This is a genomic window from Chryseobacterium mucoviscidosis (genome assembly GCF_002177115.1).
Lineage (GTDB): Bacteria > Bacteroidota > Bacteroidia > Flavobacteriales > Weeksellaceae > Chryseobacterium > Chryseobacterium mucoviscidosis.
The window spans coordinates 346,030-576,715 of sequence record NZ_MVAG01000128.1 but is presented as its reverse complement, the minus strand read 5'-3'; the positions used below and the strand labels follow the sequence as shown (position 1 = coordinate 576,715).

Genomic DNA, 230,686 nt, shown 5'->3' with positions numbered 1-230,686 from the left:
GTTTGGGTTTGATATTGCTCAAAGTCGGGAAACTTTGCGCAGCGCGGTTTGGAAGTACAGCACGGATTTCAAATCCGCGCTATCGAAATTTCAAATCCGCGCTATCGAAAGGTTTTCAATAAGCTGTAACAGAGAAGACTTTATTTGGCAGTCAGACTTTTATATAATACAGGGGTTTTCCCAGCTTATCTTCAAGATGCCTTATATAATCATCCTCTGTTAATCCAATGTTGTATTTTTCCCAAGGGGCAGTTAAAGTCTCAGTTTTTTTAAGATATGTGTTTATCAATTCCAATATTGACTTCCTGTTCAATGGTTCTCCCTGATAGTTTGTAAGTCTTTCAGACTCTTCATGATTATTGATCGTATTGTATAACATCAATAACTGATGTTTAAAGTTATTTTCTCCAAACAGAATAATCGAATTTTCCAGTGTGGTATTTAATAAATCGGGAAAACAGAAAACAGGGGTATAGACTGTATAGGGTTCTCCCCATTCGAATTTCTTTTCTTCAATTTTGCATTGGGGTACTGTGCTTTCGTCTATATAATTCATATTATTTCTGCTCTCAAAAAGTATTTGTATTTAAGAAAAGATTTCAAGCGGCTTCAGGGTGATTTTATCGATTTCAACGGATTCTATCTTTTCCAGGTGGATTAAAAATTCGATCCAGCTAAGGATATGCTCTTCTTTAAGGGAATAAACATTTAATTTCCAGATTCCCGCTGGTATTTCTATCAATGGCAATTCATATTTAAAGTATTCTTCTTTGGTTACATCTCTGCTTCCGTTTAAAATGTTTTTAAGGAATAATGAACTATCGATATGGGCTTCTAAATCACCTTTATGATGATGGCACATCTGGGTAAAATCCGCATGAGAAACAGCGCGGATTTGATCTCCGGGTTCTGCTTTTAAGTAGTTGTAAGAATTGTGAAATTCCCATCTATTGCGGTCTATTTCTTCTTTATTAAAAACAAAATCGACTCGTTCCACTGCTTCATCGGTAGTAATGATATGGATGATTCCTTGTTTTAATAATTCTGATAATCCATCGGGATAATCGTAATTGAATTCTTTATCCGAGTAATAGTTTTTACATTTGGTGGTATTGGCAAAAATAAGTACGCCTTCAGTATTTAATCCTTCGAGAACCATGGTCTGTTTGTTTAAAAATTATAGAGAGAACTTCAAATGGGCAGAGTTTCTGAATTTTATTATGCAGAATTTCTACGGGGAAAGTTTTATCTCCTGAGCAAATTAAGTATAATTATGATATTTCGCAAACCTGTTTTTTACAGAGAAGGGGGGTTCGCAATAAGCCCGGCGTTCCGTAGGAACGCTATCTCTAGAACATTGCGCATTAAAGATACCAATCCTACGGATTGATTGCCGGATTTATTTTTATTTCTACACAGATTCTGCTCCTAAAGGAGCAGCCTTTTTATTATTTTAAACCATTTAATCATTAAAAAGGTTTATCTGTCTCTAAATTCCTGTGGAACACCGGATAATTCTGCCAAGTCTATTTCTAAGCGGGTATTTCCCTCATCTGCTTCAGCTCCTGCGGTGAATGCTCCATATACCTTATTTAAAACCAACCTTGCAATTCCATCAGTAACCGCAATGATTGGGTTGTCATTGTTAAAAGTAGGGTGTAAATGGAATTTAACAAACCCGGTAAGAGGATTTGCCGGATTTGTACTGCATACTTCAAGGGTTACCTTATATAATGCAGGATTTTCTGAAGGTTCTATTTTTGCCGTAATTTTTCTTTCATTACATTCAGATTTTCCGCCCCATTTTGATTTTTGAGGGTCATCCGGATCATTCGTAGCAATATTGTTTACTTCTGCTTTTACTTCATCAAATTTTTCTGATATTGTTTTTCCGCCGCCTAAATCGGTCATTTTTTGCTGTGTATCATTAATGACTTCAGCCATTGCATTGACTTTTTTATCTAAATCATCTTCTACTTTTTTTACCATACCAATAAAATGAAGTCTTGTCCATAGATAAACGGATAAAAAGCCAATAATAAGAAAATACAATATTACAGCGATGGCTATTTTTTCACCAGACTCTTTGTTCTGAAATATTATCGAAAAATATTTTCCCACCCGCGCTAAAAATTCAGGAATATTATTCAATTGAGTTAATCCTACTCCAACAATAATCTTTGTAAGCCAGTCACTGATCTGAACAAGATTATCATTTTGTGTAACTGAAGGTTTTCTGTCATGATTATTTGTATCTGAGTTTAAAATTTTTGGTACTCCAAATAAAAATCCTGAAAGTCCACCAATTCCAAAACTGGCTCCTCCAATAAAGATGCATGCTCCTGTAAGTTCCAGATAAGCCATTATTCCTCCTTTCATATTCAAGGTGTTTAAGCCGATAAGAAAGCAGATTACTATTCCGACAATAATGGAAAAGAGTAAGAAATCCCAAATGCTTTTAAGATCTCTATTTTTTTGTTTTAATGTTAATTCTGACATGGTATAGATTTTCTTATACGAAATTCTTACATATTCCAGAATTAATCCATTACTATTTTGTGTTATTTTTTGTTGGAATCTACGGATTACTTTTTCATTAGGCTTCATTTAAAATTCAATCTCTAAAATAAATTGAAATTCAGCGAATTGAAATCCTTAATATTTGTTTGGTATGCTTATTTTTCGTATATTTGTTAACTTATTAAAAGAAATCTCTGTCTTTACTTTCTGTGATCGTTTAGAATATTTTATTTACTTCCGTTTCAATTTATGCCTTTTCATAGGCATTCACATTAATAAAAGCACTCAGAAACCCTTTAATAACAGGTTCGGAATTTGGTGGACAGAATCACTGAGAAGGGGAGGACCCCCTGATTTTTCCGAAGTTTCAAATAACTGTAAAATAAAAATTCAATAAAATATATGGCAGATTCTTTCTCTAAAAAAGAAAATTTCAAGAAGAAACAGCAAAAACTAAAAGAAAAAGCAATGCGCCGTGAAGAGCGTAAGGAAAATAATGATAAAGGGAAAAGCCTGAACGAAATGTTCATGTATGTAGATGCGAACGGACAACTTACTTCTACACCACCGGATCAGGCTGAAAGAGAGGAAATTGATATCAACAATATCCAGTTGGGAGCAGCTCCTATTGAGGCTGAAGAAACTGTAAAAACAGGAATTGTAACTTTTTTAAGCGAAAAAGGATACGGTTTCATCACGGAAGATAAGACTAAAGAAAATATTTTCTTCCACAACAACAACTGCATCGACCAAATTAAAAAAGGAAATAAAGTTTCTTTCGAAAAGGAAAAATCCCCGAAAGGTTTTTCTGCAATGGAGATCAGATTGGTAAAATAAATGTCAGACAATACATAAAATAAAGCTTCAGAAATGAAGCTTTATTTGTTTTTATAGAGTTCCTCGCGGATCTGAACTAAGATTTTTGTGGTTTTTTCCAGATCCGGAACATCGGGTAGAGTAGAAGCAGCATGATATTTTTCAATGGAAGCAATAAGGTCTTCTGCTTTTTTTAATACTTCTTCATACGACCGGTTTCCGGCTTTGATGTCGAGTAATTCTTCGCGGTTTTCCACGCGGATATTCAGAGAATTGTTTTTAAAAATCTGTTCGCACGACTGTAATAAACGAATCGTGTGCATCATGTTTTTGCTGTCGTAATTCTGTCCGTGGTTTTGGTTGACGTTATAGCGGTCTTCATTGCGTTCGGAAACCCATTTCCAGTATTCGCGGTAATCTTTGCAGTAGGTGGAATAGGCATCAAGGTTGCAGAAAAGGTAGGCAAGGGGATGTTGTCCTTTGGGAACGGAGGAAACAGAGACCTGATTGGCTTCCAGATTCTGAATGATTCCTTTGTATCTGAAATCGCCGGACTGATCGTAAAACAGGGCAAACATTCCTTTGGTATTGTCGATGCTTACCAAACCGCATTTTTCCTGCTGTAAACCATTCTGATTTTCGGCGGAAGAGAATTCCCGTAACCACTTTTTCAACGGAACGGAGCCCTGATCTTGCAAAATATAACAGAAATCGAGGATGGATTTTTTCTCTTTATCCATCGGATTGAGAATCTTTTTGTTGAGTCCTTTTGCTTTTTTAATCTGGGAAACGGCATATCCTGCAAAGGTGTCTTTGCAGAGTCTGGAAAGGAAATCTTCGGGTTTCAGGAGATCCATTAAGGGATGTTTCTGTAAGATGCAGTCTTCCGGACTGGCGATAATTTCGAGGATGTTGGGATTGTTTTTCTGTAACAGTTCGATGAGTCTTCCGATTTCATAGTAGGTGATGTCGTTGGTTTCGTTAGAAATCTGGGGAATATAATTTAACCCGAAAAATTCTTCTTTCGGTAAATAATACACGCCACGAATGTCTGTATCTGAATTTTCTGTTGCCAATCCGAAAGAGCGGCTTCCGGAGATGGCTTCGAAAAGGATGAGGTTTTTGTTTTTAAGGTCCTGGATGGTCATTTAATTATCCTTTAAAAAGTTTAAATATTTCATAATTTATTTTTTTTACTTTGTTTATGAAATATGTTTTACGTTTGCCTTTTGAGAAAATTACTTTTGAATAAAAACGTCCATCAATAATCATGTATTCGTCATCTTTTATAGGAATTGAAGTGAAAACACATTCAAGTTTATCATTTAATTCATTGAAACATTTATTAATAAATGATAAATCTATTTTTTCAGAAATAAATTTTTTTTCTAATAAAGAGAATGTGTTTTGTGCTTTATCCAAAAGAGATTGCAATGCGTTTGAATTTTCTGATTCGTGAAATTCGTTAAAATATTTATCAGTAATGTATTTAATAAATTCCGGATGATAGAAAGTTTTATACTCTTTAAAGTTCCTAATAGCTAAATAAATTGGATCTTGGGAATCGTCTTTTAAATTGGCACACCGAACTTTAATAGATTCAGGAATTTCAATTCCATATTTAATCTTTAAATGTTCAACATGTTTTAGAAACTCATTTTCTTCTTTGTAGGTGACTTTCACTTCACCTCTTGCGATGTTTTCAGTAACACTGACGTAATGCGGATTTTGTCCTTTCTGCCATATTCCATCTCTAAAGATTATGGTGAAATATTTATACTCAGCTCTATTTTTAGCATTGAAGCTGATATCCAATGTGTCTTTTTCCTTTGGAAGATATTCGAAATCAAAAATATTACCTTCATTAAGTTTTGATATTATGTTTTGTGCGGAGATTGTATTACTAAAATCTTCTACGGGTTTTACAAAGCTTGCGAAAAAGAATGGATTTTTTTCCTTGTAGCCAACGTATCTATTCAAAGACCAAATGTATATATTTTTTATTTCAAAAATATCTCCTTCAGTACAAGTGCAGAATTGTAATTCAGTATTCGGAGTACACATAATTTAATCTAAAAAATAAGGTGAAAAATCAATTCCCTGAAAACAGCCTACCATAGGTAAAACGTTATCGCCGTTCATCGTAACTTCATATTCATTGCAAGAAAGCTGTGAAACTTTCTGATACCAGCTTTTCTGGTGTTCTTTCTTAATGTTGTCTAATTTAATTAAACAATGCAGTCCGCCATTGGTTTTGATAAAGGTAAGACAGTCGGGGTTTAAACAGTCTGCAATGTCTTCTCTGAATTTATCAATGGCTTGTTGATGGTTTTCTATACGGAAATCAATATCGAGATCAAAGAATATTTTTCGTGAAGTGGTGGTCTGAATAAGATTTAAAGCTAACGTATGGGGATTGATGGCGTTATCTTTCCGGATGAGTTTTTCCGAAATTTCTTTCATTAAAAACAATGAAGCATTGTGAAGGTCGCGCGGGTTGGGAGTGATGTAAATCGCGAGGTTATCCTGCGAAACTTCGGTATTTCCGGATTCGTACAAGCCTGCCGGAATTTCGAGCTGCCTGATTTTGTGAAGCAGTCTTTCTTTGGTTGAGGTAAATCTTTTTAACTGTGCTTTATCTGCTTTCAGTCCTGTTTCGGGGTTGTATTTTTTTCTTGCGAGAAGGGCAACGTAATATTGTTCATTGGGCAATAGTTCAGGAAGCCAGTCTATGAATTGCTGTAATTTTTCTTCGTTGTGTATGATTTTGTAGTTCATTTGCTTTAAAATTCTTTAAAAATCTCCCTCAAAAATACTCTATAATCTTCTCTTATCATCAATTCCCTTTCCACAAACAATTCATTTCTTACACAATCCACCGTTTCCTGTGTTACAGGATTGTAGCCTTGTTGGATCACTTCTCTGTTAAAAATTCCGACGCCGCGTTTTTGCCAGGACGGAAGATCGTTGTAATTGATTCCGTACTGAAAAAGCAGTTCATTTTTATCGGATTGTGACATTCTTTCAATTCTTTCGGTGGTTTGTTTTGCGTTGAATCCGTTGTTTCTCAACGTCCAGTAACAATAGGCTGAAAGGGAATTTCTGTGGGAATCTTCCTGTCTCCAGCAAAAATAATCCGCGATCATTTCACGGTTCGGAATGGAAATCGTTCTGCAGTCGAAAACACAGATTTCCTGAAACTGCAGGCTTAAAAAAGCACTTGCTTCTCCCGCGAGAACAGAATTGATCTTCCTTACTTTTCGGCTGAAAGTCTGGTCGTCTTTATGGATCAGCAATGAAATTTCATCACTCTGCGTGTAACCGTACAACACTCTAAACCCGATGGTAAAAAGATGCTTCGTCGTATCGATCATTGCCTGACCGAATTTCAGGTCGAAAGGTTTTTCCAGCGACAGTTTTTCTTTGGTAAGTCTGGTAAATCCTCTTCCGTCGAGTCTCACGATCATAAAGTTTTCCGGAAGGATATACTGTTCCGAAAGGCTTTCATTTTTCCGCATGACCGCTTCAATTTCTTCAAATTTCATAATTGCTGATTTCAAATTTGTTCTCCATTATTTTCACATGGAATATTTTATCAAAACCTTCTTCAATGGAAGGTTTTTGGAGGTCTTTGTATTTTGCTTTTATTCCGATCTCGCTGATGGAGTCTTTTCTGTTTTTATTCCGCTCCAGACAATCCTGAATGATGCTTTCAAAATAATATGCGATGATTTCGTATTTGTTCTGTCGGGCAAGCTCAATGTATTTTCTTCTGCTTTCTCTGGTCACATTTGTATTGTCAATGACTATTTTGGACTGTGTTTCAAAACAGTACTGAAGCAGTTTTCCTTCTTTGTTTCTGGTATTCAGCAAATCCATGCTGATCCTGATGTGCGAATTGAAAAAAAGCTCCTTGTAGAAGGAACTTTTTCCGCTTGCGGGAATCCCGATGAATATGATGATCTGCATTTTTAATTCTTTATACAGCTTTTTACAACAACCTCCAAAGCTTTTTCCGCATCACACGCGTACAAACCGGAACACCAAGCCGGATTCGCTTCAATCAAAGCCCAGCCTTTTCCTTTGATGATCCCGAAATCCAGAACAATGGCTTTGGGAAGTGTCTCACCATACTGCTGAATGAAATTTTTGAAAAAATCAAAAAGTTCTTTCTGTTCGTTTTCAGAAAGCGGATCGGTATCAAAAACGTCATTTCTCCAATAAGAAGAATGCGTTATTATTTGATTATTTAAGACAAAACATCTTACTTCCAGTTCCCATTCTACCACTTCGGAAGTGAAAACCCTGCTTTCCAGATCCAATGTATCAAAACCTTTGATGTTGGTGACTTTATCAAAAACTCCGGCTTTAAAACTTTTAAAATCGGAACATTTGATGAAAATATTTTCTTCATGCACGAAATCTTTCAGCCTTCCGTAAGAGATTTTTCTTTTGGTAAATTCCTTCGAAACTTTTGAAAGCCAGTCGTCATCGGGTTTCGTTAACGTAAGACTGCATTGTTCCGCCACAATTTCAGCATAAATATCTTCGCCATACACCGCAATCACGTCTGCACGAAATTCTTCTGGAACATTCCATTTTGCATTAAACCGGCTCAACTCGTAGGGTGAATTGAGGGATGCTTTTTTCAGATTGTTGCTGTCTTCCGTGTACATAGGAGAGAGCGCGATGAGGTTTTTCATTGGATTATTTTTATTTCTAATGTATTAATATTTCTCTAAAAACCTTCTCCATTTCGTTTTTATCCGAATTTCCTCCTTTCAGACTTTTAGCTCTTTCTTCATTATCCAATATGGTCTTCTCTAAAAATCCGAAGAGTTTCCAGTCATTCAGATGATGGTAAGATTCTCCTTTGGTAGCTTTTAAAGCGATTAAATTTTCTATTTTCGTTCTTGTAAAATCATCTACTAAGACCAGTAAGTCACTAAACAAAACAGGCGGAACCGTCCCTTTTTCCAATATCCATTTTCCGGTTAAAGTGGTTCGTAAACAGTAAAAGTAAGATTTCAGTTTTACCTCATCAAGTCTGCATGCTTCGAGATATTTTTTGCTCATGCTTGAATAGTGATAAAATACGGCTATCGGAGAAAAGCATTTGTCCGCCAAAGGTTTAAACAGATCGTAAAATTTTTCATTTTTCACATAAACGATAGGAGAGTAGAACCAGCTCAGCAAAGCCGCATTTGACTTCAACAATAAATGGAACGTTTTTCTCAGATCCCATCCGGAACCGTCCAGATCGTCTTCGGTCATAAATTCTATGGTTTCGTCTTTATCCCACGGTGAAAGATACCAGTCCTTTTCATGTCGGTATATGAAGCGTATATCGTAATCGCTGTCCGGAGAAGCAAATCCCCACGCGCGGCTTCCGGATTCTACGGCAAGCAGTATTTCTACACCGCGCTTTGCTTCGACTTCTTTTAATTTATCTATTATTTTGGGTGTCATGATTTTTAAATTTTATACAAAATAAAAAATATCCTGCGCAATCTTTTTACGCAGGATCGTTTTATGTGAAAAATGATATTAAAGGACTAAAATTTAGCTAAAAAAATGTCATCCTGAGAAATTTTAAAAACTCAAAATGACAATTAAAATGGATTTATTATCATTTAAAAATCTTCGTAAAACTGTCTTTCTCCAGATTCTCCAAAGAAAAATCAAAGTCGATATTTTCTTTATCATAAACGATTTCAGCTCCTAATTCCTGAATCAAAAGATTGAAGGATATCGGTTCGTACCATTGCTGATACAAAGCGTTCGTCGCCATTACGGAAATTTCTGTATTTCCTGAAACATGAGTATGTCCTGCTCCGAAATTCAGCAATACGAAACACTGTCTTCCGTCTTTTGGCAGCAATATTCCCAAAATGGTCTGCTTTTGTACGGATTGACATTTTGCTTCTGCAAAAAGATGGTTCGGATTCATCATATAATCGTAAGAAACGGCATCGCCTTTTCCGATAACTATTTTATATCCGCAGTCGCTGTTTCCGTTGAAAACGTTGTTCATTACCAGAGTCGGAGCCATTAAACCTCTGTTTGCGTAAAGATATTCTACAGCACCGTTTGGAGCAGAAGTGATATCTCCCGAATACATCAACTGACCAGAATTTTGGTTGTAAGCTGCATTCCATCCGATTTTTCCGGCAATATTTAATCCTGAAAGGTCCAAATCATAAGCTCCCCATGCATTTTCCCAGTAAATTCCTACTGCTAATCTTTCTCCGAAGAATCTTGTTCCCGTCGGAATATTCCCTACAAACATCTTTTCAGAAGTCGGTAAGGCAAATTCTACATCTTCAGGGAAATAGAATTTCTTACCTTCAAAACGATATTTTGATTTTAAATAGCTTAAGATAAAATCGTAGTTCAGTTCATTTACGGAAGTTCCGATTGATTTTTTCGTCCACGATTTTCCGTTTCGGATTCTGTATACAAAAGTATCCTGACCGTACATTCTTGAATAACAAGCCGATAAAGCTTTAAACAAAGCAAACGGAGTGGCATTTTCCAGCCAGTGCAGATCGCTGTTTTCCAGTAACATATTGGTTGCGTTATTCAATGGATTCGAAATTAATGGTTTGTGATAAATTTTCGACAGCTTCGAAATTTTATTAATCACCTTTGGCGCCCTGTTTTTATAGGCTAAAAATAAAGGCTTGAAACGGTTAAAAATTTCCGCCATTTTTTCCAGTCCGAAACTTTCAAAAAGATAAGTCGGATTGAATTTGCTTTGCTTAATATCATTAATCAAATCATTGTTTTTAATTAATAATGTTTCTTTTGTGGTTTTGTAGATCACGTAACGCAAAAATTCAACATTATTTTCAGGATAAACGTCGTAACGGTCGGCAATTTTTATGATGGCTTCTTTGTTTCTGATATTTTCTTTTCCTGTAAAATCATATTCCAGTTCGTCGTGCAGAATAGATAGTAAATCATCAATTGTTTCTTCTTTCAGAGCAATTCCTGATCTTAGAATAGCAAGACATTTTTCCTGCATTTCTTCTTCGGAACAGGCTTTAATAACTTTAAAATTAAGCTTCAGATCCGGGATATTCAACACTTCATCCGGAATGTATACTTCACCCTGAAATCTGCTTCCATAGGTGGAAAAATAATGAAATAACTGCTCCATCAACAGTTCGAGTCTTCTACTTTCTTTAATCTTCTGCCAAGATTTATGAAAGGTTTTGTTGAGATCGTTTCCGTTCAGCTTTTCTTTAGCGTAGTAAGAAATAATTTCTTTTTTTGCCCAGATTGCATGAGGTTCGATGATGAAACCATCCTGAGAAATAAAGACTTCAGCATCCGATTCTTTTGCCAGTACAGCGTTGAATAATTTTAATGTTTTCATTGTTTTGAGTTTAAAAAAATAAGTGAGGAGTAAGATTCATTAAAAGTGAAGTGTTATAGGAACTCCTTTTACCTATAATTTTTAATAGGCGGGGAGTAATTTTCCAAATAATTTATAGGAACTCCCTTTGCCTTAAAGTTTTTTAAAAAGGCGGACACTTCGGCAAACTCAGTGCGACATTTTTAGCTAAAATATTCAGCATTAAATTTTATCGGAGATAAAATCCTTGCGCCTTAACAAGTATAGCTTTTAAATAAATTGCGCCTTTGTGTATATCTAACAATTTTTTTTCATTTTTTTTGAGGAACAGGCAGGACTCGAACCTGCGACCCACAACTGGAATACATAGGAACTTTATTTGCCAAAAGCGAAAAGTAATCTGTTGCTCTACCATCTGAGCTACTGTTCCTACCTTATGATTAAAGGTTTTCATTAAACCCTACAGGCTTTTACACCTGCAAGGTTCGGTTATTAGTTTTCTTTTTGTTAACGAATTGTTCTTAATCTGTTTTTACGGATAATTTTGAATTCTTAACTTCCAATAATCTGACTTCGGAAAGTGAAGCGTTAAGAAAATTTAAAATTAATCCGTTAAAAAATTCCCATTGTCTGAAGCGCGCTTGCACTTTTGAACCGAAGAACTTATCTTGAATTCGCGCAAGTTTTGGGAATTTTAGGATTAAGTTTTAATTTTTAGCGGAAGTTTCCAGGTCTTGAACTTTTTGTTTCTTTTGTTTCAAGACAAAAGAAATTCTATGCTTTTCTAAACTTCTTCTTTTTCTTCCAAGGCGCATTCTTCTGAACATCACCTGCCATGATACATCCGTAAGGCATCACTTCATCCAGAACTTCACACAATCCGTATTCTTCAATCTGCGCTCTTACATTTTTTGCACTTTTATAAGCAGTTGGAAGTTCAGAAATATCAATTTCATTCGTGAAGAAACGGATATCTAATCCTTTGGTTTCTTCTTCAAAAACTTCTTCGATGGTTTTATGCGCCAACGATTTTTTATGTTGACTTCTGCTGAAATTTCTTCCTGCTCCGTGAGGCGCAAAACCCAGATTTCTTTCGTTGGTAATTCCTTTTACAATCAAAACCGGTTCTGCCATATTCAAAGGAATTAATCTCGGACCTGTAATATCCGGCATAAATTTATCATCCAAAGGCGTTGCACCTTTTGCGTGGTAGAATAAATCTCCATCTTTGAAAACAAAATTATGCTCGTTCCAGTATCGGTCTTCTTTCTCGATTCCCAATTTATTCAAAGCGGCATCATGAATGGAAATATGATTTTCTTTCGTCCATTTTCTGATTAACTGTAAGGCTTCCCAATATTGTTTTCCTTCTTCCGTTTCATAAGGGATCCATGCGTTTTCTCTTAAGGTTTCAGGAGAAATTTCCATTCTGAACTGGTTCGCAACCTTCATTCCTTTATCATATAAAGCTGCGCCCGGAGCTCTTGAACCGTGGTGTGTTACCAACATCGTGTTTCCTGTATTTTTGGAAATTCCGACAAACAGGAAATGGTTTCCGTCGCCCTGAGTTCCCATATGAGAACGTGCAATGCTTATTAATTTTTCGTCATTCAGAAAATCATTCTTTCTGAAAGCATCCATCAATTCCTGAGACATCGGCATCTGTTCTCCTCTCGGTCTTCCACCGTATCCGAAATGCGTGATGGAATGGGCTGCATCCAAAACTTCTTTAGGATCTGCTTTTCCGAAATCCGTCAACATCACAGAACAGCAGATATCTGCACTATGGAATCCTGGATGAATCGCATTTTTCGCCACAACCACACCGCCAACAGGAATATGCCCTGCAGGACCTGTAGGACAGGCATCCGGCATAATGGCTCCGTTTTCCAGAGTCGGCGTTTTCATCAGGACTTTCATGGTGTTGATTACTTTTTCTACGTTATCATTTTCACTTTCGTGTTCTGCTCTGATGTTGATCACAAAATCTTTTGCCGTTTCATGAAGCGGAATCAGTTCGGGCTGTTTAAACTGTTCCAGATATTCTTTTATCTGAGTTTCGTCTAAATTATTTTCGTTGATGAATTCAATCGCTTCTTTAAACCATTTCGCTGGTCTGTATCCTAATTCGATTAAATGATTTCCGTTAAATTCCATGTGTTCTCTCATTTTGATGATGCAAAGTAAGAACTAAAGTATGCAATCTTTTTGCGCAGATAAAATTATTTTAATTATTTTTGAGGAATTAACCACAAAAGGCACAAAAGTTTGTTTACACACTAGTCTTATTAGTTTTAAGTTAAATGATTGAGAATATTTTAGAGCACATCAGATTTAAAAATCAAAGATTTTTGTGAAGAACAAATAAAGCTCTAAAGTGGATACTGAATCATTTCAAAAAATAGTGTCCTTAAAGAACGAGAAATGGTGTTTTAAAACTTTTCTACACAGATATTGCTCCGATCGAGCGGATTTCTGTTTTAAAATTGAATTATTTATAAATAAAAATTAAGATATGTTATTTGAACAATTAGAAAAATCGGCAGAGGAAATTCAGTTTAAGGATGTAATTGCTTTTATTGATGAACATTACGATTTTACCCCGACAAAATTTACGAACGGAAATACAGTAAATGAAGCCAATCAGAATAATGGTTCCTGTAAGATTTTTAGTTTTGCGAAATTAAATGATTTATCTAAAGAAGAAACGCTGAATCTTTTCGGAGAATTTTACAGGGAAGATGTTCTTAAAAATCCTGAAGGAACGGATCATCAGAATATCAGAAACTTTATGGAATCCGGCTGGGAAGGAATTTCTTTTGAAGGAAAAGCTTTAAGTAGAAAGTAAACTGTCATTGCGAACAGACCGGAGATCTGCGAACGCAGTTCAGAAATGACGAAGCAATCTCAAACAATTTGGAAGAGATTGATTGAGTGCTTCCTTGGTAAGAACGGGGTCATGAAAAATGGCAACTTTTAACCACCCCGTCAAAAAATCGAAGATTTTTCGCCACCCCTCCAGAGGAGGGGAATTTCACTGCCTTATATTAAATTCAACCTCAACCTCAATCTAAATCTAAATCTAAATCTAAATCTAAATCTCAGTCTTAACCTTAACCTTAACCTTAACTTAAACCTTAACCTCATCATATGTCATCCAACAAAAACGCGCTCATCCGGTACAAAACACTGGATAAATGTCTGAAAAATAAATACCGGAAATATACTCTCGAAGATCTTATTGACGAATGTTCGGAAGCTTTGTTCGAATTTGAAGGAAAAGAATCTTTTGTAAGCAAAAGAACGGTACAGCTCGATCTGCAGAATATGCGGAGCGAAAAATTCGGGTATGAAGCACCGATTGAGGTGTACGAAAGAAAATATTACCGCTACAGCGATCCCGATTACAGCATTCACAATATTTCGGTTAATGAAAGTGATCTGAAAGCCATGAATAATGCGGTGCAGATTTTAAAACAGTTCAAAGACTTTTCGATGTTTAAGGAAATGAACGGGGTGATCCAGAAGCTGGAAGATTCCATCCATTCCACGAACCAGAAATCAATTATTCATTTAGATAAAAATGAGCAATTGAAAGGATTGGAATATATTGATGTTCTGTATGATGCGATTTTACACAAAAAAGTTCTAAATATCACGTATAAAAGTTTTAAGGCAAGAGAATCAGATTCTTATATTGTTCATCCGCAGTTGCTGAAGGAATTTAACAACCGCTGGTTTTTGATCTGTTCCAATAAGCAGTATGTCTACAATCTTGCTCTGGACAGAATGGAAGATATTCAGATTGAGGAAAAAATCGATTATATTGATATGAATCTCGACGGCGACGAATATTTTAAGGATATTGTAGGAGTAAGCGTTTCGCCAACGATGGCTCCGCGAAATGTGATTTTCTTTGTAGATTCTCATAATGCACCTTATGTAAAAACCAAACCTTTTCATGCCAGTCAGGAAATTGTAAGCGAAAGTAATGAGGGTACGATTTTTAAAATCTGTGTACAGTTGAATTTTGAACTGGAAAGACTTCTTTTGGGGTTCGGAGAATGTTTGGTTGTACATAAACCAAGAAAACTCAGACTGAGACTGGAAGAAAAATTCAAAGCGGCAGCTAAAAATTATGAAAACCTTGTGATTCCGGATGAAGATTGATGACAATTCTTGGCTTAGAAATTGTATTGCATGAATCATAAAAAAATAAACAGTATGAAATCAAGAATATTAAAAGCAGTTGTAGCAGTAGTTGCGCCTTTGGTTATCGAATTTATCGTGAAGAAGATTTCTGAGAAAATTGATCAGAAAAGTCAGAAAAAAGAAGATCCTAAGCAACTTCCTGCATCCACGAATTAACATGACAAGTAGTTAGATTTAAATTATAGAAAAGAGGCTGTTCATTTTTGCAACAGCCTCTTTTTATTTTTAAAGCTTTCTAAATGATTTTAAAATTTGATGCAAACTGAATGTTCAACGGAGTCAAAAGTTGCAAAATATGATCAAAATGTAATGATTAGTTATTCTAAATTTGTGTTAACTTTTGCATTTGTATTCATTGATTCTATATAAAAGTTAAAACAAAGTTTTTATGACTGTCCGTGATTTTCATCATTAAACCTTTGAGTTCTTTGCTGAGTGAAACGCCTTTGCGAACTTAAAAACAGTTAGTATATAAAGAATCTTAGCGATCCTTTGCGTTAAAAAGTAGTATAAATTAATAACGGATGATCAAAAGCTTTTATATAAAATCATAAACCCCGTTTTTCCAGCCCAGAACTTTAGAAGAGTCTGCTTTCAGCCAGTTTTTTAGGATGGTAGCATAAATTTTCCGGAAATCTTCGGTGTAGATTAAATCGCCTTCATTTAAATTCTGTAAATCGGGAAGTGCATTCAGAATTCCTTTTTTCTTTAAACCTCCACTGATGAAAAACATCTGGTTTGCCGTTCCGTGATCGGTTCCATTACTCGCATTTTGAGCAACACGGCGGCCAAATTCTGAAAAAGTCATTAGTAAAATATCATTGAAAAGTCCATTGCTTTTCATATCCGCCACAAACGCTTTTACCGCATCATTGATGTCTGTAAAGAGTTTTTGCTGTCTTTCATTCTGGTTCACGTGCGTATCGAAGCTTCCGATGGAAAGATAATACACTTTTGTATTGATGTCAGATTTAATTAAAGAAGAAACGGTTTTAAAGTCTTTTCCGAGCTGAGAATTCGGGTAAGTCTGTTCTGTTTTTTTCGCTTTGCTTTTTTCGAAAATGTAGTCTGCGTTGTTGATGGTGGAACCTAAAGTCTGATATAAATAGGAAACCGTTTCGTCGTCATGATGATGATCGTAAAGTGATTTGAAATATTTTTCCTGACTGGTCTGATATAATCTTTTCGGATCTTTAAAGGCAAATGCTTTGTTGTTTTCGCCTTTTAAAGCTAAACTCAGCATATCGTCCACTTCCAGAGCCTGAGTAGGATGATCGCATTTGTAACATTCTTCATCGAGAAATCTTCCTAGCCAGCCGGTTTCAAGATATTCGTCGCTTCTGCTTGCAGAATGCCAAATGTCCATGCTTCGGAAGTGCGATTTATCAGGATTCGGATAACCGACATTATTCATTACAGAAAGTTCTCCCTGATCGTACAGTTCTTTGAAATAGGAGAGGGCAGGATTAATTCCGGCTTCGTCCGTAAGCTGCATTGAATTCTGAATGGCAATTTTATTTCTTTCCCTGAAATAAATATCATTTTTTATTGGAATAATCGTATTCAGACCATCGTTTCCTCCTGTGAATTGCAATACCACCAATATTTTCTGATTGGGTTCCAGCGCATCATCGAATGTCATGGCTTTCAGAAAATTCGGCATCAGAAAAGATGCGGTTGCCAATGAACTTATTTTTAGGAATTCTCTTCTTTTGATTAACATAAGCTTAGGTTTTAGGGTAAAGATGACAGGTTGCTGGTTTTAAAGCTGTATTTTAACGGTAAGCTAAAATCTGCTACTGCGACCTGAAAACTACATTAACTGATATTCCGGTGTCGACATGAGATTGATGACATTCATTTTCACGCTGTTGTCTGAGAAATTTTTCACCGAATTCATATCCAGAGATTTTGAACTCTGAATTAAATAATCTTCCACATTCTTTCCGTTAAAAATCTTTTCTACACGAGACCAATCGATCGTAATATTCGGGTTTTTAAAACTTTTCGTTAATGAATTCGTGTTGTTTTTTAAACCCATATCCAAATCATCATCTTCTTTCGGACGGTAATCTAACGGTCGCAAACCAGACCATATCTGCGGAATCTGAAGTCTTAACATTAAGGTCGAGCTGTCGATCCACGATTTTCCGTTTGGCCAGCCTGAAACATTCGGCGGGTACAAAAGCATCTGTCCCAGTAATTTCTGATAAACGATGAGGTTTTCAGGATTCTGAATATTCATGGGAAGCGACCGCATGATTCCAGCCATAAGTTCAATCGGAGATTTTATCCGGTTGCCGATATTTTTTTTATCATAAAACCATGAACTCGAAAAAATATCCATCATGAGTTTTTTAATGTCGTAACCGGACTGGTAAAAACTTTCGCTCAAAGATTTTACAATGTTTTCATCAACATTTTCATTCACGAAGAATTTATAGATTTTTGTGGTGATGAATTTTGCCGTTGCTTTCTCTTCAAGAATGATATTTAAAACATCTGTGCCTGTAAAATTGCCTGTTTTTCCGAGGAAAGTTTTTGCGCCTTCATCATGAAGATTTTTTCTTTCTTTAAAATTTCCTTCTTTATCCGATCCCCATCCTGTAAAAGCTCTCGCACCTTCCCGTATGTCTTTCTCCGTATAATTTCCTCGTCCCATCGTGAAAAGTTCCATCACTTCACGGGCAAAATTTTCGTTGGGATGATCTTTTTTATTCTGCTGATTGTTAAGAAAATTCAGCATTGCCGGAGCCTGACTGACTTCAAATAAGAGATCTTTAAAGTTTCCGAGTGCATTCTTTCGGATCACATTTAAAATCTGTCGGTTAAATTTCGGGTTCACCACTCTGGAAGCAAAATGACCATGCCAGAAAAAAGCCATTTTCTCCCTCATCTGCTCTTTGCTGTTCACCATTTTATCAAGAAAATTCAGATTGAGCTCTTCGTTCTGCTGTCGGCTGATTCTCTGCATTTCCTTTTTCTTTTCTGCCGGAGTCTGATCATTCATCATATAGTCTCCGGTTTCTGCAATATCGGGCGTATCATAATTTACGTAAAGAAATGTTTCTTCTTTAAACAAATCATTCATCAGGCTTTTAATGTCTTTTTTATGAAGATCTTCCAGCTGATTGATTCCCGGTCCGAATCCTGCGCGCCAGAGAAGGTGTTTATTGTTGAGTAACGATGGAGAAATCATATCAATTATTTACTTTTTGATGGATGTGATGAAGTAAGGTTAAAATTAATAACGGTTAAGTATTGTTAATATTGAATAGTTTTTTTAAATATATTTTGGTTAAATGTTTAACTCTGCCCTAATTTTCAGAATATTCATTTAAACGTTTATTTAATTTTTTAATCAAAATAATATATTGAATTTCAATTTTTTACGGCTTTAAGCATTGTTAAAGTCGCAGGAAAGGCTTTGCTTGGCACGATTTTTACATATTTCAGCGTAGTAAAATTTAAAAAATCAGAGTTATGAAAATGTTTAAACAAGCAATTTTATTTGCCGGAATTTTGACTGCAGGAGCATTGAGCGCACAAAGTGCACAGATGAATAATATGATAAAGGTAGGAGCAAATGTTGGTTTAGCAGTTCCTTCTGACAATACTTCTATGGCAGTAGGTGTGGATGTAGCCTATCAGAACCTTGTAACTCCGGGATTCGGATTGGGGATCGCAACAGGATATACACACTATTTCGGAAAAGATAACAACGGATATACTAATAATGATGTAGGGGTAGTTCCTGTAGCTGCATTGTTGAGAGTTTACCCGAAACAGACAGGATTTTATTTTGGTACAGACTTAGGGTACGGATTTTTGGTAGGGGATGATAAAGTGGCTTCTAATGCTGCTTTAGACAGACCGAACGGTGGTTTTTATCTAAAACCGGAGATCGGATATCACAATCAGGACTGGAATTTCTTTGTACAGTACCAGAAAGTTTTTGTAGGAAGCAAAGGCGATTTGCCTAATCAGGACTACAATGTGGGTAACATTGGAGTAGGATTTTCTTACAACATTCCACTAGGGAAGTAGTTAGATTTAAATATAAGCAATTATTAACCAAACCTTTTCGAATTTTTGAGAAGGTTTTTTATTTCTAACGAAAATTTACAAAAGATATTATTATATTTGATAAAATTTGAGGTTATGATTTTGAATCCAAAATTTCCACTTTATTTACCGGGAGTAAAAAACGACAGCAATGATAACGTTTCTATCATTGGCGCAAACCTTCGTGAAGATATTACAACTTTAGGATATTTCGTCTCCGGTAACGGAGGTCTTGAGATTAAAATCCAGAATAAATACTTTACCAAAGAATATGGTTCTTTCACAGAAATTTTAAAGAAATTTATTCAGGACAATCAGCTTGAAAACGTAAAAAGGCTTGGAATAGCGGTTCCGGGACCGGTTCTGAACGGAAAAAGCAGTCCGGCAAGATTAGGTTGGAATCTTGATGTAGAAGAATACAAAAGAGATTTAGGTTTTGAAAAAGTAGATATGCTGAATGACCTTGAAGCTTCCGCTTACGGAATGGGACTTTTGGAAGATGCGGATCTTGATCCGATCTACACAAGCGGACATCTGGAAAACGGAAATGTAGCAATTTTAGCTCCGGGAAATGGTCTGGGTGAAGCCGGATATTTCTTCGACGGAAAATATTTAAGACCATTTGCAACAGAAGGAGGACATTCGGAATTCTCTCCAAGAACGAATGTTGAGGTAGAATTTTATCAGTTTCTGAATAATCTTTACGGAATTGTAAGTTGGGAAAATGTGTTATCTAAAGGAGGTCTGTTTAATATTTACAGATTTCTCAGAGATGTAAAAAGACATCCTGAACCAGAATGGCTTGCCGATCGTTTCGCAAATGGCAACTTTGTGGAAGAACTTTACAAAGCTGCAGTGGAAGAAGATGTGCTTATCTGTAAGATTGCCTTAGACACGTTCCTTGAATTTTTAGCAAGAGAGGCAAACAATTTAACATTGAAATTAAAAGCAACCGGTGGTTTATTCATTTCCGGAGATATTCCGCAAACAATTGCAGACTATATTAACAAGGATAAATTTTACGAGAAGTTCAAGATTAGCGATAAGATGGAGGAAATGCTGAGAAACATTCCGATTTATCTGAACAGAAATCCAAATACGGCACTGAATGGTGCAGCGCTTTACACCGCTTACTATCAAGAATAAAACAAGGCTCCGAAGAAATTCGGAGTTTTTTTATGGATGATATTACTCATGAAAAAAAATGTATTTATTGATGTACATCAATGAAATCTCTCAAAGCAGTTAGTTACATTTGCACCAGTAAATAACAAACAAGAAAATAACTTTTATTCAAATGAAAAAAATATTTTTATTAGCAGTTTTAGCAAGCGGATTAGCATTCGGACAGGCAAAAAAAGTAGTAAGCTCTGATGTACAGTGGTGGGGTTATAAAATCGCAAAATCTGAGGCAAGCTCTCACAACGGAACGGTAAAAGTAAAATCCGGAGAAATGGTATTGAAAGGAAACCAGTTAGTTGGCGGTTCTTTCGTATTGGATATGACTTCTATCAACGCAACAGATCTTTCCGGAGAATATCAGCAGAAACTGAACGGTCACCTTAAAAACGGAGATTTCTTCGAAGTTGAAAAATATCCTACGGCAACTTTCAAAATCACCGGAGTAAAGAAAAACAACGATAAAGTGTATACTTCTTTAGTTACAGGAAACTTAACGGTAAAAGGAAAAACCAACGCTATTTCTTTCCCTGCAAAAATTACATACGCAAACGGAACAGTAAGCTTAATGTCTAACAAATTCTCTATCGACAGACAGAAATTTGATGTGGCTTACAAATCTACAATGCAGGATGTTCTTGTGAAAGATGATATGGATTTGCTTGTAAAGGTAACAGCTAAATAATTTAATCAAAAAAAGATTGTTAAAAGTGTAGAAGTTCTACACTTTTTTTTATTTTTGTTGAATTGTAAATAAAAAAGAATGAAAAGATTACTATTGTTTGCTATGATGTGCGTAAGTATGTCATTTGTTTTCGCTCAGAAGAAAGGAGATAAAGTGGTAAAAGTAACATCGTCGGACATCAGATGGTGGGGATATAAAGTTGTAAAAACAGTTCCTACTACCCATTCCGGAACCATAAAGCTGAAAAGTGGAAAATTTACTTTTGATAAAACAGTTTTGGTGGACGGAGAATTCGTTATCGATATGAAGTCCTTAATGGCGGGTGATGTTTCAAGCCAGGATGAAGATATGGTAAAATTAACGAACGATCTTAAAAGTTCAAATTTCTTCGACGTTAAGAAATTTCCGTTGGCGAAATTCCATTTAACGAAAATTATTCCTCTGGCAAACAGCGAGTACAATTCTACCGTTTACGGAGATGTAACGATTAAAGGAGTAAGAAAAACCATCACTTTCCCTGCAAACGTTTATATTACTCAGTTTACCGTAGTAATCGAGTCTGCTAAATTCTCACTGAACAGAAGAGACTTCAAAGTATTCTACCAGTCTTCTCTGAAGGATTATTTCATCAAAAACGAAATGGATATCCAGTTCAGAATTTCCACAGCAGTTTTGGATAACGAAAACAGAACGCCTGTTAAAAAGAAATAAGGACACCTTTTAATAAATCAAAATGAGCGATTTCTTTGGAAACCGCTCATTTTTTTTGACTGATTTTTTTATTTTAGTGGTATGAAAATTTATGTAGTAAGCGGACTTGGTGCAGATTTTAAGGTTTTGGAGAAAATAGAATTTCCAAAGCATCACGAAGTGGTTTTTATCGACTGGCTGATTCCTCATCAAAATGAAGAATTCTCAGATTATGTAAAAAGAATGGCGGAAAAGATTGATGATTCGGAGCCTTTTTATCTGGTGGGATATTCTTTCGGGGGAATTATGGTGCAGGAAATCAACAGGCTGAAACCTGCCAAAAAAGTGGTGATCCTCGGAAGTATTAAATCCGATAAAGAAAAATCCCGCCTCATCAAAGCCGGACAGATCACGAAAATTCCAAAAGTTCTGCCTGTTACTTTCTTCAACGAAAGAACCACCAATATGTATTCTGTCGTAAGAAAATTCTTTGATCCCCGAAATCCTAAAGTTTTGCAATACTTCAGGGTAAGAGATCCGTATTATTTAAAATGGTCGATTGAAAAGATTTCAGACTGGAAGTTCGAAGAAAATCCCGATGTGGTGCAGATCTTGGCAGACCGCGATATTGTTTTCCCGATCAAAAACTCCAAACCCGATTATGTAATCAAAGGAGGGAGCCATTTATTCCCAATTACAAAATTTAAAGAAGTTGCATCTATTTTAAAGGGGGTGTTAGAATAGAATTTAGTTTTAAAATTAAATTTCAATTAATTTTACAGGGGTTTGTTTTAAATTTTTATTGTTTTTAAAAATTTATCCTTACATTTGAAGGGGTAAAACACAAATTTTTATGACAGTAGGTTTAAAATGGATCGTTTCTTTTGCGATAATTGCTTTGATTGCCGTTGGCGGACTATTCTGGAGTCCCATTACAGATTTTCCGAATACCGGAGCATTTTTAAGCGAGGATAAAATTGTAGGAGCAGATGTCGCGTGGATTCTTGCTGCGGCAGGTCTTGTTTTATTAATGACTCCCGGCTTGTCTTTCTTTTACGGAGGAATGGTAGGAAAGAAAAACGTGATCTCTACTATGCTTCAAAGTTTTATTGCTTTGGGAGTAATTTCTATTTTGTGGGTAGTGGTTGGTTTTTCCCTCTCATTCGGAGATTCTATTGGTTTTACCATCAATGGAGAACATTACGGAATCATCGGCAACCCTTTGAGCTATCCTTTTTTCAGTGGAGTAGGAGTATTGCCGCATAAAGCGATGGCTTCTACGATTCCTTTTATTCTTTTTGCGTTGTTTCAGATGAAATTTGCAGTCATTACTCCTGCATTAATTACGGGTTCTTTTGCGGAACGGGTACGTTTCATCTCTTACCTTTTATTCATGGTACTTTTCAGTCTGTTTATTTATACCCCGCTTTGTCACATGGTTTGGCATCCGGACGGATTACTGAATAAATATTTTGGCGTAAAAGATTTCGCAGGAGGCACTGTTGTACACATGAGTGCCGGTTTTGCAGCTTTAGCAGGGGCAATGGTGGTTGGAAACAGAAAAAAACCTCATCACGATCCTTCCAATATTTCTTATGTCATGTTGGGAACAGGAATGCTCTGGTTCGGGTGGTTTGGTTTTAATGCAGGTTCGGCTTTAGCGGCAAATGCAACGGCAGCAACAGCTTTCGGAACCACTACAATAGCTTCAGCTTCTGCGATGATGACGTGGATCTTTTTCGATAGAATTAATAAAAGAAAAGTTTCAGCTTTAGGTGCCTGTATCGGAGCCGTTGTCGGTTTAGTCGCAATTACTCCCGCCTGTGGTTTTGTTTCCGTTGCAGAAAGTCTTTTTATAGGATTTATTTCCGCTATTGTTTCTAATATAATGGTGAATTGGAAAGCTTTAAAGAAAATTGATGATACATTAGACGTTTTTGCATGTCATGGAGTAGGAGGAATCATGGGTATGATCTTAACCGCAATTTTTGCACACGGCGAAAAAGCAAGTCTTCTTCACGGTGGTTTTGAAGTTTTTGCCCATCATATGGCTGCGTTACTGTTGGTCTCGGTTTTTACGTTTTTCGGATCATTGCTTTTGTATAAAATTACTGACAGCATTATTACTTTAAGAGTTTCAGAAGAATCCGAAGATATGGGACTGGATATTTCGCAGCATGAAGAAAGTCTCTGCTGAGAAAGAGAATATTGAATAATAAATTGTTAATTTATTTAAACTTAAAAACAATTCACAATTGAATGCGAAGCAAATTCACCATTCGTCATTCACACAAAAAAGGTTATCTACAAGTGTTCATATAGTTTTAATTAGAAAGCCGGAGCTGAATTTTCAACTCCGGCTTTTGCATCTCGATTTATCGTGTATCTTTGCGTTTAGGAAAAATGAGCAATTTTCTATATGGAATCAATATCGGTTTTTGAGATTATAAAAGTAGGAATAGGTCCGTCCAGTTCGCATACAATGGGACCTTGGAATGCGGCATCTGCATTCATCAGGATTATTAAAAGAGAAAGAGCAATTGAAGAGGTAAAAGAAGTTTTCCTTGAGTTTTTCGGGTCACTGGCAAAAACGGGGATCGGTCACGGAACCGATATTGCCGGAATGCTCGGTCTGAATGGAGAAGATTTTAAAACAATCGATACCACAAAAATTGATGAAAAAATAGAAAAAATAAAATCTACCCAAATTCTCAATCTGGGAGGTGAAAAAGAAATTCCTTTTATTTACGGACATCATCTGGTGCTTAATATGAAAAAATCTCTTGAGTATCATCCCAACGGAATGATTTTCAAAGCTGTTTTTGAAGACGGAACCGAACTTGTGCAGGATTTTTATTCTGTAGGCGGCGGTTTTATCATGAGTCAGGAAAAAAAATCGATTCAGAAACATTGTGTCCGAACCTTATATCCTTGTCATAAATCTTCAGACATTGTAAAATATTGTGAAAAATTAGGATTGAATCGTATTTCAGATTTAATCTTGATCAACGAAGAAAGCTGGAGAACACAGGACGAAACAAGAGCGGAAGCACTTTACATTTGGCAGCAGATCAAAGAATGCATTTACAAAGGCGTCAATAAAGAAGGAACTCTTCCAGGTGGATTGAACGTTACGCGTCGTGCAGCCGGAATCAACAGGAAATTACTGGGCGATAGAATCTATAAAAATAAAGACGAATGGTTTCAGCAGGTTGTAGAAGCCGAAGAAAATTTCACCAATATCAATAAATGGATTTCCTGTTTTGCATTGGCGGTGAATGAAGAAAATGCAAGTTTCGGAAGAATTATTACTGCTCCTACGAACGGTGCAAGTGGTGTAATTCCGGCGGTTCTGATGTATGCACAGGCTTTTACGGAATTTACCAGCGAAGATGATATTGTGAGATTCCTTTTAGTAGCAGGAGAAATCGGTACCTTATTTAAGAAAAATGCAACCATTTCTGCGGCAATGGGCGGTTGTCAGGCTGAAGTAGGCGTTTCTTCGGCGATGGCTGCAGCCGGTCTTACCGAAATTTTAGGCGGAACTGTCGGTCAGGTTTTAATGGCAGCCGAAATTGCCATGGAGCATCATTTAGGCTTAACCTGTGATCCGATAAAAGGACTTGTACAGATTCCTTGTATCGAAAGAAATACAATGGGAGCGATAAAAGCCATCACGGCAGCAAATATTGCGCTGGAAAGTGATCCAGCGAAAGCAAAAGTAACGTTAGATGAAGTAATCCAGACGATGTGGGAAACCGCTTTATCCATGAATGACCGTTTTAAGGAAACTTCCGAAGGCGGTTTGGCAATTGCGGTGAATGTTCCGGAATGTTAATTTTTAATTTCGGTTGATTTACAAAATAGTAAAATGTTCATAATTTATTCTATGGAAAATCTATTAAGTTCTGTGGAATAAATTATGAGATTTATATTGTTTTTTAGTCTTCCGTCACCACTGCATCACGCTCCCCATCTTCTTCTTTTCCTTCCTCAATCATTTCCTCGGCTTCAGCTTTTTCCTCTTCGGTAGCATAATCAATTCGTTCCTCCTGTTCTTCCTCCTGTTCATAATCAATGAAAAATTCACAGAACACCGGAAGATGATCGGAACCAAAATTATCAAGCGTTTTCAGGTCTTCAATAAAAATTTCTTCACTGTGAAACATCAGATCAATCGGGAATCTCAGCAAACGGTATTTTGCATGAAAGGTGGAAACAAAAGAACGCCCGATTCTCGGATCGATAAGATGACTTGTTTTCCTGAAAAGAATGGATGATTTCGACCACGCTACATTGTTGAAATCTCCTACAACAATCACCGGTTTTTTTATTTCGGTAATTCTTTTGGCGGCACTCAGAAGATCTCCGTCTCGCTCTTTTGAGGTTTCTTCTTCCGTTGGGCTTGGCGGAGGTGGATGAACTCCGAAGAATACGAAAGAAAATCCATCCTCGGTTTTCAAATGCGCTTCAATACTTGGAATATCATCTGCCACGAAATAATGCGTTTGGGAACTTTCGATTTTTAATTTGGAATAAAAATGCATTCCATATGTATTTTCCAGAGTTACTTTATGCTGAAAAGGATACTCTTTTTCAAGTTTTCGCAGTGCTTTTTCCCAGTCTCCGTTGCTTTCCATCGTGAGGAACATTTGCGGCTTACATTTTTCGATAAGCTGAATAAAACGGTCATATTCTGTATTAAACTGGTAAACATTGGCAGAAATAAAATGTACTTTATCTGAAGATTTGTACTTCTGAGAAAACTTCTTAACCGGATAAAGCGGAGTATATTTTATGAGAATGATACTGTGATGAATGAACATTAAGATTAAAAGTCCCTGAAAATACCAAAAGTATGTTGAATCTTTTACAAAAAAACCTAAAATAAAGGTGAAAACAGTAAAAAATGTGATCTGTATTTTACCAAATTCAGGCACACGGAAAACCCAGTGCGAATGCTGAATTTTAGGCAGTATGGTTAAAATTAATAATAAAACGGTCAGACTCAGGTAAAATGTCCACATATATTTTTCAAATAAACAGATAAATTTAGTGTAATTTTATAAGTTTTCAAACGGATTGCTGTTTAAACTTTGTTAATTCATTTGAAATTAAATTTAAAATTTCGTTATTTTAAACCTTCAGATAAAAAAATCTAACCTATGAACAAAATGTGGGCTGTTTCCCTGTTACTGGGAACTCTTTGCTTTGGACAGCAAAATCAGAATGCAGAAATTGAAAAACCCATCCGCAATTTATTTGCCGGAATGAAAAATTCCGATCCGGAAATGATGAAATCTGCTTTTGCAGATACCGCGATTCTTCAGACCATTACAAAAGACGGCGTAAAAACCGAAGATATTGAAGCTTTTGTAAACTCTGTTTCCCAAATGGCAAAAGGCGATCTCGAAGAAAAAATTACTATTGAAGCCATCCATACAGACGGAAATCTTGCCAGTGTTTTTACTCCGTATTCATTTTACTACAAAAGAAAATTCTCTCATTGCGGAGCCAACAGTTTTCAGCTCATTAAAAAAGGGACGGAATGGAAGATTCAGTATGTAATTGATACCAGAAGAAACGATAATTGTAAAGAAATTAAGTAATGAAAATTCATCATATTGCCATCATTTGTTCAGACTACGAAGTTTCTAAAAAATTTTACACAGAGATTTTAGATTTAAATATCATTCGTGAAGTTTACCGTGAAGAAAGACAGTCTTATAAGCTCGATCTTGCCATCGGAGATCATTATGTCATTGAGCTGTTTTCTTTTCCAAATCCTCCGCAACGACCTTCCAGACCGGAATCATGTGGTTTAAGACATTTGGCTTTTTCGGTTGAAAATGTAAAGGAAAAGAGAGAAGAATTAAGTCAGAAAGGTTTGGAGTGCGAAGAAATAAGGATAGACGAATACACCGGAAAAGAATTTTTCTTCACACAGGATCCGGATCAGCTTCCGTTGGAATTTTACGAAATGTAAATTTTAAAACTTAATTAATCATGAAAAAAATTGTCATACTTCTTGCCGCATTTGCTTTAACCAATATCAATGCTCAGAAAGTCAATGAACCGAAAGATCATCCTAAAGAATGGTCACAATCTTACGAACCGTTCCGTATTGCCGGAAATCTGTATTACGTAGGAACGTACGATCTTGCTTCGTATCTTATCGTTACCAATAAAGGAAATATCTTAATCAATACAGGATTAGCAGATTCGCTTCCGATCATTAAAAATAATATTAAAAAGCTTGGTTTTAAATACCTGGATACCAAAATATTGTTGCTTACACAGGCGCATTACGATCATTTGGGCGCAATGGCAGATATAAAAAAAGAAACCGGAGCCAAATTATATGTGGATGAAGCCGATGCCGATGTCCTGAAAAGCGGTGGGAAATCAGATTATGAACTGGGAAAATACGGTGTTACTTTTAAACCTGTAAAACCTGATTATATTTTAAAAGATAAAAATGTAGTAACGCTTGGAGATGCTAAATTAACAATGTTTCATCATCCCGGTCATACGAAAGGATCATGCAGTTTTCTGTTTGAAACCAAAGATAGTAAAAGAAGCTATAAAGTTTTAATTGCGAATATGCCGACTATTATCATTGACAAAAAGTTTTCTGAAGTTACCGCGTATCCTTCTATCGAAAAAGATTATGAATATACTTTAAATGCCATGAAAAATCTGGATTTCGATATTTGGGTTGCTTCCCATGCAAGTCAGTTTGATTTACACAAAAAGCATAAGCCAAAAAATAAGTACAATCCGGCAGTTTTTATGAACAAAAAAGAATATTTAGACGAACTCGATTCTTTAGAAAAAGACTTTCTGAAGAAGAAATCTGAGTAAGTTTAATGCGCATACCCCGTAAAGAAACTGATTGCCATAATTGCAAGAACAATGGAAGAAATGACTACGTAGATGTAGTCTTTTTCTTTTAAATACCCGATTAATGCGAAAATAATTCTCATTAAAGGAGTAAAAACCAAAAGAAGAATTCCCAACTGGATAATCGCCATTCCTTCTCCTTTGCAAAGCGAATTCCAGAAGTGTCCCCACACTTTTTCCGAAGATTCTCCCATATCCAGAGAAGTATATTTTTTAGGCATTTTAAATCCTTCCGTGAAAAGTTTGATAAAGCCGATTAATGATGTTGCAACAGAAAGGATAACTCCCAGTCTCAGCAAATTTCCTACCGAACGGTTCAGATCTACATCCGTGAAATTCTTTCTCATTATCTGAAGCTTTTATTGATACCGTTGTACATCATGTAAACCGAAAGAATTGTGATGACAATGGCAAAGAATGTCTTTAATTTTTTGGTTTTGGAAACCATCAGCGTTTTAGATCCGATAAAACTTCCTACCACAACCCCAATAAGAACCGGAGCTGCAATAACCGGAATAATTTCACCCCTCTGAAAATAAATCAGCGCACTCGCAACCGCTGTTACTCCGATCATAAAATTACTCGTCGTCGTAGAAACTTTAAAAGGCAGTTTCATCATATTATCCATTGCCAGAACTTTCAGCGCACCGGAACCGATTCCCAGCAATCCGGACATGGCTCCTGCAAACATCATCATCAGAAATCCGGGAACTGTATTTCTTGCAGAGTAGCTTTTCACCACCCCTTTATCAGGAAAAGTTCCGAACAATTTTAATTTTTCTTCCAGACTTCCTTTAATAATAGGTTCCTGATGATCCGGTTTTCCTTTTAAATTTAAAATAACCGTTAAAAGAAGAATACTCGCGAAAATAATTCCGATCGTATTCGGATTAAGCATTCCGGAAACCAAAGCTCCCACGATGGCGCCCGAAGTAGTGGCTATTTCTAAAAACATCCCGACTCTCATATTGGTAAAGCCTTCTTTTACAAAAGCTACCGCCGCACCGGAAGAAGTTCCGATAACAGAGATAAGAGAAGCACCGATGGCGTAATGCATAGGAACGCCGAAACCCAGCGTTAATAAAGGAATAATGATAACTCCTCCTCCCAATCCGGTCAAAGAACCCAGAAGTCCTGCCGAAATTGCTCCAAGAAAGAGAATGATGATTTCTGACATGTTACAAATATAAAACTATTGCGTTAGTCTGCCAAACGTTTAAAAAAGATAAATTTGACGTATTTTTGCACAAACAGAATTTTATATGAAATTATTTTATATCATCCTCGGAGCCACCCCGAAAGGACGAAATATAGAGCAGCATGATGTTTTCTTCGGAATTGCGGAAAGCCTGAAAGATCTGGTTCCGGATATGAAAGAGTTCTGGAAAGATGCTAAAATACACATCGACTGTTATCAGGAAGTGCGTTTTATTGATGGTTTTGAAGTGAAAATTACAGAAAGAGGAGAGAAAACATCGGAAGAACAGCTTTATTTTATTAACCTTGGAGGATATAAAAGAGGTTTTTTTGAAGAATTTCATGAACAGCATTTAATGGTGGGAAATTCGATGGCGGAAGTTACAAAAAGAGCAAAAGCTACAGAATTTTATAAAACGATGGGATTCAAAGGAGCGGAAAGTCATATCGATGATAAACACGGTGTAGACATTGATGATATTTTTAAGGTAAATGATATTCTTCCTGAAAAAATGAAAGAAAAATATTCGATTTCATTAATAAAATCCAATGCTGAAAATCAGGAAAACGTAGTGGAACTGGGATATCTGAAAATTGATAAAATTCAATAAAACATAATGCTCATAGCTGAGTGAAACGCCTTTGCGAGCGAAAAATAATGAGTGAATTTTTCAAAAAGTCTTAGCGAGCTTAGCGTTAAATTTTAAACTATATTAAATCTAACAGAAAATAAAAGTAAAAATGAAAATTGGAATTTTAGGAGGAGGACAGCTCGGAAGAATGCTGATTCAGGAAGCATTGAAATACGACGATGAATTTTATACGCTGGATCCTGCTTCAGATGCACCCTGTCATAATATTTCCTACTTTACACAGGGAAATTTCAACGATTATGAAACCGTTCTAAATTTCGGTAAAGATAAAGATGTCGTAACCATCGAAATCGAGCACGTAAATGCGGATGCTCTTGCCGAACTTGAAAATCAGGGGATAAAAGTCGTTCCGAATTCTAAAATCATTAAAACGATTCAGCAGAAAATTCTTCAGAAACAGTTTTACGCGGAGCACGATATTCCAAGTCCGGAATTTGAAATCATGGACGGAAGTTCCGACGAAATCAAAATGCCTCTGCCGTTTGTACAGAAAATGAACACAGGAGGTTATGATGGAAAAGGTGTTCAGGTAATCCGCTCCAATGAAGACATGAAAAATCTCTGGATACAGGATTCTGTGATCGAAAAGTTAGTGGATATTGATAAAGAACTTTCCGTAATTGTTGCCAGAAATGAAAACGGAGAAACAAAAACTTTCCCTGTAACAGAAATGGTTGCCGATCCGAAGCTTAATCTTCTGGATTTCAACATCTGTCCTGTTTTTTTAACCGAAGAAATTGAGGAGCAGATCAATTCGATCACAGAAAAATTCCTTAATGCGATCCATTCTCCGGGACTTTTCGCCATCGAACTGTTTTTAGATAAAGAAGGAAAAGTCTGGGTGAACGAAACGGCTCCGAGACTTCATAATTCAGGACATCAGAGTCAGGAAGGAAATGCGAATTCACAGTTTGAGCAGATGTACCGCGTGGTAAAAAATTTACCTTTGGCAGATACAGATGCCATTATCTACAGCGGAATGCTGAATTTAGTGGGCGCAGAAGGCTTTTCCGGAAAAGTAGTTTATGAAGGAATGGAAGATGTTTTAAGACTTCCTGAAACTTACGTTCACTTGTACGGAAAAACAGAAACCAAACCGGGAAGAAAAATGGGGCACATCAATGTTCTGGCAGAATCCAGAGAGGAACTGATGGAAAAACTGGTAATGGTAAAAGAAATGGTAAGAGTTATTTCCGAATAATTTTACGATTAACATCATTGAAAAAGACTGCTTTAAGAGGCAGTCTTTTTAATTTTATTTTTTAACTCTGTAAGCTTCATTTCTTTTTTATTTTTTGAAATATCTCCATAAACTGTTTTTGAATCTTTATTAAATGTAAGCCAATAACATCCGCAAGCTGAAATATAATAATCTTTTGGTCTTTCTTTGATGTGAAAATAGTTATTCTTACTTCCGTCACTCGCAGCATTAAGACTCATGATGTAGTATTGACTTAGTTGAAATGAAGAAAGATAAGGTCTACAGAGATTTCCATTATCTCCCCAAATGATAAATGTCTTTCTGGATTCTTTTCCTTTTACAACTTCAATAACTTCAACTTCCATAGACATTGGAACTTGCTCATCATTAATATCTTTGAAGGTAATAAACTTTTTTACTTTAACTACTGTGATTAATTTTGAATTTAAAGACATTTTAAGAAAACCTCCTTCATAATTACAATCACAGGCATAATTGTATTCATATGTTCCAAAGAATAGGATAAAACAGATTATATAGGTAAATTTCATTTATTTGAACTTTTTCTAAAATTAATGTCTTTATTTTCTTTTGATATCATTTAAATAATGATCAACATAATTTTCATAATTACTTCTTAAATTTTCACTTTCGTTTTGAAAATAACTTTGCGCGTTCTCTGCTGTTTTGATATATTTTTTAAGTTTAAGATTAAAATTCCAAAATTTATACGTTAAGAATAAAGAAAATACTAATATCGAAAAAATATTAAAAATAACGACTTCCAAATTACTATCAAAATAATTACTTACGGTGAATAATTTGAAGAGATTGTATAGTGATAGAACTATAACAGCCATATTAAGAAAAGCGATCAAATAATTCAAAATTTCATTTTTTTGAATTTTTACAAAATCATTTTTTAACTCTTTGAATTTTTGTTCATGCGTATTTACTCTCTTAATTTTAAACAATTTATATTGCCTTAAATCTTCGTTGATTCTTTCTGTTTCATTCATGATTTGGTAATTAGTTTTTAACAAGTGAAATATAAATATTATTTGAATATAATATACACTTTTTACTTAAAAATCTTCTTAATCACATTTCCGATTTCCATAAAATCATCATGATTTCCTACGGAACGTTTTTCCACATCATTTTCATCAAATTCGGAGAACGGAAAAATCAAAAGATAATTATTATTGCGAAGATTTCGGTTCAAAAGTTCCGGAATCAGCCTCATCTGCGGAATGTAGGATTTCATGCCTCTTTTTGCCATAAAAACAATTAAAGCTTCATCTTCTTTAAGTTCCGCTGCGGTTTTTTCGCCGTCTTTCCATGAATTCATAATGATAAATTCCGCTTCGATATTGGCTTTTTTAATAATTTTCTGAAGAATGTCTAAAATAGTTTCCGAAGCATAAAAAACAATCGTCGCTCCGGAATTTCTGGCTATATTCCAAACCCTCAAAAGCGCATGAAAGAAACCTGCTTCTTTATGGGCATTTTCGGGAATCATCACCGCATATTTTTTGATGGTCGACAAAGGCTGTGCAGCGTGATACACCAAAACATTAACGTGGTCGTTCTGAAGATAGCCGTTGTAAAGATTATACACAAAAGAAGGGGAAAAACCTTTTTCATCTTCCAGTCCGATGATGATATCGGTGATATTCTGTTCTTTAATAACGTTATTCACTCCGTTGATGACATCGTTATCGTATCTTTTCAGTGGCTGAAGCTTTACATCCGCAGCAGCAGCCGTATCTGTAGCGCTGTGCAGCAGTTTTTCGGCATTTTTTACAGAAGATTCATTTTTATCTTCGTTAATGACGTTCAGTGCGAATATATTTTCTGTGTTGGAATGTGCTTTAATTAAAATTCCCAGATTCACCATTCTTTCAACGGTAGCTTCATAATTTAAAGCTAAAAGAATATTTTCCTCTTCATGCGTATTTCCGGAAACCGTATCTTCATTGTCCTGTTCCGCTATTTTCTGTGCACTTGCCATCGAAACAAATGATGATATCGTACATGAAATCAGAATCAGCAGAATACTTCCGTTCAGAACGTGTTCATTTAATAATCTGATCGGTTCTCCCGTTTCCGTTTCCGAAAGGATAATATTGTAACCTACCATTACTGAAGCCAGCGTTGCCGCTGCCGAAGCAGAACTCAGTCCGAAAATCAGCTTTCCTTCTTCTTTGGTAAGCCTGAATGTTTTCTGTGTAGCTACCGCCGAAAGATATTTTCCGCCAATCGAAGCTACAAGCATAATTCCGGCGACTTCCATTGTTTCCCAGCTTTTGAAAAAAACTTTGAAATCAATCAGCATTCCTACACTGATCAGGAAGAAAGGAATGAAAATTGCGTTTCCGACAAATTCTACACGGTTCATCAGTGATGAAGTGTGAGGAATCAGCCTGTTTAAAGCCAATCCTGCAAAGAACGCTCCGATAATGGCTTCAACTCCTGCCAATTCTGCCAGTAAAGCGGCGAGATAGATCATCACCAAAACAAAAATATACTGCGAAATTTTATCATCTACTTTTTTGAAAAACCAACGTCCGATCATGGGGAAAATCAGCAAAACAATCAGTCCGAACACAACGAATGAGACTGAAAGTTTCACCCAGAATTCTGTGCCGACATCACCCTGCGACATTCCCACAATTACGGCAAGAACCAAAAGCGCAAGAATATCTGTAATCATCGTTCCGCCCACCGTAATATTTACTGCCGGGTTTTTGGCAATTCCCAACTTGCTTATCAAAGGATAGGCAATTAATGTGTGTGACGAGAATAAACTGGCAAAAAGAACAGAGGTAAGGACAGAAAAATGCAGAATATAATAGGCTCCGAAATATCCTAAAACAAAAGGCACGGTAAAGGTATAAATTCCGAAGGTGAGACTTTTCCATTTATTTTTTTTGAAATCACCCATGTCTATTTCCAGTCCGGCAAGAAACATGATGTAAAGCAGTCCAGTAGTTCCTGTCACCACAATACTGCTGTCTCTTGCAAGAACATTGAAGCCATTCGGACCGATTACTGCTCCTGCGATAATCAATCCCAACAGATGAGGAACTTTTATTTTATTTAAAAGCAATGGTGCGGCAAGAATAATAATTAAAACCAGAAGAAATTTAAGTACCGGGTCTTCGATGGGAAGACTCAGGTTGTGTATGCTCAGTAAAGTCATTATGTGTTTATTTGGTGGAACGGATAAGTTCTACAGAGAATTTTGCCATACAGTTGTTGTCTACTGCAATGGTTCTTGTACCTCTAATTTTATTGGCTGAAAAATCATTGAGAAGCACATTCATTTCGACCTGTTTTTTCGAAGTAGAATCTGTTTTAAAAGTAAGCTTTGCCTCGTTGTTTTCAAATTTTCCGGAGTAAAGTCTTACCAGATTATTGTTATTGATGATCTTAGTAACCAACTGGATAGAATCGCTGTCGAATTCCCACGTATCGGTACGCTGATCTCCGACTACATAATCGCTGCAGTTGGATTCTGTACAGACCACTTTTCCCGTCCAGGATCCGGCAATTTCAGCAGGCCAGACCACAATTTTCACAGAATCTTTTTTAGCAAAAATACTGTCTCTCATTTTTAAAAGAGACTGATATTCAGATTCTTTCTGGGCGAATGATTTTTCTTTTTCCAGTAATTGCTGCTCTCTTAAAGTAAGGTCATTTTCCTTTTTTCTATTGTCGCAGCTTGTTAAAAGCAGAAGAATAGCAGAAACTGCAAATAAGGCGTTTTTTATCATATTGAATAACTTGGTGAAAACAATATAGGAAAAAAAACGGAAAGATTAAAGTCTGTATTTTTGTCTGAACAGTAATAATTCAGACTAATTTTTATCCGATTCGTTGTTTTTTGAACATTTCTCTGTTGTAATTAATAACAAAAACACCCAAAATGATCAATATTGCTGCAATGATAAATTTAGCTGAAATTTCTTCATTAAGGATCAGCCAGCTCAAGAAAATCGAAATAATGGTATTGATGTAAGCCAGAATGGAAACCTGAACCGGAGAAACTTTGGTTAAAGCATAATGATAGGCGAAAAAAGCTGCAACAGAGCCAAAAAGCGAAAGGTAAAGCATTGCGGAAATACTTTTTACAGACCAATTTTCGAAGTTATAATTTTCGCTGAAAAGTAAAGCAAAGATAATCTGAATGATCCCTGCAAAAGCAAACTGATAAAAAAGATTCAGCGAAATATTTTTACTCTGAATATTCATTTTTTTAGTGAAAATTGTTCCTGAAGCCCATCCTGCAATGGCAAAGAGTAAAAGGAGAATCCCAAATCTGTAATCCGGATTGGCTAAATCGTTAATACCGTCCCAGAAGATGAATAAAATCCCTCCAAAACACATGAAAAGCCCCAACATTGCACGAACGGTGAATTTCTGCAACCCGATTGCCACACTTCCTAAAAATACGACAATGGGTGAAGTGGCACTGATTAATGAAGTTAAACTGCTGGTTAAGGTTTCTTCCGCTACCGTTGTCAGTCCGTTTGCCATAATCAGCATCAATGAAGAAAAAATAAGCTGATATCCCAGATTTTTCCAGCCGATCCACTGGAACTGTTTTCTGTACAGTAAGATGAAAAGCATGATAACTGCTGCCAGAAACTGGCGGATTCCCGCAACAAACCAAGCCGGAATGGTTTCAACAGCAACGCGGATTGATAAAAATGTAGTTCCCCAGACAACAGCAACGGTGAGAATGGCAAGAGTAAGCTTAAAATCTTTCAAAATGGTGGTCTTAGCGGCAAATATATTCAATTAAAAGTTCATTCAAAAGCTTTCCTGAGCTTCATCAATATTATCCAACAACTTTTAAGCCTTTTTGCGTGAGGTTTTTTAATTTTTTATCTTTGAACATCTAATAAATTGAAAAATGGTAGGAATAATAATGGGAAGTCAGAGCGACTTACCGATCATGGAACAGGCAGCGAATTTTTTAAAATCTTTAGACATACCTTATGAACTGACGGTAGTTTCTGCCCACAGAACACCGGAAAGAATGTTTGATTACGCGAAAACCGCTAAAGAAAGGGGAGTGAAAGTAATTGTTGCCGGAGCGGGAGGAGCAGCCCATCTTCCGGGAATGGTAGCAAGCTGCACAACTTTACCGGTGATCGGAGTTCCGATTTTATCGAGTAATTCTATTGACGGCTGGGATTCTGTATTATCGATCCTGCAAATGCCGGGTGGAATTCCTGTAGCTACAGTGGCTTTGAACGGTGCTTTGAATGCGGGGATTTTAGCTGCAAAAATTATCGGAAGCTCTGATGAAACCGTTGCTGAAAATCTTCAGATATATCAGGAATCTTTAAAAGAAAAAGTTCTGGGAACAGTGGATGCTATCAAAGCACAGCACCCAAATCATTTTGATAAATAATTAACTGTAAATGATCGATTAATTATTTTGAGCAAATTTAAAATAAGGATCATTTACAGCTTGGAATACAGCCTCACGTTTGGTGAGGTTTTTATTTTTTAATGAATTTAAATGACTGGCTTTTTCCTTTGGAATTGATCTGTAATACATAATTTCCGGCAGTTAAAAAGTCAATATTAATTTCGCCGTTGGTTAAAATTCCTCTTGCAGCGATTCTTCCGCTTTGGTCGAAGATGGTATAATTTTTAGCATCAGATGTTTTAACGAAAATAAAGTTTGTTGCCGGATTTGGATAGATCTCTTCTTTATCTCTTTGGTTTTTGATGTCTAAAGTGCCCAGAAAGTTGCACTCAGATGCAGAATCTCCTGTTATCGTCCAGCCTTTTCCGATAAGAATATTTCTTTCACCAGCCACTGCGCCGGAGTAGGTAAGCGGACTTAAGCTTTGTAAAAATACATTGTTTGCGGTGTTCGGATTATGAGCCCAGCCGTAAAGAATATTGCTGTAGTTTTCACAATTGATGCCTGAATTATAAAACATATTATTTCCTGATGTAAGAACCGGGATGTTCCATGAATGTAAACTTTGGTTAAAACTTGTGGCTTCAGTAAACATGGTATTCATATCCGTAACTTTACTGGTATTCCATACATTAATGGTCTGGTTGAAGGCAGAACAGCCGTGGAACATATGTCCCATATTTGTAACATTCGATGTATTCCACTGATCGAGAGGCTGATTGAACGCAGGATTGAAATGAAACATGAAGGTCATATTGGTAACCTTTGATGTATTCCAGTTGTTCATTGGCTGATTATAGGCTTGTGTTTCGGCAAACATATATGCCATATTTGTCACCTTCGAAACATTCCAGTTGTTTAAATTCTGGTTGAAGGCTTTTCTTCTGGTAAACATATAACTGAGATCTTCGGCTGAAGATAAATTCCATGATCCTATCGGTGCATTGAAAGATTCAATCAACGGAAAGCCTATTGGTGGCGTAGAAATATATCCGAACATGTATTTAAAGTTCTGGATGCTAGAGGTATCCCAATTTGCCATCGAAGGAGCGCCTTTAAAATTATAAGCATTGTTGAACATCATAGAAACGTCTGTTACATTTGAAAGATCCGGAGAGTCTGTTGCGGTAAGTTCCATATTCATGCACTGCGCAAAAGCGTTATTCATAGAAGTCCACTGGATGTTTCCCCATTGTTCAATCTCTACAATTTTATTGGTACTTCCCGAAGTTGAAATTACTGGAATATCAGCAATAAGGCTTGAAGAGATTACATTTTTTCCGAATTTTATCTGTCTGAAAGTTCCGTTTCCATTGGATACTTTTACTCTGTATTTAGCTTCTGCTGCATTAGGATTGAGAGGAGTTCCGAAATCTATAAGAATACGTTCGGTTGAAGTTACGTCATTCATCGTTCCTGTGTGCGATGGAAAACCAACTTCTTCCCAAACAATTTTATAATTTTCCCCGATTCCCGGAAACCAGATCTGTCCGTCTCCCGCTGTTGAAGGCATTACAGGATTCAGCAGATTATGGGATGAGGTATTGGGTTTCCAGATCGTAATGAATTCATTCTGCGCATGAACTGTCTGAAGTAAAAGCATGAAAAGATTGGCGGTTATTAGTTTTTTAATCATGTTAATATTTTGTGAATTAATTTTTGTAAAAGTAATGAAATAATTAAAATTTTCATTAAAAATCATATTTTAATAAAAAATATTAACAAAATATTTTTTTTCGAAAGATGTAGTATAAAAAAAACTCTCCGAATTTGGAGAGTGTAATCATTTATTCCTGAAGCATATTGTCGCGCGTATTTTTCTGTACCGCAATGGCTCCGAAAAGTGCCAGTAAAAAGGCAAATCCGTAGAAGCCTTTTTCACTCGGAAGAATGGTGGCATTCCATAAGCCGATTGCCAGTAACACAATGGAGGAAAGGGTAGCAAACCAACAGATTCCATAGTAGATATCAGTTACTTTGATGTTTTCCAGCCTGTCACGCACTGCTTTCTGCAAAGAAACCACGGCAAACAGTCCGTACAGAAGAATCGTGAAATAATATCCTTTCTCATTAAGCTGCATTTCCGCTCTCGCTAAACCTACGATAAAACCAATCATTCCGGCTCCTAAAGCAACCCAGGATGCCGCGACAAATGCAGTTGATACATTTTGCTTTTTCATGTTTAATGTTTTTGTTAAAGGTTTCAAAGATATTAATTTAAATTAAATGTGAACGACAACTTAAATGATTAAATTTTATTGTCTGTAATTTAAATTTATTGGATGAAAAGTAATTATTCATTGGTTTTTGGTCTTTCCGGCGGCGAAGCCGCCGCCGGAAAGACCAAAAAAAACTCTCCCAAAAAGGAGAGTTTCAATATATAAAAGCAGATATGCTTATTAGTATCTGTAATACTCAGGCTTAAATGGACCTTTCACATCCACCCCGATATATTCCGCCTGCTCAGGAGAAAGAGTTTCCAGTTCAACGCTTAATTTCTTAAGGTGAAGAGCTGCTACTTTTTCATCCAGATGTTTAGGTAACATATATACTTCGTTTCCGTAAGCTTCAGAGTTGTTCCAAAGTTCGATCTGAGCCAAAGTCTGGTTAGAGAAAGAGTTAGACATTACAAAACTTGGGTGTCCAGTTGCACATCCTAAGTTTACCAGTCTACCTTCCGCAAGAATAATTACTTCTTTACCTTCTACAGTGTAGATATCAACCTGAGGTTTTACTTCAGATTTTGTGTGACCGTAGTTGTCGTTTAACCAAGCCATATCGATTTCGTTATCGAAATGTCCGATGTTACAAACGATCGCTTTATCTTTCATTTTAAGGAAATGTTCACCTCTTACGATGTTGAAGTTACCTGTTGTTGTGATGATGATATCTGCGTTATCCACTACAGTATCTAATCTTTTTACTTCGTAACCGTCCATTGCAGCCTGAAGCGCACAAATTGGATCAATTTCAGTAACCGTAACAATAGAACCCGCTCCTCTAAAAGAAGCAGCAGTACCTTTACCTACATCTCCGTATCCGCAAACTACCACTCTTTTTCCTGCCAACATAATGTCTGTGGCTCTTCTTACAGCGTCTACTGCAGATTCTTTACATCCGTACTTGTTGTCGAATTTAGATTTCGTTACAGAATCGTTTACGTTGATGGCAGGCATTACCAAAGTTCCGTTCTTCATTCTTTCGTACAATCTGTGAACACCTGTTGTTGTTTCTTCAGAAAGACCTTTAATTCCTGCAGTAAGTTCAGGGAACTTATCAAAAACCATATTGGTTAAATCACCCCCGTCATCAAGAATCATGTTCAGTGGTTTTCTGTCTTCACCAAAGAAAATAGTCTGCTCTATACACCAGTCAAATTCCTCAGCGTTCATACCTTTCCAAGCGTAAACCGGAATTCCTGCAGCAGCAATAGCAGCAGCAGCGTGATCCTGAGTAGAGAAAATATTACAAGAAGACCATGTAACTTCAGCACCTAAAGCTACCAATGTCTCGATAAGTACAGCAGTCTGGATCGTCATGTGAAGACATCCTGCGATTCTTGCACCTTTTAACGGTTGAGATGGTCCGTATTCTTCACGAATTGCCATCAAACCAGGCATTTCCGCTTCAGCAAGGGTAATTTCTTTTCTTCCCCATTCTGCAAGGGAGATGTCCTTAACTTTATAAGGCATGTATTGTGTTGTAGTACTCATATGAATGAATAAGTTTTAATTCAATTGATAATGTGCAAAATTACAATTAATAATTTAGATAAAAAAACGCTGTTCCCTCAAGAAATATATGATATTAAGCATATTATAACGATTTTTATTGCATTTTAGATAACAACATTTAAGATAATAGATAATATAAATCTGAATTTAATAATTTTGAATACTTCTGAATTCAAAATACGATTCATAAGAAATTGTTATTTTAGCAAAATAATTCAATACATGCCACTTTACCGCGATTTTTCTGATGATAATGCTACAATTCTCGTATGGAAATATGATGAAGATGAAACACTGGACATCCATGAACTTCTGGAACCCGAAAATGCCGATAAAGTAAAAGATTATCATCCCAAAAAATTACTGGAAGTTTTAATGGTGCGTAAATTATTAAAAAGCCTAAAACCTGATTCCAAGATTTTATATAAAGAAAGAGAACCATTTTTATCTCCGAAAGATGCGGAAATATCCATTACGCATTCATTTCCTTTTGCAGCCATCGCTATTTCAAAGAATAAAATAGGAATAGATATCGAGAAATTTAATCCTAAAATTTTAAGGGTCATTGATAAATTCACCTACGAAAATGAACGCGGATTTATTCCATCAGACAATGAAGTGACTTTTTACACGATTATTTGGAGCGTTAAAGAAAGTATGTATAAAATTCATCATTCCAAACACTGGTCGCTGAAAAAGCATTATGAAGTGAAGCCTTTTGAACTGAAATACCTTCATCACATCAAATGCAGGGTTCATGATGATAAAATCTCAGATGAATTTAAAGCAAGGGTAGAATTTTTCGACGATTACTGCTTTACGATTGTTGAAGAATAGGATTGCCCTTTTCAACAGAATCTGTTTCATTTCTGTATTTTTCAATTACTTTTCTCTGTTCTTTGGCAACGTCAAAGATCAGTTCCAGAACATCGTGAATATTTTTAAGCTCCGTTAAATGAGAAATTTTATTCGGATCCCGTACATCATACGCTTCGTTTTCTATAAGCTCGGTTTTTCTTTTTAAAATTAAATCTTCCAGAGACGAATCTTCAGGTTCAATGCGGCTTTCCTTTTTTAGTTCTTCTGTTATGGTATCTCCATGCAAAAGAATAGAAACTTTCTGCATTTCGGCTTCTATTTTTCTGCTCCAGCTTTCTGCATCAATTTCAGGATACTTTTCATCATCCTTTACATATTGTGAAAGGGAAGCGGTGTAGGCTGTAATAAGATGCGATGTTGCCACAAACTGATGTACCACTTCCAGTTTTTTCTGCTGATTTTTAGGATCGGAAATCATTCTCTGAAAATTGTCGGAAAGATTTGCCAACGAAATAATAGCGTTTTTACGCTTTACTTTATAATCTTCAAGATCATATTTTTCTTCCAGAAACTTGGAAATTACACTTTGGAAATAACTGAGATTGGCTTCCGCAGATTTCTTCATCAAATCCAGATTTTGGGTATGCTCCCAAACCGGAAGAACGATGTAGGCAACCAGAGAAGTAATTATGGCTGCAATAATGGTATCTACAATTCTGTCTTTAAAAATGATGTTGACTTTTCCGGGACTTAAAAAATTAAAGCTCAGAAAAATATAAATCGTCATAAACAGAACTGCCCAGAAATATTTTCCCTTCAGAAAGCTGAAACACATAATCATGCTTAATAAAAGAATGGTAAATAAAACTTCGTTAATGTGGATGAAATGCAGAATTCCATAGGCAATTACAGCTCCGGCAACAGTTCCGTACAAACGGAGCAGATTTCTCTGTTTGGTAATGGAGTAGGCGGGTTTTAAGATCGCAACAATGGTAATTAAAATCCAATAGGTGTGTCCGATTCCTAAAAACTGGAATAATGAGAAAAGATATCCCAATAATAACGCAATCGTAATTCTCAAAGCATGTCTGAAATGAGATGACGAAAGTGAAATATTGTTTCTTAAAACTCTGAAATTCAGTTTTTCCTCATTGGGCATGAATTTTTTAAGATCCAGACCAGTGGAAAGACTTTTTGCAAGCTTTACATTCTGGGAGAAAACTTTATAAATCTCATCAATTTCTTTGGTGATTTCGTTAATGCGCATCAGAATCTGGCGCAGCACCATGAAGTTTTCGAAATTTTCGGGAGATATTTTTTTGTTTCTGAGATCGAAATAATTATGATTTAGATTGCTCAGTTCTGTATCTAAATTAAATAACGGTTTTGCTTTTGTCCCGATTTGCAGGGCGATTCCGATGTTGGTAATTTCTTCGGCAAGCAGATTAAGATAATCATGAATATCCACAAGAATAGTGGTGTCGTCAAAAATCTGCTGCAATTTCTGATAATCACTTTCTGAAGTCATCAGTTTTTCATGAAGATCCATAGAATTCAGAAACATCAGCATCAGCAAACGGCTTGTTGTAGTAGATTCGTTTACAATAGTTCTCGTCTTGAAAACCGTTTCTCTGGTTTCTTCCTGAAGGTTCTTGATCCCGATCTGTTTGGCGATAACCTGAGTAGTCAGTTTGTCGAAATCCGGATTTTTCTGGTAATAATTGGCTTTGATTTTTAAAAATTCGGCTAACTGAAGATAATTTTCTCCAATCATCTGGCTTGCCAGTTTGTAAGGCTGAATGGTCGTTACGACAAGAAATATCAATAAAAACCAAGTACATCCGGAAGCAAAAATCAGTAAACTTTTGAAAATATTGGTTCCGGTTAAATGTCCGTCGATGAAAATCGCAAGAACAACCAATGATAAAGAACCAACGGCAGCTAATCTCTGTCCGTAAACTCCGATCAGGGAAAAGAACATTCCGAAGACAATAATTTCTGCAAAAACCAGAATTTTAAAGTTCATCACAAGACTTGCAACCGTTGCAACGAATACAAAGCAGAATATGGCAAAAGTTAATGCATTTCTTCTTCTGATGAAAGGTCCCGGCTGATCTGTTAAGGCAACAAAGCTGGTTCCGAGGGGAAACAGGAAATATTCTTTCAAAATCCCGAAGTGGGCGAGAACAAGACAGGGCAGAACGGTAGCCAGTGTAATTCTGATCGCAGAATATACATATTGACTGGTTACGAATTTTTTGAGTTCTGCAGAGTAGTTCATGCTACAAAAATAAGAGTTAAATGTGAATTGTGCGTTTTACTTTATGCGGTAATTATTAAATTTTTGAAAAATCTCAAGATGTAAATCGTTTATTTACTTTGTAAGTTAAATATGAATTTTTCTTCTATGAGCTTTTTAATTCCCCTCCTTTAGAGGGGTGGCAAAAATTCGTAAGAATTTTTGACGGGGTGGTCTTTATATATCCAATATGTATTATAGTATGGGCTTGTCATTATTCCGAAATATTGAAATCACATACAAAAACCTAGCCGTGATAGCAGCGGTTACCCCACAGCAGAAATGGGAAAGGGGAGGGATTGAGATCGGCGGGCGCAGGAGCGAGGAGTATGAGCGGATAGCACGAAAAAGCTCACCTGAAAAAGAAGTAGAGTTCTAAAAACAAAAAAGTCCCATAAATTATGAGACTTTTGTATGGTATGTTTAAGATTTTAATTATCTACGTTTGAGGTTTCATCACCAATGTTCCATGTAAGTCCGAAACGAAGGGTGTTATCCAAAGCGGTATTAATTTTAGACATATTAATCAGGTAAGAAACGTCCAGACCGAAAGAACGGTATTTTAATCCGATACCCGCAGTTGCAAACTGTCTTGCTCCCTGTTCTTCACTTTCATGGAAATATCCTGTTCTTACAGAGAATGCATTGTCATAAGAATATTCTAATGCACCACTATACATGATGGAATTTTTGTTTTTGAAAGATTTTCCAATTCCCGCCATTACACCTACATTTGGAACCTGATAGATCGGCTGTCTCGTGTTCGGATCTATTCCTGCATATTCCGAACCCGGAACTAAGATTTTTGATCCTTCCACGCTGATTCCCACTCTGTTCATATCATCAAGATACATATCGTAGCCAAGTCCCAGTCTTGCCATAGTAGGAAGGTAAGATCTTGAATCTTCGTTTCCTGTATAATCCAGCTTCGGACCTAAGTTCTGAACAGCAAAACCTGCATTGATTTTTCCATCCATTCCTCCTAAACTCGAGAATCTTGGAGATGTATAGTATCCTGAAACATCTACCGCAAAAGAGTTTGCCGGTTTAAGCGTTGTATCTGTGTTGAATCCTCCGGCTAAGTCTGAACGGATATATCTCCCGGTAACCGCCATTGAATATGAATCGGATAGTTTAAGACCATAAGCTACGTCGATGGAAAATTCGTTTGGTTTTGAGGTTCCCATTGAAGTTACTTCGTTTCCTACTAACTGAGTAAGGTCTACTTCTCCCATATTGAAGTAATAAATACTTGCAGAGATGGTAGATCTTTCTTCCTGCCCTAAGAATTTGTGGAAGGCTCCGTATAATAAAAACACATCATTGGTAAGTTTTCCCATGTAAGGCGTGTAGTTTAACCCTACGGAAGAACTCGATCTGCTGAAAGGATATTTCGCTGCATTCCAGAATTGTGAAAAAGCATCCGGCGAGGTTACCACACCCTGATCTCCCATACCTCCGGCTCTTGCATCTGGTGCGATTCTTAAGAAAGGAGCTCCGGTTAATACAGGTCTTACCAGGCTTAAATCTTGAGAATAGCCTAAAAAACCAGCACTTAACCCAATTCCTAAAAGCAGTTTAGTAGTTAAATTCATATGTTGTCTTTTATATATTATCAGTTTTTTGTTAATATTATTACTGTTATCGTTTTAAATTTATTTCAAAAGTACCATTTTTTCTACAGCCGTAGCACTTCCTTTGCATTTTTCTTGATTTTGACTTTTTGCAAATATCTTAAAAATATACGTACCTTTTGCTACTGTTGCCCCAAAATCGTCTCTTCCGTCCCATTCTATTGCCTGACGTGGCGTTCTAAAGCCCTGTAGGAAAGGTTCTGCAACCACAGGCTGTGATAAAGTTCTTACCAATTTTCCTGTAATTGTATAAATCTGAACGTTTACATCCAGAATATCGTCGCAATTATGCTCAAACTGAACATACGTTTTGTTCGTAAACGGATTCGGCCAGTTCAGAGGTCGGTTAATTACCAAATGCTGATCCGCTTCATCCTTAACTTCAAAATTTAACGTAGCAGTTGTAGAATTATTGTTTATGTCCCAAACTTTAAATGTTAACTGGTGTTGTCCCACCGCAAGATTTCTGAAAGGATACGTTACATTTCCTTTCTGATAGTCTGCTAAACTAGGGCTTAAACATCCGTTTCCTTCACCTGAAGCATAAAAATCATTCAGTACAATTGTATTGATAATTTGTCCGTCCAAATATACTGTAATATCGTGACCAATACCAGAACCTGTGGAATTAATTCCTGTATCATCCGTAACGCAAGCCAGTAACATCGGATTCTGGTCTGTGATACCGCCGTCTGCGAAGTTGGTATTGTTCATATACAGTTTTACTTTTGGCGGTTCGTTATCATTAATTCCGTTCGGATTGATATCTCCCACCTGAACCGGCTGGTTGTTGAATACATCAGAAGATTTATTATCCGCATATCCTAAAATTCTGCCTGTTCCCACTGCGTAATTGATGTCTTTCGGAACATAAAATTCTACAGTGAAAACTCCGTTTACAGCGGTTCCGGAAGCTTTTACAATTGCACTTCCTTCCTCGGTGTACTGAAGAACCGGAGTTAATCCTCCGTCGTTATTCAATGTAGTTTTATTTAATCTTTTATCAAAAATATTAATGACTACTCTTCCGTTAAACGTTGTGTTTACCGTTCCGTTCGGATTATTGATGTGTCCTTTTACTTTTACAAAATCCAATCCTCTGATTAATCCCGGAACCGGAGTCTCAATATTATCAATAACCAATAATCTTTTAGGTCTACTCAGTTTCATTGCAGGATCTCCTAATAGATTAACCTTTAAATGTTCTGAAGAAGCTCCTCTCTGTTTTTTTGCATTCAGATGGGCATATCCTAAAGTATCGAAATCATCGTTGGTAAGTTTAAAGATATTTTGCGTAAAAAGGTTGGTAAAGTCTACTCCATAACCTACGTCGATTGCACGGCTAGAAGTAATCATCGTTGCAGGACCTCCCTGCTTAAGCTTCATAAACTGTTCTCCTGCAGAAGAAACGTCAGGATCATCCCAAAGCGTGAACTCACAGGTAATTGTTGATACAAACGGAAATCTGCTGTACACATTAGAGAAATTATTTGCATTCTGAATTTCAGATAATGTTAAAACTCTTTCCTGCGCCCATCCGTTGATTCCTCCGTGTCCGAAATAGAAAAGATAAAGGCTGTTTCCGATATCATTGGAGATCGCCTGGTTTACCTGAGGATATCTTTGTCCTCCCGCTGTACTTTGCGCCTGAAAAGCATCAAGGTAAAGTTTTCTTACGTTATACTCTTTTAAAGTCGTATTGTTTTGTTCAAAAACCGTTGCCAGAGAATTGTTCATTACAGTATGGAAAGGGGGCCCCCCGTCGTTATCATCATCCACAACAAAATCCAGTTTCATTTTCCATTCTCCGAAAGGCGTAGACTGACCGGATAAACTGTTATAATAAGCTAAAGTCTTATCAATCATATTGGAAGCTTCCGTTGCATTGGCAGCCGGAATTCTGCCCACAGGAAGATCTGGAAGATTAAAATCGATGTAGCTTACAGTCTGTGGTTTCGTCATCACGATATAATCATCGGTAACGAATGATCTTATCACATCCTGAGAAATTTCACTATGATAGCTGGATACGATATTGTTATTACCCGGGATTCTGTTCTTATAATCAAATGAAGTATCTCCTAAAATAAATACATATTTTAGGGTTCCGAGTGGAGTATTAAGTTTCGTTACAAAATCTCTTATCGCCGTAAGATCTTTGCTGCCGCTTCCGAATTCATTATAGATTTTTTCCGTATCTACCACCTGTACATTATAATTGTTTTTGGTCTGGTGATAGTTGGCAATTCTTTGTGCTTGTCCCAGCATTTCAGGAGTGGTGATAATTAAATAATCTACATTTTGTAATGCTGAGATATTCTGGTTATTAATTCTTCCTACAAATGAAGGACTGAATGCCGCATCCGCTCTGAAAGCCACAAATTCATTATTGAAATTCAGATTAGATGCTGTATAAGCAAAATTAAATGATGCACTTCCTGCTGCTTTATTTACCCTTCTGTTGGCGTTGGTAATATCCGTAACGTCCCAGATCTGCTCTGCCGCAGAAGCGTTGGAAAGACTGAAACCATAAGTGGTATTGCTTCCGGTAACCAGAGAGAAATCACGGAAACTCATCTGAGTACCGTTGAAGCTTAAATTATCTTTATACTGTACCTCAAAATAATCCGGGTAGAAAGTTCCGTTAGGATTCAGGGTAATATCAGGTTTCATATTGATGGTAATCTGATTTCCGCTTAATCCGGATATGACTCCCGAATAATTCATAGGATAAAATTCATACGTTGAACTCAGATCCGGAGTAGGAACCGTAAAAGGAATCGGATTTTGATTATTGATGTTATAAAGCAATTTGTTCTTTTGAGATTTATAGCCAATAACCTGTGCTTTATAGCGGATATCATCACCAGACTGAATAGGGGAGGCTGTCGTAAAAGTAACCGTTTTGTCTGTTACAAAAGGAGTATCTTCCACCCATGTTCTTCCTACTCTCATCAGGTTTTTCTGGTCTACATTAATCACCTGATAATTATCAAATCGTGTGATAAGAGGAGTTGCAGGTAAATTAACATCTACCGGCTGAACCCTCTTTCCCGGACCTTTATCAAAATTGATGAAGTAATAAGAATAATCTTCATAAATATTCTTCAGGTTTTCACTCGGATATGTTCTGGATTCAATTCTTTTAATACCGTTTCCGTTCGAATTATTGTATAAATTGTAGCCATTCGGCCCCTGTGCGTAGAATAAAGCATAATCATTATCATTCCATACACCGTCGTCTTCTCCCACTACCTGAATTGCGTTTTCCTGAAGAGCACTGTATCTTGCGTCCTGATTGTTTTCAGGAAGCATAATTCCGCCGTTTCCGTAAATTCTGAAATTTTTAGGATTTACAGAAGAAGGATTGATGCCGTTATCCTGCAAAAACTGTCGGGTTATTTTAAATATTCCGGATTTATCAACTCTTATTTTATAAAAAGTTCCTGATGATAAAGGATTATTTGTAGTTCCTAATTTTAAGGTATTTCCAAAACTGTTGGAAACATTCGTCTCCGAAAGTTCAAATGAAGACAATCTTTGGATTTGCCCTTTTACATTTTTAAAAAGAGACACATTGGCGCTTGCATATCTTGCTCCGTCCGCATTATAATAAACTACATCTTTTATCTCCTGATCCGTAATAAGATCCTTGCTTAATGAAAACAACTCCCTTGCAGAAACATTTTCCCAGACAGGATTAGAAACTTTTAACTGGTTTTCGCCAACTTGTTGTTTAGTTGTGATAAAAATGTTATTTTGGCTGAATAAAAATCCCTGATTTTTAAAATTTGGGAGATTGAGTTTTGTCTCACCAAAGTCTCGAATTTTAGCACCATCCCATTCGATAGTGATCCTTTGAGCCCAAAGTGTTGATACAAAGCTTAATAAGAATAATAGAGAAATTTTTTGTTTCATGTTTACTATTGAAATTTCTGAATTACAAAATAAATGAAAATTTTATAATTAAATTGTGATACAATAAAATTAATTTGTTAACGTTTTTCAAAAAAATCAACTCTTTACTTGATTTATTGAATAATTTATTTTTTCTTTGTACTTTGAAAATATTTATATCGACTATGAAAAAACTAAAGTTGTTTTCATTAATAGCATTAAGTTCTACACTTGCATTAACCAGTTGCGGAGGATCTAATAATGGCGGCGGTACTAAAAAATTTGTCAGCAAAACAGGTTGGAAACCAAACGAGAAACAAGGTTGGTTTTTTGCAGGAAAGCAACAAAAACAAAAAGGTTGGCCGGGAATGGTATATGTAGAAGGTGGAACTTTTACAATGGGATTAGTGAAAGATGATGTTATGCACGATTGGAATAACTCGCCTCGCAGAATGCAGGTAAGTTCATTCTTCATCGGGGAAACTGAAATTACTAACTACGAATACCGCGAATACCTTACATGGTTGAAGTACGTATTCCCACCAAGCGATCCAAGCTTTAAGGAAATCTACAACGGTGCGTTGCCGGATACCTTATTGTGGGACAACAAATTATCTAGAAATGACTACAACGAGACGTATTTCCGTGCTCCTGAATTCGATTACTATCCTGTAGTAGGAGTGTCTTGGACTCAGGCAAACAGATACTGCGAATGGTTGTCAGACAGAGCGAACGAGAAAGCTTTAATGCAAGCCGGTATCATTGCGAAAGATTTGTATATCAACGAATCTAATAACCAGGGTGGAACTGCATTCAACATGGATAAATTCAAATCGAATGATCCTGAAATGCAAGGTTACATCAATGAAAAAAGAATGCAGCAGAAAACAGGTTTGAAAACTACAAACCAGAGATTGTTAGCTGCAAACAGAGCTCCGAACGCTGCAATGGTAACGAAGTTCAGACTTCCTACAGAAGTTGAATGGGAATACGCAGCTTTAGGTATGGCTAAAAACAGAGAGTACAATCAGTATATGGGTAAAAAGCCTGAAATTGAAAAACTGAGAGGTACTAAAGGAAGAGAAAAAGGAATGTTCCTTGAAAACTTCAAAATGGGAACAGGAGATTACTCTGGTATCGCAGGTTGGAAAAATGACGGTTCTGCAAGAACTTCAGATGTAAGACAATTCCCTTCTAACGATTTAGGAATCTACGGAATGTACGGAAACGTTGCAGAATGGACTGCGGATGTTTACAGACCTATCATCGATGAAGATTTCAGTGACTTCAACTATTACAGAGGAAACATGCCGCAGGCTATCGTAAGAAACGGTGACGGAACTTACAAAATGGTAGACGAAAGCAGCATTAAATACGATACTTTAGCTGACGGAAGATTGGTATACAGAAACCTACCGGGTCAGTATGAAAGACAAACAATTGCTGATTACAGAAACTACAGAGATGGTGACAGAATGTCTTCTTTAGACTACAGAACTGCATCAGATTCTGCTACCTCATACGACATGTACAATTCTCCGAAATCGAGATTTATTGTAGATGCTCAGGGTAGAGTAGTACTGCAAAAAGACAGAAAAGAAAGAACTTCTGCTATTACTAACGACGTAAGAGTGGTAAAAGGAGGTTCTTGGCAGGATACAGCATACTGGTTGGATCCGGGACAAAGAAGATACAAGTCTCAGGATAAAGCTTACGGATGGATTGGATTCCGTGTAGCTCAGGATGCGAGAGCCAACGAAAAAGGTAGAACAAGAAGATAATATTTATCAAAATAATTTTCAAAAAACCCTCCGGAATTCTGGAGGGTTTTTTTATTTTTGAATTATGAATACAGAACAGTTTTATCCGCTATTTTTACAAGCAGAAAAAGTTACCATCGACAGCCGAAAAGTAGGAAAAAATGATATTTTCTTTGCTTTTTCAGGAGAAAATTTCAATGCAGCAACGTTGGCTGAACAGGCAGTTGAAAATGGCGCTTTAGCTGTGATTGTTGAACAGCAGGAATTTGAAAACAAAGAAAAAAATATTTTCTTCGTTCCTTCTACACTGAAGTTTTTGCAGCAGCTTGCCATTCATCACAGAAAACAATTGCAGATTCCTATCATCGGTTTAACAGGAAGTAACGGAAAAACGACAACAAAAGAAATCATTCATGCAGTTCTTTCCGAAAAATTTAATGTACAGTATACCTCTGGAAATCTTAATAATCACATCGGAGTTCCTTTAACACTTCTTTCCATTAAACCGGAACATGGAATGGCAGTCATTGAAATGGGAGCCAATCATCAAAAGGAAATTGCTCTTTTAAGTTCCATTTCTCAGCCGGATTTCGGATATATTACCAATTTCGGGAAGGCACATCTGGAAGGTTTCGGAGGATACGAAGGAGTAATTAAAGGAAAATCTGAGCTGTACGACTATCTTAAAGATCATAGAAAAACGATTATTGTTAACGAAAATGATCCTGTTCAGGTGGAAAAAACTGAAAATTATGTACCAAAAATTACTTTCGGAAAAGAAGATTCAGATTATCAGTTTGCATTATTTTCAGAAGAAAACTTTGTAGGTCTCAAATATAAAGATCAGAAAGCAGTTTCAAAGCTTACTGGAGAATATAATTTCACTAACCTTTGCGCAGCGGCGAGTTTAGGTCTTTACTTCGGAATCGATTTTGAGAACATTAAAAATGCCATCCAAAATTACACACCCACCAATATGCGTTCCCAGATTGTGAAAAAAGAAGGGAAAACATTAGTTTTGGATACCTATAATGCTAATCCGAGTTCTATGACTGCTTCTTTGCACAATTTCATTACCTTTGAAGGTTCAAAAACCATCGTAATCGGCGATATGCTAGAATTGGGAGAAGAAAGCGAAAAAGAGCATCAGAATATTTTAAAACTGGCTCAGGAATTAGGCTTTGATCAGATCATTACCGTTGGAAAGAATTTTAAAAAGGTCAATTCTACAGAAACAGCATTTGAAAACACAGCCGAACTAACAGAATATTTAAAACTTAATAAAATTCTTTCAGAAAACATATTATTAAAAGGTTCCAGAGGAATTGCTTTAGAAAAATCGATTGACTTTATTTAGCCTTCGTATTCCAGAATTCTTTTACAATCAGCTTGATATTTTTAAATGTGCTTGGGAAAACCTCATCTTCGATCTGGGTGGTGTTTTTCCAGGCAACCTCCGTAATCCCTTCTTCAATCTGAGGTTTTGAAGTATCTTCTCCATCGAAATTCATTTCAAACCAGTGCGTACACTTTAAGACTTTATCGCCGTTTCTTTCAATGTAAATATGATAAGTTGTATTGATAAACCTTACCAGTTCTACATTAGAAAGTCCGGTTTCCTCTTCAATTTCGCGTACAGCAGACTCTTCACGCGATTCTCCTTTTTCCATTTTGCCTTTCGGAAGATCCCATTTTCCCAGTCTTTTGATGAAAAGAATTTCACCTTCAGGATTATTTACAATTCCTCCCGCTGCTTCGATAATTCTGAACAGCTTTTGAAATTCTGTCCATATTTCATCGATATTCTCGCCGAAAACATTCAATTCTTTCACCGATGTATTTTCCAGAAGATCCAAAGCGATTTCCAGGCTTGTGACGTTTTCGTATCCAAGCGTTTTTTCTAAGTTTTCAGATTGCTTAGACAACAGTAATTTTTTTTCGTTCACAAAAACTTTATACATATATTTGTAAGAATTAAGAATTTAAATACAAAAATAAAAAATGAATTTAGAAGGACGAAAGATTATTGTTAATAAATCATCTAAAGACTTGGTAGAAATCCTGAAATCGCCAGAAAATTACAAAGATTTCATGCCGGACGGTCTTCAGAAATTTGAAACGAGAGAAGATGGATTTAAATTCGGATTGCAGGGAATGCCGGAAATTGCTCTGAAAATTGATGAAGTAACAGATGAGAAAGCAGTGTTGAAGTCTGCAAGTTCAAGCTTAGATTTTTCTTTAACAGCGGCTTTGAGTCCTCTTAACGAAAACCAGACCGAAGTTCAGATGCTGTTTGAAGGAAAATTCAACCCGTTTATCAAAATGATGGTGGAAAAACCTCTTCAGAACTTCATTAATACACTTACCGATAAAATCGAAGTTTATAAATAAACGAAAACCTTCAGCAATGAAGGTTTTTTTATGCTTTAAACAATAATTCCCGAACTGTGGTCATGGGAACTTCCCGTCGCAGAAGAAAGAACATTGATTTCATTGTTGTACCTTAAAACTCCCATCAATGCAAAGATTAAAGCCTCTTTATAATCGATAATCTCTTTTTCAGGAATAACGATTTCAGTGTTGGCTTTGGCTTTTATCTTTTCAGTTAAATATTGATTATACGTTCCGCCACCTGTGAAAAGTACACTTTTTAGCATATAAATATTGAAAATTTTTGAAATCTGTTCCGCAGTATGCTCTGTAAAGGTTGCCATTATATCTGCCGTTTCAATATCTCCAAAAAGAGGAAAAATATTCTCGTTACACCATTCAATTCCTAATGATTTTGGATGAGACTGGCTGTAAAAATCCAGCGAATTTAATTTAGACAGTAAATTCTTATTAATTTTTCCTGTTCTCGCTAAATCACCGTTTTCGTCGAAATTTTTATTGAATTTCTGAGCCAATTTATTCAGGATAATATTGACCGGAGCAATATCAAAAGCTATTCTTTTCTCCTTAATTTTCATTGAAATATTAGAAAATCCGCCAAGATTAAGACAGGCATCGTATTCCGAAAACAATAATTCATCACCAATCGGAACAAGCGGCGCGCCATTTCCGCCCATCAAAACATCCTGACTCCTGAAATCGTAAACCACAGGTAAATTTGTTTCGAGCTTAATTGCTCTTCCGTCGCCGATCTGTAAAGTAAATTTTTTCTGAGGCTGATGAAAAACCGTATGACCGTGAGAAGCAATTAAATCTATGTTCTCGATCTGATGCTTTTCAATAAAATTTCTGACAGCTTTTCCCAAATAAAAGCCATATTCTGAGTTCAGCTCTAAGAGTTCTTCCGCAGAAAGGTGAATAGAGTTTCTAAGCTTATCTTCCCAGTTTTTAGAGTAGGGAAGGGTTTCTGCTTTCAGTATTTTGAATGTCCATTCATCCTGTTTTTCAAATCTTGCAAAACAAATGTCCAGTCCGTCTAAACTTGTTCCGGACATTAATCCGATTGCATGAAAAACCATCTGATTATTTCTTGTTTTGAGAAATTTCAGGCGCCGCAAAATCTCCTGAATTCTGGAAGAAAACATATTCGGAAAAATCATCTTTTGCACGCATTCCGTGTGCGCCGATCAGCGTACTTCCGTCTTTTCTCGTTACATACACTGTATCTTTGGTGTAGATATTCTTCTTTACCTGATCCCAGTAAATGCTCTGCATAGCAAATTTATCACCTTCATTGGTGGTAATTCTTACGTTTCCTTTCGCTTCGTAAAATTTTTTGTAATCGTAGAATTTAGCGTATTTTGCTTTAATTGTTCCGGGAATTTTTGGCTTTTTCTTGTCGAAAAACTGAATATCAATTCCCTTTCTTGCAACCGTATAAGGACTGTCGATCAGCTCATATTTTTCAATGATCGGAGCTTTTGCCCTCATCGTCACAAAACCGGAATCTCTCTGGATGATATTTGCATTATTAATAATCTGTGAAGGGAAATTTTTGCTTTGTTTGCCTTTATTTTTAGTAAGATCTTCTTCACAGGAAGTTATCACAAAAAATATAGCACAACTAAAAAGGTATGCTATATTTTTTTTATATGATATGTTTCTAAATAACTTCATTTTAGTTGTATAGAGTCTTTCTGAACCACTTATCCGCAAAATTGAAACCAACTCTCAGGTTTATAAAATTCTGATTGATCAGATTATTTTTAGTAGTTCCTCTTTTTCCTACTTCAAGACCAAGTTCCAGACCGCTCATTCTCGTTATGCTGCTGTTTTTAAACGGAAGAAGAACTCCCCCGGAAATACCGAACTTATTAATGTTCTGCCCTGCAATCTGAAGATTCCCTTTCTCATAAAACGCTCCGTATCTGTAAACGATTCTCGAAAAATAACTTCTGAAATTATTATAATTCGGTAAATACCAACCTCCGGCAGAAATTCTGTAGGAATCCTGAAGATCCAGCGTACTTCCGAAATAATTAATATTTTCCCCCTTTTTATAATCTCCCTGAAGAGAAACGAACCATCTGTTTTCTTCTCCATAACCTACCCCTAAAGAAGCCTGTAATGGCAAAAGATTTTTAGATTTTGTACTTTTCTGGTCGATAATGCTTTCATTACTTTTTACAGTAGCACCTGCATCAGAATAGAAATACGTACTGTTTACATAATCGGTCGTCATGTTACTCGTATTTCCGAAAGTAGTAGTAGCTCCGATCGTAAGTTTTTTGTCTGTACTTGTATTCAGGTTCTGGTAGCTTGCTCCTAAAGTAAAGTTGAAATTGTGGATGCTGTTTCTCGTTTCGTATCCGTTAATTAATTCTGCATTGGAATAAGCAAGTTCATTAAGGTCATAAAGATTCCCGAAATAATAATTTGCTCTTGCTCCAACAGCAAGTTTATCGTTCACTTTATATCCTAAAGCCATTTGTACCGTATTCAAAGTTCCGCTTCCTTTAAATCTGTTGGCTCTGATATTACCCGCAGAAAGCGTATCTCTGTGAATAATATCGTAGCTTTTTGAGCTGTACGGCTGATAAGAAATTCCCATCTTCAATTTTGGAGACAGAGGGAAAGCAATAGAAATATTGGATAAGTACGTAGAGTGCTTCGTAGACTTCGTATTGTTATAGTTTGTTTTAAAGTAATTGTTTTCGTTGGTAGCTTCCAGCTTAATACTTGTAAGCTCGAAATTAGCATTGTTTGCAGGGTTTGCAAAATTGAAATTACTTGTAAAATCACTTATAAAAGCGGTAGATATACCTCCCATTGAGGTAGTTTCGATCGTATTATCATATTTTACATCTCCGATTCCGTAAGTTGCATAAGGTGAATTACTCAGGTTCTGCGCGTTAAGGAAATATCCAACTGATATCAATGATAGTACAAAGATTTTTTTCATTCTTTATTTTTAAAACAATGCGCAAATATCTTAAATATTAATGAATTGTAAAAATTATAAGAGGTTAAAGTTTGTTAAGGGGGATGAATAGCTATAATTATGATGAATTCTTAATTGTAAATTCGCTTTGGTTGTGAATTTTTATACATTATCAATACACTGCATGATAAAATTCACAATTCATTTGCAACGCAAAATTCACCTGCAAAGTAAAAATTCACATTCTGCGAATTACAAATTTCATATCTTTGAATCATGAATTGGGAGAACATTGCCGGACAGGAAAGTCTGAAAAAACTTCTTAGAGACAGTATCGCCGAAAACAGGGTAAGCCATGCCCAGCTTTTCGTCGGCAAAGAAGGATACGGAACATTGCCGATTGCTTTGGCGTATGCTAAAGAAATTCTGAGCAGTGAAAATCCTCACGCCGGTGCGAAAGTAGAGCATCTCAATCATTTGGATCTGCATTTCAGCTTTCCCGTTTTTACAGATAATAAAAACTCATTAAGCAAAAATAAATTTGATGAATTCAGGGAAATGATTCTTAAATCTCCGTATGCGGGATATGATGAATGGACGGCTGTTTTAGAATCCGAAAACAAGCAGCTTTTTATTTCGGCAGATGAAATTGATGAACAGAACCAGAAATTTTCTTTAAAAAGTTACGAAGGCGGAACTAAAATTCTCATTGTCTGGAGAGCAGATAAAATGAATGTCGCAGCATCCAACAAATTCCTGAAATTTTTAGAGGAACCTCCAGCGAAAACAATTATTTTGCTTACCGCAGAATCTACCAACGATATTTTACCAACCATTCTTTCCCGAACGCAGATTGTAGAGGTACCTAGAATAAACGGTGAAGATCTGGAAATTTATCTGAAAAAAAATTATAATCTTTCAGAAGACAAGACAGGGGAGATCATCCATCAGGCTCAGGGAGACCTTAATGAAGCCTTAAAGCTTTTACAATCCGGAAACAAAACTGATGAGTTCGAAAAGCTTTTTGTTCAGTGGGTTCGTGATGCATTTATGGTAAAAAAGAAACCTGAATTTCTGCGAAGCATTATTCTTTGGGCAAGAGAAATTGCAGGCTGGAACCGTGAAAAGCAGAAAAATTTTTTAAACTACTGTTCCGAGATTTTCAGACTCGCTTTGCTGCAGAACTATCAGTCGGAGAATTTAGTCTATAAAAAGATTGATGCGAATGGTTTCAACTGGATGGGATTCTCAAAATTCATCAGCGGAGCCAATATTGAAAGCATTCTGGAAGAAATCAATACTGCCGATCTGCACTTAACCCGAAACGGAAATCCCAAAATTGTCTGGACGGATCTCGGGATAAAATTATCCAGATACATCCATAAAAGCTAAATAAAAACTCCGAATATCCTTCGGAGTTTTTTTATTCTTAAGCTGTTTTCTTTGCTTTAGAAGCTTTTTTATCGGTCGTTTTAGAACTGTTTTCTGCTGTTTTGTGTTTAGCATCACAGTTTTTATGATCTCCACAGGCTTTTTTATCTTTTGTGGAACATTCTTTCTTGTCTTTTCCTGCGCAGCATGCGCCTTTCGGAGTTTCCTGTGCAAAGTTGAAAGTGAATAAAGTAAGGGCTAAAACTGAAATTATTTTTTTCATGATCTAAATTTTTAATAGACTCCAAATATACTCAAATTTCCATTTGAAGGACTTTAAGATTAAAAAAAATTAAATTTCATTAAAAAATCAATCAATCGTTTGATTTATGAAAAATTGGTTGTAAATTTGCACCTCGAAAAACAGATACAGAGTAAAAGATGATTTCAAAAGAAGAAAATATATTATTTGCCGCAGAGAAACTTTTCGCAGAGAAAGGTTTTGAAGGAACTTCTACAAGAGAAATTGCCAAAGCTGCAAATGTTAATATTTCTATGATCTCTTATTATTTCGGTTCTAAAGAAAAATTGTACGAGAAGCTGGTAGAATACAGAATGAGCGAGGGACAGTTTTTTTCCAAAGATATTATCGAAAGAACCGATATCAACGAATGGGAAAAAGTTGAAAAAATCGTAGATCAGTTTGCAGGAAAGGTAAGACACAACAAATGTTTCTACAGAATTATGCAGAGAGAGCAGCTTCATGCAGAAAACCCGCAGATCGTAGAATTTCTTAAAGAAACCAAAATGGGATTCATTTCCATGTATTCAAAAATTCTGGAAAGCGGTCTTCAGAAAGGAATTTTTACAAAAAATCCTCCCATCTACCTTCTTCATTCCACCGTAAGCGGAACTTTATTTTACGCTTCTAATGCCAAAGAAATGTATAAGGAATTCCTGAACGACACCAATGAAGAAGAAGTTTTTGATGAAAAATATTACACAGAACTTAATAAACATATTAAATATCTACTAAAAGACCTTCTAGGTTATGAAGAAAATAAATAATTCAGTCCTTGCGCTCGCTCTATTCGTAGGGATTGCAAACGCAAATGCTCAGGAGAAAAAGACCCTCACTCTTGATGATGCTGTGCAGTTGGGAATCCAGAACAGCAAAAATCTTAAAATTGATGCTGCAAAAATAGAAGAAGCTACAGCCAATCTTTTGGAAGCCAAAAACAGACAGCTTCCGGAGCTGAAAATTTCAGGAAGCTATATGTATCTTCCTTTAAAACCGAATATTGATATTAAACTTCCCGGAGTTTCAGGAGCAGGGGGTCCGGAAGTTCATCAGGTTGCCTACGGATCAGCGAATGTCAGCGTTCCGATTTACAGCGGAGGAAGAATAAAATACGGAATAGAATCTGCAAAATATTTAGTGGAAGCATCTAAATTAACCACTGAAAACGATAAAGTAGCCATTGCTTACAATGTTGCGCAGGCTTACAATAATTTGTTTAAAGCCAACCAGTCCATCAAAGTTTTAGAAGAAAACCTTACCGCTTCTCAAAAAAGAGACGAAACGTTCCTTAAACTTGAAAACAACGGAGTAATTGCGAGAAATGACCGTTTAAAAGCAAGTTTGCAGACTTCAAACATCGAACTTCAGTTACTGGAAGCAAAAAACAACTACAATATTGCCAATATCAATATGGATTTATTGCTTGGACTTCCGGAAACCACAGAAATCGAAGTAGACCAGAATTATATAGATGAAGGAAATGAAGTAAAACCGCTTGATTTCTATTTAAATGAAGCCAGAGAAAACCGTAAAGATCTTCAGGCTTTGGACAAACAAAGACAGGCTGCAGCTTTGGGAACAAAATCTGCGAAAGCAGAAAATCTTCCTTCCATTGCTTTTACAGGAGGTTATGTGGCGGCAGATATTCCGAAGTTTTTAACGATTTACAATGCCGTAAATGTTGGCGTAGGAATTTCTTACAATTTATCAAATCTCTGGAAAGAAAACTCTTCGCTTAAGCAGTCAAAAGCCAGAGAAATGCAGTTGGCTGCAACCAATGAATTGTTAAACGACAACATCAAGCTTGATGTAAACAGAGAATACCAGAACACAGATTATTCTAAAAAAAGAATTGCTGTTTTCGAAAAATCTGCAGAACAGGCTAACGAAAATTACAGAATTACAAAAAATAAATATGATAACGGTCTGGCTACAATGACGGAGCTTCTGGATGCAGATGCTGCACAGATTTCAGCGAATGTAGGGGTAATCAATGCCAAAGCAGATGCCGTTTTAGCCTACAGAAAACTATTGCAGACTACCGGAACTTTAACAAATAAATAAAATTAAGAACTATACCCACAATGGAAAATAATACTACACAAACGACTGAACCAAAAAAGAAAAAAAGTTTAGTTTTCCCTATCATATTAGCCGTAGTTTTAATCGGAGGAGGAATCTACGGTTACAGAACCTATTCTTACGGGCAGGTTCATGAAGAAACAGACGATGCACAGATTGCATCCAATATGGCTCCCGTAATTTCTAAAATTTCAGGATATGTAACGGAAGTAAAAGTAAAGGATAACCAGTTTGTAAAAAAAGGAGATACTTTGGTTATACTGGACAGCAGAGATCAGAAAATGGCTTTACAGCAGGCAGAAGCAGCTTTGGCAACAGCAAAAAGCAGCATCTCTAATGCGCAGGCTTCCACAACGGCAACTTCAAAAAATATAAATTCTTCTGAAGCAGCAGTTACAACAGCCAATGCACAGATTGAAGCCGCAAAAGTAAACGTTTGGAAAACTTCTCAGGATTTAAAAAGATATGCGAATCTTGTGAAAGACCACTCTATTACAGAACAGCAGTATGAGCAGGCTCTGGCAGCAAAACAGTCTGCAGATAAGCAGCTTCAGGTTTTAATCGATCAGAGAAACCAGATTGCACAGCAAACCAATATTGCTTCTTCTCAAACCGCGGCAAGCTCTCAGCAGATCGGAGTGGCAAATTCCGTTGCAAAGCAGAGAGAAGTGGATGTGGAAAATGCAAGACTGAATTTATCTTACACGGTAATTGTAGCACCGGAAGACGGATATGTAGGAAAAGTGCCGATTCAGGCAGGACAGTATTTACAGGCAGGTTCACAATTGTTTTCTTTGGTTAAAAATGACCAGAAATGGGTAATTGCCAACTTCAAAGAAACCCAGATTGATAAAATGGTGGAAGGACAAAAAGTAAAAATTGAGATTGATGCTTTCCCGGACAGAGAATTTGACGGTGTGGTAAGTTCTTTCTCTCCTGCAACCGGAGCTACATTCTCTATACTTCCCCCGGATAATGCGAGTGGTAACTTCGTAAAAGTAGTACAGAGACTTCCTGTAAAAATCGATTTTGTAAATCTTGATAAAAATATATCCAAAAGATTAAGAACAGGAATGAATGTAAAAGCAGAAGTTTCTTTAAAATAAAAATATAAAATAAGTGAATTGTCAGCAATGCAGAAGCAGATCGGTTATGAGATGTAATGAAGTAGTAGAATTGACAATGAAAGATTGATAACTGCAATTCACTTTTTTTCAAAAATATATATGATTATCTGTAATTTGTCATAATTGAAAAATCTTTGAGTTCTTTGCTGAGTGAATAGTTTATGCTGAGCTTGTCGAAGTAGCTTTGCGAACTTAAAAACAGTTAGTATGTAAAAGAATCTTAGTGATCTTTGCGTTAAAAAGCAGTATAATTAATAACGGATTATCAAAAAAATATATAAGTGAATTGTCAATTTTTGAAGGAGAAGTCATTTTTTAATGAAAAGAATTTGAAGATTGGCGATGAGGTCGATGCCGGATCAATGAAGCTGAGATCAGCGAAAGATGTGGAAATGATGAAGTTGATCCATGAAGAAGGTTCCGGTGTAATGCAGAAAGATCATGAAGAGGAAACAGGAAATGAAGACGATAAATGAAGCGGTTGCCGGATATGAAGAAGAAAACTGATGTTAAAATGATGAAGCTGAACGATGCAGCAGAATTCCGGTTTAATGAAGAAAGATTATGCAGAGGAAAATGCAGAGGTAAAAATAAGACCATGCAGAGGATGATTATTGACAATTCACTTTTTTAAAATTGAGAAATTTAGAGATTTGGAAATACTTTGATGAAATTTTAATCAGCTAAATTTTTCTGAAACCTCATCTCATGGATGAGAGAACAAAGTTGGTTCGTAAAAACTTGTTCATATTTCCGAATCTCAAATCTCTTGATTTTTAATACAACACTAAAAAAACTATGCAAGATTCATTAGTAGAATACGGAGCCCGAAGAGTAATCATTACGATTACGGCTATTCTTTGTGCTTTGCTTGAAATAGTGGATTCCACGATTGTAAACGTTGCCCTGAATGAGATGAAGGGAAATCTTGGAGCCACACTATCCGAAGTAGGATGGGTAATCACCGCATACGCGATCGGAAACGTAATTATTGTTCCGATGACGAGCTGGCTTTCCCAGCAGTTCGGGAGAAGAAACTATTTCGCGGCTTCCATCATTATATTTACCGTTTTTTCTTTTCTGTGCGGAAATGCAACCAACATCTGGGAACTTGTATTTTTCCGTCTCATGCAGGGAATCGGTGGGGGAGCGCTTCTGGTAACTTCGCAAACCATCATCACGGAATCTTATCCGGTGGAAAAAAGAAGTATGGCACAGGCAATTTACGGACTTGGTGTAATTATCGGTCCTACATTGGGTCCGCCGTTGGGAGGATATATTGTGGATAATTTTAGCTGGCCATATATTTTCTATATTAATATTCCGATCGGGATTGCGGCAACCTTAATGACGCTTCAGTTTGTAAGAAGTCCGAAATATGCCGAAAAACGAAAGATTTCCGACGTAGACTGGATTGGAATTGCATTATTGGCAATTACCGTAGGTTCCTTACAGTTTATTCTGGAAAGAGGTCATGAAGAAGACTGGTTTGCCAGCGGAATGATCGTTTTCTTTACAGCCGCTGCGGTTTTAGGATTTATCCTTTTCCTATGGAGAGAACTTACCTTTAAATATCCGATCGTAGAACTCCGTGTTCTGAAAAACGGAAACTTAAGAATCGGAACCGTGATGTCCTTCGTTTTAGGATTTGGTTTGTACGGATCTACATTTATCGTTCCTTTATATACCCAAAGTATTCTGGGATGGACGGCGCTTCAGTCGGGTGCTTTAATGATTCCGGCAGCTTTAACGACGGCTTTCATGATGCCGATTATCGGAAGACTGCTTTCAAAAGGAGCTAAACAGCAGATTTTGGTTTCACTGGGATTATTTATCTTCTTTATCTACAGTTTCTGGGGATATAAAATATTAACTCCGGACACGGGAAAAGATGCCTTCTTCTGGATGCTGATTGTAAGAGGAGCCGGATTGGGTTTACTGTTTATCCCGATCACCTCGCTTTCATTAAGTACATTGAAAGGGCAGGAAATCGGGCAGGGAGCAGCATTTACAGGGATGATGAGACAGCTTGGCGGTTCTTTCGGAATTGCTGCGATCACCACATTCATTGCCAATGCGAGTCAGAAATACAGGGTGAATCTTATTTCGCACCTTGACCAGACCGATTTTGCGGTACAGCAAAGGTTACAGGCTCTGAAAGGCAGTTTTATCGCAAAAGGAATGACTCCTGATGCCGCAATGAACGCCGCCTACAAAATGCTTGATCTTTCGGTAACGAAGCAGGCAACCGTCCTTTCTTACATGGATGTTTTTCTTTATCTTGGGGTAATCTTCCTTGTCTGTATTCCGTTCATCTTATTTATTAAAGAACGAAAAAGCAAAGAGAAGATTGATCTGAGTGGGGTGCATTAATTAAAATGCCAAAAAAATCTCTAAATCAATATAATGAATATGACCGTTTCACAAATGAGACGGTTTTTTTAATTAAAGTGAGTTTGATTTAAGCCATAATTATAATTTTTGATCAATAATCTCCGAAAAGATATTAATTGATGTTTTTATCAAAGAACGAATATGCTGCCAAAGCAGATAGAGAATATTTTTTCATGATATTTTTTCATCTTTTAGATCGGACTCGCTTTAATTTCTCGGAAAGCGAATTGACAATAAAATTAATTGACTTGCATAACAAAATTCACTATTCAAATCATTAGGGATTACTGATAATCAACGTTGACGGAATATCCGATAACCATATGCTTTTCGTATCGATGAGGTTTTTCCAGCTTTTGCTGCTGATGAGCATTAAATCCTGCGAATTCAGAAATTCTTTCTCAATTTTTTTCTCATTGTATAAAGTGATGTGATTGGGCGCAACCTGTTCGATGCTTCGGATGAGTTCTTTCACTTCAATATTATTCCGGATCTGTCCTGCAACATCTAAGATAATAATCTGAGAATTGTTGTTATTGATGAGTCTTTTGGCATATTCAAGCAGATAAAAATCACTTAAATTAAAGATCGGAACAAAAACTTTGTCTGCGGAAGTAAATTCTTTTTCCACCAGAATACCAACAGGAATCTGGGTTTTATCCAGAATCTGTAATGTAAAATCGTCAAAAGGAGAGTTGTTGAAAATATTTCCTTTCCCTTTTACCGTATTTAAAAGTTTTTCCGGATTAATGATCTTCGTCGTAAAACCTAAAAGTCTCCCCAACAGACTTCCCTCATACATCGATTTTCCGAGCATAATCAGAAGAAGATCGTAATTTCCTTTGTTGGTAATGTGTGTAAGATCGTTTTCAATATCATTGGAGGCTTTAAAAAGCGTTGTGACTTCAAGATTCAGATCGTTGGACGTTTCTATTACATTTTTAAACTGCTCATTTTCGTATTCATTAATATCGTAAGCGTGCATTTCGTTCACGGGAGCAATATTCATGGCGGTTATGCTTTTATTGCCGTTCATTTTATGGGTGAAATCATGAGCCAGTTTCAGCAGAGTGCTTCCGGATTCAGGATGGTCAAAAGATAATAATACCCTGTATTTCGCATCATTTACCGGAGATTCCTCATCATCTTTTTTAGATTTAAATATAAAATTGATGAAATCCAGCGCAGGTCCCGTCATGAAAGTTGTAAACAGCGCCATAATTACCATCATGGCAAATATCTGAGGACTTAAAACGCCCAGATCATAACCGATATTCAGGACAATAAGTTCCATTAAACCTCTGGTGTTCATCAAGGCTCCGATCGTTAAACTTTCTTTCCAGTTGATGCCTAAAAATTTTGCGGTTAAGGCACTTCCTGCAAATTTTCCGATCACTGCGGTCAAAATGATAAATCCTGCTGTAATCCAGAGATGACTGTCATTCAGTAATCCAATCTGGGTACGAAGTCCTGTAAATACAAAGAAAAGAGGCAGAAGAAGAACCAACGCCACATCTTCCACTTTATCAATAAACAGTGTTCTGAATTTTGCATTTTCAGGCATAATCGCTCCCGCCATAAAAGCTCCGAAAAGCGCATGAATCCCAATAACTTCCGTAGCATAAGCCGAAAGAATCAAGGTCAAAAAGAAAATCGCAACCATGGGTTTGTTGATGGTACTTTTTCCTGCCTGTAAATCTCCGATTCTTTTCAGGAACGGTCTTACAATTTTAATCATGAAAAATACATAGGCAATTGCCATCAAAATTACATAGAGTGAACTTTCGAACGATCCTGCTTTTACGATAGCAATTACGGCTGCTAAAATACACCATGCCGTAATGTCATCGGCTGCTGCACAAGTGATGACTACCGTTCCCAGTTTGGTTTTCTGAAGATTTCTTTCCTGAACGATTCTTGCCAAAACAGGAAACGCAGTGATACTCATGGCAATAGCGATGAAAAGCGCGAATGAGGTAAACTGAATTCCTTCCGGCGCAAATTCTTTATAAATGAAATAAGACAGACCAATTCCCAATGCAAAAGGGATAATGATACTTGCATGACTGATGACGACTGCATCATGTGCTTTTTTTCTTAAAACGCTTAAATCCAGTTCCATTCCTACAATGTACATGAAGAGGATAAGCCCGATCTGGCTTAAAAACTGCAGATTTCCTAAAGATTCTTTCGGGAAAAGAAACGCTGAAAATTCCGGGAAGTACATTCCTACAAGGGACGGTCCCAGAACAATTCCCGCGATCATTTCACCGATCACGGAAGGCTGCTTGATCTTCATACAAATCCAGCCGAAAAGTCTTGCAACAAGAATAATGGTAACGATTTGTGCCAGTAATAAAGCTAAAGGATGGTGAAGATTGGTCTTGAATGATTCTAAAAAATTGTCCCAGCTGGAACTGTTGTTTGTTTTTGTAATGATCTTTTCTCCGATTTCCAAAGTCTGCCCTTCAATGATGAAAAAATACATCAGTGATGAAAAAACAATAATGGTGGAAATATAAAAGATGATATTTCTGTATTTTCCCCAATTCATGATTCCAAATTTTAGACAAAATTGCTAAGAAAATCGGAAAAAAAAGATGATTTTTAATCAAATGTAATGAAAAGAAAGAATTTTGCAGTGAAATCTAATGTCCCAATAAATCGGAAAGAGATTTCCTGTATGTTTCTCCGATCTGAAGCTTTAAAAAGCGGTTATTTCCCAGAGAAACAGTGGTAATAATTTCGTTGGTGGAGAATACTTTTACAGCAGATAAAGCGATGATTTCTTTTTTGTTGACCTGCGCAAAATCTTTTGCAGGAAGCATTTCCAGAAGGTTTTTGAAATTCAGGTTTTTTAGAACAATATTGGTTCCGTCTTTAAGAAGGATTTCCTTATCCCGACTGTCTATTTCCGAAGTTTTGATGTAGGCGATCTGGTCTGTAAATATTACGGTTTTGCCGATGTTGGTATTCCACTCTATAAAATCTTTTTTATGGGTTTTCCGGAGCAATTCTTGCGTTTTTTCGAACGCCTGGGTTAACCTTTCTTTTTTGATGGGTTTTCTTACATAATCCACAACATTCAGGTCGAAAGCTTCGGCTGCATATTCTTTGTAAGCGGTGGTAAAAATGATTTTTTTTGAGACTGAAATGGCTTCTGCAACCTGCAATCCGTTTATTCCGGGCATTTCGATGTCTAAAATGCAGACGTTGCAGTCGATGTTTTCAATTTCGTTCAGAAAAATTTTAGGATCATTAAATGCTTTTACAACTTCTACATTTTCAATCTGTTCGCATAGAAGTTTTAAATAGCTGATTGCCAGTAATTCATCATCAAGAATAACGCATTTTATCATAGAAATCTCCTAAATTGATTGTTAATTCTGCCGTGAAGATACCGTTTTTTGAACTTTTCTGAAGCGTGTAAAAATTATTGTAGATCATTTTCAGCCTTTGATCCAGAGACTGGCTTCCGAAGCCGCTTTTTTCTTTTTCGAGAACATTTTTCAGAGAAGCTTTATTGCTTACTTTCATCGTGAAAATTCTTTTTTCAAGTTCAAGCTGAATGGAAATAAAAGAGTCTGAAGCAAGGAAATCGGTGTGTTTAAAGGCATTTTCAATCAAATCTACCGAAAGAAGAGGGGCGAAAACTTTCTCTTCGTAAATTTCATCCGATTTATTGATTTTCGATTTAATTCTGAAATCAAAAAGAGGATTTACTTTAATTTTGTTGATCTCGATTAAGCTTAAAGCAAAATTTAATTCTTCTTTCGGGCTTACGAATTTATTGTTACTTTCGTATAAAATATAGTCTAAAACATTCGCAAGTTTATCGAGCGACATATACGTCTGATAGGCGTGAGACTGCACCGAATTCAGGATATTTTTAAATAAATGCGGATTTAGCTTTGTTCCGATGTGTTCAAGCTGTACTTCATTCAGTCTTTTCTGAATCATTTTATTGGCAGTCGAAAGCTTGGCATTTTTTACTTTAAATTTCTGATTTTGGCTGAATAAATAAATGCTTACCGTTAAAAAAAAGAAAACCGCAAATACTCCGATGAATATCCAATAATCATGAATCATGTAGTAATTGCCTTCCATGGATTGAAAATTTATTTACTTCTTTTTATTTTCTATTTTAAACCAAACACTCGGTATTTGCGACATGTCATGCTGAGCTTGTCGAAGCATCTTTATTTTTTATTTAAACGCAAAGTTTTAATAAAGATAATTCTAACTTCAAAGGGAGCAAAGGCATAAATGCTTCGCAAAGCGGACTGATAATTTATTTCAATTTCTTCAAAGAATTTACCGTTACATTTTCCTCGCATTTTTCGAAAGTAATTTCGTAAGTGGGTTTTTCTTCGGGATAGGTGAGGAGATAATCAGGACAAGGCTTTTTTTGCGCGTGGCTTCTGTCGAAATCAATCTTTCCTTTGGTGATGATACTGTCTTTCAGAAATTTTTCATCAACTTTTAATGTTGCCATTTCTGTTTTTGCTGTTTCAGAATATTTAAAATCTTTAGACAAGGTTTCTGCAATCACGCGGCTGTTGGGAAGATAACCGCTGCAGCTTGCGCCTTTTTTGTTTAAGATAAAAAATACAATAATACATCCCGGTACAAGACCGATTGCATAGAATTTCAGTTTTTTCATTAGAAAATTAAAAGATTGATATCGTGATAAGTAAGTCCGAAACGGTCGCAGATGATTTTCTTCGTGTGTCTGCCTTTGTACATATAAAGACTCTGTTTCATTTCGTTTTTGCGAACCAGCATATTTTCGAAACCGCCTTCTTCATCGTAATTTAAAATATAGGAAAGGAAGAAATTGGAGATCGCTTTTGTTGTGGTTCTCGGCATTCTTGAGGTAAGGTTTGGAAGTCCGCAGTGGATTACGCCGTGCTTAATAATGTATGGATCTTCCATGGTGGTAAGTTCGGAAGTCTCGATTACTTTTCCGTTGTCGATGGTAATATCGATAATAACGCTTCCTTTTTTCATTTTCATTACCATATCTTCGGTAACGATGGGTGTCATATTCAGTCTTGGAAGGGCTCCGATCACAACATCGGCTCTTCTTAACGCTTTTTTCAGCTCTTTCGGATCGATAATGGAAGTCGGAACTCTACTGTCAACCAAAGTATGAAGTCGTCTTAATTTTGAAAGGGAATTATCGAAAACTCTTACACTTGCGCCTAAACCGATGGCTGCTTTTGTTGCAAATTCTCCAACGATTCCTGCTCCCAAAATAACCACTTCAGCGGGTCTTACTCCTGTAATTCCGCCCAACATTAAGCCGTTGGATAAAGCTAAAAGCTCGGAAGCATAAAGAATGGAAACCGTTCCTGCAATTTCGCCGACCAGTCTTACTAAAGCTAACTGTTTGTATTCGTCTACAATGAATTCGAATGCAATGGCATTTACTTTTTTCTCTGCCAGTTTTAAGAAATAGTCTTTATCTCTCAAATTGATCTGAAGTGCCGATACAAGATAGGTATTCGGTCGCATATAATCGATTTCTTCGTCGGTAGGCGGATTGACTTTTAAAATTAAATCCTGCCCGAAAGCTTCTTTCGGATCGTTTGTAATTCTCGCTCCCGATTCAGAATATTGCAGATCTGTAAAGAACGAACCTTGTCCGGCTCCGGATTCTATGATTATTTCATGACCACTTTCTACCAAAACCTGCACCGCATCGGGCGTTATGCAAGCTCTTCTTTCATTCAGGGAAGTTTCCTTAGGAATTCCTATGCTGAATTGTTTTCCTTTTTTAATGACCTCCAGTTTTTCTTCTTTCGGCATCAGTTCCTCTTCGGTAAAAGGAGTAAAAATGTTTGTAGTACTCATCCTTTTAAATAATTAGGTTCTTACAGATCGTTATTTTACATTCAAATTCAGGAGCAAAGATACATAATATTTACTCGAATGAAATTTCTCTGTGTTCTCCGGTATTAATGATGCTCATTTCGTGGTATTTGAGACCGTAAAGATCTTCTTCGTACACTTCCGGCCATTCAATAATGCAAAGAAAAGCGTTATCAAGATATTCTTCAATGCCAATATCGTAGACTTCTTCAATGTTTTTTAAGCGGTATAAATCGAAATGATAAACTTTTCCTTTCGGAGTGTTGTATTCGTTAACGATGGAATAGGTAGGAGAGTTTACTTCATCTGTACTTCCCAGATTTTTAAGTAGAAACTGGGTAAAAGTTGTTTTTCCGGCGCCCAGATTTCCTTTTAAAAGTAAAATGTTATGCTCTAATTTTGAAATGACGGTTTCGGCAATATTCTGCCAGTCTTCCATATGTTGAATAGTAAATTGCATATTTTTAAACAAAGATAATTAATTACGGTAAAAAATTTAACTCTTTATTTTAGAATTATTGAGATAAACATGATAAAAATGTTCTGTCCTTTCCTTTGCTTTTTGAGGATTTCTAGACCGGTTGTATTTTAGAGGAGCTTCGTATAATGCTAAAATTTCAGCCATTTCCATGGGTTTCAGATCTTCGGCATCCTTTTTAAAAAGAGAATGGGAAACCTCAGATAATCCTTTTCTGTTTTCTAAGAAATCAAAACTGCCGAAATTAAATTGAAGACATTCTTTCTGGCTGAATCTGTTTTCAATAAATCTTGCTACAATAAACTGATTCATGAAATAATTTATTCTTTTTGTATGCTTAATTTCTAAAGTTGGTAAAATCTTGTAAGACATTTGATTACATGGGCATTCTTTTCGAGGAACTTCTGGATTAGTTAATATATCAAACATGTAACTCCATGAATTTGCGGATAACGAATTCGGATAAACGGTATTATAAAAATTTGAAAAGTTATTAGGAATTTTTTCGCTGCTTCTGATGTTGAATGTGATTGTTCTTTTGTCGTTGGTCTTTAAGATGAACATTCCTCCAAACTCTAGATACAAAAGGAATACAATGAAAATAGTAACAGTTATAATAAAAAATCGTCTGAAATATTTCATAAATAAAGAAGATAGTTATAGTTTGATTCAAAAATAAATAAATTAAATTGTTTTAAATCAATAAATTACTTCGTTTATTAAAAATCTTCCTTTGTGTTGTATTTTAGCAAGAGTAGAATTTTGTATATTTTTGCAGCATGATTTCCAAACAGACCATAGATAAAATATTTTCCACGATTCGTGTAGAAGAAATCGTTGGAGAATATGTGCAGCTCAAAAGAGCAGGGTCTAATTTCAAAGGATTAAGTCCTTTTCATGACGAAAAAACACCGAGTTTCGTTGTTTCGGCAAGCAAACAGATCTGGAAAGATTTCTCCACCGGAAAAGGAGGGACAGCGATCTCTTTCTTAATGGAAATCGAAAATTTCACATATCCTGAAGCACTTCGTCACGCGGCAAAAAAATACGGAATTGAAATTGAGGAAGATCAGAAGGATTTTTCCGAAGAAGCAAAAAATGCACAGTCGGAAAGAGATCTGCTGTATAAAATCCATGAAGTAGCGAACGATTTTTTTCAGAATTTCCTTTGGGAAGTGGAAGAGGGAAAATCAATCGGTCTTTCTTATTTTAAAGAGCGTGAACTTCGTGATGATATCATTAAAAAATTCCAGCTCGGCTATTCGCCTGAAAAAAAGAACGCCTTTACAGAGTATGCTTTGGAAAAAGGCTATTCAAAAGAAATTCTGGAGAAATCGGGTCTTTCAATTTTCCCTGAAAATTCTCCTGCCGGAATCGACCGCTTTCGTGAAAGAGTAATCTTTCCGATCCATAGTTTTTCGGGAAGGGTTTTGGGTTTTGGAGCCAGAATTCTTAAAAATAACGTAAAGACAGCCAAATATCTCAACTCACCGGAAACGGAAATTTATCATAAATCCAATGTTCTTTATGGTTTAAACCAAAGCAAGCAGGCAATTTCGCGTAAGAATGTCTGTCTTTTGGTGGAAGGTTATATGGACGTTATTTCGCTTCACATGTCGGGAATCGAAAATGTGGTAGCAAGTTCCGGAACTTCTTTAACGACGGAGCAGATTAAGCTTATCAAAAGATTAACGGAGAATGTAACCATTCTTTTTGACGGGGATAATGCAGGAATCAAAGCCAGTTTCAGAAGTATTGATATGCTTTTGACGGAAGGAATGAATATTCGGGTAATGCTGTTTCCGGACGGACACGATCCCGATTCTTTCGCCAGAAAACATCCGCAGGAATATGTGGAAAAATTCATCGAAAATGAAGCGATGGATTTTATTGATTTTAAAGCTGAAATTCTTTTCAAGGAAATTGGAGATGATCCGATTAAGAAAGCTGAAGCCATCAGAGACATTGTGAAGTCGGTTTCCTTTGTTCAGAATGCTTTGAAAAGGGAAGTGTATCTGAAGCAGGTTTCTACAAAATTCGGACTTTCTGAGCAGAGTCTGTTTAATGAGCTGGATGTTCAGAAGCAGATCACCCAAAATCAGACGCATAAAGCGCAGATTAAAACGGAAGCGCAACAACCTGCAAAGCTTGAAGTAGTAAATGATCCGAGAGATTATATTGATCCGGTACTTTTTAATGTGACGAAACTTGAAAATGACCTTATCAATCATATGCTCAATTACGGAGATGTTGTTCTTCACAGAACCGCGCCGGATCAGCAGCAATATGATATTACGGTGATTGAAGAAATTCTTCACCATTTTGAAGAAGACGACTACGAATTTCAAGTGGAACTGAACAAACGAATCGTAGACTATATAAAAGAAGGAATTGAGAAAGAGGAACTCCGAAAAGGAAATTTCTTTTTCGGATTAATGGATGAAGAATTGAGCAAGGCAGCCGTTAATTCCATGAACATTTATAGCGAGCTGAACGACTGGACCACAAGAAATATTTTTTCGCCCAATTACGGGGATAAAATTCCGGAGCAGGTGGCAGGAGATATTCTGATTCACAAATTCAGATTTGTTAATTTCCTGATATCAAGAGCAAAAGGAGAATTGGCAGAATATGCAGAATCCGATGAATCTAAATATTTTGAACAGCTTAAGAAAATTCAGATGCTCACGATGGTTTCAAAAGAATTGGCTAAAATTTTAAATTATTCTGCAATTACTGGTATTTATACTGACAGATAAGAGGAAATAATCTGTTAATTATTGAAACTTTATGACAAAAAGTCTTATAAAATTTTAGGAATAAAAATTGTAAATTCAACCTCGTAAAATGTAATACACAAAACAAGCATATGGACATTAAAAAAGAATTCAGAGATTTCTCTGTAAAACATTTAGGAAATAACGGTTTGGCAACCGATCAGTATATGGGAATGTATGGTCCTACAGGTCTTACGCCGTACATTATGGAGGAAAGAAGATTAAACGTTGCACAAATGGACGTTTTCTCCCGTTTGATGATGGACAGAATTATTTTCTTAGGAACAGGAATTGATGATCAGGTGGCGAATATCGTAACCGCTCAGCTTCTTTTCTTAGAGAGTGCAGATCCTTCAAAAGATATTCAGATTTATATCAATTCTCCGGGTGGAAGTGTTTACGCCGGTTTAGGAATTTACGACACGATGCAGATCATTAAGCCTGATGTAGCAACAATCTGTACCGGTATTGCGGCTTCAATGGGTGCTGTTCTTTTGGTTGCCGGAGAAAGCGGAAAACGTTCTGCTTTGAAGCACTCAAGAGTAATGATTCACCAACCTTCGGGAGGTGCGCAAGGGGTGGCTTCTGATATGGAGATCAATTTAAGAGAGATGTTAAAGCTTAAAAAAGAGCTTTACGAGATCATTTCCGAGCACTCAGGACAGACTTATGACTGGGTAGAAAAAGCTTCCGACAGAGATTACTGGATGACTTCCGAAGAAGCAAAAGGATACGGAATGGTAGACGAAGTTTTACAGAGATCTAAAGACAAAAAATAATTTTTGTAAAAATATTAAGAAAACGCATCAATTTATGTTGGTGCGTTTTTTTTATGGAGACCTGAAACTTTTATGAATTTTTTAGGAGCTTTTTCCGGCTTTCCGCACTCGCTGTTTCTAATATTTGAGGGTTGCGGCGGCTCAGCCGCCGCAACCCTCAAATATTAAAACGAGCTCAGACAATTGCTGCAATCCGGGATAGGAAAGTCGATGTATTTTCAATTTTCACATCAATATCGATAAAAGTAATTTTCAGTCCCAAAATAAATACTTTAACAAATTTTATAAAATTTGAGAGTAAAAACGGTATCATTTTTTCAAGATAACCGGTACAACACTTAAATCATAAAAATTATGACAAAGAAAATTGCAATTTTAGCAACACACGGATTTGAAGAAAGCGAATTGAAATCTCCAAAAGAACATTTAGAACAGCAAGGCTGGACGGCTCATATCATCAGTCCGGAATCCGGAACCATCAAAGCATGGGCAGAAAAAGACTGGGGACAGGAATATAACGTTGATAAAACTTTAGATGAAGCCAATGCTTCAGACTACGATGCATTGCTTTTACCGGGAGGCGTTATCAATCCGGATCAGTTAAGAACCAATGAAACCGCTCTGTCTTTTGTAAGAGATTTTTTCCAACAGCACAAACCTGTTGCAGCTATTTGTCACGGACCACAGATTCTTATTAACGCCGAAGTGGTGGAAGGAAGAAAAATGACATCGGTAGATTCAATCAGCAAAGATCTTAAAAATGCGGGAGCGAACTGGGAAGACAGTGAAGTTGTAGTAGATCATGGTTTGGTAACAAGCCGAACTCCGAAAGATCTTCCAGTCTTTAATGCAAAGATGGTCGAGGAGATCAAAGAAGGAAAGCATGAAGAGCAGACCATCTAAAATACAAAAGCATAAACTTTAATTTTACAAACTCTGATTATAAAAAATCCGGCGGCATCGAAGATGCCGCCGGATTTTATTTTTCATTTTCTGTAGATCTTCTCTTTTTAAAGAACATCCTGTAAATCAAAAATGTCTGTACTAAAATATTTCCAAAAAATATCAGAAACATCTTATGTATTGGTATTGACGCATAAAAAGGCAACAGCTTATCAAATAATACTGCGGGTGAATTCACCAAAACTTTAATTATCGACAATGGATACTGCAAAAATTCAGGTTTTATACCGATGAAAAACTGGTCGTAGATAAATACATAAAGAATATCAAACAACAATATTCCCAGAAACAGCAGTATAAATTTTTTCACAGCTTTACTCGCTATTAGTTGAAAGCCTCAATAATTTTAGAAAAATCTTCCAGTTTTAAAGCAGCTCCACCAATCAGACCACCATCGATATCAGGTTGAGAGAATATTTCCTTTGCATTATCCGGTTTTACAGAACCTCCGTAAAGAATAGAAACTTCATCAGCAACTTCCTGTCCGTATTTTGCAGCGATAATGCTTCTGATGTGTGCATGGATTTCCTGTGCCTGTTCAGGAGTTGCCGTTTCTCCGGTTCCGATTGCCCAAACTGGTTCGTAAGCGATCACTACTTTTTTAATTTCCTCCGCTGAAAGTGTGAAAAGGGCTACTTCAGTCTGATTTTTCACCACTTCAAAATGCTGTCCTGCTTTTCTCTGCTCCAAAGTTTCCCCGTTACAGTAAACAGGAATCAGACCTTTATCCAAAGCTAATTTTACCTTTCTGTTGCAGTGAGAATCTGTTTCTCCGTGATATTGTCTTCTTTCAGAATGTCCGATTAAAGAACCTGTTGCATCAATGGATTCAAGCATATCCACAGAAATTTCTCCTGTGTACGCTCCGCTTTCATGTTCGCTGATATCCTGTGCGAAAACACCGATTTCATCCTTTTCAAAAACATCTTTTGCCATCATCAGATACAGAGACGGAGGAGCGATCCATACTTCGCAGTTCGTAGTATTATTGTTTTTATAGCTTAGTAACTGAACCATTAATTGTTGGGCATCAATTACATTTTTGTTCATTTTCCAGTTTCCTGCAACTATTTTTCTTCTCATAGTTTCTTTTATTTTAAAGTTAAAAACTAAAAGTCAGAAACGGATTTCTAACTTTTAATGACTCAATTATCGATTAATATTCCAAAGATTTTTCAAAAGCGTATAAAAAGTATGCTCTTCATCCGTCACTTTATTATCCGCCTTAATCAGCGTTTTCGCAAACTGAATGAAATTTGTTCTTTCCTCTTCCGTAGAATCGTCGTAAAAGCAACGCGCGTGAAATTCAAAATGATCTTTCCATTCTTCCGGCTGAAGCAGGGCAATGGTTTCAAGCTCATTATCAAGATTCATTTTAAAAGGAAATTCATCGGCTAAATACTGCTGAACAAGCATTCCTTCTTCCGGAGCAAATTCTCCGTCTACAGAAGAAAGAATCATCAATAAATGATAACCGGCAATGGGTTTGTTAGACTTTTGCATTGATATAGTTTAAATTTTAGTGTTTTTTTATTTCAGATAATCTTTTGCAGGCTGTTTGTCAACAATTTTTCCGTTTTCAAGAACCAGTACAAAAGGATTGCTTCTTGCGATCGTTTTAATTGCAGTTGCATCCATCATCAAATTTTTAATGGTTTTAAAGGTATTCGGAAGCGTTGAAACCCCGTAAACAGCAGGTGTACCCTCAGTTTTTACTTTAGCTTCAAGCTGTTTAATAACTTCCGGAGAAACATTTTGCGGATAGTACGTGAAAATTAAAATAGCTTTCGGAGCATTGATAACTTCCTGAGTCATATCCATTCCCGTAGTATCTTCAAGCTTGAATTTTGCAATTTCAGATTTGTAGCCTTCTTTTACCAGAACAGATTCATTTTTTCCTTCCTCTATTTTCCAGGGCGATCCTTCTGCCCAATATTCTGTTTTTTTGATATAATCATCCTGATTTACTTTCAGAACTTCTCCGGTTTCAGCATTTTTCAGGGAATAAAACGTTTTATACTGGGACGGATTTTTAGCAATTTTAGCTTTTTCAGCTCTCAGATCGGTTCCGATTTTATAATCGCGGAAATCGATAACAGGCTCATGAATAATTCCATAAGCACCCACCACAATCATCGCAACAGAAAAAACGCCCAGAAGAATATATTTGAATTTGTTTCCTGTTTCTTTCTTTGCGCTGAAGCTGTATGCATCTTTTTTCTTAAATTCTTTTCTGTAAAGAATGAAAACAGCGATTAACCCGATTAAAAGCACAATGTCTTTAATAAAACTCTGCCACGGCGTAAATTTAATGGCATCTCCAAAACATCCGCAATCTGTTACCACATTGTAATAGGCAGAATAAAAGGTAAGGAAACCAAAGAAAATACAAAGTGCAATTAATGCAGAAAGCGTGAATTTAAGTTTCAGTTTAATTAAAAGCATAAAGCCCAGAAGAAGTTCCAGAACCACTACAAATATGGAAAGCGGTAACGCAAACTTTTCAAAAAACGGCATATTAAAAACATTCGGGGCAAAGTATTCTTCCATTTTGAAAGAAAAACCAACCAGATCAACCGCTTTTACAAACCCTGAAAGGATGAAAATAATCGCAAGTAGGAATCGTAATAAACCTTTTATCATAATTAATTTGTTTTTTTATTCTACATGGGTTGCTTTTTCAGAAAATTTGATCAGGCAGAACACCGCATAATTCAGCATATCAAAATAATTGGCATCCAAACCTTCGGAAACCAGAGTAACGCCTTGGTTATCTTCAATTTGCTTGGTTCTCAAAACTTTCTGGTAAATAAGATCCGTAATCGAAGAAATTCTCATATCTCTCCAAGCTTCTCCGTAATCATGGTTTTTTCTTTCCATTAATTGCTGTGCTTCGGTCGCATAATGATTGTAAAGCTCTAAAATCTCTTCTTTGTTTTCGTTAAAATCGTTGGAAAAACCTTTTTCAAGCTGAATCAGTCCGATGATGGAGTAGTTCACAATGGCGATGAATTCATCCTCTTCACTTTCGTCCACCATTTTTTTGTCAGTCATTTGTAATGTGCGGATTCTGTTGACTTTAATATAAATCTGATCCGTGATTGAGCTTGGTCTTAAGACCCTCCAAGCTGCACCGTAATCCTGTAATTTTTTGCTGAATAATTCGCGGCACTGACTGATAACTTTCCCGAACTGTACTGATGTTTCTGACATAAATTCTCTTAATCTTTCAAATATACGAATTTTTGTGTGTTGGAGGGGTTCGGAATAGGAGAGTTTGGGCGTTTTTGGGTGAGAGCGTTTATGAGTTTGAGTGAGAGCGTTTATGTGTGGCGCAGTTAATGGGCATTTAAATGATATTTTCAGATTTATGCGTTTCTTTTTTATGCTATTTTTGTAGAATAAACTCAATTCGTAATTCCAAAATGTTTACTCATAAACCATCCGGCTTCCCAGCTCTGTCATTCTCCAACACTCAAACCTTTGAACACTTTCACTCCATCAACTGCAATGGAAGATTAATAGATTTATCAGCCCCGAAAATCATGGGAATTCTCAATCTCACTCCGGATTCTTTTTCAGACGGCGGAAAATTTAACAATGAAAAATCTGCGCTGGAACAGACTGAAAAAATGCTGAAAGATGGTGCTGAAATCATCGACATCGGACCGCAATCCACAAGACCGAATGCAGAATTTCTGACTTCTGAAGAGGAAATCCGAAGAATCGGAAATATCATTTCTCTAATTAAAAAAGAATTTCCGGAAGCTTTGATCTCTTTGGATACATTTTATTCCGGAACCGTAAAATTTGGTTTTAATGAGGGCATTGATCTGATCAATGATATTTCCGGCGGTCAGTATGATGATAAAATGTTTGAAACTGTTGCAGAAACAAAGCTGCCGTACATTTTGATGCACGTAAATCCTACCTATGAGACGATGCACGATAAGATACAATTTGAAGATATTATTCTTTCAGAAAATCGTTATTTTTCAGAAAAAACGGCAGAATTGCTCAAGTTAGGAGTGAAAGATCTGATCCTTGATCCCGGTTTCGGATTTGGTAAAACAGTGGAAGATCAAATGAAAATGATTGACGAAGTACAGTATTTAGGATTCGGAAAATTCCCTTTACTGATAGGTATTTCAAGAAAATCTTTCATTTATAAACCTTTAGGAAAATCTCCATTGGAAATTAATGAAGAAACTCAAAAACTCCATCTGAAAGTTTTGCAGCAGGGCGCAAAAATTTTGAGAGTTCATGATGTTTTGGAAGACAAGAAAACTCTGGATATATTTTTGAGGAGCTAAAATGATCCGAATCGTCGGATTTTCATGATTAAAAAACAAAAAAGCTGTCTCAAAAGTCAATTTTTTGGGCTTTTGAGACAGCTTTTTTATGTCACTAAATTTATCTTTCCAGCGTAAAATTAGAAATCACTTTCGGACGTTCGGTTTCATTGGCTGCTTTCCATGAAGTTCGGTACATCCATTCCGTCATTTTATACAGCTTTTTGTAATTAATGTTTTCCGATTCATCTTGCGGAGTGTGATATTGATCGTGCAGAACACTCGTGAAAAATATTGCAGGAATTCCTGCCTTTGCATAGGGTAAATGATCGCTTCTGAAATAAAAATATTCTGCATGCTTCGGAGAATCCCAATCTTTCAGATACCTGAATTTCGTACTCTCATTATTGGCATCTTCAGCCATTTTTACCAATTCTTCAGAATTTTTATGAGGCGCGTTTCCGCCGAGAAGCGCAGCTTCATTATTATCATTTCTCCCGATCATATCACCATTGAGAACGGCAACAATATTTTCTTTTGGCACAACAGGATGCGCTGCATGCCATCTCGACCCCAATAAACCTCGTTCTTCTGCACCATGAAAAACAAAAAGAATACTGCGTTTTGAAGGCTGTTTTTTATAGGCTCTTGCCATTGCCAACATCGCAACACAGGTACTTGCATTATCATCTGCGCCGTTGTAAATCGTATCGTTTTTTACAGGATGTCTTATTCCGTCGTGATCCTGATGTCCGCTGATTAAAACAAATTCGTTTTTAAGTTTAGGATCTGTACCGTCTATTTTTCCGATGATGTTTACGGAAGGATATTTATACGTTTCTGTGATGAGGTGCAGCGAAATTTTAGGATTGTTTTTTACCCAGTCAGAATTTTCTCTTTTAATCCATAAAACCGGAATATTATTCGTTACACTTTCTCTTAAACCTTCAACTCCGTAAGAACCTCTCGTCATTTGCGGTAAAACTTCAACCCAGCTTTTATCCGATGTTTCGTCTGTAATGAAGATGATTCCTTTTGCTCCCAGTTCAGATGCTTTGTTATAGTATTTTGTTCTTACAAAACCGGGATATCTTCTTACGAAAAGCGTCATTTCCTTTTCAATATTCCTGTCAGATGCATTTACAGCGAGAATTTTTCCTTTAATATTTAATTTTGATAAATCTTCGGGTTCGGCATTTCCGGCATAAACAATTTCAGAATCAATGTCTGCATTTACGGGTTCCGCAACAAGAAAATCTTTCCATAATTTTAAAGAATTGTCACCAATTTTCAGACTGCTCTGCGGAATTACCTGATGTCTGTACATATCGAAAAACTGAAAGAAAGTTCCGTTGTCTCCGGCTGGTTTCATTCCTGCTTCCTTAGCTCTGTCAGCTAACCACATTGATACTTTAAGCTCATCTAAAGTTCCTGCTTCCCGACCCAGAAACTGATCGGCTGCAAGATCATACATATCCTTGCGAAGATCGACTTCTTTAATAGCAGAAACCAGAGGTTTTTGATAGGATTGAGCGGTAAAAGTGCCAAAAATAAACACACTGAGTGCAGATAATAGGTAATTTTTCATCTTGAATTGTTTAAATGATTTGATTGTATTTTAAATTGTAACACACAATAAACAAAATGAAGCCTAAATCATTTTAAGTTGAATGTTAAACTACAAAATCAGAAGAAATACGTTTCTAAAAGTTTAATTCAGATTCGCAAGCTTATCTGCAAACTGTTTGGAAAATTCTTTACGGTCTTCTTCCATTTTTTCCGGTGTAGAAGGAAGAATATAATTGAAGAGGATTTTATCTTCGTTATCCAGAAAGATGATTTCCTTTTCGTTGCCATCGATCATTTGGGCAAAAATTTCCCACATTGAAGTGTCTTTTAATTTTAGCAATTCAAAAAACTGCTCTGCTTTTATTTCGATTTTCTGCATTTATCTTTTATTTTTAGCTGTTTCATTTTTTAAAAATCCAGAATCTTTAATTTAAACTGAATCGCAAAATTTTGTTTAAAATTGGGAGTGGTATAATATCCGACTCTGTAAAATAATCCCAGATTAAAGTAGGTAGAAAGAAAATTATTCCATTCCAGACCGACTTCCTGATAAAGATGATCCAAAGGACGGAATCTGAACTGGTGGTAATCGGGATGTTTCATATTTCCCGTTGTTCCTCTTAACACAAAGTCGAAGCTTGAAATATTCTGCCCAAAACTTTTAAAATACCAAGGAATTTTATGGGTGAAATAATACGCAATAAACCGGTCATTGTAATATTTTCCGCCTTCCAGAGTTGCAAATCCGAGGAAAGAAGTTAGGTTAAAATTAAAATCTTTTCTTGAAGAAGCAAGCCCGTTCATGGTGAAATTTTTCCAGATCGGCGCATCTCCGAAAACCATTCCGCCGTAGAGTCTGAAGCCGGTGGTTCCAAACATGGTTTTAAAGTTATGAATTAAAAGCGCATCAAATCGGGTATAATTGAAATCTCCGCCAAAAATTTTGTAGCTCTGTTCGTAATTAAAGTACAATTCGGGATATTTCTGATCGATCAGTGATTTTCCCTGTGGCGTCATAATATTCGTGGAATTTGGGGAATATTTTAACGTAAACAGGGTATTAAAATTATCAAAAGAAGAACCTCTTCCTCGGAAAGAATAATCAAACATCGCTTCTTCCAGATTTCTTCGGGCAGCAAAAACCAGTGTTAATCCATTGGTAACATCGTTCAGGTAAGACACAGAAGCTCCTTTGTAACGGTAATAACGGTCGTTGTTCAGGTTATTTCCATAGTTTGCCGTTCTCATTTTAAAGCTCCAGAGCCTTCTGTAGAATTCGCCGGAAGCTGTTACATCATCATAATAATCCAGCCGGAAATACGAATCTTTTTCCAACGTTGTTTTGATATCAAGACCAATCCTGTATTTCCATTTATCATCCTTAAAACCGTAAGCAAAAAGGTAATCCGGGGAAAAATACGGATTGAAATTTTCATTAAGTTTTGCTTTTAATCCAACTCTGAAGCCTTCATAAAGGTTGTAATTGACGATTTCGTCCACTGCAAAATCCACAACACCTACTTTAATCTGTCCGTTAAGAAGCAGACCGCTCAAAACTCTTGCTTTACGGTCGATATTGTAGATTTTTCCGAGACTGTCGATCGTTTTATAGGTGTTTTTTTCTCTTTCGGTAAGAGGATCGGTTCGGTATTGATCTAAGGTTTTTCCGTCGATATTTTTTACTGAAAAAGTGTAACCTTTAAAGTCATTTTGATTATTTTCCGCAGGGGAATGATAATCGAAATACCGCGATGTGAGAAAAGCGTAGGTTCCGAAAGTTTTTTTGCTTTTCTTATCGGTTTTTTCTTCAGCATTTTCATTTTCCATCTGCATATCGCTCATTTTCAGCTTTACGGTTTCATATGCCAGAAACCATTTGTTGTTGAAGAAAATCCACGAACTGGTAATAATTCCGTCGTTTTTATTCTTACTGAAATTTTCAATTTTTTTTACGCCGTAGGTTTCGGTATCTACATAAATAGCGCCGTTGTATTTTCGTTTTTTATCGGGCTTTTTGTAATTCACTTCCCGGAAACGGATGACGAAATTTTTTCTTCCGTCCATTTCAATGGTATCGGTAAGAAAGAAACGGTACAGTCCTCGGTTTTCTTTTTTAATCTGATCCGGGATTTTGTCTCTGTTGCTCTGCTGAAGCGCGATCATTTCATAAATAGGCTGTTTGAGACCGGAAATTCTGTTATCCAGAATATTGATCTTCTCACCGTATTTTTTAGAATACAGAAATTCCTGCGCTCTTTCCCAGAGAAACAGTTTGCTTTTCGAGAATATTTTTCGCGCGGTAATGTTGTTTAAAGAATCTTTTTCCCGCTTTTTTTTGAACATTCCGGTTTCTTCGAAGAATTTGTTGTACTGAGAAATACTGTCTTCGTCGATATCGAGAGAAATTTTTTCGTAAGATTTATAATAATAGGAATCCAGCGTTTTGGGAGAGTTCTCATGGAAATACTGATTCACTTTATTAAGGATTTCCAGTGCTCTCGGATCACTTTTGTCTTCGATGATAACGGTTTCAATAGAAGTAACTTTCGATTGTGAAAAACCAAAAATACAGATTGAAAAACATAGAAACAGTAAAATCCTTTTCATAGAAAACCTTGCCAAAATTACTAATATTTATTGTCCCGCAAAAGTTTTGTTAATTGATATTAATGGGATCATTCATTGGAAATATCTTTTAAAAAATAAGGCTCAAACTCCCTATCTTCAATCAAAGGACGGGATTCTTTTTGTATTAGAAGAAATTAATATTGCAGAGAAACACTCAGTAAGCCTATGTTTCATGGTTATTTTTTCAGAAAGATAATAAAAAAACAGAAACCCGAAAGCTTCTGTTTCTATTTTGCAGATAATTATTTTGAAATACGGCTTAGTTTAACAGGTTAAATCTGAACTTAACAGCAAAATTATCTTTAAATTCTGAGGTTTGATAATATCCTAAACGGTAAGAAAATCCTACCCCAAAGTTTCTTCCCAGAAAACGGTTCCAGATAACTCCGGCTTCCTGATAATAATGATCCAGCACCTGAAACTGAAACTGATGATCCTGTCTGTTTTTCATGTTTCCGATCGCCGCCTGATATTCAAGTTCGATACTGGAATATCTTGATCCGAAAGTTTTAAACCTGAAAGGAAGAGACTGGGATACTTTGAAGGCAACAAATTTATCGGTAAAGAACGTTCCGGAAGGCATGGTTGCAAAACCTAAATTGGAAGGTGTCGTAATGCTCGAAGTCCATTTGTCTTTGTTTGCATCGGTTTGTCCGGCGATTTCAAAGTTTTTCCAGATCGGTGCATTTCCTGAAGAAATTCCTCCGAAAAGTTTGATGTTCGTATATCCTAATTTTGATCTGAACTGATGAATAATTAACGCATCCACTCTGTGATAATCCAGATCTCCGCCTAACGTTTCAAATCCTTTTTCGTAATTCATGAAGATTTGCGGATATCCTTTTTCATAAGTGAATTTTCCGCTCGGCGTCATGATATTTTTGTCATTCGGTGAGAATTTTAAGGATAACGTTGCACTTGTATTGTCGAAACTGCTGCTCAGATTTTTGTACTGATAATCAAAAAGAGCCTGTTGCTTTTCTTTATTCACGGCAACTTTCACACTTAAAGAATTCGAAATATCATAAAGGAAAGAAGCTCCCCATTTCTGGTTTTTGTAAAAAGTTGAGTTGTGAAGATCCAGATTGATGTCTGAAAATTTCATCATCATGTCCCACATATTGTTGCTGAATCTTCCGGCTGCGAACACATCATCCACATAATCGATCCTGAAAATGGAAGTTCTTTTATCTGATAATTTCACATCAAGACCCAAACCGTATTTCCATGTATGATCTTTAAATCCGTACCCGAAATAACCGTCCGGAGAAAATGTTTTGTTGAATTTTTCATTCAGCTTGATTCCTGCTCCCAGACGAAGACCTTGGTATTTATCATAGCTGAAGAACTTTGTAAGATCAAAATCGATGAATTTGTATCGCAGATTTCCTCTTAAAAGCTGCGTTAAAGTATTCAGCTTTTTCTCAAAATCATGCTTTTCCACAAAACTGTCGATCTTGGTGTAGGTTGCACTTTCTCTCGCGGTAAGACTGTCGGTTCTGTATTGGGAAAGGAGACTTCCGTCCGAGTTTTTCATTTCAAGAGAGTAGCCTTTGAATTCGGATGCTTTTTGTTCTTTATTGATCTCAAAATCGAAGAAACGGTTTTTCACATACAGATAATTTCCGAAATTCTTTTTGTTGTATTTTGTTTTTTCTCCGGGTTTCAGACTGTCTTTTTTAGAAGTCTCAAAACTCTGGCTTCCCATTTTTACTTTAATGTTTTCATAGTCTAAGAACCACTTTCCGTCGATAGGTTTCCAAACCGAAACAATATCTCCTTCATTCTGTTTCTTGCTTTGGCTTTCAAATTTTTTCAAAGCATAGGTTTCTGAGTCGATATAGATTTTCCCGTTGAATTTTCTCGGATTCTGCTTCTTTTTATCGGTGATTTCCTTGAATTTAATCACAAAAGTTTTTCTTCCGTCGAGCTGTAAAGTATCGGAAAGATAAAAATTGAATAACTTTCTGTTTTCGGGTCTAAGCTGTCTCGGTGTTCTGTCAAGATTAGAAATATTAATGGCTAAAGCCTCATAAATCGGATTTTTGAACCCCGACATTCTGTTATCAATGATATTGGTTTTCTCACCGAAACTTTTAGAATATTTGTATTCTGCGGCTTTCTCCCAAAGAAACAACTGGCTTTCGGTGGTCGCCTGAATAAGATCTTCTCCGATCAAAGAATCTTTTTTCTCTTTATCCGTTTGCTTAAGGTCTTTTTTATCAACCTTGGAAAGTGAGTCTTTTCTTACTGCCAAAAAGTTTTTGTACGTATCCACAGAATCTTTATCTACATCAATAGAAAACTTGGAATACGATTTAAAATTGTAGGAATCCAGCGATTTGGGTGAATTCTCTTTGGCTCTTTTGTTTACCTCATCTAAAATTATCAACGCTCGCGGATCACTCTTATCCTGAATGACAATTTTGTCTATATTTCCCATCTTTTCAGACAAAGGCTGCATAGAAACTTCCATAGACGGTTTTACATCCGTTACGACATCCTGAAAATTGCTGGCAAGAATTTCGATCTTTTTACATTTTGTTTTAAAAGATACACTGCCGTTGAAGTCGGTTTTCCCGAGAAGTGCGTCATCACAGTAGACCGCTGCGTTATGTACAGGTTTTTTATCCGCTTTACTGATCACTTTCAGCTGATTTTGTGCGAAAAACACTACCGAAACAAACAAAAACAGGGATGATAGATATTTTGTCATTAGTCTTTTTTATAGTTAAGACAAAACTAAAAATAAGAAGGTTACAAAACGATACGAAAAAATATAATCTTTTGTTAAAAATAAAATCAGCTGTACGCAAAGATGGTACAACTGATTTCTTATAATAACTTTATTGACGTTTTAAGTTGATCTAAATATTCAAAGCCTTCTGATATGCATTTTCAAGACCTTCAAGATTTTTTCCTCCTGCCGTTGCAAAGCCCGGATTTCCTCCGCCGCCGCCTTGGATTTCTTTCGCTAAATCTTTTACGATTGCTCCTGCCTGATAATTTGCAGCCAGATCATCTGAAACACCCACGGTAATCATTGGTTTTCCGTCTGCATCAGAAAGGATGATCGTTACTGAAGTCGGGATTTCTCTCTTTAACTGGAATACGATGTCTTTTACAGAACCTGCATCAAGAGATGTTTTCTTTACCAAAAGCTGCTTATCTCCTTTTTGTTCGTAAGCATTTTTCCAGTCGCCGATTTCTCCTTTTGCTTTTTCTTTTTTGAAAGCTTCCACTTCCGACTTTAAAGAAGCATTTTCTTCCATCAGTTTTTCAATCGAACGGATGATGTCTTTGGATTTTAACAACTGAGAAAGTTCAGCTACCTGTTTTTCAAGATTTTTGAAATATTTTTCAGATTCGTCTCCGGAGATCGCTTCAATTCTTCTGATTCCTGCTGCTGCGGAACTTTCGGAAAGAATTTTAAAATGACCGATTTCGCTGGTGTTTTTTACATGAGTTCCACCACAAAGTTCTTTCGAGCTTCCAAACTGGATCATTCTTACATTGTCTCCGTATTTTTCTCCAAACAAAGCCATTGCACCTTTGTCTAAAGCCTCCTGAATCGGGATGCTTCTGAATTCCTGTAATGCAATACTTTCTTTGATTTTTGCATTCACTTTATTTTCTACCAAAGCCAGTTCTTCTTCCGTCATTTTGTTGAAGTGGGAGAAGTCGAAACGCAGATAATCGGGACCTACGTAAGAACCTTTCTGTTCCACGTGCGTTCCCAGAACTTCTCTTAACGCTTCATGCAGTAAGTGCGTTACCGAGTGGTTTGCCTGAGAATTTTTTCTTTCTGCTGTATTTACTTTAGCATAGAAAACTGCTCCTGCATCTTTAGGAAGACCGTTAATTAACGAAATAATCAGTCCGTTTTCTTTTTTGGTTTCCAGAACCTCAAAACTTTCCGTGGCATTTTCAAGAAGACCTTTATCTCCAACCTGTCCACCACCATCCGGATAGAAAGGCGTTTCACTTAGAACCACCTGATAAAATTCTCCGTCTTTATTTTCTATTTTTCGGTATCTTGTAATGTAAGTTTCAGATTCTAATTGGTCGTAGCCTACAAAATTTTCTGCTTTTTCCTCAAGAATTACCCAGTCGTGGACTTTCTGTTCAGCACCCCCTCTTGAACGATCCTGTTGCTCTTTTTTTCTCGCTTCAAAACCTGCTTCATCAATCGTTAAGCCTTTTTCTTCAGCAATAATTCTCGTTAAATCATCCGGAAAACCGTAAGTGTCATACAATTCGAAAACTTCATTGCTTGGAAGTATCTTCAAATTGCTTTCAATGGTCTGCTGAATTAATTTTTCAACTCTTATCAGTCCGTTTTCAATGGTTCTTAAGAAAGATTCCTCCTCGCTTTTGATCACTTCTGTAACCAAAGCTCCCTGTTTTTCAAGTTCAGGGAAGAATTTACCCATTTGTTCCTGAAGAACGGCAACCAATTTATAAAGGAAAGGTTCTTTCATGTCTAAGAATCTGTAAGAATAGGAAACTCCTCTTCTTAAAATTCTTCGGATAACGTAACCTGCACCTCCGCTTGAAGGCAATTGTCCGTCCGCAATGGCAAAAGAAACAGCTCTGATATGGTCTACCACAACACGGATCGCAATATCCTTTTCGTCTTTTAAAATTCCGGTATATTTTTTTCCTGAAAGTTCTTCCACTTTAGCAATTAAAGGGGTAAAAACATCGGTGTCATAATTGGAGGATTTTCCCTGAAGCGCCATACAAAGACGTTCGAAGCCCATTCCGGTATCAACATGTTGTGCAGGAAGTTTTTCCAAAGAACCATCAGCTTTTCTGTTGAATTCCATAAAAACGAGATTCCAGACTTCCACCACTTGAGGATGGTCATTGTTTACAAGATCAAGTCCCGAAACTTTAGCTTTTTCTTCTTCGCTTCTTAAATCAACGTGGATTTCAGAACACGGTCCGCAAGGTCCGCTTGCGCCCATTTCCCAGAAATTATCCTTCTTGTTTCCGTTGATGATTCTATCTTCAGAAATATGGGATTTCCAGAAATCGTAAGCATCCTGATCTCTTTCCAGATTTTCGGAAGCATCTCCTTCAAAAATGGTTACGTAAAGATTTTCTTTAGGAATTCCGTACACTTCTGTCAGCAATTCCCAGGCAAAAGCAATAGCATCTTTTTTAAAATAATCACCAAAAGACCAGTTCCCCAACATTTCAAACATGGTGTGGTGATAGGTATCTCTACCTACATCATCCAGATCATTGTGCTTTCCGGAAACTCTTAAACATTTCTGGGTATCGGCAATTCTTGGGGCTTTAGGCTCTTTATAACCTAAAAAATAATCTTTAAACTGCGTCATTCCCGAGTTGGAAAACATAAGGGTAGGATCGTCTTTCAGCACAATAGGAGCCGAAGGAACGATAAGGTGTTCTTTACTTTTAAAATAATCTAAAAATTTTTGACGAATCTCTTGTGATGTCATAATACTATATATTGCTTTGCTTTTTACAATTTTGATAAGATGCAAATTTAATGTTTTTGAGTGATTTAGTTTTAAATATTTGATACTTTTGCTAAGATTTGTATAATAATCTGAAACATTTTCAGGAGCTTTTTCCCGCTTTCCATTGCAATTCCTCATTGCGCGGCTCCGCTTTGCTCCGCCGCTTCACTGCGGGATTTTCATTGCATTCGGGGCTAAATCGCGATTATAATTTTCACTATTTATCATATAAACCATCATTTGTCATGATGAAAGCATGTAAATTGCACAACACGAGATATAATTTTATCAGAATCGGGTTATTGGTGTCAGGATTTGTGGCATTTGTGTTTGGTATTATTGCTTAGATGCTTTCAGCATGACAAATACAACGTTCAGATAAGTTTGATGAAAACTTTGCAGTTTACCATTTAACTTTCTATATTCGTTTTAATATTAGAAAAACCTAAAGATTTAAAATCTAAGGGAATAAGATAATATTTGATATGACAAAAAATGAAACCATTAAAAGCTGGATCGATCAGTATTCCGGGCAGTTGCTGAGAAGAGCAGTTTATCTGCTGTCGGATAGAGTGGAGGCGGAAGACATTGTTCAGGAGGTTTTTATCTCTGCTTTTTCGTCATACGAATCTTTTGAAGGGAAAAGTCAGCCTTTAACGTGGTTAATAACGATTCTAAACAGAAAGGTTGCCGATTTTTACCGCAAAAAATACAAATCGGAACCACAGATAAGACTGGATCATTTTTTTGATGAAACAGGATCGTGGAAAAATGACGATGTGCTGAATGACTGGAATGCTGAAAATAAAGGAACAGAACTTTTAGATGATACAGAATTTAATACATTGGAGGATTGCCTGGAAGAATTGCCCGTTCGGTGGAAACTTCCGATGAAAATGTATTATCTTCAAGAAAAAAAAGCACCCGAAGTAAGTCAGGAACTGAATATTTCTACGACTAATCTTTGGAAGATTCTGCAGAGAGGCAGAATGCAGCTCAGAGAATGTCTGGAATTTAACTGGTTTGCTCAATTATAAATGCTTTTAAAATGTTAAAAAAACTAATCCATATCCTATTTTTACCATGCAGTGAAGCAACCATGCTCATGGAAAAAAGAAACGCAGGCAACATTTCTTCAAAAGAGAATCGAAAACTTTCCATGCATCTGAAAATCTGCAAATGGTGCAGAGCTTATAAAGAAAAGCTGGAAATTTTAGATGAAATTTTAAAAAGAAAACTTTTTAATGAAGAAAAAAGTAAAATTCATGATTCTGAAATTCAGGATTTTAAAGAAAATATGATTAAAAAATTAGATCTTTAATAAAATTTTTGTCAGGATTTTGAAAACGTTCCGACTATACTTTTGAAAATAATAAAGTATTAATTCAAAATCTTAAAAAATGAACGGAACTGCACTTAAAATCGATAACAGAAACCTTGCCGGAAAAGCAGGGTATTACATCTCACTTTTCGGAGCTGCCATTATTCTGCTCTGGATCGGAATTTTCAAATTCACACCCACAGAAGCGAACGCGATAAAACCTTTGGTAGAAAACCATTTCCTTACTTTTTTCGTATATGATATTGTAAGCATTCAGGCAGTGTCTAATGCTATCGGAGTGATAGAAATTATCATTGCATTACTTTTAATTTTTAGTGTGAAATTTGCATCACTCAGAAAGTACGCCGCCATCGGAATGATCGTTACCTTCCTTACTACTTTAAGTTATTTATTTACAACTCCGGGAGTTTGGAAAATAGTGGACGGAGTTCCGGTAACAGACTTTTTCATCATAAAAGACCTGATGCTTTTAGGCTTTGGATTAATGATTTTAAATATAAAGAAATGAATAACAAGATAAAAATGAAAAATATACTAATTTTACTCAGTGTGGTACTGGGAATAGCAGTTTTTGCGACAAGCTGTGGAGATGCCAAGCAAAAATCCACAGAAAATAAAAAAGAAAATGAGACCATTATGGACAACAAAAATGTAAAAGAAGTTTATTTTGCGGGAGGATGTTTCTGGGGAACCGAGCACTTTTTTCAGCAGGTTCGCGGAGTCGTAGGAACAGAGGTAGGATATGCCAACGGAAATAAAAAGAATCCTACATATGAGGAAGTGGTAAGCCACACCACAGGTTTTGCGGAAACCGTAAAAGTAAAATATGATCCTGAAGTAGTAGATTTAAAACTATTAATTGATCTGTATTTTAAAACCATAGATCCTACAAGCATTGACAAACAGGGAAATGACAGAGGAAACCAATACAGAACAGGAATTTATTCCACAGACAAAGAAACAGAAGCGATCGTAAAAGCTGAAGTGGCAAAACTGGCTAAAAATTACAGCAAACCAGTCGTAGTGGAAACCATTCCTTTGAAGAATTTCTATAAAGCGGAAGATTATCATCAGGATTATCTGGATAAAAATCCGGGAGGATACTGCCATATCGAACCGGGATTGTTTGAAATGGCAAGAAACGCCAATCCGCCAAAAAAAGAAACAAAGGGAACTAACGAAACCAAATATCAGAAGCAGGATAAAAAAGCTTTAAAGGAAAAACTGACTGCCGAACAGTATAACGTTACTCAGGAAAACGGTACGGAAAGAGCTTTCCAGAACGAATACTGGGATGAAACGAGAGAGGGAATTTACGTAGATATTACCACAGGAGAACCTTTGTTTATCTCAACAGATAAATTCGAATCCGGTTGTGGTTGGCCAAGTTTTTCTAAGCCGATTACCAAAAAATTAATCGAAGAGAAGTTAGACCGTTCTCACGGAATGACGAGAGTGGAGGTGAGAAGTAAAACCGGAGATGCGCATTTGGGACACGTTTTCAATGACGGTCCCGCAGACAAAGGCGGGCTTCGTTACTGCATCAATTCTGCTTCCCTGAAGTTTATTCCGAAAGCGGAAATGCAGGAAAAAGGTTACGGAGAATATATTTCTTTACTCGATAAAGATAAAAAGTAAGTGTTAAGTGAAGAGGTGATTGAAGGGGCTGCCGAAAGGCAGCCTTTTTATGTTTACCCTTTAAATTTAATACTCTGTCATTCAGAAAGGAGCAGAACGAAGTGGAGCGCATTGAAGAATCTATCGGAGTTTTAGCAGAAATCGTTCTTTAATGCTTAACATGGAAATATTCAGAAACAATAGAAAAGCAAATAAAATATAGTAAGCTCCTTTTGGAAGTTCAGATACATTTTCAAAAACTGTTTGGAAATGTTGATTAAAGGCTAAAAACTTATCCATAAAAGTAGGTTCTTCAACTTCGTAAATCAAGTCATTGCACAAAAGATATTCGGATTCTTTTTCTTTAGTTGGTTCAACATAATAATGAACTGCAAAAATATTTCCGGTTTTCTCTGTATCTATAGCATACATATCATTTTTCGAAATGTGCATATCATTTAAAATGGAAATGAGATCTGCATAAGTATTTTTGTCAGAAAGAATAAATTCAATTCCGGAATTTTTCTCATTTCTTTTCTGCATTGCTTTGATTTCGGAAACAAAAAAATCCGAATTATTTTTGGCTTCATTTGGTGGAACGGCAATTTTCTTGTAATTCCAGTTTCTTAGTGGTTCAAAGGTAGCATTCTGATTATAATTGTCTTTTCTAAGTTTCGCAGGGAGTCCAATGTCAACTACATTGTAAACTGTTTTATCTATATATGGATGAATGTAATACCAAAACAAAACAGGAATCAGCAAAGCACTGATCAGTCCCGGAAAATAATAGATCTTTTTCATGGTTATAATTTAATTTCATCTGAATGAAAATTTTAAGCCAAAAAACAAAAAAAGTGATCCGTAAAAACGAACCACTTAAAAAAATAATCTGAATATATTGTGTTGAATGTTTCAAATAAATTACCAGTCCTTCTTTCTGAGAATCCAGTACGACCCGAAAATAAAAATCGCACACCAAACCAGACACGCAACTAAGCTTTCGGTAGGATAGTGGAATTCATATTTTCCGCCAAAGATTTGCGCCGCTTTTAAACGCATCATCGGATTGGGAATAAGGCTCGACATACTTTCCAGAGGAAAAAGATGACTGATGAAGAAATCGTCTTTCATAATCTTTAATCGTTCCGCTTCCTGTGTTCCTCTTACTTTTGAAAAAACTTCTATGGTCGACAAAATGCTTTCTGCAATCCACAAAACAAAGAATGCAAGAAAAACAAAGACCGATTTTCTCAGCAAAACCGAAAGAAACATCAGAAAACAGAAGAAGGTAAACAGCTTCACAAAATAATTGCCAATAAAGAAAACCTCTTCAAAAACTTTTCCTGAATCTGTCGTATCGGAATACTGATATCCCAAAAACAAAGTAAGCGCAAATACAATAACCGTGGAAATAATCGTGAAAATGCTTATCGTTAACAATTTAGAGCTGATGAATTCCTTTCTGCTTAAACCATCAATCGTATTCTGCTTAAACATCCGGTTGCTGAATTCCTGCGAAATCGAAAAAACAATGATTAATCCTAAGAAAATCTTCAGCAAAGCCACAATCCATGTTGTGAAATTCCAGATTCCCGGAAAATTGTAAATTCCCTGCTCTTTCAAATTAATCTTCCCTCCGAAAGCATCAAAATCTACCAGTCCGACGAAAAGCAAAGTAATAAGAATCGCAAAATATAAGATCGTAAAAACCTTGAATGGTCTGTAGTTCAGGTTTTTGTAATATTCTAGTTTTAGTAATTTCAGCATGATTATTTTGTGTTTTTTACAAGTTCAAGGAATTGAGATTCAAGAGACAGCTTTTTCTTCGTTAAATGAGATAAGAAAATCCCTTTTTCAGCCAGTTTCTGGTTCAGCGCCGAAGCCGAAATAGAAGCATCATCACGGATCTGTGCTTTCAGAATATCGCCTTCCGGATTTACCGCAGTAAACCACTGCAGCTCATTCAGTGCATTTAAAAGCAATGTATTGTTGTCTGCTTTCAATTCAAAATAACCATTATTGGCGGTCATTTCGTCCACCCTTCCGCAATAGATAGAATTTCCCTCCTTCAAAACAATTACATGACTGCATATCTTTTCAATCTCATCCAGAAGGTGACTCGCAATAATAATCGTAATGCCCTGTTTTGCAATATTATTGATGATATCTCTGATCTGGATAATTCCCTCAGGATCAAGACCGTTTGTCGGCTCATCCAGAATAAGAACCTCCGGATTGTTCAGCATCGCCGAAGCAATCGCAAGACGCTGTTTCATTCCCAGAGAATACGTTCGGAAAGGATCTTTTTTTCTTTCCAGAAGATTAACCGTTTTCAGCACTTCATCAATTCTGGAATACGGCGTTCCTTTAATTTCGGCAACAATTTTAAGATTCGTCTCCGCATTCAGATAAGGATAAAAATTAGGCTGTTCTATAATCGCCCCGATTTTTTTCAGCGTATCCGGATCAGTTCCTTTTTTTCCAAACCAGTACCATTCTCCGCTTGTCGGGTTAATCGTAGAAAGCAGCATCCCAAAAGTGGTGGATTTTCCGCTTCCGTTCGGTCCTAAAAGTCCGTAAACATTCCCCTTTTCCACATCAAAGGAGATATTGTTTACCACGATTCTCTTGAATTTTTTAGTCAGATTCTTTACTGATAAAATTTTTTCCATGTAATTTGTTTTACATAGTAGTAGTGTATATAATTCACGTTTTGTTACAAATTATATCATCAATCCGTAAAATTTAATTTCTAAAAACATTAAATTTGATAGAATTAATAGGGAATTATGAAGTTAATTGAACTGGCAAAAGAACTTAACGTTTCAGCAGAAGCAATCAAACAGTTTATTCAGGATTTTGATCTTGAGCTCGTAGAATGCATAAGCACAAATTTTGAAGTAAAAGAAGATTTTGAAAAGTTTGCGCGCGAAAACATCGAATTTTTAAAACTTTACGAAAAAGATTTAGACAAAACAAAAACACTGGAACAGATTGCGGAAACCATCAATCAGCCCAAAGAAAAAATAGAAAAAGCCATTAAAGAAGCCGATCCGAATATTTTTGACAACGGTTTCTTCAAATCTTCCATTTCAAGCTACGGAATCGATAACAAACTGGGCGGAAATTATCAGTTTGTGTACGATTATTTCGGGCATAAAACCAGTCTTCAAAAAAGAGATTTCATCGGCTACAGAGATCTGTTCTTCTACATTTCAGCCGCTTTGGAACCGTTTTTAAATCCGCAGCAGATTAAAGACTGGGGAATCAACAAACCCGCCGGAATTATTCTGTATGGTCCTCCCGGAAGCGGCAAGATTTTCTGGGCAAATAAAATTGCCGAAATTATAGGCTATCAATTTAAAGAAGTTAAAAAACATTACCTCGGAACCTCTTTTGTAGACGGAATTCAGACCAATTTCAATGATTTTCTGGTAACCATTATGAAGAAAGACAAAATTCTGCTGTTTCTGGAAGACTTTGATGAAATTATGATGGCAAGGAAAGCAGACAATAATGTCACTTCCTGTAATCTGGAAACACAGGAACTTATTCTGCACTATATTTCGAAATTTGAGCAGGGGAATCTTTTAATGGTAGGATCTGCAAATTCCGTTTCTGAAATTAATGAAGAAATTCTGGCTCCCGGAAGATTCGATGTCATGATTCCGGTTTTTCCGCCCAATCTTGCGGAAAGATCTGAAATCATTTTATATGCGATGACAAAAAATCTGGAGAAGGATTCTTTGCTGTTTAAGATTTTAAAAAACAACAAAGCTGATAAAATTCCTTTCTGGAATGAGGTTTCTTCACAAATGAAAGTATTCAGCAATACGATGCTGATTGATTTTACCCAAAGTCTGAAAAAAAGAATTAAAAACGAATATCAGAAAACGCGGAACGAAAATTTAAAGATCGATCAGAAACTTTTAAAAGGCGCTTTAAGAGATGCGGCAGCGAAACTGACTGAAGAATATCTGGATCAGATTGCGAGATTTTTAGCAGATGCGATCATTAATAATTTCGATCAGTTCCAGCAGAGAATTCAGAATCTTAAAAAAGAACTGGATACTTACAAAGCAGTTGAAGAACCAAGAAGAATCATCGGATTTCATCATAACGGCGAAGAAGAGGGAAGTCAGGGATAGAAAGGTGAATTCTCTTTGTTTGTGAATTTTGCGTTGCAGGCTATTGGTTGATTTTAAATGATTTACAAACTATTAATTTAAACACATAAGTCACATGAGTTTTTAATTAAATATTGAATAGAAAGATCACATAAGGAAAATCAAAGATTTTCGGAAACTAAAGTGTTCTTACCTATAATTTCCGGTTGATTTTAAATCTTATGTGACTTATGTGTTTAAATAAATTACCATAAGTTGAGTTTAATAACAATTGAATATGAGTTTGAACTAAAGTCTCATTCTATTGAGGGTTTTATATTGTTTTACATCAAACTTAAGTCAATTATAGAGTTTAAAAAAATTCACAAGCAAAGCAAATTAACCATTAACCATTCACTACAAATTACTTATGAACAGCATCTGGGAACTTGAAACTTTTTACAGAAAACGCGAGGTTATAATTATCGGAGCCGGTTTTACGGGACTTTGGACGGCAATCTCCATTAAAGAAAAATATCCCGAAAAATCTGTTTTGATCATTGAGCGAAATTCTGTTCCGATGGGTGCTTCCACGAGAAATGCCGGTTTTGCCTGCTTCGGAAGTTTAACGGAAGTAATTGCCGATTCTGAAAAAATGGGCTGGGAAAAAACATTAGACCTTGTAAAGATGAGGTTTGACGGTTTGCAGAAAATTCAGCATTATTTTAAAAATTTCGAGATAGATTTTGATCTGAATGGCGGTTTCGAGATTCTTAATGATGATGAACCTTTACAAAAGCTGGATGAAGTAAATCAGAAGCTGAAATCCATTACCAATGTTGAAAAGACTTATTTTTTAAGCCAGTACAAAATTCAGGAATTCGGTTTAGGAAAATCTCAATATCTGATTGAAAATCCGTGTGAAGGAAGTCTGCATTCCGGGAAACTGCTTAAGAAGTTACTGGAGAAATGTCATGAATTAAAGGTTGAATTTCTCTTCGGAACCGAAGTTGAAAATATCACGGAACATTCAGATGAAATTGAAGTTCATCTTTCAAAAAATCTTTCTGTGAAGGCAGATCAGTTAATTCACTGTACGAATGCTTTTGCTTCAAGATTTTTAGACAAGGAAGAAATTATTCCGGCTCGAGGACAGATTATTCTAACGGAACCGATTGGACATCTGAAATTAAAAGGGACATTCCATTATGATGAAGGTTTTTATTATTTCAGAAATCTCGGAAACCGGATTTTACTCGGAGGCGGAAGAAATCAGGATTTTAAAACAGAAGAAACCACATCTTTTGAAACCACAGAATTTTTGCAGAATCATCTTGAAAATTTTTTGAAAGAAGTCATTTTACCCAATCAGCATGTTGAAATCGCTCATCGCTGGTCAGGAATTATGGCAATGGGAACCGAAAAAACACCGATTGTAAAACAACTTTCAGAAAGACAGTTTTGCGCAGTCCGCCTTTCGGGAATGGGCGTTGCAATGGCTCCGAAAATCGGGGAGATTGTGGCGGAAATGATTTAATTTTAGTCATATTAGTTTTTATTACGTAAAAATAAAAATCAATTAAGAAGAAAATCGGAGCTTTTTAAGCTATTGTGAGCTTTTCATTGCATTCATGCACTAAATTAAAATTATTTTAAGCTTTTGCGACTTTTGTGGTTAATAAAATTTTAAAGCAAACTTATTTTTTACCCCACCGTTTTCGTATCCTCTTCCTTCAGGATCTTTTTCTCCTTCATAGAAACCATCATTCTTTCGCATTTGTATTTTTGCCAGTCGAAATTACTCAGGAAATCCAGAGCCGCAGAAAATCCGCGGTTGAAGAGCTCTTCCTTTTCTTCTCTCTGCATAAAGAAATTCAGCCAGTTGCTGGTTCCGCAGTTCACGGTCTGAATGCTGAAAAGATGGTAGAACGTATGTTTGGTGAGAAACGTTTTGTCGTTAAAACCTTTTAAAGTATCAATAATATTGCCTGCAAAAGAAAGGGGAGATTTTAAAATTTCTGCGCTGGTCTTTCCTTTTTCAGACTGAATATCAGAATCGCTCGTTAACTGTACGCCGAATAAAGGCATTCTCGGATAAAAGATATCAGTGGAATGGAAAAGGTCGATCGGGAAATTGGAAATACTTCCGCCATCAATAAAAACTCCGGCAGGATTGATGTCTTCCTGTTTCGTATTCATCCAGAATCTCCATGCATATTTTACAGAATCATCATTTTTATCGATTTGCTTCTGAAAAGGCTCAAAAAAGAAGGGAACCGACATCGAAGCTCTTACAAATTCAGCCGGACTGATCTTTTTAAGCTCTTCTTCCGACCAGTACAGATTTGCCATTGTGGGAAGTTCTACTTTTATTTTGGCATTAATATCCGTTGTAATCACGATGTATTCAGATTTTAAGGAATAGAAAGGATCTTTTTTATAATATTCGTTGTTAACGACACCGTCATAGAATATTTTAAACCGGATTTCATCAATATGTTTCTTATTGTTCTGATGAATTTCCTTAATGCTTTCTAAAGCAATATTGTAGTATTGTGTTTCGTTGCCATGACGGTAATTCAGGTTGAGGTCTCTGCCTTTTTTTACAAACTTATCATTCAGCGCAGCCACTGTTTTAATGTCGAAGGCATCCAGAACGTCTTTCATCTGATTCAGAAAAGTATTTCCGGGATTTAATCCTGAATTGGCTTTTTTCAGATCATTATATAACTTTCTCAGATACAGATAAACAATGATGATGGGAATGATGGGAACCAGAAAAAGCAGTTTGGCTCTCAGTGTTGTTTCCGAAGAAATGGCAAAAGGCGCAATCACGAGAATCAGCATAATAATTCCTGCGATAATGGAATTGATCTTCAGGAAGTTTTTGTTATTCAGCATCGAATGGATGGTTGTTTTTACATACGGTTTTCCATCCATGAAGTCCGAGAAATTCCAGTTGAAGAGGATATCTTTAATCACTTCACTTTTGGCTTCTTCTTTGGTTTTACACGCGGCGATCAGCATCGTATTAATCGCTCCCGCACTCGTTCCCGCCACTTTCAGAAAACGGATCCCGAAAATTTCCAGTCCGTACAGATAACCCACCAGTGCGCTTCCCCAGACTCCGCCTCCTTCCTGCACAAATTCCACATACTGATTGCCTTCTGCATCCAGAAGATCAGAAAATTCTTTCGCCGAAATACGGTCGTGTAGCGCAGAAAGTTTTTCTTTGGATTCTTTCGAGAGAACATCTTCCTCAAGAATTTTTTGCAGCATTTCAGGTTTCATGGCTTTTGTTTTTGGTTGTTTTTATTTTTAAAATCGGGTTGATAAGACCACCCCGTTTCAATTTTCCCTGAAAATTGATCCACCCCTCCAGAGGAGGGGAATTCTCAACGTTTCATTAGTTCATTGATTCTGAATTAAAATTACAACTATTTAAAAGATTCAGCCACAGTATTTTCACGATAATTAAAGCGGGAAAATTACCATTGTTTTCTTCGCGCGTAGATAAAGGTACAGATCACAACCAGAGCCATTAAGCCTAAGGTATAAAAATATCCGTGTTGGGTATGTAATTCCGGCATATTATCGAAATTCATTCCGTAGACTCCTGCAATAAAGGTGATAGGTAAAAAATACACCGAGTAAATTGCCAGAACTTTCATTACCTGATTGGCTTTCTGGTCAGAAAGAGCAAGAAACATCCCGATAAGGTTGGTGATCTGTGCGTTAAGATGATCGAAATCCGCAACCACGTCCTTGTGTTTGTCTTTTAAATCATACGCTTCAGAATCCTGAAGTCCGAGTAATTTAAATTTATCGATGGCATCTGTGGAAATCGTAAGCACTCTTGAATTCAGCCCCGATTTTCTTTTCAGCTTATATAACCTTTTAATCTGGTTCGTATGGTTGGTATTTTTAAGGAAAATTTCGTTTTCGATATTGTCCATCGTTTCCAGAAGACTTACCGATTCATCATCAAAACTTTTCATGATGAGCAGTGCGATTTTCAACGCGATGTTTTTGGAGGTGGTTTCAGTTTTCATGGCAGAAAGCTGTTTTTTGGTTTCTGCGATGCTCTTCGTTTTCATCCTGTGGATCGTGATGATCGTTCTTCCCAGAATGAAAATCCCGATTTTGGTACTGATGTCGCTGATCGTGTTGAGGTTTTTGCGTTCCAGCTCGGTACTTTCCCGCAGGAGAAAGAATTTTACCTCTCCGTCCTCTTCATATTTCGGTAAGTGATTGGGATCTAAGGTATCTTCCAGAAGAAGATTATTGATTTCGTACCGTTCGTGTAAAAATTTCAGGTCTTCCGCTGTGGGAGCCTCTACATCCACCCATTCGCACTGGGAATCTCTGTAAATCGTGTCAATTGGCATACCGTAAAAATAGTAATATTTTGAAATACTATGTCTTAAATAAGTTTATCTTTGTCAAAATTAAAAAACTATATGATTAAAAGTACAATAAAAGGAATCGGATTTTATGTTCCAGATAACGTTGTTACCAATGATGATCTAGCAAAATTAATGACCACCAATGACGAATGGATCACGGAAAGGACGGGGATAAAAGAAAGAAGACACCGTAAAAACAGAAACGATTCTCAGGAAACGACGGCTTATTTAGGTTTTAAAGCTTCCGAAAAAGCGATTGCGAATGCGGGTTTAACGGCTAAAGATATAGATTATATTGTTTTTGCAACCCTTTCTCCGGATTACTATTTCCCGGGATGCGGCGTTCTGCTACAGGATATGCTTGGCTGCGATACCATTGGTGCTTTGGACGTGAGAAACCAGTGTTCCGGTTTTGTATATGCGACGAGTGTGGCAAATGCCTTCATTAAATCCGGAACGTATAAAAATATTCTGGTGGTCGGTGCGGAAGTGCATTCTTTCGGGCTCGATTTTTCGGATGAAGGGAGAGGTGTTTCCGTTATTTTCGGCGATGGAGCAGGAGCGATTGTATTGTCGGCAACAGAAGATGAAAACGCAGGAGATATTTTAGCATTCAATATGCATTCCGAAGGGAAATTTGCAGATGAATTGTGCACACAGTTTCCGGGTTCTAAGTACGGATGGAGCGACAGGATGAGAAAAGAACCTGAAAATGTAACGAACAAAGAAGTTTATCCGATCATGAACGGAAATTTCGTGTTTAAGAACGCAGTAACGAGATTCCCTGAAACCATGCAGGAAGCTTTGGATAAAGCAGGAAAAACAATTGACGATGTAGATATGTTTATTCCGCATCAGGCGAATTTAAGAATTGCCCAGTTTGTTCAGCAGAAGTTTGGACTTCCGGATGAAAAGGTCTTCAACAACATCCAGAAATACGGAAATACAACGGCAGCTTCTATTCCGATTGCTTTAAGTGAAGCGATTGAGCAGGGGAAAATTAAAAGAGGAGATTTGGTACTTCTTTCTGCCTTTGGAAGTGGCTTCACCTGGGGAAGCGTTTTGTTCGAATATTAATGGCACAGAACCATTTTACGATAAAAATCCGCAGAACAGTCTGCGGATTTTGTTATATGTGGATTTTGTTTAAACTTTTATAAATAAATATTCTTTTCGGTTTTGCGTTTTCTCAATCCGAGACGGAGCCAAACTGTTTGGGTTTACACTTTCTCGGAGCGAGACGGAGTGTTTCTCTTTCAGGCTGAACTTTCTCGGAACGAGAAAGTAAGAACTTGTTTGGGTTTTAATATTCTCGGACAGAGAATGTTTCTCCCTATTTTTCTTTCAGCATTTTTTCGATCAGTTTATTCTGCATTTCCATAAGTTGGCTGATCTGCTGCTGATTTTGCATCACGCTTTTGAATAAATCTACATCAACATTATTAATGTTTGTATCTCCTACATTTCCCACAGAAGAATTATTGCTTGTTTCTACATTATTATTGATGATGGTATCTCCTTCCAAAAAATACTGAGGTTCTACTTTAAAGAACTCAGCCACTTTCTGCATAAAAATAAAGTCTAATTTTTCAATGCTTCCATTTTCAATTTTGCTGAGATAGCTTTGGGAAACTTCAAGCTGAAAAGCCAGATCTTCCTGAGACATTTCTTTCTGTTCTCTCAGTTTTTTTATTTTAAAGCCAACACTGTTATTCATAATTATGGAAATTGAACTGTAAATATACTGTTTTTGGGAGAAAAAAATTATTCCAAACGGAATTGTATTTTATTCTGTTTGGAATAGATAGTTAGGGAATAGGAATTTATTTTTGAAAAAAGTTTCGCGAATTACTTTTGATGTAAAAAAATGTTTAATTTTAAATTTCAAATCAAATGAAAAAAATTATTTTATTGGCAGCCTTTGGAGTTGCCGGCTTGGTAAATGCAAAAAACGCAGAAGAAACAAAACCTGCTAAAGAAACAGAAAAAGAGAAAAAAGAAGTTATTCAGGAAAAAAACACGAATGAATCTTCTAAAGCAGAATCTAAAACATTACAATATAATTGTATAGAATACTCAATGTATATTCCCTGTTTAGATATGTTTCTTGATGATCAGGTTTGCTACGGTTCAGGAACGTGTGTTTCAACATGGGATGATGCATGGAATTGTATGACCACAAATGGGACATTGGCAACAAAGTTCTTTTGTGGGTAAACAATAATTTGTAAAATAAAAAGTCTCAGTCAATTTTTATACTGAGACTTTATTAAATTTTTAAAACATGATGAGATTATTATTTTTAGTTCTGATATTTTTAGGGAATATTTTATATTCTCAGGAATTGGAAAATTCAAATATTAAATGTACCTATTTGACTAAATTTTTAATAGACACAACAGATGCAAACAGTCAAAAAGAAGAAATGACGAGTCTGTGGATAGGTAAGAAATCTTCTATTTTCAAAAGCGATCAAAAGGCAATCTATGATTCTTTAACGAAGGAATCAACGAAGAATAGTATCAACAATCCTATAAACGGAAGAATTATTATTGATTTTTCTAAAATTCCAAAAGCTTATTTTAATCCGGAAGTATTTAAATCTGAAAACAAATTAGAGATTTACGATAAGATTTTTAATGCAACGTATGCTTTTGAAGCAGATCAAAAAATTGATTGGAAATTAGAAGATGATACTAAAATAGTAAGTAGTTATAAATGCAGAAAAGCAGTAGGAAAATATAGAAATAAAAATATTACCGCGTGGTATACGGAAGAAGTTCCTGTTTCTGAAGGACCTTATACTTTTAAAGGATTACCCGGATTGGTAATTGAAGCTTATGACGATAAAGACTATTTTCATTTTACTTTAATTAAACTTAAAAATATCAGTGAGTTAATAGCTCCTATCAGAAACATCATCGAAACAGATTATCAGAAGTTTTCTAAAAAAAGAGCAGATTTTCAAAATGATCCTGCAGGAGCTTTTTTTATGGCTACAGGAAAAACGTTAACCAAAGAACAAAAAGAGTGGGTGGAAAAAAGACACAGAAAAGATAATAATCATCTGGATTGAATTGTGATTTAAATTCATAAAAAAAGGTTGTCCGTTTTAAGAGACAACCTTTTTGTTTTTTACTGTATATTCAGGCTTTTCAGCAATTTCTCGGTATCGGAAGCATCCTGTCCTGTCTTTTTTGCCAGTTCGATGGATTTTTCAGCCCAGAGTTTGGCGTTTTTCTTGTCGCCGGTTTTGTTGTAAAGATTGGCTAAAGTATCGGTATTCGCGAAGTTTTCGTCTTTCTTTACAGATTCCTGCGCCCAGACTAATGCCTTTTCCAAAGATGCTTTGTTGCTTACATTTTCAAAGAAATTCCATGCAAGAGAATTCAGTTCTTCGGAGCTTAATGCAGAAGTGTCTTGGTTCAGTTCAAGCGTCAGTTTTTCGTATTTGGCAAAGTCTTTATCTCTTAAAGCTCTTGAAGCCTGTGCTTTTTTCAGGATTTTTTCAGCCTCATCTTTAGATAAAAATTTCTGAGCTTCCGTCAGGAAATAATTGTCGTCCCACGTTTTTGACTGTGGGTTGTAAGACTTTTTAAAGATACTGCTGATCTTGATATTTTTGTCAATCGCTTCATACTTTTGAGGAGTAATAATCTTTGAGATTTCATCCTTTTTTGCCTGAAAAATTTTGTACATCGGGCTGTCCGGATTCTGTGCAACGGAAAGTAACATCTGAACATCTTCTCTGTCCAGTTCTTTTTTTGAACTGAAATAGCGCTCCATTACTCTTCCTGCAAACTCAGCATCGTTATACATCGTAAGAGAAGCAAGGTTTTTCAGAAACTCAGGATCTTTTTCGCCGTCTTCGAATTTTTGCTTCAGTGCGGTTAACCTTTTGCTTGGATCTCCTGCATCTTTTGCAAACTGGATGAAATCGTTTTCCTCCACATATCCTAAAGTTCTGTGTACCAATTCTCCGTTTCCGTCTACGAAAAGGTAAGTAGGGAAGGCTTTTACGTTGTATTTTTTGGCAATTTCAATTCCTTCGCCTTTCTCCATATCAATTTTTGCATTGATGAAGTGGGAGTTGTAATAATCTCCTACGGTTTTCTGCGGGAAAATATTTTTCGCCATCAGTTTACAAGGTCCGCACCAAGTGGTATAAGCGTCGATAAATACAAGTTTATTTTCTTTTTTTGCTTTAGCAAGAACGGCTGTAAAGTTGGATTCTTCAAATTTTATTCCCTGCGCAAGAGCAAACGCTCCGATGAATAAGGCAGAAAATATCGATAGTTTTTTCATAAATACTTTTTATTGGTTGCAAATGTAATAATTATGTTAATAAATAAGTCTTTTCAGGAGAGAAATAGTTACAACGATGTTTTGATTATTTTTTTGATTTCAGGTTAAAAAAGAAACGGATGTTTTATTAAAAACAGTAAAAATTTTCATTTTACCTATCGAATTAATTGGTAGTATTAAATTTTATTAAAAAATAAATTATTCTTAGTTTTGTGAAAAACAAAAAGACACCCATGAAAATGATGAATTATTATAACAAGGATAATAATTTGTTGAAGTATGTCTAATAGTTTCTGCCGGTTTGTATTACTACTGGTCAATGCATTTCCCGTTTCCGTACATGAGCATCATGAAACGATACATGTTGCACAGAACGTAATCATTATTGTGTTGTGTTCTGCATTAATAGGGTTATTTCTTCATTTCAGATCCAAACAGAAAAAGCAGCTTGCAAGAATGAGGAACATCCTGAGAAACCATCGGCAGGGATTTGTTCAGGATAAAGGTTTCTATTCTGAGGATCCAAAACCGGATTTTGCTCATATTTCCATTGAAGAAATTCAGAATAATGACGATGAAAAAGGAAGGAAAAAAGCAGAATCTCCTATGACTTCCGAAACCGAAGCCAAACTTCTTGAACTCCTGAATGATTTTGAAAAAGGAACGTCCTTCACGAATAAAAATATGTCTCTGTCCTTTCTTGCAGGAGAGTTAAACACCAATACGAAATATCTTTCGCACCTCATCAACCGCCACAAAAATTCGGATTTTAAAACCTATATCAATCGTCTGAGGATAAATTACATCGTCGATAAGCTTGTTAATGACGAAAAATACCGCCAATACAAGATCAGCATCCTCGCTGAAGAGTGCGGATTTTCTTCTCACAGCAAGTTTGCCTCCGTTTTTAAACAGATTACAGATTATTCTCCATCAGTTTATATAAAGTTGCTTTATTCTGAAAATCAGTCGGATATGATTCCTTTTTTTCACGAAAATGATCAACAGTCTTAGTCTTTTTCTTTTCATTTTCCTGAAAACGGATAACCTTTCTTTTCGCAGAAACTATTTAGTGCATTATATTTGCGCCAGTTTTACGGGATAACCACTACTACTGCAGTTATTACCAATCTTTCCGGAAAAATAAAACCCGTACTGCTCACCTAAACACTAAAAACTAATAATGCCACTAGCCAATGTTGTAAAATATGTAACCGATATTTTGCACCAAACCATGAAACATTAACTAGTAACGAATTAAACGGATGAGAACAATTTTTACAGTCGTTATGGCTACTGTAGGATCTAATTTTGCGTTTTCGCAGATCGGGATCAATACAGCAAATCCTATAACGAGTTTGGACGTAGTCGCAAAGAACAGCGATGGCTCCACAGCGGAAGGCATTTTGCCCCCGAGATTAACGGGAGATCAGCTAAGAGCAGGAGATTCCAGATATACAAGCACACACGCCGGAACTATTGTATATGTAACATCACCGGTAACTTCAATCACTTCAAAAACCAACAGAGTAGATGCTCAGGGATTGTATTATTTTGACGGTACGATCTGGCAGAAATTAATGCTTGGTGATGAAAAATCATTAAACAGCAAAAACATCGGGGATATTAAAACTTCTGTAAAAAAGACCGACCACGGAGGATGGTATCTTTTGGACGGAAGAAATATTACAGCCCTTTCGCCGGTAAGTCAGGCAGCAGCAGCAAGTCTGGGATTTACGGACAATCTGCCAGATTCCAGAGACCGGGTTTTAAAATCCAGAGCCAATGGAGAAGTTTTAGGCGCAATAGGAGGCGAAAACCATTTCGGAATTCTGCAGTCTAACCTACCGAATATTACCCTTTCAGGACCGGTAAACGGGGTGGCGCAAAGTGCAGGATCTCATACCCATTCTTCTACAGAAGGCGGTTTTTTGTTGGGTGGAACTACCGTTAACAACAGTTCAGGAGGTTATCAGCCGGATGGAGGATCAACCGCATGGGGCGGCATCGGAATGCTGAACAATACAGCACCTGCAGGAGCGCATATGCATACTGTTGCAGGAACAGCAACTGTTTCTACAGGAGGATTAGGGAAATCTATAGATAACAGATCTGCGTATCTTGTAGTGAATACGTTTATCTATCTGGGAGAATAGTCTTCCTAACAATACAATCGGGGTGATTGCCCGGTTTTTTTCAGTCAAGTTTTTTTAAGTACAAAACCGCAGATTTTCCGCGGTTTTGTTTTTTTATTTCATTTTTGTAGAATCCGAGGCAGTTTTTGTACTGTCCGAAGCAGTAGAAGTACTTTCTGAATGGGCAACGGCAGAATCTCCCATTCTGTTTCTTAAAGAATCTTTATTGTGTTCTTCTTTAAATTCTTCTCTGTTTTCTTTCTTATCGGCGCAGCTTCCTAAAAACAGCAGTCCTAAAACGGCACAAATCCATAATTTTTTCATAGTAAATTTTTTAATGTTTAGTGTATATCAAATATAATGATTTAAAAAGTAAAAAGTAAAAAGTAAAAAGTAAAAAGTAAAAAGTAAAAAGTAAAAAGTTCTTTTTAAACTTCTGAGCATTAAAAATCCCCAGAAAATTTTCTGAGGATTTTGAAATTTTTAAGTTAAAATTCTGTGTTATTTTACAGTAGTGCTTGCAGAATCCATTTTCATCTTCATACTGTCCGGATTGGCTTTTGCCGTAGTCATGGTGTCTGTTGTGGCTGGAGCAACGGCTGTTGTATTATCCACCATTGTAGAATCCGAATTGGTGGTCGACATGGACGATTCTTTTGTACCGCAACTTACCGCGAATATTCCGACTGTTGCCATTAACAATAACTTTTTCATAATATTTTATTTTGGTGTGATTGTAACACGATTAATTCAATTATTATTCCGAAAGTATTGGTAAGCCTATTAAATTATCAATAAAATAAATTAAAAAGTGTTAATAAATCTCTTATCAATCAGTAATTTAAAGAAAGAAAAAGCCCCGAAACCGAAATTCCGGGGCTGTATTGATATAAGAATAACAATTATGTATTGTTCCTGAATGATTATCCTAAATACGGATATTTGTAATCTTTAGGAGATACAAAAGTTTCTTTGATAGATCTTACAGAAGTCCATCTTAGTAAGTTCATTTTAGAACCTGCTTTGTCATTTGTTCCTGAAGCTCTACCACCACCAAAAGGCTGCTGACCAACAACTGCTCCTGTAGGTTTGTCATTGATGTAGAAGTTTCCGGATGCATTTTCCAACGCTTTGAATGCTTCATTTACCGCATAACGATCCTGTGCAAAAACAGATCCCGTTAAAGAATAAGGAGAAGAAGAATCTACCAACTGTAAAGTCTCTTTCCATTTTACATCTTCATAAACGTAGATAGACAAAATTGGTCCGAAGATTTCCTCAACCATACTTTCGTACTGAGGATTTGTAGTTTCAATAACAGTAGGGTGTACAAACCATCCTTTAGAATCGTCTGTTTTACCGCCGATTACAACGTTTGCTTCAGTTGAAGAATTCGCTCTGTCAATATATCCTTTACATTTTTCGAAAGAATTTTTGTCAATTACCGCATTTACAAAGTTAGACGGATCTTCAGGAGAACCGATTTTGATGGAAGCGATTTGAGTTTCCATTACTTTTTTCACATCTGCCCAAAGAGACTGAGGAATATACGCTCTGGAAGCCGCAGAACATTTCTGTCCCTGATATTCGAAAGCACCTCTTACCAAAGCAGTCGCCACCGCTTCTACGTTTGCAGAAGGATGCGCAATTACGAAATCTTTCCCTCCGGTTTCTCCAACGATTCTTGGATAGGTTCTATAATTATGAATATTGTCTCCGATCATTTTCCACATTCCCTGGAACACTTTCGTAGAACCTGTAAAGTGAAGTCCTGCAAAATCTCTGTGCGCCAAAACTTTCTCAGCCGTTTCTTTTCCATCCGTGAAGATCATGTTGATAACTCCTTTTGGAAGACCTGCTTCCGTAAGAACATCCATGATAACTTTTGCGGAATAAACCTGCTTATCAGAAGGCTTCCAGACCACTACGTTTCCAAGCATTGCCATACAGGTCGGTAAATTTCCTGAAATCGCAGTAAAGTTGAAAGGAGTTACTGCAAAACAGAATCCTTCCAATGGTCTGTATTCCACTCTGTTCCAGATTCCTGCGTCAGAAACCGGCTGTTCGGAATACATTTCCGTCATAAATTCTACGTTGAATCTTAAGAAATCGATGAATTCACAAGCGGAATCAATTTCAGCCTGATGAACATTTTTAGACTGTCCGATCATCGTTGCTGCATTAATAACGTCTCTGTAAGGTCCTGCCAAAAGATCAGCCGCTTTTAAGAAAATGGCAGCACGGTGTTCCCATCCAAGCTCGTTCCATTCTTTTTTCGCAGCCAGCGCAGCGTTTATCGCATCATCTACATGCTGCATGGTTCCTCTGTGATAAAATCCGAAATCGTGCGCATGATCCTGAGGCGACTGAAGCTGAACTTTATCTCCTGTTTTTACTTCTTCACCATTGATGATCATTGGGATTTCGATCTTTTCTGCCCACATTTTTTTGTACTGGGCGATCAGACTTTTTACTTCCGGAGTTCCCGGTGCATACGAATTTACGGGCTCGTTTACTGCAAATGGTACTTGCGAAATTGCTTTAGACATATTAGTTGTATATTTTTATTTGCTAATGATACAAATTTACAACAATTATTTGGGTCGAGAGAATGTGTGAATGATCAATTTTGCTTCGCAGGTGAATTGTGAATTTTTTGAATATAGCTGAAAATTGACAGGCATGACGAATTGACAATTCACAATTCACCATTGATTTTCACGGTTAACAGTCAATTTTGCTTGGCAAGTGAATTGTGAGTTTTTGAATATAATTGAAAATCGACAGGCATGACGAATTGACAATTCTCCATTGATCCCCTACATTTTCTCAGTTTCTAAAATTTTTAAAACTAATTTTTCTTCCTGTGTGAGATCTGCTTTACCATCGTTTTCCTCTATCTGTTCAAGCTCATCAAGATATTTTTTGATGGTGTTGTTCTCATAAAGATTAATGACCAAAGGATGAACATAATATTTTCTGCATACCGTACTTGTATTTCCAAGATGGGAAGCAACTATTTCAAGGGCTTCTTTCACTTTTTTCTTGTATTCTGTATGGGTTTCTGCATAGCCGATTTCCTTAAAAGCAATCAAAGCATTTACGGTTCCCGACCACGTTCTGAAATCTTTCGCCGTAAAATCTTCACCGCTGATTTCTTTAATATAATCATTCACCATTCCGGAGTCTACAGTGTGGCGGTTTCCTTCATCATCAATGTACTGGAAAAGTTCTCTTCCGGGAATATCTTTGCACTTCTGCACCAATCTGGAAAGCCTTTTACTTTTCAGATCAATATCATGCATTACGCCTTTTTTTCCTTTAAAATGAAAAGTTATTTTTTGTCCTTTTACCTGAACGTGCTTCTCCTTTAAAGTTGTTAAACCGAAAGAACCATACAGTTTTTCATAGGCATTATTGCCAATTCTTATGTTGGTTCTCTGCATTAAACTTACGATCAGTGCAAGAATCTTTCTTTTTTCGAAATTTCTTAAGGCTAAATCTTTCTCAACCTGCAGGCGAATATCCGGTAAAGCATACCCGAACTGAATCATTCTGTAAAACTTTGTGTGATTTCTCAGGGCACTCCAAAGTGGATGGTAACGATATTGTTTTCGTTTTTTAACATCGAAACCGGTTGCCTGAAGATGTCCGTTGTCCAGCGCACAGATCCAGACATTTTCCCAAGCAGGAGGAATAACCAGCTTGTTAATTCTTGTGATTTCTTCTTTGTCTCTTATTTTTTCGCCGTCTTTGTAGTAAGAATATTTTTTTCCGGTTTTCTTCCGTGTAATTCCGGCTGTTTCTGCATCGGTGGTATATATAAGATGTACCGCCTTTGCAGATGCTACCGGATCTTTCATAATTTTTACGATCTTCGAAGGCTTCAGATGTGAGATGAGTTCTAAGTCTGAATTTTCCATAAGATGATTTGGTTAAGAGTTCCTACCCCTTGAAAACAGCCATAAAATAATAGCTATTACGGCGACTACTACGATAATTCCCCACCACATTCCTGCTTTAAAGATCGTTTCTACTGCTTCGCAGCTTGTTAATGTCAGCAGACAAAATATCATCATACTGTATAAGCTCCATTTTTTCATAATAATTTATTCTTTGGTGTTTATTATTTTATACTCTGTGATGGTCTGCGCGCCATCTTTTTATTGATTTCTTGATTTCGTCGCCCGAAATATTTTCATGTAATGCTTTATGCAAAAGCTCTTTAAATTCATCATCATAAGCGAATCGTAACGCTGCAATCTGGTCAAAATTCAGCTTACCTTCAACCTCATCAGATCTCTGCTGGAAAAGTTCGTAATATCTTTGTTTAAATTCTAACCGAACCAATCGGTTCTGAAGAACCAGCGCGTAATGCTGTCTCAGCATAATCGCAAGATAGAAAAGAAGAAAAATAACAGCAGAAAATAAAATCCAGATCAGTTGGTTGCTTTCATCATTAAAGGTTTTGTAAATGCCAAATATTTCCAATCCCAAAAGCAATGGAAGATAAATGAAATGATGCGGCGGATAAAATTTTCTGTGATTTTTGTAATTCTGACTTTCCATATGGTGTAAGTAAGCAATAACCTTTCCAAAATGTTAAATTTTGATAATAATTGATTTTTGTGGTATAAAAATATTGCCGTTTTTAACAGATAATTAAAAAAATTCTGATCTTTCCTCGTTATAAAACGGATTATTTTTCAGGAGCTTTTCCGGCTTTCCGCACTCGCTGTTTCTTGATTTTGGATTTGCGGCGGCGGAGCCGCCGCAAATCCAAAACCAATAAACGAGCTCAGACAAATGCTGCAATCCGGGCTAGGATTTCTGTCGTTCCACAAATATTTGCCATTTCAGGAAATCAAGAATAACACGGAACAGAAAAAGCTCAATCATGCAGAAACGGTTTAAAAACAACAATAATTTCATCTTCAAAACTCAAAAAATTCGTAACTTCACCTCTTTAAAAAATTAAGATAAAATGACTTCAAAGGAAAAAGTAGCTGCGCTTCGTGAAGAAATGCAGAAAAATAATGTTGATGCATTTATAGTATATTCCGCAGATCCTCACATGAGCGAATATCTGCCAGAAGAATGGCAGGAGAGAGCATGGCTATCAGGATTTCTGGGTTCTGCAGGTTTTGTGGTAGTTACCAAAGACAAGGCAGGACTCTGGACAGACGGAAGATATTTTACACAGGCTCCAATCGAGCTGGCTGGTTCAGGAATCGATCTTTTCAAAGACGGAATGGAAGGAACACCTCATTATATCGACTGGATCATTTCCGAAATTCCTGCGAACGGAAAAGTAGCGGTAAATGCTCTGGCAACTTCTCACGCCAACTGGGAACTCCTAACACAGAAGTTAAACGCAAAAAATATTACTATTGAAGACCTTCCTTTACTGAAAGAAATCTGGAAAGACAGAGGAACACCTTCGAAAAATCCAATATATGTACATCCTGTAGAAAGAGCAGGAAAGTCCGTAGTAGACAAAATCGCGGCAATACGCCAGAAAATGGAAGACATTGAGGCAACGGTACATATCATTTCAAGCTTGGATGATGTAGCATGGACGCTGAATTTAAGAGGAAGCGATGTAGAAAGCAATCCTGTGTTTTTAGGCTATATCGTCATCACTAAAAACGATGCAAAATTATTCACAGATCTGGATAAACTTGAAGTAGAAGCCAGAAGACAACTGGACGAAGCATGGGTAAAAATGATGCCTTATGAAGAATTCTACAACTGTCTGAAAGAATTTAAAAACGAAAAAGTTCTCGTTTCACCAAACAGCAACCAGTCGATTTTTGAAGCTTTGAAATCTGAAAATGAATTCATCAAAGCTCCGGTTCCGGGAAATCTGATGAAAGCCCAGAAAAACGAAACAGAGCTGGAAGGATTCAGAAAAGTAATGGTAAGAGATGGCGTTGCAATGGTGAAATTCCTTTACTGGCTGACTCACAACGCGGGAAAAGAAGCCATGAACGAATATTCTATCGGTGAAAAACTGAGAGGTTTTCGTGCAGAAGGCGAAAATTTCGTAGGCGAAAGCTTTGGAAGCATCGTTGGTTATAAAGACAACGGAGCCATCATGCATTATTCTGCAAAAAGCGAAGGAAGCAAAGAAGTTACCAATGATGCAAGTATTCTGGTAGATTCCGGAGGTCAGTATCTGGAAGGAACAACAGATATCACAAGAACTTTGGCTTTAGGAGCAGTTTCTGAAGAATTCAAAAGAAATTCAACATTGGTTTTACAGGGATTAATCCGTTTATCGATGGTGAAATTCCCGAAGGGAACAAGAGGGGTTCAGCTTGATGCGATTGCAAGACTTCCGCTTTGGATGGAAGGTAAAGATTACAACCACGGAACCGGACATGGTGTAGGAAGTTTCATGAACGTTCACGAAGGTCCGCAAAACATCAGAAAAGATATGAATCCGCAGGAATTATTGGTAGGAATGGTCTGCTCAAACGAACCGGGGTATTATCTTGAAGGAGAATACGGCATCCGTCATGAAAATCTGATCGCCGTAAAAGAATCTGCAACCACCATTCACGGTACTTTCTACGAATTCGAGACTTTAACATTCTGCCCGTTCTTTAAAGATACCATTGTGAAAGAAATTCTTTCTGAGGAAGAAATCAACTGGCTGAATGTTTATCACAAAACATGTGAGGAGAAAATAGCGCCATTCTTGGAAGGTGAAGTCAAAAACTGGTTCCTTGAACTGGTAAGTCCTTTGTAAAGAAAATAAACAGATTAAAAAACCGTCCTGTAAGTATTTGCAGGACGGTTTTTTTGCATTACCGTATTTTTACGGATATGATTTTAGGGTTTATCCTGAAAAATTGCTCCATTGGTCAATCTATCTTTGTATCAACAAAAAGACATCATTCATATCTTCATATAGTAAATTCAAAGCAGTAATCATCTCAGTCCTTGAGATGATTTTTTATTTGTATGTTTTGCCTGATAGAAATTCCCCTCCTTTGGAGGGGTGGCGAAAATTTCGAAGAAATTTTTGACGGGGTGGTTATAAAGTGGAAAAGATAAACTTTGCTTTAAAGATGAATTTAGAAGACCAATAATTAATTTCCGACATTCTTAGCCCGGATAGAAACGGTTACCCCGCAACAAAGACTGGAAGCAATGGCAAAAGCTGTGGCTTGTTTGGCGTGAGGAGTATGAGTGGATAGCCGGAAACAGCTCCAAAATAAAATGTTTGAAAGTATTGAGATTGATTTTTATGTTACTGAAAATATTTTGAACTCGTTAAATTATTGCAATAGATAAAGGATATTTTTGTTTGCGGTTAAAAACCGTAAATTTGCAGCATGAATAACGATACCATTTGTGCGTTGGCAACTGCCAATGGAGTAGGTGCTTTAGGAATTATAAGAGTTTCGGGAGTTGAAGCTTTAGCTGTTGTGCAAAAGTCTTTTCCGGGGAAAAATTTGGCAAAACAGAAGTCTCACACCATTCATTACGGATATTTTATGGATGGGGAAGAAGCGATTGATGAAGTGATGCTTTCTATTTTTCTGGCTCCGAAAAGTTTTACCACGGAAAATTCTGTGGAAATAGCCTTTCACGGCTCTCCGCACATTGGAAAACGTATTCTTGAAACTTTGATTAAAAACGGAGCACGAATGGCAAAAGCCGGAGAATTTACGCTTCGTGCATTTATTAATGGAAGAATTGATCTTTCTCAGGCTGAAGCGATTGCTGATGTTATTGCATCTGAAAATGAAGCTTCGAGAAAAGTGGCAATTAATCAGTTGAAAGGAGGAATTACCAACGAAATTTCTTTCCTGAGAACCGATTTGCTGAATTTTGTTTCATTGATTGAATTAGAGCTTGATTTTGCAGAAGAAGATGTAGAATTTGCGGACAGATCGGCTTTGGTTGAGCTTTTAAATAAAATTGAAGTAAAATTAAATTCCCTGATTGAAAGTTTCCAATACGGAAATGCCATCAAAAACGGAACTGCGGTTGCCATCATCGGCAAACCGAATGCCGGAAAATCGACTTTGCTCAATGCTTTGTTAAAGGAAGAAAGAGCGATTGTAAGCAATATCGCGGGAACAACGAGGGATACGATAGAGGAGGTTCTTCATATAAAAGGTCATGCTTTCCGCCTGATTGATACGGCAGGATTGCGTGAAACGATGGATGAAATTGAGGCAATTGGTGTAAAAAAAGCCAAAGAAAAAGTAGAAAATGCAAATATACTGGTTTATTTAGCCGATGCTGCAACAGAAGATTTTTCCGAAGATATTGAAATGATCCAGTCTCTGCAAAGAGATGATCTGAAACTGATTATCTGTGCAACAAAGATTGATGAGGTTTCTCCTGTAACATATGAAAAAGTTGAAGATATTTTCAGAAATGCAATATCTCAGGAATTTGATTTTATTAAAATTTCTGCTGTTGAAAATCAGAATATTCAGGATATTAAAAATGAATTGTCTTCTTACGTAGAACAGTTAAAAGCTTCTGAAAACAATGTTGTGATTACCAATCAGCGCCATTTTGAAGCACTACAGAAATCTTTTGAAGCCGTACAAAAAGTAAAAGAAGCAATTACTTTCCAAATTTCTACCGAGCTTTTAGCCTACGAACTGAGAAACGCACTGGAACATCTCGGTGAAATTTCGGGCGAGGTGACTAATGATGAGGTTTTGGGGAATATTTTTTCGAAGTTTTGTATCGGGAAATAAAATGTTTTTTTTTGCTTTCTAATGTTTTATTTTGGTTGATTTTCATATGTTTATGTGATTTTTGATTTCCTTTTTTAGAGTTTATTTTTATATTTGTGTATCTTTTGTACACCTCGATTTTACAAGAGTATTAAATAGGTGTACAATTGTACATCTTAAAAGCGTACTATGAAAATTACTTTAAAGCAAAAAAAATTAACTAACGGAAAAATTAGTCTTTTTATTGAATATTATAAAGGATCTTCCACAAATAATCAAGGTAAAAGAATTCATATTAGAGATTTTGAATACTTAAAATTGTATCTTCATTCAGAACCTAATTCTGCGAAAGAAAAGAAAGAAAATAAAGAAACAATGGCTTTAGCCGAAAGTATATATTCAATTCGTAAAGCAGAATATTTTCAGGGGCGTTACGATCTAAAAGATAAAGTTAAAAGTAAGAGGCTTTTTTTAGTTTATTTTGAAGAATTGACAAAAGAAAAACAAAAACATGACTCTTCCAACAATTACGGCAATTGGTTTTCGACGCTTCAACATCTTAAAAAGATTGTTCCTCCAAATTTTACCTTTGATGAAATAGACGAAAATTTTATAAAAAAAGTTAAAAATTATTTTGAGAACGATGCTTTAACAAAAAGCGAAATACCATTATCCCAAAATTCAAAATATTCCTATTTTAATAAATTTAAAGCAGCTATCCGGCAAGCATTTGAAGATGGATATTTACCTATAAATTATGCTACAAAAGTAAAATCTTTTGAACAAGCTGAAAGCCAGAGAGAATATTTAACGTTTGATGAATTACAATCTTTAGGTACAGCGGAATGTAAATACCCTGTTCTGAAAAAAGCTTTTCTTTTTTCATGTTTGTCAGGATTGCGTTGGTCTGATATCAATACTTTGATCTGGAAAGAAGTTCGGGATGAGGGTGATATTTCAAAAGTTAATTTTCGTCAAGAAAAAACAGATGGCGTAGAGTATCTCTATATCTCAAAACAAGCTAGGGAATTATTGGGCGAAAGACAAGATCCCCAAGAAAGAGTCTTCAAAGGTTTGAAATATGGGATGACTTACAATACAGAAATTATTCGTTGGTGTAATCGAGCTGGTGTAGCAAAACATATTACTTTTCACTCAGCAAGACATACTAATGCAGTTTTGCTTTTAGAAAATGGTGCAGATATTTACACTGTTTCAAAAAGATTAGGGCATAGAGAGTTGAGAACCACTCAGATTTATGCAAAAATTGTTGATTCTAAAGCTAAAGAAGCAGCGGAAATTATACCACAATTGAATATTGATTTATAAAAATTGTAGTTTTTAGCCTTATTTGATAGTAAATAGCCTGTAAGTTATTGATAATATTGTTTATATGATTTCTGATATCGAATTTTGTTTTGTTAAAGAAATTAAAAGAAACAAATGGAAAATAACGAAATTATTATTTACAAACTTAATCGAATTGAAAAGCATATTTTTGGACTTAAAACAATTCTTAATGTAGAAGAACTTTCTGATTATACAGGATTCAAGAAATCGTATATATATAAATTAGTTCATACTAATTCAATCCCATTTTCAAAACCTTTCGGGAAAGTTCTTTTTTTTAACAGAATAAAAATTGATGAATGGTTGCTAAAAAACAGTCATAAATCAAATGATGAAATCCAACAAGAAGCAATAGAGTTTTCTTTGCGTAAAAAATAAAACCTAACTACTGCAATAGTTAGGTTTAAATGTTTGTTTTACTGGAAATAAAGAGCAAATATAAAAATTATTTTAACTCTTTCCGCAATCTAGAATGTTTTATGAAAGATAATAAAATTCTGTATCAAACTGATACAGAAACTAAAACTATATTTGACAGGACACTTAATTATTTAAATTCCAAATATTCAATCAGATTCAATACAATTTCTCTTGAGTTTGAAATTAAGTTATTGTTTGATAAAAAATGGACAACACTCAATTTAAACTCATTATTTATAGAACTCGTTAGATCTGGAATTGATATTCCGATTAATAAATTGGAAATTCTTATCAGAAGTCATTTGATCCAACAGTACAATCCGATTCGGGAATATTTTGAAAATTTGGAAGATTGGGATCAACAGGATCATATTGGTAAATTATGCAGCTATATAAGGACAACTGACAATATGTCTTTTCAAAAATATTTTGAAAAATGGCTTACCAGAACTGTAATTTGCGCATTAAAACCCGGCTATATCAACAAACAGTGTTTGGTTTTGTTTAATATAAAACAAAACACAGGGAAAACCAGTTTTCTGCGATTTCTTATTCCTTTACAACTTGAAAAATATTACACAGAAGATATAGGCGTTGATAAAGACGGTTTGATTGCCTTGTGTAAGAATCTTTTAATTAATATTGATGAACTCTCTGTGATGTCGAAAACGGATGTTAATATTCTTAAATCATTCATTTCAAAAAATACTGTTAATGCAAGATTGCCTTATGATCGTAAATCGACACTTATGCAACGAACCGCTTCATTTTGTGGTTCCACAAACCGCTTTGATTTTTTAACCGATGAAACAGGAAGTGTAAGGTGGCAGGTGTTTGAAGTTCTAAACATTGATTTCAATTATTCCAAAGATATCAATATTGAAAAGGTATGGTCGCAAGCATATTACAATGCATTTGAAAGAAAAAATTACAATCCGGAACTTACAGTTGAAGATATACAGGAAAATGAAAAAAGAAATGAAAAGTTCAAGCAGATATCGCTTGAACAGGAAATTATCCTTTCACATTTTGAAAAATCCAAACTGCAGAATGAATTTATGACACCTTCAGATATTATGTTAGCTATGAATAATGCACTCGGTGTACGGCTTAATATAATAAAAATTGGTAAAGCCCTCACTGCCATGAATTATGAAAGAATAAAACATCCGAAAAGGCAGGTATATGGCTATTTGATTCGAAGAAAAATTGAAGAATAAAAATTCACGAATATTAAAATCACTTACCACTTACCTGAAACTTTGTAAATCAATATCCGCACGTAGTTTACAATATGGTAACTGAATAAACGGGAGCTTACCTATTTACCTTTACTATTTATTTTTTTTAGGTAAGTAGGTAATAAAAAGTAAGAGGGTTAAATCCAGATAAAGACAAGCTGCAGAGACTTAGGTAATAAGGTAAGTGAAATTTAAAAGAAAATCTAAAATATAAAAAAAATGAACTGTAAACAATTCAACAGCATATTGTTGGAAGAGATTCTACTTTATCTCGGATATCTCCCAACGAAACAAAATGAAAAAGAAGCCTGGTATCTCAATCCCTTTGCCAACGAATCCCAAGCCTCTTTTAAACTCGATAAAAGAATTAACGCCTGGTATCTTCATTCACAAGGAATCGGCGGAAACAATACTGATTTTATGAAAAAATATCTGAATGCTTCGGCAAGTGAAGTTTTAGTTTGGGCAAAAAATAACAATTTTTCTTCTTTTCAAAAGCAAAGTTTTTCTAAACCAAAATTAGAAGACCTAGTTAAAAACTATGATATAATTGAAGTAAAAGGAATCCAACATCCGGCGCTTTTAGATTATTTAAAAAGTAGAAAAGTTGGAAATCAAACTGAATTTTTACAAGAGATTCATTATCGAATGAACAATAAAAGATTTTTCGGAATTGGTTTCCAAAACAATTCAGACGGTTACGAAATTCGCAATAAATATTCAAAAATCTGTCTGGGTAAAAAAGACATCAGTAGCATAGAAAACGGTTCAGATTCAATTCGGGTTTTCGAAGGTTTTTTCGACTTTCTTTCCTTTAAAAATGTAGAAAGCTATTTAGAAAAAAGACCATCCGACTATATCATTTTGAATTCGATAGCAATGATTTCTAAAATTAAGGATTCATTCGGAAACTACGAAAATATTGAGCTGTATTTTGACAATGATGAAGCCGGAAACAGAGCCGTTGAAATGATTAAAAATGAAAACCAAAACGCAGAAGACTGCCGGGTTCTGTACTCATATTTTAAAGATCTGAATGACTGGCTGATTCACAAAAATCCATCCAATGAAAAACACGCTAGATAAATGATAAGATGAATGGAAAATAATACAGGTTAAATACGGTGGATATTTAGTGCAAAAAGTACCCAAAGTTTACAATAAGCGTAGCCGCTGATTGTAAAATTGGAATTTTTGATTTCTTCCTATCGTCATAAATGGTTATTAATCAATACAAAATTAGCACAATGGAAAAAGACTTTTTAGAAGAGTTTATAATTAACGTTACCAAAGAAAATGATGCAAGAATTGCTCGGGAAGAAAGAAAGAAACACTTTCAGGAATTGGGCAGAAAAGGAGGTTTGAAGAAAAAAGAATCATTCCATCTCAATAAAGTTATTTCATTTCGGGTGACGGAATCTGAATATGAGGATAATCTGAAAAAGGCAATTAAATATAAGCTCAAGTTATCAACCTACGCAAGAATGGTTTATTTAGAAAAAGAACTTAAGATCAATGAATTTCAAGCTGATGAAATTTTATTACAATACGGAAATTATTTCAAAAAAATAACTAATCTTTTACGAAATCGGGAATGGAATGTTTTTGAGAATAAAAAAGAAATTCTTTTAAACATCGAAACTACAATTGATCTAATCCAGCAATACTTGTACTCAAAAGTGAAACAAAGAAATACTGATGAATAATTCTGCGACTACGAGAGCAATCACAAAAATTGCTTTGGAATATAATGGTAATGATAAAGGAACAGCAGAGATGGTGGCTTCGAATTATCTTTTGAGTGAAACAGCAGAAGGACAATTTCATGAAATGAAGACAGTGGCTGAGCGAAATTCTAAGGTAAAGAAATGGGCACTGACCGGTTATATTTCTCAACCAGACGAAATTGGTAGAGAATTAAGTGATGAAGAACTCAGAAAAATTGCAATAGAAGCGCTTACAAAAGTAGGCGTAACAAGAAAAAATCAATATCGGCTGGATATACATAACAGTACAAAACATAAGCATATTCATTTTGTCGTCAACAGAATTGATATTTCGGGAAAGTGTACTGTAAAATCTCATAATATTGGAAAAAGATTTGGAGAAGCTGTAAGAGAAGTTTGTAATGAGAAAGGTTTATTAACCGATATAGATATTGGGATTCAGAAAAAAGCTCATATGCTGGAAAATTTGATTGAGGCTATTAGGTCAAAAGATAACTTTGCCGATATCATCTCTAAAATGAAACAAAAAGGTTTTGAAGTTCAATTATCTTCAAATGCAAAGGACAGAATTTCGGGAATGCGCATTATGATGACAAAGGATATAAACCATGAAACCCTTCGTCAATACAAAGCTGGCTATAAATTATCCGAAATATCAGGTCAGCTAAAAATTTCTGAGATAAAAAATATATTTGAATTAAAACAAGCTGTTAAAGAGGCACAAAAATATGCTGGTAATCTAAACTGTTTTCGGGAAAATCTTCAAAAAGCAGGGTACACAGTGAAAATTCAATACAAAGGAGAATTTAAAGCCGGTCAAAGAAATGAGATTCAGGATTTATGGATAAATAAAATTGATAATAATCAACAAAAAAACGGATTTTTTTTCAGGAACAATATAGGGTTTTCTTTGTCTACAATAGATTCTAATCTTGCTGATTGGCTAAGATCAATAAATCAAAGCAATACAATTTATGATGCAGGTAATCATTTGAATTTAACAGCAAATGAAAGCATGATAGAAATTGCAAATAAATTATTAGATAATCTTCTTAACCCGACTTATGTTTCTCGTGCCGATGAAGAATTTTGGAAAAAGAAGCGAAAATTAAAACGGTAATTAACAAAATATGGAAAATGAGAATAAAGGCTCACACAGTAACGGAATGGAACTGTTAGAAAAGGTAATCAAATCAAATTTAGACAATATAGAACAGAATGTTAAACTAAGATTTGAAATTGACGATCTCAAGACATCGTTGAATGAAGTGCAATTCGGATTGAAAGATAGCAATTTGATATCTGATGAAATCTTAACCTCTTTTAAATTAGAAAATATCAAAAGAAAGGAATTTCTTAACAGTATACCCGTTAAAATAGAAACAGTTCTATCGCAAGAAACGATTGATTATTATGAAGGTTTTCATGAGAAAATAAAAATCATTAAAAGATTTGCTTGGGCAGGGATTGTAATTTTAATTTTTGCAGTTTTAATGATGATTGTCTCTGTTAATTTTGCTAATAATTTTTACAGGGAAAGTATTAAATCTAAAAGTGAGATTCGGGAGGAAATAATGAAAGAAATAGCTGATAAAGGACAAAACATCTATGATGAAAATGAGATTAAGATCTTAAATGAAAATACAAGTGTTATGCAAAAATGGATGAAAAAATATCCAAAAGAAGCAGAGAAGTTTCAACGGTTCAAAGATGGTTATGATGCAAGGGAAGACACTATGCCGTAAATTGTTATTGGGAAAATTTTAAGGCATGAACTTTTTTTGCAAAAAAGGAGCTGCCTTCTAAAACACAAAAGCCACTGCAATTGCGATGGCTTTTTATTATTGCTCACGGATAAAATCCGCGAGAGCGGGATTGGCTAAATATTATGGTAATTTTATCTCTCCACAAATATTAATTTTATTATTCTTATTATTATAAACATCCCCTTTCAGAAAAAGTTTATTCTCATTTTTTTTAAATTCTATTTGAAATGAATTTTCATGAGGATTAAATATGTCATTATAATATTTGGTAAATAAAACAACTTTCTTTGTAAGATAATAATCGCTCTTGTTGCCAAATTTAAATATAGTATCGTTTTGCGGATTCTTAAGTCTTATATTTAAATTATAATCTTCAATTAAACTTCTATAATTAATATCAAGATAATTTCCTGATTTTATAATTTCTGTTTGCTTAATATCTTTAGGTATTTTTACATCAATTTTTTTTATTTTGATAGTACCTAATGAAAAGGAATCATTTATATAAATTTTCTTTTTATAATACTGACTATTAATAATAAAATACTTATTACTAAAATAAAACCTATGGCGATTGTTTTTTTCATATACTCTTATCTTGTTTGAGGTTTGGTAATAATCAATTTGCTATTTTCTCCTGAATGACTATTGCTTACTTTATCAATAACCTTTGCTGATGTAGCGGTTACCTGTCCTATAGTAATATCTGGTAAGCCTTCTGCTAATTTTGATAAAGGAATACCTATATTATTAAATGCTGATGCTATATCATCACCATTATCATAATCACTTTGCCCATGAAACTGTTCTCTAGCTTCGTTTTTAATAAAATCTGCATCACCATTTACCTTCCCTGCAATATCATCAACTTTAGCTTTATAATGACCTCCATCAGCTTTTTCAATTTCATTATTTGTAGCTAATCTCGTTGTATTATTTTTCACCTGAGAAGTGTATTCTGTTGATGTTGCGCTATTCCCCATAGCATCAGTTAAATATATTAATTCTTTCCGCAAAATTTATTAACATAAAAAAAAACATTGTTAAAAATTTAAAGGCTTCTTTAAAATGCAGCTATGCTATTAAAAACACAAAACCCACCGCTTTGCGGTGGGCTATTTATTGTTGCTCACGGATTATAAATCCGCGAGATCAGGGTTACAAATCCGCGAGATCAGGGTTCTATTTTTATTTTACTATTTCTCCACCTAATTTAAATTTTATATTAAAAACATTATCTCGGATATTAATAGTTTTTTTTATCTCCTTATCAGTACCTAAACTTTTCAATACTTCTTCTCCTTTTTCTGCATAGGAAAAATATTCATCCGCATAAAAATAAAGAGGTATTAGATTACCTTTTAAAAAAGCAGATCTATTGCTATATTCAATCCAAATATTCTTTGGAGAATCAGAGGAAAACTGATTTAAATACACTACGTAAGTATCTGTACTCTCTTTATCTAAGACCAGATAAAAATTGTTATTATGCTTTTTTTGAAGCTCTTTAATAAGAATATCGTTAACAGATTCAGGCAAAAAATATATTATATCTGAACTCTTCTTTTGTGCATAACAATTCAATATAACAAAATTTAATAGTAATAATAAAATCTTTCTCATTATGGATTTTTTTGTCTTTCAATAAAATGATTTAATGATTCCTGCCCAATATTATTTGTGGTGGTGGTTCCTACATTATTGGTTTGAGTACCGTTTGGCATAACTCTATGTACTGCATTCCCATTTGCATTCACCCCAGTATAAGAATCAACAGCATATACTGGTATTTGAAACCTATTAGAAGTGTTTCTATCTGGAGTAGATGTACCCGGTACATTCAATTTATTTGCTTCTTGCGTTAAATTATGAGTATGAACTTGAGCTGTAGGCAACAAATTAGTACCATCGAATGTTCGTCTAACCAAATTCCCTGAAGTATCAGTACGATCTGCCATAGTTATTGTTGTGTTGCCATCTGTACCAGATGGTCCTCTAACGGATGTAACTTGCGCTGTTGGAACATCTCCTCTTGTAACTTCAATACCAACCCAAACTTGTCTTTCTCTTGTTTGATCAGCAATAGTCTCATTATTAGCATTATTAATATTGGAATTTATTTGAGTACTATTAACTGTAACTATTGAGCTACTTGCTTGTAAAGCTCGAGTAGCCTCTGCTGATGTGGAACCGCCTCTCTCTGACGTGATATTATTCCATTCATTTCTATATATAACGCGAACGTTCCTAGTTATAGCCCCATCACTCCCTAAATATCTTCCCGTTGAAGCATCAATATAATCATCAGGCGGAACTGCCATTCTACCATCGGGATCAATAAAACGTATTGGATTATTATAAGCATAATTATATGAACTCCATCTTCTTGAAGTTTCCGCGAGCGGATCTACGACACCCCAACGTCCAATATCCGGCATATAGAATCTTGCCTCATAATCATACATTCCACTTTCCTGTAACTCCTTCCCATTGTATTTATAATTATACAAACTATTTACTCCAAAAATCGCCTTCTCTTCCCTTAGAATATTCATTCCGAAAGGATAATAATCATTCTGGTCTGTAATTTCAGCCAAAGCATTGGTTCCTTTTTTATAACTTACCCTTACGTTTCCTAAATGATCTTTATACTGGTAAATATACATTTTTTTTTCGTAATCATAAAATCCTTCTGCGGTCGGGAAAAAGCTCAGTACAGGAACCGGATGCTCTGTGGTTGCATTATCTATAAAAGCCTCCTGTTCATAAGCAAATTCCATAGGATCCAACTCATTAGGTTCACTTCCTACCGTACTGAGATACTGGAAGCCATCCAGATAATCTGTAATAGTGGTATATACCGAACCATCCTGCTTTTGAAAGTTGAGGGTCTTTCTAAGCTTGGCTCCATCTGTACGGTAAAGGTGAATCATTTTCTTCTTAGTTCCTTCTATTTTAAAAGCATTAGGAAGATTCAGGTAGTTATACCCGATCTGGTCGATCTGCTTATCAGGCATGGTTTTTATATTCCCATTTTCATCATATTCTATGTCGCCTCCACCACCTTCATATCCTGTAGGATTATTACTGTAATCCTTTATCTGAGTAACCCGATTCCCTAAATATTTGTAATCCAGATCATCAATCTGCTCTGCGGTATTGCTGTAAAGATTCTTCGAATTCCTTTTAAGAGTCTTTATATTCCCATTTAGATCATAACTTACCTGTTCATTATTCCAGTTATTCTGAGGAACTACAACATCGGGATTTAAAAAGGTTCCCTTGATAAGACGGTTCAAACCATCATACTTATAAGCATATCTTTTCAGAATCTGGTTGGAAGCTATTTTCCAGTTCACTTCTGAGATATTCCCGTTATATCTTTTGGGTGAAGGTTCTTCATCGGTAGGATTCTGATAACGGATATTGTATCCAAAGAGCTTTCCATTAAGGTTTAAAGGATCATTAATCCCTGTCATCCATCCTCGGATATTGTAGGTATAATCAATACTCTGAAGATTGTTTCCTACTTTTTTACTCGTCAGCTGTCCTTTTTCGTTATAGCTGTTTTCTGCCAGCAGCTCTTCTGTATTATTGTCTGCCTGATGGTAATGTTTAAGGAGCATATTCTGGGCATTGTACACAAACCTTTCCTTTACCTGAACTTCCGCTGTATTCGTATCTCTTTTATGATAGGTATTGGTTTTCTGTGGAATCCCTGCAAAATCCAGAAGGGTTTCCGTTTTGGTATATCCTCCAAGATGGTTAACAGAGTGCGTTCCGATGGCTCTTCCTTTAATGTCATACCAGGTATAATTCTGCGTCCAGCCATCGTTCTCCACATTCTTTACGTAAGAAGCCGTGGGAAGGCTTTTGGTACTGATATTAGAGGACAGGGCATCCTGCGTAAGAACATTCTGTCCCAAAACCTGCGTCGGAACTGTAGGGGTTCCCGAAGGATAGGTATCATAATAATTGACCGACAGAATATTCACAATATTGGTAGGATAGGCAGTATTGCTATAATACAGTTGCATATTGCTGTATACCAGAGGGGAAGTACTCTTGTTTTCGGTGATAGCCGCATTGGAAGTTGTAGAATTTACGTCCTGCTGCACTGTATTCCTGTCACCTCCTGTGGTGATGCCGGTATAAAGAACTCTTCCGAACTTATCGTATTTTATGAAAACCCATAGGTTGGCTCCCCAATTGATCGCTCCGTTTTTCATATTGGTGTCCTGAGTCATGATCACACGGTCTGCCTTATCATACACCATATATTCCCATGCTTTGCCGGGAAGCTTTTTTTCTACCAGACGGTTTCTACCATCATATTTGTACTGGTAGCAGAGGTTATTCAGGGTAACATCATCCACAGCCCCTGAAACGGAAGCCAGTGGCGGAATCACATACGCAAGCTGGTTGTATTCATTGTACACATAATACGTATCCACGCTTTGTGTTCCGTTCATTTTTCGAACCAGCACAACCTGTCCTTCTCCGTTTTTAAACTCTATGGTGATGTTTCCGTCTTCATCGGTTACCGTATTTTTATACAGCTGTGCTGCTGCATAATTACTGCTTTGGCTTAAAACGGAACTTGTAGCTCCGTTTACCCATGTGGTTACCGTAGTGTATTTTTTAACAGCATCGGCGGTGGTATTGGCATCATACCCGAACTGAACGGGTTTATCATTCCATGCGTTACCTACCTGCTTCTGTGCAAGAATACGATCTAAAGGAGAGTTTTCCAATATCTTTTCAGAATAGATTTTCTCAGCACCATATAGAGCAGGCTGGGTAGCGTTGCTCAAAGGAGAAGTATAGATTGCTCCGTTCTGGGTTCCCTGCTGGGGAACAGGAAGGTAATCCTTCACCTGTCTTCCGAAGCCGTCATATTCGATATGTTGCACCACGTCTTTTCCACTCGGGGAGGCTTTTACATTGATCACCTGCTTTGGTCTTCCCAGACCATCAAAATACTGGACGGTTTCAGTCTGTTTTGCTGTAGCACTGCTTGTGGTAACAGCTTCCAGGTAGGTCTTGCTGTAGACATAGTTTTCTGCGGAACTTGACTGATTCTGGCTGTAAGCCAGTCCTGATAAAAAGAGTGTTCCTATGGGGATTAATATTTTTTTCATCGTGCGTTAGTTTTTGTAATTGTACTTAAATTCTTTCAGGATATTTCCTGTCTGATTATTCTCCCTGATCTCTTTCAGCCTGTTGGCAGAATCGTAGAGATACACTTCCCTGATGCCTGACGGAGGCGTGATGCTTCTTACCCCGATTAAAGGATCATACGTATAAGTCGTTACCTGATACCCAGCCATAGAAGGATCTTTTCTGAAGGTATCCAAAAGCGAGAGAAAAGCAGACTCATCATTGCCCGGCGCTGCCAAAGCATCTGTATTGGAAGCATTTACGATGCCGTCGATAAGAGACTGCTGGATATCGGAGAGTTTAGCTCCGGTAATCTTGGCAATAGGCTGCGTCTGGTTATAGCCCCAGATGATTGTTGTTGAAATGCCGTCCTTGGTAGTGTATTGCTGTATGTTTCCTTTGATGTCGTATTTGTCGTAGGTAACATCCGTTGTTGGGGTATTGTTTTGAAGGTCATAAGATCTTACAGAGATTGGAAGCACGAGATTTCCTGCCTGCGGCGTAGGAAGGGAAGTAGGGTACACCGTTTCTGTTTTCCCCAGCGTTTTGGTAACACCGCCAACGGTTTGCGTAACCGTTGTTTCCAAAGGAATGCCGATCATATTACGTGAAATCATCAATCCGTTATTCACACTTGGATCTCCAGCATATTTATAAGTATTAGAGATAAAAATATTATCTGTTGAAATATTATTTTCCTTGGTCCGGTTTAAGTGGTTGTTACTATCATAATAATATTCTGTTGTTGTGGTTACAGGAGTATTATTAAAAATATCTGTTACAATCTTCTTTTTAAGGTTTGAAGAATTAAAGTACTTTTTATATCCTTGTACCCACTCTCCGCTCAAATGCTGGATCGAAACATAATTGTTGTTATCCAATGTCGTGTTGGGATTGAATTCCGATAAGTCATTATAATATTCAAATTCTTCTGTTTTTAGAGGACTGCTGCTATTGTTATAAGCAAAATATGATATTTTTTTAGGTAACCCCCTTAAAATGGAATAGTCAACACCATACAGGTTTTTAAAATTCTTATACAGGTTTTCCGGTTGTATTACTGTGTTGGAATTAAAATAATTCCTGATATTACCAGCATCCGGTTGTATAACATCAGTATTGGTTGCATAATTAGTATATTCATGTTTAATATATCCTTTGTTTTTTAGGATTTCAAATACCGTAGAGTAACCGACATTATAATTATCAAGGGAATTAGACTGAACATTTGAGCTGCTTTTTATCATCAGCTTGCTTAAGCTTCCTGGTGATGAAAATTCAAAATAATACAGGTATCTCGGCCAGTTCATCAGTATGCCGGATGATGTTGTTTCATTAAGCTCATTTACATATTTATATTCCGTTTCCTCCTGTAAAGCACCAGTTTCTGTATAATCATATTTTTTATAAATTCTTGCTCCTCCTGCAATTCCCGCATTATTAGTAAGGGTTGGCAAAAAACTGCTTCCCGAATTTCGCTCTATACGTTTGTCATAGCTTTGGGGTTCGTATTCAAATACCGTATATCCTTTTGTAGGAAATACAATTTTACTAAGCAAGGCTACATCCGTTTTTGAAGTATTCGCATCTCTAAATGTGTTATTGAGAGTATAATCACCTGTCACATGATTATAGGTATCCAGCGGAGCCAGCGAAATATTGGAGTCGTTCCCATTCCAGTAACCCCAATGATCAAGACCTTTAGTATAATAATTCGGAAGATTTGCTATTTTGTAGTAATCGAAAGAATAAGTTTTATCGGAATTTAATTCCTTTATTTGTTTTAAGAAAGGTCTTTGTTGGGGAATACCATAATGTTCGTAGGTAAGAATGTTTTTTTGAATCAGCAAATCTTTGTTATACAATTCAATATTGTCTATCACATATTCATTAAAATAAATATTGGCATTGCTGACATGCTTGATTGGATATCCGACATCCGTATAATTTATCTTTATTTTATAATCATTATACTGTATTTCTTCCAGTAATGATTTTTTAATTAATGTATATGTTTCATGATTGGTAGATGTACCGCCTATCATATTTGTGCAGCTTCCCCACATATTGCTGGGACAATTGACCCAGGAATCTGCTCTTGACCCGTCCACCAGATAATTTTCCAAACTTAAAAGCTTAGCATTCTCTAACAGGCTGGCTTGTCCTGCATGCATTTTGCAGAAAATGGTTTCAGAAAATGTACTTTGAGCATATTTGTATTCTATAATATTACCGTCTGCAAATTCAACTTTTGCCAAGTTAAACGTATTGATAGAGGAGAAACCACTATATCCGAGTGTAGACATTCCAGAAGCGACTTTTTCATATGATATTTCATATCTGGACATATCTCCTCCAAAATAATACTTATTCCCCTTACCATCTTTTATAATAATGGTAGATACAGGTGGCCTGCATTGACCAAGGGCTTTATAGGAAGGCAGACCGCTTATATCTACAGTGATATTAGGATCATTGGATTCAACTTTTGGAACTCCATTATTACCTATCATAAATTTACCTCTTAGCTCAAGCATACTGAAATAAAATTCATCTGGTTCGCCTTCATAGCCGTTTGCATTGGGCCCAAGTTTCCAGTTGTTTGCGGAAGCGCTTCCAGCTCCACTGTATAAATCATAAACCTCCCCGCTGGTATAGGGAGCAAGCCTGACTCCTGTTAAAAAGCCATGTAATTCCAAGCCTGATCCGAAAGGACTGCTTCCTGAGGAAGTAGGCTGTCCACTGTACTCGTCGGGAATACCGTTTATCTTGCGTGTAATTTTTCCACCGGCAATTAGTGACCAGTTAACACCTGCTAAATCAGATTTTTTATGGGGTTGAAAACCAGAGGAATCATATGACAACAATACGTCAATTTTTCCATTTGAAGTCCGAATATCAACAATAGGAATTTTTAAATCTATTGCTCCGGTATACAGGTTAACAGGTATTTTACCATATTTTTCAAAAGCATTCGATTGAGGACTTTTAATCTGAATGTTATCCTGAGGATATCCTTGTGCTTTGGATAAGGTAAATGTCGATAATAGACCGAGTATTAAATAAGTTTTCATCATAGTATTTATTTTTTAATCAATTTGGCATTCGCCGTTTTGTCATTGGTTTTCACCACCACCAGATACGCCCCCTGAATCAAAGGCTGGGTATTGATCTTGGTGATCTTATTTTTTGTTTTTACCGTTTCAAGCTTTCTTCCGCCCATATCATACACTGCAATTTCAGCTTCAAACGCTCCTTCTCTCAAGCCCTCAAATCCAAGCTCCACATACACATAATCAGTTACCGGGTTCGGATAGATCTTAATATCCTGCTTTTCGATCAGCTGGTCAACCTGTTTGTCACCCAGCTTTACGATCTTCCAGTTTTCTTTTCCCAATTCCTCTGCGCTGGTTCCTGCGAGTACAATGGATCCGTCACGGTTCAGCTTAATATCAGATAACCGTTCCTCTTTTTTTCGGGATTCTCCTTTCACGTGCTTTCTCCACTGCTCGTTTCCGTTCTGGTCGAGATACAGCATCCAGAAAGTCTCATCATCATTTTCAATCCTGCCTTCCGCCTGCGTATAACCGCCTAAAAGAATCCCTTTGGACTTCCCACTTCCATCTTCCTGCTTCCCGGCAATGACACTCATTCCCATCAGAACATCCCGATTCTTGAAGTTGTAAGATTTCTGCCAGAGTTCTTCGCCCCGATCATTAAGAGAGAGGAGCCATAAATCGGTTCCGTCTTCAATACCGACGGATTTGTTTCCCGATCTTTCCGATCTGGATTCCCCTCCGATCAGATAGCCTGTTGAAGTCAGTGCCAGTGTTCTTACATGATCGTCGCCTTTTCCTCCGAAATTCTTTTCCCACTCGATCTTATTTTCTTTCGAAATTTTGACCACTACAAAATCACCCTCGCCATAGTTCTCTGTTTTTTTTGAACCGCCCACGTTACTTTTTGAATAGATCCCTAATAAAGCACCTTCATCTTTAGTGGGAATCATTTTTTCCACTTCGTCTACCCCTTTGCCTCCAAATACCAATTGGGATAATTCCTTCCCGTTTTTATCCAGCCGTACCACCAGAACATCTTTGGAACCGTAGCCTTTCGGTGAGTTCTGCACATTGCCGGCTACAAAGAATCCCATATCCGTGGTCTGAATTACCGCCTTAGCTTCTTCATCCGCAGCACTGCCTATGGTTTTCTGCCATAATTCATCGCCAAATTCAGAAATTCTGATAAGCCAAAAATCCGATCCGCCTTTGGAATCCTCCTTTTTATCTAGCCCTTTTCCTGAATAGCTGGAACCTGCTAGAAGAAACCCTCCTTCCTGAGTGTTGACAGTTGCCGACAAAAAGTCATGGTTTTTCCCTGAGAAATATTTTTCCCAGACCTCTTCGCCCTGCTGGTTGAGTTTTACCAGATGGAAATCATAGCCGTTGTTTTGTAAGGTTCCTGAGCCTGTCGGAGGATGGATGCTGCTTCCGGTAATTAAATACTGCTGATCGATGGTCGTAGTGACCTGTGATAGAAAGTCCTGCGTAGAAGACCGGATGTCTTTCTGCCAGACCACTTCTTGAGCAGAAGAAAAACCACCCAAGAGTACGCATAGTAGAAATGTACCTACATAATTTTTTTTCATTGTAAATATCAAATTTTAAGTTACTAATATATTTTTAATTGTGAGTTGTTTGCAATCCGTAAAAACCCCATATTTTGAGTATGGATTTAGCCAAATTATTCTAGCTTGATCGATTGTTTATTTCCATTTTGCTTGTTTTAAATATTATTTTTTTGTTCCTGGCAGCAAAGATAAATTCGCAGAACGACAGAAGGTGTCGTATTTTATTGAAATGTATTTCAACTGCAAAAAAATCTTTAGGTGTAATAATAAAGAAAGGCGCAGAGTTGAAGCCAATCAGTAACAGAGGCACTCGGATGCCCTACAACCAGATATGACTTACAACCCGCGCCATATAGATGCACGGGCGTAAGCCTATCATTTTCAGGTTGTATAGAAGATTCCGAGTTTTCTGTTACCTTAATGATAGAAACTTACGCTTGTTTCGTTAAAATTATACTTCAAATGTAAGTAATATTTCTTAAAATGAAATCACCGTATTTTTACGGTATTTTGGATTTTAAGTTTAGCCAAAGCAATAAAAAGTCAAAATATTATTTAAAATTTATATTTGTGATAGTAATATTACTTAATTTAAAAATCATAATTTATTAAGATAAATTTTCTTGCTTTACAATTCATATAAAGTTCTCAACATAAAATCTATAAATATTATCACTATTAATTTTCTTACTCATAATCAGTATAGTATTATAAGAGTAGGTTGATTGCTTTTTGTCATTCTGTGGGCTATGTTCAGAACTCTACATATATGCTATTTAATTACTTCTTATGAGGATGTATTGACTTTTTAATATAGCTAATTTCGCAGGATCTTTTAATAAAAAGATCTATTTTTTATTTTTCAAATGCTTTCTAATTTTTTATATGTTTTTGTATATTTAATTTATGAAAATTAATCCCAATAGCTCAATAAGAAGTGGCTATTCCTATGAAGATTTATTTATTTTAAAATTATGCGTGGACTGGTTACATAATCCAGATAAGTATATTGAAATAAAAATTCAGTTTACACCTGAAAATTTGGATATTAAAGGTTTTGCGCTTGATGATGTTACTGCTAAGCGAAATGATGGAATAACAGAATATTATCAAATTAAATATATTCAAAATCCTGATACGGATTTTTGGGATTTAAATAAACTGTTGAGTAAGGGGCTTTCCAAATGGATAAAATCATTTTCCGCACTAAAAGAAAGTGAACGATTTTGTTCTTTAATTACAAATGGTCAACTAGATGAAACGCTTTGTGTTTTTTTTTCTGACGATCATTTTAATTTTGAAAAATTCAAAAAAAATAATAGTGATTTTATTCAAACTTTGAAAATTGAGGCATTTTCAGAATTAGCATTGAAGTCTTTTTTTGATAATTTTGAATTTAAGTTTAATCAACCTAGCAAAGTATCTTTTGAGGAAGAACTGCGTCAAGTCTTATATAAAGATCTAAAAGTTACAAAGGCTGGTGTTGATAGTTTATTGATATATATTGCGCAACAAGGCTCTGAGAAAAAACCTCAAATAATTACTCTAAAAGAGATAAGATCTAGATTATCGTGGGATAATCCCAGACCATTAAATCAAAACTTTGTTGTTCCCTTTGATTTTCAATTTTTTGATAAAGTAGTACATCAAGATATTATTGATGAATTGCAAACTTTGAAGGGCGGAATAAAAGTATTCATAGGTAAGCCAGGTTCAGGAAAAAGCACATATCTTTCTAAACTATACAGTATTTTGCAAAAAAAAGGATGTCTTGTTTTTCGGCATCACTATCATCTAAATCCTAAAGATTCATCTTTTTATGAGAGATTAAACTCAGAAAGAGTTATAGAAGGACTTAAAGCTGAGTTCAAAAAGCAGAAAAACTCAATAATAGAATCATTGGGAGAGCAAAATACATCTCATATCCAATTAAAAGAATTCATTGATCAAATTTCAAATTATAGTAACAATTCCGGTGTTCCGTTTGTACTAATCATTGATGGTCTTGACCACGTAATTAGAGAAGGTAATAGCCAAAGGCAGCTTATTGACTTTCTTAATGAAGTATTATTTCCACAAAAAGGATTTTGGCTAATATTTGGAACACAAGAAGTGGCAACAGATTGTTTCCCGAATGCTATTCATCAATACGCTCCAAAAAATGAATGGATTGAAATTAAAGGATTAAATCGTCAAAGCATCAAGTCAATAGTTAACAAATCTTTTCCTAAACAGGAAGAATCCTATGGAAGTTATTATGAGAATATTATTTCAAAAATTCAAAAATTAACAGATGGAAATCCTCTTCATTTAAGATATATTCTTAGAGAAATTAAGCACCGAAAAATGCATTTATCTTCATATGATTTAGATAATATTTCCCCTTATGATGGTGAAATTGAGAAATATTATGAAGCACTCTGGAGAAGGCTTCCAAAAATTTCTAAAACCATATCTTTTGCTCTTACAACACTTGATTTTAAGTTACAGGAAGAGCAATTGTATTCATTAGTATCAAATTTAGATATAAAACCTCATAAAATAGATGAAAGTTTTACGCAAATTCGTCATCTTTTTAGATTTGACTTAAGAGGTATATCAGTATTTCATAATAGTTTTTTAGTATTTATCCTCAAACAACCCGAATTAAGAATGCAGCAAATTAGTTTATATCGGGAGCTTGAAAAGTGGTTGAAAGAAGATAATCAGAAAGATCTTTGTTGGTCTGAACTTCCTAAAATTCAGTATTATTTAGGAAAACCTGAACTTTTATTATCAATTAATAATGAATGGATTACCGATCATTATTTAAAAAGGAAAAGCGAAAATATCATTGAAAATACTCTTTATATTGCATCTAAAGCTTCATTTGAGCTTAAATACTTAGATAAAGTTATTTATTTCTCAACTGTTTTAAATATTTTTAGAAATAGAGAGTACAATTTAGGAGAGACATTGGCGACTATGTGGATGATATCATTCCGAATGACAACCGAGTTTCCACTTGCATTTCCTGATTTTTCAGAATTGACCGGCTATCAAGTTAAAGAAATATTAATCGAACTATTCAGAAAAGGTAAGATTTCAGAAATACCCGATGATGCTATCAATCGTATTAATGACTTATTTCAAACCAATGATGAAGATTCAAATGATCTGGCGAAGTACTGGGTAGAAGTTCTATGTTATGCCGATCCTGATGTTAATAGAGTTTTTAATTTTATCAAACAATTCAGAAAAAATAATAATTCATCATTTTTATTTGGATATTATATCAAAGTACTTCTAGAGATAAATTCTTCGGAACAAAAAATAAATAAAATAACATCTCTAAAGATTAATATCCCAGAAAAGAAGGAAATTGCCAAAAGTCTGATTTTTGATGATTTATTAAAAAGAACACCCAAATATAAAGAATTAATTTTCAAACTTTTAAAAGGAAATGAGATATTAAGAAATTTATATTGTAAATTATTTAATTTTGAATATGACTCAAATTTGGAGATTTTGCCGTTCGAATCATTTCCAAAAGAAGTAAGATATTTTTCGTATGAAGTATATCCAATTTCTAAAAAATTTGAACAAAATCTTATTTCTTCATTTCTAAATGAGAAAGTGAATTATATTTCAAGTATTAGTACGGATAAAAATGAAGAGTGGTTAATCCAATTCTACAATGCTGTTGTAAAAATAGGAGAGATCATTAGAATGCATTATGATTCTAAAAATTATCTAAGTATTAAATCATCACTTTTGCCGTTAATTGAACTTCCAGAATTGAGTTTTTCTGAAAATCGAGATATTTATGATTATGAAAGGGAAACAATACCCAAAATAATTAATATTTCACTTTGGCTTACAAATACTGTTAATCGGTTTGGCGGAGTGCAATATGAACTTAACTACGACGATTTAGAATTTTTAACTGATTGGAAGGCTTACAATCGTAAATCTTTAAACGAAGTAATTAATTCCAAAATGATTTTCATTGAAAAAAATGATTTTAATTTCTTCATTCAAAATGAATCAAAAGGTATTTTAGAAAAAACTGTTCCTTTCAATGAAAAAGCACAAAGGCTATGTGAATTGGCAATTTTTGCATTAAATAATAGTGATACTGTCAATGCAAATATTCTAATTAAAGAAGCCGCAAAAAATATATTGGCATATGGAAATCATAAAGATATGCTTCTGTATCAAATTCTAGAAAGTATTGAAATTTGTGTAAAATCTGGCTCAAAATTAGGCTCAAAGTTTATCAAACAAATTTTCCCATATGTTTTTAATATTGAAGAACTGACAGACGGAGATGAAACTAGGCATTTTATGGGGAAATTATGTGGGTTACTAATAATAGTTGATCCTCAACTATTATACAATCAATATTTCCATTACATCGAAAAGCGTGAATATTATGATATCGAGAACAGCTTTGGTGATGTATTATATACTTTAGATTATAAAGATCCTATAGCAAAAGCAATAGCAGGAACGGCTATTGACCCGCATTATGAAACTCTTGTTAAAGTGTCGAAAGAAAAGACAGATGTTATTCCCGTTTTGTCTGAGTTACAAAGAAGGTTTAATTATGATTTATCAACGGAAGTAAAGAAAGATACGAAAAAGAAGGAAAAAGCCACAAAAATTGGTGCAGTTCTCCCTAATAAGATCAAAGAATATATAGAAAATGAAATAGGCTACAAAATTAGATTTGTCGATTATAACATTTCAGGTCTTTTACAGGATTGGTTTCAGTCACGATTGAGCAAAAATTTAAGTGTTGAAGAAAGTATAATTGAAATAAAGAAAATAATCAACGGAGATTATTCAAAAGTTTCGTCAGAATTGCTAGATGAAGTTTATCCCTTTGCGTATGAATATGATAAAGAGTTTGCATATGAGTGTATTTCATGGGCACATTCTAATGGTGGAGGGTGGTCTGTGTTTTCTCGAAATATAGAAGAATCGCAGATTCGATGGAAAAAAATTAAGGTTGATTTTCCTGACAGGGTTAACGACTTCTATTTTAAAACTGTATCAAACGTTGGGCTTCGTTACGGAGCAGATAAAGATTATGTAGTACCAATTCCAAATTCTAATCAATTCTTTGTTGATATAGATAATTTACCAGAAGCTGAAAGAATCACCCAATATTATTTAGATATTCTTCCCCAAATTTTTCCTAACGTAGAATTAATATTACCTGATTACTTTATTACACCGACAGAAATCACAACCTTTGATATTTTACTATCCAGATTTACATGGATAAGCCCAATTGTTAGAGGATTAGCTGGAGAGCAAATCGCAAATCTTTTGATATTAGATGAGACTGGAGAATATCATCAGATTTTTTTTAATTATTTATTTGAGGAAGAATTGGAGAGTAGAGTCTGTGAAGGATTGTTAGTTTTGATAAAATCACTTGCAAAGTCAAACTCCCAAACATACACACTTCTCACCCAATCCGTCTTAGATAATTTATTATCTATAAGGTGTATGGCTACAGATTTATTGTTGATGAAAATATCAAGTAAGCTAAATTTAAGTTTAAGATTTTCTGGAGAAATGATTACAGCCATAAGTTCTGGAAAAACAATCTTAACAGAAGAAAAATTTAAAAAACTGATTGGACGAAACTTACCTTTGAAATATTTGGATGATATTGATTTTCTTCAATCAAAAGCCACATATCAATTTAAAATATGGAAAGTATGGTGTAATATGTACGAAGATGAATGTGAAATCAGAGGCATAAATTATAATAGAAATACTGATGAAGATTTTAAGAATTCCCAATACAATTATATGAAAGGTAGATCTACAGTATTTGCTGATATTCTGAAATCTACTTTTTTTAGATTGATTGATGCTGTTTATCAATTTGATTTAATCAAGGTTAATGATATTTTGAGACTTACGATAATGAATTTACCAGTTGACTATTCATTATGGAATATAGATGTTACTGACAAGCCGAACTGGTTACAGAAATTTTCAACAGATACATTATTAAATATTGAAAATGCGGGAGAAAAATATGAAAAGCTATTTGAAGGTGACAAAGAGTTCATACCAGTTTATTTTAATTATACTTTTCCAGTAAAAAATAATTCTAATGAACGAAAATCAAATTTTTATAATATTACAACAACTTTGTTTGGTTGTAATGAAAAGTTTATTGACACATATAGTGAAGAAGAAATTCAAGATAAACTTTTCGATGCCGGAATGTGGTATAATCCCACACTTATTCCATTTCAATATGGTTTATTGGATTGTCAGTTAGAATTTCTTGAACCCAAACTAACATCCTCAGAATTAGTTCCTCTAATTTCTCCATTAGCAAGACAAACTAATAATATGTGGAATTACTTTAGAATGAAAGAAAATATTTTTCTTCTATCAAAAACTCTATCGCAAGAATCGCATTTTGACATTTCCTCAAATCAAATTATTTATAAAAAAGATAATGATATTGTCGCTTTTTTTGGTGATTTTCTCGAAGATTTTAAAGATACTACACCTTTTGGTGAGCCAATGGGGTATGGCACTTATCTAATGATAAAGAAATCATTTTTGAAAGAGTTCATAACTAAAGACAAAAAATACAAAATTGGTATTTTAGCAAAGTATACCTCTATTAAGAAGAATAGTCTAGGGCGAGAAGATCGCTATGAAGAGAAAGAAAGGTTTGAAAAATTATTATTAGATATAAAAAAAAAATAAATTTAAATTACGAGAAAAGGTTGTTATAGTATTTTAATTTTGTACATCTTTTGTACATCTTTATCTATATAAAAATTTGTAAATGAATGTTCTATTAGATTTTGTATCGGGAAATAACTAAAAAAATTTATCCTAAGTTATATTTATTCTAAAAATAGGAAAATCAAAGTCTGTATGTTTTAACAGACTTTGATTTTAAAAACTCTTTACCAGTTCACAAACATAAACTGATCCTTCCACGGCAGCTTCACAAGACCGATTCCCCACGAAAGTCTTTCCAGTAAAATATCCTGTGTTTTTCGTTCTACGGTAAGAGTGCAGTCTTGGTCGGAGACAACCAGTTTTCCGGGACGTTGAAAAAATTCATTCCGGAGCAATTCTGCGGATGAGGTTTTCATGGCACTCCAGTTATGCTGAACACTTTCTATCAGATTTTTAACTTGAGTTTTGTGTTTACGCGTAAGCTTAATATGTCGGTTGATCGATTGATGAAGAGGAATATTACACAAAAATTTCTCAAATATCATGTCGTATTCAGGAGCATTTATTTTCCCGGTAGCAATATAATGAAGCAGATGTGCACCCAGTTCAGGATCTGAAAGCTGATTAGTTTTCTTGTCCAGAAGATCACAGTGCTCAAAAAAAGTTTTCATAAACGGATGAATCAGAATCAGCCCGGCATTTTGAACATATTGTCCTTCATCAGAAATAATTTCTTCAGCTTTTTGTTCAGAATTCTTGTCATTCTGTATTACCACATCATTGATTTCCGTAAAATTTTGCTCATTTTTTTTCGTTGTCTTTTTTGTATTTTGATCGTTTTTGATGAGGGTCTCTTCAATTTTTTCAATCAATTCAGCCTCTTTGATGATTGGAAATATGTTTAATACTGTTTTTAGGTTATGAAAATGATTTTTCACAAAAAATAAATCTTTTGATAAAGTCTCAGATTTCAGTATTTCTTGTAAAAAATAATCCTCAATATGAATGTTCGGAGATTTCAGATGCCTCGACAAAATATTTAAAATCAGTCTCCATATCATAATTCTGTTAGTCTGATCCAGCTTTGAGATCAACTGTATAATCTCTGATTGTAAATTGATTTTTAATGCTTTATCTTTTAAAATAACATTGCATAATTGGGCAATTTGTTCGTTAGAAAGCTGATGAATGATTCTTTCCTGCACATTTCTTTTAGAAAAAACAGGAAGAATGCAGTTCTGAAAATTTTCACCCTGAATAATGGTGTTAAATACCTTTGGCTCAAGGAGAGAGAAACTTTTTTTATCAGAATTCCACCATGGCATACTTCCTCTTTCCAAAAAATAAATAAAGCTCTGAAGGATCTTTTCCTGGTTGGTCAACAGATACGCTTCAGAATTACTGCTCTTAACCTCATCCGAATTTAAAACAGGATTTGTAATTTCAGATAATTCTTCTTCGAAAACTTTTGCAATTCTATCTTTCAGATCAGAATTTAATGCGCTGCTTTTTACATCCAGATTCAATTCTAGTTTAGTGATCTGTAAAGTGCGGTCTGCTAATCTGTGTTCAAAAGTACTGAGGTATTTTTCTATTTTCGGAAACACATCCATCGACAGAAAACTGTTGATGTCGTCTTTTATACTCAGTCCTTTTTCTTTATTATTTACCGTAATTTCAATAAAAACTTTCTGAATGATATGATCTTGCTTCACATTAAATAAATTTGAGTTATACAATGGTGGAATTACCGTAAAATGCCTATTTCTTGTCAAATTCTCCGCCCCAGAAACCTGCAGGACAAAGGCTGTATTTGGATCTCTGTTTTGCACTTAGTCTGCATCCGCAACCTCTTATAAAGCCGTCTTTCGGAGCATCTGAAACTTCCAGAGTCTGAGGATGAATCCATTTTTGGGTATTGCAGTTGTTTCCGTTTTTCAAAGGACAGGCGTTACAGATTTCTTCTCTTACAGAAAAAACAACTTCCTCGTCCTGATTTGCCATACCCAGTTTTGATCTTAATTCATTAAAATGGCCGCCAATGATTTCATTGCGTTTGCCAAAAAGAGTTTTAATATTCATTGTGATTAAAGTTTAAATTATGGGGTCAAAATTAGAGGAAGAAAAGCAGTATAACGAATAATAAGACCTCGCTGTTCTGTCTTTGCAGTAGATCATAAACTTATGTTCTGATAATAAAAACGATAAATTTTTTAATTCAGAAAAGGATGAAATCTGATCAGATTTCGGAATTATATCTTTTCAGATATTGATAATTGGAAAAAATATTGAGCGGATAAAAAAATCAATGGAGGAATCTCACAACATTATACTTAAAATAATCATTTTTCACGCCTTAAAATTACCTTCAGTTAACAGTGTTTATTTCACAAGCCTTAGATCAGGATAAATTTTTGTTAAATTTAGTAGGTGCTAATTATTTGATTATCATTATTTTATATTGATTTATTTTTTAGGTTAAAAGAAAATTCAAAAAAAGCATTTACTGCAAAGACAGGATGGAGCCCCCAAAATATTCGTTTTTTAAGTCGGGCGGATTGTATGTTTGCACCATAATACTAAAGAACAAAAATTATGATAAAAGAAGTATTAACAGTTTTAAAAAATGAGTTGCATTCTGCCGGTTTAGCAGATGTTGTTGTTAACGACATCGCAAAGCATGAAGACGGAGCTGCGGGACTTGATAATAAAGTGGTGATTACCTTACTGAATGTTCAGGAGGAATCTACCATGAAAAATATCTCAAGATATGTAAAAAATACATCCAATGTTACAAAAATGGAAAGTCCTTCGGCATATGTAAATCTTTTCGTAATGGTTACAGCAAATATGACGGATTATGACAGTGCTTTAATAAACATTTCAAAAGTTATTGAGGTTCTTCGTGCAAAAAATGTATTGGAATACGTTGCAACTGGTATCGGAGAAAGCAATTTTACTTTCAGAACAGAAATGTACGCCGTACCGTTTGAGCAGCTAAGTTACATCTGGGGTTTATTGGGCGGAAAGATCATTCCTTCCGTAATGTATAAAGTAAGTGTGGTTAAGATTGGAGCTAAAAATGCTTCTGATGTTCAGCTTATTAATGATGTTGATATCAAGGATATTACGGTTAAATAATATCAGAAAACAAATAACCCTTTAATTTAAAATTTATGAACATACCAAATCCGACGACACCCGGTGTCTCTATTGAAGAACTGCCAAAACTTCCCAACTCCATTGCATTGGTAGAAACTGCTGTACCTGTATTCATAGGATATACCGAACGAAAGCCTTCCGAAGACAATGATACTAGCGCACCTGATTATAAGCCATCAAAGATCAGCTCTCTTCTGGATTTTGAGAAAAAATTCGGGAGCGCAAAAATGGAAAGTATTACATTAAAAGATACTGATGCAGGAATAATAGTTTTAGAACCAAAGGCAAAATTTTTAATGTATTATTCGTTACAAATGTATTTTGCTAATGGAGGCGGTGCTTGCTACATCGTTTCTGTGGGAGATTACAATGTAGCACAGGTAGAAAAAAGTCTTTTGAAATCAGGGTTAAATTTAATCAATAATATAAAAGAGCCACTTCTTGTTATTTTCCCGGATGCCGTATCATTAAATTCTCCTAATGACTTTCATGAATTATATAATGCAGCAATTATCAAAGCCGAATCTGCAGGAGAATCCAAAAATATGTTTGCCCTATTAGATACTTACTATGGAAATTCCACTACAAAAATCGGAAATCTTACTGCAGTGGAGAGTTTCAGAAATACAGTAAATTCCTCAAGTTATGCGGCAGCTTATTTTCCTCATCTGAAAACGGTTTTAAATTATCATTTTGATGAAAAAATAACTCCTGTTTCTCACCTCGATACGCAGAATCAGCCCGTTGGAATTGCTAATGGAGTAACATTAGAGTCCCTGGAAACAGCAAATTCTTCATTATATAATCAGATAAAAGAGTTGCTGAAATCTCTGAAAGTAGTTTTGCCGCCATCATCTGCAATAGCAGGAGTGTATGGAAGAATAGACAATACAAGAGGAGTCTGGAAAGCTCCTGCAAATGTAAGTTTGAATTACGTAACAGCTCCGACTGAAAAAATTTCCGACGAAGAACAATCTGGTCTTAACATTGATGATGAAGGAAAATCAATCAACGCTATCAGAAACTTCACAGGAAAAGGAACCTTGGTTTGGGGAGCCAGAACGCTGGATGGAAAAGACAAAAAGGAAGATGAAAAAGATAACGAGTGGAAATACATCCATGTACGCCGTTATTATAACATGCTTAAACAGTCAATAAGCATAGCGCTTAACGAAAAATTTATCAATCAGCCTCATGTCATTCACACATGGTTAAGAGCAAAAGCAATGATTGAGAATTTTCTTAATCAGCAGTGGATAGACGGAGCATTGGCAGGAAATTCTCCCAAAGAAGCTTACAAAGTTGAAGTGAAATCCGGAGGAACAGACATCATGGATGTAAAAATTGAAGTCGCTTTAGTACGTCCTGCAGAGTTTATTGTATTAAATTTTTCTCACAAACTATAACAAAACCAAAATCAATCACAACAAAATATTGAAGTTCAGCTTCGAGTGATAATTAATATTAACTTAAAATTTTTAACAAATGAATTACAAAACCCCTGGAGTCTATGTGGAGGAAGAGGCAAAATTTCCGCCTTCCGTAGCGCAAGTTGAAACAGCTATTCCCGCTTTTATCGGATATACAGAAAAAGGGACACAAAACAAACCTACGAGAATCTCGTCTATGCTGGAGTTTAAAGAACTTTTTGGAAAAGCATATGCCGAAACTTTTGCTGTAGCTTTCAAAGAGGGTACTGCAACAGCAGTTCAGCCAAAGGTAAGCGATTTCAAAATGTATTACGCGATGCAAATGTATTTTGCCAATGGAGGCGGACCATGCTATATTGTTTCGGTAGACAAATTTGAATACAAAGAAAACGGCGTAATAAAAGAAAATAAAGTAAGTCCGGCTAAATTAGAAGCGGCTCTTGATTTACTGAAAAAAGAAGATGAGCCTACACTTATTGTTTTTCCTGATCTTCAAGGTTTGGTAGCAACGGATGATGAAGTAGCAACTGCTCAAGCCTTTGCTGATGCTGCCGAAGAAGCTGCTGATGCTGCTTTACTTGCTATTACTGCAGCTACAGCGGCAAAAACTGCAGCTGACACGGCGCTTACTCAGGCTCAACAAGCTGCTGCCGCTGCACCTAATGATGTGGATCTTGCTGCGGCTGTCGTAAAAGCTCAATTAGCAGCTGCGGCTGCGGCTCAGGCATTAATTGATGCTAATTCTGATGCGGAAACAGCATCTGATATTAGCCTTGCAGCTGATGCCAATGTAACGTCTGTTACAAATGCGAATGATGGACAAACTATTAAAACTGTTTATTCTTTGTATGACAGTGCCTTAGATCAGGCAGAATCTATGAAAGACAGGTTTGTTATTATGGATATTTTAGGAGATGATGCCATTTTCAGAGATAAGGTAACTTCTACAGGACTAAAATACGGCGCAGCTTATTATCCGAACCTTAAAACAATTTTAACGTACGCTTTTAAAGAAGATAAGGTTTCTGTGATGGGTGCTTCCGGCGCAACAACTTTAGCAGAATTAAAATTAAAAAATTCTGAACTGTACAATCAGGCTAAAGCGGCAATTGAATCCAAAAAAGTAGTTTTAGCTCCATCTTCAGCAATGGCAGGTGTTTACGCTAAAGTAGACAGTACATCCGGAGTATTCAAAGCTCCTGCTAATACAGGACTTAATTATGTTGATTCTCCCGTTACTAAAATTTCCAATAAACGTCAGGATGAACTTAACGTAGATCCAGCTTCAGGAAAATCCATCAACGTTATCAGATCTTTTACAGGAAAAGGCACATTGGTTTGGGGTGCAAGAACGCTTGACGGCAACAGCAACGAATGGAGATACATTTCAGTACGCAGATTCTTCAACATGGTAGAAGAATCCGTGAAAAAAACAACAGAACGTTTCGTATTTGAACCGAACACAGCCAATACATGGGTTCGCGTACAGACGATGATCGAAAACTTCCTGAACCAGCAGTGGCAGGACGGAGCATTGGCAGGAAGCAAGCCGGAAGAAGCTTATTATGTAAGCGTTGGCTTAAACAAAACCATGTCTGCACAGGATATCCTTGAAGGCAGAATGATCGTAGAAATCGGTATGGCGGCAGTTCGTCCGGCAGAATTTATTGTTCTTCGTTTCTCACACAAACTGCAGGAAGCGTAAAAATTAAACAAACAAATAACAAAATTAAATCAAGACAATTATGAATACATATCCATTAGTAAAGTTTTCCTTTGAAGTAGACTGGGGCGGAACAAATATCGGTTTTCAGGAAGTTTCGGGATTAAGCATCGAGCGCGATATCATTGAATATAGACAGGGCGCAAGTCCGGATTTCAGCAAGATCAAAATGCCGGGAATGGCAAAATTCGGAAATATCACTTTAAAAAGAGGAACTTTCAAAGGTGATAACGATTATTTCGAATGGTTGCAGACGGTTCAGATGAACACGGTAGAGAGAAGATCGATCACTATTTCTCTTTTAGACGAAAACGGCGCACCTGCGGTAACATGGAAAGTGAAAAATGCCTTCCCATTGAAATTACAGTCAACCGATCTGAAAGCTGAAGGTAATGAAGTGGCAATCGAAACTTTGGAAATTGCGCACGAAGGTTTAACTATTGAACATAACTAAATATTAATTTTAAATTTTTAACAAAATGAATTACAAAACACCAGGTGTTTACGTGGAGGAACTGGCAAAATTTCCGCCTTCCGTAGCACAAGTAGAAACAGCGATCCCTGCTTTCATCGGATATACAGGAAAAGGACCAAAAAATGAGCCGACAAGAATCTCTTCGCTGTTGGAATATGAAAATCTTTTCGGAAAAGCAAAAAACGAAGGGAAAGAGATCAAAATTTCTGTTAAAGACAATACCGTCACTACCACTTTTGATACCACTAAATTAGGTAAATTCAAAATGTACCATGCGATGCAAATGTACTTTGCAAACGGTGGTGGTCCATGTTATATTGTTTCTGTTGGAGTAGCTTCAGGATATCCTACAGATGTATCAAAAATCGAATTAGAAGCAGGACTTAAGACTCTTGAAAAAGAAGATGAGCCTACGCTTATTGTTTTCCCGGATGCAGAATCTTTACCAGCATTAGAGGCTTACGGTTTGTATGGATTGGCTTTGGATCATGCAGAGGAAATGAAAGACAGATTTGTTATTATGGACGTTCTTGGAGATGAACTTACTTTCAGGGATGGAGTGGTTTCTACAGGTTTAAAATACGGAGCTGCTTATTATCCGAAATTGGAAACTGTTTTAACGCATAGCTTTGAAGATGAAGATGTTAAAATTACAAGTTTTGAAGAAAAAGATGACTCAGGAAATGTTTTGTCTCTTCCAAATGGCTATGTAGACAATTTAAAATGGCTAAAATCCAACAGAACAGAGCTGTATAATAAAGCTAAAGCAGCAATCGAGTCTGAAAGAGTAGTAATGGCTCCGTCCTCAGCAGTTGCGGGTGTGTATGCTAAAGTAGACAGCACTTCCGGAGTATTCAAAGCGCCTGCTAATGTTGGACTTAGTTATGTAGTGGCTCCTACAGTAAAAGTTTCCCACGAAGATCAGATGACTCTTAATGTAGATCCAGCTTCAGGAAAATCCATCAACGTTATCAGATCTTTTACAGGAAAAGGCACATTGGTTTGGGGCGCAAGAACGCTTGACGGCAACAGCAACGAATGGAGATACATTTCAGTACGCAGATTCTTCAACATGGTAGAAGAATCCGTGAAAAAAGCAACAGAACGATTCGTATTTGAACCGAACACAGCCAATACATGGGTTCGCGTACAGACCATGATCGAAAACTTCCTGAACCAGCAGTGGCAGGACGGAGCATTGGCAGGAAGCAAGCCGGAAGAAGCTTATTATGTAAGCGTTGGCTTAAACAAAACCATGTCTGCACAGGATATCCTTGAAGGCAGAATGATCGTGGAGATCGGTATGGCGGCAGTTCGTCCGGCAGAATTTATTGTTCTTCGTTTCTCACACAAACTGCAGGAAGCATAAAAATTAAACAAACAAATAACAAAATTAAATCAAGACAATTATGAATACATATCCATTAGTAAAGTTTTCCTTTGAAGTAGACTGGGGCGGAACGAACATCGGTTTTCAGGAAGTTTCGGGATTAAGCATCGAGCGCGATATCATTGAATACAGACAGGGAGCAAGTCCGGATTTCAGCAAGATCAAAATGCCGGGAATGGCAAAATTCGGAAACATCACTTTAAAAAGAGGAACTTTCAAAGGCGATAACGATTATTTCGAATGGCTGCAGACCGTTCAGATGAACACGGTAGAAAGAAGATCCATTACGATTTCTCTTTTAGACGAAAACGGTGCACCTTCCGTAACATGGAAAGTGAAAAATGCCTTCCCATTGAAATTACAGTCAACCGATCTGAAAGCTGAAGGTAATGAGGTAGCAATCGAAACACTGGAAATTGCGCACGAAGGTTTAACTATTGAACATAACTAATCATGGCTCTTTTATATCCTCCAACCAGTTTCTCTTTTATTGTTAACGGGATTTCGACAACAGAGGGTATTGACTCCAGATTTCAGTCTATATCTGGTTTATCTACAGAAATTCAGGTCGAAGAATATGCCGAAGGAGGCGAAAACAGATTTCTTCATCAGCTTCCTCTGAGACCGAAATATGAAAATTTAGTTCTCAAGCGTGGACTGATTGTAAGTTCAGGATTAATAAGCTGGTGCAGAAATGCAATGGAAAACTTCGAGTTTGAACCCAGAGATCTTGTCATTACACTTTCAGGAGGACTTCAGTCTACAGCACCGTTAATGGTCTGGAATGTAGTTGGAGCCTATCCGGTAAAATGGAACGTTTCAGAATTCAACGCAGAAGAAAGCAGGCTTGCCATTGAAACAATAGAGCTGAAATACAGATATTTCAAAATACCCTCATCGTTAGCAAGTTTAGGCTTGTAATTTCTAAATCAAATCTAAGCACTTTCCGTGTGTTAGTTTTCGGATAACATTCAGCAAAAATTTTAAGATAAAAAATAAAGGATTGGTCTATAACAGGACTGAACACACGCTTTATGTGCTTAGATTTTTAAATAAATACGTTAAATAATTGGTTTTAAGTTTTTTACGTATTAATAATTAATTAAAAATAAACGAAATGCCAATAGAAATAAAAGAGCTTCACATTAAAATAAATGTGGACGAAAAAGCAGCTGCAACGACAACTACTCAATCAGTAGATGAAGCTGAAATTATGCATGCAGTGAGTGAAAGCATAGAGCAGATAGTAAATATTGAACAACGTAAAAAAGAAAGATAATGGCAGGGTTAGATAAAATAAAAATAACATCAAAGGAAAAACCAGATCAAGAGTTTGTTGCTTTAATTAATCCGACTAAATACTCTTTGTCCTATAAAAACGAATGGAATAAAGAATCTCCATTAGGAAGCCCTCAAACAGAAATTAAATTTCATAGGATTTCATCTCCTACATTCGATTTAGAATTTTTATTAGATGGAACAGGAATTACTGAAGAAAATAAAGGTAATACATTGATTAATAAAATAATTAATAAAAAACCTAAAAAAACAAATGTTGCAACACAGTTTGATAATTTCTTAAAAGTAACAGGTACTTATGATGGTGAAATACATAAACCCTATACACTAAATATAAAATGGGGGATTCTTAATTTCGAAGGCAGCCTATTGGATTTCAGTATTGATTTTACTCTTTTTTCTCCAGAAGGTTATCCTTTAAGAGCGATAATAAAAGCAAAATTTAAAGGTACTACAGACATTGATCTAGCAAATGCAAAAGCCAAAAAAAGTTCTCCAGATTTATCGCACAAAAGAACTGTAAAAGCAGGAGACACTTTACCCTTAATGACTAAAAGAATCTACGGAGACTCCAAATATTACCTTGAAGTTGCTAAAGTTAATAATCTCATCAATTTCAGACAGTTGAAACCGGGAACTGAACTCTACTTTCCACCCATAGAAAAAATAGCATAACATGAACAATAGCGGATACATAAAAACATCAAAAAATCCGGATCTGATCACTTTTAAAGTAATGTCCGGAGGTACCGAGCTACCCGGGAAATATGGGGTAAAATGTATTGTTGTAGAAAAAGAAGTAAACAGAATTCCTTATGCCCGCATTGTTATTTTGGATGGAAGCGTACCGGAACAGGATTTTAAACTAAGTAATGAAGATCTTCTGATTCCCGGAAAAGAAATTGAAATTACAGCAGGCTATCATTCGGATGAAGAAAGCATTTTTAAAGGAGTTGTTGTAAAGCACAACATCAAAGTGAGAAACGGCTCCTCCTACCTCATTATAGAATGTAGAGATAAAGCGGTGAAAATGACTTTAGGCAGAAAAAGTAAATATTTCTACGACAGTAAAGACAGCGATATTATCGGAGAACTCATCAGTAACAACGGTTTGACTGCCGATGTTCAGGCTACCTTAAATTCACATAAAGAATTGATTCAGTACAGAGCTTCCGACTGGGATTTTATGCTCACCAGAGCACAGGCAAACGGAAAACTTTGTTTTGTAGAAGACGGAACCGTTAAAATAGCGAAACCCGATTTCAGTAAAAAAGAAGTGGAAACAGTGATTTTCGGATCTTCGGTGCATGAATTTGACGGAGAAATAGACGCAAGAGATCAGTTCAAAAAAATTTCAGCCAAAACATGGAGCTATACCGATCAGGAACTTACAGAAGTGGAAGCTCAGGATCCAGCAGTAAAACTTAACGGAAACCTTTCACCGGATGATCTGGCGAAAGTATTTGGAATAGACGATCTGCAGCTTAAACATGGCGGAAATCTTACCCAGAGTGAACTTCAGGACTGGAGTGATGCGAAAGCAACTTTCCAACAACTGGCAAAGACCAGAGGAAGGGTGAAATTTCAGGGAATTCCGGCTGTAAAACCGGGAGTTTCATTAATGCTGCAAGGCGTAGGAAACCGTTTCAACGGAAAAATTTACGTAACAGGCGTCCGTCACGAAATTGCGGAAGGAAACTGGTTGGTTGATGCACAATTCGGGCTTTCTCCGACATGGTTCTCAGAAACGTACGATGTAAGCGAAATGCCGGGTTCAGGAATTATTCCTTCCATCAGTGGACTGCACATCGGGAAAGTATCCCAACTGGAATCCGATCCCGATGGAGAAGACAGGATTCTGGTGCAGATCCCGATTATCAATAACGAAGAGGAGGGAATCTGGGCGCGTATAGCCACACTTGATGCAGGAGAAAACAGAGGATCATTCTTCAGACCGGAAATCGGAGATGAGGTAATCATTGGTTTTATTAATGATGATCCCAATGATGCAGTTGTTCTGGGAATGCTGAACAGCAGTGCAAAACCGGCTCCTATTGTAGCTTCCGATGACAACAACGAAAAAGGATTTGTCACCCGCAGCAAAATGAAGATGATTTTTAATGACGATAAAATTTCATACACCCTTGAAACACCAAAAGGCAAAAAAATAACTGTAGACGAAGATGCAGATGTCATTAAAATAGAAGACGAGCATAAGAATACTCTTACCCTCAATAAAGACGGGATCAGTATGGAAAGTGGGAAAGACATCAAGATCAAAGCAAAAGGTGATATTAAGATGGAAGGAACCAATATCGGTATCAAAGCATCCGCACAGTTTAAAGCAGAAGGAAGTTCCGGTTCTGAGCTTAAATCAGGCGCAGTAACCGTCGTAAAAGGATCTCAAGTTAAAATCAATTAATCATGAAACCGGCAGCAAGAATTACAGATATGCATACCTGTCCAATGGTAACGGGAACTACCCCGCACGTTGGCGGACCCATCATTCCGGCAGGAGAACCTACTGTACTTATAGGAGGTAAACCCGCAGCAAGAGTAGGAGACAAAGCGATATGCACAGGTCCGCCCGATACCATTGCAGCAGGATCTTCAAGCGTAATGATCGGCGGAAAACCAGCCGCAAGAATGGGAGATTCTACCGCTCACGGAGGCGTAATAAGCGCGGGTGAAGCTACTGTTTTAATAGGCGGATGATACACAGCCTGCAAGATTAAAAAATGTAAAAACATCAATAACAAAACGGTTAGAAAACTAAAACTCTATGTTACAGATGCAAGATGTTACAATTAAATATAATACAAGAACGTATGAAAATAAATACAGATTTTTTAGGAATAGGCTGGAGTTTCCCGCCTGAGTTTAATGAGACTGAAGGAAAGCTGGTAATGACTACAGATGTGGAAGACATCAACAACAGTCTGATCATTTTACTCTCCACAAGACCGGGAGAACGCGTCATGTTCCCCGATTACGGATGCGACCTGCAGGAAATGCTTTTCAAACCTTTGGACTTAACGCTGATTACCCAGATGAAAGGAATTATCGAGCGTGCCATTTTATACCACGAGCCGAGAATAAACATTTTAAATATCGACATCGATACTCAGGAAGAACTGGAAGGCGAAGTGTTGATAAAAATTGATTACGAAGTAAGGAATACGAATACCAGAAGCAATATGGTTTTCCCTTTCTATAAAGGTGAAGCTACTGAAATATAAATAATTACGGGATGTCTGTAACCATTTTGAATACTACCGAAACATTACATTAAGTATTGCATCTGACCATAGAATATAAATATAAACAAATGAAAAAAACAGATACATTTTCACATTATCGTGAAGGAAAATCACAAATGCAGCGCTTTTTAGCGGATCTGGATCCCGGCAAACTCGAATTGCACGACTTCGATCTGTTCGATTGGCTGCTATTTGCAAACAATTTTGCCAGTCATGTAAATTTTTTTGAAAAAGATGCTGATACAGCAATACCAGATAAGAAGTGGGGAAACTTTTTCTTTGGTGATGATACCAATGCTATTCCGCGCAGAGAAAGCGTAGAGTACAAAAGTATGAAAAAACAGGTTACAGATCTTATTTCCCAGTTTGAACAGGACAGCAATCTGACTCCGCATCTTACTTTGTTCGTCTGCTTTCTGAAATTGCTGGATTTTTCCAAAAAAGCTTTCAATAATTTAACGAAAAGACATCTGGATTTCTACTATAACGAGATCCTTCAGATTCAGAAAAATGATGCTAAAGAAGATAAAGTCTATGTGATTTTTGAATTGGCTAAAAAAGCCATTCAGGAAAGAATTCCGGAAGGAACACTTCTGGACGGAGATAAAGATACGGAAGGAAAAAAACGGATCTACAAAACCAATAATGAACTGATTGCCAATCAGGCAAAAGTAGTTGAAATTAAAAGTCTTCTTAATGACGGCGGAAAGCAAGAGCTTAAAATGGCTCCGGTTACCAATTCTGCCGACGGAATGGGCGAAAAACTGCCGGAAGGCGGAAACTATTGGTGGCCGTTCGGATACAATGCTGAAGAAACAGCTTCGGACAAATCGATCTATAAAGAACTTCCAAAAGCGAAACTGGGATTTTCTGTAGCATCATCTTTATTCGATTTAAAAGAAGGAGACAGAACAATTACCCTGAAAATAGACTTTAAAGCAAATTCTGTTCAAAAACTAAAAGCCCTTGAAAAAGAAGACTTTCAGAACAACATCAAAGTGCTTTGCAGCGGGGAAAAAGCATGGTTATCCGACATTGCATTACAATGTACTGAAAATGGAGAAATAGGAACCAAAAGTGATAAAAAACACCGTTTAACCTTTTCTTTAACATTACCTAAAGATTTTCCTGCCATCGTAAAATACAATAAAGATGTTTTGAAGGAAACTTTCCAGACCAGCTTTCCTGTTCTCAGATTCATGATTGAAGGGAAGAAATATTATGAAGTCTATGAAGCTTTTTCAGAAGCATTGGTCAACAATATTGAAGTTTCTGTAGATGTAAAAGGAATAAAATCTCTTCAGATTGAAAATGACAATGGAGAACTGAATTCCGAAAAATCCTATTATCCATTTACTGCGCAGCCGATTAAAGGTTCCAATTTTTACATAAAATGTCCTGAAATGTTCTCTAAAAAATGGAAAACTGCAGACATTACCATCAATTGGAAAAACACGCCGGCTTCCATAAAGGATTTATACAGCGGGTATATCATGGAACCGGATACAAATATCAGTCAGCAGGATTTTAATAATTTGAAAAATTCGTCAGTTGTATCAGGAGACGATTATTTTAAGATCGATACAGCGGTGTTAGACAAAGAAATCTGGCACAATCAGGAAAGTGATATTGCTTTATTTAAAAAGAATGGAAATGCTTACCAGACACAATTTTCTGTAAAAAGCGCCAGTGATGAAGCTGGTACAGGCGAAGCGATCAGGGTAAAACTGAAGAAATCTTTATTACAGGACTTGTATCCTAAATTATATACGCTTGTTTTATCAGATCCTCAAAAACTGAAAGTAGTTCCAAACGAACCTTATATTCCTTTTGCCGAAGATATCGAATTGAGTTACAGCGCAACAGAAACTGCATACCATTCTTTAAGAAAAGATTCTGAAGGAGAACTTCTGAAAAGTGAAGAAGTACAGATGTATCATGAAGATGCTTTCGGGCAGTATGAAAAGGAAATCGATACGAAAACTATTGTTCCGGTACATCAGAAAGGAGGCGAATTATACATCGGTCTGGAAGCAGTTCCGCAAATGACGGTTTCCCTTCTCATCCAGATGCTGGAAGGAAGCGAAAATCCTTTAGCTGAGACTTTTGAAGAAAAAGAGTATATCGAATGGAGCATCCTTTCCGGAAATACATGGATTGATCTTTCAAACTCTATGCTGCAGAATGATTCTAAAAAATTCCTGGAATCCGGAATTGTAAAATTCAAAATTCCAAAAGATATTAATTTGAATCACACAAGATTTACAGATCAGTTAATCTGGGTAAGAGCAAGATCAGGAAGAAGTTACGATGCGGTTTGTAAAGTTCAGGGAATATATACACAGGCAGTTCTGGCAACATTCCAGAATCAGAACAACGATCTGTCTCACTTAAACAACGGTTTGGAAGCCAATACGATTTCCAGACTTATTACCAGAGTTCCGCAGGTAAAATCTGTGAGCCAGCCGTATAACTCATTCGACGGAAAATATAAAGAAACAGATACAGAATTCTACAGAAGAGTAAGTGAAAGACTGAGACATAAAAACAGAGCCGTTACACAATGGGATTACGAGCATCTCGTTTTGCAGGAATTTCCGGAAGTTTTCAAGGTAAAATGTCTGAATCATACTTCAGAAAAGTCTTACCTCGCTCCCGGATACGTTACGCTGATGGTTGTTCCTAATATTAAAAATAAAAACGCTTTTGATATTTATCAGCCAAGAGTAAGCAGAGCCACGCTGAACAGAATTCAGAATTATATAAATGAATTGAATACCATGCACATCAACGCTCAGGTAATCAACCCGAATTATAAAGAAGCGAAGGTAGAAACAAAGGTGAAATTCTTCGATCAGTATGATGAAACATTTTACACAAAACAGTTAGACGAAGACATCAAAAAGTACATATCGCCTTGGGCTTTTACAGACACTAAAGATATTGATTTTAATGTGAAACTGAATGTTAATCAGCTTATTAATTATCTGGAACAACTGCATTATGTAGACTACGTTGAGGAGACCAGTATATTGGTAAATAATGTTTTACAGACACAGTCTTTAATCGAAGTAGATCCGAAATCCATACTCGTATCTGCCAAACAGCACAAAGTTACTATTGCAGAACAGGTATGCCTTTAATAACAAACAAGCAGAAACATAATTATGTCAGAAAATAAGCACATTAGTATACCCAAAAATATAGAAACGCAGGATCAGACCGATTTTCATTTTCTACGCAGAACAGGTATTGAATATATAGAAGGATTAGGAGGAAAACTTTGGACAGATTATAACTCTCACGATCCGGGGATTACCACACTGGAGGTTTTAAGCTACGCCATTACAGATCTTGGGATGAGGATGAATATGAATATGGAAGACATTCTTGCTTCAAACGATGCAAAAAAAGATATTCATACACAATTCCTGAAAGCTACGGAAGTTTTACCTTCCAGACCTTTAACCGAGCTTGATTACAGAAAACTCTTCATCGATATCAGCTTTAAATTCGGTCATCCGAGACCAATCAGCAACTGTTGGCTGGTTCCGAGAACCGAAACGCTGTATGTGGATTGTAAAACTGGACAGTTGGATTTTGAACCTATCGGAGAAAAGACACAGCATTTTAACGTAAAAGGATTGTATGACCTTTATGTAGATTATGCCGATGATATAGACGATAGTGAGAATGAAGATTGTGACAAATCGAATGCAAGAGTAAAAATACTGGAGCGTTATCACCAGAACAGAGGTCTTTGCGAAGATCTTGTAGATATTAAAGAAATCGAAACCCAGAAAGTGGCAGTATGTGCCCGCATCGGCCTTGTAAATAAAGTAGATGAGGAACTGGTTCATGCAAAGGTAATCAGAGCAATCAACAATTATCTGGCTCCGGAAGTTCATTTTTATTCATTAAAGCAGATGCTGGAAAAAGGTCTTACCACAGATGAGATTTTTGACGGACCGATTCTCGATAATGGTTTTATTGATACGGAAGAATTGAAAGCAAGTCAGTTAAGAAGAGAAGTTCGACTTTCTGATATCATCAGCGAAATCATGAAAATCGACGGAGTGAAAGAAATCCACGAAATTTCTATTGCCGGATGCGACAGTGCAGTGAAACAGACCGATGACTGGATGATCTGTATTGAAAAAGGTAAAAAACCGGAGCTTTGCGATCTGAGTTCATTCAGTTACACCAAAGGTGCGCTTCCGTTGAATATTAACACTAAAAAAGTAGATGAATATCTCGAAACGTTAAGAAAAGAGGAGGAAGTACTAAGAGAAGATGCAAGACAAAATAAAGAGTTGACTCTGCCACAGGGAACTTCATACGATATCGGAAATTACGCGACTATTTTAAATGAATTTCCGGATACGTACGGAGTAGGAATTTCCGGAATCATCGGAAATCCAACCCCGGAAAGAGAAGCTTTGGCAAAACAGATGAAAGGATATCTGCTGTTTTTCGACCAGATTCTTGCCAGTTATTTCAAACACCTTGAAAAAGTAAAAGAAGTTTTAAGTATCAGTGGAGGTTTAAAAAGAACGTTCTTTACTCAGGCTCTTAAAAACATCAAAGGTTTTGAAGAATTGGTTTCGGATTATGATGAAAACGACGACAAACTTACAGATACTTTATACGAGGAACTTGATAACAGTGTGGAACGCCGAAATGAAGTGCTGGATCATTTGATTGCCCGTTTTGCAGAAACATTCAGCGACTACACTTTCCTGATGAAATCTCTGTACGGAAAATCTACCGATGAAATTGTACTGAACAATAAAGAAACCTTCTTAAACGAATACAAATCGTTGAGCAAAGACCGTGGATTGGGCTATAATTATACATTAGATGATACCGCGAATGTCTGGAATACAGACAATATTTCAGGGGTACAGAAAAGAATTGCCCGATTACTGGGGATTAAAAATTATCAGCAGAGAAATCTTTCTCAAACACCTGTTTCGATTATTAAATCGGTAAGTGACGACGGAACGGTAAGCTATTCATGGAAAATAAAAGATGGAAATAATAATATCGCTTTATCATCCGTAAATTCATTCCACATCGAATATGCAGCAACTAAAAATCTGCATGAAGCCATTTACCAGACCATTCAGATAGACGAAGAAGATCTTAAAAATGCTTTAGAGCTTTTACAGGAAAATCAGACTCATTATGATTTGATTGGGAATATTCAGATCCGAATGTCTGCCGGAGGGAACTATTATCTTGAAATTATGGATGACAGTCAGCCACAAAACGTAATGGCTACCCATAAAAAGACAAATCCATACCCTTCTTTAGCTGAATTAAAAAAGGGAATTGAAGAACTGGTAAGATATTTCAAATATGATTTTACCGAAGAAGGAATTTTCCTTGTAGAGCATTTGTTGCTGAAACCGACATTTAAAGATTACAAACTGATCAAAGGAATTGGTTGTATGTCTATAGAAGACACATTCAAAGTTTTTCAGGATCTTGAAGGGATCGGAAGCATGATCGTAGGAATCTCTTTTGAAGTAGCTCCTAATGAGGACGGAGATATTCTTTCTGGAAATCCGGTAGATTATGCAGATGCTTTAATGTCCTCTTGTGAAGAAGACTGTGAATATGATGTTTTTGATCCTTATTCTTATCGCGTAAGTGTGGTTCTTCCGGGCTTTGCCTACCGTTTTCAGGATCCGGATTTCAGACGTTACGCAGAAACGGTTATACGACAGGAGATTCCGGCTCATATTCTGGCTAAAATCTGTTGGGTGGGAGATCGTTTAAGCGAAAAACAGACCGCTCAGAACGATTTGTCTGCATTTGAAACAGCATTCAAAAAATATCTTTCAGATAAGGCAAAAAATAATCTCAGAAATTTAGGAAACAGCATTCAGAATTTACTGACGGCTCTTACCGACTTAAATAATATTTACAGACCGGGAAGACTCTTAGACTGTGCTGTGGAAGATAACGACAGTCTGGACGGAAAAATAATATTAGGACAATCAAACATATAAAATTGAAAAACAATGAATGCTAAATTAGATAATGTAACAACCCAATATAGAAAATTTAACGAAAATCAGGTACTTACGGATGGGCAGTTAAATGAATTCATAGACTATTTCGAAGATCAGGACAGGCTCTCGAGAACACTTCTCAGCGGGGTAGGAATTGTGTGCGGATTCAAATCCACAATTACCAGTTCCGGTCTCATTACAGAAGTTATGGAAAAAATCGCTCCGCAAAAGGCTGAAAATGCTTTGGATACCATTGTGATTACCCAGGGAGCAGGCGTTACCACAGACGGAGATTTAATTACCCTTCGTACAGGAAAAGATAAGTCTTCAGACGTTACGATAGATTTCGAGGCCAAAAATTACAGATACTTCAGAGAGTATAAAGACAAAGTGAAGTATGATCATTTCCGAATCGGAGAAGAACAGATTCCTTTATTGGAACTGGCAACCGAAGACGAACTGAAGCAAATGAAAATTAAAGGATTAGACACAGGAAGTTTTAAAGATGTTAAAACCTTGGAAAAACTGAATGAAAAGATCATTATCCTTTATCTGGAAAGCTACTCTAATGATGAAACACCTTGTGAAGATGCGGATTGTGATAACACTGGAGCAGAGCAGGTTTCTGATCTTAAAGTGCTTTTGGCGGATTTTCAGTCGGTTTCAGATCTTATGACGAGCGGAAATGCAAAAGATACGCTGTATAAAATTCATAATTCTTACGAAGAACTTTTTGACCGCTTACCGAATATTGAGGCTAAAAGAGTGATCCTTGATCCTAAAGTTGAAACAGCAGACCAGTTAAAAACAAAATTTCGTAACGCCATGGATTCTATTTCGAAATTGTCCGATGGTTTTGGTGCTATTGCAGATACTTTTAAAATAGATCTTAACTTCAGTGGTTTATCGCTTTTTAATAAACTCAATACTTTATTGTCTGCATCTTCCCCAAGACTGGATGATTTTCAGTACAGATATGATCTCCTGAAAGATCTCATTGATACCTACAACGAAATAAAAGGACTGATCTTAAATCTGAATGTAGAATGTTGCCCGACTATTGCTTCATTCCCTAAACATTTGATGTTGGGATATGTCGGAGGTTCTTTGGAATTGGGTGAATATGCAGCTTTCCGTCACGGATTCTATCATTCTCCCATCACAACCCAGGATGATGAAAATTATGAAAGATTGATGTTATTAGCCAATCGTTTTGTGCAGAAAATCAATGGATTTCAATCTTATATCGGACCGGTTAAAATTACACCGTCCAATCTTTATGTAAGGTTAGGGGAAAAAGCAATTCCATATTATTATAACGTAGATAAACCATTACTGGATAAGTGGAATTTTGAAAAGACAAAAACAGACAGAGAAACGTATAATTTAAGTTATCATACTGCGAACTTATCATCAGAAGATTATGTTCAGAATCCTCTGAATTATAATATCGATAACAATGATTTCTACAGAATTGAAGGACATCTTGGATTGCCTTATGAAACAGCGGTACAGAATATTAATGATCTTAAAATGAAGTACGGACTGGCTTTTGACGTTAGCGTTTTACTTTTAAATGACGGTAAAAAAACAGACGATGAGCCTGAAGAACCAAGAAAGGTTTCCATTGAAGAACTCAGAAATAAATTATTGTCTATTTCCAATGATATCAGCAAAGAAACAGGAGACCCGAAGAACGCACTCCTTAATTTATCCAAATTAGACAGCGATCTTAAATTATTGAATAAAGCTAAATTTGAAACGCCTTCCGGATCATCAGACGACGTTACAATTGTAAAAGAAGATCCTAAAAAAGAAGAAATTGCTACAGAGCTTTTAAGCGATTTTTTAGAAAGAAAATCCGGCTTGGAGCATCTTTCCGGTGTAGAACCTGGCGGAACATTTGTTTTGATCGCAGAGTCGAAGGCAAACAATCAGGTTATTGCAGATTTCTCATTGTCTTATTTATGCTGTTCTAAAAAAGATCCTGTATTCTTATCATTACCTTCAGGTAAACTTTGCCAAAATGAAAAACCGGTTCTTATGACAATCGTTCCTTTGGATGGTCAGGTAAAAGCATTTGTAAACGGTACAGAAATATCCGCCATTACCCAGACCGGAGGACAAAGTTATTTTGATCCGGCATTAGTTGGCGCAGCTTATCTCGGCCAAACCATTACTTTCACAGTTAATGATGATCCTGTGGATACTCAAATGGTTGTTTACAAAAAGCCAGAAATTGTATCTGTAGCTTCAGGTTCCATAACATATAGCACTCCTACTACAGATCCTAACACCACAGACCCGGATGCAACAGTAGAATTTAATGTCACTGGAGATTTTACAGATCTTGATTTTACTTGGAATTTTGGTGATGGTAGCCAGATACATTATAACGAATTACCAACTAACAAAAAGACTCACACTTATAATCTTGTTTCCGGACAGGAGGAAACTTTTCATCCAACACTTACGGTAACAAACAAAAATGGATGTAGTAATGTATATGAATTGAGCCCTCTAAAATTAAAAGGACAATCAACCATTGCTTGTTTAAGTGGAATGAGGATTGTCGTTCAGTTTAGATATGGTCCAGACGGCACCCATACTTGTAATCGAGCTAGTTTTAATCTATTAGGAAACGGAGTATTGATAGAGGGTACAAAACCATATTCAGATCCTGTGATAAAAGGGAATATTCATTTAAGTAATACGAAAGGAAATCAAGACGCGGGTAATATTATTCCGGGCGGTCATCCATCAAGTAGATATAATGAAATTATTATAACGCAAGAAGAAGCGGAAGCGTTAGCAGCAGGAGCGAATGAAGGATTTGTACAATTTTCACTGGATTGTGCAATGCCTCCTAGCATTGGATGTCATACAGGTGTTGCTTTTACTCAGTTATTTTTAGCAAACGATTCTACACCTATTTATTCTGGTTATCCTGATGGAAATTTCTTAGAGATCAATCCTTGTACAGGAGTGACAAGATAACAATTAAATATAGCTTCATGGATAATGTGATTGTCTGTGAAGCATATTTAAAAATCTTAACAAATCATTAAAAATGAACAATAATGAATAATCAATTAAATAATATACCGGAGAAATACCGGAACTTTATTCAATTAAGTGATATATCGACCCGGTACCGCAAATTCAGCAAAGGACAATACATTGAGTATACTCAGTTCAATGAGTTTTTAGACTTTTTTGAAGATCAGGATCGCTTATCCAGAGTAATGCTTCAGGGGGTAGGTATAGTATGTGGTTTTAAACCTGAGCTTACCTATTCCAATAAAAAAATCAACAGCATAAAACTTTCGCAGGGAGTTGCAGTTACAACAGACGGAGATCTGCTTACCCTGAATAATACGAGTAAGGTAAGCGAAGAGTTATATGTAAGTGATTTAAAGACAATCAGCATTGATAGTAAAGAATATACTCACTTTAAAAAATACGACAATTTTAAAGTAAATTATCCTCCATTTTATGACGAAAACGGAGGACAGATTGAACTTTGGGAACTGGCGACAGTTCAGGAAGCAACTTCGGATTTTCAGCCTGTTGCTAATTTCTCAAATCTGGAAGATCAATATTTAATGCTCTATCTGGAAAGCTATGAGAAAGAAGTAAAGCCTTGTAGAGGCGTCGACTGTGACAACCACGGAATTCAGCAGATCCGAAATCTTAAAGTGTTGGTTACAAACGAACAGGGTGTTAATTATATTCTTCAGAAAGACCGTATTCAGCCGCATCCGTTATTTATAGAAGACATATTAGGAAGTGTAAAGCAGGAGCGCGTGATTCTGGAAAGGCTTATTCAGGAAAAAGGAATTGAAACAAGATTTTCCTATGCAGATTTAAAAAATATGTATGCCGATGTTTTAGAAAGAAACGGCTATGGTGAGCTGGTTTTTAGAAAAATCTACGAAATTTCTAAAATGTTTGGACTTCCTGTTGCGGATCATCTTACTTTTAAAAGTGTTTTGGAAGAATGTCTTAACCTGCCGTTTGGTTTTCAGTATGCTTATGATGTGGTAAAAGATTTAACGGCTACGTATTCCGAAATCATCAGACTGCTTCCTAAGACTTTTACAAAGTGCCTTCCCGATTTTGCTTCTTTTCCTAAGCATATGATGTTAGGGAAATTAAATTCAGAAACTCAGCTGGATTCTTCAAGACATCAGTTTTACAATTCTCCGGTCTTGGATGATGAAAAGGCGATGCAGAAAGTTAAAACATTAATTACCCGTTTCAATCAGCAGGTACAGAATTTTAAATATCCAAATCGTTTGGAAGGAGTAGAAAAAATTGGAAATGATCAACCAATAGAAGCGGAATCTGCGATTAAAATTACCCCGTCTCAAAAGTCAGAGTTCTTAGGGAATAAAGCAATCCCTTTATATTACAGGATTACAGATGATTTTCTCAAAGTCTGGGATTTTAATAAAGTAAGAACTCCGGCTTTCCGAAATAATGTAGGCTATAATTCTGGTCTTTTCTCACAAGAATCTTATGTGAGAAAACCTTTAGGTTTTAACATTGACAGAGCTTCATTTTATAATATTGAGGGACATCAGGGAATGCATTTTCAGGATGCATTTGATCAGATAAAAAAAATCAGAGATGAGCAACAGCTCGGATTTGATATCATGCTTTTGTCTTTCAAAGAATTATTGAAAAATAAAGATCTTTCAAAGGCGTATTTTAATGAATATATCGATAAATATTCGGGTTTAGAACACAAACACGGAGTTGAAAAAGGAGGTACTTTTATCATGGTGTATGATCATATTGGGAGAGATGAAGTTATTGTGGCAGATTTCTCGCTTCCGTACATCTGCTGTACACCGAAAGTGAAGATTAATCTTAGTTTACCTGATACGACTATTTGTGCCAAAGCAGAGAAAATTCCGTTTACTGTATTTCCTTTCAATGGCATCGTAACGGCAAATGTAGATTCTGATCTGAATGGTGGAGTAGAGTTAGTTGACGGATTATACTTCTTTAATCCTGCATCGGTAAGTCAGGAATTGCATAACCAGCTAATCAGTTTTAATGTTAACGGAAAACCTACTGATTGTACTATTACAGTGATTACAGAACCGCAGGTGAGAATTGTCGTGGAGAAAGTTGATATTCCTGAGTCTGATTCAACATCAACTGTTGTGAAATTCAAAATAACAGGAGAACATTTCATGGATTATCAGTATAGCTGGGATTTCCTTGATAATGGAAGTCAGGTAATTCAAAATCCGGATTCAAAAGGTTTTGTAACTCATGCGTTTAATAATCTTTCTCCGAGAAAAATTCCGAACATAAAAGTAAAAGTTATTGGAGGCGGATGTGAACAGAATGTATCTCTTGAAAATTGGTACGTAGAAACTCCCATCATTATAAAAGGTATCGTCTTCGAGAAAGGAGGAGATTGTTGTGAAGGAGCTAATGCAGCTCCGATAGCTCAGGCTAGTGCTTCTCAAACAACTATTCAATTACCTACTGATTCTGTAATGTTAATTGGCTCTTCAAGTTATGATTCTGACGGAACGATAGTTTCTTATGAATGGAAAAAAATAACTTCACCCTCTTTAAATGCGAATATTATAAGTCCAAATACAGCAGATACAACTGTTACTGGATTAGTTGAAGGAATATATAAATTTCAGCTTTTAGTTAAGGATAACAATGGTACTACGGCTACAGATGAAGTAATAATTACTGTAAATAAGGCGGACTTAATTCCTACACTTACTCAAACAGATAATACTACAACTGGTCCAGGAGGAACAAGGCAGCAAATTTTTAAAGTCGGACCAAACGTTTCAGCAGGCAATAAATTTCAAACAGGAGTTTATAGCGTTGTTCTTACTGTTGTAGCGACTTCTTCCGATACCCCGAATACGATTGCATTAAAGATGAGAGATTTAATTAACAATACTACAAGAGAGCAATGGAATCAATTTAATAGTGCGCCTACAAATGCGTCTGGATATCCTCCTAAAGCATCAGCATCGGGAGATTTATTAACAATAAGTCTTAACTATCAAAATCAGTTTTTTGGTAGCGCATCTATTAGTTAGAATATACGAAAGAAAAGATTGAAAAATCAATAATAATTATAAAAAATAAAATAATGGCAACAGAAACATGCAATATTTCGTTTAAGATAGATTACACATCTTCTAAGCCAATAAAAAGCGCAATTGCTTATTATAAAAATAAAAACGGAAGTCCGTCTGATCCATATTCCGAATACAATATAAATCCTATTCCAAGTTCTTCAGACACCGTAAAGCTTCCTTTTATTCAGGATGAAGGTGACTATGAGCTCATTGTAGAATTAATGGATGAAGATGGAGTTATAGCTAAAGAAAAAAGCTTATTTAAAATTGGAAATTGTAATCCTTCAGCTTGTGAAACACCAGTTATTAATAAAGTAGATGTACTTTCTAATGGACAAATCGTGATGGATTATACGGTCCTTAATTTAGGTTCCTGGTCACCAGAATACCAAATAGCAACAGATAGTAGTTTTGCAAAAATCGTTCACTCTAGAGTGGGATTTCAGTACAATCAAATTGAAAATATTCAAATGGATAGCGGAGATATTCCCAATGATACTGTTCTGTATATAAGGGCAAGAAAATATTGTACACCAGCAGGTACGGTTTCAGATTGGTCAAATGTTATACAATTTACATCTGGTACTTATTATCCAGTGTTAATAGCTTGGGATAATGCGGGAACAGATTTAAGTACTCATTATGATAATTCTTCAAGTGCATATCTTTATTCGGTAAGAATTTCCACTTATGAAGGTGCAATTAAAGCGACAGAATGGGAATTGACTGATGTTACTTTAGGCTCGGCTTGGGTTTTAGAAAATAACGGAAGTGGAACAACCTCTCACGCTTTTGGATTTGATCCTGTTAATCATAATTATTCGATGCGTTTAAAGGTTACTTATTCTAACGGGAAAATTTTATATAGTAATGTTATTAGCAGAGATTATAAAATTTCACAATTATACTCTTTCGGAGTAAGCTTTCATGATGATACCGCTTCTGCCTGCAGGACAACAAAAGATACTCATCTTTTAGGATTTGATACTTTAACGCCATATACTGGTTCACAATTATATGATAGTAACGGAACTCCTGTAACAGGTGGAAGCTATTCATATATAAAAATTTACAATTATGGTCAGCAAGTTGGAGATAAAGTATTTATGATTACAGGTACAACAGGTATCTTACAAAGATATATTCCTTGTATGTTAGATTAAAAAGAATAGATAGATTATAGATCTTAAGCAAAATTGCAACAGCAATAAATAGGTCCGTTTTCACTCGTTGTGAGACGGACTTTTTATTCTATGATAAAGCTTTCTATCACCTTCTGTTATTTTTACGTCTCGTACTGATGATATTGAAAAGTTTGGCAACATCCTGAAGATGAATTTCAAAATCTTCGTAATATTCATTCAGAGAATGAAGAGTGATAATGCCTCGTTCCACATCATGATTGATGATCCTTTTCACAAGAATCCCTTTTTCTTTGTGTACAATGACAAAATCCCACTTATCATAATGCAGCTTGCTCATCCAGTAATCCTGGCGGATATTTCTGCATAAAATAATATCGCCTTCAAGGTAACTTTCGTAGGAGCCGTCGTCCATACTGTCTCCCCGAACTTCGAAGCACATATATTCGCCGCGGTGTTCCACATCATCACTGAAAGGAATCGTGGGTAAACTTTCTATATATTCTTCGTCCGCAAACCTACTCAGATATCCGGCTTGTGCGTATTGGTTCGCCAGCGGAACATACATGATCTTTAAATCTGAATAAGCAAGAGGAGAAGCACTGTTATCCGGTTTCTGCTGCTGTTCCTGCAAAAGGTTTTTCACAAAATAAGCAGTGGTTTCCGGTATTTTTCTTTCGCCTTTTTCCCAGTATTGGACGGCTCTCGTACCAACTCCTATCGCCTCGGCGATCTCGGCCTGCTTCATCTTTAATTTCTTTCTGATCTCTTTAAATTCTATGTTGGTCATTTTGATATGTTTATCGTTATTTATGAAAAAATACGCAAAATATTTTTCTTTTTTATTTTGATATACGAACAATGTTCGTATATTTGTCTCGTTGTTAAAACAGAATACGGCAAATGTACAAAAATTATCACAACAATTTAATACATATTTGATGCTTTTTATTTTTTTTGGTTTAATATAGGTTGTTAATCAAATATTTAAAATTGTTTGTGTACATTTTGTTTACAGAAAGAAGATAAACGTTCAGTAATACAAAACAATGTAAAAAGTGCGTTTTTATATTTGTGAGAATGTTTTTATTATTGACTTTAAATTCTTTTTTCCGAAAAATGTGCATTTTTTTAACCGGTAATGCGAACATTTGCTGTTTTGTTTTAACGACCATAAACACAGACCGTGAAAATGTAAGACAAAGATGCTGTTCAGATTATAAAATATCGATTCATTATAACTGTCAGTAGTAATTTAAAGACATTCCAAAGCGGGGAATCTGAGTTTGCAGAAAGAAATTCATTTTTTAACATGAGTTTGTTTAAACTTTTTTAAATAAAGAGATTCTTGCTGGAAGAAGCAAAGACGCAAGATTTTATTGGTCTCAGATCTTTTGAGGTGCAGGAAAATCCAAGATTTTCAACAAGGATTGATGCTTAATTTATCGCAGATAAAATCTTTGCGCCTTAAGCCAAGACCGTATGTAATGAATATTTTGCGCCCTTGCTATTAAGATTAAACAAATTGTATATGAAGATACTTTTCGCAGACGAAGGAAAATAAAATTCAGGAAGACAGGCCGATGAAATTGCGCCGGAAAATACAGGAAGCTGACTTCTGGGAATTAAAATCAAACAACATCATTAAACATCTTTTCAGAGGCAGAATTTAAGCCTTTGCAGGATTTTATTGACTCAACTGATCAAAAAAAGACACGAAAAATTATTTTATTAAAACAACTTTTAACCTTTTTAAAAATGAAACGTAGTAAAGAACTTGTAGAGAAAAGAAAAGACTTTGTCAACGATTATGTAAAACGCAATCAGGACAAACAAATGAAAGTTATTGTAACCGAGCTTACGGAGATGCTGTTTTTGTCGGAAAGAACCATTTACAACATCATTCAGGAGTAAAACGGAAAAACAAAAGTCATTAAAGATCCGCATTTCGTGCGGCTTCCTCAGGACAATCTTTTACAACTGATCCACCATCACAAAAAATTAGAGCCGGAAAATTATATTCTAAAAAGCTTAAGACCAAGCAGCCGCACAGTTCAGTGCTTCTAATTCAATCTGCCCATCAGATCAATAAAAGATTGTCTTTTTGTTATCCATTTAATTTATAGAGAATTACAGCAAGGTAAAAACTGTTTTACTTTCCGGAACGATGCTTTTGAGGCTAAAGATTAACCTGCAATACAATGGTTTCGAAAGTAACAGGAAGAAATTGAAAATTAAAAATCAGCATTAATAAATTTTGGTAGTCATGGAAAAAGAAGAGAACAAAAAAATTAAAGAAAACTTAGAAAAATTTCAGGATCCCGATAGAGACATCAGTGATCTTATAGACGAGCTGGCTTACCTCAGCGAAAACGAAAACATCGAAACGAGCAGAAAATTTCTGGATGATATGTATATGCTCGATCAGGACGATTAACAACCTAGCGTTGTAAAAAATCAATTTTAATAAATAATAATATGAAGAATGAATTTAGATAGTATAAAAGCCCTCCTCATCGGAACTGCCATTGCATTTTCGGGAGGACTGTTAAGAGTATTGATCTCTATACAGAACAAAGAAAAAAAGAGACCTTGGGAACATATCATCACCTTAATTATCGTGATTATTGTCGGTTTCACCATGAGCTATGTCATGAAAAGTGCCGAACTCCACAACAAATGGTATTCCACAGGAATATTGTTTGTACTCGGTTATGGCTACGACAAGTTCCTGAAAATGATTACCACCAATCTTCCTAACTGGATTGATACTACCATGAATCTTTACATCGGAAACCAGCCAAACAGACAGCCTGAAGAAGAAAAAGAGAAGAAAGAAGAGATAAAATAAAGAACAAAGAAATCCTCCGAAGCAGGACAAATATCAAAAACAATTAATTATTGTTGTTAAAAACCAACATCTGAAAACGTCATTACATGAAGCAGGCTAAACTCCTTTAAAATACTATTTGAATCTTGTGTACTAAGCTTTAGGAAAAGTGGGTTGGAATAAAATTGTAGTGCAGTAAGGCTAAAATATAGTGTATTGGAGTATGGAACGAGTGAGCAGTGATAAAAATGTACTGTAGTAAGCTTAAAATATTAAGCAGTAAGCAATAGAAAAGGTGAGCAATAGTAAAAATGTACTTTAGTAAACTTAAAATGTTAAGCAGTAAGCAGCAGAAAAGGTGAGCAGTGATAAAGTTACAGAACATTAAGCCTTCAATCTAAGACAGTGGAATGTAAATGGAGAATATTTTATTAAAATTGCTATACAGCAAGCTTTCAATCCATAACAGTGGAATATAAATATAGAATACTGCAATAAAAATACATCACAGTAAGCTTTCGGTACAGGACAGTGGAGCGTAGAGGAAGAATACTGCAATAAAGTTGCATAACAGTAAATGTACCATTTAGAAAATCAGGGCAAAAAAAATGATTTTTTAAACTTATGTGCTCTTTTTCCCATTTAAGCATTAAAATTAAAAAAACTTAAGTGTTAAACTCTTTTGCATCTTTTGTGGTAAAAAAGTTTAAAGGAGGAAAAATACTGCAATAAACTTGCATAACAGTAAACGTCCAATTAAATAATCAGACATTAAATCTTTGTTTTTTTTAACTTATGTGCTCTTTTTTTCATTTAAGCATTAAACTTAAAAAAACTAAAGTGTTAAACTCTTTTGCATCCTTTGTGGTAAAAAAGTTTAAAGGAGGAAGAGTACTGCAATAAAATTGCATAACAGTAAACGTCCCATTTAAAATAATCAATAATCTTTGATTTTTTTAACTTATGTGCTCTTTTTTTTCCATTAAAGCATTAAACTAAAAAAAACTAAAGTGTTTAAATCTTTTGCATCCTTTGTGGTAAAAGTTTAAAATAAATTTCTGTATTGCCGTCATCAGAAATCATTTCGGGAAACCACTTACTGCAACTACAGAATCCTCCGCTTCAAAAAAGGCTTATTCTCCTTAAAAATTCTGAATTTTGAATCTGGAATTTCAGCCGGATCAAAAGAAAAAAGCACAGCACTTCCGATTTCTCATCATAACGCTGTGTACACCTTACAGGCAGTAAAATCTTAAAAAAATACGTTACCGCGTCTGATTTTTCAGTTCCATCAGGTACGGTAAAGCGCAGCTCCATTGTTGTGCTTTACGTGCCTTTTAAACAAAATATAATTAAAAAACACCAAGTCAATGAAAGCAGCAAAACCTGTAGAAAAAGACAATAAAAACCATCATAGCCAGAGCAAAAAGCAGAAGGCTAAAAAGCCGGTGGTGGTACCTCTGCCCGTGGCGGAAGTTGCTCCTTTACAAACCCAAAAACCGGAAGAATCTGCAGCTCTCGCAGGATTCGCAATCCCGAATATCAATAAGACGAATGCAAACGGAATTATCGCTCCGGTTCACGGTTCACAGACCATTTATGATCAGGGTTCCGAAATAGCATATGGTAGATTTCAGGGAAGTATGACAGAAACCGGGGATATCAATCATCCGGATACCAAAGAACAGGAAAAAGATTATATATCGACTCTTAATGTCGACCAGATAAAAGATTATCATGATCTGAAATCCGGAACGTATCTGCCGAAAACGTTGGAGGAACAGGCAGCAGCTCATCAAATGGTTAAAAATCAGAAAACTGCTGCGAAAACGATAGACGAAAAAGAAGCATTAAAAAAGATTAGCAGTAAATCACAAACGTTAAAACCTATTATAGACCAAAAGCCAAAAGAGAGAAAAATTGAGATTAAAACACCTCCGATTAAGCCGATTTTATACAAAGTCAATACTAGTGGCTCAAAAACGAGGATTGATAAAAATATATTCACTCATTCGGGGAATGTCAAAATTAAGGATGGAAAAAAATCTAATAATAATCTAAATACAAAAACTAAGATAGAAAAAGATGACAATTTTGTCATTCCAAAAAATATTCAACCTGTTGTTACTCCAAGAATGGATAAGGCTGTTGATAGCGAACAAGCTGAAATTGCTCCCGATGCACAAACAACACTCAATATCGTTGGATTGGTTGCGGCTGCACAAGAGTTTAGAGATCAGGGTGTAGAAGCCAGGTCTCAGGTGAAGACTCAAAATGAAGCTGCGAATGCGTTAAAAAGTAAAATTAAAGAGGTTCAAAAAGAAATTCAAAAATCAGATGCTGATTTAGAGAAATCAGAAGATAGCATAGAAAGTAAAGAAGCTCTCATCCGTAAATTGGAAAAAGGACTGGAAACCTCAGTAAAAAGACAACAAAAGGTAGAACAGGAAGTTGGAATCTATCAACAAGAATATAATAAAAATAAGACCAAGGCAAGTGATTTCAATAGTGAAGCAAAAAATTTACTTAGTGGATCTCAAAAACATCAAGATCCCAAAAATGCTGATTCCGGAACCCTCACTAGAAAATTAAATGAATTAAGTACTAACGCGGATACGATAAATCAAGCTGTAACTCAGGCAGGAAATACAACTCAAAAACTGTCTCAAGAAGCTCAACAATCTAAAGCTAAAAATGCAAAAATACAGAGCGAAATATTGTCTTCCAGAGCATCAATATTAAAATCAAAAGCTAAACTGGCATCAGATACTAAAAAGAATAATGAAGCAAAAAGAGAGTTAGGAAAACTTACTCCTAAGCTAAAACAGGTAGAATCGCAAAGTAAAAAATTAAACCAGGAAGCAGACGGATTAATAAAAGATTCTTATGCTATCGAACGTGAGGTTATAAAAACTCAAAATGCTTACTATGCCAACATGGCAACAGTTGAGGGACGAAACAGCTTAATACAAAAAGAAAAAGATAAAATTCAAAAGGCTCCTAAAGAGCTTAATCAGGCAGAAAGTTTATTAATTGATTTTGCAAAATTAAAAACAGAAGAGCAACAGGTAGCTTTCTTAAGAAAATTAAGCCCAAGCGAACAAAATTTACTAAAAGATAAATTTGAAGAAGTAAATGCTAATTACGATAAAGATCAAGCAGAACATCAAGGTTTAATCGAGCAAAATGTTGAAAGCATTAGAAACGCTCAAATAGAAGTTTATAATAACAAACGTAAAGATGCCTTACAAAAACCATTAAACTTAGTTACCAAAAATCTGAACAGGATTACCGGTTTAAAAAGACTATGGATGTCTATTTCTATTGCGTTTTCAGATATTTGGAATGACGTTACGTCTATTACATGGACAGATGTGGGTAAATTCATCGAATCTATTTTCAATCCAAAAGCGTGGTATGAGGCAATTTCAGGCTCTATAAGTGGAATCTGGGATGATTTAACAAACTGGAAAGGATTCTCAGAAGATCCCGTAGGAATGATTCTTCAAAAAGCCGCCGGAATAGCCAATAAAGTACTGGTCATAGCTGGCGTAATTACAGGAATATTAGGAATATTAACAGTAGCTGCTGCCGTAGGATCTTTCTTCACTCTTGGTGGTTTGGCGCCGTTAGTTGCCTGGTTGGGAGGAGCTGCCATAACAATGGGAACTATAACATTCTGGGTTGGAGCGATTACATTAGGATTGAATATATTAAACGGAATTAAAAACATTTATGACGTACATACGGCAAAAACGGCTGATGTTTTATTCAAAAATTCTGGCGAATTAAAAAGTGATATTACCAATTCAGGTATGGCTATTTTGGCAATGATAGGTGGAAAAGCCTCGAAAAAAGGAGGAGCTTCCATAAAAGATCTGGCAAAAAGAAACCCGAAAACTTTTGGTAAGCGAATGTTTATTAACTTAAAAAATGGTCTTAAAGCACAAATTTTATTTTTACCTAGATTAATAGCCTCCGCTTTTAAAAAAGATAGATGGATCAAGTTATCTCAAAGTTTTAAAGCAGCTTATAAGAAGGCAAACAATTGGGTAGTTAAATCTTTCAAAAAAGAAAATACTAAACCGAAAGTAAAAAAACAATCTTTCAACCCAGAGCAGTATTCGGAATTTATTGATACTCCTGAAAATTTAATGGGTGGTAAAACACCAGAACTTAATCTAAATAATTATTTATCAAAAGTTGAGATTATGAATTATGAGAAAGCTTTAATTTCTGCAGATCCTAAAGTTTTAAAAGAAATAAATTATCAATACAATCAATACAAATTGATTAACTTCGTTAAAAGTTATAAATATAATCCGAAGGCTTTCACAGAAGCAGTAAAAAGTTATGAAAAATTCTTTGGAGAGAATGGATGGTATCACTTTTGGGAAAAAACACCCGATATTAAAGAATCATTTAAAGTTATTAAAAATTTAAAACGTAGAAATAAGTTATTACCTACCGGTACTGCAACTAATCTTGAACTTGCCTCCACTCATGTTTTTACTGTTGAGGGAGGAGTAACAAACGTTCCTGCGCGTTTTGCCCCTACTTGGTGGGGTGAATATAACAGTCAGATATATAGAAATCTAAAAAGTGCCTTGAAAAAACTTAGAAAAGTTAAAGAACGAAATATGAATGGAAAAACGGTATATAGCGGACGTATGTTGACTTTAGATTATTTTGAATCAACTTTAAAGAATGGAAAAGGTAAAGAAATAGCTTTTGAAGCCGGAATGGTATCATCTTCATTAAAGAGAGAAGTTGCCGAAGGATTTGTCGAACTTTCAGCAAAGAATGCAGGAAAAGGAGAAAAGGTAGCCGTTATTAGAATAATAGAAACTGTAGAAGGTGTATATATTGATGACTTGTCTGATTGGGGTAACAACCTTGGACGTACAAGACATTCTAATGCTAATCCTCCTTCTACAATGATACAAGAAGAAGTTCTTATGAATGAAGGATATTTTCTTCAAACCTCAGAACCAAAACTTGTGAAAGAAGTTAAAGGAATAAAATATTATGAAATACAATATAAAGAACTAGTAAAACCATTAAAATAAAAAATATGATTTTTGCAATATACGATTTCACACCCTTCAAAAATGAATTACCAGAGTTTAATTTAAAATTATTATTAAATATAGAAGATTTAAACAATTCTATTTTTAATGAGGTATTTAATATTCTAAGCCTAGAGCAACAAGCACAGTACATTTCATTTAAAGAATCTGATAAGAGTGAAAAATATAGAAAAGAAAGAAATGCTCAATTACCTTATATAGATTTCAACAATTTGCCCGAAACTCTTGACGATATTTTATTGGAAAAAATTATGTTGTATCAAAAAGACGGAGAAGTCAGAAGAGCTATTTACGATTCATTATCAGAAGATCACAAAAGCCAAATTGCTTTGTTTAATTCAAAAATATACGAAGAAGAAAAAGCCAGAAAAAGAGCCTTAATGTCAGAAGAAGAAAAAAGAAAAGAAAAAGAATGGTGGGATAATTATAATGCAGATTCTACTCCACGTTTTATGGGTAATATGGGCGAACCAGCCAATGCTGACGAATATGTATTAAGATACGGAAGAAATCCCTTTACCGGAGAACCTGAAACTGTTGAAAGTTTTTATAAAAAATATACCATTACTGAAACAGGAGAGATTGTTCCAAAGGAAAATAAGGAGTAACCATTAATTTTATATCTTTATAACAGAGTAAATAAATTGTAACGAGGCTATCTCAAAATGAGATAGCCTCATTTTTATTAAACAAAATAAATATGAGTATGGATGTACTAATTTAGTGTCCAGTTAAAGTTAAGCATAAAACCTTAATTTTAACTTATGAAACGAGAGAGAAAAATCTACGCTCCTGCTTTTAAAACTAGGGCTGTTCAGCTAAGCAAAGAACGAACTAATGTTTCAGAACTCGCAAGGGAACTGGGAATCGCAGTCACGCTACTTTACAAATGGCGTAAAGAGTATGAAGAATTTAGGGAAGGAAGTTTTCCGGGAAATGGAAATTTAAAACTAACACCCGAACAGGAAAAGATTCATGAGCTGGAAAAAAAGCTGAAAGATGCGGAACTGGAACGCGATATATTAAAAAAAGCAATCGGCATCTTCTCCAAGAGCGGTCGATGAAATATAAATTCATAAAAAATAATGAATCTGTATTCCCGATTGAAAAGATGTGTCAGATTTTACAGCTAAGTTCCAGCGGTTATTACAAATGGAAAAACAGGCCGAGTGGCAAAAGATTGCTTTTGAAAGAAAAAATAAAACAGCAAATCACTTCAATTTATTTCTCATCAAAACAACGTTATGGAAGTCCAAGGATTACTTTTGAATTGAATTCTTTGGGTTATAAAATCTCCAGAATAACTGTTGCAAAATATATGAAAGAGCTGGGTCTGAGAAGTAAACTGAGCAAGAAATTTAAAGTAACTACGAATTCTAAACACAATTACTTGGTAGCAGAAAATGTGTTGGACAGGCATTTTATTGCCGATAAACCTGCGCAAGTCTGGGTTTCTGATATTACCTATATTCAAACCAAAGAAGGATTTTTGTATTTGACAACAGTGATTGATTTATATGATCGGAAAATTATTGGATGGAGTTTGAGTAAAGGGATGAGTACTGGGGAAACAAGCCTTGCAGCTTGGAAAATGGCTTTCAAAAACAGGAAAATAGGGGAAAGTCTAATTTTTCATAGCGACCGAGGTGTTCAATATGCAAGCAGAAAATTTGCAAATACTTTGGAATTTTATGGTATTACAAGAAGTATGAGCCGCAGAGGAAATTGCTGGGATAATGCCGTGGCTGAAAGCTTTTTTAAATCCTTGAAAACGGAACTCATTTATGGAAACAAGCTCATTTCAAAAGAAAAAAATGGAGTTGGAAATTTTTGAATACATTGAAATCTGGTACAACAAAAAAAGAAGGCATAGTGCATTGAATTACCAAACTATTGAAGAGTTTAACAATCAAAACAAAATTTATCAAAATGTAGCTTAACTTATACTGGAATTTCTATTTGCATATCCATGGATCGATATATAAATCATATGCATAAAGAATTAAAATATCCGGAAGGGTATGAAGTGCATCAGGCATTTGATAGATATCCTGAGTTGAAAGGAAATCATGATGGTGTAAAACATATTAAATATTATAGTAATGGAACAGATGAACACATATTTTTTGAATCTTTTTAAATAATAATTATGTATAAAATTTTAGAATCAAGAATGATAAAAGATCCTTTTTTAATTAAAGATATTGTAGAATTTAATTACTACAAAATGTATGATAAATTGAGTAATAAAAAGATTATTCTAAAACCCAGTATTAAACTTGGAACTCCTTATAAAAACTTAGAAAATATTATCCAACAATTAGATAGCAAAAAAGATTATTTATTAATTGATGGTTTTATCCATTTATCAAAAAGATCTGTTAATAATAAGATCTATATTATTAATTACGAAGAATTATTAGTGTGGATAAATGAAATAGATGATTATTTTGAGGGTCCTGTTAATATAATGCCAGTTGAAAAAAGTAATCCTGATTCATATGCAAATGCAACTAAAATTTTTTCTGTAATAGAAGAAGGAGTCTTCTTTTTATTTTAATGAAAATTATTGATAACATATATTAATCTTAAACTGATGGCTTCCGAAAGTAAAATCTTCCGGAAGTTTTTATATTCCCTTTATGCTTTCCTTAAAATTATATTAATATAACCCGTTGTGCATTATGATAAAAAAAGATAAAGTTGTTCATTAGATTGGTAATCAATAATTTTTTTTTACTGCAAAATGTTTACAATGAACAACTTGAGAGCAATTATGAAAGAATATTGGAATTTTTACAAAAAAATATCAAATGATCATCTTTTAAAGCATCAGCGTCGAACTCCAAAGTTGGATTGGCAGATCGGATCACAGTAAATTTCCGTATTGCCGTCATCAGAAATCATTTCGGGAAACCACTTACTGCAACTACAGAATCCTCCGCACCAAAAAAGGCTTATTCTCCTTAAAAATTCTGAATTTTGAATCTGGAATTTCAGCCGGATCAAAAGAAAAAAAGCACAGCACCTCCGATTTCTCATCATAACGCTGTGTACACCTTACAGGCAGTAAAATCTTAAAAAACTACGTTACCGGATCTGATTTTTCAGTTCCATCAGGTACGGTAAAGCACGGCTTCCATTGTTGTGCTTTACGTGCCTTTTAAACAAAATATAATTAAAAAACACCAAGTCAATGAAAGCAGCAAAACCTGTAGAAAAAGACAATAAAAACCATCATAGCAAGAGCAAAAAGCAGAAGGCTAAAAAGCCGGTGGTGGTACCTCTGCCCGTGGCGGAAGTGGCTCCTTTACAAACCCAAAAACCGGAAGAATCTACAGCTCTCGCAGGATTCGCAACCCCGAATATCAATAAGACGAATGCAAACGGAATTATCGCTCCGGTTCACGGTTAACAGACCATTTACGATCAGGGTTCCGGGATCATGTTTAAAAAGCATCAGGAAAGTCTGGCAGAAACAGGAGATATCAATCATCCGCAAACAAAAAAAGCGGAAAAAAATTATACTTCTACGCTGAACATTAGTCAGGTTAAAGATTATCATGATCTGAAATCCGGAACGTATGTGCCGAAAACGTTGGAGGAACAGGCAGATAACAACAAAATAAAAAATCGAGAGACTGTGTCTGAATTGATACTTCAAACGGGAGGAGATGATAAAAAGAAGAAAAATAAAGGAGCAAACCAAGAAAATAGTAATGAGAGGGTAGAATCACATCTGATTAAGATAAAACCCAATCAACATTATGAAGGTAAGCTTATATCTTCAGACGAACAACTCGACCGATTCGCGGAGAGTCAAATGAAACTTACCCGAAAGCTTAATTGGGGAAAGTTGGGTGAGGATTTTATACAGAAACTTGTAAAAACAGGAGGAACTATCAACTATAGCATTTCACTCAAAAATGAAGTTGTTGCCCAAGAAATTGCTGATTTATCAGAAGACAAGAAAAGTTTTTTACAAAATACTGATAGCAAATTACAAAGTCTTGTTTTGCTGGATTTACTCAAGGAACTCAGCCCGGCAGAAGTTGCTGATTTTAAAAGTAAAACTACTGCCGAAAGCAGTAATTCAAAAGATATTGAGAATTCTTTACGCAAGTATATAAAAGATAGAAACCTACGGAAAAAGGAAAATGATAAGAGAGAATCTATAACAAACTCACTTACGGGTAACAGTATGATAGATGTTTATCACAAATATAAAGCTTATCAAAAATCACAAAAGGTAGTAGATGATTGGCACAAAAATCCCAAACATGAAAGAGCTGTTCCGGATAATTTGTTAGAAAATGCTCATAGTGATTTTTCTATTTTTGAGCAAGCAGCTAAGGCAATGGGATATACCACGACGGAATTTATAAAACTTATAAACCAGTATGAGATTGCTTTCAGAAAAGAGACTGTACATATAGCCGAAGATGGGTTACAAAAGTATCGTCATACACTTTTTGAGCAAAAAAAGAAATTACTTGATGACGCTTTTTTAACAAATTTATTAGCGAAAATAAAAGCTTCTAAGGCTAAGGAAAGTTATAAGGAAGCAAGTCGAGCTAGTGCAGGTGCATCGGGTATGGCTTTTGCTGAAAGACCGACAGATAAAGATCGTAGTTTTGGCCAAGAAATGAAAGCTCTTGCCATTTCGAAAAAAACAGAAGGAAATAATGCTATCGGTTCGCTTTCCTCAACCACACCTTTGGTACAAGATAATGGTTTCGATAAGGAAGGTCTTGCCAACATAGAAACCAAGCAGGAACTTCGCAATTTCTTGGCAAATTATATTAGTGATCAGGAAGCGAATATAACAAGAATTATTAAAAATTTACATGCCGACCAAGGGCTTTCGATCTATGGTTATGCAAATTTACTTGAAAAATCAAAAGAGCAACAAGGAATAGCTAAAGACAGTATTTTTGATTTGATAATAGCTGATAAAGAAAGTACTAGACATATTATAGAAGGATTATTAATAGGAGTTTTGGCAGTTGCATTAGGATTGCTTACATTTGGTACAGGGACTGTTGCAGTGCTCTTGGCTGCAGGAGTAAGTGCTTATTTAACGTATGAAGAAATAGAAACTTACCGTACACAGCTTGCTGCGTATAAGGTAAATATCTCTGAAGATGAACCAAGTGCAGTTTGGGTAATTATTGCGGTTGTAGGTTCCGTATTGGATATTGCTGCTGTGGCAAAAATATCAAGTAAGTTGGTAAAAGCAGGTAGAGTTTTTGAAGAATCAAAGAGTATAAACCAAACTAGAAAAATACTTACTGAAGCAGACTTAGATCCTGCAACTCAGGAAAAAGTCATAAAGGCATTAAAAGATGACTTAAACAGAGCTAAGGCAGCACTTAAAAATAAAATTAAAGAAAATACTATAAAGCACACAGAGCTAAAGGTTGATATAAAAGAATCATTAAATAAGGCTAAAAATAGTGCTTTTACGACAAATGTGTTTGTAAATCCTGAGTTTGCCACCAAGCTACTACCATTGGCAGTTAAGTACATAAAAAGTGGCGTGCTAAGCTTTGAGAAATTTTTGCTAGAATTACAAGCTGCAAAAATAATTAAAGAAATAGATAAATTATCATCTGAAGAATTATCTTTGCTTAGAAAAACATTTGAAGACGCAAAATCTTTGGCTAAAGAGAATGATGAGCTTGCTGATGTTGAAAAAGGGCTGGGGGATAATGATATATCTACAATGCGGGAAATTGAAAAGAATGCAGGAGATATACTTGCCCAAAATATTATTAAAGGACTGAGAGGAAAAGGAATATCACAAGATATAATAGATCAGATAATTATACGCTCTAAATATATTGATGCAGAATTAAGGAACACAAAAATGTCTGAAATTGTAGACTATCTATCCAATAATCCTAAATTTAAAAACCCCGAAGATTTGTTAGAAAATTTAGATGGATGTTTTACAGGAAATACAGTCAAAAGCGATAGAGCTTTATCCTTATTGAATGAATTTCTTGAAGGGAAATATTGGATGGAAAGAGGTGAAAGAGTTATTATATCAAAAAAATTAACACCTGGAAAAACTCCTGATAACGAAGTAGATGTTATTATAATAACTGGAGCTAATAAAGGTATTATAGAATGTAAACGACCAAATGTTACTGGAGCAAATTCTGAAAACAATGTATATGCTAATCTTCAACTAATTTTAAAGAAATTTAATAGTGAGAGAAAACTGACTCAGCAATGGAAAGATATATACCCGAAAAAATTTGGGCAAATTGAGATTGCTAATGGAGCGTTTACAAGTTTAAATACAGCAGAAGAGTTTGTAAATGCAGTTAAAAATAAAGGAATTATAGGTACTGGCGATGGAAAAATGTTCACTCTAAGTGAATTAAAAAGCCTAGAAGAATTGCATATTTTAGTAAATGACAAAAGAATAATAGTTAAACCTAATGATTGGTAATGGAAAAAATTTCAAATAAATATTGGGCAGATGGAGAATTGTTTGCCTCTTATGGATATTATTTTAATAATATAGAACAAAATATAGAGTTATTTATAGATAAATATCTTAGTGTTGCGATAAAATATGGTATCAACCTACCATCGCTAGTTGATGATTGCAATACTTATGATATACAATATTTAAAAGAACAATATATCAAAAGTGATGAAATATTGACACGACTTTTACTTCGAAAGAGTTATTCAAACAAAATTGAACAGTACATTACGATATCCCATATGTTTTTAAATGATTATAATGGGCATATAAAAGCTATGATATATAAAGATCTAGATTTTTTTATCAAAATTGCTCATAACGATGAAATATCTGTAAAAAGTTATTATATAGGTTTACAAACTAATGCTTTTTTCAGTGAAATTGAAGGGTATAATCAAGATGGTAATAGAATCTATGTTGATAATTCTGAGTTGTCATTTCTTAATACTACCAGACTAAATAGTTATATTAGAGATTTAACAATTTTAATGTTTGAATTTGGGGCAGAAGAGTTTGATTTTAGTAATGAATATGATATTTATGATAAGAATGGTATATCAGAATTGTATGAAGATATTTATTTAAAAATTAAAGGAGAAGTTCTTTTTTACGAAGACATCTACGATTTATTACCCGAAGAACATAAGTATAAACCATTTGAGGAAATACAGGTAGAATTGGATGACACTAACTATAAAAAATATTTGGAAAACAAAAAATAAACAACTATTTGTTGTATCCCACTAAACGTATAAATGGGTTCTTGCCTAAAAAACTCCGCAAAGTCAAAAAGCATTTGCGGAGTTTTTTGTAATTCAAACCCGATAAATCCCGATCTCTCGGATTTGTAATCCGCGACATCGGATTTATTATTTAGAACTAAATAATTATACCAATGGAAGAAATTAAAAAGATTATAGAAGATTATATTTGTATAGAAAACGAATGTCTTAAAGCAAAATGGGATATTGAAAAAACAGATGACGAAGTATCTGAGTTGAATACAAGAATGCAATTATTCTTTCATTCAATTGTTGCAAAAATTAGTCTTGAGAGAACAGGTTATGAATTTACTGATGACGATGATATAATTTTTGCAAAAAAGAAATATGAAAAAATAATCCCACGAACCTTATTTCAAATTAAGCAATATAAAAATCCAAAAGTAGGAGAAGGATTAGAAAGATGGTTAGTTAATGATGAACTTTTTGCGTGTTATACAAGTTATACAGAAGATACAGGAAGAGCGTTAGGATATAATAAACTTTTTTATGTAGCCGAAACAAATGAAGGGATAAAAATAATATATGATTTAACTTTTGGTGTTAAAGAACCAGAATGGCGTCACTCACACGATTTAAAAATAAATCAGGTGAAAAATCCAGGAGAACTTATGGCTGTTGAAAAATATCAGGCTCCGGAGGAAGCTAATAGCTTAGCAGATTATAATGCAGAGTAAAACAATTTATAATTAAAATTAAAGCGAAATTTCATTTGAAGTTTCGCTTTTTTTACGACAAAATATTTAAAGTTTTACATACATGATGAATCAAAAATTGGAAATAGTTATTTTTGTTAGCTATCCAATTTTCTTTTGAATATTCTAAGAAATTTATAAGGCGATAAGTAAGTTATATAAAATGCTTTTAAAAGTAGGAATATTATCAAGAGACATATGGGATAATCATGTCGTTAAAAAAATAGAGTAATCATGAAAATAAACAAAATTCATTCCGATTTAAAGGAAGTTTATAAGGATAAAGAAGTTAAAAGAAAATTCTATATTGAGTTTGATGCTGAAGACCAAAAAGCAAAACTCATGCAACTTTTAAAAAAAGGTTATTGGTCGGTAATGCCTTTTAGTTTTTATGGTCATAAAAGTAATAATATTTTAGCCTTTCAATTGGTTCCTAATAAAAATATATTTCAGGAAGTTCCTATTTTATCTTTTGACAAGACGTATCAAGAGTGTTTTACATTTGCACCCAATATAAAAGCAACTATTCCGATGTCTAACTTAAAATTTATGACAAAGCCGGTACTAGTACAACAGCTCCAGAAGGAAATAGAGGATGCCATAATATTATCCAAACCATTTTTTGATTATTTTGGAGGTGGAGATCTGGAATTTTTAAAGCAGTTTTTATTTTCAGAATCCAATAAGGAGCGTTTTGAAAATGCTGAAGAGTATAAAGAAGATTTTTATAAAGAATTCTGGAGTCATTATTACAATACTCCAGAAAATACAAAAGCTTTTGAATTGTTTGATAAACTTATCAGGAGATTAACATATTTGCCGGAGTACGAAGATGTTGATAACGATTATGGACTTTGGAATAACTATATAGGCAATGTTCTTGCTAAAAGAGCATACTCAAGAATTAAAATAGAAGATAATGATAAATGGAAACATTATTGGCGCTGTGCACAATTACCTCATGGTTTTGATTGTAATGACGATGACATAGAGAAATATAGAATAGGTGAAGGAAGTTCGATTTTTTTACAAAAATCTATTTCAAGTTCATTTGATTCAGAATGGGAAGAACAATACGCAATTTTTCCTGAAGAAGTGCAGAAACATCCTCTTTTTGAAGCTACGGAAGCCATTGGAAAAGTAAAAGATTATGCAGGTGATCTACACATTAAAGCTGCTGTGATATTAGAAAAAGAATATAATGATCACATAGGCTGCTGGAATGCTTTAATTAGCGCAAGTTATTGGGCGGGGAAAAGAGGTGATCTGGATGGAGTGGAAATGTCTTGGGGATTGGATATTGATCTTTCCAGAACCCATGGCTGGACTGAGATTCATAATATTTTATCTGAACAGATGGAATTTTACTATCATTACAAAGATAAGATCTAAAAGTTTATCTCTTATCTTAAAACGAAGTTTCTATTTTTTAGAAGCTTCGTTTTTTTAATTTAGAAAAGTAATTTGTTACTTTTGATTTAATAGTACCCCAAAATCTAAAATAAGCTTATGATGGAATTAAGTAAATATAAAATTATCGTAGAACCTAATAAAAAATACTTTTGATAATCCTAATATTTTTGATCAAAAAGGGAACTTTTTTAGAAAAACACAATCTTTTGGAGAATTTTTTTTGATAAATATAAAGACTTGTTATTAGCTGCCATGCAAGGATTTTATAGCATTACAAATGGCTATTCTTATTATTGGGAGGGTAAAATACCTGCAAGAACGGAAGGGTAAAAAACAAGTGAACGCGGAATAATAAACATACTTCCTTTAGATGAATTATTTCAAAAGCATAGTGTTATTGAACTTGAAGGTCGTGGATATTACATACAAGGGGAAGATTTCTTTTCAAAAACCGGGCAGTTTATTCCGCTAGATTATGTTGAAGATATTTGTGCAGGAGTTTTCAGCAAGGAAAATGAAGATGAAATGGTTTATTTTCATGACTTTGGAATAGGCTTTTATCCATTAAAAGTAAATTTTGAAGGATATGTAGAACTTGCTTTTGCAGCCAGAGGTTATCTGATGTGGCAATATGTAATCATATATCTCGAATATGGAAAAGAAGATTCTGTCATGTATGGAAAATCCAGATATGATGATTTTGTAGAAGATATGCCTTTGCTGTTCCCGGATTTTAAGATGGATGAATTCATTAAATTATATGAGTCTTTAAAGATAAAATAAGTACTTTAAATAATTTAATAAAAGCTAAATTTCTATTATATAGGAGTTTAGCTTTTTTATTTATAAAATTTGTAATATTGGGGGAATTTAATTTTATAATTAAACTACCTGCTGCGCAAAGTCTCCTGACTTTGAACAACGTCAAGCCTAACTGTCTTAAATTTATCCCCCCACTGCCGAACGAATCCTTTCGTGTGATATTTTTATTAGCATATTCTCACCGGTCATATTACCACCCAGCTAAATGCAGCCAAAACCAGAATTGCCAAAGGCAAAAAAGATGTACAGACTTATGTCGACAGTTTATCGCCAAGCTTAAGGAAGATAGGGAAGGAAGCTATTGCAGAGATCCAAAGCAAATTCAATGCACTGGAAGAAAGTGTAAACAGTAAAAAAGATGCATTAATTGATGTATTGGCTAAAAAATACGCCGATAATATCGCAAGTATCGATACCCGGATTGCAGATCTTAAAGCACAAAACAGCGGATTGATCAACAAAGCTCTTGATGTGCTTAAAACCAGCGTATTTGCTATTATTATTGAAATTAAAAATACACTGACCAATTTATTATCCGGTGTAATCAGTGCCATTCAGGCGATTATTATGGATCCGATAGGATTCTTTAAAAACCTTATTGCCGGTGTTTCCCAAGGATTTACCAATTTCGGAACCAATATCTGGACTCACCTTAAGACCGGTTTCTTCGGATGGTTAACCGGAGCGATGAAAGGTATTTCTTTCACCATGCCTGAAGATGTATTCTCTTTGAAAGGTATTTTCTCCATTACCACGCAGGTGCTTGGTTTAACGTGGGACGGTATCAGAAGCATTGGTGCAAGAGTGATAGGCGAACCTGTAATGAAAGTTCTGGAAACCGCTTCTGAAAAAGGTCTTGAAATAATTCCGATTGTCCGCAAAGACGGTGCTGCCGGATTATGGGAATACCTGAAAGACCAGTTTGCAGATCTTAAAGCGACCGTAATGGATGCTATGATGGACATTATCCAGACACAGGTGATCCAGGCGGGAATTAAGTGGGTGATGGGATTATTGACTCCGGTAGGAGCCTTTATAAAAGCCGCAATGGCGATTATCGATGTGGTTAAATTCTTCATCCAGCGAGCTGCCCAGATTATGGAACTGGTAAAAGCATTTACAGACAGCATTAAAGCTATTGCCAGCGGAAACGTAAGTGCCGTAGCCAAATCCATAGAAAATGCATTGGGAAGAGCGGTTCCTGTACTCATTGGTTTCTTAGCTTCCTTATTAGGAATTGGCGGATTGGCAGATAAAATACTCGGCGTTATCAGAAAAATACGTCAGCGTATTGAGAATGCTATTGTGAAGTTTTGGAATTTTGTGAAAGGGAAGGCAGCTAAACTGTTAAGCAAAGTAGGAATTACGAAACCTGGTAAGAAGAAAGATAAGGTTGACGAGAAGCATATCAAAAACATGGATTCTGAAATCGCTCCGGAACCATTTACTATGAATGGCGAAAGTCATACTCTAACTTTTGAAAATGGTGAAATCTATATGGCGAGTGAGAAAGCTCCACTAACATATAAACTTACCAAATTTAAAAACTATGTAAGTAGAAAACCTGACGCTGATGAATTTGGAGGAAATGGACATAAAATTTTGGAAGGTATAGAAAAATTACAGATAAGAAATGAAAGAGTAAAACAGGATTTAACGAATGCTAAAAAACGTGTAGAAAGTCCAGAAAAAAACCAGAAAATGGAAGAAGCAAAAGCTAAATTTGACAAATTAAGTGAAGATATTGAGAAATTTGGAAATGATTTTAAATTAGAAGATTTAATTGAGTCTTCTAAAAAGACAAAATACAAACCAGAAAAAATAGATTTTTATACATCAGGAGACAAGCAGATTACAATAGAGTACCATTATGATGTTGAAGTTAATGGCAGAAATGCAAAAAGAACCTTTAAAAGTAGTTTTAAATTAGATGATAATAATTTGGTGCAACAGCAAACAATAGGATATAATCTTGTTACAAAAGAACCTGGAACTAGAAGTCATACAGAATCTGCTAATCAAGCTGACTCTAATCAAGTCATTGAACATTTAAAGAAAAATCCAGAAGAACAAATAGAATTCAATGCTTCTCATATATTGGCAGATTTATTTTTAGGTTCTGGTTATAAAAATACATTAAATCTAGTAACAGCTTCCGGGAATTACAATAAACAAACAATGGGAGATGCTGAAAAAGATCTCTTAAAAGAATTGAACCGTACTGAAAAAATTTATAAAAACATAGATAATAAAAATTATATTACCTTTGATATAAAAGTAACTGCCAAATGGAAAGAATTAGTGGATAATACTATAACTTCTGAACTAACAAAGCTAAATCCAAATACAGATCAAGAACTATTAGAAAGTATGCATAAAATCTTAGCTAAAAATGTTGATCCTAAGCTAATACAAAGTGTGTTATATCAAGTTATAGGAGCAAAGCTTAATGGTGCTAAAAAAGTTACGCATAATATTAGACCAATTAAAATTGGATCAGACGAGACATTAAAAAAAATACTTAAATAATTTAATATGGAAGAAGTAAAAAGTTTTATTAATGCATTTTTAAAAGCAGAAGCAGAAGCATCTGATGCCTCTATAACTCCAAATTTAGAGGACTATAACAAAAAACTAAGTTTTATGAATAGTTTTTGTGTAGAAGAATTACACAATAAATTTGGTATGATACCCAGTGAAGAATTAGAGGATAAAGAATTTTATGAAAGTTGGGAAGATGCAGATTCATCTAATACTAGACATTTGTATAAGATAAGCCATTATAAAGATGATAAATATGACGATGTTTATGTGGTATATATTTCTGAAAGAAACCCAAATGATGAAATTTTTCTTTATGGAAAGTGTTTATTTGTAGCAAAAATAGATAATCAAATAAAGATTATCAAAAGTTATAGTTTTGGAGATGAAATGTTGGTAAAAGATAAATTTGAAGGAGGGCAAGGTCTTGAAGATATTTCCTTTAAAACTCTAAAAAAACCAGTAAAAATAGAACGATATCTTGAACCAGTAGATGATGAAGATGGTATGGAACACTATTTAAAAGATATTTAATTCTATTATTACTATAAAAAGTGAAGTTTCTATTTTTAGAATCTTCACTTTTTTATTTTTATGAGTGATGAAAATTTAAAGTAACTGCAGTATTTTTTGAAAAGAATTAGTCGATAATATGATAACTTCCGAATTAGCAAAGCTAAATCCTGAGACAGATGAAGAATTATTAAAGAGTATACATAAGATTTTAGCTAAAAATGCAGATCCTAAGTTAGTACAAGGTGTATCGTATGAAGTTATAAAAGCAAAACTCAATGGAACCAAAAAAGTTACACATAATATTGATATAATTGAAATTGGAGCTGATAAAACATTACAAAAAATATTAAAATAATATAATATGGAGAAAATAAAAGAATTCATAATTAATTTCACAAAACAAGAAGCAGAAACGATCTATTTAAGGAGACAACCTGATCTTGCGGCTTATAATAAAGCTCTCGAAATAATGAACGATTATTGTGTTGAGCCTTTACACGATTCTTTTGGTATGATTCATTTAACCCATCTTTATGAAAAAGAATATTATGATAGATGGAGTAAAAAAAAGTATCCTAATACAAGATATCTTTATAAGATAAGCCATTATAAAGATGATAAATATGGCGATATTTATGTAGTTTATCTTTCAACAGGAAATCCAATAGAAGAAATTTTCACTTATGGAGCATGTCTATTTATAACAAAAATTAATAATAATTTAAAGATTGTTAAAAAATATATTTTTGGAGATGAAATGTTAATGAAAGATAAATTTGAAGGTGGGCAAGGTTTGGAAGATATTTCTTTTAAAACGGTGAAAGGACCAATATATATTGAACGTTATTTAGAACCATTAGATGATAAAGATGGTATGGAGCATTATTTAAAAGATATTTAATTCTGTAATTACTATAAAAAGCGAAGTTTTTATTTTAGAATCTTCACTTTTTTATGCTTAGTATTTAAAGTTTTATATACTTTATGAAATCCAAAATTTAAATAAATTACTTTTGTATTAACATCTTTAGTCAGCTTCATTAAAACAATAAGTAAACTACTTTCAAAAGATATTATTATTAGACATGTCTCAAAATAAATAATTATGGAAATAAATAAAATACATTCCGATTTAAAGAAGCTTTATAAAGATAAGGACGTGAAAAAAAAGTTCGGCTTTATCTTTGAACAACAAGATGAGAAGATGTTATTAATGGAGTGTTTAAAACGAGGATTTTGGTCTATAGTACCATTTGCTTTTCAAGCAAAAAATGTTTTGGCACTTCAATTAGTTCCTGATAAAAAAATAATACAAAATCCTGTTGTATCATTGAATAATACATATCAGGAGTGTTTTATACTTGCTCCAGATGCAAAAGCAATTATATCTATGGCAAATCTGATTTATTTTAATGAGCCTTTTTTTATTAAACGATCTAAGGAGGGAATTGAAGAAACGATGATACTTTCTCAGCCATTTTTTGATTATTTCGGAGGTGGAGATTTAGAGTTTTTAAAACAGTTTTTATTATCAGAAAATAATCAGGAACGTTTTGAAAATGCTTCCGAATATAAAGAAGATTTTTATAAAGAATTTTGGAGTCATTACTACAACACACCTGAAAATAGAAAAGCCTTTGAATTATTTGATAAGCTTATTGATAAACGCAGATATTTACCGGAATACGATCAGATTGATTATGGGCTTTGGAATAATTATATAGGAAATGTACTTGCAAATAGGGCTTATTCCTTAATGAATATTGATATTAAAGAGAAATGGGAGCATTATTGGCGTTGTGTACAATTGCCGCATGGCTTTGATTGTGATGATAATAGTTTTGAAGAATATACTGTTAAGTTGGGTAATTCTAGCAGTCTACTTGATTCTATGTCGGATTCATTTGATTCAAAATGGGAAAGTAGATATGCAATTTTTCCTGAGGAAGTCCAAAAGCATCCTCTTTTTGAAGCTACAGAAGCTATTAAAAAAGTAAAAGGTTATGCAGGAGAAGCACACATTAAAGCTGCTGTAATATTAGAGGAAGAGCATAATGATCCCATAGGCTGCTGGAATGCTTTAATCAGTGCAAGTTACTGGGCGGGAAAAAGAGGAGATCTGGATGGAGTAGAAATGTGTTGGGGATTAGCTATTGATCTTTCCAAAACCCATGGCTGGACAGAAATTCATAATGTTTTATCAGAACAGATGGAATTTTATTATCATTATAAAGATAAATACTAACTGACAATGCAACAAAGTGATTTGGCAGAAAATTAATTATGTACATCAAAATCCAGTAGAAGCAGGTGTAGTTTTTCGCGCGGAGGATTATAGATACGACAGTGCAATAGATTATTCTGATGGAAAAGGACTTTTAGATCATATTGTTGTTTTTAGAATATTTGATTTATAAATAATTTTAAACCACACGATGCAATTCTGCGGTAGCGAAGGGATAGAAGATGATAAAAATAACATTTTAAAACTCATTTTATGAAAATATTAGAAAAATTAGAAGGGCTAATTGTTAAAATTTGCAACAATGATAAAATTAATGTTGAAAACAGTAATATTGATAAAATTAAAAACAGAACTTTTTTTAGCCAACGAATTTTGTCAAATGCTAAAGAATTTGTGAAAATAGATTTTCCAGAAGATGATTATCAATATCATTCTATAAATGGTTTAATCTTAGATTGGGATGCTACTACCAATGACTCAGACGAAGAGTATCTTTGGGGAGGATTTGACATTTTAGGCCTTTTTGAATCATTAGGATACCCATCACATTTTTGGAATAATTACAACGACGACAGTCGTTTTTGGAAAAACAACTCTCAACCTGAAGCCGAAGCCATCTGGGAGGAATTTTTACCTAAACTTAATTATTTTCAGAAGTCTGGGCATGGAGATGATGGTACTTATGGTTGTATATTGCGGGAAGAAGGCGTTTATCCTTGTCCGATCTATTTTTTCGATTCAGGGATCTGGTTTAAAATGGATATGAGTCTTGAAGAATATTATGATACAATGATTGCGTGTAAAGCCGTATATTATTGGCAATATTTTTATATTGATACACAGGAAATTGTAAAAAAATTAGGAAACTACAAACCTGTTTATATAGAATATGGTGCAAAATATTTACAAGGACCCCATCCATTTAGTGATAAATTTAAAGATGGAACATTTACGTATTCTGTAGAGGGTGTTTTGCATCAAATGAAAAATATTATTAAACGTTTTCCTAAGTTATTTCCTGATGTTGATTTAACTTATTTTAAAGAAAGATGTGATGCTTTAGAAAAAGCTTTGAATTTATAATATTTAACAATAAATCTGTTATAAAGTGAAACTTCAATTAAAAGTTTCTCCCCACTGCCGCACGAATCCTTTCGTGCGGCATTTTTATCATCCAATAATTTCTTAAAAAGTTTTTATCTTTATAAAAACATAATTGATGAGTCGTCATTACAAATTCTACAATCCTGAAGGATTATATTTCATAAGTTTGGCGGAATTTTTAAAAGATTATAATTATTAAACCACACGATGCAATTCTGCGGTAGCGAAGGGATAGAAGATGATAAAAATAACATTTTAAAACTCATTTTATGAAAATATTAGAAAAATTAGAAGGGCTAATTATCGAAATATGTAATAATGGTAAAATAACAATAGATAAAAATAATATAGAAGAAGTAAAAAAGAGTGCTGATTTTTTCAGTCAACGTTTGCTTTCTCGTGCAGAAGAACGAATTAATTTGAAAATTCCTGACGAGGATTTTCAATATGATTCAATAGGCTCTTTAACTTTAGATTGGGATGCTACTACCAATGAATCTGACGAAGAATATCTTTGGGGAGGATTCCAATTGCTAAGCTTAATAGAGTCTTTAGGATTGCATTCTCATTTCTGGGATAATTACAACAGCGACAGCCGTTTTTGGAAAAACAATCCACAACCCGAAGCTGAAGCCATCTGGGAGGAATTTTTACCTAAACTTAATTATTTTCAGAAGTCTGGGCATGGAGATGATGGTACTTATGGTTGTATATTGCGGGAAGAAGGCGTTTATCCTTGTCCGATCTATTTTTTCGATTCAGGGATCTGGTTTAAAATGGATATGAGTCTTGAAGAATATTATCATACAATGATTGCTTGCAAAGCCGTATATTATTGGCAATATTTTTATATTGATACACAGGAAATTGTAAAAAAATTAGGAAACTACAAACCTGTTTATATAGAATATGGTGCAAAATATTTACAAGGACCCCATCCATTTAGTGATAAATTTAAAGATGGAACATTTACGTATTCTGTAGAGGGGGTTTTGCATCAAATGAAAAATATTATTAAACGTTTTCCTAAGTTATTCCCTGATGTAGATTTAACTTATTTTAAAGAAAGATGTGATGCTTTAGAAAAAGCTTTGAACACATAAAATTTAATTCAAAAAGCAAAAGCAAAATTTCTTAGAAGTTTTATTTAAAAATTTCGAAAAGAATATATTTATTGTACATTTTTGTATTTAGAAAGCGGAATCTCTGTAAAGAAGTTCCGCTTTTTTAATTCCAAAACAGCCATTCCGAGCGGAAATGTAGACACTGAAGCCAAATCGATAGAAAATGCTTTGGGAAGAGCGGTTCCTGTTTTAATTGGTTTTTTAGCTTCGTTATTGGGAATTGGCGGATTGGCAGATAAAATACTGGTCGTTTTTTGCTTAATATTTAAATGCTGAAAAAGGTCTTGAAATAATTCCTAAATTGGCAGAAGTTACTACAGATGATATAATAAAAGATGACATTGAATTATTGATTAAAAATAAGCAATATGGCGACAAGCTACAAATAAAAGAAGTAAAATAAAATTAAAAATCATGCAACATCGTTTTAATGCCTATATGGTACATCACATTAATCAAGCTGAAAAAAATGGAAAAGCCAAAAGCGAGCGTAAAGTTCCTGCAAATTTAAAAATTGATTTACCAGCACTCAGCCAATTGGATGTTGTGCATAAAGGAATAGAAGATTTTTATAAAAATGAGTCAGATGGTTACAGTTTTGAATGGTGGAATGACAAAAAGAATGGTATAGGAGGGAAATTAGAATTTGCCTCAAGTCAGTATTTATTTGCTGATGCAGGTTTATATGATGGTGAAGGAGATGAAGATCTTAAATATTTTAGACCATTAGATTATCCAACTCCAGAAAGTTATGTAGGTTTTATTATAACGCCAGACACAGTAGACGAATCATTGTATTTAATGAGTATAAGTGATTACGAATTAAACAATTTAGACTTGGATTATGAAGGCTATACTCAAATGGCGGTTGAAGCGCGTGTATTTAATCATTGGCAAAGAGTTTTGTTATATTATATGGATGGAGAAGGCATTGGTTCGGTAGAAACAGAAACCTTTAAAACTGAAATGCCAAAAATTTTTCCTGATTGGACTTGGGAAAATTTCATTGCCAAGTTTGAAAGTCTACGCCTTTCTAATAAAAACAAATAAAAATTTTCAAAAAAAATTAAAGCGGAACTTCTGTTGGGAGTTTCGCTTTTTTTATCAAAAATACTTTAGACTTTTATGATAAAGCAATATCTATACGCATCTTAAGACCGGTTTCTTCGGAGGGCTGACCGGAGCAATGAAAAATATTTCTTTCACTTTGCCGGAAGATATATTCTCGTTAAAAGGTATTTTCTCCATCAGTACCCAGATGATGGGATTAACATGGGATAATATAGAGGAATTGGAGCTTCAGTAGTTGGAGAGCCTGCAATGAAGGTACTTGAAGGAAGTTTCAAAATGGTACAGATTGTTCAGAAAGATGGTTTTGCCGGACTTTGGGAACATGTGAAAGACCAGTTTGCCGATATTAAAGCTACGGTGATGGATACCATTATCGATATCATTAAAACGGAGGCAATACAGGCAGGAATTAAGTTTATTTTGGGCTTGCTTACTCCGGCAGGAGCGTTTGTAAAAGCGGCAATGATGATTATCGATCTGGTGAAATTCTTTATCCAGAAGGCTGCACAGATCATGGAGCTGGTAAAAGCCATTACAGAAGGTATTAAAGCGATTGCCAGCGGAAATGTAGCAGCGGTAGCGAAAGCGATAGAAAATGCATTGGGAAGAGCAATCCCAGTCGTGATAGGCTTTCTGGCTTCCTTGGCAGGTCTTGGCGGATTGGTAGATAAAGTTACCGGCGTAGTAAGAAAAATAAGACAGCGTATTAATAATGCCATTGTGAAGTTCTGGAACTTTGTTAAAGGGAAGGCTAAAGGATTGCTTGGGAAAATTGGTTTTGGTGATAAAAAAGAGAAGAAGAAAAAAGGGGAAGACCTTCGTACTACTGAAGAAAAGAAGAGGGATTTAGAAGAAGGGGTAAGAGAAGGTACACAATTGCTAAAAGATAATAGTTTAACTTCAAAAGAAAGAGAGAAACGTTTAGAAAATATAAAACAAACTTATGATCTAAAAGAACTTAAAATTGTTACAGATAAAGTTGAAAGAGATAAAGCAACTGTGCATATCCATGGTGAAGTTAACCCTACACTAAATGGAAATAGAATTGTAGTTGATTTTGATAGTGGAAATCCCTTATATATTATTGAAAGAAATAAATTGATTAAAATTTCTGGAGGTCAAGATAAATTAGATAAGATTAATTTAATGATACAAGGAAATAGTTCGAAGCTTAAAGATGAATATGCCGAAGTCCGAACAGCTTTAGATGCTTTAGACAGTGGAAGATTGTCCGTTAGCATTGGTGTAGATGTTTTTTTAGACAAAGGAGGTTTAATTAAATTTACAGAAATTGATGTTCTTACAGAAGAAGAAATGATAGAAGTTAAAAATAAAACGATTTTTTCGGATGCGAAAAAATTGTCTGGTGATGCTTATGATCAATGGTTAAAACTTAGAGATATTTTTAATGACAAAAGAACGGTATATGATAAAAATGGGAATGTCATTATTCCTCCCAAAAAATGGGTTTATCAAGTCACAATTGACAATATTGATCCTAGATTAAAGAAATGGTTACTAAGTAAAGGAATGACAGAAGTAAGAGAAGGTAAATAAAAAATAATAAATTATGGGAAGTTACAATTCAACTTTAATATTGTTTAAAGAAAAACAAGATCCAAAAACATTTCTTTCTGATTTTCATAAGAAGCTTAAAGAAATAAATATTTTAATTGAAAAAAATTATTATCAGCGAGTTATTTTTAATGACAAAAGAAACGAAGAAGAGCATGAACCTATTGAATTAGATAGATCAATGACTGATGAAGATATAATTGATTTAGTATGTTCTTGGGGAGGGTTTGGTTTATTATCTTACAGACATGATGACATTGAATTTACATTAAGTATAAATTATGTTTCTTGGGATGATGAATTTATTGAAGGTATAGAAGTCTTTTATAATGCAAGCCACCAAAACTATATCAATAAGAATGAAATAAAAAATGACATTATTATAAAATTAGCTAATTGTACTGATTATAAATTAGTGGTGGGAAGTATAGGAGATAGTGAAGATGATTTTAGGACGGACTTAGATTTAGAATATAATCTGAAATATATAAAAAATAAAAAATTTGATATTGATTTAAGAGATTAAATTGATGGAAAATATAAATATGTTATTGATTAAATAAAACCTTACAAAAAAAGGAAACTTCCAATAGAAGGTTCCTTTTCTATTAAAGGACTGTTTTTAAGCTCTCAAACTGAAAAATTTCAAAATAACCATGACAGATTTTATAAAGAATTTCTAAGTACATGACAAAAATTGTAATACACTGATATTCATTTTGTTTAACCTATTCATAAGTATGTTGTTGAGATGATTTAGCCCATATTTAAAAACACTTAAGGCTTTTCTTTGGTGTTTTTTTATTTTTATGGCTTTAATATTCTGATCTACAAAATCACCAATCTTGTAACACCAAACTAAGGCTATCATTACGATCATAAATAATTTTTCTAATCTCTTCTGGTCAGTCACATGTGTGCTTTCAATATTAAATCCGCTGCTTTTAAAAGCTTTAAAAAGAGTTTCTATCTGCCATCTTTTTTTATAATACTCCCAAGATTCTTCTGGTTTATTAAAGGAAACCAGAATTAAAGTATCTAATTTGCCCTCTTTGTCAAAACCCTTCACCCCAGATACATAGCATAGAGCATCGTTGATTTTCACTATTTTCGGATGATGATAAAACTCGCCTTTCTTTAATTTGTTAAACAGCCAAAACACAGGTTTTTCCTGATTTCTATCAAAGCAAAATACCTTGAAGTTTTTCCTTAGCCGAATATAATACCTTATGTTGTTTTTGTTTAAAAACTCCAGCCAGTGATGCCCTACAAATTCTCTGTCCGCCAGTAAGCAATTAATACAATCCCTGCCAAACCAGGTGATGAACTGTCTTATTAATTCTATTCTTTCTGTGGTATCAGAATTACCTCTTTTATCTAATGTTCTGAACATGATTGGAATAGCAATATTTTTATAGCAGATTCCAAGCATCAGGATATTGATATTGGAACTTCCAAACTTCCAGTTAGTACGATCCAACACCAAAACCAGATTTTCCTTTTCAGGCAAAATATTAAATATAAAACCGGAAATCAACTTCATGGGCAAATCAAAATCTGCCATAAACCTTTGTATTCTCCGGAAGGAACTTCCCGCTGTGGCATTACTGTCAAAAGCATTAGCCAAAGACAGATAATTAACTGTTTTTACTTTACATAAAGCTAAAATCAAAAGTGAAATAAATTTCAATCGGGCTTTATTGATTTTTGTTTCAAAATTATGCTCTAAAACTGAATCTAATTCTATAATTTTATAATCTTGACTGGTATTGGTATACTTAGTTGAATGCCTGAGAAACATCTTCTAATTTACTAAATATCAGTCATTTAAACAAATATTAATACTTTATCTTGTTGATTTTCAATATTTTGAAACTTTTGTCATGTACTAAAAAAGAATTTAGAAGAATAAGTTGATACCCAAATTGTTTCTTCAAATGAGCAGATCTGAAAAAATAATTATGAGATGGATAAAAAGTTAATTGAAATAAATCAGGTAACTGAGGAATAGCAGATAGAACAGGCGAAGATTATACAAAATTTAAAAACGCGCCATTGGTTGCATCGACTGAAAATTTTAATAAACTAATTTAATAATTATGGGAAATTTTACAACCGACACTGTTATTGTAATAGAAAAGACACCTACAAAAGATATTGTAAATATAGTAGATGAAATTATGCTGGAAAATAATTTCACTATTGCTTATGGTTATAGCCGTTTTTATTTTGAAGATACTAACCCAGATAGTAACCTTGATGATTCAAAAACAGTAGAGGCAGAAACTATGGAAGATGCCTTAAAAACTTTAGAGGAATTTAAGAAAAACCCTACCGGAGGTAATTATGAATACAATATGTTTTGGGGTTATAATGAATACGGACAAGAACTTGGTTATAATATATCGGTACATTTTCGATCGTTTGATAACAAAAATATAGAAGCTGTAATTTTTTATGTTAGAGAAAATGTTTTTGAAATAGCACACGAAAAAGAACTTAAAAGAGTATTTGCAGAAATAAACAGGAGAACTAAAGTAATAGCAGCCACACAAAAAACAGACTATTATACTGATGACTATGATGAATTTGATATAATAGAAGAGATTATGTCTGGAAATATTCATACTAAATACGAGTATAAGTTTCTTTAAATAATTTCTGAGAAAAAGCTTTTAAAACTAAACTTTAATTAAAAGTTTAGTTTTTTTATTAAAGAGTTTATCTTTAACCTCTCAAACTGAGAAATTTCAAAATAACCATGACAGATTTTATAAAAAAACTAGAAAAAGAGTTTGATATTCAAATTATTCGTTCCAAAGAACACATCTGGGACAATTATTATGATGTGGATGAAGACGGTAATATTAAAACATTATATTTAAACAAGGTTAACTTGAAAGATCTCGATGTATTATTACCAATTGCAAATAGTTTAGTAAATCTGGCTCTTGTAAAGTGCAATATCCGAACTTTAGAATCATTAAAATATTTTACACGTTTGGAAGTCTTAAATTTGTGTCTTAACAGTTTGCATGGATCTACTTTAAGACATTTAAAATATCTTAAATATCTTAGATATCTAGATCTGGGGGGGACTAATCTTAAAGATACTTCTATTTTGGGTGATTTAATTGGTTTGGAAATATTATCTATTAGTGGTGGCAACGCTTATCGTGAGATAAATGGTTTGGAGCAATTAAAATCGTTACAGCACTTAAATGTTAGTTGGAGTGGAATTGATCATATAAAAAAGATAAAGGTTAATGAAAATATACGCTCTTTAAATATTGGAGAAACTGATATTAAAAGAATCACTGATTTGGAGCGTTTTCCTCATTTAGAGGAGTTAAGAGTAAATGGAACCTTAGTAGAAAAAATTGAGGGTTTGGATACCTTACAGAATCTCAAACAACTTTTTATCTCGGCTACTCAGGTTGAAGAAATTGAAGGCTTAGAAAGTTTGACAAATTTAGAAATATTAGACTTAAGTTATAATGAAATTTCAAAAGTCAAAGGATTGGATAGTCTGAAAAACTTAAGAAAATTAAATTTAAATGAAAATAAGATCACCAAAGTTGAAAATTTAGATCGTCTTATTAATCTGGAGTTTTTAACTTTGGAAGTTAATAAAATTAAAGAGTTTGATGCTTCTTTTTTATATAAATTAATTTCTGAATGTTTTATTTCTCTATGCTTTACAGGAGATTATATCAAAGAGATTAAAGATGTTCCAAAAAATGTAACAATTAAGTTTGAAGCTGATCATTTTGTACCGAGAACATTATATACATCAAAGGATTTATTTCGATAATAATAAGAGCCTTGTTTTTACGGGCTTTTAAGTTAATATTGGAAATTTAATAAAATATCAACAATGAAGAAGGTTGTTTGGAAAAGAAGATAAAACCATGACAGATTTTATAAAAAAATTAGAAAAAGAATTTAACACTCAAATTATCTATTCCAAAGACCCCATTTGGGAAAATTATTATGATGTGGATAAAGATGGAAAGATTATAACATTATTTTTACGTTATGTTGATTTAAATAAACTTGATGTATTATTACCTATAGCAGAAAGTTTGATTAATCTGGCTGTTATCGATTGTAAAATTAAAACCTTAAGAGGGTTAAAATCGTTTACCCGCTTAGAAGTACTAAGCTTACGTCTGAATAATTTGCATAGTTCTACAATGGGGTATTTAAAACATTTGAAAAATCTAAGAAAGCTGGATTTAAGAGGTGTCAATCTTAAAGATACGTCATATCTTGGATATCTAACGAATCTGGAGATGTTATTCATTGGTGGTAGTGATCGTCTCTATGAAGTAAGAGGCCTGGAAGGTTTAAAATCTTTATACTATTTAGATACATCTTATTGTAGAATTAACAATATAGGTAACATCTGCGCAAACGAAAATATTCGTTCATTAAAATTAGAGGGAACTAAAATAAAAAAAATAACGCATCTGGATCGGTTTCCTAATTTGGAAAGCTTAAATATAGATTGTACTCATGTAAAAAAAATAGAAGGATTAGAAAATTCCAAAGATCTTAAAAAACTTTTTATTTCTACACGGGGTATAAAGCGTATAGAAGGCTTGGAAAATTTATCTAAATTGGAGGTTTTGGACTTAAATTTAAACGAAATTTCTAAAATAGAAGGATTGGATCATTTAACCAATTTAAAATGGTTGAACCTTAATGACAATCATATAACCAAAGTAGAGAATTTGGATAGTCTGATAAATCTTGAACTTTTATTACTGGAAGCCAATAAGCCAATTACTTATTTTGATACAATGTTTTTCAATAATTTAGTTTCAGACTGTTATATATACATACGTGGTGAGAAAGACATTGAAAAAATTCAAGCTGCAGCACCTGAAAATGTGAAGATTAATTATGACGACAAACATCGTTGGCCTACGTCATTGTATCGTGGTCCGATTGATGTTTTTAGATAAACTTAGTTTATAATAGTTTTTGAAAGATCAATAACTGGGAAACTTTTAAAAGGAAAATTTCAATTAGAAATTTTCCTTTTTTATTTTATCTTTAAACTTTTAAGCAGAGAAATTTCAAAATAACCATGACAGATTTTATAAAAAAACTAAAAAAAGAGTTTGATATTCAAATTAATCGTTCCAAAGAACACATCTGGGAAAATTATTATGATGTAGATGAAGATGGGAATATTAAAACATTATATTTAAATAAGGTTGATTTAAAGGATATTGATGTATTATTACCAATAGCAGACAGTCTTGTTAAATTAGCCATTCCATATTGTAATGTGGAAATGTTACGTCCATTAAATGCTTTTTCACGGTTAGAAACATTAGATTTAACCGGCAATAAATTACCGGAAAAATCCTTTAGGTATTTAGGAGATTTAAAAAGTCTGAGAAATCTGGATTTGGGAGCAACTGGACTTAAAGATACTTCTTTGTTGGGCGATTTAATTAATTTAGAAATATTATATATCAGTTGCAATCCGTATCTCGAAGTAAATGGTTTGGAACATTTAAAGTTCCTACGGCGGTTAGATGTCACTCTGACTAAAATTGATCATATAAAAAAAATAAATGTTAATGAAAATATCCGTTCTTTAAATATTGGAGAAACTAAAATTGAAAAAATAACCGATTTGGAGCGCTTTCCCTATTTGGAAGAATTGAGAGTAAATGGAACCTTAGTAGAAAAAATTGAGGGTTTGGATACCTTACGCAATCTCAAACAACTTCTTATTTCGAGTACTCATGTAGAAGAAATTGAAGGTTTGGAAAGCTTGAAAAATTTAGAAGTATTAGACTTAAGCCGTAATGAGATTTCAAAAATCAAAGGATTGGATAATTTGAAAAATTTAAAAAGATTAAATTTAAGTGAAAATAATATCAGCAAAGTGGAGAATTTAGATCATCTTATTAATCTGGAGTTTTTAACTTTCGAGATCAATAAAATTAAAGAGTTTGATACGTCTTTTTTATCTAATTTAGTTTCCGAATGTTTCATTTCCTTATGTTTTACAGGGAATTATATCAAAGAGATTAAAGATGTTCCAAAGAATGTTACCATTAAATTTGAGGCGGATCATTTTGTACCGAGAGTATTTCCTATGTCAAATGATTTGTTTCTATAATAAAAAGAAACTGTCTCAAAAATGAGGCAGTTTCTTTTTTTACACCCGAGTTTTTCATTTCTAATTTTTCTTCTTTTTAATTTTTGATAGCTCGATAAAAGTTTTCATGTTCGTTTTCCTTTCGGATACTTTTTCATCTATTAATATGAGCGTCTTATTTTTTCTTTTGAAAAAACAGTAAAATTTCCCACAGTCAAATAAAAGCTTCTTAAGCTATACAAAATTTACGACTTACTGCAACTACAGAATGCAGGAGGCTAAAAACTTTAATAAGAAGAAAAAAATAAGGAATTTTGAACCCTCAAGTACAGATACTATTGGATCCAAATCAGCTGTGCTAAAAACTTAAAAAAGTTAAAAAATTAAGTATGGAAAAAAATGAATCAACTACAAAAGAAATTCTAAAATTCTATTTTGAGACCGGAAAGAAACCTACCGAAGCCCAGTTCTCAGAATTTTTAGATTCTTACTGGCATAAAAAGGAAAGTATTCCTAAAGAAAAAATCGAAGGGTTAGAAAATCTGTCGTTAGACTTTGATCTTCTGTGGTCACCTGCCAGCAAAAAATTGTCATTAACAGATGCTCAGGGAAATGTATTGTCGGAAATTTCTTTGCAGTCTCTGGATAATGAAGGGACAGATTTAAGATATAATACGGCTACAGCCTCATTAGAACTTTATAATGCAGACAATGAGCTTTTAGACAGCATTCCAGTTTCGGATTTTGTGAATAATGTAGGTACGCAACTGGCTTTAAATTCAAATATTTTACAGTTAAAAGATAGCAAAGGAAACGTATTGTCTAATGTGATGTTTGCAGTTTCTAACATTGGAGGATTGCAAACCGCATTAGATGCTAAAGCAGAAAAAACAGTAGCTATCAATACTGTTTCTCCGTTACAGGGAGGAGGCAATTTATCGTCTGACAGAACATTAAGCATATCTCAGTCTAATACGAATACTTCAGGTTATCTGAGTAATACAGACTGGAATACATTTAATAATAAATTCGATAAACCTTCCATGGGAGCGAATTATCTCGGAAGATGGAACGGCTCAACATTTATTAACAGCCTATTACAGGATAACGGAACCAGTTCAGGAATCGGGAGTAACAATTACAACAATATCATCTGGTCTGTTGATTCTTCTTCTAAAGCAGCGCTTATCGCTCCAAGAATGACTCAGGCTCAAAGGCTTGCTATTTCTTTAGGAACTATTCAGGCGGGAGCTATTGTTTATCAGACTGATGGCACAGCCGGATATTATCTCTGGAACGGAAGTTCATGGGGAACTTTGGGAAGTAATATTGCTACCGCAGATCTTACCAATACTCAGGCAAGAACTTTCACTCAGAATGCAGATTTTACATGGAATACTTTAGGAAATGCTTATTTTTTGAAAGGGTTAACTGATCAGACTGGAAATTTAACACAATATGGCAAAGTATTAAGAATAGACCCAACTACTAAACAAATAGCTATTGGAGATTCTTTAGAGGTGGCTATAACGATACCTGATAATTTAACTGTTAACTCTCAAACAACGAATGTTAATTATACAGTTAATCATGTTTATCCAGATCCAATTACACCACTACCAAAAAACCTAATAGATTTAAAGAACTTTATGGCAACAATAAGAAATAACCAATATATTCAATTAAAAGATAATGATTTTGTAATTCAAAAAGTAGATGAACTGAATAGAGTTTCCGTAATTAACGGTACAATATTTTTTAATAGTGTGGCAGCTGATACTGTTGCCACTCAATTATCTGTCAACTCAAATATAGTTATGCCTAGTGACAAAAATTGGGTTGTGGTTGTATCTTCAAGTATGAGTCCACATGTCAATTATTGGAAAGGAGGACAAATCGGTTTTGCCAGAACGTCAAATTCTAATGGTATTCAACAACCAGAAATAGGAGTTCTAAAAGGAGATGATGATGCTTTTGGATTTCAAGGATATGGGATGTATGCAAATAAGCAAATTTCAACTAAAGCAACAATAATTTATGTTAAAGTTGGCGATGTTCTAAGCATAACAGTTTCTTACAGTGATGGTACGATTTATACAGCAAATACCGATGCTTTAACATTTCTTGGCGATTACAGGTTTGTTATTTGTCAGGGGCATATGTGGAATGTTGATCTTCTACCCACTTTTTCTAACATTAGATATTACATAGAGCCTTAATTATAGAATGATAAAATGAATGTTTTTCGCAGAAAATAATCTTTAAATAATTGATTGAAATTAACATATTGTACTGATAGCCAGTTTTAAATTTAGCGATTTTAATCATTTTATTTTTAACGATTTTAATAATTCAAAACATATTTATTTAAAATTTGGTTTCTGCTAATTATAAATCACAGCAGCTACAAAATACGTAAAGTAAAATACTTTCACAAAACTAAAAAACATCATATTAGAAATCCAGACAAAAAATATAAAATTATGGAAAAGAATAAATTAGCTACCAGAGAGCAGCTAAAAATCTACTTTGAAAAAAATAAATATCCTACTCAAAGTCAGTTTGCAGAATTAATTGATGCATTTAAACATAGAGAAGATACCCCGACAAATAAAGAAGCGGTAATTTTAGCTAATAGTTTGGCATCAATTGATAACGCATATTTAGCATATCATGGATACAATTTCGGAAAAGAAAAAATTTTGCTAACAGTTAATTCTCAAGATGAAGGAGAGCAACTAATTGATGTTAGTAAAACGAATAATTATCAGGAACAAAGAAAGTACTTTTTTGGTACTGCTCCTTACTCAGTTAAAATAAAAAAGTTTCAGTTGGATGAACTTGCCGAAACAGAATACTATTATTTCAACTACCAGATTAATACTAACTCTAATTCTAGCTTCACTGTGGAAAGAATTATAGGAAATAATTTGCAGGTATTACCTGAAGGATTTGATTTAGGAACTTTTAATGACAAAATTATTTTGACGTTCTCCAAAATAGATTTTGGTCAGAAAATAAACATCATTAATACCAATATCAAATTTATTAATAATACTAATGTAAATATTATGTATAGAGCTCATGCAACTTATTGGGGAAGTTTGTTTTCAAATGGAGACAGTGTTACTAATCACTATAATTTATGGGATAATCTTTATTTTTTCTATAAAGCTGATCTCAAAGAAATTAATCAACATATTGAATGTAAAGTTTACAATGTAGACAATAATCAGCTTATAATGACGGGATACTTGTATGCAGGAGAAAATAATGAAAATGGTTGGGGTGGTGATGTGGCAATGGGAATCAGAAATATAAGAATTGAATGTAATTATCAAAATCAAGACTAATGAAATTAAAAATATTTGAACAAAACCAGCATCTTAAAGATCTTACGCCTTTTGAACTAATGGCAAAAGATATCACCATTCTGAATGGAATCGTTAAAGGGGAACCTAGTTATGAAAAAGGAAGAAAAGCCGTTGCCGGTTACTATTTAGACAAGGAACAGACGAGTCTGGCAATTCAGAAAATCTTTTCAGATGAACTGGATGAAAACGGATTTTTAAAAGGATTAAATATCCTCATTAAATGGTTCGATATCTATGAAAATCCTGTGCTTATTAAACGTGTGTATGTACCTCTTTCTGTTTCAGAAAGTGCAGAATTGGTTATTAAAAGACGCAAGCGAATTATTGACTATCTTAAAGAATCCGGCGTAAGATTAGGCGTAAAACAACATATTGATTCCCTTTTCAGCTATTACTCAAATTATCAGCAATCCGGAATTACAAAAAATCTTTTAAACAGCTTCATCGAAAACGGAACAGAGGAATTAAAAGACGCGGTTCTTAATGAAAACAATGAGGAAATCGCAGGGATTCTTAATCATATTTTACCTACCGGAACTACCATTAAAGAGTCATTATTGGATCCAATTTCATAACGTAAAAACCATTATATCAATTGTAGAATTTTAGGCTTAGATTTTTATAATCTAAGTCTTTTAAGATCAACTCAAACAATTTTAAAAATACGAATTGCAACTCTGCTGCAACTACAGAAACTGTCATCCAAAAAGCAAGGATTTCTCCCTGAAAAAGGTGAATTTTGAGGTTTAAAATGACAAAAATGCAACCAACACAACTACAACATTTATTCATCCATTTAGAAAGCGTTATTACTTGGCGTCTTAATCATCCGGAAGATGATTTCACTACTGCTCCCGAATTTAATCCATACGATTACAAAAACTTTCATTTGGGAAATTATATTCTGGAAAAAAAGCTTACACATGAGGAAATTATTATCCTTTTAATGGCTTTGCTGCCAAGACTGGAACCTTCCTTGCTGAAAAAGATTTATCTGGAATTTCCTGCCGGTTCATTATTCGATTTTTGTTCGGTTAATGAAAATGGCAGACTTTTTAATCCCACGATTCAGTCAGTACAGTATATTTTAGGCGGAGAAAATATTCAGCAGAGACTGAAGGCATTAGATAATTTTAGCCAGAATTCAACACTTGTAAGAGAGGAACTTATTGTTTTTTCAGGACAGGAAAGCACGTCCATAAACAGCCAGCTAAACATTCATCAGGATGCTTTTGAGGCTTTAATGTTCGGAACAGAACTGCTTCCTAAAATGAGTAATGATTTCCCGGCAGAGCAGCTTCATACAAGCAGAACATGGGAAGATCTAATCCTTCCTCAGGATACTTTGGATGAGCTTCAGGGGATTGAAGCGTGGTACAACAGCAGCAGAATTCTTATGGAAGACTGGGGAATGCAGAAAAAACTTAAACCGGGTTTCAGAGTACTGTTTTACGGAGATCCGGGAACAGGAAAAACCCTTGCTGCAAGTCTTTTAGGGAAATATACGAAAAGACCTGTTTTCAGAGTGGATGTTTCCATGCTCGTTTCCAAATATATTGGTGAAACAGAAAAACAGCTCGCCAAATTATTTGATAAAGCGGAAAACAAAAACTGGATCCTGTTTTTTGATGAGGCAGATGCTATTTTCGGGAAAAGAACCAACGTTCGCGATGCGCATGATAAATATGCCAATCAGGAGGTCTCTTATCTGTTACAGCGAATAGAAACCTTTTCAGGACTTATTATTCTGGCTTCCAATTTTAAAAATAATATGGATAAAGCCTTTACGAGACGTTTCCATAGCTGTATAAAATTCAATAATCCTGGATATGAAGAACGTCTGCGCATATGGCAGCATAATCTACCGCAGCAATTAGATCTTGGAGATATTAATCTGGAGCAGGTTTCCAGAAGATATGAACTTACGGGTTCTAATATCATGAACATCATTCAGGATGTTTGTCTGAAAGTAATTTCGTCGGAAGAATCCGGTTACAGAGCAAATTCAGAGATGCTGCTTGAAAGTATCAGGAAAGAATATTTAAAAGAGGATAAAATATTCTCTTAACAAAATTGAACTTTAAATACCAACATCATGAATGCAAAACATTTACTGCTGATTGCCTTAATGAGCATCGTGTCTGGCTGTAGAACTAAAAATAAATTGATCACTAATTATGAAGAAAAAAAGCAGGAATCAGAACTGGTAAAAATAGATTCCCTGAGTACAAAAAGTCAGCGGTCAGTAGAGAACAGTTCTTCAGAAACGCTTTCAAAAAAACGAAAGGACGAACAGTCCGGAGAAATATTAATCAAGGGCAGATCCGATCAAACCAGTCCTTTTGTTTATCATAATATTGTAGGGAAAGATACTCTTCAAAGTATTTCAATTGTCGGGAATGCAGAATATATCATCAATACCCATTATGCAAAATCGGACAACAAAATTTCTGAGACAAAAAAAGAACAGTCAGTAAATCTTATGCGGAATAATGATCGAAAAGTTATTTCCAGAGAAACTCAAAAAGAGTCTGATCTTACAATTTCTGCACAAACAAAAAAAATAAAGGTGACCGGATTTCAGGCGGGAGCATGGATCGTAATTACCATTATTGCAGGAATTTTAATACTGGCATTTTTCACCTACAAATATTTTAAAAAATGAAAACATCACCAAAAGGAATACAGCTCATTTTATCATTCGAAGGTTTCAGTGCAAAACCTTATCTGGATTCTGCCGGAATTCCTACAATCGGGTACGGAAATACCTATTATCCCGGAGATAAAAAAGTGACCATGAAAGATCCGCCGATTACAAAAGAAAAAGGAACTGAACTGTTTGCATCAGTTTTACCGACGTATGAAAAAATTGTGTACGGAAAAATTAAAATTCCCCTTACACAAAATCAGTTCGACGCGCTTGTTTCGCACACCTACAACACAGGAGGTTCCGATACATTATTTTCGTTAATCAATAAAAAAGCAGATCCTGAATCCATCAGAAACTGGTTTGTCACAAAATATACAACAGCGGGCGGAAAAGTTCTTGCAGGTCTAGTGAGAAGAAGAAAAGCTGAGGCGGATTTGTTTTTTGGGAAGTAAATAAAGGTTAGGATTGAACATATGTTCATTATTAGAAGATTGTCTTTCAGGCAATCTTTTTTTATATACTAAAATATCGAAACCAAAGCCAAAGTCTTATATTTTAGTCAATAATTCATCATATTTACATTATGTTGTACGCATCGTTTTTAAAGAATTTCAAGTTTTAATTTCATAATTTTTCAAAATTAGAATTTTTAGCATAGCATTTGTATAATAGATTGTATCTGATCGTTCAGATAGAAATCATAAAATTTTATTTATAGAGTGTAGAGATTTGCCAGTTGAGTTGATGTTCTGTTCTATCATTTTAAGTTTCTAATGACGTTGGATGACGTGAAAATGAGTATTATTCAATACAATAGCGCAACCACCAAATGACAAAATTGAATACCAAAAACAGCTCAGATGTCGCCTTGTGTATTTTGATAAGGAAAAACCGGCAGCAGGGATTTGAGAAACTCTACAAAAGCTATGGCTGTATATTGTATGGTCTTGCTCTGAAATCGGTTTCCTCCAAAGAACTGGCAGAAGAAATCGTACAGCGAACTTTTCTGAATGTCCTGAAAAAGATAGATTTTTTTTCGGATCAGAAATATTCCTTCCACATCTGGATGATCCAGAATCTTATTGCTGCCATTAAAGAACTCCTTACCGAAAAACATATTGAATATAATTTTACTTTACATCAGTTTCCGGAATTCAGTTTCGAGCTGAAGCATCATATTTCACCTTATTCCTTTCCTTCTTCTTCCCAATCCGAGATCAGCAGTTTATGATTTTCTGAAAAATATTTAGCCTTAATCAAAAACTGTGGTATCCGTTATTTTAATATCAGGATTTATTTTAAGTTTTTGGCAGACAAATTGTTACAGATTAGAAATCAATTAAAGAAATATCCCGAAAATCAAACCACAAATATAATATCATTATGAAAAATTCAATCTTAAGTATTCTTGCCATCGCAGCAATGGTAGCGTGTAAAAAAAATGAAACGACAAATGTAGATACTTCTACAGACAGCACAGCAATGACTGCTCCTGCAGATTCCGGAATGATGAACAACGATTCTGCTACAACTGCAGCGCAACCTGCGGTAAACGCCTCTGCTTCTCTCAGCGATCAGGACAAAATGTTTGCCGATGCCGCTGCAAAAGGCGGAATGATGGAAGTGATGCTGGGAAAACTGGCTGCAACCAATGCTGAAAGTGCTACCGTAAAATCTTTGGGAGAAATGATGGTGAGTAATCACACCAAAGCTAATGAAGAACTGAAAAAATGGGCAATGACGGTAGGTTATACTTTACCGACTGCTATGGATGCCGATCAACAGAAAATGTATGACGATCTGAAAGCCAAAAAAGGAAAAGATTTTGATAAAGCGTATGCAAATCTTATGGTAAGCGATCATAAAGAAGATATTGCGGCATTTAAAAAAGAAGCTTCAGCGGGTTCTGAAGCATCATTGAAATCTTTTGCAAGCGCAACGCTTCCAACGCTGGAACATCATTTGATGGAATCCGAAAAAGCGATGATGGCTGTTAAATAGGAAAGATCAAAAAAGAACTTTTAAGAAGATCCTCAGAATCTGTAAAATGATTTTGAGGATATTTTTATTTGAATGTTTGAAAAGGAAAATTTCGATTATTTAAATTTACTATGATCCTGCTCATAATGATTTAATATCCAGATTTTTAAATTTGTAAATAATCACAAAGAAAGAAGTATGAAGCCGAAACAGATTCCGGGAGTTCCGATCCAGAAGAAAGGCGGATTCCACGATACAGAAAGTACCAAACAGTGTAAGATTTTAGAAATCAATTCAAAATTTGCTGTTCTTAAAGAGCGTTTTTTCTCCATCAATCGCTGGAAAGAATACTGTGGTAAAGCTTCTGCTGATTTTAAACATTTTGATGCTTCCGGAAACGTTGCAGACCGAATTCCCAGAAAAGGCGATTTTATAAGAATTTCCATTCCGGATCCCGGAACGGTAGAAGCTAAAGGATATGATTGGGTGGAGATTATCAATATTTCTCACAGGGATACAGACAGAAGTGAATCGTATCTGATGATGTGCAGACCTTCCAAACAGCCCAATAAGCTGATAAGTCATATTGCGCATTTTTATACTCCTGCAGCAACATCCAATATGTTGATTTCCAGAGAAGGCAATATTTTAAAAGCCGCAATCTACGGCAGGAACGAAAGTCCTAATTTCAATGCGTCTTTTTGGGATAAAGTAAGAAATTTTTTTATTGCTTTAGGCGGAATTTTCGGATTCGGGAAAATGCAGTGGAAGATTCTCACGGACGGATTACTTGATTTTGATTAAAATTATTGATACACTTGTTTTTTCACCCATTTTACTTTTTTATTGAACTCCTCAAAAGCTTGAGGAGTTTTGGTTTAATATGTTTTGAAGATAAATTTAGAATCAGTAAAGTTTTTTTCCAAGATTTTTAAACCACAATTCCGTAGTTTCTTCCGCCGGAATATTCAGTTTGGTTCTCAGGTTATGCTTTCGGTTTCGTACAGTACTCACAGTTCGGAACGTATAGCCTGCAATGTCTTTTGTGTTAAAACCCAAATAGATGAAAGCGCATAAAGTGAGTTCTGAGACCCTTAATTTGGGATCAATCTTCAGCAGTTCATTCACAACTTCAGGATAAACCTCCTGAAAACGGGTGAAAAATTCTGGACTGTTGCTTTTGGCAAGCTCGATGATATCCTCAAAAGATTCATTTACCTTTTGCTGAAGCTGCATATTTTCTTCCTCTTTTGTATTTATCAGTGCAATATTTTCTTTTTTTCGGGCATTATGTTTTTTTAAAGTATAAAGATATATCGCTATAAATAATACAATCGTCAAAGCAATGAAAAAATACAGTTTGGTATACGTTTTCTGATTGCTGATTTCTTTTTCCTGAATGATTTTTTTTACGGGGAAATCCTGTATTTTTTGTTTTTCAACAGAAAGACTGTCGTTAATCTTGGTATATTTTTCTAAACTTTCAGTAGCTTTATCTGGCTGATTCATCAGTTTATAAGCATCCGCCAAAAGTCTGTGGGTATCTTTTATATCTTGAGGTTTGTTCAGCTTTTTGGAAATTTCAAGAGATTTTTCAAAATAGGAAACTGCATTTTTATAATCTCCCTTTTCTAAATAATATCTTCCCCAGTTCCGGTCTAAGATTGATCTTTCGAACGAGGTTATTTTTTTAGAAAGATCGAATTTTTCTCCCAGATCCAAATAGAATTTTGTAGAATCTGTATTTTTTTTGAATGATGTAAAATATTTGGCGAGTCTTGAAGCGGTGTATGCTGAAGGATTTGCTTCGTGGGCTTTAAAAAGATCCGAATACATTTTGGAGTAATTTTTTTGCTCTTCATAAACAACGGAACGCAGACTGTAACAATACTCCAGATTGGGCTTGCTGTTGCTTTTTTTCGCGGCATCTATAGCTTTCTGATAGTATTCCAGAGCCAGCGCATAAAATCCGAGATTTTTATAATTTCTTCCATATTCAGCGTTTATTTTTGTGAAAACATCGTCATTATTCAATGCTTCATTTTTTTTTGAAGCAATATCCAGAAAAGCAAGACTTTCCTTTGTTTTATAAAGGTTACTCGATACATTGGCTGCAATAATGTAGGTTTTTAGAGCTTTCTCTTCGTCTTTCAGCCGTTCATATCCTGAAATTAATTCTCTGCATACAACCAAAGATTCGTTCAGTTTTCCTTCAGAACGCATTACCAAAAGACGGCTGAAAAGGGAATCAAGTTGCTTTTTGGACTTTTGACCCAAAACAAAATTTGAAAAGAGTAAAATTACTAAAAAAAATAATGCTTTATTTGAATTCATAAATTAGTACAATCATCACAAAATAAAATTACTTAAAATTAACAGTATTCAGTTATAATTTAAAAAAAGACAGATTATTAAACCTATCCTTTCCGGATATTCCTTTAAATAGATTTGATTTTCGTGAATACAGAAAAACGTAAAGTACATTTTTCTTTTTTTTTCAGACAGAATTTTTATCCATTTCTCAGAAAATAATTTTCTTTAAAAAATTAAAAAAAACTTCTTATAAAAAACAAAACTTTCTTCGGAAATGAAAAAAGTTTTGCAACGTGATTATTGGATTCATTTGTGATTTACCTCCTTTTTTGTTGTTTGCAAAGAAAAATAATCTTTTGTGATAGCTCAAAAAAAATAGGCATCTATTCTGTATCTATTTACTGTAATGTTTTGAAAATCAGTTTTTATTTTTTTTGTTTTACGAAACTTTTTTTAAATCAGATTCTTTTTTTCGTAAAGTTTCCATTTGTAAATTGTATTTCTGCTTATCTTAAATTGAAGGGAAGTTTCAATATTATTCAGATTATTTTTTTTCTGGTATTCTATAATTTTTTTTATATCAGACCTCTTATAGGATTTGTGCTTTTGATTTTCGTCTTTTTTCTGAACTTCTTTCCCGAAAATAATTGTGTTGAGGTTGATGATATCAAAACTTGACAATGTTTTTTTTCTGAGAATTTTTTCACATTCTTTACGTTTTTCAGGATGTTTTTTCTCCAGAATATCTGAAAATATAAGTTTATAATTGGGCTGGATTTCCTTCATAATTATGGGCTTTTTTATTTAAGAATTGAATCTATTTATTAATCTTTTCATATTTATTAATCCATTTGTATAAAGTGGTTTTAGGAATGCCGTATTTTTCGATAACCTGACTTCTGCTAAGCTCTCCGGAATTGATCTGATCCAGAATAAAATCTATAATTTCTTTGGTATAGATGTTTTTACGAAAAGAAGGAAGGCTGGATCTGTGGGTTGTTTTTTTTATCAGATTCAATGCGGAGGTAGGTGGAGAGTACAGGATTAAATGTTGGCTGTAAATCCTGAAGAAATCGTATTCCAGAAGTTTGCACCATTTCAAAATGGTAATTGCATCTATGCTTTCTGAAGTCAGTATTTCTTCAATTTCATTTTCTGTCTTACCCATAAAATTGCAAATTCTTGTAAGATCTATATTCGTCTCAATAATCCTCTGATTGATGAGCGAGCCAATATGAATATTTTTAAAGTTCAAGTTGTGTTAATTTTTGATTTAATGACCAAAATAAGAGCAATATTTTTATATAGTGAAAAAAATACCCATCTATCAGGATTCTACATTTTTATATGAATATTTTTTAAATGTATGTTTGCTCTCTTATTTGTAAAATTCCGCTTTAATAGTAGCTAAAACGTACTTTTGTTTAATTATAAAAAATACTGGATTTATTCTTAAGGCTTCCAAAACGTCCATTTCTGTCCGTTGAAAATAATCAGTCGGTGTTTCGTTGCATCTGTTGGATGTTTAAGAAATGCCATCATTCCCGGAGACGGATTTTTAATATTGGTAAAATTGGAGACTATTGGTAAAACCAATGCTTTATTTGGGGAATCCAATACCAGAACACCGTCCGTAGATGTGCCTGAATTTCCGATAATTGCCCTTGCTCCGTTGAAATCATTTAAAGGTAATGCCTGTGGTGTTTTTACTGTATTTTCTATTACGGTAGAGTAGCCGGAACGAACGCTTAGATCTGTCCAGCCTGTATTTTCATTTTTAACTTTTATTTTATACTCTGTATTTGAAGTAACATCAAAAATAAAGGTTCCTCCTTTAGAATTATTGGTTCCTGAAGGTAAGGTTTCTGTATAAGGAAGAATAATACCTTTGTCGTTATCTGTCCCGAATTCTAAAAGAACGGAAGTGCTGCTGACATTTCCTACAGAATTTGCAGATCCTATTCTTACCTGCGAAAAAACTTTTCCAAATATGAAAACGAATAATATAATTGCGGTCTTTTTCATTGTTTAAAATTTAAATTAATAAAAACGATAATAAAAGCAACCGGATAAATCATCATTTAAACGGTTGCAAAAAATGAGTGAATTAAGGACAACCTTGTGTGCTGAAACATTTCCAGCCTTCGCCGGCTCCGGCTCCCATATAAATTTTCATGCATCCTGCACCTGCATTTTCATCGGTATCGAAAACCATCATTCCGACAACCGGAATGGCAATCGTAGTTTCCGGACTGGAGTTTCTTGTAATGACGAAACCTTTTGTTTTGGCTTCTAGTGCAGTATACGCTGAATTTCTGATCATCGGCCAGCTTGCATTGCTTCCTCCGGCTCTGCCCAAAACTGTAATTCCCTGCTTTACAGGATAAGTTTGTCCCGCTACTAAAGTCGGATCTTCATAGCAAATACATCCTTTTACCATTGTATTCTGAGAACTTCCTATGCTTTGTCCCGTTGCATTGCTATATCCTGTAGGCAATGATGAAAATTGCGGAAGGCCAATATTAATTCCTGTTGTGCTTACACATGTTGCAGAAGCACAGAGATTTTGGTTTATGGTTGTGCTGCCTCCGCTGAGTGATCCTCCTGCTGTAACCAGTTCAGAATTGGCAATATCAGCTCCTCCTTCGCCTGCATCAGAACAGCCGTCTGCATCAGAATCTAAGTCTAAATAATCCGGAATACCGTCGCCATCAGTATCACTGCATGAGTTTATTACTACAGATCCCATTCCAAGATCTCTTACTTGAGAACCGTCACTGTTAGCTATAAAAGTAAATACCAAATCCCCTGAAACAGGAGTGCTGTTTGGTAAAGCAATAATAAGATTACTATTCGCAGATTTTGTAGAGTTTGATGTTACTAATGGAAGGGAAGCTATATTTACAGATGCTCCGTTATTAGCTGTAACTACAGGCGATGTTGTATTATTAACAGTAGCGGAGGAAATTGTTGCGTAAACTGTTCCTGCATACGAAACGGTGAAGGTAAAACCTCCTGTATTATTACCTTGTGTGGTTCTAAACCAATACAAATTGTTTAGATTGATAAAAGTAGTACCGAAAACACTAGATATGTTTCTTGATAAAGTAGTTGTAGTTCCTGCATCTCTTCTAAATTCAAGGCCATTGGTGTTAAGATTAACTCTTCCCGTACCTGAACCCCAAGTACCGCCATATGTACCATCAACAGTCCAGTCAGGTACTGTATCTGTATTACCACCTGTAGTTGGAAAAGTACTATTAAGAATGGTGCTTCCGCTGCATTCTGCTGTATCCAAAATTCCATCGTTATCATCGTCTACATCGGTACTGTCTGGAATTCCGTCTCCATCAGAATCTGGATTTACTGTTGCTGTTGAAGAATTATTTGCGGAAACAGGATCAGCCTGTGTAGATGTTCCGCTAATTGTAGCCGTGTTGGCATAGTTTCCTCCTGCTTTTACAGTTGCTGTAATGGTAAGTGTTGCATTAGCTCCGTTGGTTAGGTTTCCAATAGTCCAGTTCGGAGCTGTCCAAGTTCCTGCAGAAGTTGTGGCGTTTACGAAAGTATAACCGGAAGGTAAAATGTCATTTACTACAACATTACTTGCGGAATCCGGACCTACATTACTTGCGGTAATGGTAAAGATTACATTGCTTCCTACTCCTGCTGTTGGACTGTTTACCGTTTTTGTTACGGCTAAATCTGCAATTATTGCCGCAGCTCCAAATTCTGAAGTATTTCCATTTGCATCGATCGCTATTGCTACTAATTTATCACCTGATGAAAATGTAGCTCCTGAAACAAATGTTAACGTCTGATTACTAAAAGCATTTGCAACTCCTGTAATGCTTCCTAAATATTGAACTCCCTCACCATGACTGGTTACTCTGGTACAGACTCCACCTGTAATGGCTCCATTTTGGTCGCCATCATCAGCAACTTTATAAAACTGAATGGTTTTATTTCCTGCAATAGTAGCTCCTGCTGTAGACTCATTTCCATTACAAATGCTTATGTATCCTGAAACATCCAGAGTTGTAGCAGATGTAATGCTATAACCAGTAATTACAGGATAATCCAGTAATAAATTAGGCTGATTGGCTGTTGTCACCCCATCATTGGGCGATACTCCATAGTCATTAGCGGTTCCGTTCCAACTTGCCAGATCTATAGGTAATCCCGTATTATTATAAAAAACATTTCTTGAGATTCTGTTGTTATTGGATGCATTGGCGGCGACACTACTGCTATTGGTAATCATCACACCACCGCGTATCGTTGCTCCGGATTTATATCCATTATTGGCAATAATATTAGCTTCAATATCATCCCTTGTGTTATCATCATTAGATCCTATAATATTATTGTTAGCACCATTTCCATTTGAGTTTATATACACACCTGCATTTCCGTTTCCTAAAGCGGTTGTTCCGTTTGCTCCTAAACCTATATAATTTCCTGCAACAATATTATTACTTACCGCAAAGTTATTGGATGCTAAGTAAACTCCGGCTCCGTTAAGATTTCCGGAAATTATATTTCGTTCTGAGGCATCTTCAACACCATCACTGTCGGTTCCTATCCTGCAATTTGTAACACTGTTTAAGCTTACTCCGGCTCCGGTACTAAAAGTTAGTGCTGTACTGTATGTTCCGTTTGGTAATGCTGTATTTCCTGTGGCATCAACCCCTACATAATTACCTGCAACGACAATATTATTTGTCCTTGTAGCTAAAGTTGCACCTGCAAGAGTAGCAGCAACCACAGCTCTGCCTCCATTACCAGAAATTATATTTCTTACAAATGGGGCATCAACAGCAGTATGAATTCTGTCATCAAAACCTATAACAATATTATTAGGTACAAATAATCCTGCTCTTTGCTGAATATTAATTGCGGGATAAAAACCATCTCTAGTAGCATTTGGTTTTGCCACAGTACCTGTATAATCGGTTCCTATATAGTTACCTGCGATGTTGATTCCGCTTCCACTTTCTATAGCAATACCATAATTAGTACCTCCTGAAATAATATTTCTTTCAGCTTCATCAGAGATTCCGTTAGCATCAGTTCCAATTACAACATTAGTTCCAGTTGTTCCGATAAATGATATTGGCATTCCTTCAGCAGCAGGTACGTTTTGTCCGATTGATGAAACCGTTGTGCCATCTGGTAAAAGTCCGAAATAGTTACCTGCTACTTTACTGTTGTTTAATATTAAACCCACATCTCCATAAAAAAATATTCCGTTAACACTACCGCCGGCAACCGCATCACGATAAGTATTGGCAATAACATTACCTTCATTAACATCATTTGTACCACCATTTGATCCTCCATCACCGTTAGTTCCGATAATTAGATTTGAAATAGTTGCAGTTGCAGAAGTCGAGCCAATGAACAGAGCTGATGATTCTAATCTGGTGTCGGCTGGATTAGCACTAACACTGCCGTTTCCAAGCAATCCAAAATAGTTTCCCCAAATATGCAATCCGTTAATACTTGCCGGTAAGAAAATACAAACTCCTTTGGTATTATACATTGCCAAACCACTGATGGAAGATCCGTCTGATCCGCTAACAAAAGCAAACATATGGGAGGTAATATCATTTCCATTAATCTGAATTCTGATACTGCGACTGCTTGATGGTCCTAAAGGACCTTGAACTGCAGATGCTGCCGTATATCCTCGAATACTTACTTGCCCTGTAATATCAGGTAGAGATGATGTTAAAGTAATTGTATGAGTCCCGGTTCCTAATCCACTAAAAGTAATGATATCAGCTCCGGGATTCGAATTAGCTTGTGTAATGCAGTATCTTAAGGTTCTTACTGTTGAGGAACCAGTTCCGTCTCCATTGTTATTTACATCATAAGTAGCTGCTTTCAGGCTGTTTATGTTGCTTAAAAGCAATAACATCAAAAATAAAGCAAAGCTGAATTTTTGATGTTTTCTATAAAAAATTGTAAAGAATTTCATTATTTTAAAAATTTTATTTATTGGTTATAGTCACCAAAATATTTCATCAAATTGTTTTCATTTATATTGAAAGAATAGGAGGAGGTCTTACAGAAAAACATACGTTGGCTGGTTGAGAGAAAAAATGAAAAATTTTTGATTTTAAAATTTTTACTTCACTGTAATCATAATCTTGGTTTACAAGATATTTTGTTACAGCTATGTCTATAACTTTAAAAACCTGCGTAGATGTTACAGCGTAATTTTGTCTCTTAGTTGTTTGAAAGTGATTGTTTGTATTGGGGAAATCTTTAAAATTTACCTCGGAAGATTCTTTGTTTTCTATTTTTTTTCCTGCTGTACTTTTATTTACCGAATCAAGTTTTCTGGAAATACCTTTATGTTTTGTTCTTCTTTCCCTGAGACTTTTTTTGCTGTTTTTTTCAGACGAAATTTTAACAGATAATTTATGATCTATCGGAACTTTTGTTATAACTGAGTCGAATAGTGATTCTTTTTCTGCATAAATATATGTTCCTTCTGATACGAAAATCTGAGAAGGACAGAACTGAACAAGCAGTAATATAAAAACAGTAAAAACTTTTTTCATTTTAAAAAAGTTTTTTGCAGATGGATAAATAAAACGGGACAATTGGAACTGATTATGTTTTCTGGTTCAAAGGAACGCAAACAAACCTGTTTAAACACAAAAAAAGCCTATCTATTGTGTATCTATTTTATTTTAATATGTTGAATTTTAGTTATTTATTTTTTAAACTTAACATAATTGAGCTTTTGTCTTTCTGTTTTGTTTTATCTTTTTGAAAAATTGAATTGGGATTTTTCTGAACTGTTTCAGGAGATAAACAATGCAGAATTGAGATGTTTTACATCGGGAATTTTGGGGTTGGAAATAAATAAGGCATTCTGAAATTCTCAGAACGCCTTTCATAATTTTGTTTTATCAGTTGTTTCTATGAAATCTCAGAAGCAAACATTTCTTTATTAAGATGCGCAATATGTGCTTTCAGAAAAGCATGAAGTTTGGGATTTTCTATAATGGAATCGGAAAATGTAGGGACAATCATAGATTTATTGGAAACAATGTTCTGCATTATTTCGTATTCTTCGCCGAAAAAGATTTCAAGTCCGAATTCCTTTTTTACACAGGAATGCAGATAATCATTAATATACTTTTTAGAATCAACAGAAACTGTTTTTTCCGCTTCAGAATCATTTTTCATACCCAGATCTTATAATTTTTAAAGGTAATAAAAAATATTTAAGTGTATAAATATTTATTAGTTTAAATTAAATAGTATATTTGTATACTAATTTTTACAAAATGGAATATTCTTTGATTAAAGACATAATAGGATTATTAGAAGAATTTGAAGCAGAAAATTCCGGAAATTTATATTCTAAAGATATTGATGGATTTAAATCCTGGATATCTGATAAAGAATCTTCTAAAAATAAGAATAAGGAGACAGAACCCTACTGGGAAGGAAAAGAGAATGGAAGAAGTCCTGAAAGTGCCATTAATACACTTTTGGTACATCTTAACAGATATGCAAAAACTTATTCTAAATCTGCAATCGCGGATTCCGAATTTTCTACGCAGGAAGAATTTATATACCTGATTAATCTGAGAGCTTTTGGAAGAATGACCAAAACAGAGCTGATTAAAAAAAATATTCAGGAAAAACCTGCGGGAATGCTCATTATTACAAGATTATTAAAACAGGGATGGATCGAGCAGACCGAATCTGATGACGATAAGCGAAGTAAGTACATCAGCATCTCAGAAAAAGGGAGACTGGCTTTGGAAAAACAAATGGAGAAGATCCGCACTGCTACAAATATTGTTGCAGGAAACCTAAATCATATAGAAAAAATGGAACTTATACGTATTCTGAACAAGCTTGATCGTTTTCATCATCCGATATTTTCCAGAAATATCGACAGCAAAGATCTTATCAACACCGTTTATCAGGAATACACATTCAAAAACTAAAACTATGAGCAAAAAAGTAGCAATTATCGGTTCAGGATTTTCCGGCTTGTCGGCAGCTTCCTATTTATCCAAAGACGGATACGAAGTTCATGTTTTCGAAAAAAACAGTGGAGTGGGAGGAAGAGCCAGACAATTTACAACGGATAATGGTTACGTATTTGATATGGGACCAAGCTGGTATTGGATGCCCGATATTATCGAAGCCTTTTTCAACGATTTTGGAAGAAAATCTTCAGATTTTTACGATCTTATTCCTCTGAATCCTCAGTTTGAAATGGTATTTTCAGACGGAGTGATGGGAATTCCGGAAAGCTATGAAGAGATGAAAAACCTTTTCGAAAGCATTGAAAAAGGAGCAGGAAAGCAACTTGACGAGTTTATGAACGACGCACAGTACAAATATGAAGTCGGCATGAAAGATTTTGTTAATAAACCCTGCCATTCATGGTTTGAATTTGTTTCTCCAAAAATTGCAAAAAGTGCTTTAAAATTAGATTTACTGACGAATTTTCAGCGCTTTGTAAGAAAATACTTCAAAAATCCTAAGCTTATTATGCTTATGGAATTTCCAGTAATCTTTTTAGGAGCAGCACCAAAAGATATTCCGGCTCTTTACAGTTTAATGAATTACGGCGGCTACAAATTGGGAACATGGTATCCGATGGGAGGTTTTGCAAAAGTTACACAGGCAATGATGCAGATCGCTTCCGAAAACGGAGTGCATTTTCATTTTAATTCCAACGTCGAGAAAATTATTCTTGAAAACAATAGAGCGGTCGGTCTGAAAATAAACGGTGAGGAATTTAGATTCGATACAGTTATAGCTTCATCAGATTATCAGCATACCGAAACTTTACTTCCGGAATCTCACAGAAATTATGACGAAAAATATTGGGAAAAGAGAGTATTTGCTCCTTCATGTCTTATCTATTATTTAGGTTTTAACGAAAAGATTCCCAATCTTACCCATCACACTTTATTTTTTGAAAACGATCTTGAGCTTCATACCAATGAAATTTACGAAGATAAAAAATGGCCTACCAAACCATTGTTTTACGCTTGTTGCCCTTCAAAAACAGATAAAGATACCGCACCGGAAAACGGAGAGAATGTATTTCTTCTGATGCCTGTTGCGCCGGGAATTGAAGATTCTGAAGAAATGAGAGAAAAATATTTCCTTGAAATGATCTCAAGACTGGAAAAACATACCGGAACTTCAGATCTTATTGCTAAATTAGAGTACAAAAGAAGCTACTGCGTAGAAGATTTTAAAAAAGATTATAACGCATACAAAGGAAATGCGTATGGTCTTGCCAACACCTTATCACAAACTGCAGTTTTAAAACCTTCTGTAAAAAACAGAAAAGTTAAAAACCTTCTTTATACAGGTCAGCTAACGGTTCCGGGACCAGGAGTTCCGCCGTCCATTATATCAGGTAAAATAGTCGCCAGAGAAGCAATTAAATTGAATTAACTATGAAAAAACTTTTTGATGACCTGTCTTATAAAATCAGCAGGGAAACAACCAGACAGTACAGCACCAGTTTTTCTTTAGGAATTATGGCGCTTTCTCCGAAAATACGGAATCCAATCTATGCCATCTACGGTTATGTGCGTCTTGCCGACGAAATCGTAGACAGTTTTCATGATCATGATAAGCAGAAACTTCTTTCAAAATATAAAGAAGAAACATTCTGTGCTTTGGAAGATAAAATTTCTTTGAATCCTGTGCTTCACTCTTTTCAGGAAACCGTTCATCAATATAAAATCGATCATGCGCTGATTCATCAGTTTCTGAAAAGTATGGAAATGGATCTCCAGAAGATTGATTATAATTCAGATTTATACAAAGAATATATTCTGGGTTCTGCAGAAGTGGTAGGATTAATGTGTCTTCATATTTTTACAGAAGGAAATATTGATGAATTTGAAAGGCTGAAACCTTATGCCATGACTTTAGGATCGGCTTTTCAGAAAGTGAATTTCCTTCGCGACATGAAAGATGATTATAAGATCTTAGGACGTTCTTACTTCCCAAATGTTGATATTTCATACTTTGATAATGCAGTAAAAGCTCAGATTGAAAAAGAAATTGAAGAAGAGTTTAAAATTGCACTGGAAGGCATCAGAAAATTACCTCCATCCTCAAGATTCGGCGTTTATTTGGCATACAGATATTACATTTCACTTTTCAGAAAAATTAAAAAAACATCCGCAACCAAAATTATCAACCAGAGAATAAGAATATCCAACGGAAGAAAACTTTCTCTGATGATGAGCAGCTATGTACAATATAAAACATCTTTTTTGTAGATACATTCACTTTATACCCTTAATAATGAGACATAGATTATACAGAGAGCAGCAGTTGAATTGTGATATCGAAACCGCATGGAAATTTTTTTCTTCGGCAAACAATCTTTCCAAAATTACTCCTAAAGAGATGAACTTTGTTGTCCGCACCAAAATGGAAAATGACGAAATCTACGAAGGAATGAACATTGATTATTACGTTTCTCCTTTGTTCGGAATAAAAATGAAGTGGAGAACGAAAATTATTCAGGTAGATTATCAGAAGAGTTTTACGGATTTTCAGGAACAGGGACCTTATAAGCTGTGGCATCATCATCACGAGTTTATTCCCAATGAAAATGGTATTTTTATGAAAGATACGGTGGATTACGAATTGCCTTTGGGGTTTTTGGGAGAAATTGCGCACACTGTTCTTGTAAAGAAAAAAGTGGAAGATATTTTCACGTACAGATATAAGATTTTGGAAGAGATGTTTAATAAAAATACAGCCAAATAATGAATTTTCTAATTGTAGCTGCCACATTCTTTATTATGGAAGGAATGACGTGGATTATCCATAAATATGTTATGCATGGTTTTTTGTGGTCACTTCACAAAGATCATCATGATCACAGCAACGACGGGCCATTGGAAAAAAACGATTATTTCTTCGTTATTTTTGCTGTTCCTACGATTATTCTGATGTATTACGGAACCATGCAGAATTTTAACCACTGGTTTTACATCGGAGTCGGAATTGCCCTGTACGGAATGGCCTACTTTTTCGTTCATGATATTTTCATTCATCAGCGCTTTAAAGTTCTCAGAAATACCCAGAATCCATACCTTTTGGCAATCCGGAGAGCGCACAAGCAGCATCATAAACATACAGGAAAAGAAAGAGGGGAGTGTTTCGGATTTCTTTGGGTTCCGGTAAAGTACTTCAAAATGTATTTTAAAAAACAAACTACCTGAAAATGCAGCAATATACCTATCTGTTAGTTAATTTTTTTACAATTATTGTCTGCTTCATTTTTTCCTTTCATCATAAGATAAAATTCAACAGACATTTTAAAGCATTTATTCTTGCTTCCTCTATTGTAGCCCTGTTTTTTATCATCTGGGATATCTGGTTTACCAAAATAGGAGTGTGGTGGTTTAACGATAAATATCTTATAGGACTCAGAATTGTTAATCTGCCGATAGAAGAAATACTTTTTTTCTTCTGTATCCCTTTCTCCTGCATGTTTACCTACTTCTGCCTCGATAAATTTTTTAAGCTCGACTGGAAACCAGAGATGGAGAAAATATTCGTTATTTTTTCTATCGTTACTTTAATTATTCTCGCATTGTACTGTAGAGACAGAATCTATCCGTTTATGACGTGCTTAACGACGGCGATCAGTATGTTTGTACTGTATTTCATACTAAACGCAAGATGGATTGGCAAAGCCTCTTTTATTTATTTGATTTTAATGCCCGGTTTTTTAAGTGTTAACGGAATTCTTACCGGTACAGGACTGGATTCTCCCATCGTAAATTATAATCCGGAACATTTTCTGGGAATCAGGATCTTAACCATCCCGATTGAAGATACGGTTTACGGTTATGAGATGATTCTCTGGAATATTTTCCTTTTTCAGAAATTTAAAAAGAAAGAGCAGGCAATTGAAGTAACTGCATAATTCTATCATCATATAATCTTCTCTAAAATCTATTTTTCAGGCCACGGTTCTTCGGAATGTGTGGCTTTTTTTCGTCAATCTTTTATCAAAGTAATTTAGAAAAATACTTATGTAACAAAAGTAGCAATAAAACAGTTTTTTAATCATGAAATTTGTCCTTGTAAATATTGTACGAATGAACTTATTATCCATATTATTTGGCAAAAAAGATAACTCCGCACTGGAAAATGCATTGGAAAACAATTTTTTTCTGGTTGATGTGAGAACTCCTTCCGAATTCGCTTCAGGAAGTGTAAAAGGCGCACAGAATATTCCACTGAACGAAATTAGAAATCAGATTTCAAAGTTTAAAAACAAAAGCGAGATCATTGTATTCTGCAGAAGCGGAAACAGAAGCGCCATGGCAAAAGGAACACTGGAAAAAAACGGTATTTCAAATGTGGTGAATGGCGGAAGTTTAGAAAATGTAGTAAAAACGATGCAGAAAATCAAAAATATAGATTGATTTTCAGCCGAAAGTAAATCTACGGTAAAATAAAAAATCAAAAAATGTTTCACAATCTATTTAAAAACTGGAACTTTGTAAGACTTCTGCGATTGGCAATGGGAATATTCCTCACCATTGAAGCGTTAAAATCAGGAATGTGGTTTCTGATTATTACAGGAGTGATTTTTACAGTGATGCCATTGCTGAATATCGCATGCTGTTCAGGAGGAAGCTGTTCGGTTTCCGCCAAAAATCATAAGCAGATCAATGATGAAATTGAATATGAAGAAATCAAATAAAACCATTAATAAACAAAATAGAATATGAACAAATTTCAGGAAATCATCAGTCAGGATAAACCCGTTTTGGTAGACTTTTTCGCAGAATGGTGCGGTCCGTGCAAAATGCAGGCTCCCATTCTTCAGGATCTTAAAAAAACAATCGGAGATTCGGCAAATATAATCAAAATAGATGTCGATAAAAATCAGGCAGTTGCCGCACAATTCGGAATCAGAAGCGTTCCTACTTTAATGATCTTTAAAAACGGAGAAGTGAAGTGGAAACAGTCTGGAGTATTTCAGGCAGACGAATTGGAAAGATTAATAAAACAAAACATTTAAAATGTACAGAAACATCATCATTGCATTATTTTTAGTAGTCATTACAGGATGCGGAAAAGCACAGAGTATAACAGATAATGTACTTCCCGCAACCGAATTTTCCCAGAAACTCGATAAAACCAAAGACGCACAGTTAGTGGACGTAAGAACCTCCGGAGAATTTAAAAACGGACATCTGAAAAACGCAATGAATATCGACTGGAACGGAGGAGATTTCATAGAAAAAGCAGCCGCTTTAGATAAAAATAAACCTGTTTTCGTTTACTGTATGAGTGGGCCGAGAAGCACCGCTGCAGCCGCAAAACTCAGAGAATTAGGCTATAAAAACGTCTACGAAATGCAGGGCGGAATGATGAAATGGAGAAACGCAGATCTTCCCGAGATCAAAACATCAACAGCCAAAGGAATCACTCTTGCACAATACAATGATTTGTTGAAAAGCAAAACGCCCGTTTTGGTAGACTTCTATGCAGAATGGTGCGCTCCGTGCAAAAAAATGGAACCTTTCCTCAAAAAAATGGCTGCCGAAATGCCGGATAAAGTAAAGATCGTAAGAATTAATGTTGATGAAAACACAGAACTCTGTAAACAACTCAACGTTTCTGCGCTTCCGGTGCTCAAACTCTATAAAAACGATAAAATCGTTTGGGATAATCTGGGATTGGTAACCGAAGATGAGGTAAGAAAACAGATTGCCCAATAAATCATGAATAAATTTCCTCTGTGGATCAGAAAAAACTGGAGTACAGTAATCATGATTGCTGTACTCATCCTTTTGTGGGGAAGTCCCGATGCAAAAGCGTGGGTCATGAGACAGATGATTTCCACAGGATTATTCAATTCAAGAATAGAAGAAAAAACAGAAAAATCTTCACTTGTACCGCCAAATTTCAGTGTGAAAAATGAAAACGGAGAAATAACTGAAACTTCTCAGCTCAGAGGAAAAGTAGTCTTCATCAATTTCTGGGCATCGTGGTGTCCTCCATGCCGCGCAGAATTTCCCTCCGTTCAGAAATTTTATGATGCTTATAAAACAAACCAAAATCTGGTGTTTCTTACCGTAAATCTTGATGATGAAATAATTTTGGGTAAAAAATATCTGCAAAAAGAAAAATTCAGCATTCCTTTTCTGGTTCCAGACAGCAGTATTCCCAAAGAATTATACAGTGGCTCTCTTCCTACAACCATTATTTTAGATAAGACAGGGAAGATAAGAATGCACCATTCCGGAATGGCAGATTACAGCAAAGACTCTTTCTATCATGAAATTGAAACGCTTTTGAAAGAATAATCCTTTAAAATATAATACCGGTTAAACTATTTCGGAATTAGCCGCAAAAGACAATCATAAATCTATTAATAAAATAATCAAAGCTTTCAAAAGAATAAAAATCGAAGATTTTTTTTTAAACTGTTATATTCTTTTCTTACTACGCTTATTAACTTTTATAAAACATTAAAATCTTAACGATTGTCCGTAATTTGCCATAATTGAAAAAGCTTTGAGTTCTTTGCTGAGTGAATAGTTTATGCTGAGCTTGTCGAAGCACCTTTGCGAACTTAAAAACAGTTAGTATTTAACAAAAACTTTGCGAGCCTTTGCGTCAAAATTAGCATGATCATTAATAACGAATAATCTCATAATTTAAAACCATTCTTAACGAAACATTTTATAATTTTGCAGAAGTGAAAAAACTGATCTCGATACTATTGCTTAGTTTATACTTGGTTTCTACAACCGAGCTCTATCAGTTTTTGAAAATTCCGGTTCTTATTGAACATTATCTGGAACACAAACAGGAGAATCCGAAACTCACCATTGGTTCATTCTTCAAAATACATTACGATAATCCGGTAAAAGATTCAGATTATACCAAAGATCAGCAGTTGCCGTTTGTTTCCCACGCAGCGCATCTTATAATAGTATGTACACCTGCGACACCCTTTACGTTTCAGTTATCCGACAAAGAATCCAACCCGATTATTAAGTCCAAACAGACTTTTTACAAAAGCATCTTTTACAATAAAGATATTCTCAATTCCATTTGGCAGCCGCCGAAATCTTGTTGATTTTTTTCTGAATTCCTCTCAAATATTACTTTGGGAGATTTCTGATACTTATTGGTAAATTTTATACACGTTTTTATTTGGGCAGCTTAATCCGCCCTCCGTTCCCGCTTTTTGTAATTTTGCCAACGCTTTTCCAACCGAAAAATTACAAAAGAGCTCCACTCAGGTCGGGCTGCAAAAAGTATAAATTTCAGTGATTAAAACAGGCATTAATTGGTATCAGACCATTATTATTTATTCATAAGCATTTGCTAGAATCGTACATTCAAATAGAGATATTTATCTGTAAACCATTTATCTATCATCTATTATCAATTATCAATTATCTATCATCTGCTAATAAGCTCAACAAAACATTATGCTTACAAAAATCATTGAGTTTTCTGTAAAGAACAAACTCATCATTGCGCTGTTGGTTTTGGGATTGATAGGCATTGGTTCCTATCAGGTTACCAAACTTCCGATAGACGCAGTTCCCGATATCACCAATAATCAGGTTCAGGTCATCACCATTGCTCCTTCGTTTGGCGCAACAGATATCGAAAGACTCGTGACATTTCCCATAGAACAGGCGAACAATAACATTTCAGGATTAAAAGAGATCCGCAGTTTTTCACGATTCGGCTTATCGCTCGTTACCATCGTTTTCGAGGATGACGTCGATGTATACTGGGCAAGACAGCAGGTTGCAGAACGGCTGCAGCAGGTTCAGACCCAGATTCCGCAGGGAATAGGAACCCCCGAATTAGGTCCTATTTCCACAGGTTTAGGCGAAATCTTCCAGTACGTGATCCGTCCCGAAAAAGGCTACGAGAAAAAATACGACATTACAGAACTTCGCACCATTCAGGACTGGATCGTGAGAAGACAGCTTCTCGGTGTAAAAGGCGTTGCCGAAGTCAGCAGTTTCGGAGGAAAACTGAAACAATACGAAATTGCTGTAAATCCCGACAGATTAAACGCTTACGGAATCACCATCAACGATGTTTTCGATGCTTTAAACACCAATAACCAGAACACAGGAGGAGCTTATATCGAAAAAGGTCCCACTGTTTTATACATCCGAAGCGAAGGTCTGATCGGAAATATCGAAGACATCAAAAATATAGCAATCGCTTCCAAAACCAATGAAATTCCGCTGTTCATAAGAGATGTTGCAGAGGTGAAAACCAGTTTTGCAACACGATACGGCGCAATGACCTTCAATGATCAGGGAGAAGTTTCCGGAGCAGTGGTGATGATGCTGAAAGGCGAAAACAGCAATCAGGTCATTAAAAACGTAAAAGAAAAAATCGCACAGATCCAGAAAACCCTTCCGAAAGGAGTAGTGATAGAACCGTTCCTCGATCGTACCAAAATGGTAAACAACGCCATCGGAACCGTAGAGAAAAACCTTACAGAAGGCGCATTGATTGTTGTTTTTGTACTGGTTTTATTCCTCGGAAATGTACGCGCAGGATTGCTTGTGGCTTCCGTAATTCCTCTCGCTATGCTTTTTGCCATCTGTATGATGAATCTTTTCGGAGTCAGCGGAAACCTGATGAGTTTAGGTGCATTAGATTTTGGGTTAATTATCGATGGTGCGGTGATTATTGTAGAATCCGTCCTGCATCAGTTCAGTCATAATTCAAAATTCAAAAAAATATTCTCCGTTGGAAAAGAAGAAATGGACACTATTGTTACTGATTCTGCCGGAAAAATGATGAACAGTGCCGTTTTTGGTCAGATCATTATCCTTATTGTTTATCTTCCCATTCTTACCTTACAGGGAATTGAGGGGAAAATGTTCAAGCCAATGGCTCAGACGGTGGCTTTTGCTTTATTAGGCGCATTTTTACTTTCGTTAACCTACATTCCGATGATGAGTTCTTTGCTGTTGAGAAAAAGAAGCTCAAAACCGAGTTTATCCGACCGGATGATGAAAAAAGTAGAGAAAATCTATCTGAAAACATTACTTAAAATTTTAAGAGTTCCGAAAATGGTATTCTCCATCGTAGCAGTACTTTTTGTCTTGGCAATTTTCATTCTCAGCAGAATGGGAGGAGAATTTATTCCTTCCCTTGAAGAAGGAGATTTTGCGGTAGAAACCAGAGTTTTGCCGGGAAGTAATCTGAATACAACCATTGAAAGTACCCAAAAAGCCGCTCATATTCTGAAATCGAGATTTCCCGAAGTACAAAAAGTCGTGACAAAGATAGGAAGCGGCGAAGTTCCTACAGATCCGATGCCGATGGATGCAGCCGATTTAATGGTGATTCTGAAAGATAAAAAAGAATGGACTTCCGCATCTACATTTCCTGAACTGGCGGATAAAATGACCAAAGAATTACAGGATGTTCCCGGAGTAACGGTAAGTTTTCAGTTTCCGGTGCAGATGCGTTTCAATGAACTGATGACGGGAGCAAGACAGGATGTCGTGGTGAAGATTTTCGGAGATGATCTGGACGTTCTTTCCCAAAATGCCCAGAAACTTGGTAAAATTATTGAAACCGTAGACGGAGCGCAGAATCTTTACATCGAGCCGATTGCAGGAATGCCCCAGGTAACCATAGAATACAACCGTCCTGTTATTGCACAATATCATTTATCCATTTCCGACATCAATCGGATTGTGAATGCTGCATTTGCAGGGCAGAGTACAGGTCTCGTTTTCGAAGGCGAAAAACGTTTTGATATGGTCGTTCGTCTCGATTCCAAAGTTCGTAAAAATGTGGATGATATTAAAAATCTGCTCGTTCCGACTCCTTTCGGAAACCAGATTCCGCTTTCCCAGCTTGCAAAAGTTGAAGTAAAGAACGGCCCCAATCAAATTCAAAGAGAAAATGCACAACGCAGAATTGTCGTTGGATTCAATATTAAAGGAAGAGACGTTCAGAGCATCGTGGAAGAACTTCAGACTAAAGTAAACAAAGAGATAAAACTTCCGACAGGTTATTATATGACTTACGGAAGTTCTTTTGAAAACCTGAACAATGCAAAACAGCGTCTGATGATTGCCGTTCCGGTTGCTTTGGCGCTTATTTTCGTGATGCTGTTTTTAGCATTCGGCTCGGTGAAAGAAAGTCTGCTGATTTACACCGCAATTCCACTCTCAATTATTGGCGGTGTATTTCTTCTGGCTTTGAGAGGAATGCCTTTCAGCATCAGTGCAGGTATTGGATTCATCGCCCTTTTCGGAGTGGCGGTTCTCAACGGAATCGTTCTCATCTCAGAATTCAACAGATTATACAAAAGCGGAATCCGGAATATCGTAAGAATTGTAATTGATGGCGGAGAATCCAGACTTCGTCCGGTTCTGATGACGGCTTTCGTGGCATCTTTAGGATTTATTCCGATGGCATTAAGCAACGGAGCAGGAGCGGAAGTTCAGCGTCCGTTGGCAACTGTGGTGATCGGAGGTCTGCTCGTGGCAACCTTCCTTACCCTTTTTGTACTGCCACTTCTTTATGTAACCATTGAAAAAGGATTTAAAATGAAATCGCCATCATTTGGAAAACGCAAACGCCTATGAAGAAAACGCGATTACATATGACCTTTAAAAAACAATAAATATCTACATATGAAAAATAATCATAAAAATATAACGGCTGTATTGATTTTGCTGTTCAGCTTTGCAGGATTCGGACTGAAAGCGCAAACGCCAATCAATCTTCAGACTGCCATTAATACCGCATTGGAAAACAACAGAAATCTTAAAAACGAAAAACTGAAATCGGAATATTCCAAAGCTTTAATAAAATCGGCTAATGACATTCCGCAGACTGGTGTAACGTTCGATTACGGACAAATCAACAGTGCGTACAACGATATGAAATTTGGCGTTTCCCAGAATATTGCTTTTCCGACAGTGTATAAAAAGCAGAAAAATGTATACACCGAAGAATGGAAAAAATCTCTGCTGAATGTTTCCCTGAAAGAATATGAACTAAAAAAAGCAGTCAGTCTTACCTTTTACAACATTCTGTACTGGAAAGAAAAAGAAAAACTGCTGAATGAAATCCTGAAACTGTACACCGACTTTTCAGACAAAGCGAACCTCAGACTGAAAGCAGGAGAGAGCAATATTCTGGAAAAAACAACCGCTTCAAGCCAGAAATCGGCGATAGAAATTCAGTTAAAACAATTGCAGCAGGAATTAGCCGTTTTAAAGATCCAGTTTCAATGGCTTTTGAATACGGAAACAGATTTCATTCCCGAAGATTTAAAATCTTTTGTCAATTCTTTAAACGAAAAACTGGCAGATCATCCTTTGCTCAAAATCTGGGAACAGCAGAAAAACATTTCCGCAGAACAAATCGCACTGGAAAAAGCAAAAATGCTTCCCGGTCTGCAATTGGCGTATAATCTGAACAGTTTTAAAGGATTGGGTCCGGATGATAAATTGTATAATGCAACACCTCAGTTTCATTCGGTTCAGGTCGGTGTTTCGCTTCCGATATTTTCAGGAGGTCAGAAAGCGAGAATTGAAGCCGCAAAAGTAGCGCAGTCTGTTGCAGAAAGTGAACTGAAAAACGCTGAATTCAATCTTCAGAATCAGCTTAGAAAAGCCAGAGAAATCTATCAGTCCAATCTGGAAATTGTTTCAAAATATGAAAGTTCCAACCTTAAAAATGCAGATGTCATTACCGAAACGGCAAAAAGACAGTTTATCGGCGGAGAAATCAATTACCTTGAATTTGTGATCCTCGTGAATCAGGCAGTACAGCTTAAAAACAATTACACCGATGCAGTCTGGAAACTTAATCAAAGTGCCATTGAACTGGAATACCTTACTTTAAATCCGTAAAAAAATGAAATCAATTTCAATATATACCTTACTAATCAGCTTTTTTGTATTCATTCAATGTAAAAAAGAAGAAGCTCCCAAACAGGAAAAAAATATCCCGAAAGACGAAAATATAGTCACTTTAACGGATGCTCAGTTAAGAAATGCACCGATAGAAACAACCACACTTTCGTTACAGAATATCGCTTCAACCCTGAAATTAAACGGAATGATCGATGTTCCGCCTCAAAATCTGGTTTCTGTAAGCATTCCGCTTGGCGGTTATCTGAAATCCAGCAATCTTCTTCCGGGAATGCCGGTTTCCAGAGGTCAGGTGATTGCAGTGATTGAAAATCCGCAATTCATTCAGCTTCAGCAGGATTATCTGATGGCAAGATCCAAAGCACATTTTGCAGAACTGGATTACAACCGTCAGAAAACCCTGAACCAAAGTCAGGCAAGCAGCGACAAAGCGATGCAGCTCGCCCAGTCTGAAATGAACAGCCAGAGAATTTTAATGAATTCATTGGCGCAGCAGCTCAGACTCATCAATATCAATCCTGAAGCATTAAAATCAGGAAGCATTACGAAAAGCGTTCCTGTGTACAGCTCTATCAACGGTTTTGTAAGCAAAGTGAATGTGAACATCGGAAAATATGTAAATCCTTCGGATGTACTTTTTGAGCTTATTAATCCCGATGACATCCACCTGAATCTTAAAGTGTACGAAAAAGATCTGGAAAACCTGAAAAAAGGACAGCGTTTTGCAGCGTACACGAATGCAGATCCGAGCAAAAAATATTACGGGGAAATCCTTCTCATCAGCAAAGATATCAGTCAGGGCGGTTTGGTAGAAGTTCACTGTCATTTCGATAAATACGATCACAGTCTCGTTCCGGGAATGTATATGAATGCTGAAATTGAAACCAGCACCTCTTTTTCCAATGCGGTTCCGGAAGAAAGCATCGTGAATTTTGAAGGCAAAGACTTTGTGTTTGTTGAGGTTAAAAAACAGACGTACCGATTGACTCCGGTGACTTTAGGCGAAACGGAAAACGGTTTTATCCAGATTCTCAATTCTGATGATTTTAAGAATAAAAAGATCGTGACCAAAAATGCATACACGCTTTTGATGAAGCTTAAAAATACGGAGGAAGAAGAATAAATATTAAATTTAAAGTAATTTGATATAATTAATCGTCAGTTAAATATATAGAGTCTGTTTAAACTTTTTATTTAACCGCAAAAGTAAAAAAGATGAAGTAAACTTTTGAAGTCGCTTAGAGTAAAATAGCTTTGCTCCTTTAGAAGCAGAATCTGTGTAGAAATAAGAATGAGTGTATCAATCAATCCGTAGGATTGATATCTGTATACGATAAATGTTCTAAAGATAGCGTTCCTACGGAACGCCGGATATCTTCCGAATATGATTTCTACACAGATAAAACTTCAAAGAGTTTTCTAACATTTTACTTTAAACAACATTTTTATTTAAATATCTAATCATCGCATTATGATAATCTTTTGAGCTTATTGCGGATAATTCGGAAATTAGTTTAAACAATAAACTAAAGATGAACAATTTATTGAACATTGTAGCGTTATAATTCAGATTAATTTAAAATCATTCTTAACAGAAGATTTTATACCTTTGATTGGGTGAAAAAGTTGATTTCCATATTGTTGCTGTCCTTATATTTGGTTTCTACAACCGAGTTATATCAGCTTTTAAAAATACCAACTTTGGTAGAACATTACTGGGAACACAAAAATATGAATCCCGATATGCCTGTAATTGCATTTCTGAGGGCTCATTACGATCATCCTGCAAAAGACGGAGATTACGGTAAAGACA

At 35.2% G+C, this 230,686-nt stretch carries 200 protein-coding genes, 1 tRNA gene and 1 pseudogene (1 of these 202 cut by a window edge); 123 read left to right on the top strand and 79 right to left on the bottom strand.

Annotated elements, in window-relative coordinates; translation table 11 throughout:
* Positions 1–151: 151 nt before the first annotated feature.
* The 3 genes from B0E34_RS17200 to B0E34_RS17190 all read right to left on the bottom strand — a co-directional run bounded on the left by B0E34_RS17200 (position 152) and on the right by B0E34_RS17190 (position 2,379).
* Entirely contained in the window at positions 152–556 is a 405-nt protein-coding gene (locus B0E34_RS17200; RefSeq protein WP_087711473.1) for a hypothetical protein, read from the bottom strand.
* Positions 557–586: 30 nt separating this feature from the next.
* Positions 587–1,159: a hypothetical protein gene (locus tag B0E34_RS17195; protein WP_087711471.1), complete on the bottom strand. Its 573-nt coding sequence runs from the start codon at positions 1,157–1,159 to the stop codon at positions 587–589.
* Between the two features lie 320 nt (positions 1,160–1,479).
* Positions 1,480–2,379, bottom strand: coding sequence for a pYEATS domain-containing protein (locus B0E34_RS17190; protein WP_123956684.1), 900 nt, complete (start codon positions 2,377–2,379; stop codon positions 1,480–1,482).
* A gap of 543 nt (positions 2,380–2,922) precedes the next feature.
* Here B0E34_RS17190 and B0E34_RS17185 point away from each other — a divergent pair.
* Positions 2,923–3,357: a cold shock domain-containing protein gene (locus tag B0E34_RS17185; protein WP_076395443.1), complete on the top strand. Its 435-nt coding sequence runs from the start codon at positions 2,923–2,925 to the stop codon at positions 3,355–3,357.
* Between the two features lie 41 nt (positions 3,358–3,398).
* Here B0E34_RS17185 and B0E34_RS17180 read toward each other — a convergent pair whose 3' ends face one another.
* The 10 genes from B0E34_RS17180 to B0E34_RS17135 all read right to left on the bottom strand — a co-directional run bounded on the left by B0E34_RS17180 (position 3,399) and on the right by B0E34_RS17135 (position 12,853).
* Positions 3,399–4,484, bottom strand: a complete 1,086-nt coding sequence (locus tag B0E34_RS17180) for a nucleotidyltransferase domain-containing protein (RefSeq protein ID WP_087711467.1) — start codon at positions 4,482–4,484, stop codon at positions 3,399–3,401.
* A gap of 4 nt (positions 4,485–4,488) precedes the next feature.
* Positions 4,489–5,400, bottom strand: a complete 912-nt coding sequence (locus B0E34_RS17175; protein WP_087711465.1) for a hypothetical protein — start codon at positions 5,398–5,400, stop codon at positions 4,489–4,491.
* 3 nt (positions 5,401–5,403) lie between these two features.
* Positions 5,404–6,114, bottom strand: a complete 711-nt coding sequence (locus B0E34_RS17170; protein ID WP_087711463.1) for a hypothetical protein — start codon at positions 6,112–6,114, stop codon at positions 5,404–5,406.
* A gap of 5 nt (positions 6,115–6,119) precedes the next feature.
* A complete protein-coding gene (locus B0E34_RS17165) occupies positions 6,120–6,881 on the bottom strand; it encodes a tRNA(His) guanylyltransferase Thg1 family protein (protein WP_087711462.1) in 762 nt (253 codons plus the stop codon).
* Complete coding sequence (locus B0E34_RS17160; RefSeq protein ID WP_087711460.1) at positions 6,871–7,305, bottom strand: AAA family ATPase; 435 nt, start codon at positions 7,303–7,305, stop codon at positions 6,871–6,873. The genes B0E34_RS17165 and B0E34_RS17160 overlap by 11 nt, the downstream gene beginning before the upstream one ends.
* Positions 7,306–7,307: 2 nt before the next feature.
* Positions 7,308–8,039 carry an ATP-grasp domain-containing protein gene (locus tag B0E34_RS17155; RefSeq protein WP_087711458.1) on the bottom strand — a complete coding sequence of 244 codons (732 nt, stop codon included), beginning with the start codon at positions 8,037–8,039 and terminating at the stop codon, positions 7,308–7,310.
* A 16-nt stretch (positions 8,040–8,055) separates the two neighbouring features.
* Positions 8,056–8,805 (bottom strand): nucleotidyltransferase domain-containing protein, encoded by a 750-nt coding sequence (locus B0E34_RS17150; protein ID WP_087711456.1) that lies wholly within the window; start codon positions 8,803–8,805, stop codon positions 8,056–8,058.
* 160 nt (positions 8,806–8,965) lie between these two features.
* Positions 8,966–10,717, bottom strand: coding sequence for a hypothetical protein (locus B0E34_RS17145; protein WP_087711454.1), 1,752 nt, complete (start codon positions 10,715–10,717; stop codon positions 8,966–8,968).
* A gap of 302 nt (positions 10,718–11,019) precedes the next feature.
* Positions 11,020–11,126 (bottom strand) — tRNA-OTHER (locus B0E34_RS21410).
* A gap of 344 nt (positions 11,127–11,470) precedes the next feature.
* Entirely contained in the window at positions 11,471–12,853 is a 1,383-nt protein-coding gene (locus B0E34_RS17135) for an RtcB family protein (protein ID WP_087711561.1), read from the bottom strand.
* Between the two features lie 358 nt (positions 12,854–13,211).
* Here B0E34_RS17135 and B0E34_RS17130 point away from each other — a divergent pair, with 358 nt between their 5' ends.
* From B0E34_RS17130 to B0E34_RS21405, 3 genes are all read left to right on the top strand, one after another.
* Complete coding sequence (locus B0E34_RS17130; RefSeq protein ID WP_087711450.1) at positions 13,212–13,544, top strand: HopJ type III effector protein; 333 nt, start codon at positions 13,212–13,214, stop codon at positions 13,542–13,544.
* A gap of 302 nt (positions 13,545–13,846) precedes the next feature.
* Entirely contained in the window at positions 13,847–14,866 is a 1,020-nt protein-coding gene (locus B0E34_RS17125) for a helix-turn-helix transcriptional regulator (protein ID WP_087711448.1), read from the top strand.
* A 54-nt stretch (positions 14,867–14,920) separates the two neighbouring features.
* Complete coding sequence (locus B0E34_RS21405; RefSeq protein WP_165763009.1) at positions 14,921–15,064, top strand: hypothetical protein; 144 nt, start codon at positions 14,921–14,923, stop codon at positions 15,062–15,064.
* Between the two features lie 382 nt (positions 15,065–15,446).
* Here B0E34_RS21405 and B0E34_RS17120 read toward each other — a convergent pair whose 3' ends face one another.
* Positions 15,447–16,631 carry a DUF1501 domain-containing protein gene (locus B0E34_RS17120; RefSeq protein WP_087711446.1) on the bottom strand — a complete coding sequence of 395 codons (1,185 nt, stop codon included), beginning with the start codon at positions 16,629–16,631 and terminating at the stop codon, positions 15,447–15,449.
* Positions 16,632–16,721: 90 nt separating this feature from the next.
* Positions 16,722–18,107 (bottom strand): DUF1800 domain-containing protein, encoded by a 1,386-nt coding sequence (locus B0E34_RS17115; protein WP_087711444.1) that lies wholly within the window; start codon positions 18,105–18,107, stop codon positions 16,722–16,724.
* Positions 18,108–18,391: 284 nt separating this feature from the next.
* On the opposite strand from B0E34_RS17115, the gene B0E34_RS17110 reads away from it, so the two are divergent.
* From B0E34_RS17110 to B0E34_RS17080, 7 genes are all read left to right on the top strand, one after another.
* Entirely contained in the window at positions 18,392–18,955 is a 564-nt protein-coding gene (locus tag B0E34_RS17110) for a hypothetical protein (RefSeq protein ID WP_087711442.1), read from the top strand.
* 114 nt (positions 18,956–19,069) lie between these two features.
* Positions 19,070–20,119, top strand: a complete 1,050-nt coding sequence (locus B0E34_RS17105) for a glucokinase (RefSeq protein WP_087711440.1) — start codon at positions 19,070–19,072, stop codon at positions 20,117–20,119.
* 151 nt (positions 20,120–20,270) lie between these two features.
* Entirely contained in the window at positions 20,271–20,837 is a 567-nt protein-coding gene (locus B0E34_RS17100; RefSeq protein WP_076395478.1) for a YceI family protein, read from the top strand.
* Positions 20,838–20,915: 78 nt separating this feature from the next.
* Positions 20,916–21,548, top strand: coding sequence for a YceI family protein (locus tag B0E34_RS17095; protein WP_076395480.1), 633 nt, complete (start codon positions 20,916–20,918; stop codon positions 21,546–21,548).
* Between the two features lie 81 nt (positions 21,549–21,629).
* Positions 21,630–22,271 (top strand): alpha/beta hydrolase, encoded by a 642-nt coding sequence (locus tag B0E34_RS17090; protein ID WP_087711439.1) that lies wholly within the window; start codon positions 21,630–21,632, stop codon positions 22,269–22,271.
* A 109-nt stretch (positions 22,272–22,380) separates the two neighbouring features.
* Positions 22,381–23,724, top strand: a complete 1,344-nt coding sequence (locus B0E34_RS17085; RefSeq protein WP_087711437.1) for an ammonium transporter — start codon at positions 22,381–22,383, stop codon at positions 23,722–23,724.
* 222 nt (positions 23,725–23,946) lie between these two features.
* The gene (locus B0E34_RS17080; RefSeq protein WP_087711435.1) at positions 23,947–25,365 is read left to right on the top strand and encodes an L-serine ammonia-lyase; all 1,419 of its coding nucleotides are present in this window, start codon (positions 23,947–23,949) and stop codon (positions 25,363–25,365) included.
* A 103-nt stretch (positions 25,366–25,468) separates the two neighbouring features.
* Here the strand turns inward: B0E34_RS17080 and B0E34_RS17075 are convergent, their stop codons facing one another.
* Positions 25,469–26,554, bottom strand: coding sequence for an endonuclease/exonuclease/phosphatase family protein (locus B0E34_RS17075; RefSeq protein WP_087711433.1), 1,086 nt, complete (start codon positions 26,552–26,554; stop codon positions 25,469–25,471).
* A gap of 138 nt (positions 26,555–26,692) precedes the next feature.
* On the opposite strand from B0E34_RS17075, the gene B0E34_RS17070 reads away from it, so the two are divergent.
* Genes B0E34_RS17070 through bla form a run of 3 tightly spaced genes read left to right on the top strand, consistent with a single transcriptional unit; the run spans position 26,693 to position 28,391 of the window.
* Positions 26,693–27,136, top strand: coding sequence for a nuclear transport factor 2 family protein (locus B0E34_RS17070; protein ID WP_087711431.1), 444 nt, complete (start codon positions 26,693–26,695; stop codon positions 27,134–27,136).
* Entirely contained in the window at positions 27,136–27,513 is a 378-nt protein-coding gene (gloA2, locus tag B0E34_RS17065; protein WP_087711418.1) for an SMU1112c/YaeR family gloxylase I-like metalloprotein, read from the top strand. The genes B0E34_RS17070 and gloA2 overlap by 1 nt, the downstream gene beginning before the upstream one ends.
* A gap of 20 nt (positions 27,514–27,533) precedes the next feature.
* Complete coding sequence (gene bla / locus B0E34_RS17060) at positions 27,534–28,391, top strand: subclass B3 metallo-beta-lactamase (RefSeq protein ID WP_087711416.1); 858 nt, start codon at positions 27,534–27,536, stop codon at positions 28,389–28,391.
* 2 nt (positions 28,392–28,393) lie between these two features.
* On the opposite strand, the gene B0E34_RS17055 is transcribed toward bla, so the two are convergent.
* Together B0E34_RS17055 and B0E34_RS17050 are read right to left on the bottom strand one after the other, a co-directional pair.
* Positions 28,394–28,777 carry a DUF1634 domain-containing protein gene (locus B0E34_RS17055; protein ID WP_076396752.1) on the bottom strand — a complete coding sequence of 128 codons (384 nt, stop codon included), beginning with the start codon at positions 28,775–28,777 and terminating at the stop codon, positions 28,394–28,396.
* Positions 28,777–29,607 carry a sulfite exporter TauE/SafE family protein gene (locus tag B0E34_RS17050; protein ID WP_076396750.1) on the bottom strand — a complete coding sequence of 277 codons (831 nt, stop codon included), beginning with the start codon at positions 29,605–29,607 and terminating at the stop codon, positions 28,777–28,779. The genes B0E34_RS17055 and B0E34_RS17050 overlap by 1 nt, the downstream gene beginning before the upstream one ends.
* Before the next feature lie 85 nt (positions 29,608–29,692).
* Between B0E34_RS17050 and B0E34_RS17045 the strand changes: the two genes are divergently transcribed.
* Both B0E34_RS17045 and B0E34_RS17040 read left to right on the top strand, forming a co-directional pair.
* Positions 29,693–30,238, top strand: a complete 546-nt coding sequence (locus B0E34_RS17045; protein WP_087711414.1) for a DUF1543 domain-containing protein — start codon at positions 29,693–29,695, stop codon at positions 30,236–30,238.
* Between the two features lie 130 nt (positions 30,239–30,368).
* Complete coding sequence (locus B0E34_RS17040) at positions 30,369–31,481, top strand: 5-(carboxyamino)imidazole ribonucleotide synthase (protein WP_087711412.1); 1,113 nt, start codon at positions 30,369–30,371, stop codon at positions 31,479–31,481.
* A gap of 32 nt (positions 31,482–31,513) precedes the next feature.
* Here the strand turns inward: B0E34_RS17040 and B0E34_RS17035 are convergent, their stop codons facing one another.
* From B0E34_RS17035 to B0E34_RS17015, 5 genes are all read right to left on the bottom strand, one after another.
* Entirely contained in the window at positions 31,514–32,032 is a 519-nt protein-coding gene (locus B0E34_RS17035; protein ID WP_087711410.1) for a hypothetical protein, read from the bottom strand.
* 30 nt (positions 32,033–32,062) lie between these two features.
* Positions 32,063–32,500: a hypothetical protein gene (locus B0E34_RS17030; RefSeq protein ID WP_087711408.1), complete on the bottom strand. Its 438-nt coding sequence runs from the start codon at positions 32,498–32,500 to the stop codon at positions 32,063–32,065.
* A gap of 62 nt (positions 32,501–32,562) precedes the next feature.
* Entirely contained in the window at positions 32,563–34,686 is a 2,124-nt protein-coding gene (locus B0E34_RS17025) for a cation:proton antiporter (protein WP_087711406.1), read from the bottom strand.
* Between the two features lie 7 nt (positions 34,687–34,693).
* Positions 34,694–35,260: a hypothetical protein gene (locus B0E34_RS17020; RefSeq protein WP_087711404.1), complete on the bottom strand. Its 567-nt coding sequence runs from the start codon at positions 35,258–35,260 to the stop codon at positions 34,694–34,696.
* Positions 35,261–35,351: 91 nt separating this feature from the next.
* Entirely contained in the window at positions 35,352–36,257 is a 906-nt protein-coding gene (locus tag B0E34_RS17015; RefSeq protein WP_087711402.1) for a DMT family transporter, read from the bottom strand.
* Positions 36,258–36,402: 145 nt separating this feature from the next.
* Between B0E34_RS17015 and purE the strand changes: the two genes are divergently transcribed.
* Entirely contained in the window at positions 36,403–36,906 is a 504-nt protein-coding gene (gene purE, locus B0E34_RS17010) for a 5-(carboxyamino)imidazole ribonucleotide mutase (RefSeq protein WP_087711400.1), read from the top strand.
* A 91-nt stretch (positions 36,907–36,997) separates the two neighbouring features.
* Here purE and B0E34_RS17005 read toward each other — a convergent pair whose 3' ends face one another.
* The 3 genes from B0E34_RS17005 to ahcY all read right to left on the bottom strand — a co-directional run bounded on the left by B0E34_RS17005 (position 36,998) and on the right by ahcY (position 40,640).
* Positions 36,998–38,563, bottom strand: coding sequence for a BspA family leucine-rich repeat surface protein (locus B0E34_RS17005; RefSeq protein WP_087711559.1), 1,566 nt, complete (start codon positions 38,561–38,563; stop codon positions 36,998–37,000).
* 151 nt (positions 38,564–38,714) lie between these two features.
* Positions 38,715–39,107 carry an inner membrane protein YiaA gene (gene yiaA, locus B0E34_RS17000; protein ID WP_076396732.1) on the bottom strand — a complete coding sequence of 131 codons (393 nt, stop codon included), beginning with the start codon at positions 39,105–39,107 and terminating at the stop codon, positions 38,715–38,717.
* Between the two features lie 219 nt (positions 39,108–39,326).
* Complete coding sequence (gene ahcY / locus B0E34_RS16995) at positions 39,327–40,640, bottom strand: adenosylhomocysteinase (protein ID WP_087711398.1); 1,314 nt, start codon at positions 40,638–40,640, stop codon at positions 39,327–39,329.
* A gap of 243 nt (positions 40,641–40,883) precedes the next feature.
* On the opposite strand from ahcY, the gene B0E34_RS16990 reads away from it, so the two are divergent.
* Entirely contained in the window at positions 40,884–41,498 is a 615-nt protein-coding gene (locus tag B0E34_RS16990; protein WP_087711396.1) for a 4'-phosphopantetheinyl transferase family protein, read from the top strand.
* Here the strand turns inward: B0E34_RS16990 and B0E34_RS16985 are convergent.
* The 3 genes from B0E34_RS16985 to porU all read right to left on the bottom strand — a co-directional run bounded on the left by B0E34_RS16985 (position 41,479) and on the right by porU (position 49,331).
* A complete protein-coding gene (locus B0E34_RS16985; protein WP_087711395.1) occupies positions 41,479–43,761 on the bottom strand; it encodes an FUSC family protein in 2,283 nt (760 codons plus the stop codon). The genes B0E34_RS16990 and B0E34_RS16985 overlap by 20 nt on opposite strands.
* Before the next feature lie 449 nt (positions 43,762–44,210).
* On the bottom strand, positions 44,211–45,374 hold the full coding sequence (gene porV, locus B0E34_RS16975) for a type IX secretion system outer membrane channel protein PorV (RefSeq protein ID WP_076394718.1): 1,164 nt from the start codon (positions 45,372–45,374) through the stop codon (positions 44,211–44,213).
* 60 nt (positions 45,375–45,434) lie between these two features.
* Entirely contained in the window at positions 45,435–49,331 is a 3,897-nt protein-coding gene (porU, locus tag B0E34_RS16970) for a type IX secretion system sortase PorU (protein ID WP_087711391.1), read from the bottom strand.
* A gap of 164 nt (positions 49,332–49,495) precedes the next feature.
* Between porU and gldJ the strand changes: the two genes are divergently transcribed.
* Together gldJ and B0E34_RS16960 are read left to right on the top strand one after the other, a co-directional pair.
* A complete protein-coding gene (gene gldJ / locus B0E34_RS16965) occupies positions 49,496–51,091 on the top strand; it encodes a gliding motility lipoprotein GldJ (protein ID WP_087711389.1) in 1,596 nt (531 codons plus the stop codon).
* Between the two features lie 64 nt (positions 51,092–51,155).
* Entirely contained in the window at positions 51,156–52,427 is a 1,272-nt protein-coding gene (locus tag B0E34_RS16960) for a UDP-N-acetylmuramoyl-tripeptide--D-alanyl-D-alanine ligase (protein ID WP_087711387.1), read from the top strand.
* Here B0E34_RS16960 and B0E34_RS16955 read toward each other — a convergent pair.
* Positions 52,420–53,031, bottom strand: a complete 612-nt coding sequence (locus tag B0E34_RS16955) for an NUDIX hydrolase (protein WP_087711385.1) — start codon at positions 53,029–53,031, stop codon at positions 52,420–52,422. The genes B0E34_RS16960 and B0E34_RS16955 overlap by 8 nt on opposite strands.
* Positions 53,032–53,071: 40 nt before the next feature.
* Between B0E34_RS16955 and B0E34_RS16950 the strand changes: the two genes are divergently transcribed.
* Entirely contained in the window at positions 53,072–53,461 is a 390-nt protein-coding gene (locus B0E34_RS16950; protein ID WP_076394730.1) for an orotate phosphoribosyltransferase, read from the top strand.
* A 35-nt stretch (positions 53,462–53,496) separates the two neighbouring features.
* Here B0E34_RS16950 and B0E34_RS16945 read toward each other — a convergent pair whose 3' ends face one another.
* Genes B0E34_RS16945 through bamG form a run of 3 tightly spaced genes read right to left on the bottom strand, consistent with a single transcriptional unit; the run spans position 53,497 to position 56,423 of the window.
* Complete coding sequence (locus B0E34_RS16945) at positions 53,497–54,540, bottom strand: anhydro-N-acetylmuramic acid kinase (RefSeq protein ID WP_087711383.1); 1,044 nt, start codon at positions 54,538–54,540, stop codon at positions 53,497–53,499.
* A gap of 4 nt (positions 54,541–54,544) precedes the next feature.
* Positions 54,545–55,138, bottom strand: coding sequence for an LPS export ABC transporter periplasmic protein LptC (gene lptC, locus B0E34_RS16940; RefSeq protein WP_087711381.1), 594 nt, complete (start codon positions 55,136–55,138; stop codon positions 54,545–54,547).
* Position 55,139: 1 nt separating this feature from the next.
* Positions 55,140–56,423 carry a BamG family beta-barrel-assembly machinery protein gene (gene bamG, locus B0E34_RS16935; RefSeq protein ID WP_087711379.1) on the bottom strand — a complete coding sequence of 428 codons (1,284 nt, stop codon included), beginning with the start codon at positions 56,421–56,423 and terminating at the stop codon, positions 55,140–55,142.
* Between the two features lie 255 nt (positions 56,424–56,678).
* Here bamG and B0E34_RS16930 point away from each other — a divergent pair, with 255 nt between their 5' ends.
* Positions 56,679–57,794, top strand: a complete 1,116-nt coding sequence (locus B0E34_RS16930; protein WP_087711377.1) for a DNA polymerase III subunit — start codon at positions 56,679–56,681, stop codon at positions 57,792–57,794.
* Positions 57,795–57,831: 37 nt separating this feature from the next.
* Here B0E34_RS16930 and B0E34_RS16925 read toward each other — a convergent pair whose 3' ends face one another.
* Entirely contained in the window at positions 57,832–58,056 is a 225-nt protein-coding gene (locus B0E34_RS16925) for a hypothetical protein (protein ID WP_087711375.1), read from the bottom strand.
* Positions 58,057–58,214: 158 nt separating this feature from the next.
* Here B0E34_RS16925 and B0E34_RS16920 point away from each other — a divergent pair, with 158 nt between their 5' ends.
* The 6 genes from B0E34_RS16920 (at position 58,215) to B0E34_RS16905 (ending at position 63,656) form a co-directional block, all read left to right on the top strand.
* Positions 58,215–58,841 carry a TetR/AcrR family transcriptional regulator gene (locus tag B0E34_RS16920; protein ID WP_076394742.1) on the top strand — a complete coding sequence of 209 codons (627 nt, stop codon included), beginning with the start codon at positions 58,215–58,217 and terminating at the stop codon, positions 58,839–58,841.
* Entirely contained in the window at positions 58,825–60,138 is a 1,314-nt protein-coding gene (locus B0E34_RS16915) for a TolC family protein (protein ID WP_087711373.1), read from the top strand. The genes B0E34_RS16920 and B0E34_RS16915 overlap by 17 nt, the downstream gene beginning before the upstream one ends.
* 20 nt (positions 60,139–60,158) lie before the next feature.
* Complete coding sequence (locus tag B0E34_RS16910; protein WP_087711371.1) at positions 60,159–61,262, top strand: HlyD family secretion protein; 1,104 nt, start codon at positions 60,159–60,161, stop codon at positions 61,260–61,262.
* Positions 61,263–61,564: 302 nt separating this feature from the next.
* A complete protein-coding gene (locus tag B0E34_RS21140; RefSeq protein WP_123956682.1) occupies positions 61,565–61,759 on the top strand; it encodes a hypothetical protein in 195 nt (64 codons plus the stop codon).
* A gap of 14 nt (positions 61,760–61,773) precedes the next feature.
* Complete coding sequence (locus B0E34_RS21400; protein WP_165763008.1) at positions 61,774–61,917, top strand: hypothetical protein; 144 nt, start codon at positions 61,774–61,776, stop codon at positions 61,915–61,917.
* 164 nt (positions 61,918–62,081) lie between these two features.
* On the top strand, positions 62,082–63,656 hold the full coding sequence (locus B0E34_RS16905) for a DHA2 family efflux MFS transporter permease subunit (RefSeq protein ID WP_087711370.1): 1,575 nt from the start codon (positions 62,082–62,084) through the stop codon (positions 63,654–63,656).
* A gap of 298 nt (positions 63,657–63,954) precedes the next feature.
* Here B0E34_RS16905 and B0E34_RS16900 read toward each other — a convergent pair whose 3' ends face one another.
* The 7 genes from B0E34_RS16900 to B0E34_RS21395 all read right to left on the bottom strand — a co-directional run bounded on the left by B0E34_RS16900 (position 63,955) and on the right by B0E34_RS21395 (position 70,401).
* On the bottom strand, positions 63,955–66,231 hold the full coding sequence (locus B0E34_RS16900) for a cation:proton antiporter (protein ID WP_087711368.1): 2,277 nt from the start codon (positions 66,229–66,231) through the stop codon (positions 63,955–63,957).
* Positions 66,232–66,325: 94 nt separating this feature from the next.
* Complete coding sequence (locus tag B0E34_RS16895; protein WP_087711367.1) at positions 66,326–67,036, bottom strand: LytR/AlgR family response regulator transcription factor; 711 nt, start codon at positions 67,034–67,036, stop codon at positions 66,326–66,328.
* The gene (locus tag B0E34_RS16890) at positions 67,014–67,784 is read right to left on the bottom strand and encodes a histidine kinase (RefSeq protein WP_087711365.1); all 771 of its coding nucleotides are present in this window, start codon (positions 67,782–67,784) and stop codon (positions 67,014–67,016) included. Before B0E34_RS16890 ends, B0E34_RS16895 begins: the two co-directional genes overlap by 23 nt.
* Positions 67,785–67,968: 184 nt before the next feature.
* Complete coding sequence (locus B0E34_RS16885; protein ID WP_087711363.1) at positions 67,969–68,340, bottom strand: hypothetical protein; 372 nt, start codon at positions 68,338–68,340, stop codon at positions 67,969–67,971.
* Positions 68,340–69,533 (bottom strand): alanine dehydrogenase, encoded by a 1,194-nt coding sequence (locus tag B0E34_RS16880; protein WP_076392398.1) that lies wholly within the window; start codon positions 69,531–69,533, stop codon positions 68,340–68,342. The genes B0E34_RS16885 and B0E34_RS16880 overlap by 1 nt, the downstream gene beginning before the upstream one ends.
* 70 nt (positions 69,534–69,603) lie before the next feature.
* Positions 69,604–70,011 (bottom strand): tRNA (adenosine(37)-N6)-threonylcarbamoyltransferase complex ATPase subunit type 1 TsaE, encoded by a 408-nt coding sequence (tsaE, locus tag B0E34_RS16875; RefSeq protein ID WP_087711362.1) that lies wholly within the window; start codon positions 70,009–70,011, stop codon positions 69,604–69,606.
* A gap of 36 nt (positions 70,012–70,047) precedes the next feature.
* Positions 70,048–70,401 (bottom strand): transglycosylase domain-containing protein, encoded by a 354-nt coding sequence (locus tag B0E34_RS21395; protein ID WP_306460663.1) that lies wholly within the window; start codon positions 70,399–70,401, stop codon positions 70,048–70,050.
* 407 nt (positions 70,402–70,808) lie between these two features.
* Between B0E34_RS21395 and dnaG the strand changes: the two genes are divergently transcribed.
* The 3 genes from dnaG (at position 70,809) to B0E34_RS16855 (ending at position 74,488) form a co-directional block, all read left to right on the top strand.
* Positions 70,809–72,788 carry a DNA primase gene (gene dnaG, locus B0E34_RS16865; RefSeq protein ID WP_087711358.1) on the top strand — a complete coding sequence of 660 codons (1,980 nt, stop codon included), beginning with the start codon at positions 70,809–70,811 and terminating at the stop codon, positions 72,786–72,788.
* Between the two features lie 110 nt (positions 72,789–72,898).
* Positions 72,899–73,585 (top strand): ATP-dependent Clp endopeptidase proteolytic subunit ClpP, encoded by a 687-nt coding sequence (gene clpP, locus B0E34_RS16860; protein WP_076392404.1) that lies wholly within the window; start codon positions 72,899–72,901, stop codon positions 73,583–73,585.
* 354 nt (positions 73,586–73,939) lie between these two features.
* A complete protein-coding gene (locus B0E34_RS16855) occupies positions 73,940–74,488 on the top strand; it encodes a type 1 glutamine amidotransferase domain-containing protein (RefSeq protein WP_087711356.1) in 549 nt (182 codons plus the stop codon).
* A 384-nt stretch (positions 74,489–74,872) separates the two neighbouring features.
* Here B0E34_RS16855 and tpiA read toward each other — a convergent pair whose 3' ends face one another.
* The 4 genes from tpiA to B0E34_RS16835 form a co-directional block, all read right to left on the bottom strand.
* On the bottom strand, positions 74,873–75,631 hold the full coding sequence (gene tpiA / locus B0E34_RS16850; protein WP_087711354.1) for a triose-phosphate isomerase: 759 nt from the start codon (positions 75,629–75,631) through the stop codon (positions 74,873–74,875).
* A gap of 66 nt (positions 75,632–75,697) precedes the next feature.
* Complete coding sequence (locus tag B0E34_RS16845; protein ID WP_087711353.1) at positions 75,698–76,051, bottom strand: tellurite resistance TerB family protein; 354 nt, start codon at positions 76,049–76,051, stop codon at positions 75,698–75,700.
* A 27-nt stretch (positions 76,052–76,078) separates the two neighbouring features.
* Positions 76,079–77,191 carry a BT_3928 family protein gene (locus tag B0E34_RS16840; RefSeq protein WP_087711351.1) on the bottom strand — a complete coding sequence of 371 codons (1,113 nt, stop codon included), beginning with the start codon at positions 77,189–77,191 and terminating at the stop codon, positions 76,079–76,081.
* Positions 77,192–77,206: 15 nt separating this feature from the next.
* Positions 77,207–77,761: a DUF1599 domain-containing protein gene (locus tag B0E34_RS16835; RefSeq protein WP_087711349.1), complete on the bottom strand. Its 555-nt coding sequence runs from the start codon at positions 77,759–77,761 to the stop codon at positions 77,207–77,209.
* 332 nt (positions 77,762–78,093) lie between these two features.
* Between B0E34_RS16835 and folP the strand changes: the two genes are divergently transcribed.
* Entirely contained in the window at positions 78,094–78,861 is a 768-nt protein-coding gene (folP, locus tag B0E34_RS16830) for a dihydropteroate synthase (RefSeq protein WP_087711347.1), read from the top strand.
* 100 nt (positions 78,862–78,961) lie between these two features.
* Here the strand turns inward: folP and B0E34_RS16825 are convergent, their stop codons facing one another.
* The 5 genes from B0E34_RS16825 to alaS form a co-directional block, all read right to left on the bottom strand.
* Positions 78,962–80,428, bottom strand: coding sequence for a M20/M25/M40 family metallo-hydrolase (locus B0E34_RS16825; protein WP_087711345.1), 1,467 nt, complete (start codon positions 80,426–80,428; stop codon positions 78,962–78,964).
* 123 nt (positions 80,429–80,551) lie between these two features.
* Positions 80,552–80,788, bottom strand: a complete 237-nt coding sequence (locus B0E34_RS16820; protein ID WP_087711343.1) for a hypothetical protein — start codon at positions 80,786–80,788, stop codon at positions 80,552–80,554.
* 29 nt (positions 80,789–80,817) lie between these two features.
* A complete protein-coding gene (locus tag B0E34_RS16815) occupies positions 80,818–83,016 on the bottom strand; it encodes a hypothetical protein (RefSeq protein ID WP_087711342.1) in 2,199 nt (732 codons plus the stop codon).
* A 280-nt stretch (positions 83,017–83,296) separates the two neighbouring features.
* Positions 83,297–85,753 (bottom strand): DUF5686 family protein, encoded by a 2,457-nt coding sequence (locus B0E34_RS16810; RefSeq protein WP_087711340.1) that lies wholly within the window; start codon positions 85,751–85,753, stop codon positions 83,297–83,299.
* A gap of 151 nt (positions 85,754–85,904) precedes the next feature.
* Positions 85,905–88,508 carry an alanine--tRNA ligase gene (gene alaS, locus B0E34_RS16805; protein WP_087711338.1) on the bottom strand — a complete coding sequence of 868 codons (2,604 nt, stop codon included), beginning with the start codon at positions 88,506–88,508 and terminating at the stop codon, positions 85,905–85,907.
* A gap of 506 nt (positions 88,509–89,014) precedes the next feature.
* Here alaS and B0E34_RS16800 point away from each other — a divergent pair.
* The 4 genes from B0E34_RS16800 to msrB all read left to right on the top strand — a co-directional run bounded on the left by B0E34_RS16800 (position 89,015) and on the right by msrB (position 91,509).
* Entirely contained in the window at positions 89,015–89,566 is a 552-nt protein-coding gene (locus B0E34_RS16800) for an RNA polymerase sigma factor (protein ID WP_087711336.1), read from the top strand.
* Positions 89,567–89,577: 11 nt separating this feature from the next.
* Complete coding sequence (locus tag B0E34_RS16795) at positions 89,578–89,850, top strand: hypothetical protein (protein ID WP_087711334.1); 273 nt, start codon at positions 89,578–89,580, stop codon at positions 89,848–89,850.
* A 79-nt stretch (positions 89,851–89,929) separates the two neighbouring features.
* Positions 89,930–90,379 (top strand): DUF417 family protein, encoded by a 450-nt coding sequence (locus B0E34_RS16790; RefSeq protein ID WP_087711332.1) that lies wholly within the window; start codon positions 89,930–89,932, stop codon positions 90,377–90,379.
* A 14-nt stretch (positions 90,380–90,393) separates the two neighbouring features.
* Positions 90,394–91,509, top strand: coding sequence for a peptide-methionine (R)-S-oxide reductase MsrB (gene msrB / locus B0E34_RS16785; protein WP_087711546.1), 1,116 nt, complete (start codon positions 90,394–90,396; stop codon positions 91,507–91,509).
* A 120-nt stretch (positions 91,510–91,629) separates the two neighbouring features.
* Here msrB and B0E34_RS16780 read toward each other — a convergent pair whose 3' ends face one another.
* The 3 genes from B0E34_RS16780 to B0E34_RS16770 all read right to left on the bottom strand — a co-directional run bounded on the left by B0E34_RS16780 (position 91,630) and on the right by B0E34_RS16770 (position 94,160).
* On the bottom strand, positions 91,630–92,289 hold the full coding sequence (locus B0E34_RS16780; protein ID WP_087711331.1) for a hypothetical protein: 660 nt from the start codon (positions 92,287–92,289) through the stop codon (positions 91,630–91,632).
* A gap of 120 nt (positions 92,290–92,409) precedes the next feature.
* Positions 92,410–93,255, bottom strand: a complete 846-nt coding sequence (locus tag B0E34_RS16775) for an ABC transporter permease (RefSeq protein ID WP_087711329.1) — start codon at positions 93,253–93,255, stop codon at positions 92,410–92,412.
* A 2-nt stretch (positions 93,256–93,257) separates the two neighbouring features.
* Positions 93,258–94,160: an ABC transporter ATP-binding protein gene (locus B0E34_RS16770; RefSeq protein ID WP_076392438.1), complete on the bottom strand. Its 903-nt coding sequence runs from the start codon at positions 94,158–94,160 to the stop codon at positions 93,258–93,260.
* Between the two features lie 117 nt (positions 94,161–94,277).
* On the opposite strand from B0E34_RS16770, the gene B0E34_RS16765 reads away from it, so the two are divergent.
* Positions 94,278–95,636, top strand: a complete 1,359-nt coding sequence (locus B0E34_RS16765) for an AAA family ATPase (protein ID WP_087711327.1) — start codon at positions 94,278–94,280, stop codon at positions 95,634–95,636.
* A gap of 388 nt (positions 95,637–96,024) precedes the next feature.
* The gene (locus B0E34_RS16760; RefSeq protein WP_087711325.1) at positions 96,025–97,131 is read left to right on the top strand and encodes an NAD(P)/FAD-dependent oxidoreductase; all 1,107 of its coding nucleotides are present in this window, start codon (positions 96,025–96,027) and stop codon (positions 97,129–97,131) included.
* 167 nt (positions 97,132–97,298) lie between these two features.
* Here the strand turns inward: B0E34_RS16760 and B0E34_RS16755 are convergent, their stop codons facing one another.
* Positions 97,299–98,885 (bottom strand): patatin-like phospholipase family protein, encoded by a 1,587-nt coding sequence (locus B0E34_RS16755; RefSeq protein WP_087711323.1) that lies wholly within the window; start codon positions 98,883–98,885, stop codon positions 97,299–97,301.
* Between the two features lie 197 nt (positions 98,886–99,082).
* A complete protein-coding gene (locus B0E34_RS16750; protein ID WP_087711321.1) occupies positions 99,083–99,982 on the bottom strand; it encodes a magnesium transporter CorA family protein in 900 nt (299 codons plus the stop codon).
* A gap of 72 nt (positions 99,983–100,054) precedes the next feature.
* Between B0E34_RS16750 and B0E34_RS16745 the strand changes: the two genes are divergently transcribed.
* Positions 100,055–101,077 (top strand): 3-oxoacyl-ACP synthase III family protein, encoded by a 1,023-nt coding sequence (locus B0E34_RS16745; protein ID WP_087711319.1) that lies wholly within the window; start codon positions 100,055–100,057, stop codon positions 101,075–101,077.
* Between the two features lie 256 nt (positions 101,078–101,333).
* Here B0E34_RS16745 and B0E34_RS16740 read toward each other — a convergent pair whose 3' ends face one another.
* Positions 101,334–101,717 (bottom strand): helix-turn-helix domain-containing protein, encoded by a 384-nt coding sequence (locus B0E34_RS16740; protein ID WP_087711317.1) that lies wholly within the window; start codon positions 101,715–101,717, stop codon positions 101,334–101,336.
* Positions 101,718–101,893: 176 nt separating this feature from the next.
* On the opposite strand from B0E34_RS16740, the gene B0E34_RS16735 reads away from it, so the two are divergent.
* Both B0E34_RS16735 and B0E34_RS16730 read left to right on the top strand, forming a co-directional pair.
* Entirely contained in the window at positions 101,894–102,217 is a 324-nt protein-coding gene (locus B0E34_RS16735) for a hypothetical protein (RefSeq protein WP_087711315.1), read from the top strand.
* A gap of 67 nt (positions 102,218–102,284) precedes the next feature.
* Positions 102,285–103,076 (top strand): GLPGLI family protein, encoded by a 792-nt coding sequence (locus B0E34_RS16730; protein ID WP_087711313.1) that lies wholly within the window; start codon positions 102,285–102,287, stop codon positions 103,074–103,076.
* 59 nt (positions 103,077–103,135) lie between these two features.
* Here the strand turns inward: B0E34_RS16730 and B0E34_RS16725 are convergent, their stop codons facing one another.
* Complete coding sequence (locus B0E34_RS16725) at positions 103,136–104,305, bottom strand: thioredoxin family protein (RefSeq protein WP_087711311.1); 1,170 nt, start codon at positions 104,303–104,305, stop codon at positions 103,136–103,138.
* A 279-nt stretch (positions 104,306–104,584) separates the two neighbouring features.
* Between B0E34_RS16725 and B0E34_RS16720 the strand changes: the two genes are divergently transcribed.
* Positions 104,585–105,319: a helix-turn-helix domain-containing protein gene (locus B0E34_RS16720; protein WP_087711309.1), complete on the top strand. Its 735-nt coding sequence runs from the start codon at positions 104,585–104,587 to the stop codon at positions 105,317–105,319.
* 251 nt (positions 105,320–105,570) lie between these two features.
* Entirely contained in the window at positions 105,571–106,461 is an 891-nt protein-coding gene (locus tag B0E34_RS16715) for a phage tail-like protein (protein WP_123956680.1), read from the top strand.
* A 93-nt stretch (positions 106,462–106,554) separates the two neighbouring features.
* Here the strand turns inward: B0E34_RS16715 and B0E34_RS16710 are convergent, their stop codons facing one another.
* From B0E34_RS16710 to B0E34_RS16685, 6 genes are all read right to left on the bottom strand, one after another.
* Positions 106,555–106,764 (bottom strand): hypothetical protein, encoded by a 210-nt coding sequence (locus B0E34_RS16710; protein ID WP_087711305.1) that lies wholly within the window; start codon positions 106,762–106,764, stop codon positions 106,555–106,557.
* Between the two features lie 177 nt (positions 106,765–106,941).
* Positions 106,942–107,154 (bottom strand): cytochrome C551, encoded by a 213-nt coding sequence (locus B0E34_RS16705; RefSeq protein ID WP_087711303.1) that lies wholly within the window; start codon positions 107,152–107,154, stop codon positions 106,942–106,944.
* A gap of 209 nt (positions 107,155–107,363) precedes the next feature.
* On the bottom strand, positions 107,364–108,989 hold the full coding sequence (gene pruA, locus B0E34_RS16700; RefSeq protein ID WP_087711301.1) for an L-glutamate gamma-semialdehyde dehydrogenase: 1,626 nt from the start codon (positions 108,987–108,989) through the stop codon (positions 107,364–107,366).
* Between the two features lie 270 nt (positions 108,990–109,259).
* The gene (locus tag B0E34_RS16695; protein ID WP_087711299.1) at positions 109,260–110,363 is read right to left on the bottom strand and encodes a DNA topoisomerase IB; all 1,104 of its coding nucleotides are present in this window, start codon (positions 110,361–110,363) and stop codon (positions 109,260–109,262) included.
* A gap of 12 nt (positions 110,364–110,375) precedes the next feature.
* A complete protein-coding gene (locus tag B0E34_RS16690) occupies positions 110,376–110,543 on the bottom strand; it encodes a phosphatidate cytidylyltransferase (protein ID WP_076394783.1) in 168 nt (55 codons plus the stop codon).
* A gap of 28 nt (positions 110,544–110,571) precedes the next feature.
* A complete protein-coding gene (locus tag B0E34_RS16685; protein ID WP_087711297.1) occupies positions 110,572–111,009 on the bottom strand; it encodes a DUF6526 family protein in 438 nt (145 codons plus the stop codon).
* 415 nt (positions 111,010–111,424) lie between these two features.
* Here B0E34_RS16685 and B0E34_RS16680 point away from each other — a divergent pair, with 415 nt between their 5' ends.
* From B0E34_RS16680 to B0E34_RS16640, 9 genes are all read left to right on the top strand, one after another.
* A complete protein-coding gene (locus tag B0E34_RS16680) occupies positions 111,425–113,194 on the top strand; it encodes an aminopeptidase P family protein (protein ID WP_087711295.1) in 1,770 nt (589 codons plus the stop codon).
* 589 nt (positions 113,195–113,783) lie between these two features.
* Positions 113,784–115,169 carry a tRNA uridine-5-carboxymethylaminomethyl(34) synthesis GTPase MnmE gene (gene mnmE, locus B0E34_RS16675; RefSeq protein WP_087711293.1) on the top strand — a complete coding sequence of 462 codons (1,386 nt, stop codon included), beginning with the start codon at positions 113,784–113,786 and terminating at the stop codon, positions 115,167–115,169.
* A gap of 168 nt (positions 115,170–115,337) precedes the next feature.
* Positions 115,338–116,477: a site-specific integrase gene (locus B0E34_RS16670; protein WP_087711292.1), complete on the top strand. Its 1,140-nt coding sequence runs from the start codon at positions 115,338–115,340 to the stop codon at positions 116,475–116,477.
* A 114-nt stretch (positions 116,478–116,591) separates the two neighbouring features.
* Positions 116,592–116,876, top strand: a complete 285-nt coding sequence (locus B0E34_RS16665; protein WP_087711290.1) for an excisionase family DNA-binding protein — start codon at positions 116,592–116,594, stop codon at positions 116,874–116,876.
* A 101-nt stretch (positions 116,877–116,977) separates the two neighbouring features.
* Positions 116,978–118,138, top strand: coding sequence for a VapE domain-containing protein (locus B0E34_RS16660; RefSeq protein ID WP_087711289.1), 1,161 nt, complete (start codon positions 116,978–116,980; stop codon positions 118,136–118,138).
* A gap of 240 nt (positions 118,139–118,378) precedes the next feature.
* Positions 118,379–119,245 carry a DUF8464 domain-containing protein gene (locus B0E34_RS16655; RefSeq protein WP_087711287.1) on the top strand — a complete coding sequence of 289 codons (867 nt, stop codon included), beginning with the start codon at positions 118,379–118,381 and terminating at the stop codon, positions 119,243–119,245.
* A 161-nt stretch (positions 119,246–119,406) separates the two neighbouring features.
* On the top strand, positions 119,407–119,865 hold the full coding sequence (locus tag B0E34_RS16650) for a plasmid mobilization protein (protein ID WP_087711545.1): 459 nt from the start codon (positions 119,407–119,409) through the stop codon (positions 119,863–119,865).
* Positions 119,858–121,006 carry a relaxase/mobilization nuclease domain-containing protein gene (locus B0E34_RS16645; protein WP_087711285.1) on the top strand — a complete coding sequence of 383 codons (1,149 nt, stop codon included), beginning with the start codon at positions 119,858–119,860 and terminating at the stop codon, positions 121,004–121,006. Before B0E34_RS16650 ends, B0E34_RS16645 begins: the two co-directional genes overlap by 8 nt.
* Positions 121,007–121,016: 10 nt before the next feature.
* Positions 121,017–121,631, top strand: coding sequence for a hypothetical protein (locus B0E34_RS16640; protein WP_087711283.1), 615 nt, complete (start codon positions 121,017–121,019; stop codon positions 121,629–121,631).
* A 614-nt stretch (positions 121,632–122,245) separates the two neighbouring features.
* Here the strand turns inward: B0E34_RS16640 and B0E34_RS16635 are convergent.
* The 5 genes from B0E34_RS16635 to B0E34_RS16615 all read right to left on the bottom strand — a co-directional run bounded on the left by B0E34_RS16635 (position 122,246) and on the right by B0E34_RS16615 (position 131,460).
* Complete coding sequence (locus B0E34_RS16635; protein ID WP_123956678.1) at positions 122,246–122,668, bottom strand: hypothetical protein; 423 nt, start codon at positions 122,666–122,668, stop codon at positions 122,246–122,248.
* 172 nt (positions 122,669–122,840) lie between these two features.
* Entirely contained in the window at positions 122,841–123,275 is a 435-nt protein-coding gene (locus B0E34_RS16630; RefSeq protein WP_087711279.1) for a hypothetical protein, read from the bottom strand.
* Positions 123,275–126,793, bottom strand: coding sequence for a DUF6443 domain-containing protein (locus B0E34_RS16625; protein ID WP_087711277.1), 3,519 nt, complete (start codon positions 126,791–126,793; stop codon positions 123,275–123,277). The genes B0E34_RS16630 and B0E34_RS16625 overlap by 1 nt, the downstream gene beginning before the upstream one ends.
* A gap of 6 nt (positions 126,794–126,799) precedes the next feature.
* Complete coding sequence (locus B0E34_RS16620) at positions 126,800–129,889, bottom strand: RHS repeat domain-containing protein (protein WP_087711275.1); 3,090 nt, start codon at positions 129,887–129,889, stop codon at positions 126,800–126,802.
* Positions 129,890–129,894: 5 nt separating this feature from the next.
* Entirely contained in the window at positions 129,895–131,460 is a 1,566-nt protein-coding gene (locus tag B0E34_RS16615; RefSeq protein ID WP_087711273.1) for a T9SS type A sorting domain-containing protein, read from the bottom strand.
* A gap of 888 nt (positions 131,461–132,348) precedes the next feature.
* Between B0E34_RS16615 and B0E34_RS16610 the strand changes: the two genes are divergently transcribed.
* Complete coding sequence (locus B0E34_RS16610) at positions 132,349–138,171, top strand: ATP-binding protein (RefSeq protein WP_087711271.1); 5,823 nt, start codon at positions 132,349–132,351, stop codon at positions 138,169–138,171.
* 206 nt (positions 138,172–138,377) lie between these two features.
* Here B0E34_RS16610 and B0E34_RS16605 read toward each other — a convergent pair whose 3' ends face one another.
* On the bottom strand, positions 138,378–139,868 hold the full coding sequence (locus B0E34_RS16605) for a contractile injection system tape measure protein (protein ID WP_087711269.1): 1,491 nt from the start codon (positions 139,866–139,868) through the stop codon (positions 138,378–138,380).
* Positions 139,869–139,914: 46 nt separating this feature from the next.
* Positions 139,915–140,235 carry a hypothetical protein gene (locus tag B0E34_RS16600; protein WP_087711267.1) on the bottom strand — a complete coding sequence of 107 codons (321 nt, stop codon included), beginning with the start codon at positions 140,233–140,235 and terminating at the stop codon, positions 139,915–139,917.
* A gap of 513 nt (positions 140,236–140,748) precedes the next feature.
* Here B0E34_RS16600 and B0E34_RS16595 point away from each other — a divergent pair.
* The 17 genes from B0E34_RS16595 to B0E34_RS16520 all read left to right on the top strand — a co-directional run bounded on the left by B0E34_RS16595 (position 140,749) and on the right by B0E34_RS16520 (position 164,203).
* The gene (locus B0E34_RS16595) at positions 140,749–141,294 is read left to right on the top strand and encodes a Pvc16 family protein (RefSeq protein ID WP_087711265.1); all 546 of its coding nucleotides are present in this window, start codon (positions 140,749–140,751) and stop codon (positions 141,292–141,294) included.
* A gap of 35 nt (positions 141,295–141,329) precedes the next feature.
* On the top strand, positions 141,330–142,721 hold the full coding sequence (locus B0E34_RS16590) for a phage tail sheath family protein (protein WP_087711263.1): 1,392 nt from the start codon (positions 141,330–141,332) through the stop codon (positions 142,719–142,721).
* Positions 142,722–142,800: 79 nt separating this feature from the next.
* A complete protein-coding gene (locus tag B0E34_RS16585) occupies positions 142,801–144,450 on the top strand; it encodes a phage tail sheath family protein (RefSeq protein WP_087711261.1) in 1,650 nt (549 codons plus the stop codon).
* Between the two features lie 40 nt (positions 144,451–144,490).
* Positions 144,491–144,922, top strand: a complete 432-nt coding sequence (locus tag B0E34_RS16580; RefSeq protein WP_076394813.1) for a phage tail protein — start codon at positions 144,491–144,493, stop codon at positions 144,920–144,922.
* Between the two features lie 25 nt (positions 144,923–144,947).
* The gene (locus tag B0E34_RS16575) at positions 144,948–146,312 is read left to right on the top strand and encodes a phage tail sheath family protein (protein ID WP_087711260.1); all 1,365 of its coding nucleotides are present in this window, start codon (positions 144,948–144,950) and stop codon (positions 146,310–146,312) included.
* 40 nt (positions 146,313–146,352) lie between these two features.
* Complete coding sequence (locus B0E34_RS16570; protein WP_087711258.1) at positions 146,353–146,784, top strand: phage tail protein; 432 nt, start codon at positions 146,353–146,355, stop codon at positions 146,782–146,784.
* A 2-nt stretch (positions 146,785–146,786) separates the two neighbouring features.
* A complete protein-coding gene (locus tag B0E34_RS16565) occupies positions 146,787–147,254 on the top strand; it encodes a phage tail protein (protein WP_087711256.1) in 468 nt (155 codons plus the stop codon).
* A 196-nt stretch (positions 147,255–147,450) separates the two neighbouring features.
* A complete protein-coding gene (locus tag B0E34_RS21390; protein ID WP_165763006.1) occupies positions 147,451–147,612 on the top strand; it encodes a DUF5908 family protein in 162 nt (53 codons plus the stop codon).
* Positions 147,612–148,307, top strand: a complete 696-nt coding sequence (locus B0E34_RS16560; RefSeq protein WP_087711255.1) for a CIS tube protein — start codon at positions 147,612–147,614, stop codon at positions 148,305–148,307. The genes B0E34_RS21390 and B0E34_RS16560 overlap by 1 nt, the downstream gene beginning before the upstream one ends.
* 1 nt (position 148,308) lies before the next feature.
* The gene (vgrG, locus tag B0E34_RS16555; protein ID WP_087711253.1) at positions 148,309–150,054 is read left to right on the top strand and encodes a type VI secretion system tip protein VgrG; all 1,746 of its coding nucleotides are present in this window, start codon (positions 148,309–148,311) and stop codon (positions 150,052–150,054) included.
* 2 nt (positions 150,055–150,056) lie between these two features.
* Complete coding sequence (locus B0E34_RS16550) at positions 150,057–150,347, top strand: PAAR domain-containing protein (RefSeq protein WP_076394823.1); 291 nt, start codon at positions 150,057–150,059, stop codon at positions 150,345–150,347.
* A gap of 113 nt (positions 150,348–150,460) precedes the next feature.
* Complete coding sequence (locus B0E34_RS16545; RefSeq protein ID WP_087711249.1) at positions 150,461–150,871, top strand: GPW/gp25 family protein; 411 nt, start codon at positions 150,461–150,463, stop codon at positions 150,869–150,871.
* An 89-nt stretch (positions 150,872–150,960) separates the two neighbouring features.
* Positions 150,961–154,035 (top strand): baseplate J/gp47 family protein, encoded by a 3,075-nt coding sequence (locus B0E34_RS16540; RefSeq protein ID WP_087711247.1) that lies wholly within the window; start codon positions 150,961–150,963, stop codon positions 154,033–154,035.
* Positions 154,036–154,059: 24 nt separating this feature from the next.
* Positions 154,060–156,909: a baseplate wedge protein gene (locus B0E34_RS16535; protein WP_087711245.1), complete on the top strand. Its 2,850-nt coding sequence runs from the start codon at positions 154,060–154,062 to the stop codon at positions 156,907–156,909.
* Positions 156,910–156,921: 12 nt separating this feature from the next.
* Positions 156,922–159,909 carry a PKD domain-containing protein gene (locus B0E34_RS16530; RefSeq protein WP_087711243.1) on the top strand — a complete coding sequence of 996 codons (2,988 nt, stop codon included), beginning with the start codon at positions 156,922–156,924 and terminating at the stop codon, positions 159,907–159,909.
* Positions 159,910–159,992: 83 nt separating this feature from the next.
* On the top strand, positions 159,993–162,998 hold the full coding sequence (locus B0E34_RS16525) for a PKD domain-containing protein (protein WP_123956676.1): 3,006 nt from the start codon (positions 159,993–159,995) through the stop codon (positions 162,996–162,998).
* 53 nt (positions 162,999–163,051) lie between these two features.
* Positions 163,052–164,203: a hypothetical protein gene (locus tag B0E34_RS16520; protein WP_087711239.1), complete on the top strand. Its 1,152-nt coding sequence runs from the start codon at positions 163,052–163,054 to the stop codon at positions 164,201–164,203.
* Positions 164,204–164,309: 106 nt separating this feature from the next.
* Here the strand turns inward: B0E34_RS16520 and B0E34_RS16515 are convergent, their stop codons facing one another.
* The gene (locus tag B0E34_RS16515; RefSeq protein WP_087711543.1) at positions 164,310–164,972 is read right to left on the bottom strand and encodes a S24 family peptidase; all 663 of its coding nucleotides are present in this window, start codon (positions 164,970–164,972) and stop codon (positions 164,310–164,312) included.
* A 968-nt stretch (positions 164,973–165,940) separates the two neighbouring features.
* On the opposite strand from B0E34_RS16515, the gene B0E34_RS21385 reads away from it, so the two are divergent.
* The 24 genes and pseudogenes from B0E34_RS21385 (at position 165,941) to B0E34_RS16385 (ending at position 193,018) form a co-directional block, all read left to right on the top strand.
* On the top strand, positions 165,941–166,096 hold the full coding sequence (locus B0E34_RS21385; RefSeq protein WP_157967284.1) for a hypothetical protein: 156 nt from the start codon (positions 165,941–165,943) through the stop codon (positions 166,094–166,096).
* 352 nt (positions 166,097–166,448) lie between these two features.
* On the top strand, positions 166,449–166,619 hold the full coding sequence (locus B0E34_RS21380; protein WP_157967283.1) for a hypothetical protein: 171 nt from the start codon (positions 166,449–166,451) through the stop codon (positions 166,617–166,619).
* Between the two features lie 48 nt (positions 166,620–166,667).
* The gene (locus tag B0E34_RS16500; protein WP_076394835.1) at positions 166,668–167,033 is read left to right on the top strand and encodes a hypothetical protein; all 366 of its coding nucleotides are present in this window, start codon (positions 166,668–166,670) and stop codon (positions 167,031–167,033) included.
* 1,349 nt (positions 167,034–168,382) lie between these two features.
* A complete protein-coding gene (locus B0E34_RS16490) occupies positions 168,383–172,081 on the top strand; it encodes a coiled-coil domain-containing protein (RefSeq protein ID WP_087711231.1) in 3,699 nt (1,232 codons plus the stop codon).
* A 5-nt stretch (positions 172,082–172,086) separates the two neighbouring features.
* The gene (locus B0E34_RS16485; RefSeq protein WP_087711230.1) at positions 172,087–172,710 is read left to right on the top strand and encodes a hypothetical protein; all 624 of its coding nucleotides are present in this window, start codon (positions 172,087–172,089) and stop codon (positions 172,708–172,710) included.
* Positions 172,711–172,866: 156 nt separating this feature from the next.
* Positions 172,867–174,042 (top strand): annotated as a pseudogene (locus B0E34_RS16475) (IS3 family transposase).
* A 209-nt stretch (positions 174,043–174,251) separates the two neighbouring features.
* Positions 174,252–174,662 carry a hypothetical protein gene (locus B0E34_RS16470; RefSeq protein ID WP_087711228.1) on the top strand — a complete coding sequence of 137 codons (411 nt, stop codon included), beginning with the start codon at positions 174,252–174,254 and terminating at the stop codon, positions 174,660–174,662.
* 636 nt (positions 174,663–175,298) lie between these two features.
* On the top strand, positions 175,299–175,517 hold the full coding sequence (locus B0E34_RS16465; RefSeq protein ID WP_087711226.1) for a hypothetical protein: 219 nt from the start codon (positions 175,299–175,301) through the stop codon (positions 175,515–175,517).
* A gap of 30 nt (positions 175,518–175,547) precedes the next feature.
* On the top strand, positions 175,548–178,562 hold the full coding sequence (locus B0E34_RS16460; RefSeq protein ID WP_087711224.1) for a hypothetical protein: 3,015 nt from the start codon (positions 175,548–175,550) through the stop codon (positions 178,560–178,562).
* Positions 178,562–179,326, top strand: a complete 765-nt coding sequence (locus B0E34_RS16455) for a hypothetical protein (RefSeq protein ID WP_123956674.1) — start codon at positions 178,562–178,564, stop codon at positions 179,324–179,326. The genes B0E34_RS16460 and B0E34_RS16455 overlap by 1 nt, the downstream gene beginning before the upstream one ends.
* A gap of 173 nt (positions 179,327–179,499) precedes the next feature.
* Complete coding sequence (locus B0E34_RS16450; protein WP_087711221.1) at positions 179,500–180,063, top strand: hypothetical protein; 564 nt, start codon at positions 179,500–179,502, stop codon at positions 180,061–180,063.
* Positions 180,064–180,315: 252 nt separating this feature from the next.
* On the top strand, positions 180,316–181,473 hold the full coding sequence (locus B0E34_RS16445; protein ID WP_087711219.1) for a hypothetical protein: 1,158 nt from the start codon (positions 180,316–180,318) through the stop codon (positions 181,471–181,473).
* Positions 181,474–182,019: 546 nt separating this feature from the next.
* A complete protein-coding gene (locus B0E34_RS16440; protein ID WP_087711217.1) occupies positions 182,020–182,277 on the top strand; it encodes a hypothetical protein in 258 nt (85 codons plus the stop codon).
* A gap of 414 nt (positions 182,278–182,691) precedes the next feature.
* Complete coding sequence (locus B0E34_RS16435) at positions 182,692–184,845, top strand: phage tail protein (protein WP_087711215.1); 2,154 nt, start codon at positions 182,692–182,694, stop codon at positions 184,843–184,845.
* A gap of 6 nt (positions 184,846–184,851) precedes the next feature.
* Positions 184,852–185,391 carry a hypothetical protein gene (locus tag B0E34_RS16430; RefSeq protein ID WP_087711213.1) on the top strand — a complete coding sequence of 180 codons (540 nt, stop codon included), beginning with the start codon at positions 184,852–184,854 and terminating at the stop codon, positions 185,389–185,391.
* A gap of 118 nt (positions 185,392–185,509) precedes the next feature.
* Positions 185,510–185,728, top strand: a complete 219-nt coding sequence (locus B0E34_RS16425) for a hypothetical protein (RefSeq protein ID WP_087711211.1) — start codon at positions 185,510–185,512, stop codon at positions 185,726–185,728.
* 6 nt (positions 185,729–185,734) lie between these two features.
* Complete coding sequence (locus B0E34_RS16420; RefSeq protein WP_087711210.1) at positions 185,735–186,274, top strand: hypothetical protein; 540 nt, start codon at positions 185,735–185,737, stop codon at positions 186,272–186,274.
* A 204-nt stretch (positions 186,275–186,478) separates the two neighbouring features.
* The gene (locus B0E34_RS16415) at positions 186,479–187,618 is read left to right on the top strand and encodes a hypothetical protein (RefSeq protein ID WP_087711208.1); all 1,140 of its coding nucleotides are present in this window, start codon (positions 186,479–186,481) and stop codon (positions 187,616–187,618) included.
* 252 nt (positions 187,619–187,870) lie between these two features.
* On the top strand, positions 187,871–188,701 hold the full coding sequence (locus B0E34_RS16410; RefSeq protein WP_087711206.1) for a hypothetical protein: 831 nt from the start codon (positions 187,871–187,873) through the stop codon (positions 188,699–188,701).
* A gap of 290 nt (positions 188,702–188,991) precedes the next feature.
* Complete coding sequence (locus B0E34_RS16405; protein ID WP_087711204.1) at positions 188,992–189,825, top strand: hypothetical protein; 834 nt, start codon at positions 188,992–188,994, stop codon at positions 189,823–189,825.
* Between the two features lie 81 nt (positions 189,826–189,906).
* A complete protein-coding gene (locus B0E34_RS16400) occupies positions 189,907–190,122 on the top strand; it encodes a hypothetical protein (protein WP_087711202.1) in 216 nt (71 codons plus the stop codon).
* 138 nt (positions 190,123–190,260) lie between these two features.
* Positions 190,261–190,896, top strand: a complete 636-nt coding sequence (locus B0E34_RS16395; RefSeq protein WP_123956672.1) for a hypothetical protein — start codon at positions 190,261–190,263, stop codon at positions 190,894–190,896.
* Between the two features lie 297 nt (positions 190,897–191,193).
* Entirely contained in the window at positions 191,194–192,474 is a 1,281-nt protein-coding gene (locus tag B0E34_RS16390) for a phage tail family protein (protein ID WP_123956670.1), read from the top strand.
* A 13-nt stretch (positions 192,475–192,487) separates the two neighbouring features.
* Positions 192,488–193,018, top strand: a complete 531-nt coding sequence (locus B0E34_RS16385; RefSeq protein WP_123956668.1) for a hypothetical protein — start codon at positions 192,488–192,490, stop codon at positions 193,016–193,018.
* A 153-nt stretch (positions 193,019–193,171) separates the two neighbouring features.
* On the opposite strand, the gene B0E34_RS16380 is transcribed toward B0E34_RS16385, so the two are convergent.
* Positions 193,172–194,293, bottom strand: a complete 1,122-nt coding sequence (locus B0E34_RS16380) for an IS4 family transposase (protein WP_087711194.1) — start codon at positions 194,291–194,293, stop codon at positions 193,172–193,174.
* Positions 194,294–194,591: 298 nt separating this feature from the next.
* Here B0E34_RS16380 and B0E34_RS16375 point away from each other — a divergent pair, with 298 nt between their 5' ends.
* From B0E34_RS16375 to B0E34_RS16315, 13 genes are all read left to right on the top strand, one after another.
* Entirely contained in the window at positions 194,592–195,146 is a 555-nt protein-coding gene (locus B0E34_RS16375; RefSeq protein ID WP_087711193.1) for a hypothetical protein, read from the top strand.
* Between the two features lie 107 nt (positions 195,147–195,253).
* Positions 195,254–196,306, top strand: a complete 1,053-nt coding sequence (locus tag B0E34_RS16370) for a leucine-rich repeat domain-containing protein (protein WP_087711191.1) — start codon at positions 195,254–195,256, stop codon at positions 196,304–196,306.
* A gap of 73 nt (positions 196,307–196,379) precedes the next feature.
* A complete protein-coding gene (locus B0E34_RS16365) occupies positions 196,380–197,462 on the top strand; it encodes a leucine-rich repeat domain-containing protein (protein ID WP_123956666.1) in 1,083 nt (360 codons plus the stop codon).
* 125 nt (positions 197,463–197,587) lie between these two features.
* Positions 197,588–198,637, top strand: a complete 1,050-nt coding sequence (locus B0E34_RS16360) for a leucine-rich repeat domain-containing protein (protein ID WP_087711187.1) — start codon at positions 197,588–197,590, stop codon at positions 198,635–198,637.
* Positions 198,638–199,005: 368 nt separating this feature from the next.
* Complete coding sequence (locus B0E34_RS16355; RefSeq protein WP_087711185.1) at positions 199,006–200,835, top strand: phage tail-like protein; 1,830 nt, start codon at positions 199,006–199,008, stop codon at positions 200,833–200,835.
* Positions 200,836–201,099: 264 nt separating this feature from the next.
* Positions 201,100–201,969: a hypothetical protein gene (locus B0E34_RS16350; RefSeq protein WP_087711183.1), complete on the top strand. Its 870-nt coding sequence runs from the start codon at positions 201,100–201,102 to the stop codon at positions 201,967–201,969.
* The gene (locus B0E34_RS16345; RefSeq protein ID WP_087711181.1) at positions 201,969–202,565 is read left to right on the top strand and encodes a hypothetical protein; all 597 of its coding nucleotides are present in this window, start codon (positions 201,969–201,971) and stop codon (positions 202,563–202,565) included. The genes B0E34_RS16350 and B0E34_RS16345 overlap by 1 nt, the downstream gene beginning before the upstream one ends.
* Before the next feature lie 185 nt (positions 202,566–202,750).
* On the top strand, positions 202,751–204,058 hold the full coding sequence (locus tag B0E34_RS16340) for an ATP-binding protein (protein ID WP_165763005.1): 1,308 nt from the start codon (positions 202,751–202,753) through the stop codon (positions 204,056–204,058).
* A 27-nt stretch (positions 204,059–204,085) separates the two neighbouring features.
* Positions 204,086–204,655: a hypothetical protein gene (locus B0E34_RS16335; RefSeq protein ID WP_087711177.1), complete on the top strand. Its 570-nt coding sequence runs from the start codon at positions 204,086–204,088 to the stop codon at positions 204,653–204,655.
* Entirely contained in the window at positions 204,652–205,092 is a 441-nt protein-coding gene (locus tag B0E34_RS16330; protein WP_087711175.1) for a lysozyme, read from the top strand. The genes B0E34_RS16335 and B0E34_RS16330 overlap by 4 nt, the downstream gene beginning before the upstream one ends.
* Before the next feature lie 377 nt (positions 205,093–205,469).
* Positions 205,470–205,871, top strand: coding sequence for an RNA polymerase sigma factor (locus B0E34_RS16325; protein WP_087711174.1), 402 nt, complete (start codon positions 205,470–205,472; stop codon positions 205,869–205,871).
* A gap of 152 nt (positions 205,872–206,023) precedes the next feature.
* On the top strand, positions 206,024–206,641 hold the full coding sequence (locus tag B0E34_RS16320) for a DUF4142 domain-containing protein (RefSeq protein WP_087711172.1): 618 nt from the start codon (positions 206,024–206,026) through the stop codon (positions 206,639–206,641).
* 177 nt (positions 206,642–206,818) lie between these two features.
* Complete coding sequence (locus B0E34_RS16315; RefSeq protein WP_087711170.1) at positions 206,819–207,424, top strand: hypothetical protein; 606 nt, start codon at positions 206,819–206,821, stop codon at positions 207,422–207,424.
* 102 nt (positions 207,425–207,526) lie between these two features.
* Here the strand turns inward: B0E34_RS16315 and B0E34_RS16310 are convergent, their stop codons facing one another.
* The 7 genes from B0E34_RS16310 to B0E34_RS16280 form a co-directional block, all read right to left on the bottom strand.
* The gene (locus B0E34_RS16310) at positions 207,527–208,897 is read right to left on the bottom strand and encodes a tetratricopeptide repeat protein (protein ID WP_165763004.1); all 1,371 of its coding nucleotides are present in this window, start codon (positions 208,895–208,897) and stop codon (positions 207,527–207,529) included.
* Positions 208,898–209,386: 489 nt separating this feature from the next.
* Positions 209,387–209,719, bottom strand: coding sequence for a transposase (locus tag B0E34_RS16305; protein WP_087711166.1), 333 nt, complete (start codon positions 209,717–209,719; stop codon positions 209,387–209,389).
* A 31-nt stretch (positions 209,720–209,750) separates the two neighbouring features.
* Entirely contained in the window at positions 209,751–210,101 is a 351-nt protein-coding gene (locus B0E34_RS16300) for a helix-turn-helix domain-containing protein (protein WP_306460662.1), read from the bottom strand.
* Between the two features lie 284 nt (positions 210,102–210,385).
* On the bottom strand, positions 210,386–210,958 hold the full coding sequence (locus B0E34_RS16295) for a hypothetical protein (RefSeq protein WP_087711162.1): 573 nt from the start codon (positions 210,956–210,958) through the stop codon (positions 210,386–210,388).
* Between the two features lie 82 nt (positions 210,959–211,040).
* Positions 211,041–214,916: a DUF11 domain-containing protein gene (locus B0E34_RS16290; protein WP_087711160.1), complete on the bottom strand. Its 3,876-nt coding sequence runs from the start codon at positions 214,914–214,916 to the stop codon at positions 211,041–211,043.
* Positions 214,917–214,977: 61 nt separating this feature from the next.
* Positions 214,978–215,505, bottom strand: coding sequence for a hypothetical protein (locus B0E34_RS16285; protein ID WP_123956664.1), 528 nt, complete (start codon positions 215,503–215,505; stop codon positions 214,978–214,980).
* A gap of 364 nt (positions 215,506–215,869) precedes the next feature.
* Positions 215,870–216,139 (bottom strand): hypothetical protein, encoded by a 270-nt coding sequence (locus tag B0E34_RS16280; protein ID WP_087711157.1) that lies wholly within the window; start codon positions 216,137–216,139, stop codon positions 215,870–215,872.
* A 101-nt stretch (positions 216,140–216,240) separates the two neighbouring features.
* Here B0E34_RS16280 and B0E34_RS16275 point away from each other — a divergent pair, with 101 nt between their 5' ends.
* From B0E34_RS16275 to B0E34_RS16205, 16 genes are all read left to right on the top strand, one after another.
* Positions 216,241–216,912 carry a MarR family winged helix-turn-helix transcriptional regulator gene (locus B0E34_RS16275; RefSeq protein WP_087711155.1) on the top strand — a complete coding sequence of 224 codons (672 nt, stop codon included), beginning with the start codon at positions 216,241–216,243 and terminating at the stop codon, positions 216,910–216,912.
* A gap of 4 nt (positions 216,913–216,916) precedes the next feature.
* Positions 216,917–218,386, top strand: a complete 1,470-nt coding sequence (crtID, locus tag B0E34_RS16270) for a bifunctional phytoene desaturase/3,4-desaturase (protein WP_087711153.1) — start codon at positions 216,917–216,919, stop codon at positions 218,384–218,386.
* A 2-nt stretch (positions 218,387–218,388) separates the two neighbouring features.
* Positions 218,389–219,225 carry a phytoene/squalene synthase family protein gene (locus tag B0E34_RS16265; RefSeq protein WP_087711151.1) on the top strand — a complete coding sequence of 279 codons (837 nt, stop codon included), beginning with the start codon at positions 218,389–218,391 and terminating at the stop codon, positions 219,223–219,225.
* Positions 219,226–219,250: 25 nt separating this feature from the next.
* Positions 219,251–219,721, top strand: coding sequence for an SRPBCC family protein (locus B0E34_RS16260; RefSeq protein ID WP_087711149.1), 471 nt, complete (start codon positions 219,251–219,253; stop codon positions 219,719–219,721).
* Positions 219,721–220,179, top strand: coding sequence for a sterol desaturase family protein (locus tag B0E34_RS16255; protein WP_087711147.1), 459 nt, complete (start codon positions 219,721–219,723; stop codon positions 220,177–220,179). Before B0E34_RS16260 ends, B0E34_RS16255 begins: the two co-directional genes overlap by 1 nt.
* Before the next feature lie 2 nt (positions 220,180–220,181).
* Positions 220,182–220,889: a lycopene cyclase domain-containing protein gene (locus tag B0E34_RS16250; RefSeq protein WP_087711145.1), complete on the top strand. Its 708-nt coding sequence runs from the start codon at positions 220,182–220,184 to the stop codon at positions 220,887–220,889.
* A 145-nt stretch (positions 220,890–221,034) separates the two neighbouring features.
* Positions 221,035–221,394, top strand: coding sequence for a rhodanese-like domain-containing protein (locus tag B0E34_RS16245; RefSeq protein WP_228423097.1), 360 nt, complete (start codon positions 221,035–221,037; stop codon positions 221,392–221,394).
* Positions 221,395–221,438: 44 nt separating this feature from the next.
* Complete coding sequence (locus tag B0E34_RS16240; RefSeq protein WP_123956662.1) at positions 221,439–221,675, top strand: hypothetical protein; 237 nt, start codon at positions 221,439–221,441, stop codon at positions 221,673–221,675.
* A gap of 24 nt (positions 221,676–221,699) precedes the next feature.
* Positions 221,700–221,996 (top strand): thioredoxin, encoded by a 297-nt coding sequence (gene trxA, locus B0E34_RS16235; protein WP_087711139.1) that lies wholly within the window; start codon positions 221,700–221,702, stop codon positions 221,994–221,996.
* Between the two features lies 1 nt (position 221,997).
* The gene (locus tag B0E34_RS16230; protein ID WP_087711137.1) at positions 221,998–222,699 is read left to right on the top strand and encodes a thioredoxin domain-containing protein; all 702 of its coding nucleotides are present in this window, start codon (positions 221,998–222,000) and stop codon (positions 222,697–222,699) included.
* A 3-nt stretch (positions 222,700–222,702) separates the two neighbouring features.
* The gene (locus B0E34_RS16225) at positions 222,703–223,287 is read left to right on the top strand and encodes a TlpA family protein disulfide reductase (RefSeq protein WP_087711135.1); all 585 of its coding nucleotides are present in this window, start codon (positions 222,703–222,705) and stop codon (positions 223,285–223,287) included.
* 395 nt (positions 223,288–223,682) lie between these two features.
* Positions 223,683–224,066 (top strand): hypothetical protein, encoded by a 384-nt coding sequence (locus B0E34_RS16220; RefSeq protein ID WP_087711133.1) that lies wholly within the window; start codon positions 223,683–223,685, stop codon positions 224,064–224,066.
* Positions 224,067–224,424: 358 nt separating this feature from the next.
* Positions 224,425–227,577 carry an efflux RND transporter permease subunit gene (locus B0E34_RS16215; RefSeq protein ID WP_371263853.1) on the top strand — a complete coding sequence of 1,051 codons (3,153 nt, stop codon included), beginning with the start codon at positions 224,425–224,427 and terminating at the stop codon, positions 227,575–227,577.
* 48 nt (positions 227,578–227,625) lie between these two features.
* Complete coding sequence (locus tag B0E34_RS22015) at positions 227,626–228,852, top strand: TolC family protein (RefSeq protein WP_371263852.1); 1,227 nt, start codon at positions 227,626–227,628, stop codon at positions 228,850–228,852.
* A 4-nt stretch (positions 228,853–228,856) separates the two neighbouring features.
* Positions 228,857–229,996, top strand: a complete 1,140-nt coding sequence (locus tag B0E34_RS16210; RefSeq protein WP_087711131.1) for an efflux RND transporter periplasmic adaptor subunit — start codon at positions 228,857–228,859, stop codon at positions 229,994–229,996.
* A gap of 494 nt (positions 229,997–230,490) precedes the next feature.
* On the top strand, positions 230,491–230,686 hold the 5' portion of the coding sequence (locus B0E34_RS16205) for a hypothetical protein (RefSeq protein WP_087711129.1). It continues 191 nt past the right edge of the window; 196 of the gene's 387 nt are visible here — the first part of the coding sequence; it begins with the start codon at positions 230,491–230,493; its stop codon lies beyond the right edge, outside the window.

Excerpts from the sequence above, each read along its gene's own strand:
- B0E34_RS16425 (WP_087711211.1), top strand. The coding sequence starts at position 185,510 with ATGATAACTTCCGAATTAGCAAAGCTAAATCCTGAGACAGATGAAGAA.
- B0E34_RS16845 (WP_087711353.1), bottom strand. The coding sequence starts at position 76,051 with ATGCAAAAGTCTAACAAACCCATTGCCGGTTATCATTTATTGATGATT.
- B0E34_RS17190 (WP_123956684.1), bottom strand. The coding sequence starts at position 2,379 with ATGAAAGGAGGAATAATGGCTTATCTGGAACTTACAGGAGCATGCATC.
- crtID (WP_087711153.1), top strand. The coding sequence starts at position 216,917 with ATGAGCAAAAAAGTAGCAATTATCGGTTCAGGATTTTCCGGCTTGTCG.
- B0E34_RS16640 (WP_087711283.1), top strand. The coding sequence starts at position 121,017 with ATGGAAAATGAGAATAAAGGCTCACACAGTAACGGAATGGAACTGTTA.
- B0E34_RS16260 (WP_087711149.1), top strand. The coding sequence starts at position 219,251 with ATGAGACATAGATTATACAGAGAGCAGCAGTTGAATTGTGATATCGAA.
- B0E34_RS17050 (WP_076396750.1), bottom strand. The coding sequence starts at position 29,607 with ATGTCAGAAATCATCATTCTCTTTCTTGGAGCAATTTCGGCAGGACTT.
- gldJ (WP_087711389.1), top strand. The coding sequence starts at position 49,496 with ATGAAAAAACTAAAGTTGTTTTCATTAATAGCATTAAGTTCTACACTT.
- B0E34_RS16900 (WP_087711368.1), bottom strand. The coding sequence starts at position 66,231 with ATGAATTGGGGAAAATACAGAAATATCATCTTTTATATTTCCACCATT.
- B0E34_RS17155 (WP_087711458.1), bottom strand. The coding sequence starts at position 8,039 with ATGAAAAACCTCATCGCGCTCTCTCCTATGTACACGGAAGACAGCAAC.
- B0E34_RS16570 (WP_087711258.1), top strand. The coding sequence starts at position 146,353 with ATGAATACATATCCATTAGTAAAGTTTTCCTTTGAAGTAGACTGGGGC.
- B0E34_RS16325 (WP_087711174.1), top strand. The coding sequence starts at position 205,470 with ATGACAAAATTGAATACCAAAAACAGCTCAGATGTCGCCTTGTGTATT.
- B0E34_RS16760 (WP_087711325.1), top strand. The coding sequence starts at position 96,025 with ATGAACAGCATCTGGGAACTTGAAACTTTTTACAGAAAACGCGAGGTT.
- B0E34_RS17115 (WP_087711444.1), bottom strand. The coding sequence starts at position 18,107 with ATGATTTCTCCATCGTTACTCAACAATAAACACCTTCTCTGGCGCGCA.
- B0E34_RS16470 (WP_087711228.1), top strand. The coding sequence starts at position 174,252 with ATGTATAAAATTTTAGAATCAAGAATGATAAAAGATCCTTTTTTAATT.
- B0E34_RS17085 (WP_087711437.1), top strand. The coding sequence starts at position 22,381 with ATGACAGTAGGTTTAAAATGGATCGTTTCTTTTGCGATAATTGCTTTG.
- dnaG (WP_087711358.1), top strand. The coding sequence starts at position 70,809 with ATGATTTCCAAACAGACCATAGATAAAATATTTTCCACGATTCGTGTA.
- B0E34_RS16230 (WP_087711137.1), top strand. The coding sequence starts at position 221,998 with ATGTACAGAAACATCATCATTGCATTATTTTTAGTAGTCATTACAGGA.
- gloA2 (WP_087711418.1), top strand. The coding sequence starts at position 27,136 with ATGAAAATTCATCATATTGCCATCATTTGTTCAGACTACGAAGTTTCT.
- B0E34_RS17165 (WP_087711462.1), bottom strand. The coding sequence starts at position 6,881 with ATGAAATTTGAAGAAATTGAAGCGGTCATGCGGAAAAATGAAAGCCTT.
- B0E34_RS16795 (WP_087711334.1), top strand. The coding sequence starts at position 89,578 with ATGTTAAAAAAACTAATCCATATCCTATTTTTACCATGCAGTGAAGCA.
- B0E34_RS16990 (WP_087711396.1), top strand. The coding sequence starts at position 40,884 with ATGCCACTTTACCGCGATTTTTCTGATGATAATGCTACAATTCTCGTA.
- porU (WP_087711391.1), bottom strand. The coding sequence starts at position 49,331 with ATGAAACAAAAAATTTCTCTATTATTCTTATTAAGCTTTGTATCAACA.
- B0E34_RS16705 (WP_087711303.1), bottom strand. The coding sequence starts at position 107,154 with ATGAAAAAGTTATTGTTAATGGCAACAGTCGGAATATTCGCGGTAAGT.
- B0E34_RS16550 (WP_076394823.1), top strand. The coding sequence starts at position 150,057 with ATGAAACCGGCAGCAAGAATTACAGATATGCATACCTGTCCAATGGTA.
- B0E34_RS21400 (WP_165763008.1), top strand. The coding sequence starts at position 61,774 with ATGAAGAAGAAAACTGATGTTAAAATGATGAAGCTGAACGATGCAGCA.
- B0E34_RS16485 (WP_087711230.1), top strand. The coding sequence starts at position 172,087 with ATGATTTTTGCAATATACGATTTCACACCCTTCAAAAATGAATTACCA.
- B0E34_RS17030 (WP_087711408.1), bottom strand. The coding sequence starts at position 32,500 with ATGAATGAAACAGAAAGAATCAACGAAGATTTAAGGCAATATAAATTG.
- B0E34_RS17055 (WP_076396752.1), bottom strand. The coding sequence starts at position 28,777 with ATGAGAAAGAATTTCACGGATGTAGATCTGAACCGTTCGGTAGGAAAT.
- lptC (WP_087711381.1), bottom strand. The coding sequence starts at position 55,138 with ATGAAGTTATTTAGAAACATATCATATAAAAAAAATATAGCATACCTT.
- B0E34_RS16575 (WP_087711260.1), top strand. The coding sequence starts at position 144,948 with ATGAATTACAAAACACCAGGTGTTTACGTGGAGGAACTGGCAAAATTT.
- B0E34_RS16630 (WP_087711279.1), bottom strand. The coding sequence starts at position 123,275 with ATGAGAAAGATTTTATTATTACTATTAAATTTTGTTATATTGAATTGT.
- B0E34_RS16225 (WP_087711135.1), top strand. The coding sequence starts at position 222,703 with ATGAATAAATTTCCTCTGTGGATCAGAAAAAACTGGAGTACAGTAATC.
- B0E34_RS16565 (WP_087711256.1), top strand. The coding sequence starts at position 146,787 with ATGGCTCTTTTATATCCTCCAACCAGTTTCTCTTTTATTGTTAACGGG.
- B0E34_RS21405 (WP_165763009.1), top strand. The coding sequence starts at position 14,921 with ATGAAATCAAGAATATTAAAAGCAGTTGTAGCAGTAGTTGCGCCTTTG.
- vgrG (WP_087711253.1), top strand. The coding sequence starts at position 148,309 with ATGAACAATAGCGGATACATAAAAACATCAAAAAATCCGGATCTGATC.
- B0E34_RS16595 (WP_087711265.1), top strand. The coding sequence starts at position 140,749 with ATGATAAAAGAAGTATTAACAGTTTTAAAAAATGAGTTGCATTCTGCC.
- B0E34_RS16625 (WP_087711277.1), bottom strand. The coding sequence starts at position 126,793 with ATGAAAAAAATATTAATCCCCATAGGAACACTCTTTTTATCAGGACTG.
- B0E34_RS17150 (WP_087711456.1), bottom strand. The coding sequence starts at position 8,805 with ATGACACCCAAAATAATAGATAAATTAAAAGAAGTCGAAGCAAAGCGC.
- pruA (WP_087711301.1), bottom strand. The coding sequence starts at position 108,989 with ATGTCTAAAGCAATTTCGCAAGTACCATTTGCAGTAAACGAGCCCGTA.
- B0E34_RS16985 (WP_087711395.1), bottom strand. The coding sequence starts at position 43,761 with ATGAACTACTCTGCAGAACTCAAAAAATTCGTAACCAGTCAATATGTA.
- B0E34_RS16360 (WP_087711187.1), top strand. The coding sequence starts at position 197,588 with ATGACAGATTTTATAAAAAAACTAAAAAAAGAGTTTGATATTCAAATT.
- B0E34_RS16450 (WP_087711221.1), top strand. The coding sequence starts at position 179,500 with ATGGAAGAAATTAAAAAGATTATAGAAGATTATATTTGTATAGAAAAC.
- B0E34_RS17195 (WP_087711471.1), bottom strand. The coding sequence starts at position 1,159 with ATGGTTCTCGAAGGATTAAATACTGAAGGCGTACTTATTTTTGCCAAT.
- msrB (WP_087711546.1), top strand. The coding sequence starts at position 90,394 with ATGAAAAATATACTAATTTTACTCAGTGTGGTACTGGGAATAGCAGTT.
- B0E34_RS16800 (WP_087711336.1), top strand. The coding sequence starts at position 89,015 with ATGACAAAAAATGAAACCATTAAAAGCTGGATCGATCAGTATTCCGGG.
- B0E34_RS16960 (WP_087711387.1), top strand. The coding sequence starts at position 51,156 with ATGAATACAGAACAGTTTTATCCGCTATTTTTACAAGCAGAAAAAGTT.
- B0E34_RS17095 (WP_076395480.1), top strand. The coding sequence starts at position 20,916 with ATGAAAAGATTACTATTGTTTGCTATGATGTGCGTAAGTATGTCATTT.
- B0E34_RS17145 (WP_087711454.1), bottom strand. The coding sequence starts at position 10,717 with ATGAAAACATTAAAATTATTCAACGCTGTACTGGCAAAAGAATCGGAT.
- B0E34_RS17100 (WP_076395478.1), top strand. The coding sequence starts at position 20,271 with ATGAAAAAAATATTTTTATTAGCAGTTTTAGCAAGCGGATTAGCATTC.
- B0E34_RS17105 (WP_087711440.1), top strand. The coding sequence starts at position 19,070 with ATGATTTTGAATCCAAAATTTCCACTTTATTTACCGGGAGTAAAAAAC.
- B0E34_RS16315 (WP_087711170.1), top strand. The coding sequence starts at position 206,819 with ATGAAGCCGAAACAGATTCCGGGAGTTCCGATCCAGAAGAAAGGCGGA.
- B0E34_RS16905 (WP_087711370.1), top strand. The coding sequence starts at position 62,082 with ATGCAAGATTCATTAGTAGAATACGGAGCCCGAAGAGTAATCATTACG.
- B0E34_RS16340 (WP_165763005.1), top strand. The coding sequence starts at position 202,751 with ATGCAACCAACACAACTACAACATTTATTCATCCATTTAGAAAGCGTT.
- B0E34_RS16255 (WP_087711147.1), top strand. The coding sequence starts at position 219,721 with ATGAATTTTCTAATTGTAGCTGCCACATTCTTTATTATGGAAGGAATG.
- B0E34_RS16890 (WP_087711365.1), bottom strand. The coding sequence starts at position 67,784 with ATGGAAGGCAATTACTACATGATTCATGATTATTGGATATTCATCGGA.
- B0E34_RS17070 (WP_087711431.1), top strand. The coding sequence starts at position 26,693 with ATGAACAAAATGTGGGCTGTTTCCCTGTTACTGGGAACTCTTTGCTTT.
- B0E34_RS16930 (WP_087711377.1), top strand. The coding sequence starts at position 56,679 with ATGAATTGGGAGAACATTGCCGGACAGGAAAGTCTGAAAAAACTTCTT.
- B0E34_RS17005 (WP_087711559.1), bottom strand. The coding sequence starts at position 38,563 with ATGATTAAAAAACTAATAACCGCCAATCTTTTCATGCTTTTACTTCAG.
- B0E34_RS17130 (WP_087711450.1), top strand. The coding sequence starts at position 13,212 with ATGTTATTTGAACAATTAGAAAAATCGGCAGAGGAAATTCAGTTTAAG.
- B0E34_RS16855 (WP_087711356.1), top strand. The coding sequence starts at position 73,940 with ATGACAAAGAAAATTGCAATTTTAGCAACACACGGATTTGAAGAAAGC.
- B0E34_RS17120 (WP_087711446.1), bottom strand. The coding sequence starts at position 16,631 with ATGTTAATCAAAAGAAGAGAATTCCTAAAAATAAGTTCATTGGCAACC.
- B0E34_RS16655 (WP_087711287.1), top strand. The coding sequence starts at position 118,379 with ATGAACTGTAAACAATTCAACAGCATATTGTTGGAAGAGATTCTACTT.
- B0E34_RS16295 (WP_087711162.1), bottom strand. The coding sequence starts at position 210,958 with ATGAAAAAGACCGCAATTATATTATTCGTTTTCATATTTGGAAAAGTT.
- B0E34_RS22015 (WP_371263852.1), top strand. The coding sequence starts at position 227,626 with ATGAAAAATAATCATAAAAATATAACGGCTGTATTGATTTTGCTGTTC.
- B0E34_RS17175 (WP_087711465.1), bottom strand. The coding sequence starts at position 5,400 with ATGTGTACTCCGAATACTGAATTACAATTCTGCACTTGTACTGAAGGA.
- B0E34_RS16545 (WP_087711249.1), top strand. The coding sequence starts at position 150,461 with ATGAAAATAAATACAGATTTTTTAGGAATAGGCTGGAGTTTCCCGCCT.
- B0E34_RS17110 (WP_087711442.1), top strand. The coding sequence starts at position 18,392 with ATGAAAATGTTTAAACAAGCAATTTTATTTGCCGGAATTTTGACTGCA.
- B0E34_RS16885 (WP_087711363.1), bottom strand. The coding sequence starts at position 68,340 with ATGAAAAAACTGAAATTCTATGCAATCGGTCTTGTACCGGGATGTATT.
- B0E34_RS16330 (WP_087711175.1), top strand. The coding sequence starts at position 204,652 with ATGAAAACATCACCAAAAGGAATACAGCTCATTTTATCATTCGAAGGT.
- B0E34_RS16895 (WP_087711367.1), bottom strand. The coding sequence starts at position 67,036 with ATGATAAAATGCGTTATTCTTGATGATGAATTACTGGCAATCAGCTAT.
- B0E34_RS16670 (WP_087711292.1), top strand. The coding sequence starts at position 115,338 with ATGAAAATTACTTTAAAGCAAAAAAAATTAACTAACGGAAAAATTAGT.
- B0E34_RS16345 (WP_087711181.1), top strand. The coding sequence starts at position 201,969 with ATGAAATTAAAAATATTTGAACAAAACCAGCATCTTAAAGATCTTACG.
- B0E34_RS16820 (WP_087711343.1), bottom strand. The coding sequence starts at position 80,788 with ATGCAGAAAATCGAAATAAAAGCAGAGCAGTTTTTTGAATTGCTAAAA.
- B0E34_RS16525 (WP_123956676.1), top strand. The coding sequence starts at position 159,993 with ATGAATAATCAATTAAATAATATACCGGAGAAATACCGGAACTTTATT.
- B0E34_RS16735 (WP_087711315.1), top strand. The coding sequence starts at position 101,894 with ATGAAAAAAATTATTTTATTGGCAGCCTTTGGAGTTGCCGGCTTGGTA.
- B0E34_RS16790 (WP_087711332.1), top strand. The coding sequence starts at position 89,930 with ATGAACGGAACTGCACTTAAAATCGATAACAGAAACCTTGCCGGAAAA.
- B0E34_RS16580 (WP_076394813.1), top strand. The coding sequence starts at position 144,491 with ATGAATACATATCCATTAGTAAAGTTTTCCTTTGAAGTAGACTGGGGC.
- trxA (WP_087711139.1), top strand. The coding sequence starts at position 221,700 with ATGAACAAATTTCAGGAAATCATCAGTCAGGATAAACCCGTTTTGGTA.
- B0E34_RS16745 (WP_087711319.1), top strand. The coding sequence starts at position 100,055 with ATGATTAAAAGTACAATAAAAGGAATCGGATTTTATGTTCCAGATAAC.
- B0E34_RS16690 (WP_076394783.1), bottom strand. The coding sequence starts at position 110,543 with ATGAAAAAATGGAGCTTATACAGTATGATGATATTTTGTCTGCTGACA.
- B0E34_RS16515 (WP_087711543.1), bottom strand. The coding sequence starts at position 164,972 with ATGACCAACATAGAATTTAAAGAGATCAGAAAGAAATTAAAGATGAAG.
- B0E34_RS17075 (WP_087711433.1), bottom strand. The coding sequence starts at position 26,554 with ATGTGGACATTTTACCTGAGTCTGACCGTTTTATTATTAATTTTAACC.
- B0E34_RS17035 (WP_087711410.1), bottom strand. The coding sequence starts at position 32,032 with ATGAAATTTACCTATATAATCTGTTTTATCCTATTCTTTGGAACATAT.
- B0E34_RS16375 (WP_087711193.1), top strand. The coding sequence starts at position 194,592 with ATGGGAAATTTTACAACCGACACTGTTATTGTAATAGAAAAGACACCT.
- B0E34_RS17170 (WP_087711463.1), bottom strand. The coding sequence starts at position 6,114 with ATGAACTACAAAATCATACACAACGAAGAAAAATTACAGCAATTCATA.
- B0E34_RS16430 (WP_087711213.1), top strand. The coding sequence starts at position 184,852 with ATGGAAGAAGTAAAAAGTTTTATTAATGCATTTTTAAAAGCAGAAGCA.
- purE (WP_087711400.1), top strand. The coding sequence starts at position 36,403 with ATGGTAGGAATAATAATGGGAAGTCAGAGCGACTTACCGATCATGGAA.
- B0E34_RS16350 (WP_087711183.1), top strand. The coding sequence starts at position 201,100 with ATGGAAAAGAATAAATTAGCTACCAGAGAGCAGCTAAAAATCTACTTT.
- B0E34_RS16810 (WP_087711340.1), bottom strand. The coding sequence starts at position 85,753 with ATGACAAAATATCTATCATCCCTGTTTTTGTTTGTTTCGGTAGTGTTT.
- B0E34_RS21385 (WP_157967284.1), top strand. The coding sequence starts at position 165,941 with ATGAAACGTAGTAAAGAACTTGTAGAGAAAAGAAAAGACTTTGTCAAC.
- B0E34_RS16950 (WP_076394730.1), top strand. The coding sequence starts at position 53,072 with ATGAATTTAGAAGGACGAAAGATTATTGTTAATAAATCATCTAAAGAC.
- B0E34_RS16215 (WP_371263853.1), top strand. The coding sequence starts at position 224,425 with ATGCTTACAAAAATCATTGAGTTTTCTGTAAAGAACAAACTCATCATT.
- tsaE (WP_087711362.1), bottom strand. The coding sequence starts at position 70,011 with ATGCAATTTACTATTCAACATATGGAAGACTGGCAGAATATTGCCGAA.
- B0E34_RS16715 (WP_123956680.1), top strand. The coding sequence starts at position 105,571 with ATGAGAACAATTTTTACAGTCGTTATGGCTACTGTAGGATCTAATTTT.
- folP (WP_087711347.1), top strand. The coding sequence starts at position 78,094 with ATGGGAATTCTCAATCTCACTCCGGATTCTTTTTCAGACGGCGGAAAA.
- ahcY (WP_087711398.1), bottom strand. The coding sequence starts at position 40,640 with ATGAGTACTACAACACAATACATGCCTTATAAAGTTAAGGACATCTCC.
- B0E34_RS16250 (WP_087711145.1), top strand. The coding sequence starts at position 220,182 with ATGCAGCAATATACCTATCTGTTAGTTAATTTTTTTACAATTATTGTC.
- B0E34_RS16780 (WP_087711331.1), bottom strand. The coding sequence starts at position 92,289 with ATGAAAAAGATCTATTATTTTCCGGGACTGATCAGTGCTTTGCTGATT.
- B0E34_RS16720 (WP_087711309.1), top strand. The coding sequence starts at position 104,585 with ATGTCTAATAGTTTCTGCCGGTTTGTATTACTACTGGTCAATGCATTT.
- B0E34_RS16585 (WP_087711261.1), top strand. The coding sequence starts at position 142,801 with ATGAATTACAAAACCCCTGGAGTCTATGTGGAGGAAGAGGCAAAATTT.
- B0E34_RS16755 (WP_087711323.1), bottom strand. The coding sequence starts at position 98,885 with ATGAAACCTGAAATGCTGCAAAAAATTCTTGAGGAAGATGTTCTCTCG.
- B0E34_RS16615 (WP_087711273.1), bottom strand. The coding sequence starts at position 131,460 with ATGAAAAAAAATTATGTAGGTACATTTCTACTATGCGTACTCTTGGGT.
- B0E34_RS16775 (WP_087711329.1), bottom strand. The coding sequence starts at position 93,255 with ATGCTGAAATTACTAAAACTAGAATATTACAAAAACCTGAACTACAGA.
- yiaA (WP_076396732.1), bottom strand. The coding sequence starts at position 39,107 with ATGAAAAAGCAAAATGTATCAACTGCATTTGTCGCGGCATCCTGGGTT.
- B0E34_RS16945 (WP_087711383.1), bottom strand. The coding sequence starts at position 54,540 with ATGGTTTTTCATGCAATCGGATTAATGTCCGGAACAAGTTTAGACGGA.
- B0E34_RS21395 (WP_306460663.1), bottom strand. The coding sequence starts at position 70,401 with ATGTCTTACAAGATTTTACCAACTTTAGAAATTAAGCATACAAAAAGA.
- B0E34_RS16540 (WP_087711247.1), top strand. The coding sequence starts at position 150,961 with ATGAAAAAAACAGATACATTTTCACATTATCGTGAAGGAAAATCACAA.
- B0E34_RS16410 (WP_087711206.1), top strand. The coding sequence starts at position 187,871 with ATGAAAATATTAGAAAAATTAGAAGGGCTAATTGTTAAAATTTGCAAC.
- bamG (WP_087711379.1), bottom strand. The coding sequence starts at position 56,423 with ATGAAAAAAATCTTTGTACTATCATTGATATCAGTTGGATATTTCCTT.
- B0E34_RS17135 (WP_087711561.1), bottom strand. The coding sequence starts at position 12,853 with ATGGAATTTAACGGAAATCATTTAATCGAATTAGGATACAGACCAGCG.
- B0E34_RS16695 (WP_087711299.1), bottom strand. The coding sequence starts at position 110,363 with ATGGAAAATTCAGACTTAGAACTCATCTCACATCTGAAGCCTTCGAAG.
- B0E34_RS16300 (WP_306460662.1), bottom strand. The coding sequence starts at position 210,101 with ATGGGTAAGACAGAAAATGAAATTGAAGAAATACTGACTTCAGAAAGC.
- tpiA (WP_087711354.1), bottom strand. The coding sequence starts at position 75,631 with ATGAGAAGAAAAATAGTTGCAGGAAACTGGAAAATGAACAAAAATGTA.
- B0E34_RS16560 (WP_087711255.1), top strand. The coding sequence starts at position 147,612 with ATGGCAGGGTTAGATAAAATAAAAATAACATCAAAGGAAAAACCAGAT.
- B0E34_RS17160 (WP_087711460.1), bottom strand. The coding sequence starts at position 7,305 with ATGCAGATCATCATATTCATCGGGATTCCCGCAAGCGGAAAAAGTTCC.
- B0E34_RS16910 (WP_087711371.1), top strand. The coding sequence starts at position 60,159 with ATGGAAAATAATACTACACAAACGACTGAACCAAAAAAGAAAAAAAGT.
- B0E34_RS17045 (WP_087711414.1), top strand. The coding sequence starts at position 29,693 with ATGAAATTATTTTATATCATCCTCGGAGCCACCCCGAAAGGACGAAAT.
- mnmE (WP_087711293.1), top strand. The coding sequence starts at position 113,784 with ATGAATAACGATACCATTTGTGCGTTGGCAACTGCCAATGGAGTAGGT.
- B0E34_RS17040 (WP_087711412.1), top strand. The coding sequence starts at position 30,369 with ATGAAAATTGGAATTTTAGGAGGAGGACAGCTCGGAAGAATGCTGATT.
- B0E34_RS16280 (WP_087711157.1), bottom strand. The coding sequence starts at position 216,139 with ATGAAAAATGATTCTGAAGCGGAAAAAACAGTTTCTGTTGATTCTAAA.
- B0E34_RS16455 (WP_123956674.1), top strand. The coding sequence starts at position 178,562 with ATGGAAAAAATTTCAAATAAATATTGGGCAGATGGAGAATTGTTTGCC.
- B0E34_RS16465 (WP_087711226.1), top strand. The coding sequence starts at position 175,299 with ATGAAAGCAGCAAAACCTGTAGAAAAAGACAATAAAAACCATCATAGC.
- B0E34_RS16415 (WP_087711208.1), top strand. The coding sequence starts at position 186,479 with ATGGAAATAAATAAAATACATTCCGATTTAAAGAAGCTTTATAAAGAT.
- B0E34_RS16265 (WP_087711151.1), top strand. The coding sequence starts at position 218,389 with ATGAAAAAACTTTTTGATGACCTGTCTTATAAAATCAGCAGGGAAACA.
- B0E34_RS16395 (WP_123956672.1), top strand. The coding sequence starts at position 190,261 with ATGCAACATCGTTTTAATGCCTATATGGTACATCACATTAATCAAGCT.
- B0E34_RS16685 (WP_087711297.1), bottom strand. The coding sequence starts at position 111,009 with ATGGAAAGTCAGAATTACAAAAATCACAGAAAATTTTATCCGCCGCAT.
- porV (WP_076394718.1), bottom strand. The coding sequence starts at position 45,374 with ATGAATTTAACTACTAAACTGCTTTTAGGAATTGGGTTAAGTGCTGGT.
- B0E34_RS16390 (WP_123956670.1), top strand. The coding sequence starts at position 191,194 with ATGGTACAGATTGTTCAGAAAGATGGTTTTGCCGGACTTTGGGAACAT.
- B0E34_RS16445 (WP_087711219.1), top strand. The coding sequence starts at position 180,316 with ATGAAAATAAACAAAATTCATTCCGATTTAAAGGAAGTTTATAAGGAT.
- B0E34_RS17025 (WP_087711406.1), bottom strand. The coding sequence starts at position 34,686 with ATGACTTTACTGAGCATACACAACCTGAGTCTTCCCATCGAAGACCCG.
- B0E34_RS21380 (WP_157967283.1), top strand. The coding sequence starts at position 166,449 with ATGGAAAAAGAAGAGAACAAAAAAATTAAAGAAAACTTAGAAAAATTT.
- B0E34_RS16620 (WP_087711275.1), bottom strand. The coding sequence starts at position 129,889 with ATGATGAAAACTTATTTAATACTCGGTCTATTATCGACATTTACCTTA.
- B0E34_RS16840 (WP_087711351.1), bottom strand. The coding sequence starts at position 77,191 with ATGATAAAAGGTTTATTACGATTCCTACTTGCGATTATTTTCATCCTT.
- B0E34_RS16320 (WP_087711172.1), top strand. The coding sequence starts at position 206,024 with ATGAAAAATTCAATCTTAAGTATTCTTGCCATCGCAGCAATGGTAGCG.
- B0E34_RS16680 (WP_087711295.1), top strand. The coding sequence starts at position 111,425 with ATGACTTCAAAGGAAAAAGTAGCTGCGCTTCGTGAAGAAATGCAGAAA.
- B0E34_RS16355 (WP_087711185.1), top strand. The coding sequence starts at position 199,006 with ATGGAAAAAAATGAATCAACTACAAAAGAAATTCTAAAATTCTATTTT.
- B0E34_RS16535 (WP_087711245.1), top strand. The coding sequence starts at position 154,060 with ATGTCAGAAAATAAGCACATTAGTATACCCAAAAATATAGAAACGCAG.
- B0E34_RS16915 (WP_087711373.1), top strand. The coding sequence starts at position 58,825 with ATGAAGAAAATAAATAATTCAGTCCTTGCGCTCGCTCTATTCGTAGGG.
- B0E34_RS17185 (WP_076395443.1), top strand. The coding sequence starts at position 2,923 with ATGGCAGATTCTTTCTCTAAAAAAGAAAATTTCAAGAAGAAACAGCAA.
- B0E34_RS16500 (WP_076394835.1), top strand. The coding sequence starts at position 166,668 with ATGAATTTAGATAGTATAAAAGCCCTCCTCATCGGAACTGCCATTGCA.
- B0E34_RS16825 (WP_087711345.1), bottom strand. The coding sequence starts at position 80,428 with ATGAAAAATTACCTATTATCTGCACTCAGTGTGTTTATTTTTGGCACT.
- B0E34_RS16650 (WP_087711545.1), top strand. The coding sequence starts at position 119,407 with ATGGAAAAAGACTTTTTAGAAGAGTTTATAATTAACGTTACCAAAGAA.
- B0E34_RS16275 (WP_087711155.1), top strand. The coding sequence starts at position 216,241 with ATGGAATATTCTTTGATTAAAGACATAATAGGATTATTAGAAGAATTT.
- B0E34_RS16590 (WP_087711263.1), top strand. The coding sequence starts at position 141,330 with ATGAACATACCAAATCCGACGACACCCGGTGTCTCTATTGAAGAACTG.
- B0E34_RS16245 (WP_228423097.1), top strand. The coding sequence starts at position 221,035 with ATGAAATTTGTCCTTGTAAATATTGTACGAATGAACTTATTATCCATA.
- B0E34_RS16490 (WP_087711231.1), top strand. The coding sequence starts at position 168,383 with ATGAAAGCAGCAAAACCTGTAGAAAAAGACAATAAAAACCATCATAGC.
- B0E34_RS16920 (WP_076394742.1), top strand. The coding sequence starts at position 58,215 with ATGATTTCAAAAGAAGAAAATATATTATTTGCCGCAGAGAAACTTTTC.
- B0E34_RS16460 (WP_087711224.1), top strand. The coding sequence starts at position 175,548 with ATGTTTAAAAAGCATCAGGAAAGTCTGGCAGAAACAGGAGATATCAAT.
- B0E34_RS16815 (WP_087711342.1), bottom strand. The coding sequence starts at position 83,016 with ATGAAAAGGATTTTACTGTTTCTATGTTTTTCAATCTGTATTTTTGGT.
- B0E34_RS17090 (WP_087711439.1), top strand. The coding sequence starts at position 21,630 with ATGAAAATTTATGTAGTAAGCGGACTTGGTGCAGATTTTAAGGTTTTG.
- B0E34_RS16600 (WP_087711267.1), bottom strand. The coding sequence starts at position 140,235 with ATGAATATTAAAACTCTTTTTGGCAAACGCAATGAAATCATTGGCGGC.
- B0E34_RS16305 (WP_087711166.1), bottom strand. The coding sequence starts at position 209,719 with ATGAAGGAAATCCAGCCCAATTATAAACTTATATTTTCAGATATTCTG.
- B0E34_RS17020 (WP_087711404.1), bottom strand. The coding sequence starts at position 35,260 with ATGATAAAAAACGCCTTATTTGCAGTTTCTGCTATTCTTCTGCTTTTA.
- B0E34_RS16835 (WP_087711349.1), bottom strand. The coding sequence starts at position 77,761 with ATGTCAGAAACATCAGTACAGTTCGGGAAAGTTATCAGTCAGTGCCGC.
- B0E34_RS16710 (WP_087711305.1), bottom strand. The coding sequence starts at position 106,764 with ATGAAAAAATTATGGATTTGTGCCGTTTTAGGACTGCTGTTTTTAGGA.
- B0E34_RS16730 (WP_087711313.1), top strand. The coding sequence starts at position 102,285 with ATGATGAGATTATTATTTTTAGTTCTGATATTTTTAGGGAATATTTTA.
- B0E34_RS16290 (WP_087711160.1), bottom strand. The coding sequence starts at position 214,916 with ATGAAATTCTTTACAATTTTTTATAGAAAACATCAAAAATTCAGCTTT.
- B0E34_RS17080 (WP_087711435.1), top strand. The coding sequence starts at position 23,947 with ATGGAATCAATATCGGTTTTTGAGATTATAAAAGTAGGAATAGGTCCG.
- B0E34_RS16665 (WP_087711290.1), top strand. The coding sequence starts at position 116,592 with ATGGAAAATAACGAAATTATTATTTACAAACTTAATCGAATTGAAAAG.
- B0E34_RS16955 (WP_087711385.1), bottom strand. The coding sequence starts at position 53,031 with ATGTATAAAGTTTTTGTGAACGAAAAAAAATTACTGTTGTCTAAGCAA.
- B0E34_RS16770 (WP_076392438.1), bottom strand. The coding sequence starts at position 94,160 with ATGGAAAAAATTTTATCAGTAAAGAATCTGACTAAAAAATTCAAGAGA.
- B0E34_RS16380 (WP_087711194.1), bottom strand. The coding sequence starts at position 194,293 with ATGTTTCTCAGGCATTCAACTAAGTATACCAATACCAGTCAAGATTAT.
- B0E34_RS16370 (WP_087711191.1), top strand. The coding sequence starts at position 195,254 with ATGACAGATTTTATAAAAAAACTAGAAAAAGAGTTTGATATTCAAATT.
- B0E34_RS17125 (WP_087711448.1), top strand. The coding sequence starts at position 13,847 with ATGTCATCCAACAAAAACGCGCTCATCCGGTACAAAACACTGGATAAA.
- B0E34_RS16520 (WP_087711239.1), top strand. The coding sequence starts at position 163,052 with ATGGCAACAGAAACATGCAATATTTCGTTTAAGATAGATTACACATCT.
- B0E34_RS16210 (WP_087711131.1), top strand. The coding sequence starts at position 228,857 with ATGAAATCAATTTCAATATATACCTTACTAATCAGCTTTTTTGTATTC.
- B0E34_RS16880 (WP_076392398.1), bottom strand. The coding sequence starts at position 69,533 with ATGAGTACTACAAACATTTTTACTCCTTTTACCGAAGAGGAACTGATG.
- B0E34_RS16420 (WP_087711210.1), top strand. The coding sequence starts at position 185,735 with ATGGAGAAAATAAAAGAATTCATAATTAATTTCACAAAACAAGAAGCA.
- B0E34_RS17180 (WP_087711467.1), bottom strand. The coding sequence starts at position 4,484 with ATGACCATCCAGGACCTTAAAAACAAAAACCTCATCCTTTTCGAAGCC.
- bla (WP_087711416.1), top strand. The coding sequence starts at position 27,534 with ATGAAAAAAATTGTCATACTTCTTGCCGCATTTGCTTTAACCAATATC.
- B0E34_RS16660 (WP_087711289.1), top strand. The coding sequence starts at position 116,978 with ATGAAAGATAATAAAATTCTGTATCAAACTGATACAGAAACTAAAACT.
- B0E34_RS16740 (WP_087711317.1), bottom strand. The coding sequence starts at position 101,717 with ATGAATAACAGTGTTGGCTTTAAAATAAAAAAACTGAGAGAACAGAAA.
- B0E34_RS16610 (WP_087711271.1), top strand. The coding sequence starts at position 132,349 with ATGAAAATTAATCCCAATAGCTCAATAAGAAGTGGCTATTCCTATGAA.
- B0E34_RS16530 (WP_087711243.1), top strand. The coding sequence starts at position 156,922 with ATGAATGCTAAATTAGATAATGTAACAACCCAATATAGAAAATTTAAC.
- B0E34_RS16765 (WP_087711327.1), top strand. The coding sequence starts at position 94,278 with ATGAAGTTAATTGAACTGGCAAAAGAACTTAACGTTTCAGCAGAAGCA.
- B0E34_RS16385 (WP_123956668.1), top strand. The coding sequence starts at position 192,488 with ATGGGAAGTTACAATTCAACTTTAATATTGTTTAAAGAAAAACAAGAT.
- B0E34_RS21390 (WP_165763006.1), top strand. The coding sequence starts at position 147,451 with ATGCCAATAGAAATAAAAGAGCTTCACATTAAAATAAATGTGGACGAA.
- B0E34_RS16240 (WP_123956662.1), top strand. The coding sequence starts at position 221,439 with ATGTTTCACAATCTATTTAAAAACTGGAACTTTGTAAGACTTCTGCGA.
- B0E34_RS16925 (WP_087711375.1), bottom strand. The coding sequence starts at position 58,056 with ATGAAAAAAATAATTTCAGTTTTAGCCCTTACTTTATTCACTTTCAAC.
- B0E34_RS16645 (WP_087711285.1), top strand. The coding sequence starts at position 119,858 with ATGAATAATTCTGCGACTACGAGAGCAATCACAAAAATTGCTTTGGAA.
- B0E34_RS16285 (WP_123956664.1), bottom strand. The coding sequence starts at position 215,505 with ATGAAAAAAGTTTTTACTGTTTTTATATTACTGCTTGTTCAGTTCTGT.
- B0E34_RS16335 (WP_087711177.1), top strand. The coding sequence starts at position 204,086 with ATGAATGCAAAACATTTACTGCTGATTGCCTTAATGAGCATCGTGTCT.
- B0E34_RS17200 (WP_087711473.1), bottom strand. The coding sequence starts at position 556 with ATGAATTATATAGACGAAAGCACAGTACCCCAATGCAAAATTGAAGAA.
- alaS (WP_087711338.1), bottom strand. The coding sequence starts at position 88,508 with ATGACATCACAAGAGATTCGTCAAAAATTTTTAGATTATTTTAAAAGT.
- B0E34_RS16750 (WP_087711321.1), bottom strand. The coding sequence starts at position 99,982 with ATGCCAATTGACACGATTTACAGAGATTCCCAGTGCGAATGGGTGGAT.
- B0E34_RS16405 (WP_087711204.1), top strand. The coding sequence starts at position 188,992 with ATGAAAATATTAGAAAAATTAGAAGGGCTAATTATCGAAATATGTAAT.
- clpP (WP_076392404.1), top strand. The coding sequence starts at position 72,899 with ATGGACATTAAAAAAGAATTCAGAGATTTCTCTGTAAAACATTTAGGA.
- B0E34_RS16725 (WP_087711311.1), bottom strand. The coding sequence starts at position 104,305 with ATGAAAAAACTATCGATATTTTCTGCCTTATTCATCGGAGCGTTTGCT.
- B0E34_RS16440 (WP_087711217.1), top strand. The coding sequence starts at position 182,020 with ATGGTTTATTTTCATGACTTTGGAATAGGCTTTTATCCATTAAAAGTA.